At 61.4% G+C, this 224,489-nt stretch carries 228 protein-coding genes and 1 tRNA gene (2 of these 229 only partly in view); 90 read left to right on the forward strand and 139 right to left on the reverse strand.

What is annotated here, in order from left to right:
* Together Q0908_RS02895 and Q0908_RS02900 are read left to right on the forward strand one after the other, a co-directional pair.
* On the forward strand, positions 1–434 hold the end of the coding sequence (locus tag Q0908_RS02895; protein WP_299280938.1) for an autotransporter assembly complex family protein. 1,357 nt of this gene lie to the left of the window's left edge; only the last 434 of its 1,791 coding nucleotides appear in the window; its start codon lies beyond the left edge, outside the window; it ends in the stop codon at positions 432–434.
* The gene (locus tag Q0908_RS02900; protein ID WP_299280939.1) at positions 434–4,378 is read left to right on the forward strand and encodes a translocation/assembly module TamB domain-containing protein; all 3,945 of its coding nucleotides are present in this window, start codon (positions 434–436) and stop codon (positions 4,376–4,378) included. The genes Q0908_RS02895 and Q0908_RS02900 overlap by 1 nt, the downstream gene beginning before the upstream one ends.
* A 10-nt stretch (positions 4,379–4,388) precedes the next feature.
* Here Q0908_RS02900 and Q0908_RS02905 read toward each other — a convergent pair whose 3' ends face one another.
* Positions 4,389–4,997 (reverse strand): TetR/AcrR family transcriptional regulator, encoded by a 609-nt coding sequence (locus tag Q0908_RS02905; protein ID WP_299280940.1) that lies wholly within the window; start codon positions 4,995–4,997, stop codon positions 4,389–4,391.
* Positions 4,998–5,093: 96 nt separating this feature from the next.
* On the opposite strand from Q0908_RS02905, the gene Q0908_RS02910 reads away from it, so the two are divergent.
* From Q0908_RS02910 to Q0908_RS02920, 3 genes are all read left to right on the forward strand, one after another.
* The gene (locus Q0908_RS02910; protein WP_299280941.1) at positions 5,094–6,260 is read left to right on the forward strand and encodes an efflux RND transporter periplasmic adaptor subunit; all 1,167 of its coding nucleotides are present in this window, start codon (positions 5,094–5,096) and stop codon (positions 6,258–6,260) included.
* Positions 6,260–9,400: an efflux RND transporter permease subunit gene (locus Q0908_RS02915; protein ID WP_299280942.1), complete on the forward strand. Its 3,141-nt coding sequence runs from the start codon at positions 6,260–6,262 to the stop codon at positions 9,398–9,400. Before Q0908_RS02910 ends, Q0908_RS02915 begins: the two co-directional genes overlap by 1 nt.
* A 121-nt stretch (positions 9,401–9,521) precedes the next feature.
* Positions 9,522–11,099 carry an ABC transporter substrate-binding protein gene (locus Q0908_RS02920; RefSeq protein WP_299280943.1) on the forward strand — a complete coding sequence of 526 codons (1,578 nt, stop codon included), beginning with the start codon at positions 9,522–9,524 and terminating at the stop codon, positions 11,097–11,099.
* Positions 11,100–11,826: 727 nt separating this feature from the next.
* Here the strand turns inward: Q0908_RS02920 and Q0908_RS02925 are convergent.
* Positions 11,827–13,050, reverse strand: coding sequence for a PQQ-dependent sugar dehydrogenase (locus tag Q0908_RS02925; RefSeq protein ID WP_299280944.1), 1,224 nt, complete (start codon positions 13,048–13,050; stop codon positions 11,827–11,829).
* A gap of 135 nt (positions 13,051–13,185) precedes the next feature.
* Positions 13,186–13,506, reverse strand: a complete 321-nt coding sequence (locus Q0908_RS02930; protein ID WP_299280945.1) for a c-type cytochrome — start codon at positions 13,504–13,506, stop codon at positions 13,186–13,188.
* A 330-nt stretch (positions 13,507–13,836) separates the two neighbouring features.
* On the opposite strand from Q0908_RS02930, the gene Q0908_RS02935 reads away from it, so the two are divergent.
* Positions 13,837–15,399, forward strand: a complete 1,563-nt coding sequence (locus Q0908_RS02935; RefSeq protein ID WP_299280946.1) for an ABC transporter substrate-binding protein — start codon at positions 13,837–13,839, stop codon at positions 15,397–15,399.
* A 213-nt stretch (positions 15,400–15,612) separates the two neighbouring features.
* Here Q0908_RS02935 and Q0908_RS02940 read toward each other — a convergent pair whose 3' ends face one another.
* Positions 15,613–16,401: an SDR family oxidoreductase gene (locus Q0908_RS02940; protein ID WP_299280947.1), complete on the reverse strand. Its 789-nt coding sequence runs from the start codon at positions 16,399–16,401 to the stop codon at positions 15,613–15,615.
* 74 nt (positions 16,402–16,475) lie between these two features.
* Between Q0908_RS02940 and Q0908_RS02945 the strand changes: the two genes are divergently transcribed.
* The 5 genes from Q0908_RS02945 to Q0908_RS02965 all read left to right on the forward strand — a co-directional run bounded on the left by Q0908_RS02945 (position 16,476) and on the right by Q0908_RS02965 (position 21,231).
* A complete protein-coding gene (locus tag Q0908_RS02945) occupies positions 16,476–17,027 on the forward strand; it encodes a TetR/AcrR family transcriptional regulator (protein ID WP_299280948.1) in 552 nt (183 codons plus the stop codon).
* 323 nt (positions 17,028–17,350) lie between these two features.
* Positions 17,351–18,331: an ABC transporter permease gene (locus Q0908_RS02950; RefSeq protein ID WP_299280949.1), complete on the forward strand. Its 981-nt coding sequence runs from the start codon at positions 17,351–17,353 to the stop codon at positions 18,329–18,331.
* A gap of 1 nt (position 18,332) precedes the next feature.
* Positions 18,333–19,295, forward strand: coding sequence for an ABC transporter permease (locus tag Q0908_RS02955; RefSeq protein WP_299280950.1), 963 nt, complete (start codon positions 18,333–18,335; stop codon positions 19,293–19,295).
* Positions 19,292–20,269, forward strand: a complete 978-nt coding sequence (locus Q0908_RS02960; protein ID WP_299280951.1) for an ABC transporter ATP-binding protein — start codon at positions 19,292–19,294, stop codon at positions 20,267–20,269. The genes Q0908_RS02955 and Q0908_RS02960 overlap by 4 nt, the downstream gene beginning before the upstream one ends.
* Positions 20,269–21,231: an oligopeptide/dipeptide ABC transporter ATP-binding protein gene (locus Q0908_RS02965; protein ID WP_299280952.1), complete on the forward strand. Its 963-nt coding sequence runs from the start codon at positions 20,269–20,271 to the stop codon at positions 21,229–21,231. Before Q0908_RS02960 ends, Q0908_RS02965 begins: the two co-directional genes overlap by 1 nt.
* Here the strand turns inward: Q0908_RS02965 and Q0908_RS02970 are convergent.
* The 6 genes from Q0908_RS02970 to Q0908_RS02995 all read right to left on the reverse strand — a co-directional run bounded on the left by Q0908_RS02970 (position 21,228) and on the right by Q0908_RS02995 (position 26,521).
* Positions 21,228–22,457, reverse strand: coding sequence for an MFS transporter (locus tag Q0908_RS02970; protein ID WP_299280953.1), 1,230 nt, complete (start codon positions 22,455–22,457; stop codon positions 21,228–21,230). The two genes, Q0908_RS02965 and Q0908_RS02970, sit on opposite strands and share 4 nt — an antisense overlap.
* 3 nt (positions 22,458–22,460) lie before the next feature.
* Positions 22,461–23,333, reverse strand: coding sequence for a cupin domain-containing protein (locus Q0908_RS02975; protein ID WP_299280954.1), 873 nt, complete (start codon positions 23,331–23,333; stop codon positions 22,461–22,463).
* 4 nt (positions 23,334–23,337) lie between these two features.
* Positions 23,338–24,432 (reverse strand): patatin-like phospholipase family protein, encoded by a 1,095-nt coding sequence (locus Q0908_RS02980; protein ID WP_299280955.1) that lies wholly within the window; start codon positions 24,430–24,432, stop codon positions 23,338–23,340.
* A 32-nt stretch (positions 24,433–24,464) separates the two neighbouring features.
* Positions 24,465–25,241 carry a 3-hydroxybutyrate dehydrogenase gene (locus Q0908_RS02985; protein ID WP_299280956.1) on the reverse strand — a complete coding sequence of 259 codons (777 nt, stop codon included), beginning with the start codon at positions 25,239–25,241 and terminating at the stop codon, positions 24,465–24,467.
* Between the two features lie 189 nt (positions 25,242–25,430).
* Positions 25,431–26,231, reverse strand: a complete 801-nt coding sequence (locus tag Q0908_RS02990) for an N-acyl homoserine lactonase family protein (protein WP_299280957.1) — start codon at positions 26,229–26,231, stop codon at positions 25,431–25,433.
* Entirely contained in the window at positions 26,228–26,521 is a 294-nt protein-coding gene (locus Q0908_RS02995; RefSeq protein ID WP_299280958.1) for a putative quinol monooxygenase, read from the reverse strand. The genes Q0908_RS02990 and Q0908_RS02995 overlap by 4 nt, the downstream gene beginning before the upstream one ends.
* Positions 26,522–26,649: 128 nt before the next feature.
* On the opposite strand from Q0908_RS02995, the gene Q0908_RS03000 reads away from it, so the two are divergent.
* Genes Q0908_RS03000 through Q0908_RS03010 form a run of 3 tightly spaced genes read left to right on the forward strand, consistent with a single transcriptional unit; the run spans position 26,650 to position 29,410 of the window.
* Positions 26,650–27,729, forward strand: coding sequence for an isocitrate/isopropylmalate family dehydrogenase (locus tag Q0908_RS03000; protein WP_299280959.1), 1,080 nt, complete (start codon positions 26,650–26,652; stop codon positions 27,727–27,729).
* Positions 27,726–28,748, forward strand: a complete 1,023-nt coding sequence (locus tag Q0908_RS03005) for a Gfo/Idh/MocA family oxidoreductase (RefSeq protein WP_299280960.1) — start codon at positions 27,726–27,728, stop codon at positions 28,746–28,748. The genes Q0908_RS03000 and Q0908_RS03005 overlap by 4 nt, the downstream gene beginning before the upstream one ends.
* On the forward strand, positions 28,748–29,410 hold the full coding sequence (locus tag Q0908_RS03010; protein ID WP_299280961.1) for a GntR family transcriptional regulator: 663 nt from the start codon (positions 28,748–28,750) through the stop codon (positions 29,408–29,410). Before Q0908_RS03005 ends, Q0908_RS03010 begins: the two co-directional genes overlap by 1 nt.
* A 7-nt stretch (positions 29,411–29,417) precedes the next feature.
* Here the strand turns inward: Q0908_RS03010 and Q0908_RS03015 are convergent, their stop codons facing one another.
* The 4 genes from Q0908_RS03015 to Q0908_RS03030 all read right to left on the reverse strand — a co-directional run bounded on the left by Q0908_RS03015 (position 29,418) and on the right by Q0908_RS03030 (position 33,609).
* Entirely contained in the window at positions 29,418–30,197 is a 780-nt protein-coding gene (locus Q0908_RS03015; protein WP_299280962.1) for an IclR family transcriptional regulator, read from the reverse strand.
* A gap of 27 nt (positions 30,198–30,224) precedes the next feature.
* The gene (locus Q0908_RS03020) at positions 30,225–31,583 is read right to left on the reverse strand and encodes a TRAP transporter large permease (RefSeq protein ID WP_299280963.1); all 1,359 of its coding nucleotides are present in this window, start codon (positions 31,581–31,583) and stop codon (positions 30,225–30,227) included.
* Between the two features lies 1 nt (position 31,584).
* A complete protein-coding gene (locus Q0908_RS03025) occupies positions 31,585–32,253 on the reverse strand; it encodes a TRAP transporter small permease subunit (RefSeq protein WP_299280964.1) in 669 nt (222 codons plus the stop codon).
* Positions 32,254–32,379: 126 nt separating this feature from the next.
* On the reverse strand, positions 32,380–33,609 hold the full coding sequence (locus tag Q0908_RS03030; RefSeq protein WP_299280965.1) for a TRAP transporter substrate-binding protein: 1,230 nt from the start codon (positions 33,607–33,609) through the stop codon (positions 32,380–32,382).
* 110 nt (positions 33,610–33,719) lie between these two features.
* Here Q0908_RS03030 and Q0908_RS03035 point away from each other — a divergent pair, with 110 nt between their 5' ends.
* The gene (locus Q0908_RS03035) at positions 33,720–35,315 is read left to right on the forward strand and encodes a choline dehydrogenase (protein WP_299280966.1); all 1,596 of its coding nucleotides are present in this window, start codon (positions 33,720–33,722) and stop codon (positions 35,313–35,315) included.
* On the opposite strand, the gene Q0908_RS03040 is transcribed toward Q0908_RS03035, so the two are convergent.
* From Q0908_RS03040 to Q0908_RS03060, 5 genes are all read right to left on the reverse strand, one after another.
* Positions 35,312–35,962: an aldolase gene (locus Q0908_RS03040; protein ID WP_299280967.1), complete on the reverse strand. Its 651-nt coding sequence runs from the start codon at positions 35,960–35,962 to the stop codon at positions 35,312–35,314. The genes Q0908_RS03035 and Q0908_RS03040 overlap by 4 nt on opposite strands.
* Positions 35,959–37,191, reverse strand: coding sequence for a 3-oxo-tetronate kinase (gene otnK, locus Q0908_RS03045; protein WP_299280968.1), 1,233 nt, complete (start codon positions 37,189–37,191; stop codon positions 35,959–35,961). Before otnK ends, Q0908_RS03040 begins: the two co-directional genes overlap by 4 nt.
* A 102-nt stretch (positions 37,192–37,293) precedes the next feature.
* Positions 37,294–38,016, reverse strand: coding sequence for an Asp/Glu racemase (locus Q0908_RS03050; protein ID WP_299280969.1), 723 nt, complete (start codon positions 38,014–38,016; stop codon positions 37,294–37,296).
* A 1-nt stretch (position 38,017) separates the two neighbouring features.
* A complete protein-coding gene (locus Q0908_RS03055; protein ID WP_299280970.1) occupies positions 38,018–39,166 on the reverse strand; it encodes a Xaa-Pro peptidase family protein in 1,149 nt (382 codons plus the stop codon).
* Complete coding sequence (locus tag Q0908_RS03060) at positions 39,163–40,197, reverse strand: pyridoxal-phosphate dependent enzyme (RefSeq protein WP_299280971.1); 1,035 nt, start codon at positions 40,195–40,197, stop codon at positions 39,163–39,165. The genes Q0908_RS03055 and Q0908_RS03060 overlap by 4 nt, the downstream gene beginning before the upstream one ends.
* Before the next feature lie 509 nt (positions 40,198–40,706).
* Between Q0908_RS03060 and Q0908_RS03065 the strand changes: the two genes are divergently transcribed.
* Complete coding sequence (locus Q0908_RS03065; protein ID WP_299280972.1) at positions 40,707–41,834, forward strand: beta-ketoacyl-ACP synthase III; 1,128 nt, start codon at positions 40,707–40,709, stop codon at positions 41,832–41,834.
* On the opposite strand, the gene Q0908_RS03070 is transcribed toward Q0908_RS03065, so the two are convergent.
* The 3 genes from Q0908_RS03070 to Q0908_RS03080 all read right to left on the reverse strand — a co-directional run bounded on the left by Q0908_RS03070 (position 41,831) and on the right by Q0908_RS03080 (position 44,494).
* The gene (locus Q0908_RS03070) at positions 41,831–43,717 is read right to left on the reverse strand and encodes a patatin-like phospholipase family protein (protein ID WP_299280973.1); all 1,887 of its coding nucleotides are present in this window, start codon (positions 43,715–43,717) and stop codon (positions 41,831–41,833) included. The genes Q0908_RS03065 and Q0908_RS03070 overlap by 4 nt on opposite strands.
* A gap of 119 nt (positions 43,718–43,836) precedes the next feature.
* The gene (locus Q0908_RS03075; protein WP_366868635.1) at positions 43,837–44,043 is read right to left on the reverse strand and encodes a hypothetical protein; all 207 of its coding nucleotides are present in this window, start codon (positions 44,041–44,043) and stop codon (positions 43,837–43,839) included.
* The gene (locus tag Q0908_RS03080) at positions 44,036–44,494 is read right to left on the reverse strand and encodes a hypothetical protein (protein ID WP_299280974.1); all 459 of its coding nucleotides are present in this window, start codon (positions 44,492–44,494) and stop codon (positions 44,036–44,038) included. The genes Q0908_RS03075 and Q0908_RS03080 overlap by 8 nt, the downstream gene beginning before the upstream one ends.
* Before the next feature lie 425 nt (positions 44,495–44,919).
* Between Q0908_RS03080 and Q0908_RS03085 the strand changes: the two genes are divergently transcribed.
* Positions 44,920–45,501: a thymidine kinase gene (locus tag Q0908_RS03085; protein WP_299280975.1), complete on the forward strand. Its 582-nt coding sequence runs from the start codon at positions 44,920–44,922 to the stop codon at positions 45,499–45,501.
* A gap of 8 nt (positions 45,502–45,509) precedes the next feature.
* Here the strand turns inward: Q0908_RS03085 and Q0908_RS03090 are convergent, their stop codons facing one another.
* From Q0908_RS03090 to Q0908_RS03110, 5 genes are all read right to left on the reverse strand, one after another.
* The gene (locus tag Q0908_RS03090; RefSeq protein ID WP_299280976.1) at positions 45,510–46,466 is read right to left on the reverse strand and encodes a D-glycerate dehydrogenase; all 957 of its coding nucleotides are present in this window, start codon (positions 46,464–46,466) and stop codon (positions 45,510–45,512) included.
* Positions 46,463–46,801, reverse strand: a complete 339-nt coding sequence (locus Q0908_RS03095; protein ID WP_299280977.1) for a tRNA-binding protein — start codon at positions 46,799–46,801, stop codon at positions 46,463–46,465. Before Q0908_RS03095 ends, Q0908_RS03090 begins: the two co-directional genes overlap by 4 nt.
* Positions 46,794–47,606, reverse strand: coding sequence for a pyrroline-5-carboxylate reductase (gene proC / locus Q0908_RS03100; RefSeq protein ID WP_299280978.1), 813 nt, complete (start codon positions 47,604–47,606; stop codon positions 46,794–46,796). Before proC ends, Q0908_RS03095 begins: the two co-directional genes overlap by 8 nt.
* Positions 47,607–47,639: 33 nt before the next feature.
* The gene (locus Q0908_RS03105) at positions 47,640–48,140 is read right to left on the reverse strand and encodes a YbjN domain-containing protein (protein ID WP_299280979.1); all 501 of its coding nucleotides are present in this window, start codon (positions 48,138–48,140) and stop codon (positions 47,640–47,642) included.
* A 342-nt stretch (positions 48,141–48,482) separates the two neighbouring features.
* A complete protein-coding gene (locus Q0908_RS03110; protein ID WP_299152130.1) occupies positions 48,483–48,722 on the reverse strand; it encodes an accessory factor UbiK family protein in 240 nt (79 codons plus the stop codon).
* Positions 48,723–48,818: 96 nt separating this feature from the next.
* Between Q0908_RS03110 and lgt the strand changes: the two genes are divergently transcribed.
* The 5 genes from lgt to Q0908_RS03135 all read left to right on the forward strand — a co-directional run bounded on the left by lgt (position 48,819) and on the right by Q0908_RS03135 (position 52,883).
* Positions 48,819–49,715, forward strand: a complete 897-nt coding sequence (gene lgt, locus Q0908_RS03115) for a prolipoprotein diacylglyceryl transferase (protein WP_299280980.1) — start codon at positions 48,819–48,821, stop codon at positions 49,713–49,715.
* On the forward strand, positions 49,712–50,770 hold the full coding sequence (locus Q0908_RS03120) for an SAM-dependent methyltransferase (RefSeq protein WP_299281290.1): 1,059 nt from the start codon (positions 49,712–49,714) through the stop codon (positions 50,768–50,770). The genes lgt and Q0908_RS03120 overlap by 4 nt, the downstream gene beginning before the upstream one ends.
* A complete protein-coding gene (gene pgeF / locus Q0908_RS03125; RefSeq protein ID WP_299280981.1) occupies positions 50,767–51,522 on the forward strand; it encodes a peptidoglycan editing factor PgeF in 756 nt (251 codons plus the stop codon). The genes Q0908_RS03120 and pgeF overlap by 4 nt, the downstream gene beginning before the upstream one ends.
* A gap of 242 nt (positions 51,523–51,764) precedes the next feature.
* Positions 51,765–51,917, forward strand: a complete 153-nt coding sequence (locus Q0908_RS03130) for a hypothetical protein (RefSeq protein ID WP_299280982.1) — start codon at positions 51,765–51,767, stop codon at positions 51,915–51,917.
* 225 nt (positions 51,918–52,142) lie between these two features.
* Positions 52,143–52,883, forward strand: coding sequence for a Hint domain-containing protein (locus tag Q0908_RS03135; protein WP_299280983.1), 741 nt, complete (start codon positions 52,143–52,145; stop codon positions 52,881–52,883).
* A gap of 15 nt (positions 52,884–52,898) precedes the next feature.
* Here the strand turns inward: Q0908_RS03135 and Q0908_RS03140 are convergent, their stop codons facing one another.
* A complete protein-coding gene (locus tag Q0908_RS03140) occupies positions 52,899–53,399 on the reverse strand; it encodes an Lrp/AsnC family transcriptional regulator (RefSeq protein ID WP_299280984.1) in 501 nt (166 codons plus the stop codon).
* A 190-nt stretch (positions 53,400–53,589) separates the two neighbouring features.
* Between Q0908_RS03140 and trxB the strand changes: the two genes are divergently transcribed.
* The 3 genes from trxB to Q0908_RS03155 all read left to right on the forward strand — a co-directional run bounded on the left by trxB (position 53,590) and on the right by Q0908_RS03155 (position 58,264).
* Positions 53,590–54,585, forward strand: a complete 996-nt coding sequence (trxB, locus tag Q0908_RS03145; protein ID WP_299280985.1) for a thioredoxin-disulfide reductase — start codon at positions 53,590–53,592, stop codon at positions 54,583–54,585.
* Between the two features lie 156 nt (positions 54,586–54,741).
* Complete coding sequence (locus tag Q0908_RS03150) at positions 54,742–56,427, forward strand: adenylate/guanylate cyclase domain-containing protein (protein WP_299280986.1); 1,686 nt, start codon at positions 54,742–54,744, stop codon at positions 56,425–56,427.
* Positions 56,428–56,560: 133 nt separating this feature from the next.
* A complete protein-coding gene (locus tag Q0908_RS03155; protein WP_299280987.1) occupies positions 56,561–58,264 on the forward strand; it encodes a bifunctional sulfate adenylyltransferase/adenylylsulfate kinase in 1,704 nt (567 codons plus the stop codon).
* Positions 58,265–58,396: 132 nt separating this feature from the next.
* Here Q0908_RS03155 and Q0908_RS03160 read toward each other — a convergent pair whose 3' ends face one another.
* From Q0908_RS03160 to Q0908_RS03170, 3 genes are all read right to left on the reverse strand, one after another.
* Positions 58,397–59,269 (reverse strand): PhzF family phenazine biosynthesis protein, encoded by an 873-nt coding sequence (locus tag Q0908_RS03160; RefSeq protein WP_299280988.1) that lies wholly within the window; start codon positions 59,267–59,269, stop codon positions 58,397–58,399.
* A 132-nt stretch (positions 59,270–59,401) separates the two neighbouring features.
* Positions 59,402–59,626, reverse strand: coding sequence for a DUF1150 family protein (locus Q0908_RS03165; RefSeq protein WP_299280989.1), 225 nt, complete (start codon positions 59,624–59,626; stop codon positions 59,402–59,404).
* Positions 59,623–60,051 (reverse strand): Hsp20 family protein, encoded by a 429-nt coding sequence (locus tag Q0908_RS03170; protein WP_299280990.1) that lies wholly within the window; start codon positions 60,049–60,051, stop codon positions 59,623–59,625. Before Q0908_RS03170 ends, Q0908_RS03165 begins: the two co-directional genes overlap by 4 nt.
* Before the next feature lie 156 nt (positions 60,052–60,207).
* Here Q0908_RS03170 and Q0908_RS03175 point away from each other — a divergent pair, with 156 nt between their 5' ends.
* From Q0908_RS03175 to Q0908_RS03185, 3 genes are all read left to right on the forward strand, one after another.
* Positions 60,208–60,432 (forward strand): DUF465 domain-containing protein, encoded by a 225-nt coding sequence (locus tag Q0908_RS03175; protein WP_299280991.1) that lies wholly within the window; start codon positions 60,208–60,210, stop codon positions 60,430–60,432.
* 70 nt (positions 60,433–60,502) lie between these two features.
* Positions 60,503–60,997 (forward strand): 5-(carboxyamino)imidazole ribonucleotide mutase, encoded by a 495-nt coding sequence (purE, locus tag Q0908_RS03180; RefSeq protein ID WP_299280992.1) that lies wholly within the window; start codon positions 60,503–60,505, stop codon positions 60,995–60,997.
* Positions 60,990–62,057, forward strand: coding sequence for a 5-(carboxyamino)imidazole ribonucleotide synthase (locus Q0908_RS03185; protein WP_299280993.1), 1,068 nt, complete (start codon positions 60,990–60,992; stop codon positions 62,055–62,057). Before purE ends, Q0908_RS03185 begins: the two co-directional genes overlap by 8 nt.
* A gap of 8 nt (positions 62,058–62,065) precedes the next feature.
* On the opposite strand, the gene Q0908_RS03190 is transcribed toward Q0908_RS03185, so the two are convergent.
* Complete coding sequence (locus Q0908_RS03190; RefSeq protein WP_299280994.1) at positions 62,066–63,208, reverse strand: alpha-D-ribose 1-methylphosphonate 5-triphosphate diphosphatase; 1,143 nt, start codon at positions 63,206–63,208, stop codon at positions 62,066–62,068.
* Positions 63,195–63,968 carry an alpha/beta fold hydrolase gene (locus Q0908_RS03195; RefSeq protein ID WP_299280995.1) on the reverse strand — a complete coding sequence of 258 codons (774 nt, stop codon included), beginning with the start codon at positions 63,966–63,968 and terminating at the stop codon, positions 63,195–63,197. The genes Q0908_RS03190 and Q0908_RS03195 overlap by 14 nt, the downstream gene beginning before the upstream one ends.
* Before the next feature lie 71 nt (positions 63,969–64,039).
* On the opposite strand from Q0908_RS03195, the gene Q0908_RS03200 reads away from it, so the two are divergent.
* Positions 64,040–64,492: an NUDIX domain-containing protein gene (locus Q0908_RS03200; protein WP_299280996.1), complete on the forward strand. Its 453-nt coding sequence runs from the start codon at positions 64,040–64,042 to the stop codon at positions 64,490–64,492.
* Here the strand turns inward: Q0908_RS03200 and Q0908_RS03205 are convergent.
* The 3 genes from Q0908_RS03205 to Q0908_RS03215 form a co-directional block, all read right to left on the reverse strand.
* Entirely contained in the window at positions 64,458–65,276 is an 819-nt protein-coding gene (locus Q0908_RS03205) for a DMT family transporter (protein ID WP_366868642.1), read from the reverse strand. The genes Q0908_RS03200 and Q0908_RS03205 overlap by 35 nt on opposite strands.
* 185 nt (positions 65,277–65,461) lie before the next feature.
* The gene (gene groL / locus Q0908_RS03210; protein ID WP_299280998.1) at positions 65,462–67,096 is read right to left on the reverse strand and encodes a chaperonin GroEL; all 1,635 of its coding nucleotides are present in this window, start codon (positions 67,094–67,096) and stop codon (positions 65,462–65,464) included.
* Between the two features lie 53 nt (positions 67,097–67,149).
* The gene (locus Q0908_RS03215; RefSeq protein ID WP_299152040.1) at positions 67,150–67,437 is read right to left on the reverse strand and encodes a co-chaperone GroES; all 288 of its coding nucleotides are present in this window, start codon (positions 67,435–67,437) and stop codon (positions 67,150–67,152) included.
* 274 nt (positions 67,438–67,711) lie between these two features.
* Between Q0908_RS03215 and Q0908_RS03220 the strand changes: the two genes are divergently transcribed.
* Complete coding sequence (locus tag Q0908_RS03220; RefSeq protein ID WP_299280999.1) at positions 67,712–70,234, forward strand: Hint domain-containing protein; 2,523 nt, start codon at positions 67,712–67,714, stop codon at positions 70,232–70,234.
* Here Q0908_RS03220 and Q0908_RS03225 read toward each other — a convergent pair.
* A complete protein-coding gene (locus Q0908_RS03225; protein WP_299281291.1) occupies positions 70,192–70,863 on the reverse strand; it encodes a DUF2161 family putative PD-(D/E)XK-type phosphodiesterase in 672 nt (223 codons plus the stop codon). The two genes, Q0908_RS03220 and Q0908_RS03225, sit on opposite strands and share 43 nt — an antisense overlap.
* A gap of 69 nt (positions 70,864–70,932) precedes the next feature.
* Positions 70,933–71,106 carry a hypothetical protein gene (locus Q0908_RS03230; protein WP_299281000.1) on the reverse strand — a complete coding sequence of 58 codons (174 nt, stop codon included), beginning with the start codon at positions 71,104–71,106 and terminating at the stop codon, positions 70,933–70,935.
* A gap of 326 nt (positions 71,107–71,432) precedes the next feature.
* On the opposite strand from Q0908_RS03230, the gene Q0908_RS03235 reads away from it, so the two are divergent.
* From Q0908_RS03235 to Q0908_RS03255, 5 genes are all read left to right on the forward strand, one after another.
* The gene (locus Q0908_RS03235; protein ID WP_299281001.1) at positions 71,433–72,353 is read left to right on the forward strand and encodes a manganese-dependent inorganic pyrophosphatase; all 921 of its coding nucleotides are present in this window, start codon (positions 71,433–71,435) and stop codon (positions 72,351–72,353) included.
* A gap of 63 nt (positions 72,354–72,416) precedes the next feature.
* Positions 72,417–73,289: a TIGR01459 family HAD-type hydrolase gene (locus Q0908_RS03240; RefSeq protein WP_299281002.1), complete on the forward strand. Its 873-nt coding sequence runs from the start codon at positions 72,417–72,419 to the stop codon at positions 73,287–73,289.
* Positions 73,290–73,377: 88 nt separating this feature from the next.
* Positions 73,378–73,821 carry a MaoC family dehydratase gene (locus Q0908_RS03245; protein ID WP_299281003.1) on the forward strand — a complete coding sequence of 148 codons (444 nt, stop codon included), beginning with the start codon at positions 73,378–73,380 and terminating at the stop codon, positions 73,819–73,821.
* Positions 73,822–73,980: 159 nt separating this feature from the next.
* Entirely contained in the window at positions 73,981–74,913 is a 933-nt protein-coding gene (locus Q0908_RS03250) for a bifunctional riboflavin kinase/FAD synthetase (protein ID WP_299281004.1), read from the forward strand.
* Complete coding sequence (locus Q0908_RS03255) at positions 74,910–75,380, forward strand: YcgN family cysteine cluster protein (protein ID WP_299281005.1); 471 nt, start codon at positions 74,910–74,912, stop codon at positions 75,378–75,380. The genes Q0908_RS03250 and Q0908_RS03255 overlap by 4 nt, the downstream gene beginning before the upstream one ends.
* 4 nt (positions 75,381–75,384) lie before the next feature.
* On the opposite strand, the gene Q0908_RS03260 is transcribed toward Q0908_RS03255, so the two are convergent.
* A complete protein-coding gene (locus tag Q0908_RS03260) occupies positions 75,385–76,179 on the reverse strand; it encodes an alpha/beta hydrolase (protein ID WP_299281006.1) in 795 nt (264 codons plus the stop codon).
* On the reverse strand, positions 76,176–76,775 hold the full coding sequence (locus Q0908_RS03265) for a 2-hydroxychromene-2-carboxylate isomerase (protein ID WP_299281007.1): 600 nt from the start codon (positions 76,773–76,775) through the stop codon (positions 76,176–76,178). The genes Q0908_RS03260 and Q0908_RS03265 overlap by 4 nt, the downstream gene beginning before the upstream one ends.
* Before the next feature lie 107 nt (positions 76,776–76,882).
* On the opposite strand from Q0908_RS03265, the gene Q0908_RS03270 reads away from it, so the two are divergent.
* Positions 76,883–77,902, forward strand: a complete 1,020-nt coding sequence (locus Q0908_RS03270) for a ribose-phosphate pyrophosphokinase (RefSeq protein WP_299281008.1) — start codon at positions 76,883–76,885, stop codon at positions 77,900–77,902.
* Here Q0908_RS03270 and Q0908_RS03275 read toward each other — a convergent pair.
* The gene (locus tag Q0908_RS03275) at positions 77,875–78,393 is read right to left on the reverse strand and encodes a GNAT family N-acetyltransferase (protein WP_299281009.1); all 519 of its coding nucleotides are present in this window, start codon (positions 78,391–78,393) and stop codon (positions 77,875–77,877) included. The genes Q0908_RS03270 and Q0908_RS03275 overlap by 28 nt on opposite strands.
* Before the next feature lie 139 nt (positions 78,394–78,532).
* On the opposite strand from Q0908_RS03275, the gene Q0908_RS03280 reads away from it, so the two are divergent.
* Genes Q0908_RS03280 through Q0908_RS03290 form a run of 3 tightly spaced genes read left to right on the forward strand, consistent with a single transcriptional unit; the run spans position 78,533 to position 80,881 of the window.
* Entirely contained in the window at positions 78,533–79,348 is an 816-nt protein-coding gene (locus Q0908_RS03280) for an ABC transporter substrate-binding protein (RefSeq protein ID WP_299281010.1), read from the forward strand.
* A complete protein-coding gene (locus tag Q0908_RS03285; RefSeq protein ID WP_299281011.1) occupies positions 79,309–80,157 on the forward strand; it encodes an amino acid ABC transporter permease in 849 nt (282 codons plus the stop codon). The genes Q0908_RS03280 and Q0908_RS03285 overlap by 40 nt, the downstream gene beginning before the upstream one ends.
* Positions 80,144–80,881: an amino acid ABC transporter ATP-binding protein gene (locus tag Q0908_RS03290; RefSeq protein WP_299281012.1), complete on the forward strand. Its 738-nt coding sequence runs from the start codon at positions 80,144–80,146 to the stop codon at positions 80,879–80,881. Before Q0908_RS03285 ends, Q0908_RS03290 begins: the two co-directional genes overlap by 14 nt.
* A gap of 68 nt (positions 80,882–80,949) precedes the next feature.
* Here Q0908_RS03290 and Q0908_RS03295 read toward each other — a convergent pair whose 3' ends face one another.
* The 6 genes from Q0908_RS03295 to Q0908_RS03320 all read right to left on the reverse strand — a co-directional run bounded on the left by Q0908_RS03295 (position 80,950) and on the right by Q0908_RS03320 (position 86,373).
* On the reverse strand, positions 80,950–81,300 hold the full coding sequence (locus Q0908_RS03295; protein WP_299281013.1) for an H-type lectin domain-containing protein: 351 nt from the start codon (positions 81,298–81,300) through the stop codon (positions 80,950–80,952).
* 122 nt (positions 81,301–81,422) lie between these two features.
* Positions 81,423–81,848 carry a F0F1 ATP synthase subunit epsilon gene (locus tag Q0908_RS03300; protein WP_299281014.1) on the reverse strand — a complete coding sequence of 142 codons (426 nt, stop codon included), beginning with the start codon at positions 81,846–81,848 and terminating at the stop codon, positions 81,423–81,425.
* Positions 81,849–81,939: 91 nt separating this feature from the next.
* Positions 81,940–83,364, reverse strand: coding sequence for a F0F1 ATP synthase subunit beta (atpD, locus tag Q0908_RS03305; protein ID WP_299281015.1), 1,425 nt, complete (start codon positions 83,362–83,364; stop codon positions 81,940–81,942).
* An 18-nt stretch (positions 83,365–83,382) separates the two neighbouring features.
* Positions 83,383–84,255 (reverse strand): F0F1 ATP synthase subunit gamma, encoded by an 873-nt coding sequence (locus tag Q0908_RS03310; RefSeq protein WP_299281016.1) that lies wholly within the window; start codon positions 84,253–84,255, stop codon positions 83,383–83,385.
* Between the two features lie 15 nt (positions 84,256–84,270).
* Positions 84,271–85,812 carry a F0F1 ATP synthase subunit alpha gene (atpA, locus tag Q0908_RS03315; protein ID WP_299281017.1) on the reverse strand — a complete coding sequence of 514 codons (1,542 nt, stop codon included), beginning with the start codon at positions 85,810–85,812 and terminating at the stop codon, positions 84,271–84,273.
* Entirely contained in the window at positions 85,813–86,373 is a 561-nt protein-coding gene (locus Q0908_RS03320; RefSeq protein ID WP_299281293.1) for a F0F1 ATP synthase subunit delta, read from the reverse strand. It abuts the gene before it with no gap.
* A gap of 482 nt (positions 86,374–86,855) precedes the next feature.
* On the opposite strand from Q0908_RS03320, the gene Q0908_RS03325 reads away from it, so the two are divergent.
* Positions 86,856–87,644, forward strand: coding sequence for a hypothetical protein (locus Q0908_RS03325; RefSeq protein ID WP_299281018.1), 789 nt, complete (start codon positions 86,856–86,858; stop codon positions 87,642–87,644).
* Positions 87,645–87,647: 3 nt separating this feature from the next.
* Here Q0908_RS03325 and Q0908_RS03330 read toward each other — a convergent pair whose 3' ends face one another.
* Positions 87,648–88,391 carry a hypothetical protein gene (locus Q0908_RS03330; RefSeq protein ID WP_299281019.1) on the reverse strand — a complete coding sequence of 248 codons (744 nt, stop codon included), beginning with the start codon at positions 88,389–88,391 and terminating at the stop codon, positions 87,648–87,650.
* Between the two features lie 72 nt (positions 88,392–88,463).
* Between Q0908_RS03330 and gloB the strand changes: the two genes are divergently transcribed.
* From gloB to Q0908_RS03345, 3 genes are all read left to right on the forward strand, one after another.
* Positions 88,464–89,231, forward strand: coding sequence for a hydroxyacylglutathione hydrolase (gloB, locus tag Q0908_RS03335; protein ID WP_299281020.1), 768 nt, complete (start codon positions 88,464–88,466; stop codon positions 89,229–89,231).
* Between the two features lie 195 nt (positions 89,232–89,426).
* Positions 89,427–91,748, forward strand: a complete 2,322-nt coding sequence (gene clpA / locus Q0908_RS03340; RefSeq protein WP_299281021.1) for an ATP-dependent Clp protease ATP-binding subunit ClpA — start codon at positions 89,427–89,429, stop codon at positions 91,746–91,748.
* 71 nt (positions 91,749–91,819) lie between these two features.
* Positions 91,820–92,716 (forward strand): M23 family metallopeptidase, encoded by an 897-nt coding sequence (locus Q0908_RS03345; protein ID WP_366868650.1) that lies wholly within the window; start codon positions 91,820–91,822, stop codon positions 92,714–92,716.
* A 3-nt stretch (positions 92,717–92,719) separates the two neighbouring features.
* On the opposite strand, the gene Q0908_RS03350 is transcribed toward Q0908_RS03345, so the two are convergent.
* From Q0908_RS03350 to Q0908_RS03360, 3 genes are all read right to left on the reverse strand, one after another.
* Positions 92,720–94,657: a peptidoglycan -binding protein gene (locus Q0908_RS03350; protein ID WP_299281023.1), complete on the reverse strand. Its 1,938-nt coding sequence runs from the start codon at positions 94,655–94,657 to the stop codon at positions 92,720–92,722.
* A gap of 2 nt (positions 94,658–94,659) precedes the next feature.
* Positions 94,660–95,871, reverse strand: a complete 1,212-nt coding sequence (locus Q0908_RS03355) for a biopolymer transporter ExbB (RefSeq protein ID WP_299281024.1) — start codon at positions 95,869–95,871, stop codon at positions 94,660–94,662.
* A 75-nt stretch (positions 95,872–95,946) separates the two neighbouring features.
* Positions 95,947–96,477 (reverse strand): gamma-glutamylcyclotransferase, encoded by a 531-nt coding sequence (locus Q0908_RS03360; protein WP_299281025.1) that lies wholly within the window; start codon positions 96,475–96,477, stop codon positions 95,947–95,949.
* Between the two features lie 65 nt (positions 96,478–96,542).
* Between Q0908_RS03360 and Q0908_RS03365 the strand changes: the two genes are divergently transcribed.
* Entirely contained in the window at positions 96,543–97,541 is a 999-nt protein-coding gene (locus Q0908_RS03365) for a DUF2125 domain-containing protein (protein ID WP_299281026.1), read from the forward strand.
* A gap of 96 nt (positions 97,542–97,637) precedes the next feature.
* Here the strand turns inward: Q0908_RS03365 and Q0908_RS03370 are convergent, their stop codons facing one another.
* From Q0908_RS03370 to Q0908_RS03390, 5 genes are all read right to left on the reverse strand, one after another.
* Positions 97,638–98,399 carry an extensin family protein gene (locus tag Q0908_RS03370; RefSeq protein ID WP_299281027.1) on the reverse strand — a complete coding sequence of 254 codons (762 nt, stop codon included), beginning with the start codon at positions 98,397–98,399 and terminating at the stop codon, positions 97,638–97,640.
* Positions 98,396–99,310 carry a prephenate/arogenate dehydrogenase family protein gene (locus Q0908_RS03375; RefSeq protein WP_299281028.1) on the reverse strand — a complete coding sequence of 305 codons (915 nt, stop codon included), beginning with the start codon at positions 99,308–99,310 and terminating at the stop codon, positions 98,396–98,398. Before Q0908_RS03375 ends, Q0908_RS03370 begins: the two co-directional genes overlap by 4 nt.
* On the reverse strand, positions 99,307–100,395 hold the full coding sequence (gene hisC / locus Q0908_RS03380) for a histidinol-phosphate transaminase (RefSeq protein ID WP_299281029.1): 1,089 nt from the start codon (positions 100,393–100,395) through the stop codon (positions 99,307–99,309). Before hisC ends, Q0908_RS03375 begins: the two co-directional genes overlap by 4 nt.
* Before the next feature lie 67 nt (positions 100,396–100,462).
* Positions 100,463–101,500, reverse strand: coding sequence for an endonuclease/exonuclease/phosphatase family protein (locus tag Q0908_RS03385; RefSeq protein WP_299281030.1), 1,038 nt, complete (start codon positions 101,498–101,500; stop codon positions 100,463–100,465).
* A 69-nt stretch (positions 101,501–101,569) separates the two neighbouring features.
* Positions 101,570–101,989, reverse strand: a complete 420-nt coding sequence (locus Q0908_RS03390) for a hypothetical protein (protein ID WP_299281031.1) — start codon at positions 101,987–101,989, stop codon at positions 101,570–101,572.
* Between the two features lie 97 nt (positions 101,990–102,086).
* Between Q0908_RS03390 and Q0908_RS03395 the strand changes: the two genes are divergently transcribed.
* Positions 102,087–102,836, forward strand: a complete 750-nt coding sequence (locus tag Q0908_RS03395; RefSeq protein ID WP_299281032.1) for a helix-turn-helix transcriptional regulator — start codon at positions 102,087–102,089, stop codon at positions 102,834–102,836.
* Here the strand turns inward: Q0908_RS03395 and Q0908_RS03400 are convergent, their stop codons facing one another.
* The 3 genes from Q0908_RS03400 to Q0908_RS03410 all read right to left on the reverse strand — a co-directional run bounded on the left by Q0908_RS03400 (position 102,837) and on the right by Q0908_RS03410 (position 106,008).
* Complete coding sequence (locus Q0908_RS03400) at positions 102,837–104,462, reverse strand: hypothetical protein (protein WP_299281033.1); 1,626 nt, start codon at positions 104,460–104,462, stop codon at positions 102,837–102,839.
* A 173-nt stretch (positions 104,463–104,635) separates the two neighbouring features.
* Positions 104,636–105,256 (reverse strand): 30S ribosomal protein S4, encoded by a 621-nt coding sequence (gene rpsD, locus Q0908_RS03405; RefSeq protein ID WP_299151980.1) that lies wholly within the window; start codon positions 105,254–105,256, stop codon positions 104,636–104,638.
* 164 nt (positions 105,257–105,420) lie between these two features.
* Positions 105,421–106,008: a DNA-3-methyladenine glycosylase I gene (locus Q0908_RS03410; RefSeq protein ID WP_299281034.1), complete on the reverse strand. Its 588-nt coding sequence runs from the start codon at positions 106,006–106,008 to the stop codon at positions 105,421–105,423.
* 118 nt (positions 106,009–106,126) lie between these two features.
* Between Q0908_RS03410 and Q0908_RS03415 the strand changes: the two genes are divergently transcribed.
* The 5 genes from Q0908_RS03415 to Q0908_RS03435 all read left to right on the forward strand — a co-directional run bounded on the left by Q0908_RS03415 (position 106,127) and on the right by Q0908_RS03435 (position 111,275).
* Positions 106,127–106,975 (forward strand): EAL domain-containing protein, encoded by an 849-nt coding sequence (locus Q0908_RS03415; protein WP_299281035.1) that lies wholly within the window; start codon positions 106,127–106,129, stop codon positions 106,973–106,975.
* A 136-nt stretch (positions 106,976–107,111) separates the two neighbouring features.
* Positions 107,112–108,287 (forward strand): acetyl-CoA C-acetyltransferase, encoded by a 1,176-nt coding sequence (locus Q0908_RS03420; RefSeq protein WP_299281036.1) that lies wholly within the window; start codon positions 107,112–107,114, stop codon positions 108,285–108,287.
* 140 nt (positions 108,288–108,427) lie between these two features.
* Positions 108,428–109,150, forward strand: coding sequence for an acetoacetyl-CoA reductase (phbB, locus tag Q0908_RS03425; protein ID WP_299281037.1), 723 nt, complete (start codon positions 108,428–108,430; stop codon positions 109,148–109,150).
* 311 nt (positions 109,151–109,461) lie between these two features.
* Positions 109,462–110,409 carry a transcriptional regulator GcvA gene (locus Q0908_RS03430; protein WP_299281038.1) on the forward strand — a complete coding sequence of 316 codons (948 nt, stop codon included), beginning with the start codon at positions 109,462–109,464 and terminating at the stop codon, positions 110,407–110,409.
* A complete protein-coding gene (locus Q0908_RS03435) occupies positions 110,406–111,275 on the forward strand; it encodes an EamA family transporter (protein ID WP_299281039.1) in 870 nt (289 codons plus the stop codon). Before Q0908_RS03430 ends, Q0908_RS03435 begins: the two co-directional genes overlap by 4 nt.
* Here the strand turns inward: Q0908_RS03435 and Q0908_RS03440 are convergent.
* The 3 genes from Q0908_RS03440 to Q0908_RS03450 all read right to left on the reverse strand — a co-directional run bounded on the left by Q0908_RS03440 (position 111,272) and on the right by Q0908_RS03450 (position 112,484).
* Entirely contained in the window at positions 111,272–111,436 is a 165-nt protein-coding gene (locus Q0908_RS03440) for a DUF465 domain-containing protein (RefSeq protein WP_299151972.1), read from the reverse strand. The genes Q0908_RS03435 and Q0908_RS03440 overlap by 4 nt on opposite strands.
* 111 nt (positions 111,437–111,547) lie before the next feature.
* On the reverse strand, positions 111,548–112,291 hold the full coding sequence (locus tag Q0908_RS03445; RefSeq protein ID WP_299281040.1) for a methyltransferase: 744 nt from the start codon (positions 112,289–112,291) through the stop codon (positions 111,548–111,550).
* Positions 112,269–112,484, reverse strand: coding sequence for a DUF2007 domain-containing protein (locus Q0908_RS03450; protein ID WP_299151970.1), 216 nt, complete (start codon positions 112,482–112,484; stop codon positions 112,269–112,271). The genes Q0908_RS03445 and Q0908_RS03450 overlap by 23 nt, the downstream gene beginning before the upstream one ends.
* Positions 112,485–112,553: 69 nt before the next feature.
* Between Q0908_RS03450 and Q0908_RS03455 the strand changes: the two genes are divergently transcribed.
* Positions 112,554–113,552, forward strand: coding sequence for a polyprenyl synthetase family protein (locus Q0908_RS03455; RefSeq protein WP_299281041.1), 999 nt, complete (start codon positions 112,554–112,556; stop codon positions 113,550–113,552).
* On the opposite strand, the gene Q0908_RS03460 is transcribed toward Q0908_RS03455, so the two are convergent.
* From Q0908_RS03460 to soxR, 4 genes are all read right to left on the reverse strand, one after another.
* The gene (locus Q0908_RS03460) at positions 113,545–114,351 is read right to left on the reverse strand and encodes a 4-(cytidine 5'-diphospho)-2-C-methyl-D-erythritol kinase (RefSeq protein ID WP_299281042.1); all 807 of its coding nucleotides are present in this window, start codon (positions 114,349–114,351) and stop codon (positions 113,545–113,547) included. The genes Q0908_RS03455 and Q0908_RS03460 overlap by 8 nt on opposite strands.
* On the reverse strand, positions 114,341–116,050 hold the full coding sequence (locus Q0908_RS03465; protein WP_299281043.1) for a tetratricopeptide repeat protein: 1,710 nt from the start codon (positions 116,048–116,050) through the stop codon (positions 114,341–114,343). Before Q0908_RS03465 ends, Q0908_RS03460 begins: the two co-directional genes overlap by 11 nt.
* A gap of 173 nt (positions 116,051–116,223) precedes the next feature.
* Positions 116,224–117,873 carry an electron transfer flavoprotein-ubiquinone oxidoreductase gene (locus Q0908_RS03470; RefSeq protein WP_299281044.1) on the reverse strand — a complete coding sequence of 550 codons (1,650 nt, stop codon included), beginning with the start codon at positions 117,871–117,873 and terminating at the stop codon, positions 116,224–116,226.
* Between the two features lie 153 nt (positions 117,874–118,026).
* Positions 118,027–118,482 carry a redox-sensitive transcriptional activator SoxR gene (gene soxR / locus Q0908_RS03475; protein WP_299281045.1) on the reverse strand — a complete coding sequence of 152 codons (456 nt, stop codon included), beginning with the start codon at positions 118,480–118,482 and terminating at the stop codon, positions 118,027–118,029.
* A gap of 75 nt (positions 118,483–118,557) precedes the next feature.
* Between soxR and Q0908_RS03480 the strand changes: the two genes are divergently transcribed.
* From Q0908_RS03480 to Q0908_RS03490, 3 genes are all read left to right on the forward strand, one after another.
* Entirely contained in the window at positions 118,558–118,941 is a 384-nt protein-coding gene (locus tag Q0908_RS03480; RefSeq protein ID WP_299281046.1) for a VOC family protein, read from the forward strand.
* A gap of 207 nt (positions 118,942–119,148) precedes the next feature.
* The gene (gene greA, locus Q0908_RS03485; protein WP_299151963.1) at positions 119,149–119,619 is read left to right on the forward strand and encodes a transcription elongation factor GreA; all 471 of its coding nucleotides are present in this window, start codon (positions 119,149–119,151) and stop codon (positions 119,617–119,619) included.
* 4 nt (positions 119,620–119,623) lie between these two features.
* The gene (locus Q0908_RS03490; RefSeq protein ID WP_299281047.1) at positions 119,624–120,640 is read left to right on the forward strand and encodes a hypothetical protein; all 1,017 of its coding nucleotides are present in this window, start codon (positions 119,624–119,626) and stop codon (positions 120,638–120,640) included.
* On the opposite strand, the gene glp is transcribed toward Q0908_RS03490, so the two are convergent.
* Genes glp through Q0908_RS03510 form a run of 4 tightly spaced genes read right to left on the reverse strand, consistent with a single transcriptional unit; the run spans position 120,637 to position 124,689 of the window.
* Positions 120,637–122,688, reverse strand: coding sequence for a gephyrin-like molybdotransferase Glp (gene glp, locus Q0908_RS03495; protein ID WP_299281294.1), 2,052 nt, complete (start codon positions 122,686–122,688; stop codon positions 120,637–120,639). The genes Q0908_RS03490 and glp overlap by 4 nt on opposite strands.
* 32 nt (positions 122,689–122,720) lie before the next feature.
* Positions 122,721–123,212 (reverse strand): molybdopterin-guanine dinucleotide biosynthesis protein B, encoded by a 492-nt coding sequence (mobB, locus tag Q0908_RS03500; protein ID WP_299281048.1) that lies wholly within the window; start codon positions 123,210–123,212, stop codon positions 122,721–122,723.
* Positions 123,209–123,811, reverse strand: a complete 603-nt coding sequence (mobA, locus tag Q0908_RS03505; protein ID WP_299281049.1) for a molybdenum cofactor guanylyltransferase MobA — start codon at positions 123,809–123,811, stop codon at positions 123,209–123,211. Before mobA ends, mobB begins: the two co-directional genes overlap by 4 nt.
* On the reverse strand, positions 123,808–124,689 hold the full coding sequence (locus Q0908_RS03510; RefSeq protein ID WP_299281050.1) for a formate dehydrogenase accessory sulfurtransferase FdhD: 882 nt from the start codon (positions 124,687–124,689) through the stop codon (positions 123,808–123,810). The genes mobA and Q0908_RS03510 overlap by 4 nt, the downstream gene beginning before the upstream one ends.
* Before the next feature lie 69 nt (positions 124,690–124,758).
* On the opposite strand from Q0908_RS03510, the gene Q0908_RS03515 reads away from it, so the two are divergent.
* Together Q0908_RS03515 and Q0908_RS03520 are read left to right on the forward strand one after the other, a co-directional pair.
* On the forward strand, positions 124,759–125,469 hold the full coding sequence (locus Q0908_RS03515; protein ID WP_299281051.1) for an AzlC family ABC transporter permease: 711 nt from the start codon (positions 124,759–124,761) through the stop codon (positions 125,467–125,469).
* The gene (locus Q0908_RS03520) at positions 125,466–125,789 is read left to right on the forward strand and encodes an AzlD domain-containing protein (RefSeq protein ID WP_299281052.1); all 324 of its coding nucleotides are present in this window, start codon (positions 125,466–125,468) and stop codon (positions 125,787–125,789) included. The genes Q0908_RS03515 and Q0908_RS03520 overlap by 4 nt, the downstream gene beginning before the upstream one ends.
* Before the next feature lie 6 nt (positions 125,790–125,795).
* Here Q0908_RS03520 and Q0908_RS03525 read toward each other — a convergent pair whose 3' ends face one another.
* The 5 genes from Q0908_RS03525 to Q0908_RS03545 all read right to left on the reverse strand — a co-directional run bounded on the left by Q0908_RS03525 (position 125,796) and on the right by Q0908_RS03545 (position 129,860).
* Positions 125,796–126,401: a hypothetical protein gene (locus tag Q0908_RS03525; protein WP_299281053.1), complete on the reverse strand. Its 606-nt coding sequence runs from the start codon at positions 126,399–126,401 to the stop codon at positions 125,796–125,798.
* An 18-nt stretch (positions 126,402–126,419) separates the two neighbouring features.
* A complete protein-coding gene (locus Q0908_RS03530) occupies positions 126,420–126,554 on the reverse strand; it encodes an aa3-type cytochrome c oxidase subunit IV (RefSeq protein ID WP_299281054.1) in 135 nt (44 codons plus the stop codon).
* Between the two features lie 86 nt (positions 126,555–126,640).
* A complete protein-coding gene (locus Q0908_RS03535) occupies positions 126,641–127,099 on the reverse strand; it encodes a DUF6173 family protein (RefSeq protein WP_299281055.1) in 459 nt (152 codons plus the stop codon).
* A 4-nt stretch (positions 127,100–127,103) separates the two neighbouring features.
* Complete coding sequence (locus Q0908_RS03540) at positions 127,104–128,150, reverse strand: MBL fold metallo-hydrolase (protein WP_299281056.1); 1,047 nt, start codon at positions 128,148–128,150, stop codon at positions 127,104–127,106.
* A gap of 3 nt (positions 128,151–128,153) precedes the next feature.
* Positions 128,154–129,860, reverse strand: coding sequence for an acyl-CoA dehydrogenase (locus Q0908_RS03545; protein WP_299281057.1), 1,707 nt, complete (start codon positions 129,858–129,860; stop codon positions 128,154–128,156).
* Positions 129,861–130,008: 148 nt separating this feature from the next.
* On the opposite strand from Q0908_RS03545, the gene Q0908_RS03550 reads away from it, so the two are divergent.
* The gene (locus Q0908_RS03550) at positions 130,009–130,941 is read left to right on the forward strand and encodes an L-threonylcarbamoyladenylate synthase (RefSeq protein WP_299281058.1); all 933 of its coding nucleotides are present in this window, start codon (positions 130,009–130,011) and stop codon (positions 130,939–130,941) included.
* An 87-nt stretch (positions 130,942–131,028) separates the two neighbouring features.
* Here Q0908_RS03550 and Q0908_RS03555 read toward each other — a convergent pair whose 3' ends face one another.
* Entirely contained in the window at positions 131,029–131,631 is a 603-nt protein-coding gene (locus Q0908_RS03555; RefSeq protein ID WP_299281059.1) for a YqgE/AlgH family protein, read from the reverse strand.
* A 128-nt stretch (positions 131,632–131,759) separates the two neighbouring features.
* On the opposite strand from Q0908_RS03555, the gene Q0908_RS03560 reads away from it, so the two are divergent.
* Positions 131,760–132,572 (forward strand): protein-disulfide reductase DsbD domain-containing protein, encoded by an 813-nt coding sequence (locus Q0908_RS03560; protein WP_299281060.1) that lies wholly within the window; start codon positions 131,760–131,762, stop codon positions 132,570–132,572.
* On the opposite strand, the gene Q0908_RS03565 is transcribed toward Q0908_RS03560, so the two are convergent.
* The 5 genes from Q0908_RS03565 to Q0908_RS03585 all read right to left on the reverse strand — a co-directional run bounded on the left by Q0908_RS03565 (position 132,569) and on the right by Q0908_RS03585 (position 139,634).
* Complete coding sequence (locus tag Q0908_RS03565) at positions 132,569–136,180, reverse strand: efflux RND transporter permease subunit (RefSeq protein ID WP_299281061.1); 3,612 nt, start codon at positions 136,178–136,180, stop codon at positions 132,569–132,571. The two genes, Q0908_RS03560 and Q0908_RS03565, sit on opposite strands and share 4 nt — an antisense overlap.
* A 3-nt stretch (positions 136,181–136,183) precedes the next feature.
* The gene (locus Q0908_RS03570; RefSeq protein WP_299281062.1) at positions 136,184–137,635 is read right to left on the reverse strand and encodes an HlyD family efflux transporter periplasmic adaptor subunit; all 1,452 of its coding nucleotides are present in this window, start codon (positions 137,633–137,635) and stop codon (positions 136,184–136,186) included.
* A gap of 94 nt (positions 137,636–137,729) precedes the next feature.
* Positions 137,730–138,272 carry a molybdenum cofactor biosynthesis protein B gene (gene moaB / locus Q0908_RS03575; RefSeq protein ID WP_299281063.1) on the reverse strand — a complete coding sequence of 181 codons (543 nt, stop codon included), beginning with the start codon at positions 138,270–138,272 and terminating at the stop codon, positions 137,730–137,732.
* Positions 138,269–138,877 (reverse strand): LysE family translocator, encoded by a 609-nt coding sequence (locus Q0908_RS03580; protein ID WP_299281064.1) that lies wholly within the window; start codon positions 138,875–138,877, stop codon positions 138,269–138,271. Before Q0908_RS03580 ends, moaB begins: the two co-directional genes overlap by 4 nt.
* On the reverse strand, positions 138,870–139,634 hold the full coding sequence (locus Q0908_RS03585) for a uracil-DNA glycosylase (RefSeq protein WP_299281065.1): 765 nt from the start codon (positions 139,632–139,634) through the stop codon (positions 138,870–138,872). The genes Q0908_RS03580 and Q0908_RS03585 overlap by 8 nt, the downstream gene beginning before the upstream one ends.
* Positions 139,635–139,764: 130 nt before the next feature.
* Between Q0908_RS03585 and Q0908_RS03590 the strand changes: the two genes are divergently transcribed.
* Genes Q0908_RS03590 through Q0908_RS03615 form a run of 6 tightly spaced genes read left to right on the forward strand, consistent with a single transcriptional unit; the run spans position 139,765 to position 144,031 of the window.
* Positions 139,765–140,712, forward strand: coding sequence for an aspartate carbamoyltransferase catalytic subunit (locus tag Q0908_RS03590; RefSeq protein ID WP_299281066.1), 948 nt, complete (start codon positions 139,765–139,767; stop codon positions 140,710–140,712).
* Entirely contained in the window at positions 140,709–141,248 is a 540-nt protein-coding gene (locus tag Q0908_RS03595) for a hypothetical protein (protein ID WP_299281067.1), read from the forward strand. The genes Q0908_RS03590 and Q0908_RS03595 overlap by 4 nt, the downstream gene beginning before the upstream one ends.
* Positions 141,245–142,528: a dihydroorotase gene (gene pyrC, locus Q0908_RS03600; RefSeq protein WP_299281295.1), complete on the forward strand. Its 1,284-nt coding sequence runs from the start codon at positions 141,245–141,247 to the stop codon at positions 142,526–142,528. Before Q0908_RS03595 ends, pyrC begins: the two co-directional genes overlap by 4 nt.
* Positions 142,529–143,143, forward strand: a complete 615-nt coding sequence (gene plsY, locus Q0908_RS03605; RefSeq protein ID WP_299281068.1) for a glycerol-3-phosphate 1-O-acyltransferase PlsY — start codon at positions 142,529–142,531, stop codon at positions 143,141–143,143.
* 2 nt (positions 143,144–143,145) lie between these two features.
* Positions 143,146–143,397 (forward strand): hypothetical protein, encoded by a 252-nt coding sequence (locus Q0908_RS03610; protein ID WP_299281069.1) that lies wholly within the window; start codon positions 143,146–143,148, stop codon positions 143,395–143,397.
* Between the two features lie 10 nt (positions 143,398–143,407).
* On the forward strand, positions 143,408–144,031 hold the full coding sequence (locus Q0908_RS03615) for a LysE family transporter (protein WP_299281070.1): 624 nt from the start codon (positions 143,408–143,410) through the stop codon (positions 144,029–144,031).
* Here the strand turns inward: Q0908_RS03615 and Q0908_RS03620 are convergent.
* The 4 genes from Q0908_RS03620 to Q0908_RS03635 form a co-directional block, all read right to left on the reverse strand.
* Positions 144,028–145,398: a glutamate--cysteine ligase gene (locus tag Q0908_RS03620; RefSeq protein ID WP_299281071.1), complete on the reverse strand. Its 1,371-nt coding sequence runs from the start codon at positions 145,396–145,398 to the stop codon at positions 144,028–144,030. The two genes, Q0908_RS03615 and Q0908_RS03620, sit on opposite strands and share 4 nt — an antisense overlap.
* Positions 145,399–145,550: 152 nt before the next feature.
* The gene (locus Q0908_RS03625) at positions 145,551–146,087 is read right to left on the reverse strand and encodes a hypothetical protein (RefSeq protein WP_299281072.1); all 537 of its coding nucleotides are present in this window, start codon (positions 146,085–146,087) and stop codon (positions 145,551–145,553) included.
* Between the two features lie 8 nt (positions 146,088–146,095).
* Positions 146,096–146,944, reverse strand: coding sequence for a GNAT family N-acetyltransferase (locus Q0908_RS03630; RefSeq protein WP_299281073.1), 849 nt, complete (start codon positions 146,942–146,944; stop codon positions 146,096–146,098).
* Positions 146,945–146,946: 2 nt separating this feature from the next.
* A complete protein-coding gene (locus Q0908_RS03635) occupies positions 146,947–147,663 on the reverse strand; it encodes a 16S rRNA (uracil(1498)-N(3))-methyltransferase (protein ID WP_299281074.1) in 717 nt (238 codons plus the stop codon).
* A gap of 11 nt (positions 147,664–147,674) precedes the next feature.
* On the opposite strand from Q0908_RS03635, the gene ubiA reads away from it, so the two are divergent.
* From ubiA to Q0908_RS03650, 3 genes are all read left to right on the forward strand, one after another.
* Entirely contained in the window at positions 147,675–148,637 is a 963-nt protein-coding gene (gene ubiA, locus Q0908_RS03640; protein WP_299281075.1) for a 4-hydroxybenzoate octaprenyltransferase, read from the forward strand.
* Positions 148,638–148,699: 62 nt separating this feature from the next.
* Positions 148,700–150,613, forward strand: a complete 1,914-nt coding sequence (locus tag Q0908_RS03645; RefSeq protein WP_299281076.1) for an OmpA family protein — start codon at positions 148,700–148,702, stop codon at positions 150,611–150,613.
* The gene (locus Q0908_RS03650; protein ID WP_299281077.1) at positions 150,600–150,926 is read left to right on the forward strand and encodes a hypothetical protein; all 327 of its coding nucleotides are present in this window, start codon (positions 150,600–150,602) and stop codon (positions 150,924–150,926) included. Before Q0908_RS03645 ends, Q0908_RS03650 begins: the two co-directional genes overlap by 14 nt.
* A gap of 115 nt (positions 150,927–151,041) precedes the next feature.
* Here Q0908_RS03650 and Q0908_RS03655 read toward each other — a convergent pair whose 3' ends face one another.
* From Q0908_RS03655 to Q0908_RS03705, 11 genes are all read right to left on the reverse strand, one after another.
* Positions 151,042–151,482: a molybdenum cofactor biosynthesis protein MoaE gene (locus Q0908_RS03655; RefSeq protein WP_299281078.1), complete on the reverse strand. Its 441-nt coding sequence runs from the start codon at positions 151,480–151,482 to the stop codon at positions 151,042–151,044.
* A 4-nt stretch (positions 151,483–151,486) separates the two neighbouring features.
* The gene (gene moaD / locus Q0908_RS03660) at positions 151,487–151,732 is read right to left on the reverse strand and encodes a molybdopterin converting factor subunit 1 (protein ID WP_299281079.1); all 246 of its coding nucleotides are present in this window, start codon (positions 151,730–151,732) and stop codon (positions 151,487–151,489) included.
* 5 nt (positions 151,733–151,737) lie between these two features.
* Positions 151,738–152,397 (reverse strand): CDP-diacylglycerol--glycerol-3-phosphate 3-phosphatidyltransferase, encoded by a 660-nt coding sequence (gene pgsA / locus Q0908_RS03665; RefSeq protein WP_299281080.1) that lies wholly within the window; start codon positions 152,395–152,397, stop codon positions 151,738–151,740.
* 72 nt (positions 152,398–152,469) lie between these two features.
* On the reverse strand, positions 152,470–154,359 hold the full coding sequence (uvrC, locus tag Q0908_RS03670) for an excinuclease ABC subunit UvrC (protein WP_299281081.1): 1,890 nt from the start codon (positions 154,357–154,359) through the stop codon (positions 152,470–152,472).
* A 309-nt stretch (positions 154,360–154,668) separates the two neighbouring features.
* The gene (locus Q0908_RS03675; protein ID WP_299281296.1) at positions 154,669–155,580 is read right to left on the reverse strand and encodes an SDR family oxidoreductase; all 912 of its coding nucleotides are present in this window, start codon (positions 155,578–155,580) and stop codon (positions 154,669–154,671) included.
* Positions 155,472–156,425: a calcium/sodium antiporter gene (locus Q0908_RS03680; protein WP_299281297.1), complete on the reverse strand. Its 954-nt coding sequence runs from the start codon at positions 156,423–156,425 to the stop codon at positions 155,472–155,474. Before Q0908_RS03680 ends, Q0908_RS03675 begins: the two co-directional genes overlap by 109 nt.
* A gap of 8 nt (positions 156,426–156,433) precedes the next feature.
* Complete coding sequence (locus Q0908_RS03685) at positions 156,434–156,598, reverse strand: hypothetical protein (RefSeq protein WP_299281082.1); 165 nt, start codon at positions 156,596–156,598, stop codon at positions 156,434–156,436.
* A 3-nt stretch (positions 156,599–156,601) separates the two neighbouring features.
* Positions 156,602–157,399: a S49 family peptidase gene (locus tag Q0908_RS03690; protein ID WP_299281083.1), complete on the reverse strand. Its 798-nt coding sequence runs from the start codon at positions 157,397–157,399 to the stop codon at positions 156,602–156,604.
* Positions 157,400–157,468: 69 nt separating this feature from the next.
* A complete protein-coding gene (locus Q0908_RS03695) occupies positions 157,469–158,230 on the reverse strand; it encodes an ABC transporter permease (RefSeq protein WP_299281084.1) in 762 nt (253 codons plus the stop codon).
* A complete protein-coding gene (locus tag Q0908_RS03700) occupies positions 158,227–159,162 on the reverse strand; it encodes an ABC transporter ATP-binding protein (RefSeq protein WP_299281085.1) in 936 nt (311 codons plus the stop codon). The genes Q0908_RS03695 and Q0908_RS03700 overlap by 4 nt, the downstream gene beginning before the upstream one ends.
* A gap of 90 nt (positions 159,163–159,252) precedes the next feature.
* Positions 159,253–159,774: a CoxG family protein gene (locus Q0908_RS03705; RefSeq protein WP_299281086.1), complete on the reverse strand. Its 522-nt coding sequence runs from the start codon at positions 159,772–159,774 to the stop codon at positions 159,253–159,255.
* Between the two features lie 123 nt (positions 159,775–159,897).
* On the opposite strand from Q0908_RS03705, the gene Q0908_RS03710 reads away from it, so the two are divergent.
* Positions 159,898–160,878 (forward strand): DMT family transporter, encoded by a 981-nt coding sequence (locus tag Q0908_RS03710; RefSeq protein WP_299281087.1) that lies wholly within the window; start codon positions 159,898–159,900, stop codon positions 160,876–160,878.
* Here Q0908_RS03710 and Q0908_RS03715 read toward each other — a convergent pair.
* Positions 160,875–161,840, reverse strand: coding sequence for an NADPH:quinone oxidoreductase family protein (locus tag Q0908_RS03715; protein ID WP_299281088.1), 966 nt, complete (start codon positions 161,838–161,840; stop codon positions 160,875–160,877). The genes Q0908_RS03710 and Q0908_RS03715 overlap by 4 nt on opposite strands.
* A 27-nt stretch (positions 161,841–161,867) precedes the next feature.
* Entirely contained in the window at positions 161,868–162,089 is a 222-nt protein-coding gene (locus tag Q0908_RS03720; protein WP_299281089.1) for a hypothetical protein, read from the reverse strand.
* A 130-nt stretch (positions 162,090–162,219) separates the two neighbouring features.
* Here Q0908_RS03720 and Q0908_RS03725 point away from each other — a divergent pair, with 130 nt between their 5' ends.
* The gene (locus Q0908_RS03725; RefSeq protein ID WP_299281090.1) at positions 162,220–162,855 is read left to right on the forward strand and encodes a LysE family translocator; all 636 of its coding nucleotides are present in this window, start codon (positions 162,220–162,222) and stop codon (positions 162,853–162,855) included.
* Positions 162,856–162,864: 9 nt separating this feature from the next.
* Here Q0908_RS03725 and nusB read toward each other — a convergent pair whose 3' ends face one another.
* From nusB to Q0908_RS03745, 4 genes are all read right to left on the reverse strand, one after another.
* On the reverse strand, positions 162,865–163,332 hold the full coding sequence (nusB, locus tag Q0908_RS03730; protein ID WP_299281091.1) for a transcription antitermination factor NusB: 468 nt from the start codon (positions 163,330–163,332) through the stop codon (positions 162,865–162,867).
* Entirely contained in the window at positions 163,329–163,871 is a 543-nt protein-coding gene (locus Q0908_RS03735; protein ID WP_299281092.1) for a 6,7-dimethyl-8-ribityllumazine synthase, read from the reverse strand. The genes nusB and Q0908_RS03735 overlap by 4 nt, the downstream gene beginning before the upstream one ends.
* Positions 163,872–164,993, reverse strand: a complete 1,122-nt coding sequence (gene ribB, locus Q0908_RS03740) for a 3,4-dihydroxy-2-butanone-4-phosphate synthase (protein ID WP_299281093.1) — start codon at positions 164,991–164,993, stop codon at positions 163,872–163,874.
* A gap of 213 nt (positions 164,994–165,206) precedes the next feature.
* Positions 165,207–165,794 carry a riboflavin synthase gene (locus tag Q0908_RS03745; protein ID WP_299281094.1) on the reverse strand — a complete coding sequence of 196 codons (588 nt, stop codon included), beginning with the start codon at positions 165,792–165,794 and terminating at the stop codon, positions 165,207–165,209.
* 152 nt (positions 165,795–165,946) lie between these two features.
* Between Q0908_RS03745 and Q0908_RS03750 the strand changes: the two genes are divergently transcribed.
* The 3 genes from Q0908_RS03750 to Q0908_RS03760 all read left to right on the forward strand — a co-directional run bounded on the left by Q0908_RS03750 (position 165,947) and on the right by Q0908_RS03760 (position 170,554).
* On the forward strand, positions 165,947–167,239 hold the full coding sequence (locus Q0908_RS03750; protein WP_299281095.1) for a capsular biosynthesis protein: 1,293 nt from the start codon (positions 165,947–165,949) through the stop codon (positions 167,237–167,239).
* 153 nt (positions 167,240–167,392) lie between these two features.
* Complete coding sequence (locus tag Q0908_RS03755) at positions 167,393–168,529, forward strand: polysaccharide biosynthesis/export family protein (protein WP_299281096.1); 1,137 nt, start codon at positions 167,393–167,395, stop codon at positions 168,527–168,529.
* A 12-nt stretch (positions 168,530–168,541) separates the two neighbouring features.
* The gene (locus Q0908_RS03760; RefSeq protein WP_299281097.1) at positions 168,542–170,554 is read left to right on the forward strand and encodes a capsular polysaccharide biosynthesis protein; all 2,013 of its coding nucleotides are present in this window, start codon (positions 168,542–168,544) and stop codon (positions 170,552–170,554) included.
* On the opposite strand, the gene ribD is transcribed toward Q0908_RS03760, so the two are convergent.
* From ribD to Q0908_RS03825, 13 genes are all read right to left on the reverse strand, one after another.
* Positions 170,551–171,657 carry a bifunctional diaminohydroxyphosphoribosylaminopyrimidine deaminase/5-amino-6-(5-phosphoribosylamino)uracil reductase RibD gene (ribD, locus tag Q0908_RS03765; RefSeq protein ID WP_299281098.1) on the reverse strand — a complete coding sequence of 369 codons (1,107 nt, stop codon included), beginning with the start codon at positions 171,655–171,657 and terminating at the stop codon, positions 170,551–170,553. The genes Q0908_RS03760 and ribD overlap by 4 nt on opposite strands.
* Entirely contained in the window at positions 171,654–172,121 is a 468-nt protein-coding gene (gene nrdR / locus Q0908_RS03770; protein ID WP_299151887.1) for a transcriptional regulator NrdR, read from the reverse strand. The genes ribD and nrdR overlap by 4 nt, the downstream gene beginning before the upstream one ends.
* A 134-nt stretch (positions 172,122–172,255) precedes the next feature.
* Positions 172,256–172,696 (reverse strand): hypothetical protein, encoded by a 441-nt coding sequence (locus Q0908_RS03775; protein ID WP_299281099.1) that lies wholly within the window; start codon positions 172,694–172,696, stop codon positions 172,256–172,258.
* Positions 172,697–172,869: 173 nt separating this feature from the next.
* Positions 172,870–173,298, reverse strand: coding sequence for a hypothetical protein (locus Q0908_RS03780; protein ID WP_299281100.1), 429 nt, complete (start codon positions 173,296–173,298; stop codon positions 172,870–172,872).
* 72 nt (positions 173,299–173,370) lie between these two features.
* On the reverse strand, positions 173,371–173,805 hold the full coding sequence (locus Q0908_RS03785) for a hypothetical protein (RefSeq protein WP_299281101.1): 435 nt from the start codon (positions 173,803–173,805) through the stop codon (positions 173,371–173,373).
* 51 nt (positions 173,806–173,856) lie between these two features.
* Positions 173,857–174,270: a secondary thiamine-phosphate synthase enzyme YjbQ gene (locus tag Q0908_RS03790; RefSeq protein WP_299281102.1), complete on the reverse strand. Its 414-nt coding sequence runs from the start codon at positions 174,268–174,270 to the stop codon at positions 173,857–173,859.
* Positions 174,271–174,307: 37 nt separating this feature from the next.
* A complete protein-coding gene (gene rpoD / locus Q0908_RS03795) occupies positions 174,308–176,299 on the reverse strand; it encodes an RNA polymerase sigma factor RpoD (protein WP_299281103.1) in 1,992 nt (663 codons plus the stop codon).
* A gap of 128 nt (positions 176,300–176,427) precedes the next feature.
* Positions 176,428–178,380, reverse strand: a complete 1,953-nt coding sequence (gene dnaG / locus Q0908_RS03800) for a DNA primase (RefSeq protein WP_299281104.1) — start codon at positions 178,378–178,380, stop codon at positions 176,428–176,430.
* 42 nt (positions 178,381–178,422) lie between these two features.
* On the reverse strand, positions 178,423–178,749 hold the full coding sequence (locus tag Q0908_RS03805) for a hypothetical protein (protein ID WP_299281105.1): 327 nt from the start codon (positions 178,747–178,749) through the stop codon (positions 178,423–178,425).
* A 39-nt stretch (positions 178,750–178,788) separates the two neighbouring features.
* Positions 178,789–179,334: a sarcosine oxidase subunit gamma family protein gene (locus Q0908_RS03810; protein WP_299281106.1), complete on the reverse strand. Its 546-nt coding sequence runs from the start codon at positions 179,332–179,334 to the stop codon at positions 178,789–178,791.
* The gene (locus Q0908_RS03815) at positions 179,327–182,260 is read right to left on the reverse strand and encodes a sarcosine oxidase subunit alpha family protein (protein ID WP_299281107.1); all 2,934 of its coding nucleotides are present in this window, start codon (positions 182,258–182,260) and stop codon (positions 179,327–179,329) included. The genes Q0908_RS03810 and Q0908_RS03815 overlap by 8 nt, the downstream gene beginning before the upstream one ends.
* Positions 182,257–182,520 (reverse strand): sarcosine oxidase subunit delta, encoded by a 264-nt coding sequence (locus tag Q0908_RS03820; RefSeq protein ID WP_299281108.1) that lies wholly within the window; start codon positions 182,518–182,520, stop codon positions 182,257–182,259. Before Q0908_RS03820 ends, Q0908_RS03815 begins: the two co-directional genes overlap by 4 nt.
* 83 nt (positions 182,521–182,603) lie before the next feature.
* Complete coding sequence (locus Q0908_RS03825) at positions 182,604–183,857, reverse strand: sarcosine oxidase subunit beta family protein (protein WP_299281109.1); 1,254 nt, start codon at positions 183,855–183,857, stop codon at positions 182,604–182,606.
* 208 nt (positions 183,858–184,065) lie between these two features.
* Between Q0908_RS03825 and Q0908_RS03830 the strand changes: the two genes are divergently transcribed.
* The gene (locus Q0908_RS03830) at positions 184,066–184,950 is read left to right on the forward strand and encodes an SGNH/GDSL hydrolase family protein (protein ID WP_299281110.1); all 885 of its coding nucleotides are present in this window, start codon (positions 184,066–184,068) and stop codon (positions 184,948–184,950) included.
* Positions 184,951–185,034: 84 nt separating this feature from the next.
* Here Q0908_RS03830 and Q0908_RS03835 read toward each other — a convergent pair whose 3' ends face one another.
* Entirely contained in the window at positions 185,035–186,465 is a 1,431-nt protein-coding gene (locus tag Q0908_RS03835; RefSeq protein WP_299281111.1) for a Glu/Leu/Phe/Val dehydrogenase, read from the reverse strand.
* A 296-nt stretch (positions 186,466–186,761) separates the two neighbouring features.
* On the opposite strand from Q0908_RS03835, the gene Q0908_RS03840 reads away from it, so the two are divergent.
* From Q0908_RS03840 to Q0908_RS03850, 3 genes are read left to right on the forward strand one after another with little or no spacing between them, the layout of a single operon-like run.
* Positions 186,762–188,189 carry a TadE/TadG family type IV pilus assembly protein gene (locus Q0908_RS03840; protein ID WP_299281112.1) on the forward strand — a complete coding sequence of 476 codons (1,428 nt, stop codon included), beginning with the start codon at positions 186,762–186,764 and terminating at the stop codon, positions 188,187–188,189.
* Positions 188,186–188,731: a TadE/TadG family type IV pilus assembly protein gene (locus Q0908_RS03845; protein WP_299281113.1), complete on the forward strand. Its 546-nt coding sequence runs from the start codon at positions 188,186–188,188 to the stop codon at positions 188,729–188,731. The genes Q0908_RS03840 and Q0908_RS03845 overlap by 4 nt, the downstream gene beginning before the upstream one ends.
* The gene (locus Q0908_RS03850) at positions 188,728–189,282 is read left to right on the forward strand and encodes a TadE/TadG family type IV pilus assembly protein (RefSeq protein ID WP_299281114.1); all 555 of its coding nucleotides are present in this window, start codon (positions 188,728–188,730) and stop codon (positions 189,280–189,282) included. Before Q0908_RS03845 ends, Q0908_RS03850 begins: the two co-directional genes overlap by 4 nt.
* 2 nt (positions 189,283–189,284) lie before the next feature.
* Here the strand turns inward: Q0908_RS03850 and Q0908_RS03855 are convergent, their stop codons facing one another.
* The 6 genes from Q0908_RS03855 to Q0908_RS03880 all read right to left on the reverse strand — a co-directional run bounded on the left by Q0908_RS03855 (position 189,285) and on the right by Q0908_RS03880 (position 194,903).
* On the reverse strand, positions 189,285–189,779 hold the full coding sequence (locus Q0908_RS03855; protein ID WP_299281115.1) for a hypothetical protein: 495 nt from the start codon (positions 189,777–189,779) through the stop codon (positions 189,285–189,287).
* Positions 189,780–189,820: 41 nt separating this feature from the next.
* Positions 189,821–190,765, reverse strand: coding sequence for an NAD(P)-dependent oxidoreductase (locus Q0908_RS03860; RefSeq protein WP_299281116.1), 945 nt, complete (start codon positions 190,763–190,765; stop codon positions 189,821–189,823).
* An 81-nt stretch (positions 190,766–190,846) separates the two neighbouring features.
* The gene (locus tag Q0908_RS03865) at positions 190,847–191,821 is read right to left on the reverse strand and encodes a membrane dipeptidase (protein ID WP_299281117.1); all 975 of its coding nucleotides are present in this window, start codon (positions 191,819–191,821) and stop codon (positions 190,847–190,849) included.
* The gene (locus tag Q0908_RS03870; RefSeq protein WP_299281118.1) at positions 191,821–192,651 is read right to left on the reverse strand and encodes an NAD(P)-dependent oxidoreductase; all 831 of its coding nucleotides are present in this window, start codon (positions 192,649–192,651) and stop codon (positions 191,821–191,823) included. Before Q0908_RS03870 ends, Q0908_RS03865 begins: the two co-directional genes overlap by 1 nt.
* 16 nt (positions 192,652–192,667) lie before the next feature.
* Positions 192,668–193,879, reverse strand: coding sequence for an FAD-binding oxidoreductase (locus Q0908_RS03875; protein ID WP_299281119.1), 1,212 nt, complete (start codon positions 193,877–193,879; stop codon positions 192,668–192,670).
* Positions 193,880–193,985: 106 nt separating this feature from the next.
* Positions 193,986–194,903 (reverse strand): LysR family transcriptional regulator, encoded by a 918-nt coding sequence (locus tag Q0908_RS03880; protein ID WP_299281120.1) that lies wholly within the window; start codon positions 194,901–194,903, stop codon positions 193,986–193,988.
* 110 nt (positions 194,904–195,013) lie between these two features.
* On the opposite strand from Q0908_RS03880, the gene Q0908_RS03885 reads away from it, so the two are divergent.
* Together Q0908_RS03885 and Q0908_RS03890 are read left to right on the forward strand one after the other, a co-directional pair.
* Positions 195,014–195,946, forward strand: a complete 933-nt coding sequence (locus tag Q0908_RS03885) for a ring-cleaving dioxygenase (RefSeq protein ID WP_299281121.1) — start codon at positions 195,014–195,016, stop codon at positions 195,944–195,946.
* A gap of 13 nt (positions 195,947–195,959) precedes the next feature.
* On the forward strand, positions 195,960–196,562 hold the full coding sequence (locus tag Q0908_RS03890; RefSeq protein ID WP_299281122.1) for an alpha/beta hydrolase: 603 nt from the start codon (positions 195,960–195,962) through the stop codon (positions 196,560–196,562).
* 67 nt (positions 196,563–196,629) lie between these two features.
* Here the strand turns inward: Q0908_RS03890 and Q0908_RS03895 are convergent, their stop codons facing one another.
* The 8 genes from Q0908_RS03895 to Q0908_RS03930 all read right to left on the reverse strand — a co-directional run bounded on the left by Q0908_RS03895 (position 196,630) and on the right by Q0908_RS03930 (position 207,013).
* Complete coding sequence (locus Q0908_RS03895; protein ID WP_299281123.1) at positions 196,630–198,387, reverse strand: ABC transporter ATP-binding protein; 1,758 nt, start codon at positions 198,385–198,387, stop codon at positions 196,630–196,632.
* A gap of 434 nt (positions 198,388–198,821) precedes the next feature.
* On the reverse strand, positions 198,822–200,543 hold the full coding sequence (locus Q0908_RS03900; protein ID WP_299281124.1) for an ABC transporter substrate-binding protein: 1,722 nt from the start codon (positions 200,541–200,543) through the stop codon (positions 198,822–198,824).
* Between the two features lie 78 nt (positions 200,544–200,621).
* Complete coding sequence (locus Q0908_RS03905; RefSeq protein ID WP_299281125.1) at positions 200,622–200,894, reverse strand: DUF2160 domain-containing protein; 273 nt, start codon at positions 200,892–200,894, stop codon at positions 200,622–200,624.
* A 27-nt stretch (positions 200,895–200,921) separates the two neighbouring features.
* Positions 200,922–201,788: a carbohydrate ABC transporter permease gene (locus Q0908_RS03910; RefSeq protein ID WP_299281126.1), complete on the reverse strand. Its 867-nt coding sequence runs from the start codon at positions 201,786–201,788 to the stop codon at positions 200,922–200,924.
* Positions 201,789–201,791: 3 nt separating this feature from the next.
* Positions 201,792–202,661, reverse strand: a complete 870-nt coding sequence (locus Q0908_RS03915) for a sugar ABC transporter permease (protein WP_299281127.1) — start codon at positions 202,659–202,661, stop codon at positions 201,792–201,794.
* A complete protein-coding gene (locus tag Q0908_RS03920) occupies positions 202,661–203,737 on the reverse strand; it encodes an ABC transporter ATP-binding protein (protein ID WP_299281128.1) in 1,077 nt (358 codons plus the stop codon). The genes Q0908_RS03915 and Q0908_RS03920 overlap by 1 nt, the downstream gene beginning before the upstream one ends.
* A gap of 13 nt (positions 203,738–203,750) precedes the next feature.
* Positions 203,751–204,839, reverse strand: coding sequence for an ABC transporter ATP-binding protein (locus Q0908_RS03925; RefSeq protein WP_299281129.1), 1,089 nt, complete (start codon positions 204,837–204,839; stop codon positions 203,751–203,753).
* 218 nt (positions 204,840–205,057) lie between these two features.
* Entirely contained in the window at positions 205,058–207,013 is a 1,956-nt protein-coding gene (locus tag Q0908_RS03930) for a bifunctional 2',3'-cyclic-nucleotide 2'-phosphodiesterase/3'-nucleotidase (protein WP_299281130.1), read from the reverse strand.
* Between the two features lie 128 nt (positions 207,014–207,141).
* Here Q0908_RS03930 and Q0908_RS03935 point away from each other — a divergent pair, with 128 nt between their 5' ends.
* A complete protein-coding gene (locus Q0908_RS03935; protein ID WP_299281131.1) occupies positions 207,142–207,330 on the forward strand; it encodes a hypothetical protein in 189 nt (62 codons plus the stop codon).
* Between the two features lie 22 nt (positions 207,331–207,352).
* Positions 207,353–208,285, forward strand: a complete 933-nt coding sequence (locus Q0908_RS03940) for a hypothetical protein (protein WP_299281132.1) — start codon at positions 207,353–207,355, stop codon at positions 208,283–208,285.
* A gap of 144 nt (positions 208,286–208,429) precedes the next feature.
* Here Q0908_RS03940 and Q0908_RS03945 read toward each other — a convergent pair.
* The 3 genes from Q0908_RS03945 to ychF all read right to left on the reverse strand — a co-directional run bounded on the left by Q0908_RS03945 (position 208,430) and on the right by ychF (position 209,975).
* Positions 208,430–208,519, reverse strand: a tRNA-Ser gene (locus Q0908_RS03945).
* A 67-nt stretch (positions 208,520–208,586) separates the two neighbouring features.
* Positions 208,587–208,811 carry a hypothetical protein gene (locus Q0908_RS03950; RefSeq protein WP_299281133.1) on the reverse strand — a complete coding sequence of 75 codons (225 nt, stop codon included), beginning with the start codon at positions 208,809–208,811 and terminating at the stop codon, positions 208,587–208,589.
* A gap of 66 nt (positions 208,812–208,877) precedes the next feature.
* Complete coding sequence (ychF, locus tag Q0908_RS03955) at positions 208,878–209,975, reverse strand: redox-regulated ATPase YchF (RefSeq protein WP_299281134.1); 1,098 nt, start codon at positions 209,973–209,975, stop codon at positions 208,878–208,880.
* A 183-nt stretch (positions 209,976–210,158) separates the two neighbouring features.
* On the opposite strand from ychF, the gene Q0908_RS03960 reads away from it, so the two are divergent.
* The 3 genes from Q0908_RS03960 to Q0908_RS03970 all read left to right on the forward strand — a co-directional run bounded on the left by Q0908_RS03960 (position 210,159) and on the right by Q0908_RS03970 (position 212,084).
* Positions 210,159–210,647: an acyloxyacyl hydrolase gene (locus Q0908_RS03960; RefSeq protein WP_299281135.1), complete on the forward strand. Its 489-nt coding sequence runs from the start codon at positions 210,159–210,161 to the stop codon at positions 210,645–210,647.
* Positions 210,648–210,706: 59 nt separating this feature from the next.
* Positions 210,707–211,501 carry a tryptophan synthase subunit alpha gene (gene trpA, locus Q0908_RS03965; protein WP_299281136.1) on the forward strand — a complete coding sequence of 265 codons (795 nt, stop codon included), beginning with the start codon at positions 210,707–210,709 and terminating at the stop codon, positions 211,499–211,501.
* 118 nt (positions 211,502–211,619) lie between these two features.
* Complete coding sequence (locus Q0908_RS03970) at positions 211,620–212,084, forward strand: hypothetical protein (protein WP_299281137.1); 465 nt, start codon at positions 211,620–211,622, stop codon at positions 212,082–212,084.
* On the opposite strand, the gene Q0908_RS03975 is transcribed toward Q0908_RS03970, so the two are convergent.
* The 5 genes from Q0908_RS03975 to Q0908_RS03995 all read right to left on the reverse strand — a co-directional run bounded on the left by Q0908_RS03975 (position 212,057) and on the right by Q0908_RS03995 (position 216,553).
* On the reverse strand, positions 212,057–212,680 hold the full coding sequence (locus Q0908_RS03975) for a (d)CMP kinase (RefSeq protein ID WP_299281138.1): 624 nt from the start codon (positions 212,678–212,680) through the stop codon (positions 212,057–212,059). The two genes, Q0908_RS03970 and Q0908_RS03975, sit on opposite strands and share 28 nt — an antisense overlap.
* The gene (gene aroA, locus Q0908_RS03980) at positions 212,680–214,026 is read right to left on the reverse strand and encodes a 3-phosphoshikimate 1-carboxyvinyltransferase (RefSeq protein WP_299281139.1); all 1,347 of its coding nucleotides are present in this window, start codon (positions 214,024–214,026) and stop codon (positions 212,680–212,682) included. Before aroA ends, Q0908_RS03975 begins: the two co-directional genes overlap by 1 nt.
* A 133-nt stretch (positions 214,027–214,159) precedes the next feature.
* A complete protein-coding gene (locus tag Q0908_RS03985; RefSeq protein WP_299281141.1) occupies positions 214,160–214,855 on the reverse strand; it encodes a tRNA (guanine(46)-N(7))-methyltransferase TrmB in 696 nt (231 codons plus the stop codon).
* 75 nt (positions 214,856–214,930) lie between these two features.
* Positions 214,931–215,389 carry a MarR family transcriptional regulator gene (locus Q0908_RS03990; protein WP_299281143.1) on the reverse strand — a complete coding sequence of 153 codons (459 nt, stop codon included), beginning with the start codon at positions 215,387–215,389 and terminating at the stop codon, positions 214,931–214,933.
* Positions 215,390–215,407: 18 nt separating this feature from the next.
* Positions 215,408–216,553, reverse strand: a complete 1,146-nt coding sequence (locus Q0908_RS03995; RefSeq protein ID WP_299281145.1) for a twin-arginine translocation pathway signal protein — start codon at positions 216,551–216,553, stop codon at positions 215,408–215,410.
* A gap of 154 nt (positions 216,554–216,707) precedes the next feature.
* Between Q0908_RS03995 and Q0908_RS04000 the strand changes: the two genes are divergently transcribed.
* A complete protein-coding gene (locus Q0908_RS04000) occupies positions 216,708–217,874 on the forward strand; it encodes an alpha-hydroxy acid oxidase (RefSeq protein WP_299281147.1) in 1,167 nt (388 codons plus the stop codon).
* 82 nt (positions 217,875–217,956) lie between these two features.
* Here the strand turns inward: Q0908_RS04000 and Q0908_RS04005 are convergent, their stop codons facing one another.
* The gene (locus tag Q0908_RS04005) at positions 217,957–219,114 is read right to left on the reverse strand and encodes an MFS transporter (RefSeq protein ID WP_299281148.1); all 1,158 of its coding nucleotides are present in this window, start codon (positions 219,112–219,114) and stop codon (positions 217,957–217,959) included.
* A 148-nt stretch (positions 219,115–219,262) separates the two neighbouring features.
* On the opposite strand from Q0908_RS04005, the gene Q0908_RS04010 reads away from it, so the two are divergent.
* From Q0908_RS04010 to Q0908_RS04035, 6 genes are all read left to right on the forward strand, one after another.
* Positions 219,263–219,913, forward strand: coding sequence for a 50S ribosomal protein L25/general stress protein Ctc (locus Q0908_RS04010; RefSeq protein WP_299281149.1), 651 nt, complete (start codon positions 219,263–219,265; stop codon positions 219,911–219,913).
* A gap of 168 nt (positions 219,914–220,081) precedes the next feature.
* A complete protein-coding gene (locus tag Q0908_RS04015) occupies positions 220,082–220,768 on the forward strand; it encodes a TrkA family potassium uptake protein (protein WP_299281151.1) in 687 nt (228 codons plus the stop codon).
* Positions 220,769–220,833: 65 nt separating this feature from the next.
* Positions 220,834–222,105 (forward strand): potassium transporter TrkG, encoded by a 1,272-nt coding sequence (locus tag Q0908_RS04020; RefSeq protein WP_299281299.1) that lies wholly within the window; start codon positions 220,834–220,836, stop codon positions 222,103–222,105.
* Between the two features lie 68 nt (positions 222,106–222,173).
* Positions 222,174–222,857 carry an aminoacyl-tRNA hydrolase gene (gene pth / locus Q0908_RS04025; protein WP_299281153.1) on the forward strand — a complete coding sequence of 228 codons (684 nt, stop codon included), beginning with the start codon at positions 222,174–222,176 and terminating at the stop codon, positions 222,855–222,857.
* Positions 222,854–223,888, forward strand: coding sequence for a DUF2332 family protein (locus Q0908_RS04030; protein WP_299281154.1), 1,035 nt, complete (start codon positions 222,854–222,856; stop codon positions 223,886–223,888). Before pth ends, Q0908_RS04030 begins: the two co-directional genes overlap by 4 nt.
* 64 nt (positions 223,889–223,952) lie before the next feature.
* Positions 223,953–224,489, forward strand: the beginning of a protein-coding gene (locus Q0908_RS04035) for a serine hydrolase (protein WP_299281156.1). Its footprint extends 633 nt past the window's final position; the window shows 537 of its 1,170 coding nt (coding positions 1–537); it begins with the start codon at positions 223,953–223,955; its stop codon lies off the right edge, out of view.

Below are 224,489 nucleotides of genomic sequence, written 5' to 3' on the forward strand. Positions count from 1 at the left end.
AGTTTGGCGAACGGGTCACGCTGGCCCTGCGCGGGCAATTGGGGTCGATGTTCGGCCCCTCAATCAGCAATGCGCCCGCTGATCTGCTGTTCTTTTCCGGGGGCAGCGGCACGGTGCGCGGGCAGGATTTCCAGTCCCTTGGGGCGGATCTGGGCGATGACATCAAAATCGGCGGGCGCTCGTTTGTGGGGCTTTCCAGCGAATTGCGGGTCAAAACGGGCGAGAACCTGTCGGTCGTCGGCTTCATCGACGCAGGCTATATCGGCGAAGAGACGTTTATCGACGGCTCCGGCGAATGGCACAGCGGTGTGGGCTTGGGCGTGCGCTATGACACGACCATCGGGCCGATCCGCTTTGATGTGGCGGTGCCTGCATCGGGGCCGGACGACGGTTCCGGGCTGGAAATTTATATCGGTATTGGGCAGGCCTTCTGATGCGCTTTGCACTCGCGATACTCTGCCTGATCTGGCCCTTTGCCCTTGCAGCCCAGGACGCTGGCGATGATGACCGCGGCTATCTGATCGGCCTTTTGGAAAACAGCCTTGGCGGCGAAGGGCGCACCGTGCGTATCACCGGGTTTGCCGGTGCGCTGTCGAGCACGGCCACCATTGAGCGGATCACCGTGGCAGACCCCGAAGGGGTGTGGCTGACCCTCGAAGATGTCGCGATCCAGTGGAGCCGCCGCGCCCTGCTGCGCGGGGCCGTCGAGATCGAAGAGTTGCGCGCCGACCTGATCGACCTGCCGCGCCTGCCCATTCCGGTGCCAAGCGAAGCACCCGCGCCCGAAGCGGCCCCCTTTGCCCTGCCCGAACTGCCCGCGTCGCTGAACATCGGGCAGATGCAGATCACCCGCGTATCGCTTGGCGAACCTGTGTTGGGCGAAGCGGCGGCGCTGTCGCTGAGCGGTGCGGCCTCTCTGGCTGGGGGGGAAGGGAATGTCCGCCTTCTCGCGCAGCGCATCGACGGGCCCCAAGCGCGCTTTGACGTGCTGGCGGCTTACGCCAACGATACCCGCGCGCTGACCCTTGATATCGACCTGAGCGAAGCCGAAGACGGGTTGATTTCCGACCTGCTTGGCGTGCCGGGCGGCCCGAGTTTGGAACTGTCTGTCAAGGGGGATGGCCCGCTCAGCGATTTTGCCGCCTCGCTTGATCTGCGCACCGATGACGCCCCGCGTCTGGCCGGCACCGTGGAATTGCAAAGCGAAGTTGACGGCCCTATGGCCTTTGAGGCCGATTTGAGTGGCGATGTCACCGCGCTGTTCTTTACCGAATATGCAGCCTTTTTCGGGCCTGACATCCAGTTGAAAGCCCAAGGCGCGCAAGCCAGCAACGGGGCCTTTTCGCTTGAGACGTTTACCCTCGACACCCGTGCCCTGCGCCTGAGTGGGCAGGCCGCACTGAACAGCGATGGCTGGCCCACGCTGCTGGATATCGAAGGCGAGATTGCGGCCCCTGATGGCACACCGGTGCTGCTGCCGCTTGGCACGGCGGGCGAAACGCTGGTCGATCGCGCCACCCTCAGCGTCCAATACGACGCCAATGATGGGGACGCGCTGGCGGGCCGTATCGTTGTGGCAGGTCTGAACCGACCCGAGGTGCAGGCCGACATCACAACCCTTGTGCTTGACGGCACGCTGACTGGCGACGTGAACGCCATCGGGCGGGTCGAGACACGGATTGACCTTGATAGCAACGGGATCGCCCTGATCGACCCGGCCCTGTCGCGCGCCGTGGGCACCACCGTCAATGGCGGCCTCAACATCGCTTATGTCGAGGGAGAGCCGTTGGAGCTGTCCAACCTCGCCCTCACAGGTGCGGCCTGGACCCTTGGCGGGCAGGCACAGATCAACAGCCTATCCGATGGGTTCGAGACAACCTTTGACACCAACCTTCAAAGCAGCGATTTCTCGGCCTTTGCCGATCTTGCGGGCCTCGCGCTGGAAGGGGCCGGAGGGGTCGAACTGGCCGGTTCCGCCTCGCTTGGCGGCTTGTTTGACATCACCATCACAGGTGAAACGCGCGATCTGCGCGTTGGGGTCGCACAGGCCGACGCGCTGCTGGACGGAACGACGGCCCTTGATGTGGCGGCGCGCCGGGACACGACCGGCACTTATTTGGACCGGTTGCAGCTGGAAAACCCCGCACTGTCGGCAGATGCCGAGGCGACCTTGCAAAGTGGGGCCTCGACCGCCCGCTTCGATCTGCGGCTGGACGATGCATCGCGGGTCACAACTGCAGTGTCCGGCCCGCTGGCCATCAAGGGCACCGCCGAACAAACCGGCGAGACATGGGATATCCTTGGCACACTGAGCGGACCGCTTGATGCCAGAGCAAATGTCGATGCCAGCGTTGCACCGACCCGCATCGCCATCGTCGCGAATGCCGCAATCCCCGACATCGCGCCGCTGGTCCCGCAACTGCCGGGTGCGGCCAATCTGGATGTGCGCGCCGAACAGGTCGGCGGAGTCTGGACCTTTGACACCGATTTGCGCGGTCCCTTGTCGAGCACGGCCAATGTGGCAGGCACCTACGAGGCCGACGCGCTGAGCGCAACCTACACCGTGGCGGTGCCCAATATCGCACCCCTCGCGCCGGGCATCACCGGGCCTGTCGGTCTGGACGGAGATGTGCAGCAAGTCAGCAATGGCTGGCAATTCAATACCGCCCTCACTGGCCCCTACAGCAGTTCGGGCACAGTATCGGGTGCGTTCATCGACGCGCGGCTGACCTCGGCCTTCTCGGTTGCGCTGCCCAACATCGCCCCGCTTGCGCCGGGTGTGTCGGGGCCAGTGTCGGTCACGGGTGATCTACGCCAGACCGATGCGGGTTGGGCCGTCGATACCGACGTGGCAGGCCCCTATTCCAGCACCGGCGACATCAGTGCGGCCCTTACAGACGGGGTCGCATCCGCGCGCTATGCGCTGCGCCTGCCGAATGTGGGCGCACTTGTGCCGCGCCTGAACGGAGCGGTCGCGGTGACGGGCACCGCCCAACAGGTCACGCGCGGCTTTGACATCGAGGCGACCTTGGATGGTCCCGCCGGCACATCGGCGCGGGTCGGCGGCCTGGTGGCCAATGACGGGCGGTTGGAACTCGACGCTACCGGGCAGGCTCAGCTTGGGCTTGCCAACCCGTTCCTTGCGCCGCGCAATATCGCGGGCGTTGCCAATTTCGATCTGACCGTGGATGGCCCACCGGCACTGTCATCGGTCAGTGGCCAGATCACCACCCAAGGCACACGGCTGGCCGCGCCCACACTGCCCCTGTCCTTTGACAATATTTCCGGGTCCGTTGGCCTTGCAGCAGGCCGCGCGACGCTGGATCTGAACGCGGGCGTCAGCGAAGGCGGGGCAATTGTCATCCGTGGCCCGATCACCCTCAGCGGACAATACCCGGCGCAAATTGATGTGGCGCTGAACAATGTCGTGGTGTCGGACCCGACGCTCTATACCAGCCGCGTGAATGGTCAGATCGGCGTGAACGGCGCATTGCTGGGCGCGGCGCGGATTGCCGGGACGATCAATGTGGGTGAGACAAATGTGCAGGTGCCCGCCAGCGGAATTTCAACCTTTGGCGCAATCCCTCCGATTGACCATATCGGGGCGACACGGCCGGTGATGGCCACCCGCAATCGCGCCGGTCTGGCCCAGGATGACAGCGCGTCCGAGGGTGGCGGCCCGGCCTACCCCCTTGATATCACGATCAATGCACCCTCGCAGATTTTCATCCGGGGCCGGGGTCTGGACGCAGAAGTGGGGGGCAGCTTGCGGCTGACCGGCACCACCGCCGACACCATTTCATTCGGGCAATTCGATCTGATCCGGGGTAGGCTCAACATCCTGACCAAACGGTTTGAACTGGACGAAGGACAGGTGCAGCTTGCCGGTCGGTTTGCGCCATTCCTGCGGTTTGTGGCCGCAACGAGCACCGCAACCGGAACGGCGCGGATCATCATCGAAGGGCCTGCGGACGACCCGACCGTCACGTTTGAATCCACGCCCGACGCGCCACAGGATCAGGTCCTTGCCCAGATATTCTTTGGCCGCGACATCTCGCAACTCTCCGCCTTTCAGGCGCTGCAACTGGCCAACGCGGTTGCCAACCTCGCAGGACGCGGGGGCGAAGGGGTCGTATCGGGCCTGCGCGGATCCTTCAACCTGGATGACCTCGATGTCACCTCCGACGCCGAGGGCAACACCGCCGTGCGCGCAGGCAAATACATCTCTGAAAACGTCTATACCGACGTCACGGTTGGCGGATCCGACGGGCCCGAAGTGTCGCTGAACATCGACCTCACCCCCAACATTACCGTGCGCGGCAGCGTTGGTGCGGATGCCAACACCGGTCTCGGCATCTTCATCGAAAAAGACTACTAGACGGCAGCCTTCAAGCCATCACACGCGCCGCAATATCAGCCATGAGAGCGTGTTCTACGTCGCCTGAAATCTCGTTGTCATGCACGCCGTCGATCTCCAGAAATGCGTGGCCATGCACGAACATGTGCAGCATGTAGGCGCGGCGCGCGATTTCCTCTTCGTCGGTCCCTTCGGGCATGACGCGCCGAACCTCGCGCTTGACCACATCCTCGCAGGCCGTGCCAAGGGCGTGCATTTCAGAGTCCTCATCGCGCCCTTCGGTCAGACCAAAGATCAGGCGAAACACACCCGGTTCGGTGCGCGCGAACCTGGCATAACACAAACCCAAGGCGGTAATGGGCGCGAGCCTGTCGCCCGTGGCCGCAGCTGCCGCGTCATCCATCTGCTGGCGCATGCGTTTGATTCCCAGCAAAGCCACCGCGCGCACGATCTCGCGGCGGTCCTCAAAGTGCTTGTAGGGGGCTGCTGAGCTGACCCCGGCGCGGCGCGCAGCCTCGGAAATCGAAAACCCGTCCGCGCCCTTCTCTTCGACCAAAAGGCGCACAGTTTCAATAAGATGGGCGCGCAGATCACCATGGTGATACGCCGCCTTCTGGGTCTGTTTCGCGCTCTGCTCCAACTTTTTTTGTCCTACTCTCTTGCCAAAGTAAGTGGCTATTACATATGTCTATCCATAAGAGTAAGTACTACTCACTTCATGTCAAGGAGCCGCACCATGGCGCGTGCACACCGCAACGATACACCCAAACGCCCCCTTTGGAAGCGGACGATCCGTGGTTTGATGACACTGACGGGCACCGCGTCGGTGGTCGCAATATCTGCCGGCGCGATCTGGTTGGGCAGCGCCACATTGGCCAGCCGTGCGGCAGCCGTTGATGCCCCGCCGGCCGCCCCGATTGCGACCGTATCGGCGCTGCGCGTCTCGCCTTCCGATCAGATGCCCGTCACGCGCCAATTCTACGGGCAGGTCGAAGCCGCCCAGACCGTCGCCCTCAGTTTCGAGCAGAGCGGTCGCCTTAACGTCCTGACAGCGGATGAAGGTGACCGCGTCAAGGCCGGCGACGTCATTGCCCGCCTCGACATCCGTATCCTGATGGCCGAACGCGCTCGCCTTACGGCCACCCGCGCCGCCCTTGAGGCGCAGGCCGAACTGTCGCGCCGCACCACGAAACGCCAGTCCGAACTGCGCGACCGCGGCTTTGCGTCCGAACAGGCGGTCGACAATGTGGCCCTCGGCCTCGTCGCGCTTGAGGCGCAGATGGCAGAGGTCGATGCCGCCCTCACCCAAGTGGATGTGCAACTGTCCCAGACCGAGTTGGTCGCCCCGTTTGATGGACGCGTGGGTGCACGCCACGTTGATCCCGGCGCAATTATGGCCATCGGCACGCCCGTGCTCGACATTCAGGAAGACACCGCACCGCTGTTCCGCGTCGGCGTTGATCCGAAACTGGCAAACGGCCTTGCGGACCAACCTGCCACGATCACCATTGACGGGACGGACTATCCCACCCGCTTTGTCGGCTTCCGCCTGGACCTTGATGCCCAGACCCGCACCCGCACGGCCCTGTTCGAGATTGAAACCGATGACCCGGTCTACCTCGCCTCGGGCACCCTCACACTGACCACGGTGTTGGAGTCTTCGGGCTACGGCGTGCCGCTGCGCGCCTTGCGCGATGGCGTGCGGGGTCTGTGGACGCTCATTGTCCTCGAACCGTCCGAGGATGATCTGTTCACCGCCCGCAGCGCCGCTGTTGAGGTGCTGCAGATCGAGGGCGACACTGCCTATGTGCGGGGCACCCTGTCGGGCGAGGCGTTGATCGTACCCGACGGCACCCATCGTCTCGTGCCCGGTGATCGGGTCCGCGTTGCGGGACAGAACTGATGGAAAGCCTCACCTTCCGCCAACCCCGCATTGTCGCCCTCGCCCTTCTGGTGATTATCGCTGCTGGCCTGTCCTCGCTGCTGGCCATCGGACGGCAGGAAGACCCCACAATCACCAACCTCTTTGGCACCGTCACCACCGTCATTCCCGGCGCGGATCCGGCGCGGGTTGAGGCGCTTGTGACCCAACCCATCGAAGATATCCTGCGCGAAGTCGCCGAGGTGGACCTGATCCAAAGCACCTCGTCCACGGGCATTTCCATCGTGTCGGTCGAATTGGGCGTGACCGTTGCAGACACCCGCATTGAGCAGGTCTGGGCCGAAATCCGCGATGATCTGGCCGAACTGGCCCCCACCCTGCCCGCCGACGCGCTTGAGCCGGAATTTGACACCGATGGCAGCAGTGCCTTTGCGGCTATTGCGGCCTTTTCAGCAGAGCCGGGCGTGCCCACCACGATCCTTGGCCGCTATGCCCGCGATCTGGCGCAGTCCTTGCGCAACGTTCCCGGCACCGAATTGGTCGAAGTCTACGGCGCGCCCGACGACGAGGTGCTGGTCACCCTCGACCCCGTCGCCACAGCCGCCCTTGGGCTGACCGCCGCAGAGGTCAGTGCAGCCATCGCGGCAGGCGATGCCAAGGTCTCCGCTGGTCGCGTGCGTCCGGCGGGCTCTGACCTGCTGATATCGGTGGCAGGTGAGGTGCAGGCGCTGGACCGCCTCGCCGAGATCGTCGTGCGCCGTTCGGATACGGGTGCTGTCACCTACCTGTCCCAGATCGCCGACATCAGCCGCGGCCCGCGCCTGCCCCAGACCGAGCTTGCGCTTTATAATGGCAAGCCTGCCGTTCTGCTGGCCGCCAAACTGGAATCGGGTTTGCAAGTCGATGTCTGGTCCGGGTTCGTGCGTGAAGAGATCAGGGCCTATCAGAACGAGGTGCCGCTTGGCGTCTCGCTCGACCTGACCTTTGATCAAAGCGTCTACACCGCCGACCGGCTCGCCGAGGTGGGCCTGAACATGGCCATCGGTGTCGGGCTGGTGGTGGGTGTCTTGCTACTGACTCTCGGCTTGCGCTCGGCCATGATTGTCGCGCTGATCCTTCCGGTGGTGACGCTTGCGACCCTGTTCACGATGAACTTCATCGGGCTTGCGATCCACCAGATGTCGGTGACGGGTCTGATTGTGGCGCTTGGCTTGCTCGTCGATGCTGGCATCGTGATGACGGACGAAGTGGGCCAACGCCTTGCCAAAGGCATGAGCCGGGTCAAGGCGGCGGGCCAATCGGTCAAGCGCCTCTTTGCGCCCTTACTGGCGTCGACCGTTACCACCGCACTGTCCTTTACCCCCCTGATCCTTTTGCCGGGGCCAGCGGGTGATTTTGTCGGCTCCATCGCCATCGCCGTGGTAATCATGCTCGGCTGGTCCTTTGTGGTCGCCATCACCCTGACACCTGCCATCGCCGGTCATTTACTACCCGCAGGCGGCAAGCGAGGCGGGCTCAAGGGCGGGGCTTTGGGCCGGGCATTTGAGGCGACGCTGCGCTGGTCGGTGCACAACCCGGTGCGCTCCATTGCGCTGGCGTTGGTTCTGCCTGTCACCGGTTTCCTGTCCCTGCCAACACTTACGGCACAATTTTTTCCCGGCGTGGATCGCGACCAGTTCTATATCGAGGTCGATCTGGCCCCCGGCACCGGCATTGCGGACACGCAGGCGGTTGTTGCGCGGCTTGATGCGCAGTTGAACGCGGACGCCCGGATCGAACAGATCACATGGGTCGTGGGCCGCTCAGCCCCCGCGTTTTACTACAACATTGTCGGCGCGCGCGAGAATGCGCCGAGTCACGCGCAGGCGTTGCTGACAACGACCTCGCCCGAAGCGACCGAAGAGGTGTTGCGCGAGTTGCAAGCCGCGCTGACCCTGACGGCACCAGAGGCCCAGATCCTCGTGCGCGGCTTGGTGCAAGGCCCACCGGTCAACGCACCGGTCGAGTTGCGCTTTGTCGGCACCGACCTTGAGGACCTGCGTGACATCGGGGACGAGGCACGTCGCATAGTCACGGATGTGGATGCCGTGCTGGTCGCCCGTTCGACCATCGGCGGTGGAGCGCCCAAGGCGGTCGTGACCATCAACGAAGCGCAAGCCCAGCAACTCGGGCTGAACCTGCGCCAGATCGCAGGCCAGTTGCAGGCCGGGCTTGAGGGCGTGACGGGCGGGTCCATGGTGGAAGGCGATGAGGAATTGCCGATCCGTGTGCGGTTGGGCGAGGCCACGCGCAGCTCGGTTCAAGCGATCCGCGACCTGCCCATCCTGCGCCCGGACGCCCAAGCGCTGGCTGCCCAAGGGCGCTGGCCCGCCCTGCCCTTGTCCGCTGTGTCCACCGTTGCACTGGAACCGGCGGCGGGCAGCATCACCCGGCGCAATGGCGAGCGGGTCAACACCGTGCAGGCCTTTATCCAGCGCGACGTCCTGCCTGAAGAGGCATTGGTGCAGGTACAGGCCGCGCTGGATGGGGCCGGATTTGCCGTCCCCGACACCGTGCGCCTTGAGCTTGGGGGCGACAGTGATGCCCGCAACGACACGCTGTCCGATCTGCTCGCCTCCCTCGGGTTGATCGTGACGCTGTCGATTGCGGCCATTGCGCTGACGTTCAACTCGTTCCGCCTGACGGGCGTGGTGCTGGTGGTGTCGGGACTGTCGGCGGGTCTCAGCCTGCTGGCCTTGGCGGTCTTCCAGTACCCGTTCGGGATCAACGCGATCATCGGGGTCATCGGCTCTATCGGGGTGTCGATCAACGCGGCCATCATCATCCTGTCGGGCCTGCAAGAGGACGACGCAGCCGCCAGCGGCGACCGAGACGCCATGGTCGATGTGGTCATGGGCTCGTCGCGCCATATCGTATCGACCACCATTACGACATTCGGAGGGTTCCTGCCCCTGATTCTGGCCGGTGGCGGGTTCTGGCCGCCTTTCGCGATGTCTGTCGCGGGTGGGGTGTTGCTGTCGACCGTGGTGAGTTTTTACTTCACACCCCCGGCTTTCGCGCTGATCCACCGGGTACGGCGGGGCCGTGACGCGCACGCAGACAACGACCATACCGACACGTCCTTTGTGCTGCGCCCACCCTTTCAGCAGGCCGCGGAATAGGCGCGCTGCCACAAAATAGGGCCCGTCCTGATCTGTCTGGGCGTGCCCTTTCCCCTACCTGCTTGCCAATCGCGCAAGAGTGACCAACACTCTGGCGATACAAAACAACGGGGAGACCACCATGAGAGTTACGTCATTACTGTCCGCCGCACTGCTGCTGTCGAGCACGGCACTGGTGAGTGCAGAGACACTGAAATGGGCGCGCGCCGGCGATGCACTGACGCTTGATCCACATGCCCAGAACGAAGGGCCAACCCACACCATCCGCCACCAGATGTACGAACCGCTGATCATTCGCGACACGACAGGCACGTTCGAACCTGCGCTCGCGACCGAATGGGCCCCCAAGGAGGATGACCCGAATGTCTGGGTCTTCAAACTGCGGGAAGGGGTGACCTTTCATGACGGTGCGGCCTTCACCGCCGAAGACGTCGTGTTCAGCTATGAGCGCGCCAAGCAGCCCAATTCGGACATGAAAGAGCTGATTGGCTCGATCACTGAGGTCCGCGCGGTGGATGATTTCACAGTCGAAATGGTCACCGACGGGCCAAACCCGATCCTGCCCTCCAATCTCACCAACCTATTCATCATGGACAAGGACTGGACCGAGGCGAATGACACCGTGAACGTGCAGGATTTCGAGGGCGGCGAGATCACATTCGCCACCACCAACGTGAACGGCACCGGCCCCTATGTACTGACCAGCCGCGAGCCTGACGTCAAAACCGTCATGACCAAGAACGAGGCCTACTGGGGCATCGACCAGTTCCCGCTGGACGTGACCGAGATCGTCTATACCCCGATCCAGAACGCCGCGACCCGTGTGGCTGCGATGTTGTCGGGTGAGGTGAACTTCCTTCAGGACATGCCCGTGCAGGACCTTGAGCGTGTGAATGCTGCTGAAGGGCTCGTTGTCAAACAGGCCCCGCAAAACCGGGTGATCTTTTTTGGGATGAATCAGGGCGCGGATGATATCGAGGCCGACAATGTCGACGGCAAGAACCCGTTGGCGGATGTGCGCGTCCGGCAAGCGATGTCGATGGCGATGAACCGCGATGCGATCCGCCAGATCGTGATGCGCGGCCAATCCGAGCCTGCGGGCATGATCGCACCACCCTTCGTGAATGGTTGGACCGCTGAAATGGACGCGGAATCCTCCACCGACATCGAAGGTGCCAAGGGGCTGATGGACGAGGCGGGATATGCCGACGGCTTCTCGATCCGGCTCGACTGTCCCAATGATCGCTACATCAATGACGAAGCGATCTGTCAGGCCGCCGTGGGGATGCTCAGCCAGATTGGCGTCACCGTGAACCTCGATGCCAAACCCAAGGCGCAGCACTTCCCGCTGATCACCGACGGCAAGACCGACTTCTATATGCTCGGCTGGGGCGTTCCGACCTACGATTCCGAATATGTGTTCAACTTCCTTGTGCACAGCCGTGAGTCCGACATCGGCACGTGGAACGGTACGGGTTATGCGAACCCGGATCTGGATGCCAAGATCAAGTCGCTGGCCTCAAACACCGACCTTGAGGCACGCAACGCCGACATTGCTGACATCTGGCGGGTCGTGCAGGACGAACAGCTGTACATCCCGCTGCACCACCAGGTGCTGAACTGGGGCATGGCCGAGGGTGTGGGGATCGAGGTTGATCCTGAGGATCAGCCAAAGGTGAAGTACATCACGATGAACTAGATTGGATGAAATAAAGAACTAGAGAGGGCGGTGCCGACGGTGCCGCCTTCTTTTGTTTGCGGCCGCTATGCGGGACGAAGCGGGCTTTCGCTGCGGCTGCGCGAATGTCGGTTTTCGGTTTCACGGCCGTTCCAGTCTCTGAACCAATCAGGTTCACTGCGTGAAGTGGTCGTGGATCGCACCATCGCCCCTACTTATTCTCAACATTTGGCTTCTATGGTGTGCATCTGTAGAAACGAACCCGCATGTTTCCGAACTTATTCATCCAGACTTGGGGCTGTGTGAGAACCGCCAGGTAGGGGCTTTCGGTTCGATTTATCTGTAGAGAGCTTCCCGAACTTTGACTGAAGAAGGTCTCTGAGCTTGGGCTTATTCGTTTAAGCGAGAGGGACTCAAATCCGATAGTGTTTGCATCTATCCATTTCAGAGTTTTATTATTTGAAGGTTCTTTGCCCTCTGTGAGTGAGGTGTCTTCGTAAACACTGTAAAAAGCGGTTTCCTCGCAACTCCAGGTTTCCAGGGCCATTGCAGGAAGCGCTGTTATCACCGTAAAAAAAACGACAGAAATGGTGCCTATAACCGTTCCATTTGATCTTTGAGCTTCATCTACTTTGTGACCGTTCATCGCGCGCGCTTTTGATAAACCACATCTATGTTTGAAAGGGCGAGCAAGTGTTTTCCCTGCTCGCCCTTCCGCTTTTGTTTCTAGGCTCTAAGAGCAGATCTACTAATTGCTGGTTGCCGTAACCCGATAAATTTCTCCTTCGTCAGTCGCGACATAGAGCGCGTTATCAGGTGCCATTACCAAACCACGGAAACGCTTTGAAAAGTCGAGCGGCATGCGGGTAATCCCATTGATGCCCAAACCGTCGGGTGTGATTGACACCATATCGATCCGCTGACCAATTGGGGTACCCCCAAAGCCAATGCCAAGGACACCGGTCGCAAGGCGGCCTTCATAGATCCCCCAGTTCTCGCCCTTCAAGAATGCGGCTGACGAGGTGCCTTGTGACCAACCATTGTTGTTCCAGGTTGGTGGCATGAGGTCTTCAAAGCGCGTGTCACTCATTGGCATGTAGGAGGCGCGAACAGCTGGATCCATTCCCTCCATTTGCTCCGGTTCGTACCCGCAGTACTGGTCAGGGCACGCGCCTCTTCCCGCGGTATTTTCTTGCGGATCCCACCCAGCGTTTCCGCCGTTTACAAGTGCGGTGATTTCATCACTGTGCCATGGTCCGTGCTCTGCTGTGAACGCCTTCCCATCGCTGGGGCGGAAGTCGATTCCCTGCACGTTGCGGTGACCATACGTGTAGATGCGCTTGTCAAATCCAGCAGGTGGGTCGTTGTCGGGATGGGCGTTTCCATCCGTATCGACACGCAGTACTTTGCCACAAAGCAACTCAGGGGATTGCGGGCAAAGACCTCTGTGGCGGTCACCACCAGCGACCCAAAGATACCCACCCGGACCAATACGAACACGCCCGCCATTGTGAGCGCCAGGGCCGCCAAAGGGTTGGTTGGACTCGAACGGTTTGTACTGAATGTCAGTAACAATATCTGTTCTGTCAGCCACGCTGCTCATGTCTTCAGTCAACGTGAGACGCATGACAATGTTCCCGTCACAGCGTTCGTGGTTCGTTTTGCACCCTTCGCCGTGATATTTGTTGGATGTTGATGCGACGTACAGGCGACGGTTCTGATCGAAGTTACGATCGGCAGCGACGCCCATCATACCCGCCTGACCTTCACAGAAAAGGTCTGAGCCGGTCCCGGCATATCCTTCAGAGCCGCTCATTCCGTAAATATTGGTCACCGTTCCATCTGAGGAACGCATTGACAAACCTTTGCATTTTTCTGTGAAAAACATCGTGCCGTCAGAACGAATGGACATGTCCCAAGGCGATTCAAGACCTTCAAGGACGGGCGTCGCTTCTATTACAGGAATGTCCATGCCCTGCGCCGATGCGACGGAACCAGCCATGATAAGGGCCGCCACCGCAGACACGGCTCGTGACCCACATATTGAATACTTCATAGTAAACTCCTCCCATTCCAGTCTTTGCAATTAAACTGATTGTACTGATACTTACTCGTATTTCGCGTCCTTCAAATAAACGGCCAAGTGTTCAATTTCTTCGTCTGATAGCGGCTTGGCCATCATGATCATAAGCGGCGAGTTCGGGCCAAATTTTTGCCCTGACCTGTAAGCTATGAGTTTTTCGCGTGTGTATTCGACCGTGTTGCCGGAGACTTTAGGATAGCTTGATGCCCCTTTGCCTGCCGGCCCATGACAGGCGTGACAAGACTCATGATAACGCTTGTCGCCCGCAGCCGCATCGCCCGCGGACGCGCCGCCAGAATAAACGCACATGACTGCGAGTGATATTGCACCAATGAATTTTGGCATATTCCCCCTCGCTTTTCAGGAATGGTACGCGAGCGTGGTTTTGAGTCAACTCTGAAGTAGGGGAGCGCTAGACGCTTAACTGGGTGAGTTGGACTTTATCGTCGGAGGCATCGGGTAAGACCGAGTGTTCAGTCCCGGCTTCTTGTTGATCGGTCCGACCCCGAATTCCGTCCAAACCGACCATTCGTGTGTCTTACAGCATTCGACACCTTGGGCTCTAAACCCGCCATTCGCTCCACTTCACCACCCGCCCCTGCCCCTTCCCTTTTTGCGCGCACTCCGCTCTAGTGGTCACACCTTCACGCCCGCGCCTCAAAGGAAAGGATGCCCATGTTCCGCTACATTCTCCCCGTTGCCATCAGCCTGTCTGCCGCCCCCGCCTTGGCCGAAACCTTCAAATGGGCCGAAACGACAGACCCGCAAACCATGGACCCCCATGCGGTCAACTCCGCTCCCGTCCTGGGCTTCTTGAACAACGTCTATGAAGGCCTCGTGCGCCGCGGTAAGGACATGGCTATCGAGCCCGCGCTTGCCACAGCCTGGGAGCCGATTGGCGAGGGCGAGGGGTGGCGCTTTACCCTGCGCGAGGGGGTGACCTTCCATGACGGGGCTGCGTTCGACGCTGACGACGTGATTTTTTCCTACCAGCGCGCCAGCAATGAATCCTCCGACACGCGCAGCTGGTTTGCGCCCGTCTCCGAGGTGGTCAAGGTCGATGACTTTACGGTCGACATCATGACCTCCGCCCCCAACCCGATCTTTCCCGACAGCATCGCCAACTGGATGATCATGGACAGCGGATGGGCCGAGGCCAACGCCACCACACTGCCCGACAAGGAAAACGGCAACTACGCCACGCTCAACACCAATGGCACGGGCGCCTTCCGCGTGACCGACCGCCAGCCGGGGCTTACAACCGTGCTCGAACCCTTCGACGGCTGGTGGGACGAGGCGACCCACAACATCACCCGTGCCGAGCTGACGCCGATCCAGAACCCGGCCACGGCTGTGGCGGCGCTGCTGTCGGGCGATGTGGATCTGATCAACCCGGTGCCGATTCAAGACACCGCTCGGCTGGCGGCCAATGATGCAGTCAAGGTCATTCAAGGGATTGAGGCGCGGGTCATCATGCTCGGCTTCCCACACGAAGCGGCGACGCTGAAATATTCAGCCGAAACCACGGATGCGAACCCGTTTGCAGACGCCCGCGTGCGCCGTGCGGTGGCCCAGGCCGTGAACGTGCCCGCCATCCTGCAAACCATCATGCGCGGCAATGCCGAGGCCGCCAGCCAGCTGGTCAGCCCCGCCATGCGCGGCTTTTCGACCGATCTGGCCGAGCGCCCTGCCTATGACGTGGACGCCGCCAAAGCGTTGCTGGCCGAGGCAGGCTACGAGAACGGCTTTTCCTTCGGGCTGAAGTGCCCCAACGACCGCTATCTGAACGACGAGGCGGTGTGCCAAGCGATCACCGGCATGTTGGCGCAAGTGGGGATCACCGCCGTGCTGGATGCGATGCCTGTGCAAAACTACTGGCCCGAACTGCGCGAAGACAACTACGATATGTACCTGCTCGGCTGGTCGCCCGGCACGTTTGACGCCGAACACCCCATCCGTTTCCTCGCCGCGACCCCGAACGATGAAAAGAAGCTGGGAAGCTGGAACTTTGGTGGTTATTCGAACGCCCGGGTGGATGAACTGCTGCCCCTGATCCAGTCCGAGATCGACGATGCCAAGCGTCAGGCCATGCTGGATGAGGTGACGCAGATCCTGCAGGACGAGGTCGCCTATGTGCCGCTCTATGTGCAACCCTTGGTATGGGGCGCTCAGGCGAATGTTGAGCTGACACAGCGGCCCGACAACTTCTTCATCCTGAGGTGGGTGACCGTGAACTGAGGCAGGATATCTGCGTGTCGAAAAATGGGAGCGGGTGCAATGCGCCCGCTTTTTTATCGGTTTGCGCTGGTGGGTATGGCGGCTTAGAGCGTAAACTGCTGAATGCTGCGGGATAGCGCATGTCTGGTTCACCGAAGGCAGTCCAAAACGTCCCAACACCTGACGTGGCGATACAACAAGAATTTTCCGAGATCTCGGCCGAAACGACTCCGTTTAGGTCGCCAGCGAGCCGAAAACCTCTTCGAATGTTTTCTCCTGCATATCAAAACCCAAAGGCTGCACCTTCCCCTTCTTGATGAATGATCCAGTGGGGTACCGGGAAAAGACAACATCATAAATTCTGTCAGCGCCCACATCAGGTCGTGCGAAGAACAAACTCCTGAAAGGTCTTAGCCAAAAAGGCATCCCGTCTCCGGCAGTCATTTTTGTCTTGTTCGGACCGGGAGTGACACTCACAACATTGATGGATGACCAGCCGTGCTTCTTTGCCAAAAATGCGCCCGCATGTGTCAAAGCTGTCTTGGAAACCATATACGATCCGAACAGTTTCCTCATTTTCGTTGGATTGAGCAGCGTACTGACATCCAGTGACTTAGCAGACATGTCGTCCGAGACCACATTCACCACGCGGGGGAGTTCTGATTTGATTAGGAGTGGCCGCAATCGCAGCATAAGGTCGATAGGGGCGAGCGCATTGACCTCGTAATGCATTTCGTTTCCCTGTGGTGAAAGTTGAATGTCGGGCAGCAGAACACCGGCATTGTTGATCAAGACGTCCAACCGCTCTGATGCGGCGTTTATCTCTTTACACAGTCTTGCGCGATCTTTCGCATCAGCTAGGTCCCCGACATATATGCGTTCCAGCGACGCCGTAATATCACCGAGGTCCGCCAAACGATCCATAAACCGGACAATCAACGAAACGCTGTGGCCTTCTTCGACAAGACGTCTGGTCAACAACATGCCCAAACCCGAATGCCCGCCTGTTATCAAGATCTGCATATTTCTCACATCTAATCAATGATCAGATTAAATTTAATCAGTGATTAGATGTGCAGTCAATGCTACAAGTTGCTATGACCAAGCAAGATTATCATCATGGCGAACTTCGCGATGCGCTACTCGACGCGGCCCAAGCGCGCCTTTGTTCCCAATCGCTCGAAACTTTGTCGATGAGAATGCTTGCAAAGGACGTCGGTGTTTCACCCGGTGCCCCGTACCATCACTTCAAAGATAAGTCGGCATTAAGGCTCGCACTCTGCCAACGCGGTTTCGATCAACTATCCAATGATCTGGACAAGTATCCGGCGCTCGATGGAAAAATCAAAGCCTACTTCGCGTTTGCCGTTTCAAACAGAGCTCTGTTTGAGCTTATGTTCGCACCGCAAGCTACGTTTGGCCATTCGGCAGCCAAACTGCATCCCCATGCAGCACCGGTTTACAAGTGCATGGAAAAGGCGTTGGACGACGATTTCCCATCTGCAAACGAGCATAGCGCAATCGCTGTATGGGCTTTTTTGCACGGGACGGCTTTGCTCCTTGCGGCTTCCCCAATTACTATGAAGTTGGGCGAAAAGAACCCTTTGGATTTTGTCATCGGATTTGTGGAAAGGCTTCGGAGTGACTGAAGCCTTCGATCGGGCTTCCAATGTCACCAAAAAACTCCAAAATTAACCGAAGCAGAATTGCTGAACATGCCAAAACCGATGCGTTCTGTTTGGCTGGGTCAAAGAAGGCTTGGTCGTTCCTAAGACAAAAAGCCGACCTCGGCGCGGCCGCAGCAAAAGTCCGTTTTGTTCGACCAGCAGCCCAACACCACACACCATCCCCTGCAACTCAGCTTCCGCTCACGGCACCCTGACCCGATCAAACCGCAACATTTTCAATCCGCCCCCACATTTACCCCAACCTCCACCTTGACCCCGCCGCCTACTCCCTGTCTGCTTGCTCCATGCTCGCCTATATCATCCAACGCGTTGGCCAAAGCGCACTTGTCCTGCTGATCGTCGGGCTTGTCGCCTTTTCGATGTTCCGCTTTGTGGGTGACCCCATCGACAACATGCTTGGGCAGGAACGCACGCAGGAAGATATCGACCGGCTACGCGGCCAGCTTGGCCTCGACCAACCGTTCGTCATGCAATACGTGAAATTTCTGGGCGGTGCCGTGCAGGGTAATTTCGGGGTCAGCTATCGCCAAGGGCGGCCTGTGTCTGAAATTCTGCTGGAACGTGCGCCCGCGACGCTGGAATTGGCGGCCGTGAGCGGGTTTCTCGCCATTTCCATCGGGATTGGGCTCGGGGTTTTCACCGCCATCAGGCGCAACGGGATCACGGCCAACGTGATCATGTCCGCCTCGCTGATCGGAGTGTCGCTGCCCACCTTCCTGATCGGGATCTTGCTGATCTACCTGTTTTCGGTCGAACTGGGCTGGCTGCCCAGTTTCGGGCGGGGAGAGACAGTGCAGGTGGGCGGGTGGTCCACCGGGTTTTTGACCGAGACGGGCCTCAAGGCGTTGATACTGCCGTCAATCACCCTCGGCCTCTACCAGATGACGCTGATCATGCGGCTGGTGCGTTCGGAAATGCTCGAGGTGCTGCGCCAGGACTACATCCGCTTTGCCCGCGCCCGTGGTCTGCGCGAACGGGCGGTCAACTTCCGCCATGCGCTCAAGAACACGCTGGTGCCGGTGATCACGGTCACGGGGTTGCAACTGGGCAGTATCATCGCCTTCGCCATCATCACCGAGACGGTGTTTCAATGGCCCGGTGTGGGCCTGTTGTTCATCAACGCGATCCAGTTCGTCGACATACCCGTGATGGCCGCCTATCTGATGCTGATTTCGGTCATGTTCGTCGGCATCAACCTGATTGTGGATCTGCTCTATTTCGCCATCGACCCGCGCCTGCGGGTGGACCGGACCGGAGGGCACTGAGATGGTCGACACCCCCCTGCCCCCCGACGCGCCCATCGCGGTCAAGGACCCGTCACGGCTGCGCCTCGCACTGCAATCAGACTTCATCTACCAGTTCAAACGCTCGCCCGTGGCCGTGGTCAGCTTTGCCATCACGCTGCTGCTGGTGCTGAGCGCGATATTTGCCCCCCTGATCGCGCCATACGACCCGTTCGATCCCGGCTCGCTCAACCTCATGAACGGGTTTTCCGCCCCCATGACCCCCAATGCCTTCACCGGCGATAGCTTTTGGCTGGGCACCGATGATCAGGGGCGGGATGTGTTTTCCACCATCCTCTACGGCATGCGCATATCGCTGTTTGTCGGTGCCGCTGCGGTGGCCTTCGCCATGGTGCTGGGCATCACTCTGGGCTTGCTCGCAGGCTATGTCGGCGGCTGGACCGAGACGATCATCATGCGCATCGCAGACGTGCAGCTGACCTTCCCGAGCATCCTCGTGGCGATGCTGATCTTTGGCGTGGCCAAGGGGGTGACGCCGGTGGAGTACCGCGATCAGATGGCGATCTGGGTGCTGATTATCGCCATCGGCCTGTCAGATTGGGTGCAGTTCGCGCGCGTTGTGCGCGGGGCCACACTGGTCGAAAAGAACAAGGAATACGTGGCCGCCGCCAAGCTGATCGGGCGGACCGGGCCTGCGATCATGATGCGCCACATCCTGCCCAATGTGCTCTCGCCCGTCTTGGTGATCGCGACGATTTCACTGGCTCTTGCGATCATTGCCGAGGCCACGCTGTCCTTCCTCGGCGTCGGCGCACCCCCGACACAACCCTCGCTTGGCACGCTCATCCGCATCGGCCAGGGCTTCCTGTTCTCGGGCGAGTGGTGGATCCTGCTGTTCCCCGCGCTGACGCTGCTGACCCTGGCGCTGAGCGTCAACCTGTTGGGGGATTGGCTGCGGGATGCGTTGAATCCGAGGCTCAGATGACCCCCACCCTCTCCATCCGCAACCTCACGGTCGACATCCCCACGCGCCATGGCACGCTGCGCCCGGTGCAGGACGTTTCCTATGACATCGCCCAAGGGGAAATCCTCGGGGTCGTCGGCGAGTCCGGCGCAGGCAAGTCCATGGCCGGGAACGCGGTCATCGGCCTGCTCAACCCGCCCGCCCATATTGCTTCGGGTGAAATTCATCTCAACGGCACGCGCATCGATCATCTGCAGGGCGATGACATGCGTCGCCTGCGCGGCCAGCAGATCGGGATGGTGTTTCAGGACCCCCTGACCTCGCTCAATCCCCTGCTCAAGATCGGGGACCAGTTGACCGAAACGATGCTGGCCCATCTCGACATCAGCCAGTCGGAGGCGCGCAAACGGGCCATCGCGGCGCTGGAAGAGGTTGGCATTCCGGGTGCCGCCCAAAGGGTCGACAGCTATCCGCACGAGTTTTCGGGCGGCATGCGCCAGCGGGTCGTGATCGCGCTGGCCCTGTGCGCCGAACCGAGCCTGATTATCGCCGACGAGCCGACCACCGCGCTCGATGTCAGCGTGCAGGCGCAGATCATCGCGTTGCTCAAGCGGCTTTGCCGGGATCGCGGAACGGCCGTCATGCTGATCACCCATGATATGGGTGTGATTGCCGAAGCCGCCGACCGGGTGGCGGTGATGTATGCAGGTCAACTGACCGAGTTGGGGGCGGTGCGCGATGTGCTGACGGCGCCGCTCCACCCTTATACGGACGGGCTGATGGGCTCGACCCCGCTGGCCTCGCGCGGCAAGGCGCGGCTGCACCAGATCCCGGGCGCGATGCCGCGACTGGATGCGCTGCCTGATGGCTGCGCCTTTCATCCCCGCTGCCCGCGCGCGCAGGCCGATTGCGTGCGCAACCCCGGCCCAACCCTCAGCGATGGTCAGGGCCGTGCCGCCTGTTTTCATCCGCTTGTGCGCGAGGATGTCGCCTGATGGCCTTGGTAAGTGTGACCAACCTGACCCGCATCTTTGATGTTTCCAAACCGTGGCTGAACCGGGTGATTGAGCGCAAACCCAAGGCCATGCTGACGGCGGTGTCGGACGTGTCCTTCGATATCGAAGAGCGAACGGTCTACGCGCTGGTCGGCGAGTCCGGGTCCGGCAAGTCCACCATTGGCAAGATGCTGGTGGGGCTGCTCGCCCCCTCGACCGGGTCCGTTGATATCCGGGGCGTTGATCTGGCCCGCGAAACCGATGCCGCCAAGATCGACGATGTGCGCGCCGATATCCAGATGATCTTTCAGGACCCGTTCGCATCGCTCAACCCGCGCTGGCGGGTGCGTGATATCATCGTCGAACCGGTGGCGGCGCGGGGGGGCGAGACCAGAGGACTGGCAGAGCGGCTGCTGGAACAGGTCGGACTGGCGGCGCGCGACGCGGGCAAGTTTCCGCACGAATTTTCGGGCGGTCAGCGCCAGCGGATCTGCATTGCGCGGGCGCTGGCGTCCGAACCCAAGCTGATCGTCTGTGACGAGCCGACCAGCGCGCTGGATGTCAGCGTGCAGGCGCAGGTGCTGAACCTGATGAGCGATCTCAAGGACGAGTTTGGCCTGACCTATCTGTTCATCAGCCACGATCTGACAGTGGTGCAGCACATGGCCGACAAGATCGGAGTGCTATATTTGGGTCGGCTTGTGGAAGAGGCGGACCCGGACACGCTCTTTGACACGCCCAAGCATCCCTATACCCAAATGCTGTTGGCCGCGGCCCCGCAACTCGATGGGTTCGGACGTGAGGTGGCCCCGCCTACGGGTGAAATCCCCGATCCGATCAACCCGCCGCCCGGCTGCGCTTATAATCCGCGCTGCCCGCTGGCGGCCGACATCTGCCGGACCACCCGACCCGAGCTGCGCCGGGTGGGGAATGCGCGGGTCGCCTGCCACATGGTGGACTAGCGCGCCATCTTGAACGACAGTGCCCCCGCCAGCGCGGTGAGCGCGACGAGTACACCGACCGACAGCGCCCAGCCCTGTGCTTCGAACACGCGCCCGATCACGAAGGCACCGCTGATCCCGCCGACATAGTAGCTTGCCAGATAAAGGCCATTGGCCGCCGCGTGGTCATGCGTGGCCGTGCGTCCCACGTAGCTGGTGGCGACCGATTGAGCGAAAAACAAACCCGCCCCCACCAATGCCAGCCCGATCAGGAACAGGGTCAGCGAAGGCGTCAGAAGCAACACCAATCCCAAGAGCGACGCAATAATCGAGCCATGAAAGCTGGCCCGCGCGCCGTAGCGTTTCACCGACGCCGCCGCGAGCGGCGTGGTCAGGATAGCAGGCACAAAGACGAAATAGACGAAGCCGATATAGGTCTGGGGCAGTGCAAACGGCGCCTCGGACAGGATGAAATTGGCGTAGGTGAAGGTCGCCACGAACACGAACAACAGGATAAACCCGATCGCGACCATCGCGACGAGCTTGGCGTTGCTGAGGTGGTCTTTCCACGCCTCCACCACTGATCCGGCATCCTGCGCATGATTGCGACGTGCGCCGTCCTTGCCACCCAGATAGAGATACGCCGCAAGCGCACCCGCGAGGTTGAGCATGGCAAAGCCGTAAAAACTTTCGGGCAGACCGATATTGTCCGCAATGCCCGAGGCCAGCAGCCGCCCGAACAGGTTCGACGCCACATTGCCCGTAATATAGGCCGCCATCGCCCCGCCTACGGCTGTCAGCGAGCACTCTTCGCTCAGATAGGTGAGCGTCAGGGTGAAGGCGGCGGACATGAACACACCTTGGGCCACGCGCAGCAGGGTAAATGTGGTCAGATCAGGTTGCTGGGCCAACAGCATCGTGGGCACGCTTAACAGTGCCAGACACATCCAAATGCCGCGCCTGCGGTCGATCTTGCGTGCAAACAGCGCTACGATCAGGCTGGCCGCTGCCATTCCGATGGTCGAGGCGTTGACCGCAAAGCCCATGGCCGCGGGGCTGACCCCGTATACCTCGACCAGTGTAGGCAACAGGGCCTGCGAGCCGAACAGGTCGATCAGCGTCAGAAAGGCGATCAGCGCGATCATGGTCGAGCGGCGGATCACCATCTGCCGCGTTTCGGGGGACGTCTCCGCCAGCGCGGGGGCCATGCCCGTCATCGAGGCGGCGGGATCGGGCATGGCCGTCATCGCTTACCCTCCGTGGCTGCCATGGGCCAGAGGGCCGACGCGCTCGACCCCCTCCACTTCGGACGCGGGTTCAACCACACCGAAATAGATGACCGCAGGCACATCACCGGTGTTTTCCCACCATGCCTGCGCACCGCCCGCGACCGTAGATCCGCTGCGGGTTGCCAGGACCTTAGGGTCCGAAACGCTGTACTCGGTCACTTCACCTTCCCAGACGAAACTCTGGATCGGCTCACCAGGAGCGGTAAAGCTGGCAAAATTTCCGCCAGGTTCAATCGTGGTGCGATAGGTGCTGAGCACCCACCCCTCGCCCGTACCGTCGCCAAAGTGGGTGCCGATATTGACCGCACCCAATAGTGCATGTTCGACCCCCTGATCATCCGGCAATTTCACATCAATACCGGCAGGTACCGGTGCCACTTCCGTGGACGCATTGTTCGGCGCATAAACGTCGAAGGCGATCAGATGCACTGTTTCTTCGCTCTCGTTCAGCCACCAGTGGGCCAATTCGCCCTCTTCCAAGGCAAGGCCGCCGGTGTCGTGCAACACGCGATCCTCCGCGGTCGAGGTGTATTCATAGATCTGACCCGACAGGACGGTGAAAACGGCGGGGCGGTTCGCGTGATCGTGGATCGGCACGATGCCCTTGTCGTTGATCGTCCAGAACCGGGTGCGCAGATTGCGCCCGGCGAGTTCCGCGATCCCCTCCTCGGAAAGTGCGGTATCACCCAGCACCTTATTGGAGATGTCGCGCGCCTGGCTCGGCCCCTCGAGACCATAAAGCACCTTGGTCTTGAGCCCGCCCATGTCGAACGCAAAAGCCGTCGTGCCGAGCGCCGCGATCGCGAGCCCGAGTGTCATCGTCCGAATTGTCATGATTTCAATCCTTTCTGGATTTCAGCTCGACCGCGTTGCCCCCGTGCGGGGCCCCGAAGTCATCGAAAAACTCACGCAGGTTGAGCGTGCTTTCCTTTTCGATCTTGTCGAAATTGGCCGCCAACCAGCGATCCGCATGTTCGCGACCCAGATCACGCATGTGGATCAGGAAAGCCCATTCGGAGTTCATCTTCGAGGACGCATCCAGCGCTAGCATGTCGTCGCAGCCGTCGATCATATGCATATTCATGCGGCGGTATTCGTTGTCCGACAGCGCCCCGTCCTCGATCAGACGGTGGATCAGATCAATGGTGCGCAAATCACGCAGAAGCGAGGCGTTGAACGTGATCTCGTTCACCCGGTTCTGGATGTCGCGCGCGCGGCGCGGCGTGCCCGGCCGCTTCAGCGGGTTGATCTGCACGATCACGATATCCGAGGACGGGGAATGATCAATAAACGGAAACAAAACCGGATTACCCATGAACCCGCCATCCCAATAGGGCGTGCCGTTAATCTCGACGGCCTTGAACATGGACGGCAAACAGGCCGAGGCCATGACCACGTCCAGCGTCACCTCTTCGCGGTGAAAGACGCGCGCCCGACCGGTTTCGACATTGGTGGCCGAGATATAAAGGCCCATGTCCGAACAGTTGGCGACCTTGTCAAAGTCGATGAACTCCTCGACCACATCGCGCAACGGGTTCAATCCCAAAGGGTTGAGGTCATAGGGCGAGGCCATGCGGCTCATCATGTCCATCATCGCATAGCCGGGGTTCAGGTCGAGCGACCATGATCCCATGATTTTCTCAAACGCCGTGCGCTGAATGGGGCTGGCCTGCCCCGCGACGCTGACGGCGTGCCAGAAGTCTTCGAGGGCCTGGCGGGCCCCGGCGGCCCCACCGTCATACATGCCTTGGGTGGCGACGACCGCGTTCATGGCCCCCGCCGAGGTCCCGCTGACCCCTTCAATCCACAGACGGTCCTCTTCAAACATCCGATCCAGCACGCCCCATGTGAACGCACCGTGCGATCCACCCCCTTGCAGGGCGAGGTTGATGGACTTCTCATGCCGCTTTGAACGACCGTTGGTCTTGGACATGGTCTGTCCTCCTATAAGGGCGCGGTTCATGTTTAGTGGGCGACCCAGCCACCATCGACGGGCAAGGCGGTGCCGGTCATCGAGGCCGCAGCATCGGTGGCAAGGAACGTACATAGCGCCCCAAGCTGTTCAACGGTCACGAATTCCTTGGTGGGTTGGGCCGCCAGAAGGACGTCGCGTTTGACCTCCTCCTCGGTGATGCCGCGCGCCTTGGCGGTGTCGGGGATTTGTCCTTCGACCAGCGGCGTCAGCACATAGCCCGGGCAAACGGCGTTGCAGGTCACGCCGTGTTCCGCCGCCTCAAGCGCGACGGTCTTGGTCAGACCGACCACGCCATGTTTGGCCGTCACATAGGCGGATTTATAGGGGGAGGCGACGAGGCCGTGAGCCGAGGCCACGTTGATGATCCGCCCCCATTTGCGTGCCTTCATCCCCGGCAGTGCGGCGCGGATTGTGTGAAAGGCCGAAGACATGTTGATCGCGATGATCGCATCCCACTTTTCCAGCGGAAACTCTTCGATGGGGCCGACATATTGAATGCCCGCATTGTTCACCAGAACATCAACCGCGCCAAATTGCTTTTCGGTCTGGGCCACAAGATCGGCGATCTCATCGGGTTTGGTCATGTCCGCGCCGTGATAGGCGACGGTGCCGTCGGCTTTGGAATCAAGTTCGGCCCGCGTGGCCTCGATCTCGTCCGCGTCGCCAAACCCGTTGAGCATGATGTTCATGCCTTGGGCGGCAAAGGCTTCGGCAATGCCGAGCCCGATGCCGCTGGTGGATCCGGTGATGATGGCGGTGCGTGTCATGGCGAGGTCCTTTTCGAAATGCTGCAATGCGGAAATGCGCTATTGGACCCTATTTACGCACGGTTATCCTTCGCTGCAATGCGGCATGAGAGCGGATCGCAACCACGTGACGGATTCCGCCGACTGTTACCGATTCTGCGATAGAATTTGCCCGGTTTTCGAAAGCCGACCGCAGGCTGGTGCCAAATGTTACAGCACCGTGCCCGCGTTCGGCCCAACATCAAGACGGATGATGTGATCGGCCATCGCGCTGCCGAAATACTGGCGCACAAGCGGGTCGTGGCCCGGAACGATCAGTTCCGGCGCGCTTGCCAGCTTGCGCAGCGTGTCGAACCCGTCGAGCATGTCCTGAAGGTCGACCACTATGGGAAAGGGTTTGCGCGCCACAAAGTTCTCGTAGAAATGCGCGGCATCCGAGGCCAGCACCATCCAGCCTGCGCGCGTGCGCACCCGCACCGCCTGCAAGCCCCGCGAATGGCCCCCGATGCAATGCACCGTGATCCCATCGGCAATCGCGCCCTCGCCGTCATGGAAAGTCACCTTGCCAGCATAAAGCCGCGTGACGGCCTCGCACACATGTGCCGCCGTAAACGGCATCCGCAACGCGTCATGGCACATGCACGGCCCCGTAGCATAGGCCATCTCGGCTGCCTGCAGATGGATGTGTGCGTTCGGAAACAGATGCAAGCCGCCTGCGTGGTCATAATGCAGGTGCGTGACGATAATCTCGGTCACATCCTCAGGCGTCAGGTCAAAGGGTTTAAGCGCCTCGACAGGGTTCAGCCGGATGGGCCGCCCGCGCGCCGTGGCTTCCTCAGCATCATAGCCGGTGTCCACAAGGATCACCCGCCCCGCCCCCCGGATCAGCCACATGTAGTAGTCCATCGCATGCGACGCGTCGTGATTGTCGTCAAAGATGAAGCTGTCGGCCCGCGTACGCGCATCCCGGTTCGCGTATTTGATCGCATAGACCTCCCATTCAGTGCTCATCTGTCGACCCGCGCGTAGGTTTTCAGGGTCTTGTTGGCGACCAAGTCGGCGATCTTCGGGCCGCATGCGGCGTAGTGCGGCATGGTCTGGTGCGCCTCGAACGCGGCCAGATCATCGTAGAGTTCATATAGGAACACCGTGTCTGGCAATTCGGGGTCCGTGCAGACGTCGAACTGGCGGCAGCCCGGTTCATCCCGCATAGAACTGCGTGCGTTTTCAAGGATATGGGGCATGAAAGCCTCCATCTGACCGGGCTTGATGTCGAACACGACGGTGACGGCATAGGGCATGATCTGATCTTTCCTTTTGGGTCCCGTCAAAAGCGGGCCTTTCATTGCGCATACATTAATGTATACGTTACCGCGTAACACAAGGCGAGTCGCTTTGATCAATCCTAAGGCCAAAGGGGACGTGCGCCATGCAGAACTCATTTGATATCGCGGTTTTTCAGGGGGATGGGATCGGCCCCGAGATCATGGCCCCTACGCTGTCCCTGCTCGATCACCTGGCGGCGGGGAAATACGCGCTGAACTTTGTCGACGCACCCGCAGGGGCGGCGCATTACGCGCGCACCGGGGAAAGCCTGCCCGCCGCTTCGATGGCGGTGGCGCGCGCCGCGGACGCCATCCTGCTATCGGCGATGGGACTGCCGGACGTGCGTTATCCCGATGGCACCGAGATTTCGCCCCAGATCGATCTACGCAAGGCGCTGACCCTGTTTGCCGGTGTCCGCCCGGTCACCATCCGGCCCGGCCAACCGACGCCGCTGGCGCTCAAAGACGGCCAAACCGTCGATTTCGTCCTGATCCGTGAAAGCACCGAGGGGCTGTTTCACACGCAGGGGCGGGGTGAGGTCACGCAAGATGAGGCCCGCGAGACTCTGCTGATCACCCGCGCCATTTCCGAGCCGCTGTTCAGGTTCGCCTTTGACCTCGCCAAAGCCCGCAAGGCCGCAGGACGCGGGCCGGGAAAGGTGACTTGCGTGGATAAGGCCAACGTGTTCCGCGCCTTCGCCTTTTTCCGCGAGATGTTCGATGCCGAAGCCGCCAAGCATCCCGATATCATCGCCGATCACGCCTATGTGGATGCAACCGCACTATGGATGGTCGAACGCCCGTGGGCCTTCGACGTGATGGTGACCGAGAACATGTTTGGCGATATTCTGTCCGATCTTGGCGCGGGGCTTATGGGCGGGCTCGGGCTCGCACCTTCCGCCGATATCGGGGCCGATCACGCGGTGTTCCAACCCTGCCACGGCTCGGCCCCCGACATAGCGGGGCAAGGGGTCGCGAACCCGATGGCGATGATCCTGTCGGCGGCCATGATGCTGGAATGGCTGGGCGGGCGGCACGACATGCCGGACATGGTGGCGGATGGGGACCGACTGCGCGCCGCCGTCGAGGCGGTGATCGCAGCGGGCAAAGTGGCCAGCCGGGACTTGGGCGGCAGCGCGGGCACAAGCGAGGTCGCGGACGCTGTGCGCGCAGCCCTCACATGACGATCCGGATCGCTTGCGTCGGGGCAGGCTATTTCAGCCAGTTCCACTACGGCAGTTGGGCGCGCATGGAGGGCGTCGAGGTGGTCGGGGCTTGCGATCTGGACCTTGAGGCCGCCCGCGCCACAGGCCTGCCCGCTTTCGACGATCTGGGCGCAATGCTGACCCAGACCGCGCCGGACCTGTTCGACATCATCCTGCCCCCGCCGGCCCATGCCCAAACCATCCGCGCGGCCCTCGTGGCGGGGATCAAATGGATCATCTGCCAGAAGCCGTTCTGCACTGACTTGGCCGAAGCGCAGGCTATCGTGGCCGAAGCGGATACTGCAGGGGCGCGCCTGATCGTGCACGAAAACGTCCGCTTTCAGCCGTGGTATCGCGCGATCAAGGACGCACTCGACACAGGCGCAATCGGCAAGGTCCTGAACGCGACTTTCCGCCTGCGCCCCGGCGACGGGCAGGGCCCGCGCGCCTATCTCGACCGCCAGCCCTATTTTCAGACGTTGGAGCGGTTCTTGATCCATGAAACCGCCGTGCACTGGGTGGATACCTTCCAGTACCTCTTTGGTCCCGCCACGGCGGTCTATGCTGATTTGCGGCGCATCAATCCCGTGATCGCGGGCGAGGATGCAGGGCATGTGGTGTTTGATCACGCCTCTGGCGTGCGGGCGCTGTTCGATGGCAACCGGCATCTGGACCACGCCGCCGACAACCACCGCCGCACCATGGGCGAGGCATTGATCGAGGGCACTCAAGGCACGCTCGACCTGCGCGGCGATGGATCGGTGTGGTTGCGGCTGTTCGGGCAGCCGGAGGCGCAACAGATCCTGTCCGCTGACCTGCATGATGCCTTTGGCGGAGACTGTGTGCATGCGCTGCAATCCCATGTGATCGGGGCCATGCGGCACGGGACCACCCTCGAAAATGAGGCGGGCTCCTATCTGGATGTGATCCGTATCAAGGATACGATCTATGCCTCGAACGCCGCCGGACGCAAACTGCCAATCGAAAGGGTGACCTGATGGGGGCCATCAGCAACGTAGAGCGGGCCGTCGCAGCCCTGCGCCAGATGATCTTTGCCGGAGACCTCACCCCCGGATCAGACCATCTCGAAACGGAACTCGCCGAAAAGCTGGGGATGTCGCGCACGCCCATCCGCGAGGCTGCCCTGATGTTGCAGGCGCAAGGGCTGGTCGAACTGCGCCCGCGTCGAGGCATCCGCATCAGCCCGGTCTCGGCCCAGGACATGAGCGACATCTACGATATCCTGACCGAGCTTGAGAGCCTCGCCGCCGCCCGCGCGGCTGAGGCGGGCTACTCGGCGGCCGACCTTGAGACACTGGCGGCGGCCATCGCGGATATGGACGCCTGCCTGAAGCAGGATGACCTGCGCGGATGGGCCGAGGCCGATGATCGGTTTCACCGCGAATTGGTGCGTTTGGGGCGCAATGCGCGCCTGAGCATGATCGTCTCGGTGATGCGCGATCAGGTGCGCAGGGCACGCGCCACGACCCTGTTCATCCGGCCCAGACCCGCACAATCAAACGCGGATCACCGCGCCGTCTATGACGCCATTGCCCAAGGGGACGCCAGCCGCGCCCACGACACCCATCACGCCCATCGACGCCAGGCGCGCGATATGCTGGTCGCCCTGCTCGACAAGCACCAGTTTCACGGATTGTGAGACGCCTTCAGGCGGTATGCAATTTGGTCAGGTCCTCGGACCCACGGCGCAAGGCCGGCAGATAGTCCACCAACTCAGCCAAGGTGCGCCGCTGCATGGGCGCGTGGGCGGACAGGGTCGCAAGCAACTTGCCATGCCCATCCCAGACCGGCACGGCTATGGCTGTCATACCTGCCATGAACTCTTCATTGTCGGTGGAGTAGCCACGCTGACGCGTCGCCTCCAGCTCGGCCTTGATTTCGGCCAGACCGGTAAGGGTGGCGGGCGTCGGTTGTTCCAGCGGGCGGGCCGTCAGGATCGATTCCAGAATATGCGGGCGCAAGGTGGACAGATACATCTTGCCGCTGGCCGTGCAGTGGAACGGGACCTGGGTGCCGATGGGCAATTGAATGCGCAGCGGCCATTCGGTTTCGACCCGGTCAAGATATGTCATCCCCTCACGGTCAGGCGTGGCGAGGTTGCAGGTCTCGCCGATCTCTTCGGCCACACCGCGCAGGATAGTCAGACGGGCGGTGCGCAGATGCTCGGATGACATCGTAGACACAGCAAGCGCGCGCAGCCGCGCACCGGGTCCATAGCTGCGTCCATCCAGATCGCGTTGGAGGAACCCCTCGGCCTCGGCCGTCTGCAACAGGCGGTGCACGGTGGGCTTGGGCAGCCCGAGGGCCTCGATCAGATCGACAGGCTTGACGGCCACCCCGCGCTTGGCCACCTCTTCCATCACCATCAGCAAACGCAGGTTGGTGGGAATCTGGTGTTCCTTGCGAGGGCGGTGATCGTCAGGCATGTCTCATTCTATCACAGATGCAGCGCTTTATCTTTCTGGCAAGAGCATCAGCGCCAGTTCGGGGGTCAATGCGACAATAACCCAAACCGAGATCAACGCCACCAGATAGGGCAAGATGTAGCGGAGCAGCTTGAAATACGGAACCCCCGTCACACCTGACGCAACGTAGAGGTTGAGCCCATATGGCGGCGTGATGAAGCCGATGGAAGCGCCCACCAAGAAGATCACCGAGAAGTGGATTGGATCGACCCCGACCGTGGCCGCGATCGGTGCAAGGATCGGCGCGAGAATGATCGTCACCGGCAGGGATTCAAGGATCATCCCCGAAAAGAACACGATGACCATAGAGGTGAACAAGACTGCGTAATAGCCGCCCATGCCTGTCACAAAGCCTCCGATGATCTCTTGCGCGCCGAGGGCCGACAGCACCTGCTGCATCGCAATCGAAATCGCGATCAGCGGGGCCAGAATACCGGTGATCTGGGCGGAACGGACGACGATGGAGGGGATCTGGGGGATGGTGAAGCCTTCGACCACGAACATCTCGCCATAGCCTTTTTCGTTCACATCCCGATCCGAGTCCCGCTTCATCATCTTGTTGAGCGGATAGCAAATCAGCCCCACGATGATACAAAAGCCGACCGTGACCCCTGCCGCTTCGGTGGGAGAGAATTTGCCGGTGTAGATGCCCCAAAGCACTAGCCCGATGGCAAAAAAGCCGAGCCACGCACCGAAGGCGGTCTTGAGCACCCGGTTGATCTGCAGCGGGATCAACACGCCCCAGCCGTTCAGGCGGCAAATGATCCAGGCCGCGAACTGCATCCCGAACACCATCAGCGCACCGGGAATGATCCCGGCCACAAACAGGTCCGAAATCGGAAGGTTCATCAGGAAGCCGTAGACGATAAAGATGATCGAGGGCGGGATAATGATCCCGACCGTACCGCCCGCAGCGGCCGTGGCCGCGCTAAAGCGTTCGTCATATCCGCCCTTGACCATTTCGGGGTGCAACATCGAACCGATGGTGGCTGTGGTGGCCGAGTTCGACCCCGAAATCGCCGCGAACAGACCGCAGGCTCCGATGGCCGCCATCGCCAGACCGCCGCGCAGCCAGCCAAGGCAGGCATAGGCAAAGTCTGATAATCGTTTGGCAATGCCCGATACGTTGATGAGGTCCCCCGTCAGAATGAACAGCGGCATTGCCAGCAGGGCAAAGCCCTTGTTGAAGGTGTTGAGCAACTCGTTGCCCGTGTTGTCCAGTTGCAGGCCCAGTACCAGGCTGCACCCGACCGTCCAGTAAAAGATGACCAGCAGCACCGGCGTGCCGAGCATGAACAGCAGGGTCACAGCGATTGAGATCAGGGTGATCCAGGATCCATCAGTCATGTCAGGTATCTCCCCCGATGACGGCCTGTTCGATCAGGGGCCTGCCATTGCGATAGTTGTCATAGTCTTCGAACAGGTTTTCGATCACACGGCCCGCCATCACGATAAAGGCGATGGGCACGGTGATGATGAACCACCACTGCATAAACCCATCGGTGCCCAGAACGATCTGAAAGTTGGCGGAGGAGTTGGCTGCGATGCGCGCGGTCGTGGTCATGCAGATCACGCAGAACACCAGCCACAGCACGGCGTCCATGCTCAGCACCACAAGCTGCGCGCGCGCAGGCATGTTGGAGCGGAATTCGGAAAAACTCAGATGGGTGCGCAGCTTGACGTTAAAGGAGCATCCGAACCAGACCATAACCATGAAGATAAGCGGCGGAATGGTGGACGACCAGGGCGGCTGACCGCTCAGCACAAAGCGCTGTATGACCCCGGAAAAGATGATCCACGCGATAATAAGGTAGGCGTAGATGATGATTGTACGCTCAAGGTGGCGGTCCAGCAACGGCATGCGCTTGAACAGAAAGGCCATCAGCCCCCCGGCAACCACCGTCAGGATCGCAAACGCAAGATACGCACCATCCGTGCGCAGCGCGTTCGTCATTTCAAATGAGTCGTTTGTGAGGAACGAGGCAAAGACCCCGATCGCTTCTGCCCAGACTGACATCTGGCCTCCCCCTGTCTTTGCGCCTGTGCCGCCATGTATGAGGCGGTCCCATCACACCCGTTGATGGGTGGATTTATGTGACATGGACCGGCCCCTTGGGGCCAGTCCACTGATCTTGTGCTAATTTTACGCCTTCCACCAGCGGCGGGGTTCGACATTTTCTGCCAACGTGTGCGGGTTCTTGCGCACTTCGTCGTAGATGTCCTGGTAGGTGTCGATGCCACCGGCCCAGCCGTTGATCCGCTCGCGCCAGTCTTCCCACAGTTGGGGCTGGAACTCGGGCGAACACATCTCTTCGGCCATCTTGATCTGGTCGTCGGCCAGAAACACGTTGCGCACGTTGTTCTGTGCAAAGATCGTGTTTGGCAGTTGCGGATCAGAGTGACCCACCGTGTTGACCAGGGCAGCTTCGTTGGCGGCCTGCACGTGAACCTGAGCAAGGTAGGACGATTCCATCACCGCATCCTGCAACTCACCATCAAGGCCGTCGAAGACAGAGGCGTTCATCGCCGTGTGCTCGGTGCCGCAGAAGAAGCGCAGATCAACCGACTGGCTGACCACGGGCGACATGTTGGCGTATGCCACGGCCGAGGCCCATGTTTCCGCACCATCAATCAGGCCCTGCTTGAGACCATCAAGCGTTTCTTCCCACGCGACCGGAACAGGGTTCAGGTTCAGGGCGTTCATCGCGATGCGGCCCAACTGCGTACCCGTCACGCGGTTCTTGGTGCCAAACAGCTCTTCGAGTTTGGTGATTGTTGGCTTGTCTTCCCAACCCAGACCCATCTGGATGCCGCGCAGTTCGGCGTGGCTGAACAGGAATTTCAGGCCATGACGCTTTTCGAAGGGCTCGCGCAGGATGCGCTGTGATTCGGGGCTGTAGAGGAAATAGTACTGATCAGCCCGGCTGCGGAACATGTACGCATAGTCCAGAACGTTCAGATATGGCGCGCCACCGGCAGAGTTCTGAGTGGAGGCGGCATAGATGTCGACGATGCCCTGCTGGGCCTTTTCAACACAGCTCAGCTGACCACAAATCTGGTTGTCGCCGATGAACTCGATGCGGATTTCGCCGTCTGTCCGGCTTTCCAGATCGCGGGCGAATTCCAAGGCACCTGCCCGTTCAATCAACAGGTTACGCTGGTTAAAGCCAGCAGCGCCGAACTTGAGCGTGTGCTTGGCAGGCTTTGCAAAGCGCTTTTCATATGTGGACTCAGCCGCCGCTGCGAGGTTGGCGAGGCTCATCGCGCCACCAAAACCGCCCGCCGCCAAAAGCGTCGAGCTCATGCCGTAACGGCCAGCCACTTTGAACAAATCGCGGCGTGAAATGCCGCCAAGTTTGTTTCCTACTCCCATGCTATCCTCCCTGATGCACATTATTGAGACGTTTTATCTCAGAAAATGCTAGCGCAGAGAGATCAATCTGCATAGTCTTTTTTTTAGAAATCGCGAGGGAGGGTGAGGCGATGGAAGCCGATTACATCATTGTGGGTGCAGGTTCCGCAGGGTGCGTGATTGCCAACCGCCTCAGCGCGGACCCCTCCAAAAAAGTGATTCTCCTCGAAGCCGGTGGTCGTGACCTTAACCCATGGATCCACATTCCGGTCGGATATTTCAAAACAATTCACAACCCGAGTGTGGATTGGTGTTACAAAACCGAACCCGATCCCGGTCTGAACGGGCGCTCCATCGAGTGGCCGCGCGGCAAGGTGTTGGGCGGTTCATCCTCGCTTAACGGTCTGCTCTATGTGCGGGGCCAGCCGCAAGACTATGACCGGTGGGCCCAGATGGGCAATCGCGGTTGGGCCTGGGACGATGTGCTTCCGTTGTTCAAACGGTCCGAGAAAAACGAGCGCGGCGCGGACGAATTTCACGGCGATCAGGGCGGCTTGTCCGTCTCCAATATGCGCATCCAGCGCCCGATCACCGATGCCTGGGTCGCCGCCGCGCAAGCTGCAGGCTACAAGTTCAACCCCGACTACAACGGGGCCGAACAGGAAGGCGTCGGCTTCTTCCAGTTGACTGCGCGCAACGGGCGGCGCTGTTCGTCCGCTGTTGCCTTCCTGAATCCGGTCAAGGACCGTAAGAACCTCCAGATCATCACCCGCGCGCAGGTCGAGAAGATCGAAATTACCGATAAACGCGCAACCGGTGTCACCTATCGCGACAAGGGCGGCAACCTGCAGACGATCACGTCCCGGTCCGAAGTTATCCTGTCCGGCGGGGCCATCAACTCGCCCCAACTGCTGATGCTGTCGGGTCTGGGTGAGGCTGCACAACTGAAAGAACACGGCATAGATGTGGTCGCTGACCTGCCCGGCGTGGGCAAGAACATGCAGGACCATTTGCAGGCGCGGCTCGTCTATAAATGCAACGAACCAACCCTGAACGACGAAGTGGGCAGCCTGTTTGGTCAGGCCAAGATCGGCCTCAAATACCTGATGTTCCGTGCGGGGCCGATGACCATGGCGGCAAGCCTCGCGACCGGCTTTATGAAAACCCGCGACGATCTGGGAACACCCGATATTCAGTTCCACGTCCAACCGCTGTCAGCCGAAAATCCAGGCAAAGGGGCGGACAAATTCTCGGCCTTTACCATGTCGGTTTGTCAGTTACGTCCTGAATCCAAAGGTGAAATCAGACTGGCCAGCAGCGATGGGCGCGCCTACCCCAAGATCATCCCCAACTATCTCAGCACCGAAACCGACTGCCGCACCATCGTGGAGGGCGTCAATATCGCCCGCCGGATCGCGCGCCACGCCCCGCTCACCTCGAAAATCTCGGAAGAGTTCCGCCCGCACGCGGACCTACCGATGGACGACTATGACGCCACGCTCGACTGGGCCCGCAACAACACCGCGTCGATTTATCACCCGACGGGCACCTGTAAGATGGGTCAGGATAAAAACGCCGTCGTGGGTGCTGATTTGCGGGTCCATGGCATCGCGGGTTTGCGCATCGCGGACTGTTCGATCATGCCCGAAATCGTCAGTGGCAACACCAACGCGCCTGCCATCATGATTGGCGAAAAGGCATCCGACCTGATCCGCGCGTCCGCCTAGCCATCCCAGTCTATGTCGAACTTGCGCACCACCGCTGCGATCTGGTCGGCATTCAGCGCCTGGGGCGACAGCCCCCGCGTGATCAGCGCCAGGCGCGCGGTGTCTTCAAGCTCTTCAATGGCATTGCACGCGGCCTCCACATCCTTGCCTGCCACGACAGGGCCGTGATTGGCCAGCATGACCGCCGAGCGTTTGCCAGCAAGGCTGCGCACCGCCTCGCCCATCGCCGGATCACCGGGCAGAAAGAAGGGCAGCAAGGTCACCTTGCCCAGTTTCATGATCCCGTAGGGCGTCAGCGGCGGCAGGAAATTGTCCACATCCGCCCCCGGCAGCATCGACAGTGCGACAGAATGGCAACTGTGCAGATGCACCACCGCGCCCGCCGTGCTGCGCGTGTCGTAAAAGGCCGCGTGCAGCGGCATCTCCTTGGTGGGTGCGTCCCCCGCAACGTGCTGACCGCGTGGGTCAAACCGGCTGAGCCGACCCGGATCAAGCCGCCTGAAACTGGTGCCCGTAGGCGAGACCAGCAGCCCCCCGTCCTCGGTTCGGGCCGAGATATTGCCGGTCGAGCCGTGGGTCAGCCCCCGGTCAAACAGCGACTTGGCCAGAACGCATATCTGTTCGCGCAGGGCGCTTTCACTGCTCATCCGGCCAACACCCCATTCGCCTTGGCAAAAAAGTCCGGCGCGCCAAAGTTTCCGGACTTGAGCGCAACGACCAAATCAGAACCCGCCCGCAGCGCAGGCACGCCAGGGTCGATTTCGGGACCAATCTCGAGCGTGGTCAGCCCCAGCCCCTCAACCACCGCGCCCGAGGTTTCACCCCCCGCCGTGATGATCCGCGCGGCGCCGCGCGCGCGGGCCAGTTGGGCCACCTCGGCAAAGAACCCCTCAAGGGCTGCGGCGGCGCGATCACGTCCGAACCGGTCCTGCACGCGCCGCACCTCTTCGGGGTCGGCAGAGCTGTAGGCCAGCGGAACGCCCGTCTGTTCCAACAGCCAATCCGTCATATCCTGCGCGCTCAACCGTCCCTCAATAACATCCGCTGCGATGATCTCGCGTGTTGGATGGGTGAGGGCGTGTTGTGCCACCTGCGCCCGTGTCGCGGTGGAACACGAACCCGATACGGCGATCGCACGCCCCTCCTGCCCCCGCCATGGCACCGCGCCAGCCACGCATCCGAAGTTGGCAGGCAATCCAAGGGCTACCCCCGATCCTCCTGTGATCAACGGCAGGTCCCGCGCCGCCGCCCCAATGGCGCGCAAGTCCGCGTCGCGGATTGCATCGACAACGATATGACGGTGACCTGCGGCCCGCTGCGCGGCCAAAGCGGTGGCAATCGCGTCGGCCCCCTGAAAGACGGCCTCGACCCCAACATGCCCAACCGTATGGCGCGATTGCGCGGCCAGCCAGCGGCGCAGATCGGAGTCCGTCATCGGGGTCAGCGGGTGGTTTTGCATCCCGCTTTCGCTCAGCAGGACGTCCTTCACGAACAGATGGCCTTGATAGACGGACCGCCCGGTGCCCGGAAACGCGGGACACACAATGACTTGATGTGCATCCAGCGCCTCAGCCAGCGCATCCGCGACGGGACCGATATTGCCGTCCGGCGTGCTATCAAAGGTCGAGCAATATTTAAAGAAGAACTGGGTGCAGCCCTGCGCGCGCAGCCAGTCCAGGGCCTCCAGCGATTTGCGGACCGCCTCCTGCGGCGCGATGGAGCGGGATTTGAGCGCAACCACACCCGCCTCGACGGATGGGTCGGCGTCATGAGAAGGCACGCCTGTGTATTGGGTCGTGCGCATCCCCTCTTTGGCCAGCGTGTTGGCCAGATCGCTTGAGCCGGTGAAATCGTCACCAATGCATCCCAGTTTCATCGCGCGTACTTACCTCTTGTGCGGCCAGGTTGGCGACACGAAACCACGGCGCGCAATGCAAGTGCAAGCACGCGCCCATATCGCCCAAGAATTTCGGGACTTTCACAGCAGATCGCGTGGCATCCCCACATCATGTCCGGCAAGGCGCAGCATATCCCACGCCAACACCAGATTGCTCGACAAGACCGGACACCCGAGCGTGGCCTCAAGCGGCGTGATCACGTCCAGTGTGCGCAGGTTTGTGCAGGACAGGAATAGTGCCTCCACCTCTGCCCCGCGCATCAGCGTTTCAGCCGCTGCAAGGATCGAGGGCGCATCGATCTGGCTGACCGCGGCCTCTTCGGCTTCATCAAAGCTGCCCAAGGTCGGTGTGGCAATCCCGGCATCCTGCAACACAGCGCGCAGGCAGTCCGATACCGAGACGACGTATGGGGATAGGATGGCAATCCGTTGTATTGTCAGGGCAGCGCAGGCGGCGATCAAGGCCGATACGGGTTCGGTCACCGCATGGGCCTGCGCACCGGCCTGCACTTTGGCCGCGACCTGCACGGCCCCGATTTGCGCGGTGCCTGATGTACATCCATAGCCAACAGCGTCAAAGGCATGGCCTTCGGGAAACAGCGCGGCGGACGTGCTCAGATGCCCCTCCATCGCGGCAAGGGTGTCGGGTGTCACATCCAGCCCCGAGGGCACACGCGACACCAGCAAACTGACCTCGCGGGGCAGAAGGCGGCGCATATCATCCTCAAGCGTGCGATCCGCCTGAAGGGCAATCACCCCCAGCTTGGGCCTTGGGTCTGCGGCACGGGTGTAGGGAAAGGCCATCCTAGATCACCGGAATGTCGCGCAGCGCAGGCGTCGACAGATAACGGGCACCGGTTTCGGTGATCACAATGTTTTCCTCATGCACCAAGGTCCGGCCCAACGTGATCTCGATCCCCGGCTCAAGCGTCAACACCATCCCGGCCTCAAGCACGGTCTGATCCTGCGGGATCAACGACGGCCACTCGGTCAACTGCATGCCAAGTCCGTGCCCGTAGCGCCCCGCATCCGACCCGCCTGCACCGCCCGTCAACACGCTGTCCATGGCGTGAAACAGGTCCGCAGCAGTCGCGCCGGGGCGGGCCATCTCAAAGGCGGCATCGCTGGCGTCGAGCAAGCGGGCATAAGCGTCCTGGGTTTCGGATGCTGGCGGACCAATCGACCAGTTCCGGTCGAAATCGCAGAAATACCCATCGCGCACGACGCCTGTGTCCAGCATCAGCACATCGCCCGCACGCAGCGGCGCATCGGTGGCCGGGGCAATGATATCGCCATATCCGCCCGGCCCCGCGCCGCCCGCCAGATAGGACACCCAGTCCGCCCCTTCCTCAAGACACAGCATCTGGAAGGCGCGAAAGATTTGGGCCAGGGGCACGCCAGCCTGCGCGATTTCAGGGACCCGGGCAAAGGCGGCATTGCCGATTGCACAGGCCGCTTCGATCTTGGCAATCTCGGCAGTCGACTTGACCATACGTATCTGTTTGGTGATTTGCGCATCATCGCCAAAGCTGTGATCCGGCAACTTGGCCCGGATCGCGGCCCAACTTTCCAGCGGCAAGCGCATGTGGGTTTCCGGCCCGCTTGGCACCCCGATCCGGCCCCCTTTCGGAACCACTTCGGCGATGGTGTCAGCGACGAGCGACACCCCGTCATCGCTGTAGTCAGGGCTGCGCCACGTCCGAATGTCACGAAGCCAGCTTTGCGCCATCAGCGGTGCCCCGATGGAGGGGATGACCGCAATAGGCTGACCCTGCGCCGGGACAATCACAAACCAGGGACGCGTCGGGCTCTCCCAGAATCGAGTGAGAAAGCCGGTGAAATAGCGTACCTCCGGTTCGGTTGTGAGCAACAGTGCCTCGATCCCGGCCTGTGCCATGAGACCCCGTGCGCGCGCCACGCGGGCTTCGAATTCCTGCGGCGCAAAACCTGTCATGCCTCGGGGCCTTCGGACAGGATGAACAGCGCCCGCGACTGCGCTCCCAGACCCAGCTGAGCGCCGAGTGCCAAAGCCCCTGCCAGCCCGGCAGCGCCAGACGGGGTGGAGCCGAGTTTATGGGCATCAGCCAAATCCGCGCCCGCCTGCCCTTCGGCCTCGGTGATCGTGATGAAGTCATTGGCGTCACGCGCCAAACCCTTGAGCGCAATCAAAGAAGGCACCTTGCAATCCAGCCGCCCCATCGCAGACACAGGGCCTTGCGTTTGCACCGGCCCGGCAGCCTTGATGGAGGCAATGAGCGCGGGCGCAAACTCGGGCTCAACCACAATGATGCGCAGATCGTCCCCCCAGTGCCGGCGCGCAATGGCCGCAGCGGCCCCTGCCAATCCCCCAACGCCGGCCTGCAAAAACAGATGCGTGGGCGCGTTCATACGGTCAAAGACCTCGGCCATGAGTGCGAGGTAGCCCTCCATCAGCTGATGTGGACGGGCCGTGTACCCGGCCCAGGAACTGTCCGACAGCAGCACCGCACCCATATCATCAGCCGCCTGCATCGCGGCCTCCATACTTGCCTCGTAATCGTCCCCGGCGCGTACAACTTCTGCCCCCGTCGCGCGCAGACGGTCGGCAAAGGCTTCAGGCACGGTGTGCGCCAGATAGATCACCGCGCGCGCGCCAAAGGCCGCAGCGCCCGCAGCGACGGACAGCCCGTGGTTGCCCGCGCTGGCGGTGACGTAAGTGGTTCCCCGCGCCGCGCCGTTTTCAGCGTCGCATGCGATCACATAAGCCGCGCCGAGGGCCTTGAAGCTGCCGAGGCCCATACGATCCCGTTCGTCCTTTACCCATACCTCGGCTACACCAAGCGCATCGGCGAGGCTGGGTACGCTATGCAAGGGGGTCACGCCCGCCACAGGACAGCGCGCAAGCAGCGCTTTGGTGGCCTGCACATCCGGGCTGGGAAAGGGCACATCGGCCAATTCAGGGTGGCTCAGGCCCGTCCCCACATAGGGATTTTTCAGAATGTTCATCGGCTCAGTCTCCGGCAAATGGGGTTTGGTGCCGAATTGGCGTCGGTCACGTAACGTCTGGCGGTCCGCAGACCGCAGGCGGCATGGCGGGCAATGGACGTCACGGGCCGGACCCTTTTTCAGCATCAAACGCGGTCACCATGCGCATGGCGCGCGCGACGCACAAGTCATGTTGATGCATGCCACCGCAGATGGATCATCGACGCCTCGACCTGATGTGACGTCGCCGGGATCAGACACAAAGTCCCGGAGCACGGCGTTCAACTGGTGGCCGACGAAGCGCACTTGTGCTTGCCGAGCCAATCAGTTCAGGACCCGGCACCCTTACCTTGGGCAGAAGTTGTCAAGATTGAGGAATGCGGGATGGGGGTATCGCACTCTCAGCCTTTTGAACAACGCAGCACACCGAGACGTCGTATTGCAGCCTGCATGACAGCGCCCCCTCTTGCCCCCTTACACGCCCCCCTGTACGTTCCTCCCAACCTGACAACCCGCAAAAGGGGCGCGCCTTGACCTATACTCCCGTCATCACCGGCACCGGCGTCTTCACGCCTGAGCAATCCATCTCGAACGCCGAGCTGATCGTGGCCTTCAACGCCTATGCCGACCGGTTCAACGCCGAAAACGCGGATGCCATTGCCGCCGGAACGGTCGAGGCCAAGGCCCATTCCTCAGAGGAGTTCATCCTTAAGGCTTCGGGGATTGAACGCCGCTATGTGATGGACAAATCCGGCATTCTGGACCCTGACGTCATGCACCCGCTGCTGCGCCAACGCGACGATGACGAACCCTCGATCATGGCCGAAATGGCAGTAGATGCGGCGCAAAAGGCGCTCAAGGCTTCGGGGAAGACGGCGAGCGATGTAGGGGCGGTGATCTGCGCGGCCTCCAACCTCGAACGGGCCTATCCGGCTGTCGCCATCGAGATACAGGACCTGCTTGGCGTCGACGGCTTTGCGTTTGACATGAACGTGGCCTGTTCATCCGCCACCTTCGGGATACAGGCGGCGGCAGATATGGTCCGCTCGGGTTCGATCAAGTCCGCGCTTGTGGTGAACCCCGAGATCTGTTCGGCCCATCTGGAATGGCGCGACCGGGACTGCCACTTTATCTTTGGTGATGTGGCCACAGCGATGCTGATTGAGCGGGAAGAGGACGCCAAGGGCCCCTATTTCGAGATCAAGTCCACCCGCTGCGCCACGTCATTTTCGAACAATATCCGCAACAATAACGGATACTTGCGTCGCTCGCGACCCGATGGGCTCGCCGACAGACGCGACATGCAGTTCATGCAAAACGGGCGCAAGGTATTCAAGGAAGTGCTGCCCTTGGTCAGCACCCACATCGCCGAGCATATGGACGATACCGGCATTTCAGCTGAGCACCTCAAACGGCTGTGGCTGCATCAGGCCAACAAATCCATGAACGACTTTATCGGCAAAAAGGTACTGGGGCGCAGCCCGGCCCCAGGCGAACAACCCAACATCCTTCAGGAGTATGCCAATACGTCCTCGGCCGGATCGATCATCGCGTTTTCGAAGTATTCGGACGATCTGAGCGCGGGCGATCTCGGCATCATCTGCTCGTTCGGGGCTGGGTATTCAGTGGGCTCGGTCATCGTTGAGCGGCACGGCTAACGCTCGCTCAGGCGATCATCGGTGATGGTGCTGACAATGTCGGCCACCCGGCGCAGGCGCGCCATGTGCGGGGCGGGTCCGCTGCGCGGCATCGGGTTCCGCTCAAGCGCGGCCCCCATCGACGCATAGGTCACCTCGAACAGCTCGCGCCCGCGACGCCAGTTCATGAAACTCATGCCCTTGAGCACCGGAATGTTCAGCACCACGTCATTTTCCACATCCACCTGCCGCATCAGTTTGCGCGCGTTCACGACCATCGCGCGGGCCAGCACGGCAAAAGCGGTTGGGTAGGATGGCACCCCCTTTTTGGGCTTACTGAGCAACCCGGCAAGGGCCTGCATCCGCGTGGGCAGGTCCTCATAGCGCGCAGCCACCAGCCACGGCTTGCCCGGCAGAAAATTCAGCACCACATTCGCGCCCGGCTTCAGATGACGCATAGCCCTCATGGGCACATTGTCGATCAGCCCCCCGTCAATCAGCACCTCGCCGTCAGCGCGCACGAAGGGCGGGAAAATACCCGGGATCGCGGTTGAGGCGCGGATGGCTTGCCACACGGGCCCCGTGCGGATCACGCTGACATCATTGTGGGTCAGGCTGCCCGCCACTGCAAAGAAGTTGACGGGCAAATCTTCGACATCATGGCCACCATAGTGCTTTTTGAACGCGGCATCGAGGCGGTGGTGATCCAGCAGCGCATAGCGCGGCACCGCAAAGCGCGACATCGCCTTGGAGCGTATGAATATGTCCTCGCACTGCTCCATGATCGCATCCGGCGACCGCCCCAATGCCAGCGCGCCTGCCATGGCGGATCCGACGCTGGTGCCCCCGACAAAGTCAAAGCGGTAGCCGTGTTCCTGCAACGACTTGATCGCGCCCAGATGCGCGGTGCCGAAAGAGCCACCTCCGCACAGCACAAGGCCGAGGGCCTGCCCGCGAATGAACCGCGCGATCCGCTCAAAATCCTCGGGCGTGTCCAGGGCAAGATGGTGATGCAGGCCCACCGGGCGATCCTTGAGCCAGCCCACAGTCTGAGTCGTTGGCGCGTCGCTGTGCGGTCGGTGCAGGATCAGATGCAGGTGGGACGGCAACGTTGCCTGATAGATCCGCTCTTCCAATGACGATGGCGCGTGGGCTGGCTGACACGCGCCGTCCTTGGCCAGTGCAATCATCACCGTGTCGCAATTGTTCGCCGCCACATCGGCCCAGATCGGATCTGCCTCGGGATCAGGGCACAGCAGAATCAGATGCCCAAGACGCGCCTCTTGGGCATTCAGCCACTTGGCCATGGCCTGCGCGGTGCCACGCGCCTCGGGAGCGCAGGAGGTGGCATCCAGGATCGTCCATACCTCATCCCCCTCGAATGCCGCGCGCAGTCCGGTCACAAAGGCCGGGTCCATCGGCTGGCCTGCGCCGGGAAACACCGCACAGACCTGCCCTGCTGCGGGGCGCAGACCGGGGCTGGCGGGAATGGTGCGGGCCAGACGCTGCGACACCGCCGCCAGGATCCCGTTGGCTAGCGCAGGCGTGCGCGCGGCCAGCGCGTCATAAGCCTCCCGGCTCAACTCCATCACCGTGCTGTTGCGCGCGGCAACAACGCTGGCGGTGCGGGTTCCCCCGGCAAAAAAGGCCAACTCACCAATCGGTTCGCCCATGCGGATTTCCGCGATGGCCCGAGGGCCTGCCAACACCGTGAATCGCCCCTTGAGAACGATGTATAGCGCGTCCGCCGGGTCGCCCTCGACAATCAGCAATGCGCCGTGTTCGACATCGCGGTACTCTGCGATATCCGCCATCTGCTCGATCACATCCGGCTCCAGCGCGCTGAACCCTTCGATGCCCTGCAACAGCTCGATCAATTCGGCGCGGCGGATACTGTCTTTCACGGCACGAGGCTCCTCAATATGACGCGCAGACTGCACCGCCCGCGCCTGCGCAGGCAAGCATCATAGGGCCCAGACCCGAAACGGGCGGAGGGCGCAACGCACAGGCAGCGGATGGGTGCCTATTGGTGTCTCGCAGAGCCAGAGCGCACGGCCTCTTCGGCGGCGCGGCGCGAATAGCTCTCCTCGCGCAATGATCCGTACAGCAGAAGGATGCGGGGCGAATGGCCGGGATCGTCGGAGCCGCGCAGCGCATCAATATCAATCGCAGGCAACGCCGCCTTGACCAAGGCCGGCAGGTCGTCCTCTGCGCCGGGCGTGTCAGCCACTTTCTTCTTCCAGATGCAGCTTCATGTCGATCAGCACCTGTTGCAGCCCCGTCGTCTCTTTGAGCAGGCGCTTGGCCTCGTTCACGGTGATCACACCGTCCTCGATGGACTGCTGGTATTCGCTCATCAATATTGCAAACCGCTGGCTGAGCGCGATCACATCGCTGTTCACACCCCCGGTGCGTTCCGCGTTGGGGCGACGGTCATCATAGCTGAGCGATATGCCCTGCATTTCGGCCAGCGCGGCGGTGACATGGGGATATCGCGCCGCCTTTTCAAGCGCCACAACTGCGTCAATCGGCATGAACCGGTCCGCGTGTTCGGGATTGTCGGAATAGTACCGACCCAAGGTGGCCTTGGATTTGCCGGTCAGCACGCAGGCCGGTTCAATGCCCACATCCTTTACCAGCGCCTCTGTATGCTTTTTCAAATAGCTGCTCATGCCGGCCATTTACCCGTCCTCTATTGCGCTGCGCACCCCAATTCAACTCAGACGTCGGGGGGAACCGGAGTGCTCTTTTCCCATTAATGGGGCCGAGACGAAATGTCATTTGTTATTCGTCCCTTCGGTTTTCGGGACGTAACGAGTACCCGGTGCCCCCAGCATCGGGACCGGGTGGGGTCTGCCGACCACTTCTGCTGTTTGGGGACAGCGGGCCAGCCATGCTGGCAGTCAGTGGGGGGTGGGCCCGTCTTCGGTAACGAGTAACAGGGCAGGCACCATCCCCTGAGCGGGCGCGCAAGCAGTCCGACGTCTGCCCAAAGTCACCCAGTGCCAAAGCGGTCCGGGGGTTTGATGCGCAAAAAACAATTGCGTACGCCCCTTGGACCCGCCCGCCCCTTGCCCGGCCCTCCTGCCCCGATTATTCAGCCGCCATGGCCAAACTCTATTTTCATTACTCCACGATGAACGCAGGCAAATCCGCTGTCCTGCTTCAAGCCGCCCACAACTACCGCGAACGGGGTATGGAGCCCTATCTGCTGACCGCCCATTTCGCTGACCGCGCAGGCGCCGGCCAGATCGAATCCCGCATCGGGATCAAGGCAGTCGCGGACACGTTCACCACCTCCGAAAATCTCTTTGCCAAGATCGAGGCCCGGCTGGCCGAAGGGCCCGTGGCCTGCATCTTTGTGGACGAATCCCAGTTCATGTCCGAACAGCAGGTGTGGGATCTGGCCCGCGTCGTGGATGATCTCGGCGTGCCGGTGATGTGCTATGGGCTGCGCGTCGATTTTCAGGGCAAGCTGTTTCCAGGCTCCGCCACCTTGCTCGCGCTGGCCGATGAAATGCGCGAGGTCCGCACGATCTGCCATTGCGGCAAACGCGCCACGATGGTGATCCGGCAAGACGCTGAAGGGCGCACCATGGCGGACGGGGCACAAGTGCAGGTGGGCGGCAACGAAACCTATGTGTCGCTGTGTCGCCGTCACTGGCGTGCCGCAATGGCCGACGCCTAGCGTGCCACCTACACGGGGTTCGGCAGTGTTTTATCGGCCAGAAACGCGGCCACATTGTCCACCGCCATCAACCCCATATCGGTACGCACCTCCAGCGCCGCCGTGCCCAGATGCGGCAGCAGCGTGACATTGTCCAGCGCCTGCAACCTATCCGGCACCGCAGGTTCGTGTTCGTACACATCCAGACCCGCACCACCAATCTGACCCGCCTCAAGGGTGGCGATCAAGGCCGCCTCATCCACGACATCGCCGCGCGAAATATTGACCAGATGCGCATGAGGCTGCATCGCCCCCAGCACTTCAGCGTCAATAATATGGCGTGTGGCACCCCCGCCCGGCACAGCGGCGACCAGAAAGTCGACACCCGCGGCCAGTGCGTTCAAATCCTCGACCCGTGTTGCGGCAAACGGCAACTCCTTAGGCGAGCGATTGAAATACTGCACCGCCATCCCGAACCCGAAATGGCAACGTTGGGCGATGGCCTGCCCGATGCGGCCCATGCCCACGATGCCCACAGTCTTGCCCGACATATGCAGACCCAGCATCTGCGTCGGATGCCAGCCCGGCCACGCATCGCGGCGGACCATGCGCTCCCCTTCGCCCGCGCGGCGCGCCGACATCAGCATCAACATGACGCCGATATCCGCTGTGGCATCCGTGACAGCGCCGGGCGTGTTGGTCACTTGCACACCCACCGCAGCCGCCGCAGCCACGTCGATATGATTGTACCCAACCCCGAAATTCGCCAGCAACCTGCAACGCGGGCCGGGGACATCCGCAAACACCTGCTCTGAAAACTGATCGCCCAGAGTCGGCAGCACCACATCAAAGTCCCGCAACGCGACTCGCAATTCCTCCGCCGTCAAAGGCAATGTCTCGCGGCGCACGACAATCTCAGCCTCCAGCGCCCGCGCCGCCGCCACGACCGTGTCCGGCAAAGGCCGGGTGATCCAGACCCGCTTCAATGGAGCCGACCTCCGAGGGGCACATCCACATCAGGCGTCGCCAAGACGACCGCGCCGTCGGCATCCGGAAAGCCCAGCACCAGAACTTCGGACATGAACTTGCCGATCTGACGGGGGGGGAAGTTGACCACCGCCATCACCTGACGCCCCACCAAGTCTTCGGGTGTGTAATGCACGGTGACCTGGGCCGAGGTCTTCTTCTCTCCCAACTCAGGTCCGAAATCGACCCACATCTTGATCGCAGGCACGCGCGCCTCCGGGTAGGGTTCGGCGCGCACCACACGCCCCACACGCACATCGACCTTCAAAAAGTCGTCAAAGCTGATCTCATCCACTGGCCAACTCCTTGGACCGGGCCGACGCCGCCGCCACTGCACGGGGCAGCAAGGCGGGAAAGCCGGTTTCTTCATCCATCAAAACCTCAAGGGCAGCTTGGGTGGTGCCATTCGGGCTGGTCACATTGATGCGCAACTGAGCGGGGTCTTCATCGGCCTGCTGCGCAAGCGCGCCGGCACCAGCCACCGTCGCCTTGGCCAAGGTCATGGCCAGCTCTGGCGGCAACCCTTGGGCAACACCGCCCGCCGCAAGGGTTTCTATCAGATGAAAGACATAGGCCGGGCCGGACCCGCTCACGCCGGTGACCGCATCCATTTGGGCCTCGCTCTCCAGGCGAACGACGGCACCAACCGCTGACAACAGCGTTTCTGCCTCGTCCAAAGCCCCTTGCCCCGCCGCATTCGCACAGATCGCGGTGATCCCTTGCCCGACCGCCGCTGGCGTGTTGGGCATCGCGCGCACGATCAGGGTATCCGCACCAAACGCAGTTTCAAACGCAGACAACGGCGTGCCTGCGGCCACGGACACGAACACGGTGTCCGAACCCGCAAAACCCGCCAATGTCGGCAAGGCACCGCCCATCATTTGTGGTTTGACGGCAATCAAGACAACAGCCGGCGCGTCGGGCAAGGTCGCGTTCACATGCACACCGCTGCCGCGCAGCCAGTCAGAGGGGGCCGGATCCATCACCCACACGGAGGTGGCAGGCAGGCCGCGCGCCAACCAGCCCGCCAACATGGCGGACCCCATCTTGCCACAGCCCAGCAACACAAGCCCGCGGGCCGCGATCCGACCGTCATTCATGAAAACATCCCCTCACTAGATCAGAGGGTCAGGTTACGCCCGGCCATAGGCCTCTGCAATGGCGACCTGAATGGCATCCTTGGGGGTGCGATCCCCCCAGACGAGCAACTGCAACGCAGGATAATACCGCTCCGCACTCATCACAGCGGCCCCGATCATGGTGTCGATCTGATCCGGGCTGGCCATCTGCCCCCCGCTCAGCACCAAACCATAGCGATAGACCATCAGCTTCTGCTCTTCCCAATAGGTGAAGGCACCAGCCCAGCATTGATCATTGACGAGGTTCAAAAGCTCGTAAAGCGCGCCCAGCTTCTCGGCAGGCGGCTCCATCTCGAAGGTGCAGACCATGCGCAATGTCTCGTCATAGCCTGACCAGGCCAAGGTCAGAGAATAGGTGCGCCATTGCCCCTCAACCGCCATGGCAATCTGATCATCCGCAATGCGGTCGAAATCCCACTCATGGTGCTCGGCCAGATGTTCGACAATATCGATTGGATGAATGTCGTCTTCCAGGAACTGCTCGGAAAGTGCCATATCGCCACCTCTTTTGTTCGCTTTTTTAGCGAAAGGGGCTGGCAGCGCCCCAAGCGCTAGGTGCCTGCTCTGAGATGTCGGGGCGACCCCCCGTACCTCTACAAGATATGGTGACGGCGGGCAGGACATCTGGCAACCCTTTATTTGGGGATAAGCTCAATAAGTTGGGGACAACTCGGCCATACGCCCAAAATATATGGCCATTGCGCACTACTTATCTTCCTTTCGCCAAAAATACCTCCCCCGGAGGGTCCGACCGCGCAAACAAAAACCGCCCGGGGGTCCCGGGCGATCACGCGCAGCTCTCAATGTCAGAAATGGCGCGGCAGCGCCGCCATTGGATCACTTGACCTCAAGCGCATCCAACCGGGCCTTGAGGGCCTCATTCTCTTCGCGGGCCTTCTGGGCCATCGCGCGCACCGCGTCGAACTCCTCGCGGGTCACGAAGTCTCGATCCGCCAACCAGCGATCCATCATTGACTTCATCGCCGTCTCGGCTTCGTCGCGTGCGCCCTGGGCGACACCCATCGCATTGGTCATCAACTGCGAAATATCGTCGAAAATCTTGCCACGTGCCTGCATCATTAAGGCTCCCTTTCAAACTCGAGATATATATGGGGGGCAAGGCGGGACGAGGCAAGGTTGACCTCGCCCCAAAGCAGAGGCATTCAGACGCAGATGAACGCCATGATCCCCTTCCCCGATATTTCGCCCGACATCTTCTCGATCTCGCTGTGGGGGATGGAGTTTGCGCTGCGCTGGTACGCGCTGGCCTACATCGTGGGCATCATCATCGGCTGGCGGCTGGTGGTGATGACGGTCAAAGCCCCCCGGCTCTGGCCCAACGAGACCCCCGTCATGACCCCCGCCCAGATCGAGGACATGCTGACATGGATCATTCTGGGGGTGATCCTCGGCGGGCGGCTTGGTTATGTGCTGTTCTATCAACCCGGTGCCTATCTCGGCGACCCGCTGGCGATCCTCGCCATCTGGGAAGGGGGCATGGCCTTTCACGGCGGCCTGATCGGCGTCGTGATTGCGGCTTGGGTCTATACGACCCGGCACAATATCAACAAACTGACGGCAGCAGACGCCATCGTGGTCGGCGTGCCGCCCGGCATTCTGCTGGGCCGCTTCGCCAACTTCATCAACGCCGAACTCTGGGGGCGCCCGACTGAGCTGCCTTGGGGCGTGGTCTTTCCAGGGCGGGCCGCACAATATTGCCCGGACATCGTGGGGGCCTGCGCGCGCCACCCATCACAGCTTTACGAGGCCATGCTCGAAGGGGCGCTGTTGCTCATCGTCCTGCTTTGGCTGGTCTGGCGACGCGGCGCATTCAAACGGCCCGGTCTCACCTGCGGCACCTTCTTTGCGGGCTATGGGCTGTCGCGCTTTGCCGTCGAATTCGTACGCCAACCCGACGCGCAATTCGTAACGGAGGGCAACCCGCTCGGACTGGCGGTGCACGTGGGCGGCTTTGGGCTGACCATGGGTCAGTTGCTGTCCCTGCCCATGATTGTGCTTGGGGCATGGCTGATCATGCGCGCGCGGCGCGGCGCAATCCTCGCGGCATGACCCTTCGGGATGCGCTGATCAAGCGGATCGCGGCCCAGGGGCCGATCACCATTGCCGAATACATGACCACCGCCCTGCTGCACCCCACGCATGGCTACTACACCACCCGCGACCCGTTTGGCACGCAGGGTGATTTCACCACCGCCCCCGAAATCAGCCAGATGTTTGGCGAGTTGATCGGCCTGTGTCTGGCCCAAAGCTGGCTCGACCAGGGGGCACCTTCCGACTTTGTCCTTGCCGAACTCGGCCCCGGACGTGGCACGCTGATGGCTGATATTCTGCGCGCCACGGCCACAGTGCGTGGCTTCCATACCAGCGCCCAGATCGTTCTGGTCGAGGCATCCCCCGTGCTGCGCCAAGCGCAGGCGGAGATGTTCAAGGATCGCACGCCCACATGGGTCAACGGGGTCGAAGACATCCCCCCCGGACCGCTCTGGCTAGTCGCAAACGAGTTTTTTGACGCACTGCCGATCCGCCAATTCGTGCGCGACGGCAGAGGCTGGCGGGAACGATGCGTGGGGTTGGACGATGGACAGCTGACCTTTGGACTGTCCCCTCTTGGGCCGCAACCTGCACTCGACCACAGACGTGAAGACACGGCTGACGGCGATCTGGTCGAACTATGCGCGCCCGCCACCGCCGTGATGGGGCACATCGCACCTCGGATCGCGACACAAGGCTGTGCGCTGATCGTGGACTATGGCGATTGGCGCAGCCAGGGCGACACGTTACAGGCGGTGCGCGGGCACACGCCAAGCGATCCTCTGGCTGATCCGGGCAACGCCGATCTCACCGCGCATGTCGATTTCGAGGCTTTGGCGCAGGCCGCCGCGCCCGCCGCGCACACCAAGATCACCCCCCAAGGCGTGTTTCTCGAACGGCTCGGGATCACACAACGGGCCGAAACACTGGCCCAGCACTTGCGTGATACGGCGCTCGAGCAACACATTGCCGCGCATCGGCGGTTGACGCACCCGGACGAAATGGGAAACCTGTTCAAAGTATTGGGACTCTTCCCAGATCACGCCGCCCCGCCACCGGGACTGACCAGATGACCTTGGAAATACTGACCGCTGACAGCCTTGCGCCCCTGCGCCACGGCTTTTTCACGCGCAAAGGGGGGGCCTCGTCGGGCATATTCTCCGGTTTGAACTGCGGCACCGGCAGCTCGGACCAGACCGAAATCGTCGCCATCAACCGCGCCCGCGTGGCCGACGCCATGGGCGTGCCAGCCGACCATCTCGCGGGCGTGCACCAGATCCACTCGGCAGATGCGGTCCACGTCACCGGCCCCCAAAACGAAAAGCCCAAGGCGGACGGCCTTGTCACGGCGACCCCCGGTATAGCCTTGTCGATCCTGACGGCCGATTGCCAACCGGTGCTGTTTGCAGATCACGACGCGCAGGTCATCGGGGCCGCTCATGCGGGCTGGAAAGGCGCGCAAAGCGGCGTGCTGGAGGCCACGATTGACGCCATGATCACGCTCGGGGCCAAACGCGACCAGATCCATGCGGTCATCGGCCCCTCGATCAGTCAACGCGCCTATGAGGTCGGACCCGAATTCTTTGACACATTTCTGGACGAAGATCCGGACAACACCCGCTTTTTCGCTGGTGGTGACGGGGACCGGATGCACTTTGATCTGACCGGCTATGGGCTGGCCCGCCTGCGCACCGCCGGGATAGCATCGGCGGAATGGACGCGCCACTGCACATACTACGACCCGGATCGGTTCTATTCCTACCGCCGGTCCGTACACGCCAAAGACCCCGATTACGGGCGGTTGATCTCGGCCATCGCGCTGTAAGTGGGGCACAAACGAGGCAGGGTTTGCCCAACCCCAGCCGCATTGTTTCCAGGACGTGGCCAATCACGCGGCCATTCCTGTTGAAAACAAGGCTCACCGCGCTGCCCCATTTGCCCGACAACGCCCAGAAAAATAGCTGTATTTTTCGACAAATCGTCAAAAACCTGCCCGATTGCCCCGCCATTTTGATCCTCAGACGGGCAACAGACCCGACCGTATCAAAACGCTCAGAGGGCAGAGACATGACAAACGCACGCTTCATCAAATCGGTGATCAAATCCGCCGAAGCCAACACAACCCAGATGCCTTGGGCACGTGGGGCCCGCCGCGCGGCCTTTATCGCCAAGCGCAAGAACGACACCATCACCCCCACCCATCTGCGCAAGTCGGCCTGAGCGGACACAACCGAATCAAAATATGGCGCGTGGGCCTAGCCCCGGCTGAACAATTCCGCTAAAAGACGTGCCATTGGTGCGTCTTTTGTGTTTAACGTCCCCTATTTTTTGACAGTTTAATCCAAAAACAAGAATTATCGCGCATTGCTCAGGCACATGGACATATTCCATCTGTCGTCGTCGGTGGGGGCCGACACAGATGTGACCGATAAGATGAGGTTACACATGATACAGACTGCTGCCCTGCGGGTCCCCCGCACAGATACCGATAGATTTTTCAGCCATTCGGCCCGTCCCGACGCGCCCCCTGCGCGTCTGTTCGAGGTGGCGGCGTTGCGCGCAGATGGGAGCCGCTCGATCGCGACGTTGAAGGCCCCGGCCCTGCCACTGTTCGAGTCGGCCTTTTCGGCCCTTGCACGCGGTGTGGTGCTGTCCAGCCCGCATGGCGGGATCGCAATCGAAGACCTGCAACCCGGCAACTGGCTGAACACGACTTCGGGCGAGGCTGCGCAGGTCGTGTGGATCGGGTCGTCCAATTTTGTGCCCGCGGATGCGGGGCGGCGCGTGCCGCTGATCCGGATCATGGCCGACAGTTTTGGGCAATCGCGGCCCGCCTCCTTTGTGACAGTGGGTCCGGGCGCGCGTATCCTGCAAACGCCCGCCCATCTGCGCGGCACGACGGGTGGCGCGCCGCTGCTGACCCCGGTCAGCGCCTTCGTCGACGGCGTCAATGTGATCGAAGTCGTGCCCCCCACCCCGATCCGGCTGTTCCACATCTGTCTGTCACGCCACGCTGCAATCGACGTGGGCGGGATCGCGATTGAAACGTTCCACCCCGGCATGAGTGCGGCACGCACGGTCACCCATGCGCAACGTGATCTGTTTCTGTCGATGTTTGCGCATATCGCGCATATGACGGATTTCGGCCCTCTGGCGCATCCGCGCGCCCCCGAAGCCGAAGACTAAGCGCCACCGCGACGGTCAGGCCATTTTGGCCAACCGCTCCTCGAGCACATCGAACGGCACGCCAGGGGCATCCTTGGCCTGCCGGATCACCAGCGATGTCTTGACCGATTCGACGTTCGGGGTCGTCAGCAACTCGCCCGTCAGAAAGCTTTGAAAGCTGGACAGATCGGGGGCCACGCATTTCAGAATGAAATCGACCTCGCCGTTCAGCATGTGACACTCGCGCACCAACGGCCACGCGCGGCAGCGGTCTTCAAACGCACTCAGGTCCGCCTCGGCCTGACTGGCAAGACCCACATTTGCAAAAACCTGCACCTCAAAGCCCAGCTCGTGCGCGTCCACGTCGCCGTGATAGCCGCGAATGTAGCCGTTTTCCTCAAGCGTGCGCACCCGGCGCAGGCAGGGCGGGGCTGAAATGCCAACCCGTTTGGCCAGTTCCACGTTGGTCATGCGACCATCGGCCTGCAACTCGGCCAGAATCTTGCGGTCAATCGGGTCTAGGCGCGTGCTTGCCACTGGAGGCTCCTTAATTTTTCGGTTCTTATAGCAGCACCGCGTCCGTGCGCAATAATGTTTCGTATTCGCGCAACTTTATGAAATCCGGCTGGAATTTGAGGCGTCGGGCCACAGCGGTAACATCAGGGTTCAAACCCGCCCCGCGCAGGGCTATATCGGTTGGGCTGCACACCATATCAAGGGGGCCCTCATGGCTGATACCAAACGCACCAAGGTTCTGATCATCGGCTCTGGCCCTGCGGGTTATACGGCGGGGGTTTATGCCAGCCGTGCGATGCTGAACCCCATCCTTGTGCAGGGGATCGAACCGGGCGGGCAGCTGACCACCACCACCGAGGTCGAAAACTGGCCCGGCGATACCGAGGTGCAAGGCCCTGACCTCATGGTGCGGATGCAGGATCACGCCAAGGCGATGGGCTGCGAGATCATCGGCGACATCATCAGTTCCGTCGATTTTTCCAAGCGGCCCTTTGTGGCGCAATCCGACAGCGGCACGGTCTATGTTGCCGACGCCATCATTCTGGCCACAGGCGCACGTGCCAAATGGCTGGGCCTGCCCACCGAAGAGAAGTTCAAAGGCTTTGGCGTGTCCGCCTGTGCGACCTGTGACGGGTTCTTTTACCGCGGCCAGGAAATCGTGGTGATCGGGGGCGGCAACACCGCGGTCGAAGAGGCACTGTTTCTGACCAACTTCGCCTCGAAAGTGACCCTCGTTCACCGTCGCGATGAATTGCGCGCCGAAAAGATCCTGATCGACCGGCTGATGAAGAACCCCAAGATCGAGCCGCTGTGGTTTCACCAACTTGAAGAGGTCTATGGCACCGACTCTCCCCTTGGCGTCGAAGGGATCAAGGTCAAGCATACGAAGACGGGCGAGATCAAGGATATCCCGGCCAAGGGCGTTTTTGTGGCCATCGGGCACGCGCCCGCAAACGAGCTGGTCAAGGACGTGCTCGAGACTCACATGGGCGGCTATGTTGTGACCAAGCCCGACAGCACCGAAACCTCGATCCCCGGCGTGTTTGCGGCAGGTGACCTGACCGATCACAAATACCGCCAAGCCGTCACCTCTGCCGGCATGGGCTGCATGGCCGCACTCGAGGCTGAGCGTTTCATCGCGGAAAACGAATTGGACGAAGGCAAAGAGACCAGCCTCCCCTTGGGATATGGCGCGGTCGCAGAGTAATCAAAGACGGGCGGACGACACGTCCGCCTTACGTCTGCCCTGTATGCAGGCCGCTGCTCCAAGCGGACGCCCCACCAAGGGGCCGCACACCACCCCCATCATTGACCCACGCGCGCGCGCAGGTCACTCTGAGCCGACCAACACATGAGGACGGACATGACACAGGCCTTGTGGCGCGGCAGTTGGGCTGTGCGTCTACGGATCATTTCCGGCCTTGTCCTGATGGTCTATGTGACCGCGCATCTGCTCAACCTCGCGACCGTGCTGATTTCGCCGACAGCCTTTGATGCGGTGCAGGCCGTACGGCTGAGCGTCATCCGATCCGTTCCCGGCACGATCATCACCCTGATGGCGCTGAGCATTCATATGGTGCTGGCCCTGTCGCGCATTGCGCTGGCCCGAACCTTGCGCATGCCTGTGACGGACGCCATCCAGATCGCCTTTGGCCTCGCCATACCGCTGCTGCTGATCAGCCACGTTGTCTACACGCGCGGGGCCGTGGGCATGCTCGATGTTACGCCGATGTTTGGCTATGTGACCACGCTGATCTGGGGCACCAGCGATGGCTGGCTTCAGGCGGTGTTGCTGACGGTCACATGGGCACACGGGTGCATAGGGCTGCACATGTGGCTGCGCCTCACACGGTGGTGGCCAGCCCTCATGCCCTGGATGATTGCGCTGGCCGTGCTGATCCCGACGCTGGCCTTGATGGGCTACGTGAACTTTGCGCGGGTCATCGACGGGCTGCTGAGCGATCCGCGGGCGCGGGACGTGGCCTATGACGTCTGGAATTGGCCCGATGCAGAGGGGTTTGCGCAACTGGCCACCGCAGATCAGCTTGGCACGCGTGCGATCTGGACGATCCTTGGCCTGACGGGCCTGATCTTTGTCGCCCGGCGCACGCTGGCCGCAATCCGCAAGCCTGTGCGGATCACCTATGTGGACGGCCCCACCGTGCGTGCGCCGCGCAACCAGACCCTGCTTGAAACCTCGCGCACCAGCGGCGTGGCGCATACCGCGCTGTGCGGCGGGCGCGGGCGCTGCACCACCTGTCGCGTGATCGTCGAAGTGGGATTGAGCGATCTGCCGCCCCCCTCCGCCGCCGAAGCGCGCAGCCTCAAGGCCGTGGGTGCGCCCCCGAATGCGCGGCTGGCCTGTCAGGTCAGCCCCAACACGCCACTGACCGTGTTTCGCGTTTTTGCCAGCGACGGCAAGCGCAGCCGCGCCCATGCCAGTCAGGGGAAAGAGGCGCAACTGGCGGTGCTGTTTCTGGACATGCGCGGGTTTACGGCACGCACCGATGGGCAACTGCCCTATGACGTTGTTTTCCTGCTCAACCGGTTCTTTGACGAAATCGTGCCGCCCATCGTAGCCAGCGGCGGCACTGTCGACAAATACATGGGCGATGGGCTGATGGCCGTGTTCGAAACGCGCGACGGGGCGAGTTCGGCACGGGCCGCCTTGGACGCGGTGCAAGGGATCGGGGTTGCGCTCGAGCAATTTAACGCCACGCTGGACTCCGAAGGCAGCGCACCGGTCGCCATCGGGATCGGCGTGCATCTGGGCAATGTCGTATTGGGAGAGATCGGGGCCGCCGGCCAGGCCCCCCGCACCCTGATCGGCGACACCGTCAACACCGCCTCACGGCTCGAAGGACAGACTAAGGCGCTTGGGGTGCAGGCGCTGATCTCAATCGACGTGCTGCGGGCGTCGGGCAAGGAGGTGGCCCACGATACGCTGGTTGATCTGTCTTTGCGCGGCCGGGACAGCGCGCTCAAGGCACTGCCCATCGCTGACGCCACCCGTTTGGGCGACATGCTCAAATCACGCGCGCCAGCCTGAGGGAGGCGCAACATGAAAGGCACGGCTTTTCGCCGACGCCCCCAAATCGCCCAAACAACGCTAGACATTAATCCGAATCAGCGTTTAACCCGCGCACAACCGCACGTGAGTTGACCAAGAAAGCCGAGTAATAATGAGCACCAATCTTGCCCCGATCCCTGAATTGTTCGTATCCTATGACAGCGCCCAAAAGCTGAAAGCCGAAGCCGGGGACCTGATCAGCTGGGATCTGACGCCGCGCCAGATTTGTGATCTCGAGCTGCTGATGAATGGCGGGTTCAACCCGCTCAAAGGGTTTCTGAGCGAAGCGGACTATAACAGCGTCGTGGACACGATGCGCACCACCGATGGCGCGCTTTGGCCCATGCCGATCACGCTCGATGTCTCCGCGAAATTCGCCGACACGCTCGAGGTCGGTCAGGATATCGCCCTGCGCGATCAGGAGGGCGTGATCCTCGCCACCATGACGGTCACTGACCGCTGGACGCCGAACAAATCCCACGAGGCTGAAAAAGTCTTTGGTGCGGACGACAGCGCACACCCGGCAGTGAACTATCTGCACAACACCGCGGGCGAGGTCTATCTCGGTGGCCCCGTCACCGGGATCCAGCAGCCCGTACACTACGATTTCCGCGCCAAGCGGAACACGCCCAACGAGTTGCGCGCCTATTTCCGCAAGATGGGTTGGCGCAAAGTTGTAGCCTTCCAGACCCGTAACCCGCTACACCGCGCGCATCAGGAACTGACCTTCCGCGCCGCGCGCGAGGCGCAGGCCAACCTGCTGATCCACCCCGTCGTGGGGCTGACGAAACCGGGCGATGTCGATCACTTCACCCGGGTGCGCTGCTACGAGGCGGTGCTGGACAAGTACCCGCAAGCGACCACGTCCATGTCCCTGCTGAACCTCGCGATGCGCATGGCAGGCCCCCGCGAGGCGGTCTGGCATGGGCTGATCCGCAAAAACCACGGCTGCACCCATTTCATCGTGGGCCGCGATCACGCCGGCCCCGGTGCCAACTCCAAGGGCGAGGATTTCTACGGCCCCTATGATGCGCAGGACCTGTTCCGCGAACATCAGGATGAAATGGGCATCGAAATGGTCGACTTCAAACACATGGTCTATGTGCAGGAGCGCGCCCAATACGAACCCAATGACGAAATCGCCGACCGCGACAACGTTACTATCCTCAACATCTCGGGCACCGAACTGCGCCGCCGCCTGGCCGAAGGGCTCGAAATCCCCGAATGGTTCTCGTTCCCCGAAGTGGTGGCCGAATTGCGCCGCACCCGTCCACCGCGCAGCAAGCAAGGGTTCACCGTCTTCTTCACCGGGTTTTCCGGCTCGGGTAAATCCACCATCGCTAACGCGCTTATGGTCAAACTGATGGAGATGGGGGGCCGCCCCGTCACCCTTCTTGATGGGGACATCGTGCGCAAAAACCTCAGCTCGGAACTCGGCTTTTCGAAGGAACACCGCGATCTCAACATTCGCCGGATCGGCTATGTGGCGAGCGAAATCACCAAGAACGGCGGCATCGCGATCTGCGCGCCCATCGCGCCCTATGCCACCACCCGGCGGGCCGTGCGCGAGGACGTCGAAGCCTTTGGGGCCTTTGTCGAAATCCATGTCGCCACCTCGATCGAGGAATGCGAGCGGCGCGACCGCAAGGGTCTCTACAAGCTGGCACGCGAAGGCAAGATCAAGGAATTCACAGGCATCTCGGACCCTTACGACGTGCCCGAGACCCCCGAACTCCGGGTGGAAACGGAAAATGTGGATGTGGACAACTGCGCCCACCAGGTCCTGCTGAAACTCGAGAGCATGGGCCTGATCTGAACCCAACGAGGCGGAGGACACCTCCGCCTTACCACGCCCCATCCTGTTTCTTTTGACCAAAAGTACCGCGGGGGAGGCCTTTGGCCGGGGGCAGCGCCACCTAAAACATCGCGTCGCGCAGCGCCCTTTGGATCACAGATGCAAAGTGCCGCTGATCAGCACATGCGCAGAGCCTGACACCTCAACCCCCGTGATCGCACCGCGCGAACCCAGCACACGGACGGATGCACGTCCGGGCCGTCCCATCCCGTGACCCTGCTCGGCGACAAAGTCAGGGGCCGCCAGCAACCCTTCGGACCACAGATACGCCGCCATCGCGCCGGTCGCCGACCCGGTAAAGGGGTCTTCGGCGGGGCTTGGCGGGGCCATCAACAGCCGTGCAAAGGTGTCACCCGAGGCCGTCGCGCCGGTCTGGGTCACCCAGAACGGCTCCATCATGTCCGTGCCCCCCTGCACGCCCAAATGATCAAGGTACATGCCAAAGGCATCCTGATCAAAACGCAGGCTTTCAAGGGTCGCGCGGTCCTTCAGAACCGTGATACAGAACGGCAAACCGGTGGAGACAACCCGGGGCGGATGTACGATCAGATCGGGCGCAATGCCACCGACCGCGGCCACGATGTCCGCCTCCGCATATGATCCGAACTGCGGCGCGATCTGGGTCATCTTCACCCGCATGCCCTCGACCTCGACGGCAACCACACCGGCGCCCGTCTCGAGCGTCAGCGGCCCATCCGCGATCAGACCACGGTGGCGCAGGGCCGCGACAGTGGCCACGGTCGGGTGACCTGCAAACGGAATCTCCCGGCTGGCCAGAAAATATCGAACGCGGATATCGGCAGTGTCGGAGGGGCCGGTGAATGTGCACTCCACAAGGGACGTTTCGCGCACAAGCGCCATGCAGGTTGCATCGTCCAACACAGCACCCCCATGCACCACAGCACAGCCATTCCCCCCGAACGGGGCGCTGGTGAACGCATCCACCCAATCAACATCGAATGTCATGGAAACTCCTCAGACGCCGAACAACGCACCATTTCTGGTCTGAGCAGAGAGGGGACACAAGACCAACGTGAACGCGGCCAACCCCGACAATCACCCAGCCCCACAGCATCGCGGGGCTGGATCGCACCTGTATCAGTGCAAGGGCTGCGGGGCGTAGTCGTTCTGAACCGCCAGGGCAAAAGCCATCTTGCGATCCGCCACGAGGGCCAATTGCTGGCCTTCCGCGTCATGCACCGCAAAAAGCTGGTCAAGACCTTGGGCCTGCGCGCGCACCTCGCTTGGGAGGTCCGTCACCAGAACAGGTTTGACATAGACCATCCGGCCCACATCGGCGTTCAAATCAAAAGCAGTGTTCATGACGTTTCCTTTCCGTGTGTTGCCCGGATCTTGATGGTCTGGACAATCGTTTCGGGTTGGGCGCGGGTCAGATCAACGTGCAACAACCCGTTTTCCATCACAGCCTCGCCCACTTCGACACCTTCTGCTAATACGAAACTGCGTTGAAATTGGCGCGCGGCAATACCGCGATGCAAAAATATACGTCCTTCGCTCTCATCGGACTGGCGTCCGCGGATGACAAGCTGCCGGTCTTCGACCGTGATGGACAGATCGCTTTCCGCGAACCCGGCCACAGCCAGAGTGATCCGGTAGGAATGATCCGAAGTCTGTTCGATATTGAACGGCGGATAGCCTTCACTGCCCTTTGCAGTGCGTTCCAGAAGCCGTTCAAGTTGCTCAAATCCCAGCATATGGGGGTACGAGCCCAAAGTCATTTTCGTCATGCGACACGTCCTTTTGATCAAGCGACAGTCAGGTGCCCACCCCGGGTTCGGCGGCGGTTTCTTGAATATGGGCGGTAACGTTGACTGGAACAAGGGCTAGGCGTGTCGCAAACGCGTGATTATATTGTGGGTTCTGCAACGGCTTGGAATCACACCATGAACGCCCCTTCGGACCTGTCGATGAAAACAGACGACGTGCTGCGGTTCGAGCTTGAAGTGTTGCGTCAGGAACACCGCGATCTTGATGAGGCGATCCGGGCCATGCAGGAATTGGGCACCGCCGATCAATTGACCATCCAGCGGCTGAAAAAGAAGAAACTCCAGCTCAAGGACAAGATCGCCATCATCGATGACCGGTTGACCCCCGATATCATTGCCTGATCGCGACACTCCATTGCCACCCGGTTCCATCTGGCTATAGTGCGGTTTTTTCGCCAATCAGGGCCTTGAAATGACAGATCAGACCCCCGCCGTCGGCATCATTATGGGCAGCCAGTCGGACTGGCCCACCATGACCGAAGCCGCGCAGATGCTGGACGCGTTGGACATCCCCTACGAAACGCGGATCGTGTCGGCCCATCGCACGCCGGATCGGTTGTGGGACTATGGCAAGACGGCTGTCAGCCGCGGCCTTAAGGTGATCATCGCAGGAGCAGGCGGTGCCGCCCATTTGCCCGGCATGATGGCCTCCAAAACCCGCGTTCCAGTGATCGGCGTTCCGGTGCAGACCAAGGCACTTTCGGGTGTGGACAGCCTCTATTCCATCCTGCAGATGCCGCGCGGTTTTCCCGTGGCCACAATGGCCATTGGTGCGGCAGGGGCTGCCAATGCGGGCCTGATGGCTGCCGGCATTCTCGCCACCTCTGACGCAGAACTGGCCGCCCGTCTGGAGGCGTGGCGCGCCGATTTGTCCGCCTCTATCCCCGAGGAACCTCAAAATGACTGAGCCGCTGGCGCAAGGATCGACCATCGGTATCCTGGGCGGTGGTCAGTTGGGCCGCATGCTGGCCGTGGCCGCAAGCCGCCTTGGGTTCAAGACGCATATCTTTGATCCTGGCCCCCTGCCCCCGGCTGGCGATGTCGCCCACCTTGTCACAACCGCCCCGTTTGAGGACAACGACGCCCTCTTTGCCTTTGCCACCACGGTCGATGTGATCACCTATGAGTTTGAAAACATCCCCACTCTGTCGCTCGATGCGCTTGAAGATCACGCACCGATCCGCCCCGGGCGAGAAGCGTTGCGTGTCAGTCAGGACCGCTTGGTCGAAAAAGCGTTCCTGAGCGATCTGGGCCTGCGCACAGCGCCTTACGCGGACGTGCCGGACATGGCCGCGCTGATGGCCGCACTGGACGAGGTCGGCGCACCCGCGATCCTCAAAACCCGCCGCTTTGGCTATGACGGCAAGGGGCAGGCGCGGATCATGGCCCCAGACCAGGCCGAGGCCGCATTGGCGGACATGAACGGCGCCCCCGCGATCCTCGAAGGGTTTGTGGAGTTCAGCCATGAGGTCTCCGTGATCGCAGCGCGCGGGGCAGATGGGGCTGTGGCCTGCTTCGATCCGGGCGAAAACGTGCACCGCGACGGCATCCTGCACACCACATCCGTGCCCGCCCGCCTAAGCGCCAGCCAGCGCACCGATGCGATACTGCTGGCGGCGAACATCCTGAATGCGCTTGATTATGTCGGTGTGTTGGGTGTGGAACTGTTCGTGACGGCCGAGGGCCTGATCGTGAACGAGATCGCCCCTCGCGTGCACAATTCCGGCCACTGGACCCAAAATGGCTGCGTGGTCGATCAGTTTGAACAGCACATCCGCGCCGTCGCAGGTTGGCCTTTGGGGGATGGGCAGCGGCACTCTGATGTGACCATGGAAAACCTGATCGGCGATGACATGGGCAGGGTTCCCGACCTTGCGCGCGAGGCGAACACGGCGCTGCATCTCTATGGCAAGGCCGAGGCGCGCAAGGGCCGCAAGATGGGCCACATCAACCGCATCACTTCGTAAGGCGGTCTTCAGCCCGCCAGAAACCGCTCTGCGATGTCGCCCGACATATAGCTGATGCGCCCGCCCGACAGGGTGGCGGCCACCCGGTCCTGCGCGTCCAGCACAACGATATCGGCGCGCTTGCCGGGTGCCAGCATCCCTCGATCCTCCAAGCCCAGGACAACCGCAGGGCCCGACGACACGAGGGCCCACGCCTGCGCGAAATCAAGCACACCGGTGCGCGCCAGCATCAAGGCGGCGCGGCGCGGCGAGGGGTAGTGATAATCAGAGGCCAGCGCATCGCACAGTCCCATCGCCACCAGATCAAGGGCCGAGACATTGCCCTTGTGCGACCCGCCCCGCACAACATTCGGCGCGCCCAGAACGACCGTATTGCCCACGCCCTGCGCCGCCTCCGCCGCCTCAATCGTTTCGGGAAATTCCGCCACCGCGACGCCGCGCGCGTGCCACGCGTGGTGTCCGTGCGATGTGGCGTCGTCATGACTGCCCAGCTTTACACCTTGCGCCGTCAGCGCTGCACAAAGCGGGCCCAACGCCTCGGGGGCCTGCATCGCCTGCGCGTGCAGGTCCAACAACATCTGAAAGTGTGCCTCGGGGTTGCGCCCAGCCTTCAGCGCCTGCCCCGTTAGTCGCGGTGGTTTACGCCCTTCGGCCAACCGATCATGGGGCAGATGATCGTTGAACACGACATAGGCAACGTCCCAATCCCTGATGCGCTGTGGCAAGTCCTCATAAAGGTCCAGGAGGCTGATTTCGAACCGCAATTGCGGGCGCAAATCAGTGACCAACGCGTCCTTTGCATCGCGCAGGGAACCAAAGACCTGATCCGCGAACTCAAGACTGCGCAATCCACCTTCCCAACTGATGAACTGGGCCAGAACGCCCGTGGTGATCCCGTTGGCAGCCAATTCCGCCTCAACCGCAACCAAGCCTTCGGCCATCTGTTTCATCGCGCCACGCCGCGGGGCCATGTGCCGCTCGAACGCGTCACCGTGCACATCAATAATGCCGGGCAACACCTTGTATCCACTCAGATTCACATCCCGCCCAACGCGGTCAGCCACAATATGCCCACCTGACAGTGACAGCGGCACAGGCCCAAAGCCCTCAGGGGTCAGCACATCCGCACCAACCAGGTCAATTTCCAGCATCGACCTCGTCCTGAAAGCAATTGCCATCATCGCAGCCCAACTGCTCAAGCACCGCATCCACCCACCGCAATTCGCGGTCAAACGTCCCATTCTCAAGGAAGGTCGCGACCTGTGCAATGACGTTGGGGTTGTTCATCATGAACGTGTGGGTGACCGGCAAAACGATATGGTCGCGCATACCCGCAACGGGGGTGGACAGGACCGACACCTTGCCATCATCCGGCCCCGGCAAAAGGGATGAGAAGTAAGGGTTAAGCGACTGATTTCCAGCGATTATCCCCACCTCGTAATCCACGGCAGGCAGACGCCGTGGCAGGTTGTTGACGCCTGTGCCCAACTGCCCGCCCGCAGGTCCGTTCAGCCAGCCAAAGGCCTCAAGATCGCCAAGCGTGTCGACAACTTCGCTGCCGCGATTGGGCGGGCCCATCATCACCACGCGCCCCAAACGGCCGGGTCGGTCATGGTTGGCAAACCAGTAGCGCACCAGAATCCCACCCATCGAGTGGGTCACGAAATGTACTGTATCGTCGCCGCATTGCGCCATGGCTTGCGGCACAACCTCGCCCGCAAGAGTCTGCACCGTTTCAGACGTCGATGGGTAACCGGGGCGCACCACCCGGTAGCCTTGTGCCTCAAGCGCCTGCTCCAAGACGATCAACGACGCCTCTGTGCGCGCAAGCCCATGCAGTAGCACAACGCAGTCCGCGCGCGCAGCCAAGGTGCCGAGCGTCACGATGAAAAGGGCGGTCAAAACTCTCATACCGCTTGAGATAGCGCTGCGGGCCGTCATATGAAACAGAAACGCTCCGTCCAAATGCAAGAAAGCTGCTCATGCGCCCAAAATCCCCGCGCCTCGCCGTGCGCGCCATTATTGTTGAGGAGGGCCGCCTGCTAATGGTCAACGCATGGCATGAGGTGAAAAGCCCGCTCATGTGCGCACCGGGTGGCGGGGTCGAGGTGAACGCAAGCCTGCCTGCCAATCTGGCCCGCGAAGTTCATGAGGAAACCGGTCTGACGGTCGACGTCGGCGCGCCCTGCCTTGTGAACGAATACCACGACCCCGGCAGCCGGTTTCATCAGGTCGAGCTGTTCTTTCGCTGCACCATCGCGCCCGGCACGGCCCGACCTGACGTTTGGCGCGACCCCGAAGGCATCGTGACCCTGCGCCGGTGGCTGACCCGCGCGGAACTCGCAGAGGTGCCCCACAAAACTGACAGTCTGGCGGATGTGGCCTTTGACGGCGACGGGATCAGCTACGATCCGCTGGAACGCTTGGTGACATAACCGCCAGCGCGATCCCGCCCAGCACCAAAAGCGCCGCCAGCCCAATCGCGAGCGTGACGCTCTCTCCAAGCAGAACAGCCCCCGCCGCGATGGCGATGATCGGCACGCTCAACTGCACCACGGCTGCGGTCTGGCCTGCGAACTGCGGCAACACATGATACCAAAGCGCATAGCCGAGGCCTGAAGTCAGCGCGCCCGACAGGATCGCGAGCGCAATACCGGAGGGTGCCGCGTGTAATCCCGCGCCTAACAGCAACAGCACAAGCAAAGGCAAGGCCGCGACGAAATTGGCCGCCGTGGTGGCCACAGGGTCGCGCGCGCCCTTGCCCGCCAAGGTATAAGCGGCCCAGCCAAGCCCCGCGATCACCATCAGAACCGATCCCCCCGCATCACCGGCCGCCCCCTCGCCCGGCCACAAGGCGATGACCAGACCCAGAAATGCGACCGATGCCCCGATGATCTGTCGGGTTGACGGGGCACTGCCGCGCAAGGCGGACCAGCCAAACATTGTGATCTGCACCGTCCCAAACAGGATCAGCGCGCCAAGGCCCGCGTCAAGGCTCACGTAAGCCAGTGAAAACCCGATCATATAGGCGGCCAGACTGGTGGCCCCCAGCACACGGCCCCGCACAAAGATCGGCAGCCCCCCACCGCGCACGGTCAACACCATGCACAGCGCAAGCGCCCCCGACAACGTGCGGATCATCGCGAAACTCGAAGGATCAATCGCGCCGCTGTCGACGGCCATCCGGTTCAACACCGAATTGGCAGCAAAAGCCGTCATGGTCAAAACAGTGAGCAGGAACAAACGCATATGCGAGCGGTACGCCCGTTTCAGAGCACAGTCCAGCCTTGGGGTCGGTGGGTGGGCGCCTTTTGACCTTTGGGCAAAACAGTCCCGCCCTCCGATCAACAAAAAAGGGGCCGCTCGAAAGCGACCCCTCTCAATCAACACAAGGCTGGCGTGATTTACATCATGCCGCCCATGCCGCCCATGTCGGGCATTGCAGGCGCGCCGCCGTCTTTGGCGGGCTTGTCGGCCACCATCGCTTCGGTGGTGATCAGCAGGGCCGCAACCGAGGCCGCATCCTGCAGCGCTGTGCGCACGACTTTCGCCGGATCGATGACGCCGAACTTGAACATGTCGCCATATTCTTCGGTCTGCGCGTTGAAGCCGAATGTCAGGTCGTCGCTCTCGCGGATTTTGCCCGCAACAACGGCGCCGTCCACACCGGCATTCTCGGCGATCTGACGCAGAGGCGCTTCGATAGCCTTGCGCACGATCGAGATCCCGACGTCCTGGTCCGCATTCTCGCCTTTGACACCGTCCAGCGATTTGCCAGCCTGCACCAGTGCAACGCCACCACCGACGACAACACCTTCCTGCACGGCCGCACGGGTCGCGTTCAGGGCGTCGTCCACACGGTCCTTGCGCTCTTTCACTTCGACTTCGGACATGCCGCCAACGCGGATCACGGCAACACCGCCTGCCAATTTGGCAACACGCTCTTGCAGTTTTTCCTTGTCGTAATCGGATGTGGTTTCTTCGATCTGGCCGCGGATCTGGGTCACGCGTGCTTCGATCTCGGCTTTTTCACCGGCACCATCGATCACTGTGGTCTCGTCCTTGGTGATCTGAACGCGCTTGGCGGTGCCCAGCATGTCCATGGTAACGGATTCCAGCTTCATGCCCAGCTCTTCGGAGATCACCTGACCGCCGGTCAGAATGCCGATGTCCTGCAGCATCGCCTTGCGACGATCGCCAAAGCCGGGGGCTTTAACAGCCGCGATTTTCAGACCGCCGCGCAGTTTGTTCACAACCAGCGTGGCAAGGGCTTCGCCCTCGACATCTTCGGCAATGATCAGCAGGGGCTTCTGGCTCTGGATCACCTGCTCGAGCAGGGGCACCATGGGCTGCAGCGAGGACAGTTTCTTTTCGTGCAGCAGGATCAGACAGTCCTCAAGCTCGGCTGTCATCTTGTCTGCATTGGTCACGAAATAGGGCGACAGGTAACCGCGGTCGAACTGCATGCCTTCGACAACATCGGTCTCTGTTTCCAGGCCTTTGTTTTCCTCGACGGTGATCACACCCTCGTTGCCGACTTTCTGCATCGCGTCCGCGATCTGCCGACCGATTTCCGCTTCGCCGTTGGCCGAGATAGTGCCAACCTGGGCAACTTCGTCGCTGTCGGTCACGTCACGGGCAGCTGCCTTGATCGCCTCGACGACTTTCAGGGTCGCCATGTCGATGCCGCGCTTGAGGTCCATGGGGTTCATGCCCGCAGCGACGGATTTCATGCCTTCCTTGACGATGGCCTGCGCCAGAACGGTAGCGGTTGTTGTGCCGTCGCCCGCTTCGTCATTGGTCCGGGAAGCGACTTCCTTGACCATCTGCGCGCCCATGTTCTCGAACTTGTCTTCCAGTTCGATTTCCTTGGCCACCGATACACCGTCCTTGGTGATGCGGGGGGCACCGAAGGATTTGTCGAGCACCACATTGCGACCTTTGGGGCCCAGTGTCACTTTGACGGCATTGGCGAGCGTGTTGACGCCCTTGAGCATACGGTCGCGTGCGTCTGTATCGAATTTGACGTCCTTAGCCATATTCTATCTCCTTTGAGAGTGTCTTGAAGAGGGGGCAGAGAGAGCGCGGGCGCTTACTCGATGATCCCCATGATGTCGGATTCTTTCATCATCAGCAGCTCTTCGCCGTCGATGGTGACTTCGGTGCCGGACCACTTGCCGAACAGGATCTTGTCGCCTGCCTTCACGGCCATTTCGATCAGCTCACCGCTATCCTTACGTGCGCCAGGGCCTGCGGCCACGATTTCGCCTTCGCTTGGTTTTTCCTTGGCGCTTTCGGGGATGATAAGTCCACCGGCGGTTTTCTCTTCGCTTTCCGTGCGGCGTACCAGCACGCGGTCATGAAGCGGTTTCAATGCCATCTTTGCAGCTCCTTCAGGCTCAAAGTTTCTCCCTATGGCCCCCAGTCGAGAGCCCCGTTATCACTCGCTCGTCTTGAGTGCTAACGGCGGTTAAATAAGGGGGGCGACCCGACCTGTCAACAGCCGGTTGTGGGGGAGGTTGATTCAAATTCGGTGCAATCAAATCCGGGCCTTAGCGATCTGATAACGGGCGGCCACTAAAAACATTCCGGCCAAAAGCGACCTAAAAACCGTCGACTTCTGGAGGCAAGAGCTGGAATGAAAGGTAAGGCCCATGAGTACAATTACAGGCGGCGGCGGCGACGAGACGCTCACTGGAGGATCGGGAGATGACTCCATCAACGGTGGCGGCGGCAACGATTCTGTGGTGGCAAACGACGGTAACGACCTCGTTGTCACCGGCAGCGGTGATGACACGATCCACGGCGGCTTAGGCGACGACACCATTCACTCCGGCGAGGGTGCTGATTCCATTTCCGGAGATGAAGGTCATGACAGCGTCACGGCAGGTGGCGGCAATGACACGGTCCGCGGGGACGAGGGCAACGATACCATCTGGGCGCAGCAGGGCGATGACTACGTCGAAGGCGGCAGCGGTGATGATGTCATTGGGGGTAACGAGGGCAATGACACCCTCCACGGTGGCGATGGTAACGACCTAGTTGGGGGTGATGAAGGTCAGGACAGTGTTTCGGGTGGCCTTGGGCACGACACCCTGCATGGCGGCGACGACAATGATACAGTCGACGGTGGCGCGGGTGATGACGACGTACATGGTGATCTGGGCGATGACTTCGTGTCGGGCGGTGACGGCAACGACACTGTCAGCGGCCAAAGCGGCAATGACACATTGCGTGGCGGTGTCGGCAACGACTCGATCTACGGCGGAAGCGGCAACGACGACATCCAAGGCAACACGGGCGATGACCAAGCATATGGCGGCACCGGGGCGGATTCTATCTCGGGCGGTGATGGCCGGGACACCCTCTATGGTGAGGATGGCGACGATACGATTCATGGCGACGCTGATGACGACATCATCAGTGGCGGCGCCGGTCGCGATACGATTAGTGGCGGGTCAGGCCATGACGTCATCTATGCGGGGGACGATGACGACTCCGTAACCGGCGGAAGCGGTGACGATACAATTTATGGCGACGCCGGAAATGACACGATATCGGGTTTCATCGGTGCCGACAGCATTGATGGCGGTGACGGGAATGACAGCATATCCGGCGGTGACGGAAACGATAGCCTGCACGGAGGTGCTGGCGCAGATACAATCAATGGCGACGGCGGCAATGACACACTTCAAGGAGGTGGCGGCAACGATACACTTAGCGGGGGTGTCGGGAACGACCAGATCGACGGCGGCGCGGACAATGACAGCATCCAGGGCGGCGACGGAGCTGACACCATTCAGGGTGGCGACGGTGACGACAGCATCGATGGTGGCAACAACGAAGACAGTATCAGTGGCGGCGAGGGGGCAGACACAATCAATGCCGGAAACGGCGATGACGACGTGTCCGGCGGCACGGGCAATGATAGCATTGTGGGCGGAACCGGCAACGACACCCTATCGGGCGACGAGGGTGATGACACGATCAGTGCAGGCAGCGAGGCGGACACGGTCTTTGGGGGATCGGGCAATGATAGCCTGAGAGGCGATGCCGGGGATGACAGCGTCTACGGCGGGGACGGCCGCGACACATTGCATGGGGGCAATGACAACGACCGCCTGGAGGGTGGCGCAGGCGATGATGCGCTGCACGGTGACGCCGGCAACGACGTCCTGATTGGGGGTGCGGGCGAAGACTATTTCGATGGTGGCGATGGCGATGATACGTTTGTCCTGCATGATGACACCGTCAACGGAACCAATGACCCCAATGACCGGGACGTTGTGCGCGTTCACATCGGATCGGGCAGCGATCTGGCCACCGGGTTCGATCCCGAAAACGACTATCTTTATATCGGGGCCGTCAGCAAAGATAACGTGACCTTTACCGCCACAGCCGATCCCAAGATCTGGATCGTAACGGTAGACGGTGGTGGGCCAAACGACAGCTTGACCCTCGATTTTTCGCATCAGCCGAACGATTATAACGAACACGACCTGCGTCACCAACTGGTTACAGACGCGGAGTATACGCCCCCTGCGAATGGCAACCCCGGGTCGCTGAACCCCGCATGTTTCATGGGCAAAAGTCACATTCTGACGCCGGGAGGCCTGCGCCGGATACGCACGCTCGGGCCCGGCGATCTTGTTTGCACTCTCGATCATGGACCCCAACCTATTGATGCGGTTTTGACCAGCTTTTACACGTCCGAACAGGTCAACGCGCATAAATCACTGTGGCCAATCGTGATCGAAGCCGGTGCCTTTGGCCCCGATCTGCCGAGGCGCCAGATGGAATTGTCCCGGCAGCATGGAATATTGTGCAAGTCGGGGCAGGCTCTGATTCGCGCGGCTCACGTGGCTGAGGAATTGGGACAGGCTCGGGTTGATACCGCGACGCGGCGGCCGATCCAATATGCCCACATCCTGATGCCACACCATAGCATCGTGCAGGTCGAAGGGGTGTGGTGCGAAACCTTGTTTGTCGCCTCTGATCTGTCGGACCACCCCTCGGTGCGCTATGAATTGAGTGAGGCGCAAAAACGCATGTCGACCGTCAGATGCCGCCCCTTGCTGACGCGTCGCGACCTGCGCAAACATCCCGATGCCGCGTCGGGTCTTGGTCAGGCGCCTCAACGCGTGCCCAGAATATCACCCGAGGCCGCAACGGCCTGAGCGCCCTTGGGCGTCAAACCGTAAATACCGGTCTCGACCTTCTCGAACCACCCATAATGGTCATTGCGCATCATCGTCGTGGCCCGCCCGACTCCGGTTTCGCGCGCCACATCCGCGCCTTTGCTCGCACCCACCTCGAACAGGTACATCGCCACCTTGAGCGCATCCTGTCGGTAAGCCGTGATCAACCCGACCCGCGTTTGCCCCCCATCATTGGGGTCCCCCACACGGCCTGCGAATTCCCGCAACAACTGCCCCTTGCGTTTGGCGTTTTTGCGCGGCGCATAGGGGCCGGGATCGCAATGGACCGTCACCAGCCCGTCGCTGGTGCGCACCGTGATCAGACCCAAGCCAAGGCGGCGACAAAGGCGGGTCATGTCCTTGACCGACTTGAGGAACCGTTTACCCTTGCCCCGCCCCACGGCCATGTAGACGTCATCCGCAACCGACAGGCGCGCCACGCACTGATGCACAAGGGTCAGCGAGAACCCCAGTTTCAACTCAACAATTACGGGCGGCTCGCCCCCGCGCAGCGCCACCACATCCGCCGCGCCAACTTCGGACTTCACCACATATCCCTGCCCTTCCAGAAAGGCTTTGATGGGTGGATAGAGGTCGGTTTCGCGCAGCGTCACAGGATCACTTTTGAAAAGATTGGGCCGCGCGAGGAAACCCCACGCGCGGCCCCTATGCAAGCCCTAGCGCCCGCCGGTGCGCCCCGGAAAGCGCGGAGGGCGACCGCCGCGGATCTGCGTGCGCAGGGTTGGCGCACCTCCTTTCGGATCGGTCGTGCGCGGGCCTGTGGGCGGTTTGCGCGCAGGCACAGTTCGGGTGTCACCGCGCTTGCGGTTTGGTGTCTTTGATTTGGGCATCTGAAGCCTCGTCTGTCTGATAGGATCGGGCGTCGGCCTCGCAAGACCAACGGGTCTGGTCCCGCCAAGCGGGTCAGTCGGAGTTGTCCATTGTCAGATCACTCCTGAAAAAAGGCGCGCGCGGTCTATCGGCGCGAGAACGGGCGTACGGTCAGGCCAGTTGATCCATGTGCAGGGCACTCCTTTTCAGATGGGGCATTCTAACCCGGCACCGCCCGTGCCGTCAATTCCGCACCGCGACATCAGCGCAGCCCTGCACCCCGTGACATGGCCCCACACCTTGCTATAAGGGCGCAAAATGACCTCTAGTTCAGGACCTGACCCCCATGACCACCCTCGTTTTCGGCCACAAATCCCCCGATACCGACTCCACCGGATCGCCCATCATCTGGGCCTGGTATCTGAACGAGATCAAAGGCCAAGAGGCCGAAGCGGTTCTGCTTGGCGAACCCAATACCGAGGCCGCCTTCGTGCTGGATAAATGGAACCTGCCCAAGCCCCGCATCATCGACAATGTCGCAGCGGATCAGCCCGTCGTCATCGTGGACACCAACAACCCTGCCGAACTGCCCGACGCGATCAATGATGCTGACATCATGGCAATCATCGACCACCACAAGCTGGTCGGTGGGCTGGAAACCAAGGGTCCAATCGATATCCGGATCGAGCCTGTCGCCTGCACCGCCACAATCATGTGGAAAATGATCGGCAAGGACATGGCCCAAGCCCCGTCCGAGATCAAAGGCGCGATGCTATCCTGCATTCTGTCGGACACGCTCGAGTTCCGCTCGCCCACGACGACGCAAGAGGATCAGGCGATTGCCTGGGGTCTGGCCAAAGATCTCGACATTGATCTGTCCGCCTATGCGTCGGACATGTTCGAGGCGAAATCGGACGTGTCGGCCTTTTCGGATGCCGAGTTGCTGCGCATGGACAGCAAGGAATACGAAGTCGACGGCACGCAGTTCCGCGTCTCGGTGCTGGAAACCACGGCCCCCAAGATCGTGTTGGACCGTAAGGACAGCCTGATGGCCTCCATGGTTGATGTCGCCCGCGAAGATGGGGCCGATGAGGTTCTGTTGTTCGTCGTCGACATCCTGAATGAAGAGGCGACCATGCTGATCCCAAATGACCGGGTGAAAGGCGTGGCCGAAAAGAGCTTTGATGTCAGCGTGTCGGGTGACACCGTCGTGCTGCCCGGCGTGATGAGCCGCAAAAAGCAGATCATCCCCAACCTCAAGGTCTGAGGCCCAACGGGGCGGACGACACGTCCGCCTTACGTCTGTTCGCACCGTCAGGAGGTTTGCCGCATGGCCCAGATCATTTCATCCCTTGCCGAGATTTCGGAGCGTTACGACGCGCTGTTCGTCGATCTGTGGGGCTGCGTGCACAACGGGGTCGTGGCCCTGCCCGAAGCGGTCGCTGCCTTGCAGGCCTATCGCGCCAAGGGTGGCAAGGTGGTGCTGGTGACCAACTCGCCCCGCCCCCGCGCCGGTGTGAAAAAGCAGCTGGTCCATTTCGGAGTGCCCGATGATGCCTGGGATACCATCGCGACCTCGGGCGACAGCGCGCGCGCGGCGATGTTTCGAGGGGCTGTGGGCAATAAGGTCTATTTCATCGGACAGCCGGGGGAGGAGAAATTCTTTGAACCCATCGGCGTCATCAAGGACCCGGTCGATATCAAGATGGTCCCGCTGGATCAGGCCACGGGCATCGTCTGCACTGGTCCGCGCGATCCGATGGCCGATCCCGACACCATGCGGGGCGAGTTCCTGATGGCCAAACAGTTGGGCCTGCCCCTGCTATGCGCCAACCCCGATATCGTGGTGGACCGGGGGGACGTGCGCGAATGGTGCGCCGGTGCCCTGGCGCAGCTTTATACCGAGATGGGCGGTGAGAGCCTTTATTTCGGCAAGCCTCATCCGCCGATCTATGATCTGGCCCGCCGTCGCCTGATGGAACTGGGTGTGGATGTATCGGACAACGGTATTCTGGCCATTGGGGACGGCGTTCTGACCGACATCGCCGGTGCCATGGGCGAAGATGTCGATTCGCTGTTCATCTCGGGGGGATTGGCGGCCGAAGAGACGAAAACCCAAACCCAACCGGATGCAGAGGCGCTGGAGGCTTATTTGCTAGCCGAACAGAGCAGCCCCACCTTTGCGATAGGGCACCTGCGCTGACCTTCTTTTCTCTTGATTTTCTGCGACCGCAAAGTAATTACCTTGCGTGAGAGGCGCGTGTAGCGTCAGAAAATTACCGGAGACCGATATGTTGGACAATATGCCCCGCGGCACGATCTGCATCGAAGACATCGAGATGGGCATGACCCGGCATCTGCGCAAAGAGGTCACGGATCGCGATATCGAGCTGTTTGCCGAAGTGTCCACCGATCACAATCCGGTCCACATGGATGATGACTATGCCCGCGACACGATCTTTGCGGGCCGCATTGCGCATGGGATGCTGACAGCCGGTCTGATCTCGGCCGTGATTGGCGAGCAACTGCCCGGCCACGGCACTGTCTATATGGGCCAGTCGCTGAAGTTCCTAGCCCCGGTGCGCCCCGGCGACATGGTCTATGCCGAGGTGAAGGTGATCGACATCGATTTTGCCAAGCGCCGGGTCAAGTTGGATTGCCATTGCAGTGTCGAGGGCAAGAAGGTGCTGGTGGGCGAGGCGATGGTGCTCGCACCTTCGCGCAAGTTCGACTGATGGTGTGACCGCGTGGGGGCTCTGCCCCCGGGACCAGAGGCCGGTTTCATTATTTTGGGGGCTCTGCCCCCGGCTACGCCTCCCCCGCGGTATTTTCGGTCAAAAGAAGGCGAAGGGCTGTGCTTGCCCTTGCGGGGTGGTGCCGCTAGGCATGCCGTCATGAAGATCATCCGGGATTATCAGTTTGTCGATCAGGAGAGCCGCGGGGCCACCGTGGCCATCGGCAATTTTGACGGCGTGCATCTGGGCCATCAATCCGTGATCAATCTGGCCCGTACCGCCGCGCCCGACGCCCCATTGGGAATCCTGACGTTTGAGCCGCATCCCCGTGCCTATTTCGCACCGCAAGCCGCCCCGTTTCGCTTGATGAGCCAGGCGGCCCGGGCCAGCCGCCTTGAAAAGCTCGGCGTCGAACGCCTGTATGAATTGCCTTTCAATGCGGGGCTGGCGAGCCTTTCGCCTGAGGAATTCGCCAGCCGTGTGATCCGCGACGGGTTGGGCCTGCGCCATGTGGTTGTGGGGGCTGATTTCTGCTTTGGACACAAGCGCCTTGGCACTGCCGAGACACTGAAGGACTTTGGTGCCGAAATGGGATTTGGCGTCACGATCGCCCCCCTTTTGGAACACTCCGAAGCGACCGTGTCCTCGACCGCGATCCGTCAGGCCTTGGCTGATGGTCGGCCACAGGACGCCGCCTCGATGCTTGGTCATTGGCACCGGATCGAAGGCCCCGTTATTGGCGGTGAGCAGCGCGGGCGCGAGTTAGGGTACCCGACCGCCAACATGTCCATCGACGGGCTGCATCCGCCCCGCTTCGGGGTCTATGCGGTGCTGGTCGATGTGCTCGACGGGCCGCACAAGGGTCAGTATCACGGGGTGGCCAGCATGGGCGTGCGTCCGATGTTCGGTGAAAACCGCCCCAATCTGGAGACGTTCCTGTTCGACTTTTCCGGCGATCTTTATGGCACGCCCTTGTCCGTCGCGTTGGTCTCTTACCTGCGCGGCGAAGAGAAATTCGATGACCTCGACACGCTGATCGCCCAGATGGATCAAGACAGCGCGCAGTCGCGTGCCATCCTGAGCGCGCTGTGAGCGATCCGATCTCGCGTGCGGGGCTGAGACCCCGCTATTGGGAAACGACCCCGCTGAAAAAGATGAACCGCGCTGAGTGGGAAGCCTTGTGTGACGGCTGCGGCAAGTGCTGCCTCAACAAGCTTGAGGACGAAGACAGCGGGCGGGTGGAGTTGACCAATGTGGCATGCCGCTTGCTGGATGATGCGACCTGCCGTTGCGCCCATTACGAGACGCGCCACCAATTTGTGCCCGATTGTATCGTGTTGAAACCCTCAAACATCGACAGTCATATCTACTGGATGCCCCAGACCTGCGCTTATCGGCTGCTGGATGCGGGCAAGCCGCTGCCCGATTGGCACCCATTGATCAGCGGCACCCCGGACAGCGTGCATGACGCGGGCGTGTCCATGCGTGGACGCACCGTCAGCGAATACGATGTCGCCGATGACGACTGGGAAGAACACATCATAGAAGAGCCGATATGAGGCGTCAGCCCTGTGCCGACCAAAAGCTGCGCACATGGGCGGCAACACGATCCGGATGCGTGATAGGGGCCATATGTCCCACATCCGGCAACGCCACTTCTTGCACATTTGGCAATCTGCGCGCGATGGCCCCGTTCACGTCCTTTGCCCAAGGCGAGGTTTCGCCCCGCATCAGCAAGACGGGCCCGGTGGCCTGTTCGAACCGGCCCGGGGCAAGCAAATTCGCGCTGTCATGTTGTAGAAACGGGGCGCTGTCGCGCACGAAATGGATGCGCTCGGCCATGTAGGTGCGGCTTGCATCGGGCAGGGTGTCCCACGCGGCGGTATCTCCCCATGTGCTGTTGAACGCCCTTGCGGCACCGACGTTGTCCCCGGCCTCTAGCGCCTGATCGTAGGCTGCGGTGTCACGCCCGTAGCGGCCTACAAACCCCGGATCGTCGGCCATCAAAGGCGCGAAATAGACGGGTTCGAACAGGATGGCAGAGCGAATGCGCTTAGGATGCTCGATGGCGAGCCGCAAGGCCACCGTCGCCCCGAACGAGTGCCCAATCACATCGACCGGCCCGATATCATCCAGCACCGCCAGCGCCATGTCTGTGGCGGCATCGTGCATCACCCCCTGCCCGTCCCAATCACCGGATTTGCCGTGATTGGGCAGGTCATAGGCGTGAAGCGTGGCGATGTCGCCGAGCGCTGCCCCCATCCCCCGCCACGCGCCAGCATGGGCCAGCGAGCAGTGGATCGCCAGCAGCGGGCGCGGCCCCGATCCGAAGCTGCGCCGGTGGATATGCGGAATCACAGATCGCCGGACAGGTGCGCGTCCAGATCCTCGAGCTTGTCCTGCCCCCAGAACCGCTGATCGCCGTCGACGATATAGAAAGGCGCGCCGAATACGCCTTTGTCGACCGCCTCTTCGAGGTTGCGGGCATAGGTTTCGGCACCACTCAGCAACCCGCTGTCGGCAAGGGATGAATCAAAACCCGCCTCGGTCAGACATGCCTTGATCACGTCGTCTTCGGCGATGTCCTTATCCTCGGCCCAGACGGCGCGCAGCACCGCGTGTACCAGCTGGCCAAGATCGCCGCCCTCCGCCGTTTGCGCGGCGATGATCGCATAGGAGGACGGGGCCGCGTTGGTGGGCCAGTGGGCAGGTTTGAGGTTGAACGGCATGTCGTTCTTGCGCGCCTGCCGCACGAGTTCCTGCGCGCGGTACTCGATGCGATTTGGGTGGCGATCCTTGGGCGGGGTGCCGCCCGTGCGCCCGAACAGCGCAATCACGTCCAGTGGTTTGTAGGTCACGCTTGCCCCGTGTTTGGCCGCAATCGCTTCGAACCGGGTGCCAGCGAGGTAGGTGTAGGGCGAGAGTGTCGCAAAATAATAGTCGATATGGGCCATTTCTATCTCCGGTTCGGGGGTCTTTTGTTTCGCGCGACCGTACGCCCGTGTTAGGTGGTGTCAACATCACGAATCTGTCACATATCGTGCTGCACGGGGACCGACACATGCCAAACATCCAAGAGCCCAAGCTGATCTCGGGCAATGCCAACCTGCCTTTGGCCAAAGCCATTGCGCGGCGCATGTCACTGCATCGAGGTGTCAATGTGGGCCTTGTCGAGGCGCGGGTTGAGCGGTTTAACGATGGCGAGATTTTCGTCGAGGTTTTCGAGAATGTGCGCGGTGAGGATATGTTCATCATCCAGCCCACATCAAATCCGGCCAATGACAACCTGATGGAGCTGTTGATCATGTGCGACGCGCTGCGCCGGTCCTCGGCGGCCCGCATCACAGCCGTGATCCCCTATTTCGGCTATGCCCGTCAGGACCGCCGCACCAAGGCGCGCACGCCGATCTCCTCCAAGCTGGTCGCCAACATGCTGGTGGGTGCCGGGATCGAGCGGGTGCTGACCATGGACCTGCACGCCGCGCAAATTCAGGGGTTCTTCGATATTCCGGTGGATAACCTCTATGCCTCCCCGATCTTTGCCCTTGATATCAAAACACAATTTGCGGATCGGATGAACGATCTGATGATCGTGTCTCCGGATGTGGGCGGCGTGGCCCGCGCGCGTGATCTGGCCAAACGCCTTGGCGCGCCCTTGTCCATCGTGGACAAACGCCGCGAAAAGGCGGGCGAAGTGGCCGAAATGACCGTGATCGGCGATGTGTCGGGCAAGACCTGCATCATCGTGGACGACATGGTCGACACCGCAGGCACGCTGTGCAAGGCCGCCGAGGTGCTGACCGAGAATGGCGCCAATGAGGTCCATTCCTACATCTCGCACGGTGTCATGTCCGGCCCCGCGGTCGAGCGGGTGACCGCCTCGGTCATGAAATCTCTGGTGATCACGGATTCGATTGAGCCCACAGAGGCGGTAAAGTCCGCCCCCAACATCCGCATCGTGCCCACAGCTCCCGTCTTTGCCCAAGCTATCCTGAACATCTGGCACGGCACGTCCGTGTCATCGCTGTTCGAGGCTGAGACGCTGAGCCCGATTTACGACGGGATGTATGCGGCGGAGTGAGGGTCACTCACTCCGCCGTTGGACACCTGACCAATGCTATGACGGTACACGACGAAACCAGTATGCGTGGCCACCTGATCATAAAGCTGCATCGCCGTGCTGTTTGACGTGTGGGTATGCCAATAGACGCCAACGGTTCCGGCCTTCGCAGCACGATCGTAAAACGCAGAGATCAACGCGCGCCCAACCCCCTGCCCGCGCATGGCAGGATCCGAAAACAGGTCCTGCAAATAACAAGTGTCTTCGACGGTGATCGTGTTGCGATGAAAAACATAATGCGCCAACCCCACAAGCCGCCCCGAAACGTCCGCGACCAACCCATGTACGGGCTCTTTCGGATCGAGAAGGCGGTGCCACGTCGATTGGACAATGGCATCCGATAAAGCGGTCGCGCCGCTCCGTTCATAGAACGCATTGTACTCGGCCCACATTGCGCGCCATGCCCCAAAATCGGACGTGTGCACCTCGCGTATCACGCTATTCTGTTCCACCAATGCCCTCCTGCATATGCTTGAAACCTGTCCACCCTCACAGCGTTCACTGCGATGAGTGGCGTTACGTGTCGGATTGGTCTGGACACCCAGCAAGCCTTTATCGATGATCCATACAGAAACTGATGGGGAGATCACAATGAAACTGTTTATCACCGCCGCCGTCTTGACAATCACCGCCACCGCCGCCTTTGCCGCAGGCCACTGCGCCGCGGGCAAGACCCTGACCGACGGCACACTTACAATCGCTACCGGCAACCCCGCCTATTACCCGTGGGTGATCGACGACGCCCCCGAAAGCAAACAGGGGTTCGAAGCCGCCGTGGCCTATGCCCTCGCGGGCGAGATGGGGTTTTCGGATGATGCCGTCACATGGGTGCGCACCTCGTTTGACGAGGCGATCCAGCCCGGCGAAAAGAACTTTGACATTAACATGCAGCAATTCTCGATCACAGAAGAGCGCGACAAGGTCGTGGACTTCTCGGCCCCCTACTACACGGCACCCCAAGCCGTGATGACCACAGTCGAGGTCGCAGAAGGGGGTGCCAAGCCGACGCTGGACAGCCTCAAGACCCTGAAATGGGGGGTCGTTGCCTCGACCACGGCGCTGCCCATCGTGATGGAAACCATCGCCCCCGATCAAAGCCCACTGGTCTATGACGACAATGCCAACGTGACCGCCGCGATCAAGGCCGGTCAGATCGACGCGGCCCTGTTTGATCTGCCCACCGCACTGTTCACGGCGGCTGTGCTGCTCGACAACGGTGTGGTCTTGGGCCAGTTCGACCCGGAAGCAGCTGAAAACCCCGACCAGTTCGGGATGCTGATGACCGAAGGCAACCCGCTGAAAGAATGTGTGGACGAGGCGCTGACCGCGTTGACCGACAGCGGCAAACTGGCTGAAATCGAAGCGGAATGGCTGCAACAGGCCACAGGCGTGCCCCTGATCAAGTGAGCACGAGACGCGCCGCCTACGAGGCCCGGCAGCGCCGCCGGGCCAACATGATTGCGGGGGTCAGCACCTTTGGGGTGCTGGCCCTTCTCCTTGTTCTGGTGCCGCTTGCGCCCGGATGGCAGGCGGTCAAGGCATCGTTCTTTGATGGCGACGTGTTCCTGCGCACCTTTCCCGGGCTGCTCCAGGCTTTCGTGCTGGATGTGGCGATCTTTGCATGGTCGGTGCCGCTGATCTTTGCGCTTGGGCTTGCGATTGCGCTGGCACGCGGCGCGCGCAATCCGGCACTGTTTCCCCTGCGCATCTTCGGGGCGGTCTATGTGGATCTGTTTCGGGGCATCCCGGTGGTCTTGCTGGTCTACCTCGTAGGCTTCGGCATTCCCGGCCTCGGCCTGCCCCGCCCCTGGAATTCGCCCTATATCTGGGGCACGGTCGCGCTGGTGCTGACCTATTCGGCCTACGTCGCCGAAGTGCTGCGCTCGGGCATCGAAAGCATCCATGCCAGCCAGCGCAATGCCGCGATTTGTTTGGGCCTGAGCGAGCGGGACACGATGCGCCACGTGATCCTGCCGCAAGCGATCCGGCGCGTGGTGCCTGCGAATATGAACATGCTGGTGGCGCTGCAAAAGGATGTGGCCCTGCTGTCCTTCATCGGCCCCGTCGAAATCCTGCGCCAGGCCGGCATCTACAAAAGCCTGCTGGCCAATTTCACGCCCTATGTGGCGGCGGCCATCATTTTCCTCTGTGTCACGGTGCCGGCCACCCGTTATGCCGACTACCTGCTGAACAAGGACCGCAATGCCCGATCCTAGACTTGAGTTGCGCGGCGTCACCAAATCCTTTGATGATGTGCAGGTGCTGCGCGGCATCGACATGGCCATCGGACAAGGCGAAATGGTGTGCCTGATCGGAGCGTCCGGGTCGGGCAAATCGACGCTGCTACGCTGCATGAACGGGCTGGAGCCTGTGGATGACGGACAGGTGCTGCTCGACGGGGTCGACATTGCCGAACCGGGCTTTGACCTCGCCCCCATCCGGCAACGGATCGGGATCGTGTTCCAGTCCTTCAACCTGTTTCCGCACATGACAGCCTTTGACAACGTGTGCCTCGCCCCGCGCCGGGTTCTGGGCGAAACCGACGGCGCATTGCACCCCCGGGTCGAGGCGCTGTTTGAACGGTTCGGACTCGCCAGCCACATGCGCAAATATCCCGATCAACTCTCAGGCGGGCAACAACAGCGCGTCGCCGTGATCCGGGCACTGGCGATGGCACCCCAAACCATGCTGTTTGACGAAATCACCTCAGCCCTTGATCCCGAACTGGTGGGCGAAGTGCTCGACGTGCTGCGCGCGCTCAGGGACGAAGGCATGACGATGGTGCTCGCCACCCATGAAATGGGGTTCGCGCGCGAGCTGGCGGACCGGGTCTGCTTCATGGATCAAGGCGTGATCGCCGAAGAAGGGCCACCTGAGGCGATCTTCTCCAACCCGAAAGCTGACAGAACCAGGCAATTCCTTGCGTCGATCCTGCGCTGATTCAGTCTTCATTTCGCCTAATAAACCGCCGCCGGAGGCTCCCGCACGTGCAAGAGAGCGCACCGGCCTCAATAGAGGTCCCACTCATCCGTCTGGCGCAACTCACCCATCGCCATCCATGCTACACGCACGCGGGCCACGCGGCTATCACCCCAAGTGCGAAAGACCAGATCAAAGCCATCCTCGGTGACGGTTTCGGCGCTGATGTCAGCGCGCAAAGGCGTTTGCGTATCCACGTCCCACATCGAAATCGAAACATGCACGACCGGGATGGAGCGGAAAGGTTCCTCGAACGCAATGCGGCGGCGGCGTTCGCGCTGGCCACGGCCAGTCCACATCTCGCCCCCATCTTCGAAATCCGAAAACAGAATCGTGTCACCTTGGTCAACGCCAATCAGATGGTTGCGTAGTCGTTTCATCGTTCCGTCTTCGTACACCCCGGGGAATTGCTAGCACGTCATGTGCGGCGGATCATGCCCAAAAACGAAAAAAGGCCCCGCAGGTTGCAGGACCTTTCAGAACCGTACCGGACGGGCTGGCCTTACAGGCTGGGCTGCTTGGTGCTGAGTCCGATTTCCGAGCCCACCGCAACCATGTCGGCCAGCAGCTTGGCAGCGTCATCCACGGGGCCGGGCTCGTTCTTGAACGTGTCCTTGGCGCGGGTGTAATTGTCCTGCGCTTCGTCAAACATGGCGTCCATGTCCTCTTGGGTAATGTCGGCGCGCGACACCGCCCGTTCGGCCAGCACCGAAATACCTTGCGCGCCGATTTCGGCGAAACCGCCCGTGACCACAAACTCATGTGCGGTGCCGTTCGCATCCACCTTCAGCACGCCGGGGCGCAGGGTGGTGATCGTCGGTGCATGATCGGCCATCACCGTCATGTCCCCGTCCGCGCCGGGGATCTGGACCGATGTTGCCTCCATCGACGCAAGACTGCGCTCGGGGGATACCAAATCAAATTGCATTGCTGCCTCCTTTGCGGGACGTGGGCGGGCGACACGCCCGCCTTACCCTTTGGGCTTTGCCGTAAGGTGGGCGTGTCGCCCACCCAGCTTGTCAGGCTGCGTCCGCGGCCATCTTCTCGGCTTTGGCTTTCACTTCGTCGATGCCGCCGACCATATAGAAGGCCCCTTCGGGCAGGTGGTCGTACTCACCGGCCACAACCGCCTTGAACGAGGCAATCGTGTCTTCCAGAGGCACCTGAATGCCGTCGGAGCCTGTGAACACCTTGGCCACATCGAAGGGCTGGCTGAGGAACCGCTGGATCTTGCGCGCACGCGAAACGGTCAGCTTGTCCTCTTCGGACAGTTCGTCCATCCCGAGGATCGCGATGATGTCCTGCAGCGACTTGTAGCGTTGCAGGATCTGCTGCACGTCCGAGGCCACCTTGTAATGCTCTTCACCTACGATCTGAGGGTCCATCAGGCGCGACGAGCTGTCGAGCGGGTCCACAGCCGGGTAAATCCCCAGTTCCGAAATCGCACGCGACAGAACGGTTGTCGCGTCGAGGTGCGCAAAGGTTGTCGCAGGCGCGGGGTCGGTCAAGTCATCCGCAGGCACGTAGACGGCCTGAATGGAGGTGATCGAACCGGACTTGGTCGAGGTGATGCGTTCCTGCATCTGGCCCATGTCGGTCGCCAGTGTCGGTTGATAACCCACCGCAGACGGAATACGGCCCAATAGGGCGGACACTTCGGAACCGGCCTGCGTGAAGCGGAAGATGTTGTCGACAAAGAACAGAACGTCGGTGCCGGACGCATCGCGGAATTGTTCGGCGAGGGTCAAGCCTGTCAGAGCCACACGCGCCCGCGCTCCGGGAGGTTCGTTCATCTGACCATAAACAAGCGCAACCTGGCTCTCTTCGAGGTTGTCGGGCTTGATCACGTTGGATTCGATCATTTCGTGATAGAGGTCGTTCCCTTCACGGGTCCGTTCCCCCACACCGGCGAAGACGGAATAGCCCGAGTGCACCTTGGCGATGTTGTTGATCAGTTCCATGATCAGAACGGTCTTGCCCACGCCGGCACCACCGAAGAGGCCAATCTTGCCGCCCTTCGAATAGGGGGCCAGCAAGTCCACAACCTTGATGCCTGTCACCAAAATTTCAGATTCAGTGGACTGTTCGGCAAAGGCGGGCGCATCCGCGTGGATGGGGCGACGCTCTTCGGCATCAACGGGGCCACCTTCGTCAACGGGCTCGCCCACGACGTTCAGGATACGACCCAGGGTCTTGGGGCCGACCGGCACCATGATCGGCCCATCGGTGTCCACAACTTCCTGACCGCGCACCAGACCCTCAGAGGAGTCCATCGCGATGGTGCGCACGGTGTTTTCACCCAAGTGCTGCGCCACTTCCAAAACCAGCTTGTTGCCGTTGTTGTCGGTGGTCAGCGCGTTCAGAATTTCCGGCAGGTGGTCGTCGAATTGCACGTCGACGACGGCCCCGATGACTTGTGTAATTTTGCCTTTAGCATTTGCCATGTTTCGTCTCCGGTTTTCTTACAGCGCTTCCGCGCCGGAAATAATTTCGATCAGCTCGTTCGTGATCACAGCCTGACGCGAGCGGTTATATTCGACCGTCAACTGGTCGATCATTTCGCCCGCATTGCGTGTCGCATTGTCCATCGCCGACATCCGGGCACCCTGCTCGGACGCGCCATTCTCCAGCAAAGCGGAGAAGATCGCCGTGGCCACCGCACGCGGCAGAAGGTCGGCCAAAATGGCCTCTTCGTCCGGCTCGTAATCATAGAGCGTTTCGCTTGCCTCATACCCTTCGGGCACGGCGAACGGGATGATCTGCTGCGCGGTCGGAATTTGCGTCACGACGTTCTGAAAGCGCGCGAAAAAGATCGTCGCCACATCGAACTCGCCTGCATCAAAGCGTCCCAGCACATCCTTGGCCACGCCTTGCGCATCCGCATAGGACATCCGCTTGACCTCGGACATGTCGATATGTCCGACGAACTTGTCGCCGAAGTCCCGCTTGAGCTGATCACGGCCCTTCTTGCCCACAGTCAGGATCTTGACCGTCTTGCCCTCGCCTTGCAGCTTGGTGGCATGGGTGCGCGCCAGTTTGGCGATGTTCGTGTTGAACCCGCCGCACAGGCCCCGCTCGGAGGTCATGACGACCAGCAGATGCACCTGATCCGCCCCCGTGCCCGACAATAGTTTGGGTGCGCTATCCGACCCGGATGCGGCCGAAGACAACCCTGCCATCACGGCATTGAACCGCTCGGCATAGGGGCGCGACTGTTCGGCAGCTTCCTGCGCCCGCCGCAGTTTCGCGGCGGCCACCATTTGCATGGCCTTCGTGATCTTGCGCGTCGACTTAACGCTTTCGATCCTGTTTTTCAGGTCCTTGAGATTTGGCATTGCCCCACCTCCCGATTAAGCGAAGGTCGAAGCGAACTCGTCCAGCGCCGCCTTCATCTTGTCGACGTTCTCACCCGATTTGAACTTGGGATCCTCGTCCGAAATCCACTTGAGGAAGTCGCCCTTCTGGCTGCGCAGGAACTTGAGCAGACCGGCTTCGAACTCACCCACGCGCGAGACGGGGATCTTGTCGAGATAGCCGTTGGTGCCTGCAAAGATGACGCAAACGATTTCGGCGTTGGTCAGAGGCGAATATTGCGGCTGCTTCATCAGCTCGGTCAGGCGCGCACCACGGTTCAGCAACTGCTGTGTGGCCGCGTCCAGGTCGGAACCGAACTGGGCAAAGGCCGCCATCTCGCGGTACTGGGCCAGCGACAGTTTCACAGGGCCCGCCACCGACGACATCGCGTCTGTCTGGGCCGAGGACCCAACGCGCGACACCGACAGACCGGTGTTCACGGCAGGACGGATGCCCTGATAGAACAATTCGGTTTCAAGGAAGATCTGACCGTCAGTGATCGAAATCACGTTTGTTGGAATAAAGGCCGACACATCGCCGCCTTGGGTTTCGATGATCGGCAGGGCCGTCAGCGAGCCCGCACCATTGTCTTCGTTCAGCTTGGCAGACCGCTCAAGCAGGCGCGAGTGGAGGTAGAAAACGTCGCCGGGATAGGCTTCGCGGCCCGGTGGGCGACGCAGCAGCAGCGACATCTGGCGATAGGACACGGCCTGTTTGGACAGATCATCATAGATGATCAGGGCGTGACGGCCATTGTCGCGGAAGAATTCCGCCATCGAGGTCGCCGCATAAGGTGCGAGGAACTGCATGGGCGCCGGGTCGGACGCGGTCGCGGCCACAACGATCGAATAGTCAATCGCGCCGGACTCTTCGAGTTTCTTCACCAACTGTGCCACGGTGGACCGCTTCTGGCCGACCGCCACGTAGATGCAGTAGAGCTTCTTGCTCTCGTCATCGCCGGCGGCGTCGTTATACGATTTCTGGTTCAGGATCGCGTCAAGCGCCACGGCGGTCTTGCCGGTCTGACGGTCACCAATAATCAGCTCACGCTGGCCACGGCCAATCGGGATCATCGCGTCAACGGCCTTGAGGCCGGTCGCCATCGGCTCGTGCACCGATTTGCGCGGGATAATGCCGGGGGCTTTGACGTCCGCAACGGACCGTTGCGAGGCGTTGATCGGGCCCTTGCCGTCCAGTGGGTTGCCAAGACCGTCCACAACACGGCCCAGAAGTTCGTTGCCGACGGGCACGTCCACGATGGAGTTCGTGCGCTTGACGGTGTCACCTTCCTTGATGTCCCGGTCAGAGCCGAAGATCACCACACCGACGTTGTCGGTTTCGAGGTTCAGGGCCATCCCCTGAATACCGCCCGGAAATTCGACCATCTCACCGGCTTGGACATTGTCGAGGCCATAGACGCGGGCAATCCCGTCACCCACGGACAAAACGCGGCCCACTTCGGCCACTTCCGCTTCCTGACCAAAGTTCTTGATCTGGTCTTTCAGGATTGCGGAAATCTCTGCTGCTTGGATACCCATTTATCCGACCTCTTTCATTGCATTCTGGAGGGAAGAGAGCTTGGAGCGGATCGACGTGTCGATCATCTTCGAGCCCACTTTGACGATCAATCCACCGATGAGGCTTTCATCGACAGATGCATTAATGGTGACGTCCTTGCCCATGCGGGCCTTGAGCGTCTTGGCGACTTTGTCCGACTGTTCCTTGGTCAGTGCGGTGGCGGATGTGACATCTGCGGTCAACTCGCCCTTGTCCTCGGCGATGATGTCGCGCAGCGCCTGCACAAGCTGTGGCACCACGAACAGGCGCCGCTTTTCGGCCATCAGCGCCAGCGTGTTGCCCATCAGCTCGCTCAGGCCCGCCTTCTTGGCGATGGCAGAGATGGCTGCGGCCTGCTCGGAGCGGCTGTACACCGGCGAATGGATCAGCGCGTTGAAGTCTGCGCTTTCGGCCATTGCCGTGTTCAGCGTCTCAACATCGCTTTCGATTTTCTTGACGGCGTTGCCCTCTTTGGCAAGCGCGTAGACAGCAGTGGCATAACGCGACGCGATGCCTGTGGAGATCGAAGCTGGTTCGGACACGTCCACCCTTTCGATGTCTTGGCCCCGCATTCTACCGCCCGAAGGCAGGCGAAGGTCGGGGACGTGGGAACGCCTTGATTTGGGCCAAAGCGTGGAAATCAGGGGGGATGTAGCAGAGGGTATCGGCCCCCGCAACATATCTTCGTGAACAGGCGTTTGGGTGGTTTTTGAGCGTTTTCAGCACGTTAGACAAAGTGCGACCGTTTGCGCCACTCACTTTGTCAGGAATCCGTCACAAAACTCACGAAATTTGGGGGCGATTCCAGGTGGCACGCCTCGGTTGGTGCTGTTTGTGACCGACATCAGCCCGCTATCCGGCCTCTGCTCCACCCGCTTGCCTTGACACGCATTGGCATCAGGGCGAGCCAGACGCGGCGATGTTCTCGTCAGACGCGGAGATTATCGTCAGCCTTGGAGGAAAATAGCAAATGCGTGCTTTGGCGCTGCTCGCCATGTTGTCGGCTGCAAAGATGATGACAATTATGCAATCGCCACCTGACGATGGCGGCACCGCGCTCGCCCGGGATGACGACCTTGACCAGCCCGAAGACGCCGACATCGGCGTGTCCGCGCTTTGCCGTGCCGAGACCGACAACATCGCCGATATGTTCAAGCCCAGACTCGAAGCCGACTTTGCCTTGAATGCGCCGGAGGCTGATGACAGCGTTTCGCTAGCCACCAAATGGGCAGCCCTACCAGAGCAAACGACGGACCCGTCCGTGCTCCGGGTCAATGCGGGGGATGGAAATGAAACGATCAGTGGGGTCGGCCTTGGGGCGATCCTGAATGGCGGGGATGATGACGACACGATCATAGTGCGCCCGGATTTCTACGGGGTCGCTGACGGGAGTGCTGACAACGACGTCATCCTTACCAGCGACAGCCGGTCGACCGATGCGGCCACTCTGGATGGCGGTGCGAGGGATGATCAGATCATCAGCGCTGACGCATTGCAGCTCGACATCACCCTCCGTAAAGGGGCCGACACTTTGGTTTTCGCAGCCGAAGCGCAAGGCAGCATTGCGCCTATCACCTTCAACGACTTTGCCCCCGCAGAGGATGCCCTTGTGTCGGTTTTGGGCGTCGATACCCCGGATGAAGTCGAATTTTCGATTGTGAGCGATATCTCGAAGAGCCGAAACAGCGTGCGTGCCACGGTTCCCGCCGCCGAGGCCGGGACATACACCGAATTTGGATCGTTTCTTTATCTGAATAGCGCGCAGGGCGATATTGCAATTGCCAACACCCTGCCCATGCCGGTCGTTGCCTGACCGTCAGACCCGTCCCGCAATCGGGGCCGTGACGCCCTGCGGCACGGCCTGCTTCTTCGCTTCGACACGCTTGACCTTGCCTTTGGGCGGATAGACCAGCTTGGACGCCTCAACCATGAATGCGCCGCCCGCCATCATGCCCGGCATCACCCGGCCCACCTTTTCGAACATGTTGCTGGATTTCATCCAGACCCGCCGCGACGAGGGGAACTGATAAAGCGCGCCCAGATGCCGCTCCGGCAGGAACTGGTGTTTGCGCAACTGCGTCTCAAGCTGGCTGGCCGAATAGGGCCGTCCATAACCGAAGGGCGTGCGATCCCGGCGCGACCACAGCCCGGCGCGGTTGGGCACGATGAACAGCGCCTTGCCCCCCGGCCCCAGCACGCGCCACGCCTCTTCGAGCAGGTCATAGGCCCGCTCGGACGTCTCAAGCCCGTGCAGCATGATCAGCTTGTCCACGTGGCCCGTCTCGATCGGCCACAGGGTCTCTTCGGTCAGCACGGTGACGTTGGGCGCATCCGCAGGCCAGGGCATCACGCCCTGCGGCCCCGGCATCAGCGCGATGACCCGGCGCGCATCGGCCAGATAGGGGCGCAGCAGCGGCAAGGCAAAGCCAAAGCCCGCCACGGTCTGTCCCGCCGCTTCGGGCCAGATTTCGGTCATCCGCCGTCGCATCGACGTCTGCGCCGCCCGCCCCAAGGCACTGCGGTAATAAAAGTTACGCAAATCCTGCACGTCCAGATGCATCGTGATCCCTTGCCCTTGGCGGCCATGCGCGCCACCTTTGATATAACCCTACCCCAAGAAAGCGCCATTGCCATGCCCCTCGATATCCGCACGATCCCCTGCCTGTCCGACAACTATGCGTTTTTGGCCCATGACCCCGAAACAGGGGCTACGGCGCTGGTGGACGTGCCCGAGGCCACTCCGGTCCTTGATGTGCTGGCCGAGATGGGATGGACCCTGAGCGATATTCTGATCACCCATCACCACTGGGATCATGTGGACGGGCTGGCGGATGTGCTGGCCAGGCACCCTGCCCGCGTGATCGGGGCCGCCGCCGATGCCGACCGCCTGCCCAAGCTGGATATCGCACTGGCCGAGGGCGATGAGGTCAGGATCGGCTCGGAAACCGGCACTGTTATAGATGTCTCGGGACACACCATTAACCACGTGGCGTTTCACTTCGCCGGTTCAAATGCGCTGTTCACCGCGGACAGCCTTATGGCTTTGGGATGCGGACGGGTGTTTGAGGGGACCAAGCCGCAAATGCACGAAAGCCTGCAAAAGCTGGCTGCCCTGCCCGGCGACACAGTCGTCTACTCGGGCCATGAATATACCGCCGCCAACGCCAAATTCGCGCTGACCATTGATCCGGACAATTCCGACCTTATATCGCGGGTCCGGGATGTGACCGACAAACGCGCAAGCGGTATCCCGACTGTTCCCTCTTTGCTGTCCGAAGAACTGGCAACCAACCCGTTTCTGCGCGCCCACGACCCCGCCATTCAGGCCCATCTGGGCATGAGTGGCGCAAACGCCACCGACGTGTTCACGGAACTCCGCACCAGAAAAGACAATTTCTGAGACGGATTGTTCTCATACGCGCCTAATTCCACACCGAAAACACGCACCTCACGCAGATTGTGAGGTTTTGTGCAAAGAAAAGCCTTGAAGCGGCGCGTTGTTCAACCAAACTTAAACACATGAGGCCATGGTTGGTATGGGGCCTCGACATTCTTTGGTGCCCCCAACCCGACCCCGATCGAAAGGAGCACAGCCGTGCCTTCATTCTCGACGACACTGGAAAAAGCGATCCATCAGGCGCTTGCGCTGGCCAACGAACGCCGGCACGAATTTGCAACTCTTGAGCATTTGTTGCTCTCCCTGGTGGATGAACCCGACGCCCGTCGCGTCATGCAGGCCTGCTCGGTCGACATTGACGAATTGCGCGGTGCGCTCAACGAATTCGTGGACGATGACCTGTCCAATCTGGTCACCGACATCGATGGATCGGAGGCTGTTCCGACGGCGGCGTTCCAGCGCGTGATCCAGCGCGCCGCCATCCACGTGCAGTCCTCGGGCCGCACCGAAGTGACCGGTGCCAACGTGCTGGTCGCCATCTTTGCCGAACGCGAAAGCAATGCGGCCTACTTCCTGCAAGAACAGGACATGACGCGCTATGATGCGGTGAATTTCATCGCCCACGGCGTCGCCAAAGACCCCGCTTTTGGCGAGGCGCGGCCCGTATCAGGTGCGCCGGAAGTCGAAGATGAGCCGCAGGGCGTCACCGAGGGTGAGAAAAAGGAAAGCGCGCTGGCCAAATACTGCGTGGACCTGAATGAAAAATCCCGCGAAGGCGATATCGACCCGCTGATCGGGCGCGATTCCGAGGTGGAGCGGTGTATCCAGGTGCTCTGCCGTCGCCGCAAGAACAACCCGCTGTTGGTGGGCGATCCGGGCGTGGGCAAAACCGCCATCGCAGAAGGGCTCGCGCGCAAGATTGTGGCCGGTGAAACACCCGAAGTGCTTTCGGGCACGACCATCTACTCGCTCGACATGGGCGCATTGCTGGCCGGCACACGCTATCGCGGTGATTTCGAGGAGCGGCTCAAGGCCGTTGTGACCGAGCTTGAAGATCACAAGGATGCGGTGTTGTTCATCGACGAAATCCACACTGTGATCGGGGCCGGTGCCACGTCGGGCGGCGCCATGGATGCCTCCAACCTGCTGAAACCTGCTTTGCAGGGGGGCAAGCTGCGCACCATGGGCTCGACCACATATAAGGAGTTCCGCCAACACTTCGAAAAGGACCGCGCGCTGAGCCGCCGGTTCCAGAAGATCGACGTGAACGAGCCTTCGGTGGATGATGCCACTAAAATTCTCAAGGGCCTCAAGCCCTATTTCGAGGATCATCACGGCGTCAAATACACCTCCGACGCGATTAAGACATCGGTGGAACTGGCGAGCCGCTATATCAACGACCGCAAGCTGCCCGACAGCGCCATTGACGTCATTGACGAGGCCGGCGCGGCCCAACACCTCGTGACGGCGGCCAAACGGCGCAAGACGATCGGCACCAAGGAGATCGAGAATGTCGTGGCCAAGATCGCACGCATTCCACCCAAGAACGTGTCCAAGGACGATGCCGAGACGCTGAAAGATCTCGAGGCGTCCCTGAAACGGGTCGTGTTTGGGCAGGACAACGCCATCACCGCGCTTTCCTCTGCAATCAAACTGGCGCGGGCCGGTCTGCGCGAACCTGAAAAGCCCATCGGCAACTACCTGTTCGCCGGGCCGACCGGTGTGGGTAAAACCGAGGTGGCCAAGCAACTGGCCGACACGCTCGGGGTCGAGATGCTGCGCTTTGACATGTCTGAGTACATGGAAAAACACGCAGTGTCGCGCCTGATCGGGGCCCCTCCGGGCTATGTCGGGTTCGATCAGGGCGGCATGTTGACGGACGGTGTGGACCAACACCCGCACTGTGTGCTGCTGCTGGACGAGATGGAAAAGGCGCACCCGGATGTCTACAACATCCTGTTGCAGGTGATGGACCACGGGAAGCTGACCGACCACAATGGTCGCACAGTCGATTTCCGCAACGTAATCCTGATCATGACTTCGAATGCGGGGGCCGCTGAACAGGCCAAGGCTGCCATCGGGTTCGGTCGCGACCGGCGCACCGGCGAGGACACCGCCGCGATTGAGCGGACGTTCACGCCAGAATTCCGCAACCGTCTGGACGCGGTGATCAGCTTTGCCCCGCTTGGAAAGGACACCATCCTGTCCGTGGTTGAGAAGTTCGTGCTGCAACTCGAGGCCCAACTGATGGACCGCAATGTCACCATCGAGTTGACCAAACCCGCTGCGGAATGGCTGGCCGACAAAGGTTATGATGACAAAATGGGGGCGCGTCCACTTGGTCGCGTGATCCAGGAATACATCAAAAAGCCGCTGGCCGAAGAGTTGCTGTTTGGCAAGTTGATGAAAGGCGGCGTGGTGAAGGTTGGCGTCAAGAATGGCGCGTTAGATCTGAAACTGGAGGGGCCGGACAAGCCGCGCCTGTCCGGCAACAAGCCACCGCTGCTGACCGCAGACTGATGCGCGCGGCCCTTGCCGCACTGATAATCTCCCTCGCCGCAGCCCCCCTTGCGGCGAGGGATTTTCTTTTGGTGCCGCCGATTGACTGCGATCTGGGCACCGACTGTTTTATTCAGCAATATGTCGACAGCGACCCCACCGAGGGGGTGCGCGATTTTCGCTGCCAAAGCCTCAGCTATGATGACCACAAGGGCACGGATTTCGCGCTGAAGTCCCGCGCGCAGATGGAGCAAGGCGTCGATGTGATCGCCGCCGCACCCGGCACGGTGCGGGCCATTCGCGATGGGATGGCCGATCAGCTTGTGACAGCAGAGAACCGGGCCGCACTTGCGGGCCGCGATTGCGGCAACGGGCTGGTTATTGATCACGGCGATGGGTGGTCGACGCAGTATTGCCACCTCAAACGCGGCTCCGTGCAGGTGCGCGGCGGTGACGAGGTCGCATCAGGCGACGTCCTGGGTCAGGTGGGCCTGTCGGGCCGCACCCAGTTTCCCCATGTTCACATCACGGTGCGCAAGGATGATGCGGTGGTCGATCCGTTCGATCCCGACGGCACGGCGACATGCGCGGCCCCAAGCACCGAAACACTTTGGCAAACACCCATCGCCTACCAACCGGGCGGTGTGATCGCCGTGGGCCTTGCAGATGCCGTGCCCGAATACGACGCCATCAAAGCCGGAGAGGCGCACGCGCCCGAACTGCCCGTGGACGCGCCCGCACTGGTTGTTTTCGGCTATATCTTTGGCGCGCGGGCGGGCGATATCCTGCATCTGCGCATCACGGGCCCCGACGGTGAGGTCATTGACCGCGCCGTCGATCTGGACCGCACCCAAGCCCAACTGTTCCGTGCCATCGGCAAGCGACGACGCGATGCAATTTGGCCTGCGGGCACCTACGAGGGCACCGCCACCCTGATCCGCGGACCCGAGATCATCAGCACGCAGCGCAATGTTGTCGAGATCCGCTAGACCCTACTTGCCTGTGAATTTCAGCTCAATCCGCCGGTTTTGCGCGCGCGCTTCGGGTGTGTCGGCGGGGTTCAGCGGCTGATACTGGCCAAACCCGTTGGCCGACACGCGGGTCGGGGGAATGCCCAGGAAATTCACCATGTACTTGACCACCGACAGGGCACGCGCCTGGCTCAACTCCCAGTTGTCTGCAAAGGCCCCTGTCCCCGACAGCGGCACGTCATCAGTGTGCCCATCGACCTGGATGACCCAGTCGATCTCGGGTGGGATATCGTCCGCAACGCCGCGCAGAATATCTGCAATCTTTGCAATCTCGCCCTGACCAACCGGGGACAAGTCAGCCCGACCCGGTGGAAACAGCACTTCGGACGAGAACACGAACCGGTCGCCCACGACCTGCACACCCTCCTGTGCGCCCAGCACATCGCGCAACTGCCCGAAAAACTCGGAGCGATAGCGTTCGAGGTCTTGCGCCTGCGCCTCAAGCCGCTTGCGCTCGGCTTCTTCCAATTCGCGCCGCCGCCGTTCCTCGGCCGCGACCCGTGCCAGCGCGGTGTTCAGCTCAGACCCTAGCGATTGCAACTGCACGTCCCGCGCCGCATCCCGCGCGACCGCATCATCCAGCAGGGCCTGCAACTGGCCCAATTGCGCGCGCAAAGCGGCCACTTGCTGGTTCAGCAACTCGGTCTGGCGTTGGGCTTCAAGCGTGGCCGCCTCCTCGGCGCTGAGCGCTTCGCGCGCCGCCGCGAGCAAAGCCGCGCGCGCCTGAGACTGATCCGCCTGTTCCTGCAATGCCTGCTCTGCAGCGGCCTTTTGCGCGAGCGCGGCGACCAACGCCGCCCGCGCCTCGGCTCCGTCAGCATCCAGTGTTTGCGCATCCTGTTCGGCAGCCAGTTGAGCGGCCAAAGTAGCGGCCAACTGATCGCGCAACGCAGCACTGTCCGAGGCCAGGTCGCTGTTCACGCTCTGCGCGCCCTCCAACTCGGTCAGGGCATCGGCCAATTGTGCCTCCAGCTCCACCACACGGGCTTGCGTTTCCGACCGGTCCCGCGATGCGTTTTGTGTGGCCAGCAAGGCTGCGGCGAGTTGCGCATCAAGGTCCTGTTCAGCTGCCCGTGCCGCGGCCAAGAGGGTCAGCGTATCCTCGGCCTCCTGGCGTTGCGCCTCAAGGGCAAGGGTCATGGCCGTCAATTCGGCATCAGCCTGTTCCAAACGCTCACGCAAGGCCTGGGCCGCTGCGGCTTCGGCCAGACGGGCGGCTTCTTCCTCGCTCAACGAGGCTTGCGCCGCCTCTAGATCGGCCTGCAACCCCGCCGCTTGTTCGGCGGTGTCGGCGTTGCGGGCGCGCAGGTCCGCGATCAATGCCTGCAGCGCCTCAGTACGCGCGGCGGCCAATCGGGCGGTTTCGGCTTGCGCGTCCACCTCGGTGCGGGCCTGCGCCAGCGCGAGGTTCAACGCCTCTTGCTCGGACAGCAATTGGGTTTGGGCCTCTTCCAGCCCCGCAATGGTCTCTTGCGCACCATCCCGCTCCGCGATCAGAGCGGCCACTTGCGCCTCAAAACTCGTGATCCGCGTTTGGGCGGCCGTCAGTTCCGTCGCCTGCGCATCGCGCTCTGCCGTCAACGTGCGGATCAATGCGGCTTGTGACTCCACCTGCGCTTCGGACTCGGTGAGCGTGGCATTCAGCGCCGACAGCCGTGCGTCCAACTGGTTTGATCGCCGCTCCTCCAGCACCAGGGCTTCGGCCAAGGCGGCGACTTCACCGGCGAGTTGATCCAGTTCGGTTTCCTGCCCCGTGATCGTCTCACGCAAGACAAATTGCACGACCATGAAAATGGTCAGCACGAACATCAAAACCAGCAACAGGCCCGTCATCGCATCGACAAAGCCCGGCCAGATGGACGCCTGAAACCGTTGCCCGGTACGCCGCGACAGTGCCATGTTCAGCTGCTTTCCGTTTCAGGGCCTTGACGTGCAGACCGGATCGCACTCGCTTTACGGTTTTGACCACGCGGCTGGCTGAGCGCTGTGGCCAATGCCGACAGGTCCGTGCGCAATTCGGCCATGGTTTCCTGGCGGCCTGCGCTGATCTCTTCGAGAATGCGCAACATCTGCACATCGATTGAGCGTAACCGCATCCGGCTTTCGGCATCAATGCCGTCGCCTGTGCCTTGCCCCTCAATGGCTTCGATCAGCCGATCCTGCCCCTCGGCCATGCGCTGCAAAATAGCCTCGCTGCTGCCCTGCCCCTGCATCTGGGCCGTCATGGCGCTGACCGCATCCGCCAGCTTGCCCAGCTTTTCATCAACCATCGACCGGCTGATGTCGGACTGGGTGAACATGGTTTGCAGGCTTTCCATCTGTTCGGCCAGATGATCGATCACCCCGGCCATCGCGGTCTGGTCGCCCGTCACATCACCTTCATTGCTGAGGCCCACGCGGGTGATCGAGCTGAGCCATTCTTCCAATTCGCGGTAAAACCGGTTCTGGCCGTGCCCTGCAAACAACTCAAGCAGACCCACAATCAGTGACCCCGCCAGCCCCAGCAAAGACGAGGCAAAGGCGACGCCCATCCCGTCTAGCTGAGATTCCAGCCCGCTCATCAGGCGGCTGAACACCTCGACCCCGGCCTCACCATCTTGCGGCGCGAGGCTGCGGATCGTTTCGACGAGGGCGGGCACCGTGGTCGCAAGGCCATAGAACGTGCCCAAAAGGCCAAGGAAAATCAGCATACTGACGATGTAGCGCGTGATTTCGCGCACCTCGTCGATACGGGTCGCAACCGAATCCAGGATCGACCGGGTGGACGATGCCGACAACTGCATCCGTGCGCCCCGAGAGCGCAGCAGCGACGCCAACGAGGCCAGCAATTGCGGGGCCTTGCCACTGGCCGACGGCCCATAGGCGGCAAACCCTTCGATCCAGCGCACCGATGTGATCAGCTGATAGACCATCCAGAAACAGGACACGACGCCGATCAGAAACACGAACATGATGAACCCGTTCAGATACGGGTTGGACTGAAACACCGGCAGCACACTTGGCAGCGCAAGAAACGCGCCGAACCCCGACAGGATCAGCACAATCAGCATCAATGCGATTTGCCGCACCGGTTGGGAAAAGTGCGGTTGGGCCTCGGGTCTGGTCTGTGCCATCGGCTGGCTCGTGACCTCTTCTTTTGCTCTGCTCTGGTGGCAATCTATCGCGAATTGGGCCAGAGCGCCAAGGGTTTATGCCGAAATCGCGGCAACCCGGCGGACCAGCCAATCAAGGTCAGGATCAGCCACCCCAAGGGCGTGGAGATGCTCGGCCGTGTTGACCAGATATTCGCGGTTCGGTCCCCGCCCGCCATGGGCGTGCGCGATGATCTGGGCCTGCTCTTCCAGCGGCAGCCCGCCGCAATACTGGACGTGATCCGCGTCAATCACATAGGTGACCGCCGTGACGCAGTGCCCATCGGCCAAGTCAATCTCGAGCATCTTTTCCAAATAGGCGGACGAAATCAGCTCGCGTTCGCGCAAATAGGCCAGCGTGGCCTCTTCCTGCCCGTCAGCCACCCGCAACGCAACGCCGTCGCATCTGGCATCGGCCACCTCGTCCAGAGCCAGCACCAAACCCGGCTCCGCCTCGGTCCCGCGGTGGTGGATCGAACGCATGCAGAACGAACGCGCATATCCCGGCAGTGTCGCCATACGCTGTTCGGCAACCTCAAACCCCGGGTTCCACAACAGACTACCATAGCCAAATACCCACATCGCCATTGCCTCTGGTCCTTTCCGTTTCATGTGCGGTAGACCCGATTTCAAGGCAGAGGGAAAGAGCAGCGATGCGCAAACTGTTGTGGATATTGGCACTCTGTGCAGTGGGCTGGTGCGGCTGGTGGTGGGCGGCCTCGACCGGGCTGCGCGGCAGCATCAATGCGTGGTTTGAAGATCGGGCCGCGGCTGGCTGGCAAGCGGATCTGTCCGGGATCGATGGCGGTGGTTTCCCTCTCACGCTAGTCGCCGGACTGCGCGATGTGGCGCTGGCCGATCCCGATGCCGGGCTCGCGATCGAGACGGATAGGCTGGACATCACCGCCCCGGCCTGGTGGCCCGGCGATGTGACTGTGACGCTGAGCGATGCGCCAATCCTGCTCGCCTCGCCCTTGGGGCGCTCGACCCTGACCATGGCGAACGGCGTCATGGCGCTGAACCTCCACCCGGGCACGGCACTCGAACTGGAGGCGCTTGGGTGGACGTCCGGGCCATGGCGGCTCGCCGATCCGCTTGGCGTGCAGGCGCAGGCTGACACGCTGACCCTGACGATGACGCAGACAACAGGTGCCGCATACGCTGTGACGGCACGCGCCGACGGGTTCGCACCGGGTGACAGCACACGCACCGCACTTCGGCTACCCGAAACGATCCCGCGCGCGTTTGACAGCCTGCAACTGAACGCTGATGTCACCTTTGATCGCCCATGGGACCGGCGGGCGCTCGAGGCGCGGCGTCCCCAGCCCCGCCAGATCGACCTGCATCTGGCCGAGGCGCGATGGGGTGATCTGAACCTCAATATCGCGGCAAATCTGGTGGTCGATGACAACGGCACACCTGAAGGCAGCGTCGCACTTCAGGCTGAAAACTGGCCAGCCATGCTGGATCTGGCCGAGGCCGCAGGTATCCTGCCCACGCAACTGAGACGACAGGCTGACAGCATATTGCGTGCTCTCGCCCGCGCCTCGGGGAACGAAACGACGCTGGATGTCGATCTGGCGCTCAGAGGTGGTGCAGTTTATCTCGGCTTTATCCCGATCGCACCTGCGCCCAAGCTGGTCATCCGCTGACCCCACCCTTCTTTTGACCAGAAATACCGCGGGGGAGGCCGCCAGGCCGGGGGCAGAGCCCCCCAAAAAACTTAGCGTGGCGCAGCCTCAATCAGATCAACGACAGAATGGGCCGCTGCGGTAACGTGCTGTATCGAAATGGAAATGATCGCGGTGAAAGCGATCCGAATTGGGACCCAGAACGGTGCCAAACGGCCCGCACGCCGCCTTGTGCATCGAACGCAGCGCACGCCGATGGCGCGAATTCCAGTCGTTGAGCACGGTCAGCGTCGATCCGTCCTGCAAGGTAAAGCCCGATATATCGATCGCGCGACCCTTCCCGTGCTCCGAGATGCGGGCCCCGCGTTGGTTGTTGCGTGTGCGGCAAGCGTAATGCGCAGCCACCCGGTAGCGCACCAACCCCCCACCAGTGTTGCGCAGCGCGGGCTTGGCCCCTTTTTCAGTCCATTTTTTCAACGCCTTGGCGGTCGAACAATCCATGATCGCCGCCTGGCTCAACGTCACACCGGACACCGAGCGCAAGCGCACCGCATCCTGAATACCACAGCCCGCAATCCGCCCGGGCACGGGGCCCACCTCATCACCTTGCAGGTCCACGTCACCGCAGACCTGCCCTTTGCGCCGTTGCGCGCGGCGCGACATGATGCGCTTTTCGATGGCACGAGGGCGCAAGGACGGACGCAGCGATCCGCCAATCGCCGGAGCCGGGGTCGCCGCCGCCTCTTGTGTCTGGACCGACTGCGCAACCGCGCCGCTGCGCGCATCGGTCCCGGCCCGTGCCACTGGCCGCTTGGACACATCCGGCGCAGCCGCTGCACTTGCTGCAAAGAGCGACAGGACCAGCGCCAAGGCTTTCACCGCTTGGCCCCCCGTCCAAAATCAGGCGCGTCGGTGTCCTGCCCCGCCTCGATGATACCACGCCGGATCGCACGGGTGCGGGTGAAATAGTCATGCAGGTGATCACCGTCGCCTGTGCGGATGGCCCGTTGAAGGGCAAACAGTTCTTCGGTAAAACGCCCCAAAATCTCGAGCGTGGCGTCCTTGTTCGTCATGAACACGTCGCGCCACATGGTCGGATCGCTGGCCGCGATCCGGGTGAAATCGCGAAACCCCGCAGCCGAATATTTGACCACTTCCGTGTCCGTCACACGGCGCAGATCATCCGCAACGCCCACCATCGTGTAGGCGATCAGGTGCGGCGCGTGGCTGGTCACGGCACAGACCAGATCGTGGTGATCAGGCTCCATCTCCTCGACATTCGAGCCCAACGCCTCCCAAAAACCGCGCAACCGCGCAACCGCCACCGGATCGCTGCCCTCCGCCGGGACGAGCAGGCACCAACGGTTGTCGAACAATTCCGCAAAGCCGGACTCGGGCCCTGAATGTTCGGTGCCTGCCATCGGGTGGCCGGGGACAAAATGCACGCCCTCGGGCAAGTGTGGACCCACCGCATCAATCACCGCGCGCTTGACCGAGCCGACATCGCTGACCGTTGCACCCGGTGCCAAATGCGGGGCCATTTCAGCAGCCACCGCGCCCATCGCCCCGACAGGCACGCACAACACAACCAGATCGGCCCCTTCGACCGTTTCGGCAATGCTGTCATAAACCCGATCACACAACCCGATCCGGCGCGCCGTGTCGCGCGTTTCGGCCGTGCGGGCATAGCCGGTGACTTCGCCTGCCAGATTGCCCCGTTTGATGGCCCAGAACATGGACGAGGCGATCAGCCCCAGCCCGATCAGGGCGACACGATCATATGTGCTCACGCGGCTGCCTCCTCGCGCCAACGGGTCAGGGCCGCGATCACGCGGCCCGTCTGGTCCGCATCCCCTACCGTGATCCGGATACCTTCGGGAAAGCCGTAGCCCGCGACCCGGCGCACCAGAATACCGTCGGCATTCAGCGCCGCCTCTGCCGCGTCGGCCTCGGCGACAGAGCCGGCGCGCGCCAGCACGAAATTGGCGTGGCTGTCATCGCAGGCCAGCCCCAACTGGCGCAGCGCGCCCGTCAGTCGAACCCGCTGATCCGCATTCAGCACCACGCAGTCGCGCACCCAAGCAGTGTCGCGCACCGCCGCCTCTGCCGCCGCCAGCTGGATCACCGACAGGTTAAAAGGCTGGCGGATGCGTGTCATCACGTCGATCAATTCAGGCGCGCCGTAGCCCCATCCAATGCGCAGGCCTCCAAGCCCGTAGATCTTGGAAAAGGTCCGCGTCACCAACACATTGGGCATTTCGCGCGCCAGCGACAGCCCTCCATCGTAGCCTTCGGCAAATTCGACATAGGCCCCGTCGATCACGAGGATCACGTGGCGCGGCAAAGTACGCGCCAGCCGCGCGACCTCTGCCATCTCAAGCAGGGTGCCGGTCGGATTGGCCGGGTTCGCAAACATCACGATCCGTGTGCGGTCGGTCACGGCGGCCAAGATTTTTTCAACACTCACCACCCGGTCATCTTCGGGCACGCAAACGGGTGTGGCCCCGGCCATGTTCGCCAGGATCGGGTACATGGAAAACCCGTGCTCGGTATAAAGGATCTCGTCCCCGGGGCCGGAAAACGCTTGGGTGACGAACTGCAACACCTCGTCCGAGCCGACGCCGCAGATCACCCGCTCGGGTTCAACATCCCACACCTCACCGATGGCGGCGCGCAGGCCCGCGTGATCGGTCGAGGGGTAGCGGTGCATGCCCAGGGCCGCCTCCGACACGGCCTTGATCGCCGCCGGGGGCGCGCCAAGCGGGTTCTCGTTCGAACTCAGCTTCAGCACATCTTCCACACCAGCCAGATGCGACGCCCCGCCTTGATAAAGCGCGATATCCATGATGCCGGGTTGCGGGGTGATGCGGGTCATAGGGGCCTCCGGTGGTTCGCAGCCGTTTTACGGTCCGCGCGCCAAGGTGACCAGTGGCAAAAGACCGCTAGCTAGTGGCACCTCGCGCCGGCTTCCACTTGAACCCGACGCGGATGATGCCGTGATCGTTGGTGCCGCTTTCCTTGTGGTCATCGTAGTTGAGGTGATCGTTCTGCACCGTCATCTCGTCAAAGGCCCATTTGCGCCGCTTGGAATTGTCGTAAAATTCCTGACTAAAGAGGATATGATCAAGGCTCTCGCGCTGCCCCTGATAGACGTGGGTGTAGTAGACGTCGCGCACCGAGCGGTATTCCTGCATGGTCTGCGCGGTATAAAGCGCATTGTCGCCACCCCCTGTGGATAGGGGCGACAGATAGGTGGGCTGCTCGGACAGGATGTTGAGCGTGTTGCTTTCCTTACCATCATTCATGTCCCCGATCACCACTACAGGCGTGTCCGTGCCTTTGATGATGTTGGTGACCAGCACACGCAGGGCTGCGGCCTCGGCCGTGCGGCGCACGGTCGATATGGCATAGCCAAGCGCGTTGGCGTGGGGGCCGTGCACGTCCTTTTCGTACCAGCTTCGCTCGCGCCAGATCTGCGTCGGGCGGCGGGATTTAAAATGGCAGACGAACACGTGGATTGCGGGCGTGCGCGGGTCGGGTTGCACCTGAAAGTGTAGCACAGGGCGTGAAAACGTGCTCAGCTTCACCTCGATAAAGTCCTGTTGCGGATCATCCCCGCCGGATTTCAGCACATATTCAGGGGGGAAATCGGTGATCCATTCGGGCGTGCCGACCAGCATGTCGTTGCGCACCGCCGCCGCACAAACAATCCGCTTGCCGTTGTGGCCCGGCGGCACGAGGGCGGTATACTCGTCCGCAATCCCGCCTTCGGTCAGCGCCTGATGCAGCGCCTCTCTGGCCCAAAGCTCCTGAATGCCGATCACATCCGCATCGAGCAGCGCCATGGTCGCCGCCGTATAGTCAATCTTGCGCTGGTAAATCCCGTGGTTCCACCCGTCGCGGTCGCCATAGATGGCGTCGCCCGGCAGTTGCAGGTTCAGCAGATTGAAGCTTGCAAAGGAAATGTCGCGTGCGCCCATTTCAAGCCTCCAATGTCTTTGATCAATGCACGCGAACCTACCACAGGTTGCGCGCCTGACCAGAGATTTTTAGCCCCGCGCCGGACGCCATAGCGGACCCACGGCAATCATCAGGATCACGACATTGAACGCTGCATTGGACGCGGTGCCCGAAGCGATGGAACCCGCACTGTCCAGTACGAACCAAGCAAGGATCCCTGCCAGTACGGCACGACGTACGCCCTCGGGCGCATGGTCATAGACCCACACCCGCAGGCACCAGATCATCACGCCCCACCCAAGCAGAAAGCCCCCCGTCAGCGCCGAAAGGAACCGCGTGCCATAGGCCTCATAGGTGGGCTGCCCATCCAGCGGCCAACTGAGCAGATCAAGGCTCCACCGGGCCGGTTCGGATGTTGCCGCCATGGTGCCAAGGAACAGAATGGGGGCGAACCCGCCCACGGTGATGGCCGTGATGGCGAGCCAGAATTTGTGTTGCGCATGTGTCATGTTGGACCTCCCTGGGCCGGTGTGCGGGGGTGCGGGGCGCAAATCAATTACCTCGCAGGTAACTGACAGGGCGCGCGCGCTGCGCTAGAGGTGGCATATGTCACAGTTTCCCGGCACCCTGCGCACATGGCGTAAAGCAAGGCGGTTCAGCCAGTTGGATCTTGCGGGCGAGGCCGATGTGTCGGCCCGCCACATCTCGTTTCTGGAAAGCGGGCGCGCGCGCCCAAGCCCGCAGATGATTGCCCGGCTGTCAGACGCGCTCACATTGCCGCTGGATGCGCGCAACCAGATGCTCACCCATGCAGGCTTTGCCGCGCGCTATCCGGCGCGGGCCTGGGACAGCGATGACATGGGGCCCATACGCGCTGCGGTGTCGCACATGCTCGCCGCCCATGCGCCTTATCCTGCGCTGGCGGTGGATCGGCTGTGGCGGGTGATCGAGATGAATGCGGGCGCGCGGGCCATGTACGGGATGTTGGGGGTCGGGCAAGGTGACAGCCTGCTGGACCTCATGTGCTCGGATCATCTGCCGGGTCACATTGAAAACTGGGCGCAGGTGGCCCATCACGCCTGCCAACGGTTGCGCACCGAAAGTGCCGCGCAAGGTGGCGTGCCGGAACTGGACCGGGCAGCAGACCATCTGGGGCGGGTCCCCCGGCGCGCCGATCAGCCCATGATGCCGGTTGTGCCCACCACGTTGCGAGCCGGTCCTCTGCGCCTGTCGATCTTTGCCACCATCGCGCAATTTGGCACGCCAGACGATGTGGCGCTGGATGACCTCAAGGTCGAACTCTATTTTCCCGCCGATGCGGAAACCAAGGCAGCGCTGGAGCGTCTTGCCCTCTAATCAGCCGGCTTTGGCCAGTTTTTTCAGGCGCTTCTCGCCCTCTTCCAGCACCTTCTGTTCCAGTGCCGAGATAAAAGCGCCGTCCTTTTGCAGCCCCTTCACGGCCAGCTTTTCATAGGCTTCGACGCTGGATTCATTGCCAGTCATTTTCTCGGCGATGCTGGCATAGGCGGTCTTGCCCATCAGTTCGGTCAGCTTTTTGGCGGCTTCAATTGTCACATCCGCACCTTCACGCGAGGCGAATTCCATCAGCTCGGCCTTGGTGAACTTATCACCATGCTTGGCCACCATCTTGACGAACAGCGATTTTTCCATGGCCCGGCTGAAATGGGTGCCTGCCATATCAACCGACCGTTTCTGCCAACCGCTGTCGAATTTCTTGAGCGATTTGAATGACGCACAGCCCGCCAGCCCGCCAATCAGCGAATTGGCCAGCGCGTCCACAATCCGCTTTTCATCGATCTTTTTGCCTGCGGCGGCGTCTTTGGCGAGGTTGCCGACTTCGGCAATCGCGCCTTTCATCATGTTCTGGCCCGCGCCAGAACCCAAAATGGCCGACACAACCTTGAGCGTATATTTCTGCATACGCGTGTTGAACTGGCGCGCAGCGGCCTGACTGACCTTGGTGACCACGCCCTTATAGGCTTTGGACGACAGCGACGCCCCAAGAGAAGCCGCCACGCCGGTGATCATCATGTTGCCCAACACCTTCTGGGTGGACGCCTTGGGATCAAATTTGTCGTTGGCCGCGTATTCGCCCAATTCCCCGGCCGAGACCTTCAGCCCCTCGCAACCCACCGCCGCCATGACCTGCGCCCGTTTCGGATCCATCCCGCGCGTCGTGATCAGATATCCGGTGGCCAGCACTTCAAGCACCGCAAAGGCCCCCTCGGAGACCACCGTGGCCCCGAACGCGCCCCACTCCGCACGCTTGGTGTATTTGTTGTTGTAGTCCTTCCATTCCTTGACCGCCTTGTTGTGGAGCTTGGAGGTCTGGGCACAGAGCTTCTTGACCTTTTTCCAGTCCACTTTGGACCGGTCCGTGGCGGCGATCACCTGCCCCGCAGCGGCGCGGGCGTTCAGCGCGGCCTTGGCCGAGGGAGGATCAGACAGGCCAAAGCCGTGCATCCCAATCGCCACCATCGCATTCAAATACCCGTCCTGCCCTGCCATCGTTTCTTGGACGTTGCGGATCAGCTTTTCGATCACATCCGCCTCGGACTGAACGGCCTTGGCATTGCTGATAATCTTGCGCCGGGCTTCGATCTCGAGCCGGATGAATTCGTCCACTTCGATCAGCTTGGTCTTGCCCTTTTCGACCACCTCATAGGCCTCGAAATTCGCGATCATGTCGCGGTAGCGGAAATATTTGACGGCCCCCGCATTCCACGTCTTGTCGCCGGGCTGGATCACCCCATTGATGTCATTCTTGGACAACTTGCCCTTGGAGCCCTGATACATCCGGATCATCTTGACCAGACCCGCGTTCATCTTGCCCGTCATCTTGTAAGGCGCGCCTTGGGCAATCAGCCACAATTCAATGGTGGCGATATCCTTGGGCTTGTTTCCCGGCTTGGGGTCCTTGCATTTTGGATCACCCACGGGGGCAGACAATTTGTTTTCCATTCAAAAACTCCAACAACAACAGCAGCGATCGGCACCGGGCTGAAATTTCCCGGATGATACGCAATGGTACCGTCAGAATTTTCGCGCGCAAAGGCAGCAATTCCTTACCATAGAAAAAGGCCGCCCCGAGGGACGGCCTGATGCAGTATAAAGCAAGGCGTGCTGCCTGATGCTTAGTTCTTGGCGTAGAATTCGACGACGAGGTTGGGTTCCATCATCACCGGATAAGGTACATCGCCCAAGGACGGCGTGCGCACGAATGTCGCGGTCAGTTTGGAGTGATCAACGTCCATGTAGTCGGGCACGTCACGCTCGGGCAGCTGTGTCGCTTCAAGGATGGCCGTCATCTGCTTGGAACGATCCCGCACTTCGATCACGTCGCCTTCTTTGACGCGGTAGCTGGGGATGTTCACCTTTTTGCCGTTCACACGGACGTGGCCGTGGTTCACGAACTGGCGGGCTGCAAAGACGGTCGCGACGAACTTCGCGCGGTAGACAACCGCGTCCAGACGACGCTCCAGCAGACCGATCAGGTTTTCACCGGTGTCGCCCTTGACCCGCTCGGCCTCGGCATAGATGCGGCGGAACTGCTTTTCGGTCAGATCGCCGTAATAGCCTTTCAGCTTCTGCTTGGCGCGCAGCTGAATGCCGAAATCGGACAGTTTACCCTTGCGGCGCTGACCGTGCTGGCCGGGACCATATTCACGACGGTTGACGGGGGATTTGGGGCGACCCCAGATGTTCTCGCCCATGCGGCGATCAAGTTTGTACTTGGCAGCTGTGCGTTTTGTCACGGCTGATCTCCTTCTAAATGTCGAAGGCGCTCCCCTGCTGAGGGAGTAGCGCCAACTCTGAAGGGCGTTGTCCTCTGCCTGGATTTTGCCAGACCGACAGGAAACCCCTTGCGGGGGCCACCAACACCAATGAATGCGCGCTTATAGCCACGGCTTTGGCAGAGTCAACGCCCCTTTGGCCCCGGTGAGAGGGCGGCGCATTGTGCATGGCGAAAGCATGTTGTGATGTGGTCATTCACCAGCCCCGACGCCTGAAGAAACGCATAGACGATGGTGGGGCCGCAAAACTTGAACCCCTCTTTCTTGAGGTCTTTGGACATCTGAGTGGACAGCGGGGTCGAGCCCGGCACCTCCGCTTCGGTCTTCCAATGGTTTTGCAAGGGGACGCCGTCGAAATACTTCCATAAAAACTGATCGAACCCGTCCCGCGCATTAATCTTTTGGAACACCTGTGCGTTAGTGATCGTCGCTTGGATTTTGCCGCGATGGCGGATGATGCCTGGGTTGGCCAGCAGGCGCGCAACGTCGTCCTCTCCCCATTTCGCGATGATCTCGGGATCAAATCCGGCGAAAGCATCCCTAAAATTGTCGCGCTTTTTCAATATGGTTATCCAGCTCAAGCCTGCTTGAAATCCCTCAAGGATCAGCTTTTCCCACAAGGCGCGCGCGTCGAACTCCGGGACGCCCCACTCGGTGTCGTGGTATTCCACATAGATCTGATCAGGCCCCGCCCAAGCACATGCATCACCCATTTCAGACCCTTTTTGGTTAATGTGAAAAATTAGAACAAAATGCAAACATTAAGAGTGTTTTTACGTCAATGGCGCAATGCTGGCCAGAGGATTTGATTTAGGGGGTCGCTGCCGGACCATGCCAAATTATCGACCGATTGACGTGCCCCCGGGGGCTGAAAATCCGCTTAGTGCCGCCGTCAGCGGGCGTGATCGCGACACCCTCGATATGGTGACCCAAGCGGTCAAGCATCAGCAGACCTTGCTTGCCTTTCAGCCCGTGATTGTCGCGCAGGAGCAGGGGCGCGTCGGGTTTTACGAGGGGCTCATCCGGGTGATGGACGAAACCGGACGGATCATCCCGGCCAAGGACTTCATGCCCGTGGTCGAACGGACCGAACTGGGTCGTGAGATTGACGTCGTCGCGCTGAACATGGGCATGCGTACGTTGTACGAAAACCCCTCTGTGCGGTTGTCGATCAACATGTCGGCCCGCTCCATCGGGTATCAGCGCTGGATGCAAACGCTGAACCGCTGGCTGAAAAAGGACGCCTCGGTGGGCGAGCGGCTGATCCTTGAAATCACCGAAAGCTCGGCGATGGATCAACCGGAGCTGGTTGTGGACTTCATGAACCGGCTCAGCGCACGTGGCATCTGCTTTGCGCTGGACGATTTCGGGGCCGGATATACGGCGCTGCGATACCTCAAAGATTTCTATTTCGATGTGCTGAAAATCGACATGCAGTTCTGCAATGGCATCGCAGACGACCCCGACATGCAGGTGCTGACCCGCGCCATGATCCAGATCGGACAGCATTTCGACATGCTGGTCGTCGCCGAAGGGGTCGAGCGGCTGCAGGATGTCGACATGCTGGTCGAGATGGGGGCTGATTGCTTGCAAGGCTATTATTTCAAGGCCCCGCAGGTTCGGCCAAATTGGCTGGCCGACGGTAAAAACTCAGTGAGTGAGGCGGGAATGCGCGCCTGAGACATGCTGTCTGTTTGCGACGCCGACGCGAATCCGGTATCGCAACGTCAACGCGAGGCGATTGGGGGCACTCTCACCAGAGTTGTGGTGCCCGCTCCTGACTTGATCCTCGTTCACCAGACAGAGGACTGTTCAAATGACTGATATCGTCATCGCATCCGCCGCCCGAACTGCCGTTGGCAGCTTTGGTGGCTCTTTCGCCAACACACCTGCCCATGATCTGGGTGCAACCGTTCTTGAAGCGGTTGTGGACCGGGCAGGCATCGACAAATCCGAGGTGTCCGAAACGATTTTGGGTCAGGTCCTGACCGCCGCCCAAGGCCAGAACCCCGCCCGTCAGGCCCACATCAATGCCGGTCTTCCCAAGGAAGCTGCGGCCTGGTCGATCAACCAGGTCTGTGGATCCGGCCTGCGCGCCGTCGCTCTGGCCGCTCAGCACATCCAGTTGGGCGATGCCGAGATCGTTATTGGCGGCGGTCAGGAAAACATGACGCTCAGCCCCCATGCCGCGTCCTTGCGTGCCGGTCACAAGATGGGCGACATGCAATATATCGACACGATGATCCGTGACGGTCTGTGGGATGCCTTCAACGGCTATCACATGGGCCAGACGGCGGAAAACGTCGCCGACCAGTGGCAAATCACCCGCGACGCGCAGGATGAATTCGCCGTCGCCAGCCAGAACAAGGCTGAAGCTGCGCAGAAAGCCGGGAAATTTGCGGACGAAATCACCGCTTTCACAGTGAAAACCCGCAAAGGCGACATCGTGGTCGATTCGGACGAATACATCCGTCACGGGGCCAACCTCGAAGCGATGGCCAAGATGCGCCCCGCCTTCACGAAGGACGGGTCGGTCACTGCCGCCAACGCATCCGGTTTGAACGACGGGGCCGCTGCCGCCCTGATGATGACAGCCAAAAACGCAGAAAAACGTGGCATTGAGCCACTCGCGCGAATCGCGAGCTACGCCACCGTCGGCCTCGACCCTTCGATCATGGGCGTCGGACCGATCTATGCCAGCCGCAAAGCGTTGGAAAAGGCCGGTTGGAAACCCGAAGACCTTGATCTGGTCGAAGCCAACGAAGCCTTCGCCGCCCAAGCGTGTGCGGTGAATAAGGACATGGGCTGGGATCCATCGATCGTGAACGTCAACGGCGGTGCCATTGCCATCGGCCACCCCATCGGCGCGTCCGGTGCCCGCATTCTGAACACCCTGTTGTTCGAAATGAAGCGCCGCGACGCCAAAAAAGGGCTGGCCACATTGTGCATCGGTGGCGGCATGGGCGTCGCCATGTGCCTCGAGCGCGACTGATCCAGATCAAGGCGGCACAGATCCGTGCCGCCTAAATCCCCTAAATGATCGCTGAAACGCAACGGCACCGCGTAACAATCTTGCGTGAAACCCGGATATAAGCGACATAAGATTACAAATAACCCGGAGGAGTTCCAACCATGTCCCGCGTCGCCCTAGTCACCGGAGGCAGCCGAGGTATCGGTGCCGCCATTTCCACAGCCCTCAAAGATGCAGGTTACGCGGTCGCGGCGACCTATGCCGGCAATGACGAGGCCGCGGCCAAGTTCACGGACGAGACCGGCATCAAGACCTACAAATGGAACGTCGCCGATTACGACGACTCCAAAGCAGGCCTCGAAAAGGTCGAAGCCGATCTGGGCCCCATCGACGTTGTGGTCGCAAATGCGGGCATCACCCGCGACGCCCCGTTCCACAAAATGACGCCCGAGCAGTGGCACCAAGTGGTCGACACCAACCTCACCGGCGTTTTCAACACCGTCCACCCGTTGTGGCCTGGCATGCGCGAACGCAAGTTCGGACGGGTCATTGTGATCTCGTCCATCAACGGCCAGAAGGGTCAGTTCGCACAAGTAAACTATGCCGCAACCAAGGCGGGCGATTTAGGTATCGTGAAATCTCTGGCCCAGGAAGGCGCGCGCGCAGGCATCACCGCCAACGCCATCTGCCCCGGCTATATTGGCACCGATATGGTCATGGCCGTCCCTGAGAAGGTCCGCGAATCGATTATTGCGCAGATCCCGGCGGGCCGTTTGGGCGAACCCGAAGAGATTGCGCGCTGCGTTGTGTTCTTGGCCTCGGACGATTCCGGATTCATCAATGGCTCGACCATCTCGGCCAATGGCGCGCAGTTCTTCGTCTAACTGGCTGACCAACCAGTAAAAAAGGGCCGGTGCATCGCCGCATCGGCCCTTTTCGCATTCCGTAAGATGGTGCACGCATCAGCGGAAAGTCTTTGCTCCGAACAACCAGCCCCACGCTTCGGCAAGAACGGCGCCGCGTTCGGTGTGGGCTTTCTGCATGGCGTTGCGGATGGCGGGGTTTGCGGATGTCTCAAACATGGTGTGGCTCCTCGTGATCTGGTGTCGATTAACTTGAGTTGAATATGCGCCTTTATTCGTCCCCCGACAAACGAGACTTTTCACCCCTTCACTTAAGCTATACTTAACTGAATATGTCTGATCGACTGCCCTCTCTGACCGCCATGCGCGCCTTTGATGCGGCCGCGCGCCATATGTCATTCGCCAAAGCGGCGGAGGAGTTGCATGTCACGCCTGCCGCGCTCAGCTTTCAGATCAAATCCCTTGAGGAACATCTGGGCGCGCAATTGTTTCGCCGCCTGAACCGGGCGGTGGCCTTGACCGAGGCGGGGCATGCCCTTGCCCCCGGCGTCGCGGACGGGTTTCAGGCCTTGGCCGCTGCGTGGCGCGCCGCCGAGCGCACTCAAGACAATCAAACCCTGACCGTGACCGCAGGGCCTGCCTTTACCGCAAAATGGCTTGCACCGCGACTATATGAATTTGCCCAGTCACACCCGCAGGTCGAGTTGCGCTTTTCCGCATCACTTAAAATGATGGACTTTGGCCGCGACGCCATCGATGTCGCGATCCGGTTTGGATACGGCAAGGACGAGGGGCTGTATTCCATCCCCCTGGCCGAAGAATGGGTGTGCCCGGCGATGACCCCCGAATTGGCGCGCCGTTTTCCCACTGTTGAAAGCCTCAAGGACGCGCCCCTGATTTTTGACGACAGTATCAGCTTTCTTAAGCCGTCCAGTGATTGGCAGACGTGGTTTCGCGCGGTCGGGATCGAACATGATCCGCAAAATGGCCCCCGCTTCAGCCAGGCCGATCATGCCATCGACGCTGCCCTTGCCGGGGTCGGTGTTGTGCTTGGGCGTCGCGCTTTGGTGGTCAAGGACGTTGCCGATGGTCGCCTTGTCATGCCGTTTCCGACCGCACTCGACACCGGCGTGCGTTTCCGGTTCTTATGCGCGCAAGGGGCAGAAACCCGTCCGCAAATCGCTGCCTTTCGGGACTGGATCGTGACTGAAATCGACAAGACGAGCCATATCACTGAGGCGCTGACCCGCTTGCCATCAGGCGATTTTCAAAGCCCATGACCCGCAACACAGCCACTTTGATCGGGTTCGTCGCTGTTCTGCTTTGGGGTGTTTTGGCGCTTTTCACCGTCGGCTCTGCGCCCACACCGCCCTTTTTGCTGAACGCCATTTGTTTCAGTGTAGGTGGTACTTTGGGGCTGATCTGGACGGCCGCCGCTGGTGGCTTGGGTCAACTGCGCCAAGTGCCTGCCCATGTCTACGTGCTCGGGACATTGGGATTGTTTGGATATCACGCGCTTTATTTCTCTGCGCTGCGCCTTGCCCCGGCGGCGGAGGCGAGCCTGATTGCCTATCTTTGGCCGTTGCTGATCGTGCTGATGTCCGGCCTTTTGCCGGGCGAGCGGTTGCGGCCGGGCCATGTCATCGGCGCTGCCGTCGGTTTTGGCGGTGCTGCGCTGATTGTCACCGGCGGGGCCGCAGGATTTCGGGCGCAGGCCCTTCCCGGTTACGCCTTGGCCATGGCCTGCGCCCTGACCTGGTCGAGCTATTCGGTGATGTCGCGTCGGTTCGGTACCGTGCCGACCGCCTCGGTGGCCGTGTTCTGCGTGGCATCGGCTGTGCTGTCCGTCCCCCTGCATCTGATGACCGAAACGACGGCATGGCCCCAGGGGATCACAGGTTGGGGCAGCGCAATTGCGCTTGGCCTCGGGCCTGTCGGGCTCGCCTTTTATGTCTGGGATATCGGGGTCAAACGCGGCGACATACAGATTCTGGGCACGGCATCCTATGCGGCACCGCTGTTGTCGACGATTGTGTTGGTGGTAGCTGGGGTCGCAGCCCCAAGCTGGTCACTTGTGGCCGCTGCCGTGCTGATCACAACTGGCGCGCTTTTGGCAGCGCGCGCCAGCCTCGCTAAACGCGACTAGCTGGACAGTCGCGTGATCTCTTCTTTTAGTCGGAGTTTTTGTTTCTTCATGGCGGCGACTTCGATCTGATCGACCCCCGGTGAGCGGACGGCCATTTCGACCTCGTCACTCAATGTCTGATGCTTCTTTTTCAACTGTTCGAGATGGGCTGTCACGCTCATGAAGTACTCCTTGCTGATAAGTTGCACGTACAGCCAAGCACAGGTTTAGGTCTGTGTCACGCCGCACGCGCAGCATATGGCCAATTCAATTGGATCGACATTAACGAATGGTTAATTCAGCAGCGCGGCACCGTGGCGCAAAACAGCCTCGATTTCAGGAACATAGCTGATCCCGTCCCGCTCGTGCCGCGCGCCTTTGTGCAAAACAATCGGCGGATGCAGACAAAAATGCGCACGACCTTCCTTGCGTGCCCGGAAAATGACCAGTTCTGCCGGTTTTCCGATCCGCGGAGAAATGGGCCAAACCTCGGGACTGCCAAGCCGTCCTGCGGCACCCGCCAGCAACTCGGGCAGCCGTTCGGCGCGGTGGATTATGTGCAGGTGCCCGCGATAGCGCAGCCGCCGCGCAGCCGCATCAATCCATGCCGCCAATGGCGTATCATACCCGCGCGCACTTTCGCGCCCCTGATCGGTCGCGGACCGCCCCGCGGTGCGATCAAAGAACGGCGGATTGGCCAACACATGATCGAATTGCGAATCGTGAAGGCGCGTGGGCAGGTCCGTCAGATCGGCTTCGAATACCTTCAGACCGTTGCGCCGCGCGAGGGCCACATACGCGCCTTGCCGCTCCACCCCGATCAGCTCCAGCCCGGGCACGCGCGCCCCAAGGCACAACGCCGCCGCCCCGACACCACAGCCCAGATCAAGCACGGTTTCACCCGCCTTGGCCGGTACGGATGCCGCCAACAGCACCGGGTCAACCCCGGCGCGATACCCGGTGCGCGGCTGCCACAAATGCAGCTTGCCGCCCAGAAACGCGTCACATGTCAGATCACTGTCCGAGGTCGATGTCATTGTCGCGCACCACCCGCAGCGCGGCGTCATAATCGTCGCTGCGCACCATCAACCGGCGGGGGAAAATGCCGATGCCTCCTTCGAGGATGCTCATGTTTACGTCCATCTGAAAGCAGTCTATATCCTCGCCCTCAAGAAGGGCCGAGGCAAAGGCGATGATCGTCGGGTCAGTGCTGCGCAAAAGTTCCTTCATATCATGGATGTAGGGCCATCGCGGACTAAATGTCGAGAGGGCGCAGAGTTCAATTTGAGGGCACGGGCAATGGACGCATCTGACATCGCAAAACCCCATGATCGGCTAGCGGCCTGGCTGGCGGATGACATGGTGGCTGTGAATGATCTGATCCAGACGCGCATGGCGTCCAAACATGCCCCACGCATCCCCGAAGTCACCCGCCATCTGGTTGATGCGGGCGGCAAGCGGTTGCGCCCGATGCTGACCCTCGCGGCGGCGCATCTGTGTGGCTACGAGGGCCCCTATCACATCCATCTGGCCGCCACGGTCGAGTTCATTCACACCGCGACGCTGCTGCACGACGACGTGGTGGATGAAAGCGGGCAGCGCAGGGGCCGCCCCACCGCCAACCTGCTCTGGGACAATAAATCCTCGGTTCTGGTGGGCGACTATCTGTTTTCGCGCAGCTTTCAGTTGATGACCGAGACGGGCAATATGAAGGTGCTGCGCATCCTGTCGGACGCCTCAGCCACAATCGCTGAGGGCGAAGTGTTGCAGATGACAGCCGCGCAGGACTTGGCCACGGACGAGGCTGTCTATCTGCAAGTGGTGCGCGGCAAGACGGCGGCACTGTTTTCAGCCGCCACCGAAGTGGGTGGCGTGATCGCAGGGGCCGAAGACCAGATCGTGCGTGCCCTGTTCGACTATGGCGACGCGCTTGGGATTGCCTTTCAGATCGTGGATGATTTGCTTGATTATCAGGGGCAATCCGCTGCCACGGGCAAGAATGTCGGAGATGATTTCCGCGAACGCAAACTGACCCTTCCCGTCATTAAGGCGGTCGCAAAAGCAGATGCGGAGCAGCGCGCCTTCTGGTCGCGCACCATTGAAAAAGGTCAACAGGACGAAGGCGATCTTGATCATGCGCTGGCATTGCTGCACCTGCATGACGCGCTTGAGGCCACCAAGGTTGACGCCTTGGCCTGGGCCGACAAGGCGAAAATCGCGCTTGGCCACCTCCCCCCCCATGACTTGCGCGATATGCTGATTGATCTGGCCGACTACGTGGTCGCGCGCGTCAGCTAGGCGACCCTTTGGTTTTCGCCGCGCAGACCCACCACGAGGGATGCGCCTTGGCGATCCGATCCGCCGCCTCTACTGCCGCCGTTTCCGTCGGGTAGACTCCGAAACAGGTGCTGCCCGAACCGGACATCCGCGCCAGTTCCGCACTCCCCAACAGGGTCAAAGCCGCCGAGATCGCAGGCGCGGTGTCGCAGGCCGGCGCCTGTAAATCGTTGCGCTGGCCGCTGAGCCAGTTCAGAAACGCGGCCCTGTCAGCCCAGGCAGGCAGCGCGCCCATCGCATCATTGTTCTTGCGCACAAGGCGGCGGAATACATCGGGCGTGGGCACTGACACGCCGGGGGTCACCAAGACGATGTCCAAGGCCGGAACGCTCGGCACGGCGCTCAAATCCTCACCAATGCCGCGCATCCGTTGCGGTGTATCCGACAAACAGACCGGCACATCCGCCCCCAAAGCAATGGCGGCCTGTGGTGCATCAAAACGGCGCAAGACCGCTGCGGCATCTGCCGACCCGCCCCCGATACCGCCGCCATGGGGCAGGTTTTTCTCAAGACGGATGTGCGGGGTCACGCCGGCAGCCTCAGCCGCACGCCACGCGAGATTGCGCTGATCTGTGGGCACTCCGCCCGCGAAACGGCCCGTCACCTCAAGGTTCAGTGATGTGCTGTCATCAAACCACAACCGATCACCCACATCCGCAAAAACAACAAGCGAATCAAGCAGATGATACCCGTCCGCGCGCTGGCCGGTGACATGCAGGGTCAGGTTGATCTTGGCCGGGGCAAAGGCCTCAGTCCTCATCCGCAACCTTCAATGGTTCGGCACCTTCTTCTTCCAGCACGACGTCCAAACCGACCTCCAGCTTGCGACGCATCCGGGCCGGGTCAGCCTCTCCACCGGTCTCGTCAGGGTCAACAAAGGACAGGGCGCGCATCCACTGGAATTGCGCCTCACGTTCGCGCCCCACCGCCCAATAGACGTCGCCAAGGTGATCATTCACCACCGGATCGACCGGCATCAGCTCCACGGCCCGCTCCATGTGTCCGACGGCTTCATCATAGCGGCCAAGGCGGTAGAGAACCCAGCCCAGACTGTCCACGATATAGCCGCTGTCGGGGCTGGCCGCGACCGCCTCTTCAATCATGGCCAATGCCTCGTCGAGCTTGATCTGCTTTTCGACCAGCGAATAGCCGAGGTAGTTCAGCACCTGTGGCTGACCGGGGTTCAACTCCAGTGCCTTGCGGAAATCGGCCTCGGCGCGGTCCCACTCGTCGAGCCGTTCCAGCGCAATAGCGCGGGCGTAATGCAAGAACCACGACCGCCGCACGCTTTCGGTGTCAAGTTCGATGGCCAGATCGTAGGCGGCGACAGCCTCCTCAAACCGATCCTGCTGGCGCAAGACGTCACCCAGGGTCGAATGCACGATCGACAATTCGCCAAAACGTTTGGCCAGCTGTTCCAGCACCTCAATCGCGGCCTCGGGTTTGCCCGATTGGCGCAAGGCCGCGGCCCGGCCCAACTCCGCCGCGTGATAGGCGGGATGATCGGCAGGCACCTGTTTGTAGGCGGCGTTGGCCAGCGCGTATTGATCAAGCGATTCCAGCAAATCCGCCGTCAGCAAAAGCGCGTCGATATGATCGGGGCGCAGATACCGTGCGAGCCGGGCGTAAAGCAAAGTGTAGTCCGCCCCCGCATCCTGACGCAGCGCGCCCGCGACCGAATAGAACACTTCAGCCGCCCCATCGCGTGCGGAGGTGATGTGGGTGAATGGTAACGTCTCACCCGCCTCAAGGGCCTCAATCATCGCCAGCAGTTCCGGATCGGCTGCGGTGCCAAATGAGGCACGCAGCGATTCGACCGCCTCTTCGTTGCGGTCCAGTTGGGACAAAACCTCGGCCCGCGCCATCGCGCCGCGCCGGGTTTGCTGCAAGGGGCCTGCCTCGTCCGTGAACAGCGCCTCGGCGGCTTCGAACTGGCCCAACCCCGCAAGCGCCATCGCTTTGTGATAAAGCGCGAAACCGCGCAGACCGCGTTCTTCGCTGATGCGGTCAAATTCGGCCAGCGCGGCGTCATTGTCGTCGGCACCAATCATGGCCCAGGCGACCAGCAGCCCGTCCACCAGCGGCCCGATCCCTTGGGTTTCGGTGTCGCGGGCCAGAAAGCCCTCGTAATCTTCGTTCGCGATCAGATCGGCAATGACCGTCATATGGGCCGCCTGACTGCGCAGCCCCTGTTCCTCGATCAGGCGGGCAATCGGCAGGGCGCGATCCACCCGGCCCAGGGACAATTGCCCCACAATCGCATCTTCCATCAGACTTGGGTTTGACGGATCACGTGCAAGAGCCTGACTGAAATACCGCGCTGCGGCCTCGTAATCGCTCAGGATCGCCGCCTGACGCCCCGCCAGATAGGGGCCCGCAAGGGACTGCGCCGTGCCAACGGCCGGTGAAAGAGCAAGAAGGGTGGCAAGCGCTGCGCTGCCGAAAAGCGAACGGATCACGGGGTGTACTGCCTTTTATGCGTTGTCTGGAACAGAGGCTAACACGTCTGACGCGAGGCGCAATGTGACCTCGCGAAATGGTCACAAGATGCGCGCTTGGTCGCAGGGTTAAATTCGCTGAACGCAAAAAGCCGAGCGCATGGCCCGGCCTCTTTCGACGCAATATGGCGTCATCACATGTTCGGATAGTTCGGTCCGTCGCCGCCTTGGGGCGTGGTCCACGTGATGTTCTGGGCCGGGTCCTTGATATCGCAGGTCTTGCAATGCACGCAGTTCTGGAAGTTGATGACAAAGCGCGTGTCCTTGCCCTCTTCCTCCACAAACTCGTAAACGCCCGCCGGACAATACCGCGCCGATGGGCCAGCATATTTCGCAAGGTTCACGTTCACCGGCACGCTCTCATCCTTGAGGCGCAGGTGTGCGGGCTGGCTTTCCTCGTGATTGGTAAAGCTGAAGGCGACGTTGGTCAGACGGTCAAACGACAGTTTACCGTCGGGTTTGGGGTAGTCGATGGGTGTGTGCTTGGATGCTTCTTCGGTCGCGTCCGCGTCATTCTTGCCGTGGCTTTGCGTGCCGAACAGGCTGAAGCCCAGTGTGTTGGTCCACATGTCCAGGCCCCCAAGAACAAGCGAGGCGGTCAGCCCATATTTGGACCAGAACGGTTTGACATTGCGCACTTTTTTCAGGTCGGTCCCGATGGCACCATCGCGCACCTCGGTCTCGTATGCGGTCAACTCATCGCCCGAACGGTCCGCCTTGATCGCGTCATAGGCGGCTTCGGCGGCGGCCTTGCCCGACAGCATCGCGTTGTGGTTGCCCTTGATGCGGGGCACGTTGACCATCCCCACCGAACATCCCAACAGCGCCACGCCGGGTGCCACCATCTTGGGCATCGACTGATAGCCACCTTCGGAAATCGCGCGCGCGCCGTAAGCCACGCGTTTGCCGCCCTTCAACAGATCGGCCACCATCGGGTGGTGCTTGAAGCGCTGGAATTCCATATACGGGAACAGATGCGGGTTCTTGTAGTTCAAATGGACCACGAAACCGACATAAACCTGATTGTTCTCAAGGTGATAGATGAACGAACCGCCACCCGCGTTGCCCCCCAAAGGCCAGCCCATCGTGTGCGTGACCGAGCCTTCCTTGTGTTTGTCAGGGTCGATTTCCCAGATCTCTTTCATGCCAAGGCCGTATTTCTGCGGCTCTTTGCCCTGGGCCAGATCGAACTTGGCGATCACCTCTTTGGATAGCGACCCGCGCACGCCTTCGGACAGGAACACGTATTTGCCGTGCAACTCCATCCCCGGCTCGGTGTTGTCGCCATATGATCCGTCCGCCTCAAGGCCAAAGACGCCAGCCACGACACCCTTCACTTCGCCCTTGTCGCCATAGACGATCTCGGAACAGGCCATGCCGGGGAAGATTTCGACGCCCATCGCTTCGGCCTGTTCGGCCATCCAGCGACAGACATTGCCCATCGAAACGATGTAGTTGCCGTGGTTGTTCATCAGCGGCGGCATGGGTGCGTTCGGAATACGCATCGCGCCCGCTTCGCCCAGCATGTAAAACTTGTCATCCGTCACCGGCACGTTCAGCGGCGCGCCCTTTTCGGCCCAGTCAGGGATCAATTCGTTCAGGCCCACCGGGTCCAGAACGGCACCGGACAAGATATGCGCGCCCACTTCGGAGCCTTTTTCCAACACGACCACGTTCAGGTCGCTGTCCAATTGCTTGAGCCGGATCGCCGCTGACAGACCCGCAGGCCCCGCGCCCACGATCACAACATCATATTCCATCGCTTCGCGTTCAATCTCGGCCATGATGGGCAGCTCCCTTATGTTGTCGGTGCAGCGCCTGTGCGCGCAAAAATTCCTTTCAAATCAGCTAGCCCAGCCCCGGACGCATTGCAATCGGAACACCGCGTAAAAGTGGTTTTGAAACGTGACCACACGGGCTTTTCAGTCACTGAAACATCAGCGGGCCGGACGATCCCCCAACAAGTAGCGCGGACCGGGGCCATACGTGGCCGCGCTGTCGGCCGGGTTGTAAAGGGCGCAGGCCTCAAGGCTCAGGCACCCACACCCGATACAGCCATCCAGCGTGTCGCGCAGCCTTTCAAGCCGGGCGATGCGCGCATCCAGCCCATCGCGAAACTGCGTGCTGATGCGCGCCCAGTCGGCCTTGGTCGGGGCGCGGTGACGCGGCAGCCGGTCCAGCTCCACCTTGATCTGGGCTAGCGTGAACCCGAATTGCTGGGCCACCATGATGAAACTCAACCGGCGCAGGTCCGCACGCTGAAACCGGCGCCGCCCTGCCCCATTGCGCCACGGGGCCACCAGCCCTTCGTCCTCATAATACCGGATCGCAGACACCGCGAGGCCCGTGCGCGCCGCCATATCACCGATGCTCAGACCTTCGGATGCCACCATGAAAAAAACCCCTTGACCTCAAGTTGACTTGAGGTGGGACACTACCTCTGTCAACACAACAAAGGAACCACGAATATGGCCGCCCAACTTGAACATACGAACTTTACCGTCACCGACCCGGATAGGACTGCGAAATGGATGTGCAACCTCTTTGACTGGCACATTCGCTGGACCGGGGACTCGCGCACCACCGGCTATTCCGTGCACGTGGGCACCGATACGCACTACCTCGCGCTCTATGCGCCCAAGGCCGGAAATCTCAATGCACCCATCGACAATTACACAACGCAAGGCGGGCTCAATCATATCGCCGTGGTGGTGGATGACATCGCGGCCATGCGCGCCCGCGTCGAGGCGGCAGGCTTTGAGGCCGGAGAGCATTTCGACTACGAACCGGGCCAACGCTTCTATTTCTACGACGACGACCACATCGAATACGAAGTGGTGCAATACGACTAACCCGCCCCGCTCTTCTTTTGACCAAAAATACCGCGGGGGAGTCGCGCAAGCGACGGGGGCAGCGCCCCCTTGGCAAAGGCGTGCGCAGCACAATCGCATAAACACCAAATCCGCTTGCAATCCACAGCGCCTTTGGGTCAGGTAAGGACCATCGCATGTACCGGCGGCTCCCAAACGGGGCCGCCGCACGCAATTAGGACAACACCGATGGAAAAGATCCCAATGACCCGCGCCGGTGCGACCGCACTGGAAACCGAGCTGAAACAGCTCAAATCCGTCGAGCGGCCCGCCATCATCACCGCCATCGCCGAAGCGCGCGAACATGGGGACCTGTCCGAAAACGCCGAGTACCACTCGGCCAAGGAAAAGCAGTCCTTCATCGAAGGCCGGATCAAGGAACTCGAAGGCGCGATTTCGCTGGCGGACATCATCGACACCTCCAAACTGTCGGGCGCGATCAAGTTCGGCGCCGAGGTTACGCTGGTGGATGAGGATACGGATGAGGAAAAGACCTATCAGATCGTCGGCGAATACGAAGCCAATATCGAAAAGGGCCTTTTGAACATCAAATCGCCGATTGCCCGTGCCCTGATCGGCAAGGAAGAGGGCGACAGCGTCGAAGTGCGCACACCGGGCGGTGAAAAGTCCTATGAAGTCCTGAAAATCAGCTATAGCTGAGGCCATGGCCGACAAACCCAACCCTCAGGCGCGCCCGACGCCCCTTGGCATCTATGACAAGCCCAAACATGGGGGCGTCACAGAGATCGAAGTCGTGGCACTCGTCCTGTCAGCCATCTGGCTGGTGGGGGCGGCAGCGTTTTTTCTGCTGACTGGGGACGAGGGCGAACCGACCGAGGCGGAGGGCCTGCGGTTCCTGATCACGATGCTGGCCGTTTTCATGCCGATCGCAATGATCTGGGTGGCGGCAACCGCTGCCCGGTCCAGCCGCGTCATGCGCGAGGAAAGCCAGCGTTTGCAGACCGCCATTGACGCGATCCGACAGGCCTATATCGCACAAGCCCAAGGGCGCGACCTGACCAAAGAACCATCGGTCGCGCGAAAATTGGACGAGATCGCCGCCGCCACCCGCAACACAGAAACCGCGCTGGCCACGTTCCAAAGCCGCCGCGATGATCCGGCACCAGCCAAACCTGCGCCTGCCACTGCGCCGGTGGTCGATGACCAGCCCGTTCTGGCCCTTGGCACAAGCTCGGACGATTTCGTCCGCCCGCTCGAGACCGAAGATTTCATCCGCGCCCTGAATTTCCCCGAAACGGCTGAGGATGAAGCCGGGTTTGCCGCGCTGCGCAAAGCGATGCGCGACCGCGAAACCTCGCAACTGATTCAAGCGGCACAGGACATCCTGACCCTGCTCAGCCAGGACGGCATTTACATGGATGATCTGCGCCCCGACCGCGCGCGCCCTGAAATCTGGCGCCAGTTCGCGAGCGGCGCGCGGGGACGGCCCGTGGCGGCTCTTGGCGGGGTGCGCGACCGCTCCTCATTGGCGCTCACAGCGGGCCGGATGAAGCAGGATCCGATCTTTCGTGATGCCGCCCACCACTTCCTGCGCCGCTTTGACAAGACGATTTCGAGCTTCTCGGAACGGGCCAGTGACTCGGATATCTCGGCCCTCAGTGACACCCGCACGGCGCGCGCCTTCATGCTGCTCGGCCGCGTCGCAGGCACATTCGACTAAAGCCCGAAACCACCCCATGGGATGAACCGCACCGGATCGCCCGGGCGCACATGCACCGCATGATCGGGCAGTTCGACCAAGCCCTCGGCCCATGACAGCCCGCTGATCCGACCCGATCCTTCGGAGGCGAACACTTCAACCCGACCATCGCGCATCCGGGCGCGCAGGTATTCCCGACGCCCGGCTTTCTTGTTCTTTTCAAAACCCGCAGGCACGTCGAACCCTTGCGGATCACGCCATGCAGCGCCGCCCATCTGGGCCAGCGCAGGGGCGGCGAAGACCAGCGTGCACACCATCGCGGCCACCGGATTGCCCGGCAGACCAAAAACCGGCGTGCCATTCCACACCCCCAACGCCAGCGGGCGCCCCGGTTTCATCGCAATGCGCCATGTGGCCATCGCGCCCGCATCATTCAGCAGCGCCGACACATGATCATGATCCCCCGCAGAGGCACCGCCGCTTGTCAGCACCACATCGACCGCCGCAGCGGCGCGGTCAAACACTGCACGCAGGTCTGCGCGATCATCCCGGACGTGACCCAGATCGACAGCGACGTGACCCAACTGCGTCACCAATCCGAGCAGCATAGGCCGGTTCGCATCGTAAATCTGTCCGGGGGCCGCATCGGTGCCAGGTTGCACCAATTCGTCCCCGGTTGATATGACGCCGACGCGCAGGGGGACGCGAACCGTGACGTCCTCCACGCCCACGGCCGCCAACAGGGCCAGATCGGCGGGGGTCAACTTGCGCCCTTCCGCGACCACCACATCTCCGCGCATCACATCCTCACCGGCAGCACGCGTGTTTGCGCCGGCTTTGACGGGGCCAAGAAATGAAATCTCGGCATCATCGACCTCGACCTCTTCCTGCAAAATCACCGTGTCCACACCCGGCGGCAAAGCGGCACCCGTCAGGATGCGCACCGCGGCGCCTTCGGGAACGGGGGTGTCCGGGGCTTGCCCCGCAGCCATGCCCGCCGCGACCAGTGGCAAGACATGCGGGCCCGCGTCGCGTCCCCCGGCAAAGCCGTATCCATCCACTGCCGTGTTGGGCAGTGGCGGATGGGCACGCGGCGCGGGGATATCGGCGGACACAACCCGACCCAAGGCGGCCGCGATCGGGCAAGGCTGGGTGCCCACCACTGGTCCGAGCCGGGCGCGCAAATCGGACAAGGCCACATCCACAGGCGTCCAATCCACCCCGGCAGGCAGCGCAAAACAGTCATTGCGCAAAGGTGCAGGTGCCGCCGCGCGCAATGTGTTCTCAAAGCCAAGGCCAAATATCCAGCCCTCGGGGGTCACCGGCACATCCAGCATGTGGTTCAACAGATCGGGGTTCATCGCGGCCACCACGCGGGCCACCTCATAGACCTGCCATTGATCCTTGATCCACCCGTCCGGCACGTCAGTAACGGTAAGCGACGGCCAGATTTCGACCACGGTAATCGGCGCATCACGCCCCTCAAGCGGCCAGACCGAAAGGGCAGCTCCGAAATACGCACGCAACCGCGACAGCACGGGCAGGCCCATCATCACCTGCCCGCCAACGGACCCAACCCCTGACATTTGCCAGACTGTAAAAGCGCGGGTGGCGTGTTCTTCGGCCGCGCGCTTGATCGGAAACGGGTTGGCATAGCCCTCCTTGGTGCGCGGCAGGCCCGGCACCTCACGTTTCAACCCGTTGCCCCAGAACGGGCCGTTGCCGCCAAATTGCAGGTTGATCTGACCCGCCACATCAAAGCGGTTGTTGTCCTTCGGCGAGTCCTTGATCCGGTGGGCAAACCAGTCCCAGAGCTCAAACGGATCATCGCTGCCTGTCAGCGCGCGTCCGAACCCTTTGGGGTAGCCGAAGGGAAAGTCGAACCCGACCATGACTCGCCGTCCCCCGGCACGCTCCGCGGCAAGCGTTTTGCACAACCAATCCTCGGCCTGCTGGCGATTGCGCAGATAAACCGGGGCGTCGACCTCGTTTTTTTGGGCAATACAGGCCCAGATGGCATCCGCCTGCGGTGTGGCGGACCCTTGGTTGCCGCCCGACCAATCGACCATGATGATGGTGTCAAAGGGCCCGCGCGCTAGGCTCACAATGCCACCTCGCGCAGGATGAAATCCGCAATCGCACGCGTGTCGTTCAGATCAAACACAGGGCGATCCAGCGACAATGGGCTGTCACTTGCCACGGCCCGGACGGTGGGATCGTCCGGCGCGATCAACGGATTGCCCGTGGCGGCGCGATAGGCTTCGACCTTGGGGTGTGCGTCGCGTTTATACCCCTCGACCAACACCAGATCGACAGGGGCGAGCTTGGCAAGCAGCGCCTCCAGCGTCGGCTCATCCGACCCGCGTAACTCGTGCATCAGCGCAAAGCGTTGGCGCGACGCCAGCAGCACCTCTTGCGCCCCTGCCGCGCGGTGGCGAAAGCTGTCTTTGCCGGGGTGGTCCACATCAAAAGAGTGGTGCGCATGCTTGACAGTCGAGACCGAAAAGCCCCGCCCTGCAATCTCGCTCACAAGACGTTCCATCAGCCCGGTCTTGCCTGCATTTTTCCAACCTACAATGCCGTATAGTCTCATAACATCGCCTCGGCCCGGATCAGATCGTCGGGCGTGTTTACGTTGAAAAAGGCGGCTTCGTCGGGAAACAGCGCCGTGCGCCCGTCATGCTGGTCAGTCCATTGAACGACTTTGCGCACCCCATCCGCAAGGGCGGCGCGCAGATCATCGCGCAAGGCAACAGGCCACAGCCCAAAGGTCGGGTGGCGGGCTTGTCCCCGTTTGGGATCAGGGGTGGCAGCAAGGACGAGTGGGTGCGCTGTCCCTTCGCCAGCCAACTGTAGGCACGGCACAAGATTGCAGGGAAAGAACGGCGTGTCTGCTGCCACCGTCACGATGGCATTCGCTCCTTCGCTTGCGGCCCAGTCCAGACCAGCCAGCACGCCTGCAAGCGGCCCCACGAACCCATCGATGCTGTCGGCAATCACCGGCAGGTTCAGATCGGCAAAGCGGGCCGGATCTCCATTGGCATTCAGCGCCACACCCGCCACCTGCGGAGCCAATCGATCCAGCACGTGGTCAAACAGACGACGCCCCCCAAGCAGGCGCACACCCTTGTCACCACCGCCCATGCGCGTGGCCTGCCCACCTGCGAGGATCACACCAAGGGGCTGTTTCATGCGCTGGCCTTGCGTCCGGATTTGCGCGGCTCATCCGGCACCGAAGTCGGATCGATATCGCGCACCAGCCGGTCCTCTCCGCTCAGGCAGATAAAGCGCTGGCCGCGCATCCGACCGATCAGCGTTAGCCCGACCTGTTGGGCAATCTCGACGCCCCAGGCGGTAAACCCGGATCGGGACGCCAGCACAGGCACCCCCATCATCGCGGTCTTGATCACCATCTCGGATGTCAGTCGTCCGGTCGTGTAAAGCACCTTGTCCGCCGCGCTGACCCCTTCGGACAGCATCCAGCCTGCAATCTTGTCGACCGCGTTGTGACGACCCACATCCTCCATATAAACAAGAGGTTGCGCCCGCTGACACAAGACAGTGCCGTGGATCGCACCGGCTGTCAGGTACAAGGATGGCGTCCGGTTGATCCGCCCCGCCAAAGCATACAAATCCGATGTTTTCACAGGGGTTGCAGGCAAACGCACATCCTCAAGCCCCTCCATCATGTCGCCAAAAACAGTGCCGACGGCGCACCCGCTGGTGCGTGTCTTTTTCTTCAGCTTTTCCTCGTGATTGGTAGGAGTGGCGGTGCGCACGACAACGGTTTCCAACTCGTCATCATAAGACACACCCGTCACCTCATCCGAGGCCAGCAACATCCCCTGATTGCGCAAAAACCCAAGCGCCAGGTAGTCGGGATAGTCACCGATGGTCATCGCAGTGACAATTTCCTGCCCGTTCAGAAAGATTGTCAGCGGGCGTTCTTCGACCACGGAAATCTCGGAGGGAGCGCCGGTCTGGTCATGGCCCACGACGCTGCGCGTCAGGCGGGCGGCCTGCGGGTCGGGCGCGATGATGTATCCGGTCAAGTCGTCGTGCTGTGCCAATGTGATGCCCCCAATTGCATCGCGGGATGCGGACCGCTAAGCGTTACGAACCCACGGTAAGGCGTCCTTATGTCCTCCACCACCACCAAATCGGCATATCTTGCCGGTGTGCGCGATGGCGCACCCTTTGTGGCCGTCGCCGGACCGTTCGCGGCGCTGTTTGGCGTGTTGGCGACCGAGGCCGGTCTAAGCGTGTTCGAGGTCATGAGCTTTTCACTGGTGGTGATCGCGGGCGCGGCCCAATTCACCGCCCTGCAACTGATGCAGGACGAAGCCCCGACCATCATTGTGCTGATGTCCGCGCTGGCTGTGAACCTGCGTGTGGCGATGTATTCCGCCGCGCTCACCCCCTATCTGGGCGGCGCGCCCCTGTGGCAGCGGATCTTTGCGGCATACTTGCTGGTCGATCAAAGCTATGCGCTAAGCCACGCGAAATTCGAGGCCGCGCCCGAGCTTAGCGTGCCGCAGCGTATGGCCTATTATTTCGGGACCTGCACCTTGGTCATGATAGTGTGGTTTGCCAGCAGCTATGCGGGTGCGGCCCTTGGCACCACGCTCCCCCCGGACGTGCCTTTGGATTTTGCCTTGCCCATCGCGTTCCTGTCGATGGTAGCCCCGATGCTGCGCACCATGCCACACGTGATTGCCGCCTTCGTTGCGGTCGTGGTCAGTCTGCTTGCGGTCAATGTGCCCTATTCGATGGGCCTGATGCTGGCGGGCGCGGCGGGGATGATCGCGGGCGCACAGACCGAGCTTTGGCTGAAAAGGCGCGCAGTGTGATCGACACCACCCTCTTGTGGACCGTGATTTTCGGCCTTGGCGCGGGCAGTTTTCTGCTGCGCTTTACCTTCTTGGGATTTGTCGGGGATCGGCCTTTGCCGGAATGGCTGCTGCGTCACTTGCGCTATACGGCTGTTGCGATTCTGCCCGCATTGGTCACGCCGCTTGTGGTGTTTTCAGGCGAAACTGGCAGCACAGAGCCGACGCGTATTGCGGCGGCTATCGTCACGCTGGCGGTGGGTACGTGGACCAAAAACGTCTTTCTGGCCATCGGAGCGGGTGCTGCGACCCTGCTCGCACTGGTCTATGGTCTGGGCTAGGCGCGCTTAATCGGGCAGCACAATTCCGGCCACGCCGTCCACGATGTCGCCCGCATCATCTTCGTAGTACTTCTCTTCGACAACGCCGGGCCATGTCGACATCTGTTCCATGAGCCGGGTCGGGAACATGGTCGACTCAATCGCCTGAAAGCCCGGCACACGCTGTATCAGCCCTGTGGTGGCACTGGTGCAGAAGGCGCGTGGCACCGCCCCGTTTGTGGTCGCCAGCCGCAGGGCCACGGCGGCCTGCTCGGGGGTCACTTCGACGGTCTGGCTGACCACGTGATAGGTGCTGCGGGCATGCGCGCTTTTGTATCCTTTGAGGACTGCGGGCGAGACTCCATACAGCACGTCTTCCTGTTCGGGGACCCGCTCGTTTACGAACGATCCGGCGGGGTCAAAGATCACCCGCTGCGTGCCGTTGATCATGAGGGCGGAATGCGCCCCTTTGCCATTGCGATTGCTGACCATGGTAAAGACGGTCAGCGTGTTGGGGCCGGGTTCGCGATAGGCGGATGCGGCCACACGCTCGTCTGAGGCATAAGGCACCGCCGGAGGCTGCGCACAGGCGGCCAGCACCAGACACATCGCAAATGCCGCGATCACACGCATCCCAAACCCCACTCTTGATCAGGAGATAAAGATCGCCATGCCGATCAACAGCACAAGGATCACGATCACAGTCCATTTGGTCCACGCCATGAACCCGTCAAAGGTTTTCTCATGGGTTTTGACGTCCATCTCGCCGTGCTTGTGATCTGACATTTTTTACTTCCTTCGAATTGGCTTGCCCGGGGCTTTAGCGCATCCGGATCATGCTGTCACTGCGTCAATTCAGTGTGGAGGCGCGATCAATCGTCCTCAAGGTCCTGGGCCAGTCGAAACCCGATCCGGTTGGGTTCGGACCGCTCGACCGCTTTGGGCAATGCACGCAGCATGACGTTGAGCTGGGTCACATGCTGCACAAGCTGGGTCTTGGCCCCGGTCGGGTCGCTGCCGTAAAATGTCACGATATCGGGGTCGAAATATCCCATCCCCTCGATCCGCATGACGCCTGCATCCCCGCCTGCGAATCCCATCGCGACCTCATGTTCGTTATCAAGGCTTTCCTCGAAGTTCTTGAGGTACATGATGATGCGCTCATAGGCCCATTGGGCCGCGCTTTTCTGGGCTGTGGGAGTCTTACTGACCCCTTTGGGCATCGGCTGGTCGGCCGCATTGCGTGCATTGGGGTCGGCATGAACCTCGTGGCGGCGCGGCAAGGCGTCCGCCTCAACCGCTTCGGCGGCGGTTTTGATCGTTTCGTCCATGTCGTCACCCTTTGCGCTGATAGACCCACGCCCCGTCGTCACGCCGTGCGCGGGTTGCGCGCCCAGTCTGATAAAGGTGAGACAGATGCGCAATGGCCTCGACCAGCGCGAGCCCATATTCGCCCTCGCCGATCTTGCGCTTGAACAGTGGCGCAAAGCAGTCGGCGGCGGCCTTGGGTGTGTCGATAAAGGCGTGGAGCCTTTCAAGCGCACCATGGTGGTTGTCGATCAACTGGCGCATCCGCGTGGGTAGGCCGGTGAAGGGCAGCTTGTGCCCGCCGAGCACAAGGTGATCCGCGCGCGCAAGGGGTGCCAGTCGCTCGCACGCCTCAAGCCAGTCACCGATCGGATCGGCCATCGGCTCGGTGGCATATACCCCGATATTGGGACTGATCGAGGGCAGGATCTGATCGCCCGAGAGCACCAGATTGTCATCCCGGCTCCAGAAGGTGGCGTGTTCGGGGGCGTGCCCGTTGCCGATATGGATGTCCCATGTCCGCCCGCCCATCTCGATGATGTCACCCTGCCTGATCCGCGTATAGCCAAGCGGCATCGGTGCCACGATGTCGCCGAAGTTAAAGGGCCGTTCCTGCCGTCGTGCCTCGAACACCTGCGCGTCCATCCCTGCGCTGCGCCAGAAGTCGAGCGTTTCAGGGACGGGCGCATCCTGCACATCCAGCGTCAGCATCCGCGCAAACAGCCAGGCAGTGCGGGTGGTGATCAACTCGGCCCCAAATTCGGACTGGAACCAGCCCGCCAGGCCCACATGGTCCGGGTGGTGATGGGTCACGACAACCCGCGCGACCGGCTTGCCCTGCATCGGGCCCGCCATCAGGTCGGCCCAAATCCCCCGCGTCTTGTTCGAGGCAAATCCGGTGTCGATCACCGTCCAGCTGTCGCCGTCATCCAGCGCATAGACGTTTACGTGGTCCAGCTTCATCGGCAGCGGCAGGCGCATCCACAGCAAATCGGGTGCCACCTCGATGGCGGCACCCGGTGCGGGTGGGTCTTCCCACGGATATCTCAGCCCGGCGGCGGCAGGTGCGGCCACGCTTTAGGCCGCGAACTCTTCGGGTGTCAGCGCATAGACGTCATAATCTCCCGCCATCGCGTGCGCCAGAAGGCTCGAATGCTCGGGCAGGATACGCTGGATATAGAAGCGCGCGACCTTGGCGCGCACCCCGTCCGGCTCAGCCGTTGCCGATGTCAGGTGGACATAAGCGCCCAGCACGCGGGCAAAGGCGCGCAGGTACGGCACAGCCCCCGCAAAACGGACACGGTGGTTCTTTTCGATCATCCACTCGGTGGTTTCGCGCAAGGATTCGCTGGCCTGCCAGACGGTCTCGGCCAGATCCGGCAGCGTGTCACGGGCGGCTTCGGCGGCGGCTTCGATCTCGTCAAAGATCAGGCTCGCGGCCTCACCCCCGTCCATCATCTTGCGCGCTACAAGATCCATGGCCTGAATGCCGTTGGTACCCTCATAGATCGTGGTCACCCGCACATCGCGGGCATATTGCGCCGCCCCTGTTTCCTCGACAAAGCCCATCCCGCCATGCACCTGAATGCCCATGGCCGCGACCTCGTTGCCTATATCCGTCCCAAACGCCTTGGCGATGGGGGTCAGCAGCGCGGCGCGCGATTTCCAAGCCGCCTCACCAGTGGCGGTGGCCATGTCGATGGCAACGGCGCACATCAGCGCAATGCCCCTTGCGGCATAGGTTTCCGAGCGCATCGTCATCAGCATCCGACGCACGTCGGCATGGTCGATGATCGTGCCGGTTTCGCCCTCGGTCTTGCCCTGCTTGCGGTCCAGCGCATAGCCAAGCGCGTGCTGATAAGCACCCTCAGCCGCGCCCACGCCCTGCCCGCCGACGCCGAGGCGCGCGTTGTTCATCATGGTGAACATGGCCGCCATGCCGCCGCCTTCGGGGCCGACAAGCCAGCCTTTGGCGCCATCATATTGCATCACGCAGGTCGGCGAGCCGTGCAAGCCCATCTTGTGCTCGAGACTGACAACCTTGAGGGAATTCGCCACGCCTGCATTGCCGTTTTCGTCCGGAATGTTGCGGGGCACGAGGAACAGGCTGATGCCCTTGGTCCCCGCAGGCGCGCCAGGCAGTCGGGCGAGCACAAGGTGGCAGACATTTTCGGTAAAATCATTGTCACCCCAGGAGATGTAAATCTTCTGGCCAGAGATGCTGTAGGTCCCGTCGCCATTGTCCTCGGCCTTGGACGACAGCGCGCCCACGTCCGACCCGGCCTGCGGCTCGGTCAGGTTCATGGTGCCGGTCCACTCGCCCGAGATCAGTTTGGGCAGGTAAAGGTCCTTGATGGCGTCACTGGCGTGGTGTTCCAGCGCCTCGATCTGGCCTTGGGACATCAGCGGGGCGAGTTGCAGGGACAGGCAGGCCGCGCTCATCATTTCATTCACCGCCGTCGTCACGGTCATGGGCAGGCCCATGCCGCCATATTCAGGGTCCGCCGCAATGCCGACCCAACCGCCTTCGGCGATGGCTTTGTAGCCCTCGGCGTAACCGGGAGAGGTGCGCACGACACCGTTTTCAAGGCGTGCGGGATGCAAGTCGCCGGGGCGCTGCAACGGGGCCATGATATCTTCGCTCAGCTTGCCCGCTTCGGTCAGGATCGCGCTGGTCACATCGGGCGTTGCCTCGGCAAAGCGATCGGTTGACGTGACCTGATCCAGTCCGACCACGTGCTCAAACAGGAATGTATAGTCGTCAACGGGGGCGCGATATGGCATCAGAAGGACTCCGAATATGAATGTCTTGGCAAGCGCAAGGCTCACGCGTAAAGGGGCGTCTTTGATACAATAGATGCGGACGCGAGGCCTCCATCGCAACTCAAACGCCGCGTCACAACAAGGTCGCTTCGACAGATATGCCCAAGAGATGAACAGGATCGACACGCAGACCTTGCACCCCAATGCACAAGGGATCGCAGCCGCTGTCGCGGTGCTGGGCCGCGGTGGGTTGGTGGGGTTCCCGACCGAGACGGTTTATGGGCTTGGGGGTGACGCCAGAAATGGCCGCGCGGTGGCGCAGATATTCGCGGCCAAGGGGCGACCCAGTTTCAACCCGCTGATCGTGCATGTGCCTGACCTCGAAGCGGCGCGCAGGTTCGCGCAGTTCGACGACACGGCGCTGCAACTGGCCGCTGCGTTCTGGCCTGCTGCGTTGACGCTGGTGTTGCCACTGGTGACGGGTCATGGGCTGTCCCCCCTGGTCACGGCGGGCCTTGAGACGGTCGCGATCAGGGTCCCTGCCCACCCGCTTGCCCAACAGATCTTGCGCGCTTTTGACGGACCCGTTGCGGCCCCGTCCGCCAACCTATCGGGGCGGATCAGTCCCACGAAGGCGGCACACGTACTGGCCGATCTGTCCGGCATCATCGACGCGGTGGTGGATGGCGGGGGATGTCCGGTAGGACTTGAATCCACGATCATCGGGGGAGAACCCCCGGCCCTTTTGCGCCCCGGCGGCATTGCGGTCGAACAGATCGAGGCGATCATCGGGCCCTTGGCCAAGCGGGCCAACCAGATCACCGCCCCCGGCCAATTGGCATCGCATTACGCACCGGACGCGAGCGTCCGGCTGAACGCAAACCAAGCCCATCCCGGAGAAGTCCTATTGGGCTTTGGCCCCATGCAGTCCGATCTGAACCTGTCGGTCAGCGGTGATCTGATCGAGGCGGCGGCGCATCTGTTTGACCATCTGCACCGGCTGAACGCTTTGGGGCAGCCCATCGCTGTCGCCCCCATTCCCGACAAAGGGCTGGGTCGCGCGATAAATGACCGGCTGAGACGGGCGGCCGCACCGCGCTGAGCGGATGAATTTGGGCGGAGGACACCTCCGCCTTACGGCATGCCGATGTTGTGGGGTAGGTAAGGCGCAGGTGTCCTGCGCCTGCGTTCAGGCCCGTCCTGCCGCACCGGACAGACCCAACGGGTCAATCCCAAGCGTTTTCAGCGCACCCATCCATTTGCCCCCGTCACCGGTGCCAAACACAAGATCGGCATGCGCATTCACCGTCAGCCAGCCATTGTCGGCAATCTCGGCCTCAAGCTGCCCTGGGCCCCATCCTGCATACCCCAGCATCACCAAAGCGCGGTCCGGCCCCTCTCCAGCGGCAAGATCTTCGAGAACGTCCAGCGTCGCTGTCATCCCGAACCCCCCTGCAATACTTAGCGTCTGGAGCCGCGAGCGGTAGTCATCCGTATGCAGCACAAAGCCGCGCGTCGTCTCGACAGGCCCGCCGAAATGGACCGGCATCTTCGCCGCACGGGTCTGAGGGGTGATGTCAAGCTGCGCCATCAACTCGCCCACTTCCATGTCATGGGCTGGCTTGTTCACAATCAGGCCCATCGCCCCATCATCCGAATGGGCGCACATGAACACGACCGACCGGTCAAAGCGCGGATCACCCATGCCCGGCATCGCAATCAACAGCGTACCGGTCAGATCAAGGATCTGGTTGAGGTCTTCGGGGTCCTGCATGGGCCATCCTGTTGCCATCAGCTCTCACCATGCAACCCTGCCGCGCGCCCGACAAGGGGCGAGGCGCGCACCGGCAAAGGCACGCCCACGCACACCCCACCGGATCGTGACTTGGATTTCATTGCCCGCAAGGCCATGTAGGGGCCATGAAACGCGCTTTGAACCCTGCCGCGGCTCTGGCCCTGTGCGCCACAGCCATGCCCGCCCTTGCCCAAGGGCAGTTTGACGATGTGGTCCAGGCCGACGTGTTGCAGGGCTGGGATTTGCCCGATGGACGGCGGGTGGCTGCGTTGCGGCTGACCCTTGCGCCGGGCTGGAAAACCTATTGGCGTGCGCCGGGCGATGCGGGCATCCCGCCCCATTTCGACTGGAGCCGCGCGCGCAATCTTGAGGCTGTTTCGATCGCTTGGCCCACCCCGCAAGTCCACTCGCAAAACGGTATGCGCTCCATCGGGTATTCCGATGAGGTGGTCATCCCAATGTATCTGACACCAAGCACCAGCGGCAAACCGGTCCGGTTGCGCAGCACCGTGTCCATCGGGGTCTGCGCCGAGGTTTGCGTGCCCCACCAATTCAAGATTGATGAGACGCTGGATGCACCCGACCCCAGCCCGACCCCGGCCATCGTCGCCGCTCTTGCCGATGCGCCCTACAGCGCGGACGAGGCAGGCGTGCGCGCCGCCACCTGCCGCCTGCGCCCCACCGATCTGGGTATGCAGCTCGAGGCCCATGTGACCCTGCCCCACACCGGCGGCACCGAGGTGGCTGTCATCGAAACCGGCACGCCCGGCCTGTGGATCAGCGAAGCGCGCACCACGCGGCAAGGCGACACCGTGGTGGCCGTCAGCGAGATGATCCATCCCGATGGCGGGGCCTTCGCGCTCAACCGCTCGGACGTGCGGATCACCATTCTGGGCGGCGATTATGCGGTGGACGTGCGCGGCTGCACTGCGGGCTAGGACGCCCGGCGCATCAGGGCAAAGCCAATGGCACTGAGCACGTAAGCCACAAACCCCACGATCAAAACTCCAGCCGAGAACACCGCGAGCGCACCCGTCATGCCACCGCTGCCCGCCAATTGCGGGACAGCGCCAAGGATCACATCCGGCAAATCGCCCCAGATCAGCGCATGACCCATCGTCACGCCAAACCATGCCAGCACCACGGCCCAGAGGCCCATGAACCCCCACCGCACCACACCCGCAGGCGCGCGCAGCCCACGCCGCATGGCCCGCACCTGACGGCCCACATCATGTTGCACCGCGACCAAGGCCGGCACGACAAGCAGCACCAGCACCATCCCGAACCCCAGACCGTAAACCAGCGTTACAATCGTGGGCTTGAGGAACTGCGCCTGTTGCGACGTTTCATAAAGCAGCGGGGCCATGCCCAGCACCGTCGTCAGCGTGGTCAGGATCACGGGGCGCAGCCGATCCGCAGCCCCATCAATGATCGACGGCACCAGCCCGCGTTCGCTGGCATAGTCATCAATCGTCGTCACCAACACGATGGAATCGTTGATGATAATCCCTGTCATGCCCAAAAGGCCCACGACGGTGAACATGCTCAGCGGGATGTCCCACAGCGCATGCCCGTAGATCGTACCCACCAGCCCGAACGGGATGACAGCCATGACCACGATGGGCCGGGTCCAACTGGAAAACACCCATGACAGGACGAGGTAAATCCCCGCCAGACACAGAACCAATCCGGTCATCGCATCGCTCAGAAATTCGTCTTCCTGTTCGTTGAGACCCGATTGGCGATACTCCACCTGCCGTTCGGAGGCGATGGTGGGCAGGATGTCTTCGGCCAGTGCCGCATTGATTTCGGCAGCGCGCCCCGCGTCATCTTCGGAGATATCACCCGTGACCGAAATCAGCCGCACCCCGTTTTCGCGCCGCACGGTCGAAAAGCCGGTACGCCGCTCAACGCTGACGATGTCTGCAAGGGGCACATAGGTGCCCTCAGGCGTGCGCATCTGGGTGCGGTCCAGAAAGTCGGCCGTCAGCTCATTTTCAGGCAGTTCGACCCGGATTTCGGCGCTGCGTGGTCCGTCGGGATAGGTCGCTGCCTCGATCCCGTTCAGCCGATCCCGCAGGGCGCGGCCCAACGTGTCGATGGTGAACCCAAGGGCCTGCCCTTGGGGGGTCAGATCAAGGATCAACTCCTCTTTGTCATAGGCCAGATTGTCCTCAACCGCGCTGACCTCGGGATATTGCAGCAATGCGCGTTTGAGGTCTTCGGAGGCGGCCTTGAGGGTGTCGGTGTCCGCGCCAAAGAATTCGACATCCAGCGCATCGCCCCCGGGCCCGGACCGCCAGCCGCGAAAGCTGACCGTTTCCACGAGCGGGTGGTGGATCACCGCATCCTGCAGGGCGGCCACAAAGGCAAACGACGAATAGGGGCGCAGATCGGCGTCGATCAATTCGATGGAAATGCCGCCCAAAAGATCGGGATCCTTGCTGTCGGTCCCGGCCAGGCCGCGCCCTGCATTCCCCCCGATCTCGGCGATAACATAATCGATCGGATTTCGCCCGTGTTCGGCCTCATATTCGGCCCCAAGTGCTTCGGTCGCGCGCTGCATCTCGCGCATCATCTCAAGCGTGTCGGCGCGGCTCGCCCCCTCGACCATCACGAAATTACCGGTGACCGACCCGCGCTCCGGTGCATTGAAAAACCGCCAGCGCACGTCGCCTTCGATGAACAAGGCAACCTGCGAGGCAAGGATCACACAAACGCCCGCCAAAACTGCATAACGGGCGGTGATCACACCAGCCATGAAGGGGCGAAAGACCCGTTCGCGCATCCACTCAAACCCGCGATTGACGATGAAGGACGGTGTGTCGAGGCCACGCAGGCCCATCGCCGCCACCCACTCGGCTTTGCGCGCGCGGGACGAGAGCAGGAACAGCCCGGCCGCCACCAGCGGGCCGAGGGCCACGTAGGGGGCGGCGTCGCCCAAACCCTCCATCGCGCCGGGCAACAACACATAGGCAAGCGCGCCCGAAATGACCCCCATCAGCACCGCGATGCTGGCCACCGCAAGGCACAGCTTGACCCGGCTGAAGCGTTGGCGATCCGAAGCGGCCAGCGCGTGGCCCATATGATGCGGCAGGATCAGGAAACATTCGATCAGCGAGGCGATCAGCACCACGATGACCGTGAAGGGAATGTCGCGGATCAGATCGCCGAACCGCCCGCCCACTGCGACCAGCCCGAAGAAGGCAATCACGGTCGTGAGCGTCGCGGCGAACACCGGCATCGCCATGCGCCGTGCCGCGTTCTCCGCCGCCACCAAGGGCGGCTCGCCGTAGGCGCGGTAGCGGTGATCGGCGTGTTCCCCCACCACAATCGCATCATCCACCACGATCCCAAGCGTGATGATCAGCCCGAACAGCGACACCATGTTGATCGTCAGCCCGCCCACATACATCAGCGCAATCGCCGCCATCAACGCCACCGGAATGCCCGCCGCCACCCAAAGCGCCGTGCGTGCATTCAGGAACAGGAACAGCAGGCTGACCACCAGCGCCAGGCCCACCATCGCGTTGTCAATGAGGATGTTGAGGCGGGCCGATATCGCCTCGGCCCGGGTGCGGATCAACTCGACCGAGACGGATGGGGGCAAGGTCGATTGCAGTTCGGCCGCCACGTCTTCAACTTGCGCCTGTACGGCAATCGCATCGCCCCGGTTCGAGCGGTCCACCCGGATCGAGACAGCGGGATCGTCGCCCACGAAATAACTGCGATTGCGCGCCGCGCCCAACTGGTCGACCCGCGCCACGTCGCGGATGCGCAACTTGGAACCGTCCGGGTTCGAGCGCAGCACGATCCCCCCAATCGCCTCGGGGGTGCGCTTTTGCGTGCCGGTCCGCACGCGCGCGTTGGCCCCTGTCACATCGCCTGCGGGATCCGTATCAACCTCGGCGGAGATGGCCGCGGCGATCTGAGCCATGGTCACGTCATTGGCGATCAGCGCGAGCGAGGGCACCTCGATCATGATCTGCGGTGCGGCGACCCCGCGAATGGTGGTGCGCGTGACCCCTTCGGCGAACAGACGCACGACGAGTTCATCGGCGAACAGGCCCAGTTGCTGCGGATCGACGGGGCCGGTGATCACCACATCCGTCACCCGGTCGCGCCAGGCCCCACGACGCACGGTCGGCTCTTCGGCCTCTTCGGGCAGGGTCGTGACCGCATCGACAGCCGTCTGCACATCGTCTGCCGCCCGGCCCATATCCCAGTTCGGCTCGAATTCGAGCGTGATCGAGCCGGTGCCCTCGCGCGATGTAGCAGAGGAGGATTCGACCCCTTCCACGGCCAGCAGACCCGGCTCAAGAACCTGCACGATGCCCGCATCCACATCCTCGGCCCCTGCCCCGTCCCACTGAACAGTCACGGTTACGTCGTCGATGATCACATCCGGGAAAAACTGCGCGCGCATGTTGGGGATTGCGACCACCCCTGCGACAACCATGACCAGAAGAAGCAGGTTCGCAACCGTCCGGTGGCGCACGAAATAGCTGAGGATGCCGCCCGCCGCCTTGGGGATCGCGCGCGCCATACCCTAGCCTCCCATCCGGCTTTCGATCCGTTCGACCATCTGGGCTGGCACACGGTCTTCGCTGAGGCGGGCCAGCGCGCGGGCCTTGGCTTCGGCCGGCATGCGCGTGTTGCCTTCGACAAAGGCAACCAGGCGCGCGCGGCGTTCGGCGCTGAGTTCCAGCATCTCCGGTTCCGTTGCCATCGCCTGATCGGCGCGCAAGGGGCGGACCAAGATGCCAGCACCCAACAGGGGTGAACGGGCCTCAACGACATCGCGCCCGATCAGATCAGCGCTGCGTACCAGAATATCATCGCCCTGACGGCGCATCAGCCGCACCTCAATCGACTCGAGACGGTTATCCTCACCCAAAACCAGCACCGTGTTATTGGCATCGATGGCGGACGCAGGCAGGCGCACCACGTTGTCGAGCGGGGGTTCCTCGACCGCGACTGTCACGAAATCACCGGGCTTGAACCCCCGCGCCGTGTCGAGACGGGCAAAGATGAGCCGCCCGGTCTGCATCTCGCCCCCCGCACTGGCGCGGCTGATCACACCGCTGGCGGACAGGTCAATGCCCGCCACATCCAGCGTGACCGTGACGAGGGCCGGGATCACCGCGCCATCCGCATCCAGCAGTCGCGTATACTGCGCGGTCGAAACGCGAAAGGCGACCTCAAGCGCTTGGGCGTCGATCAGCACGGCCAGTTTTTCATTGGCCGATGCCAGACGGCCCGCTACTACATCGGTTTCGCTGAGTGTGCCATCAAAGGGTGCCGTGAGCGTTGTGTCATTCAAGGCGCGTTCAGCCTCGGCCAGCGCGATACGCGCGCGGGCGAGCCGGGTGTTGCCCTGGTCGATGCGTGCCGCCGCTGCTGTCACGGCCTGACGGCGCGACAACACGGATTGGCGGGCCGATGCGGCAGCCAATTCGGCGGCTTCGACCGCTGCGGCAGTGCCCACACCCCGCTCGGCCAGATCAACCTGTCGCTCATAGGCACGCTGTTGCAGGTTCGCCTGATCCTGCGCCGCCGTCTCTTCATCGCGCGACAGGGCTAGCGTGCGCTCGGCGTCACGCAACTCGGCCTCGGCATCCATCAGATCGGCGTCGGCGCGATCCGCGGCGGCCTGCGCATCCGCGGGATCGATGCGCACAAGCACTTGGCCTGCGCGCACATCCCCGCCATCCTCGAACCCGTCGGCCAGTTCGATCACCCGACCAGACGCCGCAGCGCGCAATTCAAGGCGACGACGGCTCTTGATCTCGCCAAAGCTTTCCAAGACCGGGGTGACGGTGTCGGGCGTGGCGCGCACAACACCCACCGCAAAGACACGTTCGCGCGCTGGCGGAGCCTTTGAGTCTTGCGCCAGCCGGGTCTGCAACGCCGCCCCGACAATCTGTCCGGCATAGACCAACAGCCCGAGGCTGAGCGCCACAAGCACCAGTCCAATCAGGCTTTGCCTCAAAAATCGCATCTTTTCACGCCTTTAGGCCACAGGATCGCAGCACAATATAAGGTAGACCACCCACGCGGAATACCAAACAACAATACTGTTACGGGCGCGTATCCTATTTCCGTCGCTGATGTTCGTCGAGGCGCGGTAATATTTCGACGAAATTGCAGGGGCGGTGGCGGTAATCGAGCTGGCGGCCCAGGATTTCGTCCCATGCGTCCTTGCACGCCCCCGGACTGCCGGGCAGCGCAAACAGATAGGTGCCGTTGCGCACACCCCCCGTGGCGCGACTTTGCACTGCACTTGTTCCGATCTTTTGCATCGACACGACGGTAAAGACGGTGCCGAAGGCGTCGATCTCCTTTTCATAGACATCCCGGTGCGCCTCGACCGTGACGTCGCGCCCCGTGAGGCCCGTACCCCCGGTCGAGATCACCACATCGATCTGCGGATCATCGCACCACGCGCGCAACTGATCTGCGATCTGGGCGCGCTCATCCGGCAGGATCTTGCGATCCGCGAGCGTGTGACCTGCATCCGCGATCCGCCCCACAAGCACGTCGCCCGAACGGTCCGCGCTCAGATCACGGGTGTCGCTGACGGTCAGAACCGCGATCCGGATGGCAATGAAATCAAGGTCTTCGTTGATTCGACTCATGTCCGCTCCAATACCGCCAAACGCACGGCCAAGGCCGCGAACACACTGGCTGAAATCCAGTCGAGCACCCGGCTGCCACGCGCAAGCTGTTGCCCGATGCCGCCTGCAAAGACCCCCACGGCCCCGTTGATCACAAACCCGCCAAGGGCGAGCATCGCACCGAAAATCAGGAATTGCCCCAGCACGGGCCCGGCGGCGGGGTCGACGAATTGCGGCACGAAGGCCAGCACGAACAGGATGACCTTGGGGTTCGTCAGGTTCACGAACAGACCTGAACGAAAGGCGCGGCGCGGCGTGGTTGTGGGCACTGCGGCCTTGACGGTGCTGCGCAATGTCTGCGCCGCGAGCCACAAAAGGTAGGCAACGCCAACCCACCGGATCGCCTCGAACGCCCAAGGCAAGGCGGCAACGACCGCGCCAAGGCCGAGGCCGGCCAACGCTGTGTGGATGAAAGCCCCAAGCGAGATGCCCGCGCTTGCCGCCAATGCGGCGCGCGGGCCCGACCGCACCCCTTGGCCGAGGCAGAACATCATGTCCGCCCCCGGCGTCAGGTTCAGCGCGAGGCCTGCGGGCACGAAGGCCAGCAAAAGGATCGGATCAACCATCGCGCAACCGCGCCTTGAGGCTGAGCAGATCGGCCCAGGCATCGCGTTTGGCGGCCGGATTGCGCAGCAGATAGGCGGGGTGAAACATCGGGATCGCAGGCTTGCCTGCGGCCTGCGTCCAATCCCCACGCAGACGGGTGATCCCGCGCTTGCCGAGCAACGCCTGACAGGAATGATTGCCCATGATCATCAGCACATCCGGATTTGCCAGCGCGATATGGCGGTGCAGAAAGGGCTGCATCATCGCGATCTCTTCGGGCTTGGGGTCGCGGTTCTGCGGCGGACGCCATGGCAGCACGTTGGTGATGTAGACGGAACTTTCACGGCTCAGATCAATGGCGGCCAGCATCTTGTCGAGCAATTGCCCTGCACGACCCACAAAGGGACGCCCCTCGCGATCCTCATCCCGGCCCGGGGCCTCTCCCACGATCATCACACGCGCACCGGGGGTGCCATCGGCAAAGACCAGATTGCGCGCGCCCAGCTTCAACTCGCAATGCTCATACGTGGCCAGCGCCGCACGCAAACCATCCAGGTCCTGCGCCGCATCCGCCGCCGCCTGGGCCGCAGCGACCGGATCAGGGCCCTCAACCACCACCGGGGCCGACAACGGCGCAACCGCCGGGACGGCGGGTTTCGCCGCAGCCGCAGGCACGTCATAGCGGTCGAGGGGTGCATCAGCGATGCACTCATCCACGCCCAGCTCAATCTGCCAGGCCAGGGCCGCCAACGTGCCGTAATATTCAGCCGATTCCATAAGCCCAACCTATCGTGCCCCATTGGAAACCAAAATGCCCTTCATTGTTCCGACAAATATGCAAATCCGACCGCTTGCCGCGCCCACCCCGCACCGCCTATAAGCGCGCCAGACGCGCCAAAGGATCACCATGACCTTCACCCATCGCCACCTTCTGGGCATCGAACATCTGCGCCAGGACGAGATCACGACGCTGCTTGATCTGGCCGAAGACTACGTAACCCTGAACCGTGCGACGCAAAAGCATGGCGATGCGCTGGCGGGCCTCACGCAGGTCAACATGTTCTTTGAAAATTCAACCCGCACGCAGGCCAGTTTCGAACTGGCGGGCAAGCGGCTTGGGGCGGACGTGATGAACATGGCCATGCAGGCCAGCTCGATCACCAAGGGCGAGACGCTGATTGACACCGCCATGACGCTGAATGCGATGCACCCCGACCTGCTGGTGGTGCGCCATCCCCATTCCGGCGCGGTCGATCTGTTGGCCCAAAAGGTCAATTGCGCTGTGCTGAATGCAGGCGACGGGCGGCATGAACATCCGACGCAGGCCTTGCTCGACGCGCTCACCATCCGGCGGGCCAAAGGGCGGCTGCACCGGCTCAGCATCGCGATCTGCGGTGACATTGCGCATTCGCGCGTTGCGCGCTCGAATATCATCCTGCTTGGCAAGATGGAGAACCGGATCCGCCTTATTGCCCCGCCCACCCTCATGCCCGCCGGTATCGGTGAATTCGGTGTCGAGGTCTATGATGACATGGCCGAGGGTCTCAAGGACGTCGACGTGGTCATGATGCTGCGCCTGCAACGCGAGCGAATGGATGGCGGGTTTATCCCATCCAGCCGCGAATATTATCACCGCTACGGGCTGGACGCGGCCAAGCTGGCCCATGCCAAACCCGACGCCATCGTGATGCATCCCGGCCCCATGAACCGCGGGGTCGAAATCGACGGCACCCTGGCGGACGATATCAACCGCTCCGTCATTCAGGATCAGGTGGAAATGGGTGTGGCCGTGCGCATGGCGGCGATGGACTTGCTGGCCCGCAACCAACGCGCGCTGCAAGGGGGCGTGGCATGACACCCATCACCATCCCCGCCCATGAGGTCGGCGTGATCCGGGTTTTTGCCCTGTCGATGACCGATGACGAGGCACGCGCCCTCAAAGATGATCCGGACGCGATCAACACAGCCCTTGGCGCGGACGTGGACGCCGAACAGGTCGAGATTTTCCCGATTTCGGACCTCGAAGGGGTCGGCCTTGCCGGATACCTGATCGAAGGCAATGCAGTCCCATCCGAGCAAATCGCACCCGACCGGGCCAAGATCGACCGCTTGGGCGGATGGGTCCTGATCGTCTTTTCCCGCGCCTTCGGGGGCAGCGCCACCACGCTGACGCCCGACCCCGCGCTGACATTGATCGGCACCTACGGCGAAGTGCCCACCGACTGGAGCGCGACCGAAACGGTCACCTCTGAGGCGGCCAAGCCCTATTCCGCCCCGCAGGACACCATAAAAAAGAAACCATCAGATGCGGCCATGTCGGGCCGTGTCGCCACGGTGGTGCTGATCCTTTTGGGACTGTTCACATGGGCCATGATTTGGATCGCCGGATGACCGATACGCTGTTCACAAACGCCAAGCTGATCAACCCCGAAGGCGGTACGGTCATCACCGGCGCGCTTGGCGTCACGGATGGCAAGATTTCGGCTATTATCACGGACGAGACGCCCCACCCGCAGGCCAGAGAGACTGTCGACTGTGACAGGAAACACCTGGCCCCTGGCCTTGTGGATCTGGGTGTAAAGGTCTGTGAACCAGGCGAGCGGCACAAGGAAAGCTTTGGCTCGGCCGGACTTGCCGCCGCCGCAGGCGGCGTCACCACGATGGTTACGCGTCCCGACACGGACCCGGCCATCGATAACCCCGAAACGCTCGAATTCGTGATCCGCCGCGCGCGCGAGGCTGCGCCCGTCAATGTTCTGCCCATGGCCGCGCTGACCAAGGGACGGCAGGGGCGAGAGATGACCGAGATCGGCTTCCTGCTCGATGCCGGTGCCGTCGCCTTCACCGATTGCGACAACGTGGTCGCAGACACCAAAGTGTTCGGACGCGCGCTGTCCTATGCCCGCTCGCTCGGGGCGCTGGTGCTGGGCCATCCGCAGGATCCGGGCCTCTCGGCGGGGGCTGCGGCCACCTCCGGCAAATTCGCGAGCCTGCGCGGGCTACCGGCTGTGTCGCCCATGGCAGAGCGCATGGGGCTGGACCGCGACATCGCGATGATCGAGTTGACCGGCGCGCGCTATCACGCGGATCAGATCACGACAGCCCGTGCCCTGCCCCCGCTGGAACGGGCCAAGCAGAACGGCTTCGACATCACCGCAGGCACGTCCATTCACCACTTGACGCTCAACGCGCTGGACGTGGCCGACTACCGCACCTTCTTCAAGATCAAACCGCCCCTGCGGGACGAGGACGACCGACTTGCCATGGCCGAAGCGGTACAAAGCGGGTTGATCGACGTGATTTCGTCCATGCACACGCCACAGGACGAGGAAAGCAAGCGGCTTCCCTTCGAGGCGGCAGCTTCGGGTGCCGTTGCGCTCGAAACCCTTTTGCCAGCGGCCATGCGCCTGTTTCACAGCGATCACGTTGATCTGCCAACGCTCTGGCGGGCCATGTCGCTCAACCCTGCCAAACGGTTGGGTCTGCCCTGTGGGCGGCTTGCCATCGGGGCCCCTGCCGATCTGGTGCTGTTTGACCCCCACGCACCCTTTGTGATGGATCGTGCCACACTCCAATCGAAATCGCGCAACACGCCCTTTGATGGGGCGCGGATGCAGGGTAAAGTCCTGCAAACCTACGTCGCCGGTCACTCTGTCTATAAAAGAGCCTAAATGCCTTACTTCGATTCTTCTGCGATCACCCTGATCCTATGGGCCGTAATCGGTTATGGCTTGGGGTCGATCCCCTTTGGCATGGTGCTGGCGCGGGTCATGAACCTGGGCAATCTGCGCGAGATCGGGTCCGGCAATATCGGGGCCACCAATGTGCTGCGCACAGGCAACAAGACCGCCGCTGCACTGACGCTGGTGCTGGATGCGGCAAAAGGGGCCGTGGCCCTGTTGCTGGCACGCGCCATGACGGGGGCCGAGGATGCGGCCCAAATCGCCGGGTTGGCGGCAATGCTGGGGCATTGCTATCCGGTCTGGCTTGGCTTCAAGGGCGGCAAGGGGGTTGCGACCTTCCTCGGTCTGCTTTTGGCGCTGCACTGGCCCATTGGCGTCGGGGCCTGTCTGGCGTGGCTGGTTGGCGCGGCCATCAGCCGGATGTCGTCGATGGGCGCGCTTGTTGCCGCCGCCTCTTCCACCTTCCTCATGGTGTTTCTGGGCAGGCCGGACGCCATCATCATGGGCATCTTTCTGACCCTGCTGATCTTTGCGCGCCACCGGACCAATATCGCACGCATCCGCGCGGGAACCGAGCCCAAGATCGGCGCAAAATCCACCTGACCTTGTTCGCACGCAAGCTGAGGGCCCTGCCACAGGGCACCTTCACCGCCACCGCGCATGGGCGGCGCTATGTGGTGACCAAGTCCAGCTTTGCGGATGGCAGATCCGTCAAACTGGTCGCCGAGGAATTGGGCGGGCCGGACTATATCAGCCTCAATTGGTACGATCTCGCGTCCGGTCCGCAACTCAGACCTTGCGAAATGTCCGACCAAAAGGTGCGTGCTTTCGTAGACGCGGTGCAGCCAGAGCCCTAGAGTGGCGGGCATGAGCGATATCAGCCTCCCCCTCATCCTGCTTGCGGCCTTGCTCGCAGGGGCCAGCCCCGGCCCGGCGACGCTCACGATTGCAGGCACCTCCATGGCATCAGGACGGCGCGCGGGACTGGCCGTCGCCTCGGGCGTTACCACGGGGTCTTTCATGTGGTCTGTGTCCGCGGCCTTCGGGCTTGGCGCAATCATGCTGGCCAACGCGTGGCTGTTCGAGATCGTGCGCTATGCGGGCGCCGCCTATCTGGGCTGGCTTGCCGTCAAATCCGCGCGCGCGGCTTGGGCCGGTGCATCGCTCAAAGTGCCAGAGGTCAGTCAAAAGTCGATCCGGGGCCATTATGCCAAGGGGTTGGGCCTGCACCTCACGAACCCCAAGGCGATCCTGTTCTTTGGCGCGCTTTATTCGGTCGGGGTGCCGCCGGGCGCACCGGTGTCCGCGCTTGTCACCGTCATTCTGGCCGTGGGCGCACTCAGCTTCACGGTCTTTCACGGCTACGCGTTCATCTTTTCGTCCGGGCCGATGATCCGGGCCTATGCCCGCGCCAAAAGGGTGTTCGAGGCCGCCTTTGCGCTCTTTTTCGGGGCCGCAGCACTGCGCATCCTGACGGCCAAGCTGGTTTAGTAGGAATAATCCGCAAACACCCGCGTCACGTCGCCGTTCCAGTCGGTGTTGTAGCGTTCGATCAACTCGTCCGCAGGCACTTTGCCTGTATCAATGCTTTCCTGAAGCGCGTTCAGAAAGTGCGTTTCATCCGGAACCAGCCCGCCCGCCCCCGTCCGCGCCCGCGCCACAAGCCCGGCCCGCGAAATCTCGACCGCCTCGCGCGCCAGATCGTGCATCCGCACGCCGTTCACTTCGGCCTGTAGCCCCTGTTCGGAAGCCGCAACCCGCAGGCCTTCGCGCGTTTCCGCGTCAAACCCTTTGACCAGATCCCATGCCGCATCGAGTGAGGATTGATCATACATCAGCCCCACCCAGAACGCGGGCAGCGCGCACAGACGCCGCCACGGGTTGCCATCCGCGCCGCGCATCTCGATGAATTTCTTGACCCGCGCCTCGGGAAAGGCGGTCGTCATGTGATCGGCCCAGTCGCTGAGCGTTGGCGTCTCTCCCGGCAGCGCAGGCAGTTTCCCGGCCATGAAGTCGCGGAACGACATGCCGAGCGCATCGATATACTTGCCGTCGCGGTAAACGAAATACATTGGCACATCGAGCGCGTATTGCACCCACGCCTCGAACCCGAACCCATCCTCGAAAATGAAGGGCACCATGCCGGTGCGGTCGGGGTCCAGATCACGCCACACGCGGGACCGCCACGACTTGTGCCCATTCAGCTTGCCCTCGAAAAACGGAGAGTTGGCGAACAGCGCCACGGCAACAGGCTGTAACGCCACGGCCACGCGCATCTTTTGCACCATGTCCGCCTCAGACGCGAAATCAAGGTTCACCTGCACTGTGCAGGTCCGCCGCATCATGGTCCGCCCCATCGTGCCGACCTTGCCCATATAGGCGTCCATCAGCTTGTAACGCCCCTTGGGCATCAGCGGCATCTCGTCATGCGTCCAATGCGGCGCAGCGCCCAGCCCGATAAAGCCGACGCCGATTTCATTCGCCACTTCAGTAACTTCGGCAAGGTGCTGGTTGGTCTCGTCACAGGTTTCGTGGATGGTTTCAAGCGGGGCACCGGCCAATTCCAGCGCACCTCCGGGTTCGAGCGAGATGTTGCACATCCCCTTTTCAAGCCCCGTCAGCTTGCCGCCTTCGCGCACCTCGCTCCAGCCGTGGCGGTCGCGCAGACCTCCCAAGACCGCCTCGACCGACCGCGCGCCCTCAAACGGCAAGGGTCTCAGCGTGTCCTGACAATATCCGAACTTTTCGTGCTCGGTCCCGATGCGCCAGGCATCCTTGGGCTTGCAGCCGTCGGCCATATACTCGGCCAATTGGTCATGATGCTCGATCGGCCCGCCGCCGGATTGGGGAATAGACATGGACTGGGCGCTCCCGATTGGCCGCAAGTTTGACGTCTAGGGATGGGGCGATTTGACAGGGGTGTCAATGCACGCGCGCCCTGCGCCAATTCACGAGCCGGTGCGCGCAGGTGCGCACGGGTCTGGCCTCGAACGCACCCGGACTTGCGCAATCAGGCGCGGCCCGCAGGCTCCATCTGTGCAAGCGTCGGTGCGGCACGCTCCCAGATCAGAACCGGTTTAGACGGCCCGTCGCGCAATTGCGCCAGCATCCGTTCGGTTTTCAGCCCCGGCAAAGCTGCAAAGGCATCAAACAGCGCATCCGCTCCGTCCGCATCCACCGGGATCATCACGGGCGGGTGGCCAAGCTGTTCCAGCCGCCAATGGGCAGGGCGCTGTGCGCCATCCAGCGTCAGGCGCTGCAGTTCGCGCATCGCAATGGCGCCACCCGACAAGGGGCCAAAATACATGACCTGACCTTCGTCCACCTGCACGGTACCCAGCCCACCCCCGGCCCCGCGAAAGCGGCCCCGTTGCAGACCGACCATAATCAAGGCCCCTGCCCCGACCAGCAGAACAGGCGCGATCAAGCCCAACAGCCCGCCCGGCCCGGCGAGCCACCACAAGGCAAGAATAGCCAATGCAACGCCCACCAGCACTTCGCGCCAACGCCAGATTTGGGCGGTTGCTTCGGGTCGAAAGAACATCACGCTTCCTTTCAGATGGTGACGGGGTCGGCGTACATCACAATGCGATAATCCCCGATCCGTGTGAAGCCCATGGCCTCGTAGGCCCTGGCCGCCGGCGGGTTGGCCGCAAACAGGATCGCGTGGGCCTTGCCCGCCGCGCGCGCCTCTTGGAGGTGCCCGGAAACCACCCGCCGCCCATAGCCGTGATTGCGTCGGGCCTCGGGCACGAACACACCGCCAACCTGCACCATGTCGGCAACGGTGGCGTTGAACGCGCTCATCGCGACGGGTTCGTTTTGATCCATCAATACCCGAACACTGGCGTTTTCAATCGCACGCGTTGCGCGTCTCTCCGCTTCTTCCGGGGAGAACGCCGTTCCGGTGTCGGTGCCATAAGCCGTGAACCAGTCCAGCAGCATTGCGTAATCCTGCTGGACAGGCGCGCGCAAGGGAATGGGTGTGCGCTCCAGATCGTCCAATGCGAGGGCATAGAGCGGTTCATTTTGATCAAAGGCGGGTTGGACACTCTCGATCCCAAGTGCGGTCAGCGCGGCGGTCACATGTCGGGGCACGCCAGTGGCTCCTAAAACATCCCGCCCCGCCCAAAGCCCGCGCAACTCGGAAAGGTCAATGTCAGAGCTTGGCATTTGCGCCAGCACATAACCCGCTTGGGTGATGCCGACGACGCCGCAGATGCCGCTGATGTTTTCGGCCAGTATGAAATCGGTCGCGGCACGCGTGCTGCTTGCTCCAAGGCCGTGGGCGGCCAGGTTTGAGCGCAGAAACATCGACGTTTCCGCATACCCTGCCAAAAAGCACTCAATTGCACCGGCATCTGTCGCAGCGGCGCGACGTAAGGCGCAGGTGCCCTGCGCCATGCTCACCAATCTCCCAAACGCTGCTGCCAGACCGTCAGCGCCGCCACTGCCGCCGTGTCCGCCCGCAATATCCGTGGGCCAAGAGCAACGGCATGCGCCTGGTCCATCCCATGCAGCCGCGCGCGTTCCTTGTCTGAAAATCCACCCTCAGGGCCAATCAGCACGGCCCATGGCCCCGCCACATCCGGCAAGACAGGCGCACCGCCCACCTCGGCCTCGTCACAGAACATCACCTGCCGGTCGCCCAGATCTGCCAAGGCGCGATCCAGCCGCACCATCTCGGCCACTTCGGGCACGAAGGTGCCGCCGCATTGCTCGGCCGCCTCGACCGCATGGGCCTGCAACCGGTCGCGCTGCACGCGGCCTGCATTGGTGAACGCGGTCTGCACAGGCACCATCCGGCGCACGCCCATCTCAGCGGCCTTTTCCACTATAAAATCTGTCCGGGCCTTTTTGATCGGGGCGAAGAGCAACCACACATCCGGCGGCATCACCAAAGGGCGGCGCGCCGCGATGCAGGCCAGAACCCCACCGCGCTTGCCCGCCTCGGCGACCTCGGCCAGCCATTCGCCATCCACCCCGTTGAACAGCAAGACATGCGCCCCCACCGACAACCGCATTACGCCAAACAGATAATGCGCCTGCTCCCGCGACAGGACGACGGATTGCCCCTCCCCCAAAGGGTGCTCTACATACAGGCGGATCTTGGCTTCACTCATGGACCTTGTTTATGACCAATGCGAACCCATCACCAGAGGGACAGGTGGCCGATGCGGTCGGCGGGAACTGGGTGGACACACTGGCACCGCCTGCCACCCGGCCCTATCTGCGGCTGAGCCGGGCGGATCGGCCCATCGGCACGTGGCTGCTGCTGCTGCCCTGTCTCTGGGGGTTGAGCCTTGCGATGCTGCACGACCAGAGCGCCACATGGTTTGACGCATGGATCGCCTTGGGATGCGGAATCGGAGCGTTCCTGATGCGGGGTGCGGGCTGCACATGGAACGACATCACCGACCGCGAGTTCGACGGGCAGGTCGAGCGGACGCGCTCGCGGCCCATCCCCTCGGGGCAGGTCAGTGTCAAAGGCGCAGTGATCTGGATGGCGGCGCAGGGGCTGCTGTCCTTCCTGATCCTGCTCACCTTCAACACGAATGCAATCCTGCTTGGGGTCCTCGCACTCGTACCCGTGGCGATCTATCCCTTTGCCAAGCGGTTCACATGGTGGCCGCAGGTCTTTCTGGGCCTCGCCTTCAACTGGGGGGCGCTGCTGGCGTGGACCGCACATAGCGGACAGCTTGAGGCCCCCGCGGTCGTACTCTACCTCGCCGGGATCGTGTGGACACTGTTTTACGACACGATCTATGCGCATCAGGACACCGAAGACGACGCTCTGATCGGGATCAAGTCGACCGCTCGGCTGTTCGGGACCGACACTGCCAAATGGTTGCGCCGGTTCCTGATGGGCACGGTCGGCCTCATGGGAATTGCGGTTATATTCTCGGCACTTGATGAGGCGTCGGTTCTGGCCATGGTCCTTGCACTTGGCGGGCCGTGGGCGATGGGCTGGCACATGGCCTGGCAACTGCGCGGCCTCGACATCGAAGACCCGGCCAAATGCCTGCAACTGTTCCGGGCCAACCGCGATACAGGCATAATCCCGCTCCTGTTTTTTTGCGCTGCCCTTATGGCATGATTGAAACACCGGGCCGACAGGCATAAACCCGAACAACCACAGCAACAACACATGGGGCCGCAATGCGCCTGTCCTCGCTTTTGATGATTGTCGGAACTTTCGCCGTGGCGGCAGTGCTGTCTCTGGTGGCAGCCAATCTGTCCGTGCAACTGATCGAGGACAGCTCAGAAATCGGGGTCCGCGACGCGCTGGACGAGGAAGGCATGACATGGGCCGAAGTGCAGGCCGACGGGCTACAAGTCACACTGGCCGGGATCGCACCCACCGAGGCGGTGCGCTTTGCGGCGCTGTCCACAGCCGGCACCATCGTTGATGCGGCCCGGGTCATCGATGACATGCAGGTCGAAGCGGCCGCCGCCATCGCCCCCCCACGGTTTTCGGCTGAAATTCTGCGTAACGATGCGGGCCTGTCGATCATCGGGCTGATCCCTGCGGAAACCGACCGGGACGAAGTGCTTGACCGGGTGCGCGCAATCAGCGGACAGCTGCCCGTGACCGACCTGATCGAACAGGCGGACTATCCAACACCGGATGGGTGGAATGACGCGCTTGGCTTTGCGCTGGCCGCAATGGAGCGGCTGCCCCGCGCCAAGGTATCCGTGTCCGCAGGGCGGGTCGCAATCAACGCGATCACCAACAGCACAGAGGAAAAGGCACGGCTGGAAGCACAGTTGCGGCGCGCAGCACCTCCAGGGCTGCGGGTGTCGCTGAAGGTGGCCGCCCCCCGGCCCGTGATCACCCCGTTCACGCTGCGGCTGGTCATGGACGAAGCGGGCACCCGGTTTGACGCTTGTTCCGCTGATACGATGGCGAGCCGAACCCAGATCCTGAACGCAGCCTTTGAAGCAGGGCTGACCGGGCCGGGCGACTGCACCGTGGGCATGGGCGTGCCTAGCCCCAGATGGGCCCAGGCCGTGGAACAAGCGATAAGCGCACTTGCAGAGCTGGGCGCAGGTACGGTCACGTTCTCGGACGCGGATATCACACTGGTCGCCGCCGAAGGTACCGATCAGGCGGATTTCGACCGGGTCGTGGGCGAGTTGGAAAACGATTTGCCCGGAGTGTTTGCCCTTTATGCCAAGCTGCCCGAGACGGTGGATCCAAATCAAGGACCACAGGAATTCGTGGCCACACTCAGCCCCGAAGGACAGGTGCAACTGCGCGGGCGGCTTTCAGACGAAAACCTGCGCAACGTGGCCGACAGCTATGCGCGGGCGGCCTTTGGATCGGATGCGGTCTATATGGCGACGCGGCTGGTCGACAACCTGCCCAGCACGTGGCCCGTGCGGGTTCTGACAGGGCTTGAGGCGCTGTCGCAACTGTCCAATGGCGCCGTCACCGTCACTCCGGAAACCGTGGTGGTGTCCGGCAATACCGGCAACCCACAAGCCTCGACAAACATTGCCTCACTGCTCGCTACAAAACTCGGCGAGGCACAGGAATTCGACATTCGGGTCACATATCAGAAAAAGCTCGACCCCGTCGCGGCCTTGCCAACACCCGACGAATGCGTGGCCGAAATATCCAACATTCTGGCGACGTCAAAAATTACGTTCGAACCCAGCAGCGCGACAATCGACGCAAGCGCCTTGGGCACGATGGATGATATCGCAGAGTTGCTGCAACAATGCGGCGACATCAAACTGGAAATTCAAGGCCACACCGACAGCCAGGGGCGCGAGGAAATGAACGAAAGCCTCAGCCAGGCGCGCGCCCAATCAGTTCTGAACGAATTGCGGGCGCGCCGCGTGCTGACCTCGACCTATACGGCCAAGGGATACGGCGAAAGCGACCCTATCGCGGACAACGAGACAGAAGAGGGGCGTGAAGCCAACCGACGGATCGAATTCAAGCTGATCCGGCCCGCCCCCTCGGCCCCGGAAGGTGAAACAACGCTGGAAACCCTCGCCGGTTCGGGCGATACAGATAGCGAAGCCGCGGCTGAAACCGAAGGATCCGACGATGAGCAGAACTGAGTTTGTCATTGCGACAGCCATCATTCTTTTCATTGCGTTCTGTCTGGGCTGGTTTGCGAACTGGCTGATCCACCGCTTCACGCGGGTGGCTGCGGGTGACGTGGCCGAACTCGACCGGATGAGCCAGGAACTGCACGAAGCCGAAGAAACCCGCGATCAGGCAATCACCTACCTGCAACAGCGCGAGGCCGAGCTGACCAACCAGCTTGCCCAAACCGAAGCGGAACTGCGCGCGGCCATGGACGGCTTGCGCGATGCGCGCCACGAGACCGAAGAACTGCGCGCCTGGATCGACCGCCAGCAGGCAAGCTGAAAGGTCCCTCCCTACGCCACCCCTTCTTTTGACCAGAAATACCGCAGGGGAGTCGCGCCAGCGACGGGGGCAGCGCCCCCTGAACATCGTGTCGCCCGTCAGGGCGTCCTTTGGATCACCAGCGGGTCAGGGCATCCTCGTCGGTATCCTTGGCCGCAACCCAAGCGGCCCCCGCCCGCGTCATCTCGCGCTTCCAAAACGGCGCGCGGGACTTGAGGTAATCCATAAGATATTCCGCCGCCTCGAACGCATCCTTGCGATGTGGGGCTGCGGTGGCGACCATCATGATCATCTCGCCTGGGGCCAGACGGCCATGGCGGTGAATGACCAGCGCGTCTTCCAAGGTCCAGCGGTTACAAGCCTCGGTCGCGATATCGCGCAAGGCGGCTTCGGTCATGCCGGGGTAGTGCTCGATTTCCATGGCCTCAAGGCCGTCCGCCACATCACGCACGATGCCGGTAAATGTCACCACAGCCCCCGATGTTGTACAGCGCGCCGCAAAGCCCGCACTCTCGGCACCAAGGTCAAAGGCAGCCTCCTGCACACGCACATCCATGGTGCTACCCTCCGGTCATGGGCGGAAAGAACGCCACTTCGCGCACACCGACCAACGGGGCGTCAAAGTCGCTCAGGGTCTGATCCACAGCCACACGCAGCGCGCTGAGGTCGGCGAAAGCTGCTGCATATCGATCCTCACGACCGCACAGCTCAGTGACAAGGTCTGCGACCGTGGCAGCCTCCGTCTCGATCTCTTCGCGGGGCAGTCCGATACGCTCGCGTACCCATGCAAAGTACAAAACATTCATCGCATTCAACCTTTCAGATAGGGGGTCGCCTTGCGGAAATAGTCCCAGCCCGTGATCAGGGTCAGCGCCGCCGCAATCCAAAGCAGCCACAGCCCAATGCGGCCCGACCATTCGGCCCCGCTCAGCTTCCACTGCAGCCCCAACAGATCGGGTTCGTCCCCGTTGAGGATGGCCGAGACCATCTCGCTGTCCATGCCCCAGATCGACATGCCAAAGTAATGCTCGAACACGCCTTGGGAAAACAGAACCGCAATGGCGACCATCTGCAACGTGGTCTTCCATTTGGCCAATGCCGTGACCTTGAGAGTTCCGGCCGTGTCGCCAAGGAACTCACGCAAACCAGACACAAAGACCTCACGAAACAGGATCACGGTGGCGGGCAATACCAGCCACGGCGACCATGACGAAAAGCCGATGATGACCATCAGCGCGATCACCACCATCGCCTTGTCAGCGATGGGATCCAGCATGGTGCCCAGTTTCGTCTGCTGCCCCCACGCGCGCGCGAGATAGCCGTCAAACCAGTCCGTAATGGCCGCACCCACAAACAGAACAACCGCAAACAGGTCCGCATAGGGCCGCGTGAAATAAAGGAACATGACCGCCACCAAGGGGGCCGCCAACAGGCGCAGAACAGTCAGAAGGTTGGGAATATTCCAGATCATGCGCCCATCTTTAGCCTACGCATCGCGGGGCCGGAAGGGGGGCGCACGAACACGTGCGCCTTACAGGCTGCATCATGTGTCGTGGAAAAAGTCATAGACCTTTTGCGCCAACCCTTCGGATACGCCCTCGACCGCTTTAAGGTCGGCCAGGTTCGCCCGCCCCACCGCCTTGGCCGAGCCGAAATGGGCCAGAAGCGCGCGTTTGCGCGCAGCACCCACGCCCGCGATATCATCCAGCGGGTTCTTCATATTGGACTTGGCGCGCTTGGCGCGGTGCGTCCCGATGGCAAAGCGATGCGCCTCGTCCCGCATGCGCTGGACGAAATAAAGCACCGGATCATTGTGGCGCAGCGCAAAAGGGCGTTTGCGCACCCGGTGAAACTCCTCCTTGCCTGCATCGCGGTCCACACCCTTGGCCACACCGACCATCGGGATATCCTCGACCCCGTGTTCGGCCATGATCTGCGCCACGGCACTGACCTGTCCGGCCCCGCCATCAATCAACAACAGGTCGGGCCACATACCCTTGTCTCGATCCGGGTCCTCGGCCTGCAAGCGCTTGAAGCGGCGGTGCAGCACCTCTTTCATCATGCCAAAATCATCGCCGGGCACCAGATCATCACCCTTGATGTTGAACTTGCGATAGCTGTTTTTCATGAACCCTTCAGGACCGGCAACGATCATGCCACCCACGGCGTTGGTGCCTTGAATATGGCTGTTGTCATAGACCTCGATCCGGTTGGGTGGTTCGGGCAGGTCGAACGCCTCGGCCAAGCCTTTCAGCAGTTTGGTCTGCGTCGCGGTCTCGGCCATCTTGCGGCCCAGGCTTTCGCGGGCATTGCGCAGCGCGCTGTCGACCAGTTCCGCCTTTTCGCCGCGCTTGGGCACCAGCAATTCGACCTTGCGACCCAGCTTGCCGCTCAGGGCTTCGGCCATCAGGTCAGGGTTTTCGATGTCGTTGGACAGGATCAACTGACGCGGCGGCTCTTTGGTGTCGTAGAATTGGCCCAAGAACGCCTCGAGCACCTCGGCGGCCTCCACATCCGCACCGACGCGCGGATAAAAGTCTTGATTGCCCCAGTTCTGACCCGCCCGGATGAAAAAGACCTGCACACAGGCCTGCCCCTGTTCCAGATGCAGGGCGACGATGTCGGCCTCGTCCACGTTGCGCGGGTTGATGCCCTGGGCGGACTGCACTTGGGTCATCGCCCGGATGCGGTCGCGCAAGGCGGCGGCCCGTTCAAACTCCATCGCTTCGGAGGCTTCGGTCATTTGTCCCGCCAACTTGGCCTGAATATCCGTACTGCGCCCGGACAGGAAGCGTTCGGCATCCTTCACCGATTGGGCATAGTCGGCTTCGGAAATCAGATCGACGCACGGGGCCGAGCACCGCTTGATCTGATGCAAAAGGCACGGGCGCGTCCGGCTTTGGAACATCGCATCGGTGCAATTGCGCAGCAGGAACACCTTTTGCAACTGATTGAGAGTCCGGTTCACGGCACCCGCGCTGGCGAAGGGGCCGTAATAGGCACCCTTTTCCTTCTTGGCCCCGCGATGCTTCTTGATCTGCGGATAGGGATGATCGCCCGTCACCAGAATGTTGGGGAACGATTTGTCGTCGCGCAGCAGCACGTTGAACTTGGGCTTGAGCTGCTTGATGAGGTTCTGTTCGAGCAGCAGCGCCTCAGTCTCGGTCCGGGTCGTCAGAAACATCATCGAGGCGGTCATCGAAATCATGCGCGCGATGCGGGCGGAATGCTGCGGTGAGGGGCGCGCGTAACTCGACACCCGCGCGCGCAGGTTGCGGGCCTTGCCCACGTATAAAACCCGGCTTTCACGGTCGAGCATACGGTAGACACCGGGTGAAGCATCCAGCGTCTTGAGATAGCTGTGAATCACCGCATGCCCGGTCAACACGGGTTGCTCATCCTGAGGGAGAGTATGATCTGAGTCGTTCGCCATTCGATTCGTATTTTTTCGCCGTTGCGCTGCACTGTATCAGAGGTCGGATCAAGCGATCTTGCATCCACTGATCCTGTGGATAAGTCTGAAGATAAGTCAAAAGCGGAAAGGATTTTTCGTTGTTTTTTGGACCCTTCTCTCGAATGCCTAATTTTTAGGCATTTACCTAACCTTTTGAAAAGTAACTATTTTTATTTTTACCGACCGCAAGTATTTGAAAAGGCTCGGATTTTAGTAACGGTTTTGTAACGAAGATTAATGCGGTGCAAAACTTACTTAAGGTCACTTTGCCGCTGCGCCTCAGCTGGTCTATTCGACCCCTACAACGTCCGGTGTTTCCCATGCCAGATGTTGACCTCCATCTACGCACAGCAGTTGCCCCGATATGGCAGGAGAGTCGAGAAAATAGCCCAAGGCTGCGACGATGTCGCTTGGGTTTGATCCACGCTCCAACACGGTTGCGGCGCGCTGTTTTGCGAAGTGTTCAGCGCTTTGGCGTCCGCCCTGCAAGGTGGGTCCGGGTCCGATGGCATTGACGCGGATCACGGGGGCCAGTGCGCGTGCGCTGGTCTGGGTCAGCGCCCACAGCCCCATCTTGGCCAGCGTGTAGGTCATGAACTCAGGCGTGAGCTTGCGCACCCGCTGATCGACCATGTTGAGGATCAGGCCAGCCGCAACGGGTTCGTCCATATCGTCACGTGTCGGCTCAAGCCCCTGGGCCGCCATCGCTTGCGTCAACACGAACGGCGCACGCAGGTTGCTGTCCATGTGCCGGTCCCAGCTGTCGCGGGTGGCAGAGGCGATATCATCATATTCAAAGATCGAGGCATTGTTGACCAGACAGGTGATCGGCCCGCCCAATGCCTCGACCGCGCGGCCAAACAAGGCACCTGTTGCGTCCTCATCCAACAGGTCCGCGTGGAGTGCGACACCGCGCTGCCCTTCGGCTTCGATCTGCACGACGGTTTCCAGCGCACCCTTGTCCGAACTGGCGTAATGCACCGCCACGTCATAGCCGCGTTTGGCCAGATACACCGCCATGGCCTGCCCCAATCGGTGCCCTGCCCCTGTCACAAGCGCGCGCTTCATCGCCCTCTCCTTTGTCTTGGTTCTTAGCTTAGTACGACGACCAGATAGGCCACATAAAGCGCGGTCAAGACCACGCCCCAGATCCGCGTGATATCCCGGCGCATGTAGACGAAGGGCACCAGCAGGATAGATGCAGCGAGCATCACCCACAGATCGAAACGCAGGAATTCTTCGTCAACGGGGATCGGCCCGACAAGGCTGGCAATGCCAATGATGGCCAGCAGATTGAACATGTTCGACCCAATCACGTTGCCAAGCGCCACATCCGCCTGACGGCGCAGGGCTGCCATGACGGTGGTCGCAAGCTCGGGCAGCGAGGTGCCGATGGCGACCAGCGTAAGGCCAATGACCGTGTCGCTGACGCCGTACATCTTGGCAATGATCGTGGCGTTGTCGACCAGCAGGCTGGCCCCGAGCGGCAGACCAATCAGCCCAAGGATCAGGAACACCGCAATGCGCCAGCCGGGCAGATCGGGGTCAACGCCTTCGATCTCTTCGTCTACATCCGGGGCGGCGGCATCTGCGTCGCGGTGGCCTTTCGCCTCCATCGCCTGATCAAAGAGGACACAGGCGAGTGCCGCCAGCAAAACGATGGCCGCAACCCAGTCAAACGTACCACGAAAGGCCAGTGCGATGAACAGAATCGACGCCGCGATCATGTAGTTGAACGTCTTCTTGGTGTCGCATTCAGAGGTGTGCATCGTCGCCAGCAGCGCCGGAATACCCAAAACCAGCAAGATGTTGGCCGTGTTGGAGCCGACCACATTGCCCATGGCAAGGCCCGGCGCGTCATCCAGGATCGCCTCGACCGCAATCAGCAGTTCAGGCGCAGAGGTCCCGAAGGCCACGATGGTCAGGCTGACGATCAGTGCGGGCACCCCAAGGCGCAGCGACAAGTTCACCGCCCCCTTGACCAGCGAGTCCCCCGCGAGCAACAGGATCACCAGACCCAACCCGCTTAGAATCCATGGCATCAAATCGGCCATCAGGACTTACCCCGCCCACAGGCACAGGGGCCCTTACCGATGCGATAGCGACCGCAGTCGCACTTGGCCTTGCTCAGCCGTTTGCCCCCGATCCAGTGCAATTTGCCGAACATGGCAAGCACACCCATAAAGACCAGAAACAGAACGACGATCTTTGAGAGCATCTATTAAAGTCCAAACTGGGCGTAGGCCGCCCGCTCTTCGATGGAATTGATCGTATCGTCAATCACTTGTGCGCCGAACCGTGACAGGAAAGGACGGCGAACACCATAGCGACGTACCTTAACCTTGTCGCCAAACCGCGCCTTGAGCATCGGCTTGAGGTGGCCGATCCCGTCGATCAACCCCAATTTCTGCGCTTTGGATGCGAGCCACACCTCGCCGGTGAACAAGTCGGCCTCGGTGTCCAGCTTGCCCGCGCGGCGGGTCTGGACATGCTTGATGAAGTTCGTGTGGATGTCGTCAAGCAGGCCTTTGAGGCGCGCGACGTCTTCGGGTTGCTCGGGGCGGAACGGATCCAACATGGATTTGGATTTCCCGGCGGTATACACCCGCCGCTCGACGCCTTGCTTGGCCATGAACTCATGCGCGCCAAATCCGGCAGAGATCACACCGATGGAGCCGACAACCGAACTTGGGTCGGCATAAATCTCGTCCGCAGCGACAGCCAGCCAGTAGCCCCCCGATGCGGCCACATCCTCGACAAAGGCGATGACGGGAATGTCCTTTTCCTCGGCCAACCGCCGGATGCGCGCCCCGATCAGCGAGGATTGCACCGGGCTGCCACCGGGCGAGTTGACCTCGAGCGCAACAGCGACCGGCTTGCCCTTGGTGAATGCCTTTTCAATCACTGCCGCGAGGGCCTGATCGTTGAGCGTACCGCGCGCACCGCCGGCGATGACCCCTTGCAGCCGGATGACGGCCACATGCGGGTCGGACTTTAAAAATGGGATAAAACGTTTCATCTCAGCCCATGTAGATTGCGATCATCACCCAAACAAGGTCACGTGCCCAATCAGTTGCGTGCCGACACGTCACTGCCGGATGCGCCACCCGGTTTTAAAGATCCACCAGACCGCCCCCAGGCACAGCCCGGTAAAGCCAGCAATCGCCAGCAACGATGTTGCGATGTGCACATCCGCCACCCCGAAAAAGGCCCACCGGAACCCCGAGATCAGGTACACAACCGGGTTGAACATCGAGATCGTCTGCCACGCCGGCGGCAGCATCGAGATGGAATAGAATGAGCCGCCAAGGAAGACGAGCGGCGTCACGATCAGCAACGGCACAAGTTGGAGCTGTTCGAAATTGCCCGCCCAGATGCCGATGATGAACCCGAACAACGCGAAGCTGACGCAGGTGAGTACAAGGAACATCACCATCGCCAGCGGGTTCTGTATCTGGATGTCCACAAAGAAGAACGAGGTGATCAGGATGATAATCCCGATGAACATCGCCTTGGTCGCCGCCGCGCCCACATAGCCCATCACGATCTCAAGAAAGTTGATCGGGGCCGACAGCAACTCGTAAATCGTGCCGATGAATTTCGGAAAGTATATCCCGAACGACGCGTTTGAGATGGCCTGGGTCATCACCGTCAGCATGATCAGCCCCGGCACGATGAACGCGCCATAGCTGACGCCCTCGACCTCGTCGATGCGGCTGCCGATGGCGGCCCCGAACACCACGAAATAAAGCGATGTGGACAGCACGGGCGAAATCAAAGACTGCGCAATCGTGCGGAAAAAGCGCGCCATTTCAAACAAGTATATGGCGCGAATAGCGGACCAGTTCATGCGCTGCCCTCCGGTTCTTTGACGAGAGATACAAAAATATCCTCAAGGCTCGATTGCCGCGTTACCACGTCGCGCAATTGCAATCCGGCCCCCGCCACGTCCGTGAGCAGCTTGGTGATGCCGGTGCGCTCGCTCTTGGTGTCGTAGCTGTAGATCAGCGTCCAGCCCTCATCGCCAAGGGTCAGATCATAGCCACCAAGTGCCTCGGGCACCTCGGTCAGTTGCGTCGTCAGTTGAACGTCCAGCTGCTTTTGACCCATACGCGCCATCAGCTTGTCTTTGTCCTCGACCAGCAGAATTTCACCCTTGTTGATCACGCCCACGCGGTCGGCGATGGCTTCGGCCTCTTCGATGTAATGCGTCGTCAGGATCGTGGTGACGCCGTCGGCGCGCAGGCCCTCGACGATTTCCCACATGTCCTTGCGCAACTCGACGTCCACACCTGCGGTCGGTTCATCGAGGAAAAGCACGCGCGGCTCATGCGCCAGCGCCTTGGCGATCAGCACCCGGCGTTTCATACCGCCCGAGAGCGCGCGGATCTGACTGTCGCGTTTGTCCCAGAGCGACAGCCGTCTCAGAATATCCTCGACCGCCGCGTCCTTGCGTCCTTTCCCGAACAGTCCGCGCGAAAAACGCACGGTGTTGATGACCTTTTCGAAGGGTTCAAGCGCGATTTCTTGCGGAACCAGCCCGATCAGACTGCGCGCCTGACGAAAGTCCCGCAGGATGTCAAAGCCAGCAACCGAGACTGACCCGGATGTGGGCATCGTGATCCCGCAAATGGTCGATATCAGCGTCGTCTTGCCCGCGCCATTGGGGCCAAGCAGCGCGATGATCTCGCCTTCGTCAATATCCAGCGACACGCCCTTGAGCGCCTCAAACCCATCGTCATAGGCTTTGCGCAAGTCTTTGATACTCAGAATGGTTGGCATGCCGTCTCCGCATCAGGGTGGTGGCAGGGAAGTAACGCGCGCAGCCCGATCAGACCAGCGCACAGGTGCACAACGGGGTGTGCAGCCGACCTAGTCCTTGCCCGTCAGCCGTCCCAGCCACCCTTTCTTGCTCTCGCCGTCGGGTGGCGTTTCGTCTTCAATCGGGGCGCTTGGCCCCTCGAGCGTTTCCTGAAGGTTCGAGAAAAACTGATCGGCCATCTTTTTGGCAAAACCGTCAATGATGCGGCTGCCGAGCTGGGCGAGCTTGCCGCCCACCTTCGCCTCAACATCATAGGACAGCTCAGTGCCACCATCGACTGCGGCCATGCGCACCTCGGCCCCGCCCTTGGCAAAGCCTGCGGCCCCGCCCTTGCCCTCACCGGTTATCGTGAGGCTCTCGTTTTCGATCATATCCGACAGGGTGACCTGCCCCTTGAAGGTCGCCTTCACGGGTCCGACCTTTTGGGTCACGGACGCCTCGAAGCCATCTTGGGGGCTGCCAGTGACTTCGGTGGCACCGGGTACGCAGGATTTCAGCACATCGGGGTTCAAAAGCGCGGCGTAGACCTCGGCAGGTGGGGCGGCGATCTGGCGGGTGTCGGACATCTTCATAGCGCGAGGCTCCATTACGTCAGGACGTGCGACCCTAATATCGCAGGTCTTGCGCTTTGCCTATCGGCGATTGGGCCTCACATCGCGCGTGACATATGAGCGGGCCGTGATAGGGCTGAGCCCATGAGCGAGACACGTCAAAACGTCGCCGGGCTGGCGATCGCTGTTGTGCTGGTCGGAGTGTTCTGCATTTCGATCAACGATCTGCTGATCAAGCAGCTGTCGGGCGGCTACCCCTTGCATCAGATCGTCTTTGCCCGCTCGAGCATTGGCATTCTGTTCAGCCTGCTGATCGTGCAATACGAAGGCGGATGGAGCATTCTGCGCACCCCGAACCCCTGGCTGCACACGGTGCGCGGGGTGTTGATCGTGATTGCGAACATGACCTTCTTTCTGGCCCTCGCCGTGTTGCCGCTGGCGGATGCCACCGCGCTGTTCTTTGCCGCGCCCCTGTTCATCACCCTGCTGTCGATCCCGGTGCTCGGAGAAAAGGTTGGCCCCCTGCGTCTTGGGGTCGTGGCCGTCGGCTTTGCCGGGGTCATCATCATGCAGCGCCCTTGGGCGGATGCGGGGACAATGGATGTCAGTCGGTGGGTTCTCTTGCTGCCGGTTGTCGCCGCCCTCACCTATGCGCTGAACCAGCTTTTGACGCGCAAACTGGGGGTCAGCAGCAAAGCGAGCGCCATGGCGGTCTATATTCAGGCCACATTCATTCTGGTCTCGGTTGCGTTCTATCTGTTGGCCGGGGACGGGCGATACGCGCAAGAGGCCGAAAACCCGTCACTGGTCTTTTTGCTGCGGGCATGGGTGTGGCCCGCCGATGCAGACCTTTGGGTGCTGGTGGGCCTGGGGTTCAATTCCGCGATCATCGGCTATTGCCTCAGCCAGGCCTATCGGCTTGCCGATGCGGCCACGGTCGCACCTTTCGAATATGTCGGGCTACCGCTGGCCGTGTTCTGGGGCTTTGTCGTCTTTGGCGATCTGCCGGTAATCGAGGTCTGGATCGGCATCGCCCTCATCCTCGCCTCGGGCCTGTTTGTGTTCCTGCGCGAACGCCAAAAGGCACGCGTTGTGGCGCGCACCAAGATCAAGGCGCGGTACTAGCCGTCAATCCTGATCACGACCTTGCCGGTGGCCTTGCGGGTGCGCAGCAGGTCCAGCCCTTCATTGGCTTGGGCCAGCGGCAAGACGTGGCTGACATGGGGGCTGAGCCGTCCTTGTTCATACCACGCAAACAGCTCCGCAAAACTGTCCGTCAGCACGGTCGGGTTTACCCGAGTGTAGCCGCCCCAATAATAGCCAATCACGGTGAGGTTTTTGACCAGCAGGATATTGGCCGGGATTTGCGGCACCGTCCCGCTTGCAAAGCCAAGCGGCAGCAGCCGCGCCTCGGGGTTGCACGCGCGCAGAGCGGCCATGAACAGATCGCCCCCCACCGGGTCATAGACGACATCCGCCCCGCCAAGCGCCTTGACGTCAGCCCGCAGATCGCAGGTTTCACTGTCGAGCAGATGGTCCGCCCCTGCCGCGCGTGCGATCTCGAGCTTGTCAGCGCCACGGGCCACCGCGATGACCTCGGCCCCCATCAGCTTGCCCAGTTCCACCGCCGTCAGACCCACACCGCCCGACGCACCCAGAACCAACAGCCGCTCACCCGCGCGCAGGCCCGCCTTGTACCCAAGACCCACATGGCTGGTCCCATAAGCGATCAGAAAGGCGGCGGCATCTTCGGCGCTCATCTGGTCGGGGATCGGCACACAAATCTCCGCAGGCAGGGCCGCGTATTCGGCCAGCCCGCCAAAGCCGGAATAGGCCGCGATCCGCTGGCCCACGGAGAGATGGGTGACGTCCGCGCCCGCCGCCTCGATGGTGCCACACATCTCCATCCCGATGGTGGCCGGAAGGGCCGGTTTTTCCTGATAGGTGCCTTTGACGATCAGCGTGTCGCCAAAGTTCAGCCCGCAGGTGTGGATGCGCACCAAAACCTCACTCGCACTTGGCGTGGGCGTCGGCACATCGCGCATCTCGAGGGGTTGGCCCAGTTCGGTCACTTGCATGGCGCGCATTTGCGATATCTCCGCGAGTTCGGGGGCCTAGTCCTCGCCACGCCCCATGGTCCAGACCACATAGCTGATCTGCACGGCCCCGAACAACAACCCGTTAAAAAACCACAGACTAAAGAGCAGCAGGAAGGCATCGCCACTGTGCGCGGCATGGCTGGCGATGCCCATCACGTCCCACAGCCACAGGATCGCCACGAAAATGGCGGCCACGGCAAAGCCCACCGCAGTGCCGCCCAGGAACAGGCGGATCAAGGGGTTGGGTCCGGGATCAGGCATATCTAACAGATATGTACCCTGGAGGCGTTGTCGAGACAGCCCCTTGCGTTGCCCTTCAATGGGCGTAGCCTGCGGGGTGCAAGTCACGCCAAACACAGGGCCCAACATGGATGCCGCACTGCTCATAGCATTTGTCACGACCACGCTGATCTTTGTTGCGATACCGGGGCCTTCCGTGGCCTTCGCAACGGCGCAGGCGCTGCGCCATGGGTCGCGCGCAGCCTATATCACCGTCGCGGGTGACGCACTTGGCAGCATCGTCCATATCGCGATTGCGGCCAGCAGCCTCGCGGCCTTGATCGCGCTGTCGGACATCATCCTGCCGCCCCTGCAAATCTGCGGCGGGCTGTTCATTCTATACATGGCTTATCAATCCTTGCGCGCCGCCCGTCTACCGGAGACCCACAGCGCCACGCGCGCCCCGACAACCAAGGCCGGGATCACCTTTTGGGCCGGATTTTTCGCCTGCGTTTCGAACCCCAAAGCCATCGTGTTCTTTGTGGCGCTGTTTCCCGCGTTCATCTCGCCCGATCACAGCGTACTGGTGCAAAGCATCGTTTACGGCGCGATCTTTGTGGCGCTTGATGCGGCCTCGATCCTTGGGTTCGCGCTGTTCACGCTGCATGCCGTGCAGCGGTCCGCGCCGCGGTGGCTGAACATGCAGACCGTGTCGGGAATGGGGCTGGCGGGGGTCGGTCTGGCAATGATCATCAAAGGCTATCGGGCGCTGCCCAACACCTGATCGATCTGGTCAAAACGCCTCGGGGCGCGCCTCGCGGGCCATATGGTCGAGCACGGCATTCACGAAACTCGGCTCTTTTCCATCTGGAAAGAACGCGCGGGCCACGTCGACATATTCGGTGATGACGACACGGGGCGGCGTGGATGTATCACGAAACTCGGCCCCCGCTGCGCGAAACAGCGCACGGATGGTCGGGTCAATCCGCGCGATGGGCCATTTGGCGACCAGCGCCCGGTCGGTCATCTGGTCGATGGGTGCCTGGTAGTTCACCGCGTCGTCCATCACGCGGGCAAAGTGATCGGGATCGCCTTCGGTCAGCTCATCGCCCTCATAGATCGCGCCAAAGCGGTGGTCCATGAACTCGATCTTGATCTGATCGACGGTCTGGGCCGACTGCTCCATCTGGAACAGGGCCTGCACAGCATAAAGCCGCGCGGCAGACCGCATCTTGCGTTTCTGGTTGCCCGAAAGGGTCATGCGGTGGTGGACCTCGTGTTGCCAGCCAGCTGATACTCAGAGGCCGGTTTGAACCCGACCCCCTTGCTCTGGCGGCCCCACTTACGGCTGAGCGCGATCAGGTGCAAGGCCGCAGCCGCCGCCCCACCCCCTTTGTTTTGCCTGGCAGGGTCTGCGCGCACTTCGGCCTGTTCGGTATTTTCGACCGTCAGGATGCCGTTGCCGATGCACAGACCCTGCAGGCCCAGCAATTGCAGCGCACGGCTGCTGTCATTGCACACGGTGTCATAATGCGTCGTCTCGCCGCGAATAACGCAGCCCAACGCCACATAACCATCGAAGTTCGACATCCTTTCAGAGATGCCGATGGCGGTCGGAATCTCCAATGCGCCGGGCATTTCGATCAGGTCCCACGTGGCACCTGCGGCCTCAAGCTCGGCCTTGGCCCCCTCGACCATGTGGGCCGCAATCTGCTTGTAATAGGGCGAGACCACGATGAGCACTTTCAGAGGCTCATCAAAGCTGGGGCGGTCCAGAACGTGATGTTCGATTGAGGCCATTTATCCGTCTCCGAGGATGGGTCGTGTGCCCACGATTTCAAGGTCATAGGCGTCGATGCCCATATAGGTCGTGGGCGGACTGTCGGTCAGCAGGATCAGGCGGGTGAGGCCCATATTGCTGAGCATCTGCGCGCCCAGACCGGTGTTCTTGATGATACGCGGGCCTGCTTCCTCTTCGGAAAACAGGGCCTTGCGCGGCTCGCGAAACAGGCAGACGACGCCGCGCCCCTCTTCGGCGATGATTTCCATCGCGCGGGGCAACTCGCCCACAGGTTTGTCCGACAGCCCCAGAATATCCGTCACTTCCATCAACGCGTGGGTGCGCACCAGCACGGGTTCGTCCGTGCTCAGATCGCCCTTGGACAGGGTCACATGTTCGATCCCGTGGGTCTGGTCCGTGAACACACGCATCATCCACTCCCCGCCATGTTGCGAGGTGACGGTGCGCCGATCCGTTTCGACCACCAGATTGTCGTGGCGGCGACGGTAAGAGATCAGATCGCTGATCGTCCCGATCTTGAGGGCGTGGCGCTTGGCATAGTCCACCAGATCCGGCAGGCGGGCCATCGACCCATCCTCATTCATGATCTCGCAGATCACCGAAGACGGGTAATGCCCGGCCAGACGGGCCACGTCACAGCCCGCTTCGGTATGGCCGGCACGCACCAACACACCGCCTTGGCGCGCGCGCAGAGGGAATACATGACCGGGTGTGGCCAGATCGGCGGATGTCGCCTGCGGGTTCACCAACGTCGAAATCGTCAAGGCACGGTCACCCGCCGAAATGCCCGTAGTGACCCCTTCGCGCGCCTCGACCGACACGGTGAACGCAGTTTCGTGACGGGACGAATTGTGCATCGCCATCATCGGCAAGCCAAGCGCATCAATACGGTCCGAGGGTAAGGTCACACAGATCAGGCCCCGACCATGCGTGGCCATGAAATTCACCGCCTCAGGCGTGGCAAAATTGGCCGGAATGACCAGATCGCCTTCGTTCTCGCGATCCTCATGATCCACCAGAATGAACATCTGACCAGCGCGGGCCGCCTCGATGATCTCTTCGATCGGCGCAATCGCCGAGGCCAAATCCGTCTCGACCGGTCCGGGGGTTTCAAAACTCATGGATCACCTTTGGCAGCATGTCATCCGCGACATAAAGGATGCTGGATCAGAGTTCCAGAGAAACGGCGCGCACAGACCCTGCGCCCCAGTCTCTCTTCCGCCGAAATACTGGCCCGAAACACCGTTCGGCAGGTCCGACAGGCTGATCAGGCGTACGCAACAGCGGCAACGAGCGCGATAAGAACAGTCAGGCCGCAAGGCCTGTCCTTTGGATCAACCCACCTCGGCCAGTCGCGCGACATAGCGGGCCAGCGTGTCGATCTCGAGGTTCACCGCATCACCCACGGCGACATCGCCCCATGTGGTGACCTCTTTGGTGTGGGGGATGAAATTGATGCCAAAGACGTCGCCCTCCACCTCATTCACGGTCAGCGACGTCCCGTTCAGCGCAACGGACCCTTTGGGCGCAATAAACCGCGACAGCGCCGCTGGGGCGCGCAACTGCACACGGGTGCTGTCGCCCTCATCCACGACCGAGATGACCTCGGCCACCCCGTCCACATGGCCCGACACGATATGGCCGCCCAACTCGTCACCCACACGCAGCGCGCGCTCAAGGTTCACACGCTTGCCAGGGCTCCAGGCCGAGAGGTTGGTCTTGGACACTGTTTCGGCGCTGACTTGCACGTCATACCAGTCGGGGCCGAGGTCAACGACGGTCAAGCACACCCCATCGGACGCAATGGACGCACCCATATCAATACCAGCCGTGTCATAGCCCGTCGTAATCCGCACGCGCAGATCGCCTTCCTGATGCAGCTCTGCGATGGTGCCGATATCGGTGATAATGCCTGTGAACATTGCAGTCCCTCATGTTGCCCCTCTGGACCTAGCTGCGCCGCTGCGTCAGGGCAAGAGCCACACCCATTGAGAATTTTCGCGATCCGGGCCATAAAATTGCCCCACTCCGGTGTTCACCTTCCGTAAAGAGATACCGCCTAAGCAGGATCACGATGACCCTCGCCGCCCCGACACCCCGGGTTTTCCTGTTTCTTCAGGGCCCGCACGGACCCTTTTTTCACCGGCTTGGCACCATGCTGCGCCGGGCGGGGGCGACTGTGTGGCGGGTCGGGTTCAATGCGGGCGACCGTGCGTTCTGGTTTCATCCTGGCAGCTATATACCGTTTCGGGGCACCGCCGACGCATGGCCGGACACATTCGCAGACCTTGTGACCGAAAAAGGGGTCACCGACATCGTTCTTTACGGGGATGTGCGGCCCATCCACGCCCAGGCTGTGGCCGAAGCCAAACGGCGCGGCATTGCTGTGCATGTATTTGAGGAAGGCTACATGCGTCCCTACTGGGTGACTTATGAACGCGGTGGGTCCAACGGCAATTCCAAGCTGATGGAGATGAGCGTGCCTCAGATGCAGGCCGCGCTGGCCCTGTCGGATATGGAGGCCCCATTGCCGCCGGGCCACTGGGGCGACATGCGCCAGCATGTGTTTTACGGTGCGCTTTATCATTGGTTCGTGATGTTCCGGAACGGCGATTACCGCAATTTTCAGCCCCACCGCGCTCTGACGGTGGCCAAGGAATTCCAACTTTACCTTAAGCGCCTGCTGTTGATGCCGGTTCACACGCTTGACCGTGTACAGGCGACCCTGCGCATCCGCTATGGCGGCTTTCCCTATCATCTGGCGCTTTTGCAGCTTGAGCATGACAGCAGCTTTCAGGAACACTCACCTTTCGAGACGATGACCGATTTCCTGACGCTGGTTATCGAGGGGTTCGCCAAGGGTGCCCCCACCCACCACCACCTCGTGATCAAGGCCCATCCGCTTGAAGACGGGCGCGCGCCGATCCGGCGCACCATCCGCAAACTGATGAAGGAACACGGGCTGCAAGGCCGGGTGCATTTCGTGCGCGGCGGCAAACTGGCGCAATTGCTCAACGATGCCCGCAGTGCTGTGACCGTGAATTCGACGGCCGGTCAGCAGGTGCTGTGGCGCGGAATTCCGCTCAAGGTGTTCGGGCGCGCCGTGTTTGCCAAACCCGAATTTGTCAGCGACCAGCCCTTGCCCGAATTCTTCGCAGGGGCCACCCGCCCCGACAGCCGCGCCTACAAGGACTATCGGCGCTATCTGCTCGAAACGAGCCAGCTGCCCGGTGGGTTCTACTCGGCGCGCGGGCGGCGGCAGTTGCTGCGTCAGGTGGTCGACATGATGCTGTCAGGCGACGATCCTTACGACGCGCTCGCCTCCGGCACCGCGGCTCCACGGCAACAGTTGCGGTTGGTAACCTGAGGACCACTACCCCTATGGCTAGATTTTAGGACCGCAACCCGGTACGTTAGCCGCAAACCAGCACCTCACAGAATGGGTGCGATACAAAAAGAATACGGTGCAGGCCAACCTGTACCTTGAGGCAGAACAAGAACAGGTCGAGGAGACCGAGCAGTGATTTTCCAATCATTCCGCTGGACGCGTGTGAGCGCGCTGTTGGCCCTTGTGGGCATCCTTTCCTCCTGCGGATTGCCGCAGATCGGGCCGAACAAGCGCCAGATTTATTCCGGCTCGGTCCAGCGCGAAGGCGATGCGTTCATCGTATCTGTCAACGATCAGGTGACCCGTGCCACGGCTGTCACACCTGCTTTGGGCTTTTCGGATGCGTTCAAGAATGCCGGGCTGATCGGCTCGGACACCATCCGCCCCGGCGACGTGCTGGGCCTGACGATCTGGGAAAACGTGGATGACGGATTGCTCGCGGGCGAGACTCAGAACTCCACCGTCCTTGAAGAGGTGCAAGTGGACGGCGCGGGCTTTATCTTTGTCCCTTACGCGGGCCGCATCCGTGCCTCGGGCAACACGCCTGATGCGATCCGCCGCATCATCACCAACAAACTCGAAGAGCAGACCCCCGACCCGCAGGTGCAGGTGCGCCGCGTGGCCGGTGATGGCTCAACCGTGTCCCTAATCGGGTCCGTTGGGGCGCAAGGCGTCTATGCGATCGAACGTCCTACACGGACGCTGTCGACCATGCTGGCCCGGGCTGGCGGTGTGACCATCGAACCCGAAATCGCCCAAGTAACCGTGATCCGGGGGGATATGCGCAGCCGCATCTGGTTCCAGGACCTGTATGACCACCCCGAACTCGACATTGCCCTGCGCGGTGGCGACCGGGTGCTGGTCGAAGAAGACACGCGTGCCTTCACCGCGCTTGGTGCGACCGGCGGACAGGCCGTTGTTCCCTTCGAAAGCCAGACCCTCAGCGCGCTCGAGGCCTTGGCGCAAGTCGGGGGTTTGCAGACGAACGCATCCGATCCCACCGGCATCTTCGTCTTTCGCAACGAACCTGCCGAAGTCGCCAATGTGGTGCTGGGCCGCGATGATCTGATCGGGGCGCAACGCCTGATCTATGTGCTTGATCTGACCCAACCCAACGGGATGTTTCAGGCGCGCGATTTCGTCATTCGCGACGGGGACACCCTTTATGTGACCGAAGCTCCATTCACGCAGTTTGCGAAAATCATCACCTCGCTGACCACGCCTATCTCCGGTGTGAACTCGATCTCGAACAGTTTGACCGGCAACTGATCCGGCAAGCGCGTGACACACATCAAGGACGACACCGCCGGACCTGAGAAGGCCCGGCGGCTTTACGTTTATAACGGCGGTTTTCTGACCCAAAAGCGGGTGCGGCGCATTCTGGACCTTGCGGGATACGACATCTCGCTTGGGCGACCGGGCCCAGATGATCTGGTCGGTGTCTGGGGCAACTCGCCCACCGCCCATCGCGGCCTTGGCGTCGCGGAACGGCGCGCAGCCAAGGTCGTACGCGTCGAAGACGCGTTCCTGCGCTCGCTCTTTCCGGGGCGCAGTGGCAGCCCGCCCTTGGGACTGCTCATTGACCACAAGGGCGTGCATTTCGACCCGTCCCGCCCATCCGACCTCGAAGAGCTGCTCGCCGCCCATCCGCTGGACGACACCGCCCTGCTGAACCGGGCGCGCGGGGCCATCGCACGCATGGCCGAGGCGCACCTGTCCAAATACACCGGCTTTGATCCGGCCACACCCGTGCCTGATCCCGGTTATGTGCTGGTGATTGACCAGACCGAGGGCGACGCCTCCGTCACGGCGTGCGGTGGCGATCGAAACCGGTTCCTTGAGATGTTGTTCGTCGCGCAGGAGGAACATCCCCGCGCACAGATCCTAATCAAGACACATCCCGAGACCGAACAGGGCTATCGCAAAGGGTACTTTTCAGAAGCCGACTGCAATGACCGTGTGCGCCTCTTCACCGAGGCGGTGAGCCCATGGAGGCTGATGGAGGGCGCGATTGCGGTCTACACCGTGTCCTCGGGATTGGGGTTCGAGGCGATCCTCGCAGGCCACAAACCCCGCACCTTTGGTCAGCCCTTCTATGCCGGATGGGGGCTGACGTCGGATGAATTTCCCGTCCAGCGTCGCCAGCGCAAGCTGACCCGCGCCCAACTTTTTGCGGCCACGATGGAGCTGTATCCAACATGGTATGACCCGCACCGCGACCAGCTTTGCGACCTCTCCACCACGCTTGAGGCGCTAGCCGCCGAAACCCGTGCGTGGCGCGCTGACCGTCATGGCTGGGTCGCAAGCGGCATGCGGCTGTGGAAACGTGCCGCCCTGCAACAGGTGTTCGGGCAGCATACCCCGGTGATTTTCGAGGACGATCCGGCCAAGGCGCGCGCCCATGATCGCCCGTGGATGGTCTGGGCGGGCAAGGCCAACGTCGGCCATGAAAGCGCGGTGCGGGTGGAGGACGGGTTCCTGCGCTCGCGCGGATTGGGTGCGGAACTTGTACCGCCGCTGTCGCTGGTGAGCGATGATCTTGGCATTTATTATGACCCCTCACGGCCCAGTCGGCTGGAAAGGCTAATCCAATCGCGCCGGACACTGCGCCCCGATCAGGTGGCTCGCGCCGAGGCGCTGGTGCGCGCACTGACCCGCAAGGGCCTCAGCAAATATAACCTCGGGGGCGTGATCCCCGACCTGCCTGATGGCCCCAGAGTGTTGGTGGTCGGTCAGGTCGAAGACGACGCCTCGATCCGCACAGGAGCCGGCGAGATTGCGACGAATGCGGCCCTGTTGGATGCGGCCCGCGCGGCCCATCCAGACGCGACGCTGATCTATAAACCCCACCCGGATGTTGAGGCAGGCCTGCGCGATGGGGCCTTTGAGGCACGGACCGTCGCCGACATTGTTACGGATGCCGCCGACATCACGGCCTTGCTCGAGCAGGTCGGCACGGTCTGGACAATGACGTCCCTGACCGGGTTCGAGGCCCTGTTGCGTGGTGTGGATGTGGTCACCACAGGGGCACCGTTTTACGCGGGGTGGGGGCTGACCACGGATCGCGGGGCGGTCCCACCGCGGCGGCGCGAAGACATCAGCCTGATGGGCCTCGTGCATGCCACATTGATCGACTATCCCCGTTATTTCGACCCTGTGACGGGGCAACCTTGTCCGGTTGAGGTCGTGGTCGAACGGCTCGCCACCGGAACCCTGCCCCGCGCCAGCCTGGCCAATCGGCTTTTGTCAAAACTGCAAGGCATACTGGCCAGCCGGGCACACCTGTGGCGCTAGGCGGTCTGGGCGCGGGTCCAGATGTGGCAGATATCGCCACCGATCCTCGACACCGACTTTAGATCAAACCGGGCTGCTTCGCCCAAAGCCCCAAGGCCAAGCGCGCCGATATTCGGCAACCCTTCGGCCCCGATGGTCACACCAGCGGTAAAGCCCACCAACTCATCCACCAGATCCGCCTCGATAAAGGAGGCCGCCAACGCGCTGCCACCTTCGCAGAAAACGCGTGTCAGCCCATGTGTGCCCAGATTTTGCAGGACGTCATGCGGGTCCAGTTGCGCCCCATGTGCCGCGCAGGGCAGCAAGACCGCCCCCAGATCACGCCACGTTCTTTGCAACATCGGATCTGCATCGCGGCCATGACAGAGTAGCAAAGGCACCTCTTTAGCTGTGCGCGCCAGCGTCCCCATAAGCGGCAGATCAAGGCGGCGCGACACGACCACGCGGGCCGGTTGGGGCACATCCCCAAAGCCGCGTACGGTCAGCGCCGGATCGTCGTGGCGCGCAGTGCCGCCGCCGACCATCACCGCGTCATGGCGCGCACGCATCGCATGGACTGCGCGGCGGGCGTCGCCCCCCGTGATCCACTTGCTTTCGCCTGTGCCCGTGGCGATGCGCCCGTCAAAACTGCTGGCGAGTTTGAGGGTGACAAAGGGGCGGCCTTGCTCTGTCCGCAGAAAGAACCCGGCGTGATCGCGCAGGGCGTCCTCGGCGCAAACTCCGGTGTCGACTGTGATGGCAGCACCTTCCAGAATGGCCAGACCCGCCCCGCTCACACGCGGGTCGCTGTCCTTAGTTGCGACGACCACGCGCGCCACGCCAGCTGCGATTAGCGCTTCGGCACAGGGCGGCGTTTTGCCTTGATGAGAGCAGGGCTCGAGGCTGACATAGACCGTCGCACCTTTGGCGGCCTGCCCCGCCTGCGCAAGCGCCACGGTTTCAGCGTGCGGACGGCCACCCGGTTGGGTCCAGCCGCGCCCCACGATCCGCCCCTCAGAAACAACAACGCACCCAACCGATGGATTGGGTGCGGTTGTGCCCTGCCCGCGCCGACCAAGGGCGAGGGCAAGGCGCATGAAGCGGGTGTCGTCGTCTGTGCTCACTCGTCCGAAGAGCTGTCAGGCCGCAGTTCCTGAACGAACTTGTCGAAATCATCCGCCGCCTGGAAGTTTTTGTAAACACTTGCAAAACGCACATAGGCCACGGTGTCGATACGGTGTAGCGCCTCCATCACGATCTCACCTATGGTGGTGGATTGAATGTCGGTTTCGCCCATGGACTCAAGGCGGCGCACAATGCCCGAGATCATCTGATCAATGCGTTCGGGATCAATGGGGCGCTTCTGCATCGAAATACGGATCGAGCGCTCGAGCTTGTCGCGGTCGAAATCTTCGCGCTTGCCGTTCGATTTGATGACCACCAGATCGCGCAGTTGCACACGTTCATATGTGGTGAACCGGCCCCCGCATGCGGGGCAGAACCGGCGCCGTCGGATCGACACATGATCCTCGGCTGGTCGGCTGTCTTTTACCTGAGTGTCGATATTGCCGCAAAACGGACAGCGCATCGCGCATCCCCCTCTTATATCCTGCCTGTTGTGGGGTTTCTCCCCCATTGGGCGAAACTATAGGGGCTTGTCTAGGTTTTGGGTAGGGGGGAAATGACACCGCTAGATGAGCGGTGTCATTCAGCATCATGGTGTTACTTGCGCACCAATGTGTTGGGCCCGGTGCGCAGCTTGAGGTGGGGGAATTGACGGCACAGCGCATAGGCGTGGGTCATAGTGAAAACCACACCTTCCCGGCGCACGTTGAGCGACAATGACGAACTGCCCGCGGCAGCGGCGGCCGGATCCGTTGTGAACCGGACAGCCTTGCGCCCCGGACGGGTTTGTGACGGCCCACGTGCCATTTCGATGGTGATATCACCACCCCGTTCGCCCAGCACCCTACGCGCATAAATGCCCGCGCCGCACCAAAGCTGCGCATTGCCTGCGCCGTCCGCTTCGACGATTTCGAACGAGTTTGAGTCAATGGCCGCAGCGGGCAAGGTATAGCGTTGACGAATCGAATCCACCGCCGAGGCCAGCGTAGGCGCGGTCACAACGACGGCCAGCGCAACAATGAAAGTCTTTTTCAACATCGGATGTCTCCTTTTGCCTACAACAGATAGGCGCGCGGGGGTGCAATTGAAAATCACTTAACCGCCAAGGGACTGCAACACGCCAATTGGCTGATATGAAATGATATTTTGCAGCATTAGCCGGTGGCGCACTAAATTACTGACCCGATCTATACGCTTTGTGACAGGCGCGGCTATAACCGGTTCTCGCGAATTTTAATCTGTAGACGCGGGGTTCCGCGACACAACGCATAGGCATGCGCCATGCTAAAGACCTGTCCGGTGCGCCGCACCCCTTGGGACGTGGATGAAAAGGCACCGTCTACCGCTTGCGTGGTAAAGATCACGCTTTTGCGACCGACAACTGCGCGTGAATCGCCCCGTCCGGCTTGAATATAGATGGACCCGCCGCGTTGCCCGAGGAATTGTCGCGTATAGATGCCAGCCGCGCACCACAACTGCGTGCCCCCGGCCCCATCATTCTCGATCACCTCAAACGTGTTGGCATCAATAGGGAAAATCGGGATGTCGAAGCGCTCGCGGCGGACTTCCTGCTGCGCGGCGCTGAGGGTTGGGGTAAGAAGGGCAACCCCAAGGACGAGAGCAAAGATGGCACGAAGCATACGGTGTCTCCTTTCACGATAAGATAGGGCGTGTTTGCTCAAATCCAATCGACGGGAGTCCACCGATACGATCTAATTTTGCACGGGAAGCACGCGGACCTTGATGAATTGTTCGCGCCGGGATTTGCACAACGCATAGGCGTGCGCCATGCTGAATCGCTGCCCGGCCGTGCGCACCCCTTGCGAGGCGGACGACACGGCGCCCGCAACGGCCCGGGTGGTGAAAATCACGCTTTTGCGCCCTGAATAGACTGGGGAGGCCGCCCGCGGCTGCAAAACGGTCAGGTCCCCACCGCGTTGGCGCAAATAACCCCTCGTGAATTTGCCTGCCGCACACCACATCTGCGTGCCCCCCGCCCCGTCGTTTTCAATCACCTCGAACGTGGTCGCATCAATCGGGCGCACCGGGATGACGATGATTTCCTTCAGGAACAACCCATTTGCGCCCACCCAGTTGGGGGTCATCACGACAAGGCCAAGGGCAACGAGACACAGATGTTTGAACATAACAGCACTCCGATCCACGCCATGGTATCGCATTCATGTCGCTGCGCCAAATCAACGATCTTGGAACAGATGCGCAGCGACCGTGCGCAGTTTCGGCGCGCCGCGGTGTTCGAACAGATAAATTCCCTGCCATGTGCCCAGCATTATCCGTCCGTCGCGCACCGGAATGGTGAGGCTGACCGGCAACAGCGCCGCTTTGATATGGGCGGGCATATCATCCGGGCCCTCATACGTGTGGGTCAGATAGGCCATCGACGGGTCGGTGGTGGGGGGAACAAGCCGGGTGAAAAAGGCGCGCAGGTCGGCCTGCACTTCGGGGTCCGCGTTTTCTTGGATCAGCAAGGAACACGACGTGTGCTGCACAAACAGGGTCAGCAGGCCGCTTCCTTTTACCCATCTAGCAACATCATGGGTAAACTCGGTGAGGCCCTGCCCCGTTGTCGTTATGTCAAAGGTGGTCTGCATGAAAAAAGGGCCGCGTCACTGACACGGCCCTGATTGCTTACTGGTCAAGGAAGCTGCGTAGCTTGCGGCTGCGGCTTGGGTGCTTGAGCTTGCGCAACGCCTTGGCCTCAATCTGGCGGATCCGTTCGCGGGTCACGCTGAACTGCTGGCCGACCTCTTCGAGGGTGTGGTCGGTGTTCATCCCGATGCCAAAGCGCATCCGCAGCACACGTTCCTCACGCGGGGTGAGCGAGGCAAGGACCCGCGTTGTCGTTTCCTTGAGGTTTTCCTGAATCGCGCTGTCGAGCGGCAGCACAGCATTCTTGTCCTCGATGAAATCACCAAGCTGGCTGTCTTCCTCGTCCCCGATGGGGGTTTCGAGGCTGATGGGCTCTTTGGCAATCTTCATCACCTTGCGCACCTTTTCCAAAGGCATTTGCAGCTTCTCTGCCAATTCCTCGGGGGTGGGTTCGCGGCCAATTTCGTGCAGCATCTGGCGGCCCGTACGGACCAGTTTGTTGATGGTCTCGATCATGTGCACCGGGATACGGATGGTGCGCGCCTGATCGGCGATGGACCGGGTGATCGCCTGACGGATCCACCATGTCGCATAGGTCGAAAACTTGTAGCCGCGCCGGTATTCGAACTTGTCCACGGCCTTCATAAGGCCGATGTTGCCTTCCTGGATAAGGTCGAGGAACTGCAAACCACGATTGGTGTACTTCTTGGCAATCGAGATCACGAGGCGCAGGTTCGCTTCGACCATCTCTTTCTTGGCCTGACGGGCTTCTTTCTCGCCCTTCTGGACCTGCTGCACGATGCGGCGGAATTCAGAGATGTCGAGGCCGACATATTGACCGACCTGCGCCATGTCACTGCGCAGCTCTTCGACCTTTTCGGCCGAGCGTTCGATGAACATCTGCCAGCCGCGACCCGTCTTGCCGCCCATTTCATCCAGCCAACCGGGATCAAGCTCGCGACCGCGATATGAGTCGACAAATTCCTTGCGGTTGATACGGGCCTGATCGGCCAGTTTCACGATGGCACTATCGATCTGCATGATCCGACGGTTGATGCCATAAAGCTGGTCGATCAGTGCTTCGATGCGGTTGTTGTGAAGGTGCAGCGCGTTGACGAGCACGACGATCTCGGCGCGCAGTTTTTGGTAGGTTTCCTCATCACCGGTCGAGAACGTATTATCCTCGTTCAGGGTCGCGGAAATCCGGCTGTCCTGCATTTCGCTCAGCATCGCGTAGTCGTTTGCGATCACATCGAGGGTCTCAAGCACTTGCGGCTTGAGCGCAGCCTCCATCGCGGCAAGCGACATGTTGGCCTGCTCGTCCTCGTCATCGTCGTCGTCATTGGCGATGGGGTTGCCGTCCGCGTCCAACTCGGGACTGGCTTGCGACTTGTCTTCGGTCGATGCGGTGGGCGCGGCATTCACGACAGGTTCAGAGACGCCTTCGCCCTCTTCGCCCATCTGGTCGCCAAATGTCGCCTCAAGGTCGATGACATCGCGCAGCAAAATCTCTTCGCTCAGGAGTTCGTCGCGCCAGATCGTGATCGCCTGAAAGGTCAGCGGACTTTCGCACAGGCCCGCGATCATGGTGTTGCGGCCGGCCTCAATCCGCTTGGCGATGGCGATCTCGCCCTCGCGGCTCAGCAGCTCGACGCTGCCCATTTCGCGCAGATACATCCGGACGGGATCGTCCGTGCGGTCGAGTTTTTCCTGCCCCGTGGCCCCAAGCGTCAGATCACGCGTGCCTTCGGTGGCGACCACATCGGTCGAGCCTTTCTGCTCTTCCTCTTCGGCCTCTTCGTCTTCGATGATGTTGATGCCCATTTCGGAGAGCATCGACATCACGTCCTCAATCTGCTCGGAACTGACCTGATCAGGGGGCAGCACGGTGTTGAGCTGGTCGTAGGTGATGTAACCTTTTTCACGCGCCTCACCGATCATCTTCTTGACGGCGGCCTGGCTCATATCAAGCGAGTGCTCGTTGTCGTGATCGTCGGTCTTTGCGTCTTCGTTCGTGTCTTTCGCGGCCATACTGGGCTCCTTTACCGGGGCTCCTGAACGATTCGCTTGCCCGAATCGCTGCCAGAATCATTTCGTGCCTAGGGTGATTCGGCCACCCTACTACACGCATTTTCCTAAGGAATCGCGGCCAAAACGCATCAGTGTCCTGGCTTTGAATACTTGATCTGCTCCATCAGAGCGGCAAACGCATCCCGTTCGCTGCGACTGATTCGGGCACCGTTGTGCCCTGTGTCGTATTCCGCGGTGTCCTCTTTCCCGCTCCGTGTCGCATTTTCCGCTGCAGCGGCGGCCTGGCTCAGCCGCCAAGTCACCCCTTCATCCGCAACGCCTTCCAGATCCTGCATCGCATCTGCAATCTCTGCATTCAGTCCTTTGGCCGCGCTGAGTTTCGCAAGCTCCTCGGCCACGGTCATACGGGCGAGGTCAGCATTGCCGGGTGTGCGGATACACGGGACAATTGCCAAATGGCGCGATGACAGCAGGTTATCAAGGGTATCAGGGCCCAGTGCGCTAAATATCTTTTCGCGCAACGCCTCTGCGCCCTCATGTGCATGGCGCAGAATCAGGTCGCGCAAGACGCCGTGGTCCGGGTCCGCGCAGACCAGCGTTTCCAGCCCGCTTTCGAATTCGTCCGCCACCTCAGGCGTACATATCAACGCCCCCAGAATTTTCGCCTCGGCAAGGTATTCTGTGACCCGCTCGCCGCCCGAGACAAGTGCCGAGGATTTGGTGCTGGGCATCGCCGGTTGTGGTGCGTTCTTCCAGCCCCGTCCAGTGCTGCGCCCCGGTGTGAAGGCGGGGCGTTGCGGGCGGAACAGGGCCCATCGCAAGTCCTTGATTTCCTGACCGTAATGCTGCCGGATCGACGGATCCGCAATCAGCTTGATCTTGTCACGCAACGCCTTGTCGAGTGCCGCCTTGCGTTCGGGGCTGTCAAAGGCACGCCCCTCGGTCTCGCGTTGCCACAGCAGCTTGACCATGGGCATGGCGTCATCCAGCAGCTTTTGCAACGCCCCCGCCCCTTGTGATTTCAGGAGATCATCCGGGTCCTGCCCCTCGGGCATCAACGCAAAGCGCAGCGACTTCCCGGCCTCAAGCGTAGGCAGCGCCAGATCGATCAGCCGCATGGCCGCGCGCAAGCCCGCCTTGTCACCATCCAGCGCGATGATCGGCTCGTCCGCGATACGCCACAGCATGGCGAGCTGGTGTTCGGTGACCGCCGTGCCCAAGGGCGCAACCGCCGCGCCGAACCCATGTTCGGCCAGCGCGATCACGTCCATATACCCTTCGGCCACGATCAGCGGCTGGCCCTTGCCCGCAGCGGTGCGTGCAGGACCGTGATTGTAAAGACTGCGGCCCTTGTCGAACAATTCAGTCTCGGGCGAGTTCAGGTATTTCGCGTTGTCATTGGGGTCCATCGCGCGACCACCAAAGGCCGTACAGCGCCCGCGCGCATCGCGGATCGGGAACATGATCCGGCCCCGGAACGTGTCATAGGGTTTGCCGCCCTTCTGGCTTGGTTTGGCAAGCCCCGCACCAAAGATCAGATCGTCCTCGACCCCTTTGGCCTTGAGCGCATCCCAAAGGCCCTGCCACGCATCGGGGGCAAATCCGATCTCCCACCGGTCCTGTGCGCTCGCATCAAGGCCGCGCCGCTCAAGATAGGCGCGCGCGTCCGCAGCCACTCCGGTCTTGAGTTGCAGGCGAAAGTGCTGAACCGCCATTTCCATGACATCGGCCAGAAGCGTGCGCCGATCCGCCTTTTCCTGGGCGCGCGGGTCGCGTTCAGGCATGGGCATGCCCGCTTCGCCCGCCAAAATTTGGACCGCTTCCATGAAGCCGACATTCTCGGTCTCGCGCACAAAGCTGATGGCGTCGCCCTTGGCGTGACAACCAAAGCAATAATAATAGCCCTTGCGATCATCGACGTGAAAGCTGGCCGTTTTTTCATGATGGAACGGGCACGGGGACCACAAATCCCCCTTACCCTGATTGGACTTGCGCGCATCCCACATCACTTTGCGCCCCACCACCTGCCCGATAGACAGGCGCGTGCGCAATTCGTCCAGAAATCCAGGGGGCAGGCTCATCCCTTTAATATTGGGGCGCGGGCGGTCAGAGTCGAGTCCCGACTATTGCTGCAAACACAGCTCGCTCCAAGCCGCGCTCAGATCCTCGTTGCGGATGATCTTGCGTTTTTGCTCGTAAACCCAAGGCGTGATCAGGGGGATCACGTTGTTGTACTTTTCGGGCCATGCGGGCGATTGCGCCATCACGTGCTCGGGCACGTTGCGCTCGGCGACCCGCTCAAGCCGGGCCTGCTGAACGGCGGCCACCACATCGGCCTGATAGCCGCAGCTCACCACTTTTTCGTCAACCTCGGGGGCTTCGGCTGTGTCTTGAGCCAGCGCAGGCAACGCGAGGATGAGGGCAAACAGGGTCACAAACAAGCGGGTCATGGCAAGCTCCGGTCAGATACGAGAATCATGGCGTCTCTTTTAGCGCCGTGTGGCGACGCTTGCCATGGCTCTCTCCAGATCGTGACGCAGAGTGCCGGCCATCGACCGGAACACGAGGATCAGGAATGTATCCGCCCCGGTGCGGGTGATCGAGCCGTTCATATGCTGCACTTGGCTGCGCGCGGTGTGGCCACGCTTGAAGGTCGCCGCGCTCAGGTCCACAGGGATCAGCCGGGCCAGAACATCCTCGACATCTGCGCCTGAGAGTTCGACAGCACTCCATCCGTCGCTTTGATCGGTCAGGGCGGCATGCTCCGCCAGGCGCGCATCCACATGCGGTCCGGCCAGCAGCACCGTCTCGCGGCCAAACCAGATCGCGCGCCCGCCCTCTTTGCCCGTCGCCCGGTTTGGCGCAGGCCATGCAATCCCGTGGGCTTCCTTAAAGGCCGCTGCCGCAGCTTTGCCCTGCCCTTTGAGCGGCGCGATTGACGTCAACACGCCAAGGTCGACCTCGCGCAGCGTCACGCTGCCATGGGTCACGGGGGCCATCCCGTCAAACGGTGTCTTTGCGATCAACTCAGCCACGGGTGCGTCCCCCTTCTGGGTCAAAGAACACCGGATCACACAAAGCCACCTGCGTCTGGATGCCCCGCAAATGATCCACCATATTCAGCGTTTCGCCATGCCGGCTCAGCCCGTCGCGCACAAAGCCCAGACCCATGTAATGCCCAAGGGTCGGCGAGAATGCGACCGAGGTGACATAGCCTTGATCGTGCGCGCGCACCGCCTCTTCGCCATCGGAATAGATATGCGCGCCAGCCGTCAGTTGTTTGACAGGTCCTACCGGTTTCAGACCCACCAACTGCTCCAACCCGTCCGCGTTCAACCCCGGACGGGCGGCCATGGTCTTGCCGATAAAATCCTTTTTCCGAGACAGCATCCGCCCCATCCCGATGTCCTGTGCCGTCACCCGCCCGTGGATTTCGGCATGGGTGATGAACCCTTTTTCGATGCGCAGTACATTCAGCGCCTCCATCCCGTAGGCACCGCCACCGGCCCCCTCGGCCCGTGCGACCAACAGGCGGAACAGGCTATCGCCATAGCGGGACGGGACCGCGATTTCATAGGCATGCTCGCCCGAGAACGAGATGCGGAACAAGCGCCCCGGCACACCTTGCACCGACACCTCACCGCAGGCCATGAATGGCCACGCATCATTGTCGATGGGCGTATCCAGCACCCCGTTCAACAGATCGCGCGCTTTTGGTCCGGCCACCGCGAATTGCGCCCACTGTTCGGTGACGGAGATGATCCGCACGTCCCAATCGGGGCGCAGCGCTTGAGTGACGAACTCCAGATGGCGCATGACCTGCCCGGCGGCGGCTGTGGTTGTCGTCATCACATAATGGTTGGGGCCAAGACGCGCTGTGGTGCCGTCATCCATCACGAACCCGTCCTCGCGCAACATCAGCCCATAGCGCACACGCCCCTCTTTGAGGGTCGAAAACATGTTAGTGTAGACAAAATCGAGCAACTTGGCCGCATCCGGGCCCTGAATGTCAATCTTGCCCAAGGTGGACACATCGCACACGCCCACGGCCTCGCGGACATAACCGACCTCGCGGTCACAGGATTGACGCCATGTGGTCTCACCCGGTGCCGGAAAGTAGGAGGGGCGATACCACATCCCCGCCTCGATCATGGGGGCACCCGCTGCGATGGTGGCGGCGTGGCTGGTCGTCTTGCGCTCCGGCGCAAAGCCTTTGCCCTGCGCGCCAGCCCCGAAGGCCGCCAAAGCCACAGGGACAAAAGGCGGGCGGAATGTGGTTGTGCCGGTTTCCGGAATACCGCGGCCTGACGCATCCGCGAGCAACGCCAGCGCGGTCACATTGGAATTCTTGCCCTGATCGGTCGCCATCCCTTGGGTGGTGTAGCGCTTCATATGCTCGACGGAGGTAAAATTCTCCTTGGCCGCTTGGCGCACGTCCTTCACGCTGACATCGTTCTGGAAATCAAGCCAGGCGCGGCCCTTGCCGGGCACAGCCCACAGCGGGGCCACGCTGTAAGCGGTGTCGTCCGCCACGGGCAGGTCCACGTCCGCAACCTTCATGTTGATCGCCTCAAGGCACACCTTGGCCGCCGCAACCCCTTGCGCCAGACAGGCGGCCGTCGAAAAGGCACCGTTACAGGCACCAGCGGTTTCCATCCCCGGAATTGCACCCGGGGTCGGGACAAAGCTGGCAATCTCCTCGTTCCATATGGGACGCCCGTTCATGTGGCAGGTCATATGGACGGTCGGGTTCCACCCGCCGGAGACCGCCAGACAATCGGTCGCGATCTTTTGCGTGCCGGATCCGCTCTGTACCTCGATCCCTGTCAGACCCTTTCGCCCTGTCGAGCCGGTGACCATCGCGCCCGCAATCACGCGGTAGTCGCCAAGCGCCTTGGCCTCCGCGCGGCTGTCGATGACCGCCGCCACGTCCACGCCCGCCTCCTGAAAGTCCATCGCCGTGCGATGTGCGTCGTCGTTGTTGGCGAACACGCTGATCGCTTGGCCCGGGGCCACTCCCCAACGGTTGAGGTAGGCGCGCACCGCACCTGCGGCCATGATGCCAGGGCGGTCGTTGTTCTGGAACGCGATGTGACGCTCAATGGCCCCTGCGGCCAGAACTGCGCGTTTGGCGACGATGCGCCAGAACGTCTCGCGCACGCCGCCTTTGGGCACGCCGTCGATATGCTGACTGACCCGTTCCAACGCGCCATAGGTCCCACCATCATAGGCCCCCGTCACCGTGGTGCGTGTCATCAGGCGCACGTTGGGCATTTCGGCCAACTTCGCGGCCATATCCGCCGCCCACTCAGCACCGGGCATGCCGTCCACATGCAACGTCTCTGCGTTCAGACGGCCACCCATGCGGGCATCCTCATCCGCCAAAATCACATCAGCACCGGACTGCGCAGCGACCCAGGCCGCCATCAGACCGGTCGGCCCTGCGCCAATGACCAACACGTCACAAAACGCATAGGCTTTCTCGTAATGATCACCGTCCTTCGTCGCGGCCAACGCGCCCAGGCCCGCCGCCCGACGGATCGCAGGCTCGTACACCTTTTCCCAAAACGCGCGCGGCCACATGAAGGTTTTGTAATAGAAGCCGGCCCCCAGAAACGGAGCAGCCAGATCATTGACGCTGAGCAGATCAAAGGCCAGTGACGGCCACGCATTCTGGCTGCGCGCCTCAAGCCCGGCATAGATCTCCTGCATGGTCGCCCGCACATTGGGGTCAGTCGCGCCGCCTTTGCCAATGGTGACCAACGCATTGGGCTCTTCCGATCCAGCCGTGAGGATGCCGCGCGGACGGTGATACTTGAACGACCGCCCCACCATGCGCACGTCATTGGCGAGCAATGCCGAGGCCAATGTATCGCCCTCAAACCCAGAATAGCTTTGCCCGTCAAAGCGAAACGAGACCGGACGTGACCGGTCAACACGGCCCTTGCCATCGACCCTCATCGCGCCACCTCTGCGGTCAGTTCGGCGCTCTTCACCTCATGGGTGACAGTGTTGCGCACGACCTTTAGCCAGGCACCACACCCCGCATCATGGCTCCAAAACTCCTCAAGATCCCCGGCAGGGTTCTCGCGCAAATGCAGATAGTGATCCCACGCCTCGACTCCCGCATCAGGCGCGGGACGATCCAGCATCACCGCCGCGCCCTGATAGTAAAACTCACGCACATCCCGCGCGCCACAAATCGGACAAGGCAGTCGCATCAGGCCTCTCCTCTGGGGCTGATCCCCGGCTTCATCTTGCCAAAAAAACTCCCGCCGGAGGCATCCAACATCTCGGTCTCTCCTTAGTGCAGGTTATGTTGCGAGCCGGTGGACTCTTCGTCCATGATCCCCGCCCCGGTGCGAAACCGATCCAGACGGTGGCGCACGGTGGTGGGATGCGGCGTGCCGGTGGCCAGCAAATGGGCAAAGGTGTGACCCGAGGCCGGCGTGGCCTTGAAGCCGCCATAGCACCAGCCGGTGTTGACGTACAAACCCTCGATGTCGGTCTTGTCCATGATGAAAGACCCATCGGGCGACATGTCCATGATGCCACCCCAATTGCGCAGCACGCGGGCCTTACCGATCTGGGGCATCAGCGTGATGGCCGCCTCGGCGACATGCTCGACCAAGGGCAGATTTCCGCGCGCCGCATAGCTGGAATACATGTCGAGATCACCGCCAAAAACGAGGCCGCCCTTGTCGGACTGGCTGATGTAAAAGTGGCCCATGCCATAGGTGACCACGTGATCCAGACAGGGTTTGAGGCCCTCGGTCACAAAGGCCTGCAACACGTGGCTTTCGATGGGCAGACGCATGCCCGCCATCGCCGCCACCTGGGAGGACCGGCCCGCAGCGACCATCCCTACCTTCTTGGCCCGGATCGGCCCACGCGTGGTTTGCACGCCTTTGACGACACCGCCTTCGACATCGATGCCCGTCACTTCGCATTGCTGGATCAGATCGACACCGTGATCGCTGGCAGACCGGGCAAAGCCCCACGCGACCGCATCATGGCGGGCTGTGCCGCCACGGCGATGGTACAAACCGCCATAAATCGGAAACCGGGTCTGGTCGAAATCAATCATCGGCAGCAGCTTGCGCACGCCGTTCGTGTCCAGCATCTCGGCATCATCGCCGCGACCCATCATCATATTGCCACGGCGCACAAAGGCGTCGCGCTGACCATCCGAATGAACCAGATTGATGATGCCACGTTGGGAGTGCATCACGTTATAATTCAGGTCTTCTTCCAGCCCCTCCCACAGCTTGAGGGAGTGGGAATAGAATTCGGAATTGCCCGGCAGCATGTAGTTTGCGCGCACAATGGTGGTGTTGCGGCCCACATTGCCGCCGCCAAGATAGCCTTTCTCGAGCACAGCCACATTGCGCAGCCCATGCACCTTGGCCAGATAATGCGCCGTCGCCAGCCCATGCCCGCCGCCACCGATCAGGATGATATCATATTCGGATTTCGGCTCGGGGCTGCGCCAATGCGGACCCCATCCCTTGTTTCCGGTGAGCCCTTCCTTGAGAACCTTCAAGCCTGAAAAGCGCATGCGCTCCCTCGCCCCCATATCCATCGGCGTTATTGGCTTTACACCATCAACATCTCAACTGATGTATCAAGCCCTCACCCCCGCGCCCGATCACTTTTCGACACGGGCCGGTCTGGCAGCGACCGATCAGCATAAAGTGAGGTGAGGGGGGCTGTTTTGTATATGGGTTTTGCGGTTCAATAGATGCATTGAACAACGAGGCCCCTCCATGCTGCTGAAGATTTTGCGTGCCGCCGCCCTGTCGCTTTGCCTGCCAACACTGGTGAGTGCGCAGGACGCAGGCTTTGACTCCCCCTCCATCGTGATCCTCGGCGACAGTCAGATCCCATTCGGATCGGGGCCGGTGTTCCTCGAGTTCTTTGAAAACATCAAATCGCATTGCCCCCCCACGCCCGAGCAGGCGCAGAACCTTGAGGTCCTCGCGGACATGAAAGTGGCGGTGATCGGGGTACGCTCCACCTCGTTGCATTCGTGGACGGCGCGGATGGGGCGGGCCAAGGGCGCGATCTGCGACGTCGATCCCAAGTGGAAGGTGAATGCGGGCACTTACGGCTTCATCAACACCACGGGCAACAAGTACAAGCAGATCGGGCAAGGCGACGCCTACCAGTTCTGCAAGATGGATCAGTCCGCGTTCGAGACGATGTTCCGACCGGACTACTACAACCCCAAACTGATCCTGCTGTCCTTTCTCGGCAATTCAGCCCAACGGTGGGCCGGCGACTATGAAAAAGCACGCGAGGACGTGGAAAAGATGAATGCGCAACTGCCCGCAGGTACGCCGTGCATCTTCATGACAACTGCGCCCAGTTATTCCAAGAAGATCACCGACCTCAGGATCAAGGCCCAGGCCAACGTCAAACGGGCCTTTGAAGAAACCGGCAGTTCATGCAGCTTTATCGAAGGGGCGACCCCTGAAACCGTTGCTGCCAACCAAGGCAACAAGCATTACTTCCGGGTCAATTCCGCAGGCAAGGTCAAAGACCCGTATCACCCCAATACAAAGGCGGCCAAAGAGTTCTTTATGATCGAAATGGATGACATCTGCACAGCCGTCTATGACCAGATCAGCGCGGCCATGCCCGACGGATAGAAACTGTTCGGTTCGAGAACTCTGCACCGCAGGTAAGCGCAGAATGGCAAAAAGGCTGGCCCTTCGACAGGCCAGCCTTTTGGGTCAGAGGCCCTTGGCGCGGTAGCTGTCAGCCACCTTCCCGATGGACACCAGATAGGCGGCGGTGCGCAAATCATCGACATCTCCGCGCTCGTGCCAGACCGACGCCATGGACTGATAGGCCGTCCGCATCGTGTCATCGAGGCCCGAGCGGACCAGCTCCAACTCGCCCGCACCGCGCAGATACTTGCTCTTGAAGTCGGGCGTCATGCTCCAGGCGTCCCCCAGATGGTGGCTCAGCCGCTCCAGCTCGTCCACGACGAGTTGGTGGCGCGCCTCTTCCTGGCGGCGCTGCATCCGGCCAAAGCGGATGTGGCTGAGGTTCTTGACCCACTCGAAATAGGACACGGTGACCCCGCCTGCGTTGGCATACATGTCGGGAATGATGACGCAGCCCTTTTCCTTCAGGATCAGATCAGCACCAGCCGTCACGGGGCCGTTCGCCGCCTCGATGATCAGCGGTGCCTTGATCCGGGCCGCGTTGGATTGGTTGATGACACCTTCGAGTGCCGCAGGGATCAGGATATCGCACTCCATCTCCAGCACGGCTGCGCCATTCTCGATATGGGTGCCCTCAGGGCAGCCGCTCACGCCGCCATGACCTGCGATCCAGTTGCGCACGGCTTCGACATCCAGCCCCTTTGGGTCGGTCAGCGCGCCATCACGCTCGATGATGCCGACAACCTTGCAGCCATCCTCTTCGGACAGAAACTTGGCGGCATGATAGCCCACATTGCCAAGGCCCTGCACAACGACGCTCTTGCCATCAAGCGTGCCGGACATGCCCGTCTTGGCAACGCCGTCTTCATCGCGGAAGAACTCGCGCAGCGCGTATTGGACACCGCGACCGGTTGCCTCGGTGCGCCCCTGAATGCCGCCAGCGTTGGTCGGTTTCCCGGTCACGCAGGCGACACCGTTGATGTCCGTGGTGTTCATGCGTTTGTACTGATCCGCAATCCACGCCATCTCACGCTCACCCGTGCCCATGTCAGGAGCCGGCACGTTCTGGGCGGGGTTGATCATGTCGCGCTTGATCAGCTCATAGGCAAAACGGCGGGTGATCAGCTCCAGCTCGTGATCGTCATACTCACGCGGATCAATGCACAAGCCCCCCTTCGAACCCCCAAACGGGGCCTCAACCAAAGCGCACTTGTAAGTCATCAGCGCGGCAAGGGCCTCGACCTCATCCTGATTGACGCCAAGCGCAAAGCGGATGCCGCCCTTGACCGGCTCCATATGTTCGGAATGGACCGAGCGGTATCCGGTAAAAGTCTGAATCTGCCCCCGCAGGCGCACACCAAACCGAACCGTATAGGTGGCGTTGCACACCCTGATCTTTTCCTCGAGTCCGGGCGGCAGGTCCATGAGCGCCACCGCGCGGTTGAACATGATATCCACACTCTCGCGGAAGCTCGGTTCATTTGGGGTGCTCATCCAGGTCTCCTTTATGCGGTCCGACTCGCCTGCAGGCGCAGTCTGTGAGCCCAGCCTATGACGGTTCCGTTAATGGGTGCGACTTTTTTTGCGGATGGCGAAAATAGGCATCGAGACCGATTTTGATTAACAAATCGTAAACAGTGCCCACGTCAAAACGGCATTGACCAAGGCGGGTCCACAAACTCCACAGAGGTTTCCCCGTTTTGCCCGATTTCGGACACAATGCCCCTGCACACCGATCCTCGGACGAAAAGGCCATACGGGTCAGACTCCGATAGAAAGCAAGGTGTAGCATGTCGACGAACTGGACATTGAAATCGATCTCGAAAGCGGCGCTGAAAAGCAGCGTCAGCTCCTTCGTGCGCAACGAAGCGGGATCGATGACATATTTCGGCCTGGCCATTATCATGATGATGTTGCTGGTGGGGGGCATCGGGGTCGACCTGATGCGCAATGAGATGGAGCGTACACGGGTGCAGGCCACGCTGGACCGCGCCGTGTTGGCCGCCGCCGACCTCGACCAGCCTCTGGATGCGACGGCCGTTGTCGAAGACTACCTCGCGAAATCGGGCCTGGGTCACTACACCGTGTCCGTGAACCCCGATGCCTCGGTCCAGTACAAGGGCATCAACTATAAAACCGTTGTTGCGAGCACGAGAAACACGACCCCAACGCAGTTCATGCGCTTGGTGGGCGTTTCGGATCTGCCACTGTCTATAGCCAGTTCGGCGGAAGAACGGATTTCCAAAGTCGAAATCTCGTTGATCCTCGACATCTCGGGATCAATGAAAAACGACAGCAAGATCGAGAACATGCGCACCGCTGGCAAGGCCTTTGTGGATGCGGTGATCAAACCCGAAACGCAAGATCTGATCTCGCTTTCAATTGTGCCTTACTCCGAGCACGTGAATATCGGCGACGGTATCTATAACAACCTCAAGCGCTACGTTTATTCCAATATCCCGTCTCGCTGCGTGGAAATGCCAGACGACGAATTCGAAGATACAGCGCTGGATACATCCCTGTGGTATCGTCAGGTGCAGCACTTCCAATGGAACTATGCGAGCCGCTACACGGTCACCGACACCGTGTGCCCGAAATACAGCTACGAAGCCATCCAGATGGTTAGCCAGAACAAGACTGCTCTCAAGAACCAGATCCAGGCGCTGCAGCCACGTGCGGGTACGGCGATCTACATGGGCATGAAGTGGGGTGTTGCCTTGCTTGACCCATCGATGCGCACAATTGTCACCAACAACAAAGTGTCAACCGACCCGCTTAAAGGGCGCCCCGTCGACTATTCGGACGAGGAAACGCTGAAGACCATCGTTCTGATGACAGATGGGCAGAACAGTAACTCCAACCGGATTTCGAACTGGGCCTACAACTCCTATAGCGAACGTCAGCAGTGGGTGAACCAGAACTTTGGTTGGTGGAATTCCCACGTCTACGACAACTGGAACGGCGGCAAGGGGTCCCCGGACTACCAGTACATGACCGCCGACCGTGCAGACGACCTACTGGAAGACATTTGTGATGCGGCCAAAGCAAAAGGCATCGTGATCTGGACCGTCGGGTTTGAAACCAAAGCCCACGGCGGTCAGGTCATGGAAGACTGCGCGTCCTCGCCCAGCCACTATTTCGACGTGGAAGGGGTGGAGATCAAAGAAGCCTTCGAAGCGATCGCCAAGCAGATCAACCAATTGAGGCTGACAAAATGATGCACACCGTCACAAACTTCCTGCGCCGCTTCCGTCGCGAAGAGGATGGGCAGATGCTCGTGGAATTCGCCCTCGCGGTGCCATTGATCATGACCTTGTTCCTGACTTCGGTAGAGCTGGGCATCTACGCTATGCGCCAGAACTTCCTGGACCGCGGAGTAGATATGGCCGTTCGCGATGTGCGGCTGAATACGACCACCAACTACACGCACGCCCAGCTCAAGACGATGATCTGCGAGAATGCAGGGTTCCTGCCTGACTGCGAAAACGCTCTGAAGCTTGAGATGACACCGGTCAACCCACGCTCATTTGCCGGATTTGCTGGCGTCGCGGATTGTATCGACGTCACCGAACCGCTCAAGCCGTCCCGGGTCTTCAAACATGGTGGCGAGCACCAGTTGATGATGATCCGTGCGTGCTATCTCTTTGATCCGATCTTTCCAACAACGGGCATGGGTTATGCCTTTACCCGGACCGAGGACGGGTCGGACCGTGCCAAGATGCTTGCCCTCTCGGCCTTCGTGCAGGAGCCAAATTCATGATCCGCCTTATCAAACACCTGCGTCGCTTTCGCGATGACGAACGCGGCAGCATCGCTGTTGAAACCGTCCTGATCATTCCGGCGCTGTTCTGGGCATATCTCGCGATGTTCGCCACCTTCGACGCCTATCGGCAGCACGCGGTCGGGATCAAGGCCGCCTATACAATCGGCGATATCATCTCGCGCGAAACCACCCCGCTGAACGTCGACTATCTGACGGGAACGCGCAAACTGCTGGCCTATCTCACCGCGAATGAGGAGACGGACGTTGCTGTGCGCATCACAAGTATCAAGTATAACGGTACCGACAAGGAGTACCGCCGTCACTGGTCGAGGAAGCGCGGATGGATGCCGGCGCTGACAGACGAGCAGGTGAACGACATGGCATACAGGCTGCCTGTCCTGCCGCACAACGAACACATCATGCTGGTCGAGACATTCGTGAAATACGACCCGCCGTTCGACACCGGGCTCAAAGCCCGCGAGATCCACAACGCGGTCTTCACGCGCCCCCGCTATGCGCCGCGCGTGTTGTGGAGCAGCGATGGCTAGCTCTAGCTGTTAGAACGTTCTGCAATCATGGCCGAGATCATCTCGGCCATGAATTTTGCCTGATGGCCTGGGGTCATCCCCCCCACGCCAATACGGGAACCCATCCGCCACCACAGGCCCGGACGCCAGGTGCGTGCCGCAGGTTCTGACAGGCGCAAAAGGAAACCGTTTGACGGCTTGAACGCGAACATGCCCCGATCAATGGCCGCGATATCTTCGACACGCGCCAGAAGATCGCCGTTGCTGTCGCGCAGCGCCTCCATCGTCAGTTCCAGTCGCACTGCCGTGGCGCGCCGCATTTGTTCGGCAATCCAGATCGATCCGCCCCCCAGCACAAACAGGAACACCTGCCAGCCAATATCGGGCGGGCGCACGATGGCGACATAGATCACCATGAGCGACAAAATATACAGCGAACCGATGCCGAGGATGCGGCGGCCCGGTGAGGCGGAGATGGTCGCGATGACCTGATCTGGCTCTGTAATCTCTGGCAACATGGCGCGCGTCTAGCCCGCCCCCTGCCCGCTCACAAGCCCCCTCAGCGCCGCACGATCACCTCGGCCCCCTTCTCTTCGGGTTCGTCGTCGGTCATTTCCGCCGGAAAGCCGGGGGCGGTCACGTCAAGCCCCGTCACCTCTTCGAGCCGTTTGATGATGTTAGGCGACAACTCGCGCGGGCCGAACCGGGCGATCCCGTCGTTGAAAATGTCGATCAGCAGCGGGTTCAGTTGCAAGGGCACCCCGGCCCGGTCCGCCACGCTCTGAAACAGGCCGATGTCCTTGGCCACAAGGTCCATGGTGAACGAGATGTCGCGGCTGCCGTTCAGGATCACCTGACTTTCGGTCTCATGCACAAAGGAAGTGCCCGAGCTGATCGCTATAGCCTCGTAAGCCACACCCAGATCCATGCCCGCCCCCTTGGCCACGGTCAGCGCCTCGGCGCAACTGACCAGATTGGCGGTCGCCAGATAGTTTGTGATGACCTTGAGGATCGATGCCGAGCCGAGGTCGCCAGTGTGCAGCACCCGCCGCCCCATTGTGGTCAAGAGCGGCAGGATGCGTTCGAAGGTGGCGCGGTCACAGCCCGCAAAGATGCTGATATTGCCCGTGTCCGCGCGGTGGCACCCTCCCGAGACCGGACAATCCACCGCCGCGCCGCCCGCCTCTATCACCTGCGCGCCGATGCGTTTGACTTCGGCCTCGTCGGTGGTCGACATTTCCATCCAGATCTTGCCGGGACCAACATGGGGCAGCATCTCGGCCATGACCGCCGCCGACGCGGCAGGGCTGGGCAGGCAGGTGATGACAGCATCGCAATCCTGCATCAACCGCGCAGGGCCGTGGCCATCATGGGCACCGGCAGCGACCTTTTCAGCCACGAATTCGGCGTTCAGATCATGCACCCAGACATCGTGCCCATTGCGGATCAGGCTGCCTGAAAGCTTGCCACCCACATTGCCCAAGCCGATAAATCCGATTTTCATATGCCCTGTCTCCCTTGGCGATCTGTCCGCACAGCCAAGGGCAGGCTGTCCCGTCATGTCCGTCTTGTTTGCGACATGCGTTTAGGGTTTTGGGCTGAAATTATCGGCGTAGAACCGATACCAGTTGCCACCCATGATCCCGGCGACCTCTTCGGCATTCATCCCCGTCGCGCGCAGGCCGTCCTCGATATTGCCAAAGTCGCGATTGTCGCGGAACCAGTCCGGTTGGGGTGGAAAGCCCGGCGCGGCGGCAGAGCCTTCGCCGTGGTCGATTTCTTTGCTCCACCGACCCACGCGCATCCATTCGACCACGCTGTCGGGCTGGTCCTGGCACAGGTCCGATCCGATCCCGATCTTGTCGGTGCCATATCGCTCGGCGGTGCGGGCCACGGCGGCGCAGAAGTCGTTGAGCGTGCAGTCAGCCCCACCCTTGAGGTGGTGAGGATAAAGCGAAAAGCCTAACATACCGCCCGCCTCGGTGACGGCGCGAATTACATCGTCACGCTTGTTGCGCAGGGCCGGATGCCAGTCGTGCGGATTGGCGTGAGTGATCGCGATGGGCCGTTCGGAGATGTCTGCCGCTTCAATGGTCGAACGATCCGCCGAGTGGCTCATGTCGACCACCAGACCCACGCGGTTCATCTCCTTGATCACCTGACGCCCCATGCGGGTGATCCCGGTGTCTTCGGCCTCGTAACAGCCTGTCGCCAGCAAGGATTGGTTGTTGTAAGTCAGCTGCATGAAGCGCGCGCCAAGCGTGTGCACGATCTCAACCAGGCCGATATCGTCCTCGATCGGGCTGGGATTCTGAAAGCCGAAAAAAATCGCCGTCTTGCCCTCGGCCTTCGCGCGGTCAATGTCGCTGGCCCACAGCCCCTTGATGATCAGGTCGGGATACTGTTCGAACCATCGGTTCCACTGTTCGACATTCAGCACGGTCTCACGGAAATTTTCGTGGTATGCGATGGTGACATGCACCGCATCAACGCTGCCTTCGCGCATCTGGCGAAAGACCTTTTCCGACCAGTTGGCGTATTGCAGGTTGTCGATGCGCATCAGGTTTCATCCTTGGCGAGGTTCAGGCCCGCAAGTCCGCTGTCCCCCAGCTCCACCGTCGCAAAGGGGCCACCGATGCAGGCCTGCGCGGGGTCGGAGGGATCGGCCGGCGGGGCCTGCGCAAACATCTCCTCGGCGAATTGTTCGGCGTTGCCCTTGGGTCGATAGCCCAGATGCCGCGCGCCGGTGTTGTCAAAGGGCGAGCGGTCGTTGTCCGACACCCCGTAGACGATAGAGAATTCAGTGACACGCGTGTCGATGGCCCGGGTCACCATATGGATCAGGTCATCGTAGCTCAGCCATGTTCCAACCGCCCGTGCATTGGTCACCGTGGCGCAACTGGCAATGCGCATGCACACCGCTTCGATCCCGCGCTTGTCCCAATACATGCGCGCCAAATCCTCGGCAAAACACTTGGCTAACCCGTAATAGGTGTCGGGGCGATGGGGCGCATTCACGCCGATCATGTCTGCGGATTTGTGCATGCCGACCGCATGGATAGACGAGGCATAGACCACCCGGCGCACGCCGTTGCGATGCGCGGCCTCCCAGATGTTATAGGCCCCGATAATGTTCGCATGCAGGATGTCGTCGAAGGGGGCTTCGTCCCCGATAGCTCCGAAATGCACAACCATATCAGCGTCTTGAAGCAGATTCACGATCTCATCCAGACGGCTCAGATCGGCCTTTACATACGTCTCGTTGGCGGCGAGATCAGAGACGCCATCTGCGATATCTGTGCTGACAAAGGTCTCGCACATCTCGGCAAGCGGGCCGCGCAAATGTGATCCAAGCCGCCCTGCTGCGCCCGTCAAAACCAGCTTTTTCATAAGTCCTCTCCGCCGGTCAAATGACCGCTTTCTCAATAAACGGCGCGTTGTTCTCGATGCGCTCAAAATGGAAGGGGGTCAGATCGAGGGACCGGTAGGCACCATAGGTCAGCCATTCGGCCGTGCCGCGCCCCATGGCGGGGGACTGCTGCAACCCATGACCCGAAAACCCGTTCAGAAAGATAAAGTTTTCGACCTCAGTATGCGGCCCCATGATCGCGTTGTGATCAAAGGTGTTCATCGCATAATGCCCGCCCCATTCATGGGTGACCTTGATCGCCTCGAATTGCGGGATGCGGTTGGCAAGGATCGGCCAGACATGGTTTTCCCACATCGCGTGGTCCATGGTGAAATCGTCGTAGTCCACAGCCGGGTCAATGTCGGAATGCCCACCGCACTGATAAGTGCCACCCCCGTTTTCGCGCACATGTACACCCGAGGGATCAATGGTCAGCGGCAGATCGACCTCCAGCGGTTTTTCCGCCGCAAAGATCCACGAAAAGCGTTTGCGTGGCTCAACCGGAACAGAGATGCCCGCCATCCGCGCCGTGCGATCCGCCCGCGGCCCCGAGGCGTTGACCACCTGCCCGCACCCGATCACCTCACCACTGGCCAGTGTCACGCTTTCTACCCGCGCGCCGGACGCACTGCGGGTCATCGCGACAACCTCGTTCTGGATGTACTCAACACCCCGCTCGCGCGATTGCCGCCGCCACCAGTCAAAGACGGCAGCCCCGTCCCAAAACCCCTCGTCCGCCGTGTTGATCGAGCCAAGCACGATGTCGTCGACGTTGTAAAAGGGATAAACGGTCGTGATCTGCTCTGGCGTCATCAGTTGCGTGCCCGCCCCCGCCGCCTGCTGCACCGCGAGGTTGTCGCGCAGCACGTCCGCAAACGCCTCGGTATCGGCGAGGTACATGTAGCCGAAGTTGCGAATGCCCAATTCCGGCACTCGGTCATCACCGCCCATATAGCTGCGCATGTTCTTGACGAAGTCTGCCGCGAACTGGCTGATGCGCACGTTCAGCTCGGTCGAAAACTGTTGGCGCATGCAACTGTTCGTATGCGCTGTCGAGCATGCGGCATAGGTCAAATCACGCTCGACAACGAGCACGGTGCCATCAAAATCAGGATTGTCGGTCAGGAACCACGCAGTCGAAGCCCCCATGATCGCACCCCCAATGATCACAACATCATAGTGCGGCAAAGTCGGAGTCGTATTGGGCATCTGTGGTCTCTTTGGTCGGTGGTGACACGGGCCAACCGCGTCGGGCAATGCGCGCACTGTGCGTGCAAAACCCGGGCGACGCCAGCCCAATTGATGGGGCGAAGTCTCAGGTGGCCTGTGAAAAGTCCAGCCCATCCATGTCGCGCATATATGCCTCAAAGAAATCTGAAAACGTGGCCACAAGGGGCGGCAATTGCGTGTAGGGCGGATAATAAAGCGTCAGCCAGAGCGAGGTGACGGACCAGTCCGGTAGCACCGGGATGACCGCGCCACTCTCAAGGCCCGCATGTGTGATGAAATCCGGCAGCACCGCGATGCCCCCGCCCGCCCTTGCCAGTGCGTACAGGAAGTCACCATTGTTGGACACCACCGCCGTTCCGGCCCGCAGCCTGTGGCGATGCGCCTCTTTTGTGAACACCCACGGCTCACCCGCACCGTCCGCGCTGTAAGACAGGCAGCTGTCCACGACCAGATCAGAGGGATGGTCGGGCACCGCCATCCGCTCAAACAGCGCAGGGGCCGCAATTGCGCGGCGCGGGACCTCGCAGACTTTGCGCCAGATTGTCGACAGATCTCCCGGCGGACCCGAGATGCGGATTGCCAGATCGCAGTCCTCGGCCATGATATCGACAAGGCGGTCGGTCATCGTCATGTCGACCTCGATATTGGGATAGGCAAGGCGAAAGCTGTCGATCAGCCCCGGCAGCAGGCGCACCCCCATCGACACCGGCGCGTTGAGACGCAAGCGGCCTCGGTCCGGGCGGGCGGCCTGCGCCATCTCTTCGCTCGCGCGGTCAAAATCCTCGACAATCGGGCCATAACGCGTCGCAACCCGCGCCCCCGCCGCCGTCAACGACACATGACGGGTCGTCCGCAGCAACAATTGCTGGCCCAGAGTATCCTCAAGCTTGGCCACAATCCGCGTGACCGATGCAGGCGTCATGGTCAAATCACGCGCCGCCGCAGCAAAGCTGGCCAGCTCCGCCACCTTCAGAAAGACGCGGATGGGATGCAGTTCTTTCATTTTATTATTTCGCTTAAGGCAATAGTGAATGCCTAACTATTTCTATTCTGGTCAATTATCAACGCCGCTATCTAGGGTCCAAGCAACACAACCACCCCAAGAGGCCCATCATGATCAAAGATATCAAAGGATTGCACCACGTCACCTCAATGGCTGGCGATGCCAATGCCAACAACGCGTTCTTCACCAAAACGCTCGGCTTGCGCCGGGTGAAAAAGACGGTGAACTTCGACGCGCCCGAGGTCTACCACCTCTATTACGGGGACGAGGTCGGCACACCGGGGTCGGTGATGACCACCTTTCCATTCGGCCAGATGCCCCGTGGCCGGCGTGGCGCGGGCGAAGTGGGCGTGACCGAATTTGCAGTGCCCAAGGGTGCCCTGCCCTATTGGAGCGACCGGTTTGCCGCGCAGGGCGTGACGGGGCTTGGCACGGACACGTTCCTTGGTGAAAACCGGCTGACCTTTGACGGGCCGGATGGCGACAGCTTTGCGCTGGTCGAAAGCGAGGCGCAGGGGCGCACGCCCTGGACCCAGGCCGGCGTCCCCGAAGATGCAGGCGTCTTGGGTTTTCGCGGTGCGCGGTTCCAGTTGCGGGACGCGGATGCGACCGGCGAATTGCTGACGTTCATGGGCTACCAGAAAGACGCGCGTGAGGGGGACACAACCCGCTATGTGATCGAGGGCGGGAATGCGGCGGACACCATCGACCTGCAGGAAATGCCAAGCAGTGCAGCGGCCACCCAAGGGGCAGGATCGGTCCACCACATCGCCTTCGCGGTCGAGGACCGCGCCGCCCAGCTTGAGGTCCGGCGCGCCCTCATGGACACCGGATATCAGGTCACACCTGTGATTGACCGCGACTATTTCTGGGCGATCTACTTCCGCACACCCGGCGGGATCCTGTTCGAAATCGCCACCAACGAGCCGGGCTTTGACCGGGACGAGGACACGGCCAACCTTGGCCAAAGTCTCAAGCTGCCCACCCGCTATGAGCCGCAGCGCGCCCAGATTGAGGGGCTGTTGCCAACCATCTCTGACTGAAGAGGATATCGACATGGCACGTGACACCTATATCAGTCTGACGACCCGGCCCGCCCCCGGCGCACCCCTTGTGTTTGCCTTTCACGGCACCGGCGGGGATGAACATCAGTTCTTTGCTCTGGCCAGCCAGCTTGTCCCCGGCGCGGGTGTCATCTCGCCCCGGGGCGATGTCTCCGAGGGGGGTGCGGCGCGCTTTTTCCGCCGCACGGGCGAAGGCATCTATGACATGGAGGATTTGGCCAAACGCACCACGCAAATGGCTGCGTTCATTGCGGCCCACAAGGAGGATCACCCAGATGCGCCGGTCTATGGGTTCGGCTATTCCAACGGGGCCAATATTCTGGCCTCGGTCGCAATCACCCACCCGGAGCTGTTTGATCGGATCGGGTTGCTGCACCCGTTGGTCCCGTGGGTCCCTTCCCCCGCGCCACAGCTGTCAGGGCGTCCCGTTCTGATCACCGCAGGGCAGCAGGACCCCATCTGCCCCTGGCCGCAGACCGAGGCCCTGATCGACTGGTTCACCACTCAAGGCGCTGAGGTGCACACAGACATCCACCCCGGTGGACACGCACTGGTCCAAAGCGAACTTCAGGCGCTGGCGCAGCTCTTTAGTTGACGATCTGGCCCCCTGATCACAGGCGGATGAGGCATCCCTGCCCCATCCGTCCCAACCCGTTTTTCGGTTACGCGACCAAAGTCTGCCGCTGGCGCAACGCCCGGTACAGACCGTTTTTGCGGGCCATCAACGCTGCGGGCGTACCGTCTTCGACGATGCGCCCCTGATCAAAGACCAGGATGCGGTCCATCCGCTCGACCGTCGCCAGCCGGTGCGCGATCACAAGGGTGGTGCGACCCTCCATCAGACGTTCGGCTGCTTCGGCGACCCGCTCTTCGGCCTCGGAATCAAGCGAAGATGTCGCTTCGTCCATGACCAGAACCGGCGCGTCTGACAGGAACGCGCGCGCAATGGCAACGCGTTGCCGCTCCCCGCCCGACAGCTTCACACCTCGCTCGCCCACCTCGGTGCCATAGCCTTTGGGCAGGCGAGTGATGAAGTCCGCCGCGCCCGCTTGCTGCGCGGCCTTGTGGATATCGGTCTGCGTGGCATCGGGGCGGGCATAGGCGATGTTGTCCGCAAGCGAGCGGTGAAACAAGATCGGCTCCTGAGGCACCAGCGCGATCTGGCGGCGCAACTGCGCCAGCGGCACGCGCGCAATGTCGACACCGTCCAGCGTGATCGCACCACCTGACACTTCGTGGATCCGCTGGATCAGCTTTACAAAGGTGGTCTTGCCCGACCCAGAACGGCCCACCAGCCCCACCTTCTGACCGGCGGGGATGCTGACATGCAGATCCGTGAACAGCGGCGAAGGCGCGCCGACATACCCATAGTTCACATGCTCAAAGGCAAGCGCCGCCGCACGGGCAGGCAGGGCCTGTGCGGGATGGCGGGCAATGTCCTGTTCAGGAACAGCCGCCATCAGCTCGACCAATTCCTCGGCATCATTGACGGCCTTCTGGAGCGCGCGCACATGATTGCCGATCTGGCGCAGATAGCCATCCAGCATCCCAAGTGCCGACACGACAAAGGCGATCTCGCCTGCATCTGCCAAGCCGCGCGTATAGCTGAGCAATGCGCCCCCCAGCACCGCCGCGCGCAGACCCCAGATCGAGATGTCTTGCGCCAATCCCGACCACGTGCCGCGCCGCCACGTGCGCCGTGTGCGATGCGCCCACTTGTCCAGAACGCGCCCCAGCCGGATGTCCTCGCGGGCCTCGCCTGCATGGGCGCGCACGACCGCGTTCGACGTGATCGCATCGGCCAATGCACCCGACACCCGACTGTCTTGGGCATTGGCCAGCCGCGCCGCAGGTGCAACCCAGAACAGCGTCAACGCAAGGGATAACCCGAGGAACAACGTGGCCCCGATGAATGCGACCAACCCGACCTCCCATCGGAAGGCCGTCAGCGTGCCGATCGTGCCCAACAGGATCAGCACCGACGGCAGCAGCGCCAACAGCAGAACATCGCCCAGATCATCCAGCGCCCACGCCCCGCGCGTGATCTTGCGTACCGTTGACCCCGCAAACGCGTTGGCATGCCAGTCGGCAGGCAGCCGCTGGATATGCGCAAAGGCTTCGGCCTCGGCGGTGCGCATGGTCGGCACCGTCAGATCAATGATGCAGAAATAGCTGAGGATTTTGGCCCCAATCGACACGATCCCCAGCCCCAAAAGAGTGGCGAAGATCCCCCAAGGGGTGGCCCCGTCAGCGACGGCAGCAACCAACCGGCCGGTAATTACCGGGATGGTAATGTCCGCAGCGGTCGAGGCCAGCACGAGGGCCAGAATGACGACGATGAGGCCACGCAAGCGCAACCAGAGCCGAACGGTAAAGGAAAGGACGCGCGCGAGGGCGCCGTCGGCAGAAAAACGGGACATGGAATTTTCGCGGTATCAAAAACCGCGCCCTGCAAAAGATGTGATGGTTCCGAAAGCGGAAAAAAGAGAAGGCTGACATAAGGGCCGAACCGGCCTCAAACTGTCAGGAGGCGGCAAATCCAAAAAAGATGCCAGCCGGGAGGAAGGTCTTGCCAACAGTCATGATCGTCCTCCTTGCAGGGGTTGCGTGTCGCTAGGTAAAGCGGGCGCTATGGCGGAGTCAAGCGTGCCCTCGGCGGGCCATGGCCGGTTGCGGGTTTCGGCTCATCAGGCTCGGCGGATGACGATGGAGGGGGGCAAACAGGATAGCAGCCATGTCTTGGCCTGTTCGGTTTCCAGCGCGCCCCACCGTTCCAAATCAAAACAGATGGGGGCCCTGAAAACGTGACACAAGGCGCCTCTTTCGAAGCGCCTTGCACCCAATTAACCTTGGCTTACTGCCAGGATTTGATCAACTCGTCATAGGGAACTGTCTTTGGCTCTTCGTCCTCATTTTCCAACTTCGGAAAGGGCGCACCGGCTTGTGCAAACCAGTGCTCTGCACCCATCTCTTCGTTGAGGACGGGACCCAGATCACCTTGCACCCCTGCACGCTCAAGACGTTCCAGAACGCGTTCCTGATCGGCGCAAAGCTGATCAAGGGCCTCCTGAGGTGTCTTGGCACCGGACATTGCGTCCCCGATGTTCTGCCACCATAGCTGCGCGAGCTTTGGATAGTCAGGCACGTTGGTGCCGGTTGGCGACCACTGAACACGCGCGGGCGAGCGGTAGAATTCTACCAGACCACCCAGACGGGGTGCGCGTTCGGTGAAGTGCTCGGAGTCGATGGTGGACTCGCGGATGAAGGTCAGACCCACATCAGACTTCTTGAGGTCGACGGTCTTGGACACCACGAACTGCGCATAAAGCCATGCGGCCTGCGCGCGATCCACCGGCGTGCTTTCCATCAGCGTCCAGGATCCTGCGTCCTGATAGCCGATCTTCTGACCCTCTTTCCAATAGACACCGTGAGGCGAAGGGGCCATGCGCCACTTAGGCGTTCCGTCCTCGTTCATCACAGGCAGATCGGGCAGTACGGTCGCGGCGGTAAAGGCGGTGTACCAGAACATTTGCTGGGCCACATTGCCTTGCGCCGGGATTGGACCCGCTTCGCTGAACGTCATGCCTGCGGCGGCAGGGGGCGAGTACTTGTCGAGCCACTCAATCGCCTTGGTCACCGCATAGACAGCTGCGGGTGAGTTTGTGGCACCGCCCCGCGACACGCAGGATCCGGTGGGCTGGGAGTTTTCGTTGACGCGAATACCCCATTCATCGACGGGCAGGCCGTTTGGCTCGCCTGCGTCGCCCATGCCAGCCATCGACATCCACGCATCAGTATAGCGCCAGCCAAGGGACGGGTCTTTCTTGCCATAGTCCATATTGCCAAAGACGTCGCCATCCACACCCATGCGCGACAGATCACGGCCCGTGAAGAATTCGGCGATGTCCTCGTAAGCAGACCAGTTGACCGGCACACCCAGATCATAGCCAAACTGCTCTTTGAAGTCGGCCTTGTTCTGTTCGTCGTTGAACCAGTCATAGCGGAACCAGTAAAGGTTCGCGAACTGCTGCGTGGGCAACTGATAGAGCTTGCCATCGGGCCCGGTGGTGAAGGACGTGCCGATAAAGTCGTCGATGTCCAACGTCGGCAGGGTCACTTCAGCGCCCTCACCCGCCATCCAGTCGGTCAGGTTGCGCACTTGCTTGTAACGCCAGTGGGTCCCGATCAGGTCGCTGTCGTTGATATAGGCGTCATAGATGTTTTCGCCCGACTGCATCTGGGTTTGCAGCTTTTCAACCACGTCGCCTTCGCCGATCAGATCATGGGTGACCTCGATACCGGTGATGGCCGTGAAGGCCGGCGCAAGCACCTGGCTTTCGTATTCATGGGTCGCGATGGTTTCGGAGACGACCTTGATCTGCATCCCCTGATATGGTGCCGCAGCATCCACAAAGAACTGCATCTCTGCCTCTTGGTCCGCACGCGACAGGACCGACACATCGCCGATTTCGCTGTCCAGGAACGCCCGTGCGGCGTCCATATCAGCGAACACAGGTGTGCTCATCATGCCAAGTGACAGCACAATTGCCGTACTTGATTTAAGTGAGAATGTCATTCTTTCCTCCCTATAGGAAATACGTTTATGAAATGGCGCGCGCCAGCATGGTTCGCTGTGTCACGCGCCGGTCCTTGCCTAGACCCAACGGAAAACCGCAAAGGCGTAAACAAGGCAGACAATCAGCGCGAGCGGTTGGTTCGCGCCGACCACGCCCAGCCATGCCAGATTGATAAAGGCAGAGCCGAGCAGTGTGATAAAGAGACGATCGCCGCGCGTCGTCTCAAGTCGTAAGACCCCTTTGCGGGGCGTTTCGGGAAATTTGATCGCCAGCACGGTGAACACCGTCAAAATGGCTGCGATGCAGATGAAAAACAGGGCCGTGGGCCACGTCCATGCCATCCAATCCATGTTGATCTCCCTTTTAAAATTGCGCTGTTACACGCGACCCAGGGCAAAACCCTTGGCGATGTAGTTGCGCACGAAATAAATGACCAAAGCGCCGGGCACGATTGTCAGAACCCCCGCCGCTGCCAGCACGCCCCAGTCAATACCTGCCGCCCCTTGCGTCCGTGTCATGATCGCTGAGATCGGTTTCGCGTCCACGGTGGTCAGCGTGCGGCTCAGCAGCAGTTCGACCCAACTGAACATGAAACAGAAGAACGCAGCGACCCCGATCCCCGACGCAATAAGCGGCGTGAAAATCTTGATGAAGAAGCGGCCAAAGCTGTAGCCGTCAAGGTAAGCCGTCTCGTCAATTTCCTTTGGGACCCCGCGCATGAACCCCTCAAGGATCCAGACCGCCAGCGGCACATTGAACAGGCAATGCGCCAAGGCCACCGCGATGTGGGTGTCGAACAGGCCGACGGACGAATACAGCTGAAAGAATGGCAGCGCAAACACCGCAGGCGGGGCCATCCGGTTGGTCAGCAGCCAGAAAAACAGGTGCTTGTCGCCCATGAAATGATAGCGGCTGAACGCATAGGCCGCAGGCAATGCGACGGCCAATGAGATCACCGTGTTCATCACCACATAGATGATCGAGTTGATATAGCCGCTGTACCATGCCGGGTCCGTCAGGATGGTCACGTAGTTGTCGAATGTCAGGTTGCGTGGCCACAGCGTGAACGTGTTCAGCACCTCGGTGTTGGTCTTGAGGCTCATGTTGATCAACCAGTAGATCGGCAACATCAGGAACACGAGATAAAGCGTCATGACCACGACCGACCCTTTGACGCGGAATGGTTTGCGCGCGCGCTCGGCGGCGGGCTTGGCGGCGGCTTGGGTGAGGGTTGCATCGCTCATGGCCTAGCCCTCGTTCTTTTCCACGGTCGTCATGACCGTGTAGAACACATAGGAAATCAGCAGGATCACCAGATAATACATGATCGAAAACGCCGCTGCGGGGCCAAGGTCAAACTGCCCAAGCGCCATCTTGACAAGGTCAATGGACAGCAAGGTCGTGGCATTGCCCGGCCCCCCACCCGTGACCACAAACGGCTCGGTATAGATCATAAAGCTGTCCATGAATCGCAACAATATCGCGATCATCAGCACACCCATCATCTTTGGCAACTCGATGTAGCGGAAGATCGCCCATCGGCTGGCCTGATCGATCTTGGCGGCCTGATAATAAGCGTCTGGAATGGATTTGAGACCAGCAAAGGCCAGCAAGGCCACAAGCGACGTCCAGTGCCAGACATCCATGATGATGATCGTGGCCCAGGCGGCAAATGTGTCCTGCGTGTAGTTGTAGGAAATACCAAGCGCATCGAGCGTATAGCCCAGCAATCCGATGTCCACGCGGCCAAAGATCTGCCAGATCGTGCCCACCACATTCCACGGGATCAGCAAGGGCAGCGACATAACCACCAGACAAAAGCTGGACCAAAATCCTCTTTTGGGCATGTTGAGCGCGACAAAGACCCCAAGGGGAATTTGAATGGCGAGGATGATGGCCGAGAACATCAATTGCCGCCCCAACGCATCCCACATCCGGTCAGAATCGAGCATCTCGGCAAACCATTCAAGGCCCACCCAGAAAAACTCGTTCTGCCCGAACGTGTCCTGCACCGAGTAGTTCACCACCGTCATCAGCGGGATCACCGCCGAAAAGGCGACAAGGATCAGCACCGGAAGGATCAGGAACCATGCTTTTTGATTTACGGTCTTTTCCATCAGGCGGCCTTTCCGTGTTTCAGCCAGTCATTCACGTAGACGTTCACGCGGGCAGGATCGAAGGTGATGTTGGTCATGTCGGGCGTGATCGGTTGATCCTCATCCGCCAGAATGTTGATGGGGCTACCGAACAACTCGGCGCGCACGATTTTGTGGCGGCCTACGTCCTCAACCCGCCGAACCTTGACGGGCAGGCCGGGTCCATCGGTCAGCGTCACAAATTCAGGCCGCACCCCGAGTTCAATTTTGCCCTCCAACACGTCATGTCGATGGGTCAGTGCGATTTCCGTGCCATGCACCACGGCCGTCTTGCCGATCACAGCGGCCGGGATCACGTTCATCCCCGGTGAGCCGATGAAGTAGCCGACAAATGTGTGCTGGGGCGTATCGAATAGCTCTTGCGGGGTGCCGATCTGCACCACTCGCCCGTCATACATGACCACCACCTTGTCCGCAAAAGTCAGCGCCTCCGTCTGGTCGTGCGTGACGTAAATCATCGTGTGCCCAAAATCGTGGTGCAGCGATTTCAACTGCGTGCGCAATTCCCACTTCATGTGCGGGTCGATCACTGTCAGGGGCTCGTCGAACAGCAAGGCGTTCACGTCCTCACGCACCATGCCCCGCCCGAGTGAGATTTTCTGTTTCGCATCCGCCGTCAGACCACGGGCGCGCTTGTCCAGTTCCGCCTCCATCCCGATCATGGCACCGATCTGCTGCACCCGTTCGGCGATATATTTGGGGTCAGCGCCCCGGTTCTTGAGGGGGAAAGCAAGGTTCGCGCGCACCGTCATCGTGTCATAGACCACCGGAAACTGGAACACCTGCGCGATGTTGCGATCCGCTGTGCTGGCTTCTGTCACGTCCTTGCCATCAAACAGAATGCGCCCCTGACTGGGGTGCAAAAGGCCAGAAATGATGTTGAGCAACGTCGATTTGCCGCAGCCCGATGCCCCAAGCAGCGCATAGGCTTCGCCATCGGACCAGACGTGGTTCAATTCCTTGAGCGCAAAGTCCTCTTCGCCCTTTGGGTTGGGACTGTAGGAATGCGCCAGATTGTCGAGGGTGATTTCTGCCATTGCTATCGCTCCCTCACGCGGCCATGGCGTAGGCAGCCGGGGCCACCAGATCGCCCGTTTCACTAAAGATGTAGATGTGGCGCGGATCGATATGCACGTCCAAGGCAGCCCCCAGTTCGAGGTCATGGATGCCGTGCACCAGCCCGACCCAACTGTCGCCGTGGTGATCGAGGTGAATAAAGGTTTCCGACCCCGTCAACTCGGTCACGTTCAGCTTTGTGGCAAAGGTCAGGGCGGTGCCGACCTGGCCCTGCAACTCCACATGATTGGGACGAAACCCCGCCAGATATTGACCATCAGCCAGAGTGGCCAGCGGCCCTGTGGCCGCAGCGGACTGCGCGTCGCCAAAAGTGATCGTGCCACCCGCCTTGCTCACTTTCAGGAAATTCATCGGCGGGTCGCTGAACACGCGGGCCGTGGTCGCATCTGCGGGCTGGCGGTACACATCCGGGGTCAGACCGAACTGGCGCACCTCGCCTTGCCACAGGGCGGCAGTATTGCCACCCAGCAACAACGCCTCTTCGGGTTCGGTCGTGGCATAGACAAAAATCGAGCCCGCCTCTTCAAAGATTTTGGGGATCTCGACGCGCAACTCTTCGCGCAGTTTGTAGTCGAGGTTTGCCAGCGGTTCATCCAGCAGCACCAGCCCCGCATCCTTGACCAAAGCCCGCGCGAGGGCACAGCGCTGTTGCTGACCGCCTGACAGTTCCAACGGCTTGCGATCCAACATCGCCGAAAGCTGCATGAGGTCCGCCGATTTGCGAACGGCCGCGTCAATCTCGGCCTTGGATTTGCCCATCAGACGCAAGGGCGAGGCGATATTGTCGTAAACAGTCATCGAGGGGTAGTTGATGAATTGCTGATAGACCATGGCGACTTTTCGGTCCTGCACGCGCATGCCCGTCACATCTTCGCCTTGCCAGAACACCTGCCCGGTGGTGGGCATATCCAGTCCTGCCATCAGCCGCATCAGGGACGTCTTGCCCGAAAGCGTCGGCCCAAGCAGGACATTCATCGTCCCCTTGTTCAGCGTCAGGTTGGTGGGATGGATATGCGGGACCCCATCCACCACCTTTGAGACATTGCGCAATTCGAGTGTCATTGTCGTTCCCCCTTACGCCGCAGCCCCGGACATATCATACTGCCACAGATCGCACGTGATCCAAGTGTAGAGTTTAGCAATACGCGCGCGTTTGCAACGGGTCGTTGATGGCACTGCGTGTTGCGAAGATGTGGCAACCAGAGTTGGCCATGTCGCACGACATGCAATTGGCCACTCAGGCAGGCATGGCCGGACACACCCGGCCATGCCATCTGGGTCTAGAGCGAGATCCGGAAGCGCGCAAACCCGTCCGGGCCGTCTCCGGCAGGTTCAATGTTCACGTCGACCTGATCAAGATAGGCGGTCGCCGCAGGCCCTGTGTCGAACAGCACCGTGCTGCCTTCCATCGGGGCAAAAGACCAGTTGCTGTCGGCGCGCGGGCTGATCGTGCCCTTTTCGACGATGTAGCGCACGATGATGTCGCGGTTCGTATCGGGCCCCTCGAACACCGTCGTTTCCGAGGTCGCACCCGGGAAATTCCCGCCGCCGCCCGCGCGGTAGTTGTTCGTTGCGATAATGAACTCGGCCCCCAGATCAAGCGGCGCGCCACTATAAGTAAGGTTGACGATGCGGCTGGCGTTTTCGTCCAGCAATTCACCTTTGGGGTCGTATTTCGACGGCTGTGACAGGTCCATCTGGTAAGACACCCCATCAATCACATCAAAGTTGTAGCTCGGGAATTCAGGGTTGAGCAGAACCACATCCTGCGCGCCCGGCTCCACCTGGTTGAACATGCCCGCCGAGCGTTCCAGCCAATCCTTGACCTGCTGGCCGGTAACACGCACCGCGCGGACGGTGTTAGGATAGAGGTAAAGGTCTGAGACGTTCTTGATCGCCACATCGCCCTTGGGAACATCGGTGAAATACTCCGGGCCTCCGCGCCCACCAGCCTTGAACGGCGCGGCGGCGGAGAGGATCGGCAGACCCTCATGCTCGGTCCCTTTCATCATCTCCTCAATGTACCAAAGCTGGGCGATGGACACGATCTGGACCGATGGATCATCGGCAACCAGCGCGAAATAGCTGTGCAGCGGCGCGTCGGTCTTGCCAACGGCCCGGCGCACGTAGGCGAGGGTTTCGTCATGTTCGGTCTGCGCAGCGGCCAAGACCGCCGGATCGCTTTCGACAAGTGCCGTGACGGACCGGTCCTCGTTGCGTTTGGAGATCGGGCGGGCCTCAGACACGGCGGACACGACGCGCCACGCATTGCCGTCCTTTTCGAGCAACAGGTCGATCAGACCCATATGACTGCCCCAGAAGCCGCCCATGGTCGCGGGGGTGCCCATCAAGGTGCCTGCGTCCACATCCGCGCCTGCAAAATCCGCATAGTCGGGCGATGGAAATACCAGATGGCTGTGCCCCGTCAGAATGGCGTCGACGCCCTCAAGCCCGGCCAGGGGGACGGCCGCGTTCTCCATACCATCGGACGCATCCGCCGCGCCAATACCGGAATGGGACAACACGACTATGATGTCGGCCCCCTGCTCTTTCATCTGCGGGATATACGCCTTGGCGGTCTCAATGATGTCGCGGGCCTGCACGTTGCCTTCGAGATGGCGGCGATCCCAGTTCATGACCTGGGGCGGCGTAAACCCGATCAGGCCAACCTTGATGTCATGCGCCGCGCCAGCGCCGTCGGTCACGCTGTGATCCAGGATGACGTAAGGCGGGATCAGGGTCTTGTCCTTGGTCGGATCGCTGCCCAATTCCAGCGCAATGTTGGCGTTCACCACCGGGAAGTTGGCCCCCGCCAACGCCTTCATCAGGAAGTCTATGCCATAGTTGAATTCGTGGTTGCCAAGGGTCGAGGCATCAAAGCCAAGCGCATTCATCGCCTCGATGACAGGGTGGGTGTCACCCTCTTTCATGCCACGTTCATAAGCGATGTAGTCGCCCATCGGATTGCCCTGCAAAAAGTCACCATTGTCGATCAGCAGCGCATTGGACGCCTCGGCCCGGACAGCATTGATCAGCGAGGCGGTGCGGGCCAACCCGACCGTGTCGCGCGGCTTGTCCGCATAATAATCGTAAGGGAACACATGCACGTGCAGGTCAGTCGTTTCCATGATCCGCAGGTGGGCCTGATTTGTCGCCGCATTGGCCGAAAACGGATGCAACGCAATCAGACCAGCGGTGCTTGCGAGAAATCTGCGACGGTTGAGGGTGAGCGACATGACGACTCCTGAAGGTTGGCTGTGATGTAGGCTATCACGCGAGTGTAAGCACTGGATGACAACCCGCAAAGCGCGAAATCGCAACCCTGAAAGTGGCTTTTCCGCCCCCGATCAGCGGGACCAAGCCGATGACCAAGACCGTTATTGTGGCAAGCACGACGATCCGTCATTCTAATTCATATTTTCTAAACCGACCGCATGTCGCTGATGTGCTGGCAGGCATTTTTCGCCACCCCTTGCCATCAGATAACGCCATGTTTGGGCCCGTTCGCGTGATCGGCATGGGCCAATTTATTGAACTGAACGCAAATTTTTGAAGCAATTGAATGAGGTTCCGCCATGTCTGGGCAAGGCACATATAAATTTAAGAAGAACGACACCCTCGAAAAAATCGCAAAATCATGGGGCGTCGCCAAGGCAAGCTACATCTGGGATGACCCGATGAACAAATCGGTGAAATCCAAGCGCAAGAAACCGGACGCGCTGGTCCCGGGCGACATCTTGCATATCCCCTACACGCTGAAACAAAAGAAGGCGATCCTCGAGAAAAAGCTGCACTACCTCGACCTGATCGACGGCGAGGCCGCGCTGGCCGCTCACTTTGCCAAGCAGTCGGACCTGTTCGCAGCCGCCGCCAAACGGGCCGATGCCCGGATCAAGGAATTGCAGAAATCCCGAGACGATCTCGAGAAATATCTGCTCAGGATTGAAAAGGACGTCAAAGCCACATCCCAAGCCGTGGACATCGCGGCAGCTGTTCTGACCCTTTTGGTGGGCTTGTCCAAGACCGCGGCAAAGGCGGCCAAAGCGTCAGGTGACGAACTTGTCAAGTTGAACAAGGAGGCGATGAAACAGATCACCGGCGTGCCCGCGGAAAAGGCCAAGGGGGCCGCTAAAGAAGCCGGTGTGAAGTACCTGCTGGACCCAAAGAATGAGATTTCGATGGTCGGCCTGACCGTTGGCACGCTGTCTGAGTCCTTTGACAAGATGACCAGCCCCAGCTTTTGGGCCACAACGATTTCGCGCATGCGCACCAGCGGCAAGGGTCTGACCTGGGAATCGTGGGTGGATGCGTCCACGTTCGATCTGAAACAGGAGATCACCAATCAGTTGCACATGGCGGACCGCACCTTCATCCCCGCCAAAAAGGCCGCCATCCGCGATGCACAATCCGCACTCAAGAGGGGGATGGAAAGCACCCGCCTGGCAAAATCCGCCATTGATCGGACGAAGATTTATATGAAAAAGAAGGCCGAGCTTCCCGACTTCTGATGGCGGGTTTGTCGTTGCGCGTCGCCCAACCACTTTTGGCGAAACGCACACAAAGAAAGAGATTGGGTAGCGGAGTGGTTCGGACAAAGTTCGAACCCGAGCCATGGCGCTCAAGCAGCCGGAGGCGGTAGCGCAATGAAAAGGTGGCGGAGACGAAGGGATTCGAACCCTCGAGACCCTTCCGGGCCTACTCCCTTAGCAGGGGAGCGCCTTCGACCACTCGGCCACGTCTCCGCCGGTGTGTCTATGCGGAACGCTCAGCAGGAACAATGCCTAATTTGTGGGTATTTCGCGGCGATGCTCACTTTGCAGCGACCTTGAGCTTGTCACCTGCAATTGTCGCCACCATAGACCGGTGCCCGGTGACCAATGGTGGCTTGAACGTCACATGGAAAGTCACCGTGCCTGTTGGCACGAGCGCCGAGGATTTCAGTTCCACTTTTGCACCTGATGTCACCGTGATCGACAGCCGGCGCGCCACCGGAGTGTTGTAGATGTCCGCCGCCGTCGGGATCAGGTTGCGCATATCTGTTCGCCAAACATGCTCGGCACCCATCAGGATTGCAAGTCGAACCAGCGCTCACCCGCTCCGTCACGTGTTGAACAGGAAGTGCAGCACGTCGCCATCCTTGACGACATAACCCTTGCCCTCGGCGCGCATCTTGCCCGCCTCTTTGGCCGGACCCTCGCCGCCAAGTGTCACGAAATCATCGTAGGCGATGGTTTCGGCACGGATGAAACCCTTTTCAAAGTCGCCGTGGATCACGCCAGCGGCCCTGGGCGCAGAGGTGCCAGCCGCGATGGTCCACGCACGCGCCTCTTTGGGGCCGACGGTGAAATAGGTCTCGAGATGCAGCAATTCGTATCCGGCGCGGATCAGGCGATCCAGTCCGGCCTCGGCCAGCCCCATTTCCTCCAGAAACATCACGGCCTCATCGGCTTCAAGTTGGCTGATCTCTTCTTCGATCTGGGCGGAGATGATGACGTGAGCATTGCCTTGGGCGGCGGCCATCTCAGCCACGGCAGCCGAATGGGCGTTGCCATCGGCGGCTTCGGCCTCGCCGACATTGCAGACATAAAGCACAGGTTTTGTGGTCAACAGTTGCAGCATGTTCCAGCCACGTAGATCATCCGCGTCCACCTCGACCAGACGGGCGGGTTTGCCCTCTTCGAGTGCGGCCAACGCCTGACGCATCAGACGTTCCTGCTGCACCGCCTCTTTGTCGCCACCGCGCACCTTGCGCACGAGGTTCTGGAGACGCTTTTCGATGCTTTCGATATCGGCGAGCATCAATTCGGTTTCGATGGTTTCGGCGTCCGCCACCGGATCGACGCGGCCCTCAACATGGGTCACATCGCCGTCCTCGAAACAGCGCAACACATGGGCGATGGCGTCGACCTCACGAATGTTGGCGAGGAACTGGTTGCCAAGGCCCTCCCCCTTTGAGGCCCCTTTGACCAGACCTGCAATATCGACAAAGGTCATACGGGTGGGAATGATGGATTTGGACGCGGCGATCGCAGCAAGCTTATCCAGACGATCATCGGGCACGGCCACTTCGCCTACGTTCGGCTCGATCGTGCAGAACGGAAAGTTGGCCGCTTGGGCCGCAGCCGTCTTGGTCAAAGCGTTGAACAGGGTCGATTTGCCCACATTGGGCAGCCCCACGATTCCCATCTTAAAGCCCATGGCGTCCTCACTGATCAGGTTGGCCTGCTTCTAGCAGGCGTGCCGATAGGTGCAAGACGGTGACAGGTCAGCAAGAATCTGGAAGAGATGTTTGGAACCAAAGGATAAAAACCGGTAACACTGCCGCGCAAGCGTATTCTTTCGCGCGATTCTTTTCATCTCATTACATGCAGGAGCAACCGCATGACTCGTTTTTGTGTTGCCGTCGTTTCATCCCTTCTTGCACTTTCCGCTCCGGCCTCTGCGCAGGAACTGACCTTTGCGCTCGGCGCGACGGATTTCGGAGAGGGCGGCGAAGACAGCGCGGTGTTCGACTTTGAATATCGGCACACGCCGTTCGTGCAGAAACGGATCCGTTCGCACGCGTTCGGGGCCAACGCCAGCGTATCGGGCGAAGGGGATGTCTTCATCGGCGCGGGTCTGTGGACTCGCTGGCAGTGGGACAGCGGCTGGTTCATTGACAGCTCGCTGATGCCGGGCCTGTTCGAGGAAGGCACAGACGGCAACGACCTTGGCTCCTCTTTCGAATTCCGCTCGCTTCTGGGTCTTGGCTATCAGTTCGACAACGGACGCGCGGTTTCGGCTGCGATCTCGCACAAGTCGAACGCGAGCCTTGCAGACGACAATCCCGGCATGAATTCCTACTCCATCCGCTATCACGTCAAATTCTGAGGGCGCTTGCCTTTTCCTGTCCCCTGGGGCAGGTCAGGGCGACCAACTCGGAGAGCATGATGACAAGCCGGATCGACGCCAAATTCGCGGCCCTCAAAGCGGCGGGACGTAAAGCATTTGTATCCTACGTCATGGCAGGCGACCCTGACTATGACCGCTCGCTTGAGGTCGTAAAGGGCTTGCCCGGTGCCGGTGTGGATATCATCGAACTTGGCCTGCCTTTCACCGATCCGATGGCGGATGGGCCGACCATTCAATTGGCCGGGCAACGTGCGCTTGGGGCTGGCATGACGCTGCAGCGCACCCTTGATCTGGCGCGCGCCTTTCGCGAAACCGATGACACAACACCCATCGTCCTAATGGGGTACTACAATCCGATCTATTCGCGCGGCGTCGATACCTTTCTGAGCGACGCCAAAGAGGCAGGGATTGACGGGTTGATCGTCGTCGACCTGCCCCCCGAAGAAGACAGCGAATTGTGCATTCCAGCCCAAAAGGCGGGACTGAACTTTATCCGGCTTGCAACGCCCACCACAGATGACAAGCGCCTGCCGCGCGTGCTGCAAAACACCTCCGGCTTTGTCTACTACGTCTCGATCACCGGAATCACCGGCGCGGCCGAGGCAGAGGCGACCAATGTCGGCCCCGAAGTGGCGCGCATCAAAGCTGCAACCGATCTGCCGGTGATCGTCGGTTTCGGCATCAACACGCCAGAGAAGTCCCGCGCCATCGCCTCCGTGGCCGATGGGGCCGTTGTCGGCTCTGCCATCGTCAGCAAAATCGCGGCAGGTGCCAGCGTGGATGAGGTCTTGGCCTTTGTGAAATCGCTGGCGGACGGCGCGCACGCGGCCTGAGCGGCGCATCTGGCGCAAAAAACCGCTGAAATTCTACACGCATAACGAGAATTGACTAAACTCGTTGCATTTCGTGTCGGGCCTGACACAAAGTCGCCCAACCGATGCGGACAGACCCATGCAAGACCCGACCCAAAGCGCACATGAGATATCCGAGCATTTGCTCGAACGGACCGGCAATGCGATCATGTCCGACCGGTTCCCCGACTTCCTCGCCTGCTTCGTGCTGCCCTACCACATCGAGACGCTCGAAAGCTCACAGCTCATTTCAACGGCGCCCGATATGGAGGCGACGTTTCGGGCCGTGCGCGCGCACCTCACCACGCACAGCATCACGCTGATGGCGCGCCATTGCGTCAGCGCCAGCTTTCGCAGCGAGACCGAGGTGGCGGCAACTCATGAAACCCGGTTGATCAGTCGCGGGGTGCTGGTGCAGCAACCCTACCCCACATTTTCGCTGATCCGGCGCGGGTGGGATAAGAAATGGCGCATTGCGCACTCATCCTATGTGATCGTGGATTCCGACCCGTTGAATGCGGCACTGGCACCACATCCTCAGCCCGCGCGCAAAACGGCCACATAGTCAACTGCGGCCGCAACCGCCGCCTTGATCGTCAGCTCAGAGGTATCAAGCACCAAAGCCCCCTCTGCGGCACGCAAAGGTGCCGCCGCACGCGCACTGTCGCGCGCATCACGGGCTTCGACATCGGCCAGCACGTCCTCGTAAGGGCTGTCATCGCCGCGTGCCTGCAACTCTTTCCACCGACGTTCTGCACGCACGGGTGCACTGGCAGTGACAAACAGCTTGGCCTCGGCTTGGGGGCAAATCACCGTCCCGATGTCGCGCCCATCGAGCACCGCGCCCCCGGCCCGACGCGCAAAGGCGCGTTGGAAGTCGAACAAGGCATCCCGCACCTCCTGGATCACGGCGACCTTGCTGGCGGCTTGTGCCACCTCGGCGGTGCGCAAAAGTGGATTCTCCAGCGCGGTTTGGTCCAGTGCACGCGCAGCAGCGACCGGCTCGACCCCATCCAGCACCTGCGCCCCGACCGCACGGTAGAGCAAGCCTGTGTCCAGATGCGCCAGCCCAAACTGCTCGGACACAGCCCGGCTGATCGTGCCCTTGCCCGCCGCCGCAGGGCCATCAATCGCCACTGTAAAGGGTTGGGTCGCGTCCATCACAAACGGCTCAGCTTCGCGCCAAGGCCCGCCATCAGCGGCTCGAAGATCGGGAAAGAGGTCGCAATCGGGCCACCATCATCCACAGACATCGGGTTCTGGGTCGCCATGCCCATCACCAGAAACGACATCGCGATGCGGTGATCAAGATGGCTGGCGCAGGTCACACCGCCGCGTACATTGCCATGGCCCTGCCCGATCACCGTCCACCAGTCCGGGCCGTCCTCGACCCCGACACCAGCCGCGCGCAGCCCATCGGCCATGGCGGCGATGCGGTCACTTTCCTTGACGCGCAGTTCCTTTACGCCGGGCATATTCGTGTCGCCCTTCGCAAAAGCCGCGACCACAGACAGGACGGGATATTCATCAATCATGCTGGCCGCACGCTCGGCAGGCACTTCGATCCCCTTGAGGTCGGGCGAAAAACGTGCGCGCAGGTCGGCCACAGGTTCGCCCCCCTCTTCGCGCTCATTCTCATAGGTCAGGTCGGCACCCATCTCGCGCAGGGTGGTAAACAGCCCCGCCCGCGTCGGGTTGAGCCCGATCGTGGGCACCAGCACATCCGATCCGGGCACGATCAGCGCCGCACAGACTGGAAACGCCGCCGAGGAGGGATCGCGCGGCACGTCGATATGCTGCGGCTTCAACTCAGGTCGCCCCTTGAGGGTGATCACCCGCCCCTCATCCGTAACCTCTGTGTTGATCTCCGCGCCAAAGCCCGCCAGCATCCGCTCGGTATGATCGCGGGTCGCCTCGGCCTCTGTCACGACAGTCTCACCGGGCGCGTTCAACCCTGCGAGCAAGACCGCCGATTTCACCTGTGCTGAGGGGACCGGTACGACGTAACGCGCAGGCACAGGATCAGCAGCGCCAACGAGCGTCATCGGCAAACGCCCCCCCGCGCGGCCCACAGCCTGACAGCCAAACAGGGCCAGCGGATCGGTCACCCGCGCCATTGGCCGCTTGTTCAGGCTCGCATCGCCCGTAAATGTCGCCGAAATGGGCGAGGTCGCCATCGCGCCCATGATCAAGCGCACGCCGGTGCCCGAGTTGCCGCAATCAATGACCTGATCCGGCTCCGCAAAGCCACCGACACCCACGCCGTGAACCGACCACTTGCCGCCACCATGATCAATGACCTCAGCGCCAAAGGCTCGCATCGCCCGGCCGGTGTCCAGAACATCCTGCCCTTCCAGCAAGCCGGTGATGGTGGTCTCGCCCACAGAGAGCGCACCAAGGATCAAGGCGCGATGCGAAATCGACTTGTCACCCGGCACATCGGCAACCCCCGAAAGCGGTGCGCTGGCACCAGATTGCATGGGGATCGGATCACCGTGGCTGGACATTGCAAACTCTCGCGTCTGGAAACTTCGGGCCGACACCTAACGAACGCAAAGGATGGCGTCCAGACCAGCTTCTTTTGACCCAAAATACCGCGGGGGAAGCGCCGCGCGCCGGGGGCAGCGCCCCCTCATCGGGCTAGAGCCTGCGGAAGGTTAGATAATGCGGCACACGGCCCTCGCGCAGCGCCTTTTGCTCATAGCGGGTGCTGATCCAATCCTCCCACGGTACCCGCCAATCCCCAGGGCCCTCGGCCAACCACTCAAAGCCCGCCTGTGGTACTTCCTCTAGGGTCTGGCGCACATAATCAGGAATATCGGTCGCAACCCGCAAAATGGCACCGGGCTGCATCGTGCGGGCCAAAGGGACCAGATGCTCTTGAGTCACAAACCGGCGGCGATGATGGCGCGCCTTGGGCCAGGGATCGGGATATAGCAGAAAGGCGCGCGCAATACTGGCAGCAGGCAGCACATCCATCAAATCGCGCGCATCACCGGGATGCACGGCAAGGTTTGACACACCCGCCCGTCGGATCTTGCCCAGCAACATCGCCACACCATTGATATAGGGTTCGGCCCCGATGATGCCGACATCAGGGTTGCTTACGGCCTGATGCACCAGATGTTCGCCCCCGCCAAAGCCGACCTCAAGCCAGACCGGTTTGCCACCAAACAGTGCCTCAAGATCAAGCGGGACGCGGTCGGGATTGTCTTTCCAGCTGACGGCCCCCGGCGACAACGCCTCCAGATCCTCGGCGATATAGGCGCGCTGGCTCTTCTTGAGGGTTTTGCCCTTCAGGCGGCCATAGAAATTACGATGGGGGCGTTTGGTCATGGGCGGGCGTTTAGCGTGCGGACCGAACGGGGGCAATGGGGTGGTAAGGCGCAGGTGTCCTGCGCCCCGGCAGGCTCAGTCGCGCGCGGCATCCAAGAAGATGCGCAAATCCGTCAGCACAGGCTGAATCTCGGACAGACGACTGGTGTCGAATCCTCGTGCCAGTTCGGCGAAATCAGGCCCCAGATCGACGATCACACGGGCAAACAGCGCCCTGCCCGCCTCCGTCAACCAAACGCGTTTTGAGCGGCCATCCTCTGGGTTCGGGCGCATCTCGATTAACCCCAGACCATCCAGCCCCTTCAGGGTGTGGGTCATCGAGGTCTTGGGCACTTGAAAGGCGCGGGCCATATCAATCGGGGTCTGACCGTCCCCGCGGTGGCTCAGATGGCTCAGCACCGAAAAATGCGGCGCGATCAGACCACCCGGCAACCGCGCCTCGAGAATGGCGCGGCTGAGCTGCTCGATGATCCCGATTTCCTTGAACACCTCAAAGATCACGCCAACATCATGGCCGCCTTGCCCGTCATCCATACGCCGTTTCCATCGCGACTACCCTTCCAAGATCTTACGCTCCAGCGGCCAGCGCGGGCTTTGACCCACCTCGGGGCCATAGCCAATGCGGGCAAACATCTGCACGGTGCCACCGTCCGGCGCGAACCGGGCATGCAGGTCTTTATATATGTCCGACATTTCCGGGTACTCCTGCAAGCCCTGGCTGAGCGGCTGCATCCCCAGACCCGCACGCGTAGTCGCAAGGTTCAGCCGCAACCAGTCGCGCCCGGCATTGATCTGATCGGTGCGGGTGTTGGCCGGCGTGACCTGCCAGATGTGGCCCATCGCGGTGTCGGCATTCTCGAACACCGCCTTCAACCCGCCGCGATAGGCCATAGACGACTGATCAAGGGCCGCTTCCCGCGAAAAAGCCCCGGTCAGGGCCATCGCCTCGAAGGCGGGGCCGGAAAAGTCGATGCCGTCTGGATTGGCCTCGACCTCGCGGCTGCCAATGCGGAACAGATCCACGCTTTCCTTATAGGTATGCGGGGTTTCGATTTCGATGCGCAGGGCCACGTGACTGATCTCGCGCAATGCGGCAATGTCGCCGGGGGCAACTGTGCCGTTGACTTGGGTCCGCTCGGCAGCGGCGATCACGTCCGCAAGGACGCCCGGATCAACAGGGCGCGCAGTGTCATAGGGTTCCTTGAGCGAGCGGCGCTGCATGACATGGGCAAAGAGATCATGCGCAGGTACCTCAACCCCTTGCACAAACCGCGCCACGGCCACCCGGCGCGTATCGAGCCCGCTCGGGTCCTCCCCGTCGGGGAACAGATCAAGCTCGACCCCATACCCCTGCTGAGCGGCCGCGAGCGTCATCAACTCCAGAAAACAACCCAAGCCCACAACGATTTGGCGGTTGAACGGGTCGGTGTGCGGCAACAGCCGGTCCGTATCGACATGCAGCGTGACTTCATCATCGCGGCGCAGGTCAACCAGCCATGGTTGGCGATTGTGTGGGTTGGGCGCGAGGATCGCATAGGACAGCGCGTTCATGCGGGGATCAGAATAGCCACCGGCGGCTGTCCACGGGGCCAGCGCGCTGTTCGGTGTTCGGGTGACGGCCAGCGCAGCCGCGCCGCCCGCGGCCACGATGAACCCACCACCCATAAGGGCGAGTGTCTTGCGACGTGAAAGGGTCATGGGTCTCTCCTTAGGTTAATGCGATATCGCACCACTATAGTCCGATATCGCCCCAAATAAAGTCCTACATTGCACTAAATAGAGGGTCGTAAGTTTCATATTGCTAAGAAATCGCAGTATTGGTAAGTAAATATGACCAATCCAGAGGGTTATCATGACCGCCATCACCAACATCGAAGATCTCAAGCGCATCTATGAACGCCGGGTGCCCCGCATGTTCTTCGACTACTGCGAATCGGGCAGTTGGACCGAGCAGACCTTCCGCGACAACTCCTCGGACTTCGATGACATCCGCCTGCGCCAGCGCGTCGCTGTGGACATGTCCGGGCGCAGCACCGCGTCCCAGATGATCGGACAGGATGTGGCGATGCCCGTTGCGCTGGCCCCGGTGGGCCTCACCGGCATGCAGCACGCGGATGGAGAGATGAAAGCCGCCCGCGCGGCCGAAAAGTTCGGGGTGCCGTTCACCCTGTCGACCATGTCGATCAACTCGATCGAGGATGTGGCGGGCTTTACCGATGCCCCTTTCTGGTTCCAGCTTTATACCATGCGCGATCAGGATTACGTGTCGCGCCTGATCCAGCGGGCCAAGGATGCGAACTGCTCGGCGCTTGTGATCACCCTTGATCTGCAAATCCTCGGTCAACGGCACAAGGACATCAAAAACGGGCTGTCGGCCCCGCCCAAACTGACGGCCAAGACCATCGCAAACCTCGCCACGAAGTGGGGTTGGGGGATCGAGATGCTGTCGGCCAAGCGCCGCGATTTCGGCAATATCGTGGGCCATGTCGAGGGCATCTCGGACACCTCCCAACTGGGCGCATGGACGGCAGAGCAGTTCGACCCGTCGCTCGACTGGAACAAGGTCGCCAAGCTTAAAGAGCAATGGGGCGGCAAAGTCATCCTCAAGGGCATTCTGGATGCCGAGGATGCCAAGATGGCCCTCAAGGTCGGGGCGGATGCGATTATCGTGTCGAACCATGGCGGGCGGCAGCTTGACGGGGCGCTGAGTTCGATCCGCGCTTTGCCTTCTATTCTGGATGCGGTCGGCGATCAGATCGAGGTGCATCTTGATAGCGGCATCCGGTCGGGTCAGGACGTCCTGAAGGCCCTCGCGATGGGGGCCAAGGGCACCTATATCGGCCGCGCTTTCATCTACGGCCTTGGCGCGATGGGTCAGCAAGGCGTGACCGAAGCGCTCAACATCATCCACCGCGAGTTGGACACGACCATGGCGCTGTGTGGCGAAACGAACGTCAACAACCTAGGGCGTCACAATTTGCTGGTGCCCGAGGGATTCGAGGGGCGCTGGCAGGATTAGCGATTTCGCTGCGTGTGCCACGCAGCGACCGTCTGGGGGGCGAGCCCCCCAGACCCCCCGCGGTATTTCGGGTCCAAAGAAATCAGGCGGGACGCACCGCCAACAGTCGCGCCCACCACGGCACGAGCACGGCGGCGACGACACACATGATGGCGGCAATGACGTAGAACGACGCGCGCAGGCCGAACCCTTCGGCCACATAGCCCATGACCACGGGCCCGAGGAAAAAGGCCGCGTAGCCCAAGGCCGCCGCCTGACTGATTGCGGCCAGCCGGTATTTGCGCGGCACGGCCTGCCCCACAAGACCCAACGCGAGTGGGCCGACCACCGACACGCCCAGTCCCCCGAGCAGGAAGCCCGCGTAAGCGACTGGCAGGCTCGGCGCGGCCCCGGCGAGTGCGAGGCCCACGCCTGCGATCAGCGATGCGATAACCATCACCCGGATCGGCGGCCAGCCGGCCCCAAACAGATGCGCGCCAAGGCGGCCAACGGCCATGCCGCCTGCCAAGAGCGCGGGGCCAAGTGCGCCTTGTGCAGGACCGCCCCCCAACGTGCGTTCGATATGGAGGGCGGACCAGCCTTCGGACGCGGCCTCTCCGAGAAAGGCGGACAGGACCACGAGGCCGCCGACCCACACTAGCGCACGGGGCATGCCTGCGACGGGCGCACCCGGTTCATCAACCGGGATGGGGCGGTCGGGCAAACGCATCCAGATCATCAGCACGCCAACAGCCACCGCCATGCCCGCAAAGATCGCGACCGGCCCGAAGCCTGCACCACGGGCCGCACCGACGGAAACCGCTGCCAACGCATAGGCCACCGAGAACAGGCCGTGGTTGAGGTTCATCAGGCTGCGGCCCGTGTCGGACTCCGCTTCGCTGACCTCGGCATTGGCGAGCACATCAGCGACGCCGGACCCGCCCGCTGCCAGAAACAACGCAAAACCGATCATCACCGGGCCTTGGGCAATCCCGCTGAGCAGGAAGCCGACGATCATGCCCACAACGCCTGCCATCAACGCCCATGTGCCCATCAGGCGAAACACCAGCGGTGCCAGCCACATGGCCATCAGCGCACCCGTGCTGCCCATCAAGATCAGCGTACCCCAAAGCCCGTCGCCGACTCCCACCTGTGCCTTGATCACAGGCATTTGCGCCGAAAAACTGGCCCAGCCAAAGCCGATGACGATAAAGCCTGCGAGGGCCCGGCGCGATGCGTGAAGATCGTGGAGAAGTTGCATGGGCCAAGCGGTCGCATGACATCCCCCGACCGTCCAGCACAAAGCGCGGTTTTTGCACTTTTCATGGGGGCCAAACCGGTCTATAGCGCGCACTTCACGCGGGGTGACAGCCTTGGAGGCACCCCGCCCTTACATTTGGAGAAATACTATGGCTGGAGAGATTCCTGATCTCGAAGCCCTGGAACGCACGGGGACAGGCAAGGGCGCCGCTCGTCAGGCCCGCCGCGACGGCATGGTTCCAGGGATTGTTTTTGGTGGCGACGCAGATCCGCTGCCCATCAATCTGCCCTTTAACAAGCTGCTGAAAATGCTGAAAGCCGGTCGGTTCAAATCGACCCTGTTCAACATGAAAGTCGAAGGCCACGATGACGTCCGCGTCATTTGCCGCGACGTGCAGCGCCATGTGGTCAAGGACCTGCCCACACATGTTGACTTCATGCGCCTCAAGCGCACCACCAAGATCAACCTGTTCATCGGTGTGGACGTGGCTGGCGAAGACGTGTCGCCCGGCCTGAAAAAAGGCGGCGTGCTGTCCTTGGTGCGCCCCGAGGTCGAACTGATAGTGACCGCAGCCGACATCCCCGAGAGCATCACCATTGATGTGTCCGAAGCGGAAATCGGCGACAGCATCACGATCTCGTCCGTGAACCTGCCCGCCGGGTCCAAGCCAACCATCGACCGCGACTTTGTGATTGCGACGATCTCTGCCCCATCGGGCCTGCGCTCGGCTGACGATGCCGAAGCGGAAGAGACCGAAGCGGACGAAGTGCCAGCAACCGAGCAAACTGACGACGCATAAAGCGCACCGACAGACCTGCAAGACATCAAGGCCGCCCTATCCGGGGCGGCCTTTTTCGTACCCGCAGCACAGGATTGGGTCGTCCCGGTGCGGACGCTATGCAACTTATGCCTGCCAAATCGCTGCCGCGCCCTATGTGATGGAGGCGCAACAACAGGACACCGCCCCATGCCAAAGAAAGCCCCCCCAAAGCGCACCAAAGGCAGTCGCACCTTCGGCGTTGTCGGGCTTGGCAATTTCGGTGGCACCGTCGCCAAGGAGTTGCAGCGGTTCGGCAATCACGTGATGGGGGTCGATATTTCGGATGCGAAGGTCACAGCCCATGCCGATGATCTGTCCCAGGCGATGATCGTGGATGCGCGCGATGACGTGGCCCTACGCGAAGCGGGCTTGGGCGAATGTGACGTGGGCATGGTCGCCATGGGGGACGATCTTGAGGCGAGCATTCTGGCCTCCATCAACCTGAAACTCATTGGAGTGCCCATTGTCTGGGCCAAAGCCACCAGCAAGACGCACCATCGCATCCTGTCCAAGATCGGCGTCGACCGGGTGATCCACCCGGAGGTCGAGGTGGGTCAGCACATCGCCCAGGTCCTGCATAATCCACTGGTGCGCGACTATGTGAGCCTTGGGAACGGCTATCACGTGGTCAACTTCCGCATTCCCGAAAGCCTTGAGGGCAAAAACCTTGGTGAATTGCCCCATGCCGACGATTTCAACCTGCGCTGCATCGGTGTGATGCGCGGCACGGACTTTGTCGGGCAGGACGGGGTGACCTGCGAATTGCAACGCGACGACCTGCTGTTGCTGTTGGGCCAGCGCAAGGACCTGCGCAACTTCACGGCCAGCCTGTGAGCCTGCGCGCGCGCCTGACACCCCTGCTCGGCGGGCTGAGCCTGCCGCCACCTGCCCTGTTGGTGATGTTTTACATGGTGGTGATCGTACTGGGCGCCATTCTGTTATGGCTGCCAATTTCGCACACCGGTGACATCGGGCTGAACGAGGCCATTTTTACCTCAACCTCCGCCGTTACCGTCACTGGGCTCATTTTGGCCGATACCGGATCGGCCTTTACCGGCTTTGGGCAGGGCGTCATTGCAGTGCTGATCCAGCTTGGCGGCCTGGGCCTTATGACATTTGCCGTGCTGCTCCTCAGCGCCCTTGGCATCCCGGTGGGCATGCCGCAGCGGTTGATCCTGCGCGAAGATCTAAACCAGACCTCCATTTCCAACCTCACCTATCTCGCCCGGATCATCCTCGTGATTGCGCTGATCTGCGAAGCGGTGGGGGCGCTGATCCTCGCCTTTGTCTTCGTGCCCGAATTTGGCTGGAACGGGGTGTGGCAGGCGATCTTTCATTCGATCTCGGCGTTCAACAATGCAGGCTTTGCGCTGCATTCCGACAGCCTGTCCGCCTGGGTCGGCAATCCGATTGTGAACTTGGTCATCCCGCTGTTATTCATCCTCGGCGGTCTCGGGTTCATCGTTGTGGGCGACATGTACCAGAAACGGAGCTGGCGGCGACTGACGCTGCATTCCAAGCTGATGCTGGCAGGCACCGTGTTTCTGATCCTGTGGGGCACCATCATGTTCGGGCTGCTCGAATGGAACAACCCCGACACGCTCGGCGGGCTCAGCACGAGCGAGAAGCTGTGGGCGAGCTGGTTTCAGGGCGTCACACCGCGCACTGCCGGGTTCAACACGATCAACACCGGCGGGATGGATGACAGCACGACAATGCTGACCATGACGCTGATGCTGGTGGGCGGTGGCAGCACGTCGACCGCAGGCGGGATCAAGGTGACCACGCTGTGCGTGCTGATCCTGGCCACGATTGCATTCTTTGGCCGTCAAACCACACTCAACGCCTTCGGGCGCTCACTCGGGATCGAAGAGGTGATGAAGGTCATGGCGCTGACCACGGTTTCGACGTTGCTGGTGATGACGGGCATCTTCGTGATCTCGATCAGCTTTACCGGCACCTTTCTGGACCTCGCCTTTGAGGTCACTTCCGCCTTTGGCACGGTTGGCCTGTCACGCGGCGCAACGGGTCTGCTGGATGGGTTTGGACAGGCCGTCATCATCGTCACGATGTTTCTGGGTCGGGTCGGGCCGCTCGCCATCGGGTTCCTTCTGGCCACGCGCAGTGTACCACGCGTCAAGTACCCGGCAGGTCAGATTTATCTCGGCTAAGCGCGCGGTCCTTGTTGTGCCCCATCCGCCGCTTTATGCTGCACGGCAGCAAAGTGGCGGAGCATCTTATGAAACTCATTGTCGGTCTCGGAAATCCGGGCGCGAAATACGCACACAATCGGCACAATATCGGGTTCATGGCGCTGGACCGGATCGCTGCGGACCACGGCTTTCCCGCGTGGAAATCCAAGCATCAGGGCGTCGTGTCCGAAGGGCGCTTTGGATCGGACCGCGCGGTGTTGCTGAAACCCGAGACCTATATGAACAAATCCGGCGACAGTGTGGGCGCGGCCATGCGGTTTCATAAACTGGAGCCTGCGGACGTGGTCGTTCTGCATGACGAGATCGACCTCGCCCCGGCCAAGGTCAAATGGAAGGTCGGCGGCGGTCATGCGGGTCACAACGGGTTGCGCTCGATCCATGCTCATATCGGCCCCGATTATGCACGTGTGCGCCTTGGTGTGGGGCATCCGGGGCACAAGGATGCGGTGCCCGGCTATGTGCTGCGCGACTTTCCCAAGGCCGATGCGGACTGGCTCGATGACGTGATGCGCGGCTGTTCTGATGGCGCGCCTTATCTGGCCGTCGGCGACGGTGCAAAGTTCATGAATGCAGTCGGGCTGCGGGTTACGCCACCCCGCTCGGGCACGGGACAGAAGGGCGCGACCAAGCCTCCCGCCCCGACACCGGAGCCTGTGCAGAAACCTGACGACCGCTCGGCCCTGCAAAAGCTGATGGATCGGTTCACATGAGCCTGACCGAGGCCTTTCGCGATCAGGCTGACACATGCAAAAGGATGGGGTCGCCCTTGATGGGGCGGGTCCTGTCGATCCTTGCAAAGCATTGGGACGCAACGAGCCCGCTTGGCCAGGCGATGGCCGCCTATTCCGGCGACATCGGCCCGGCGGGTCACTCCCTGCCGTTGCGCATCACCGGAGGGCTGCATGCACTGGTGTTGCAAGGGATGGATGACGGGTTAATTGCGGCCTACCCGCCCAATGCGGCGGATAATGCAACGCTTGAAGCGGCGGTTCTATCAGCCTTGAAAACGCATCAGGATTTCCTGCTGGATTGGACCCGACTGCCCCCCCAAACCAATGAGGTACGACGCAGCGCGGCCCTGATCGCGATGGCGCGCGTGGCGTGTGCACATTTCAATCGGCCTATTGTCCTGTCCGAATTGGGTGCCAGCGGCGGGCTGAACCTGATGTGGGATCATTTCGGGGTGGCGACCTCGCAGGGGGCTTTCGGGGCCGATGACCTCGTGTTGACTCTGACACCGGAATGGGAGGGTGCGCTGCCCCCCGCGACGTCCCCTGTGGTTGTGGACAGGTTAGGTGTGGACCTTAATCCCTTGACTCCAGGCCACTCTGACGACCTGCTAAGGCTCAGCGCCTATCTCTGGGCGGATCAGCCCCACCGTCTTGAATTGACGCGTGCGGCGGCGTCGGTCCTGACCGCGCATGTCGAAAAAGGCGACGCGATCCAGTGGTTGACGGCGCGGCTTGAGGCCGTGCCTGAAGGGCACATGCACATGATCCAGCACACGGTCGCATGGCAGTATTTCCCAACCGAAGCACAGGCACGCGGCACCGCCATGATCGAGGCCGCAGGCGCGCGCGCGACGCCCGAAACGCCGCTGGCGTGGATGCAAATGGAAACGGATGGCGACCGAACAGGCGCTGTGGGTGCGGCGCTGACCTTGCGGCTGTGGCCCGGCGATCTGACGCTCAATCTGGGGCGCGCGGATTTCCATGGCCGTTGGATCAGGTGGGCGGGCTGACCCAAGGGATGGATTGCACCCACACGCGCTCTGTGGATTAGTTCGCCGCAGCGGAGGATGAAATATGCGAAACGTCGGGAAATGGATGCTGTGGATCGGTGCGGCGTTGATAGTCGCGGCCCTTGTGGTCGGATTCTGGAAGCGCGAGGAAGTCACGCGCCTGCTCGCCGTCAATTCGCTATTCGACGCCGATCGCATTGTGTCCAATTTCTCCAACATGCAGAGCGCATTCCTCCACCAGATTATCCCCAAGGGCGACAGGCCCGTCAGCCCCCTGCCTGTCGGATCGCCACTGGATATGCCCGCGAGCTATCCCGGTTGGGTTACTGACCGAACCGTTACCTCCGCTCTCGTGCTGCGAAACGGTGCTATCGTTCACGAAGCCTACTACCAGGGCACCGAGGCGGACGATCTGCGCATCAGCTGGTCGGTCGCCAAAAGCTATTTGTCCGCCTTGTTCGGCATTCTGGTCGATGAGGGCGCGATTACCTCGCTGGATGCGCCTGTGACGGATTACGCGCCGACGTTGACGGGTGGTGCCTATGACGGGGCCACCATCCGCAACGTCTTGCAGATGTCGAGCGGGGTAACCTTTGACGAG

This window comes from uncultured Tateyamaria sp. (assembly GCF_947494755.1).
In the GTDB taxonomy this organism is placed as follows: domain Bacteria; phylum Pseudomonadota; class Alphaproteobacteria; order Rhodobacterales; family Rhodobacteraceae; genus Tateyamaria.

Coding starts and splice junctions, on each gene's coding strand:
- Q0908_RS02900 (WP_299280939.1), top strand. CDS start 434: ATGCGCTTTGCACTCGCGATACTCTGCCTGATCTGGCCCTTTGCCCTT.
- Q0908_RS02910 (WP_299280941.1), top strand. CDS start 5,094: ATGGCGCGTGCACACCGCAACGATACACCCAAACGCCCCCTTTGGAAG.
- Q0908_RS02915 (WP_299280942.1), top strand. CDS start 6,260: ATGGAAAGCCTCACCTTCCGCCAACCCCGCATTGTCGCCCTCGCCCTT.
- Q0908_RS02920 (WP_299280943.1), top strand. CDS start 9,522: ATGAGAGTTACGTCATTACTGTCCGCCGCACTGCTGCTGTCGAGCACG.
- Q0908_RS02925 (WP_299280944.1), bottom strand. CDS start 13,050: ATGGACATTCCTGTAATAGAAGCGACGCCCGTCCTTGAAGGTCTTGAA.
- Q0908_RS02930 (WP_299280945.1), bottom strand. CDS start 13,506: ATGCCAAAATTCATTGGTGCAATATCACTCGCAGTCATGTGCGTTTAT.
- Q0908_RS02935 (WP_299280946.1), top strand. CDS start 13,837: ATGTTCCGCTACATTCTCCCCGTTGCCATCAGCCTGTCTGCCGCCCCC.
- Q0908_RS02940 (WP_299280947.1), bottom strand. CDS start 16,401: ATGCAGATCTTGATAACAGGCGGGCATTCGGGTTTGGGCATGTTGTTG.
- Q0908_RS02945 (WP_299280948.1), top strand. CDS start 16,476: ATGACCAAGCAAGATTATCATCATGGCGAACTTCGCGATGCGCTACTC.
- Q0908_RS02950 (WP_299280949.1), top strand. CDS start 17,351: ATGCTCGCCTATATCATCCAACGCGTTGGCCAAAGCGCACTTGTCCTG.
- Q0908_RS02955 (WP_299280950.1), top strand. CDS start 18,333: ATGGTCGACACCCCCCTGCCCCCCGACGCGCCCATCGCGGTCAAGGAC.
- Q0908_RS02960 (WP_299280951.1), top strand. CDS start 19,292: ATGACCCCCACCCTCTCCATCCGCAACCTCACGGTCGACATCCCCACG.
- Q0908_RS02965 (WP_299280952.1), top strand. CDS start 20,269: ATGGCCTTGGTAAGTGTGACCAACCTGACCCGCATCTTTGATGTTTCC.
- Q0908_RS02970 (WP_299280953.1), bottom strand. CDS start 22,457: ATGACGGCCATGCCCGATCCCGCCGCCTCGATGACGGGCATGGCCCCC.
- Q0908_RS02975 (WP_299280954.1), bottom strand. CDS start 23,333: ATGACAATTCGGACGATGACACTCGGGCTCGCGATCGCGGCGCTCGGC.
- Q0908_RS02980 (WP_299280955.1), bottom strand. CDS start 24,432: ATGTCCAAGACCAACGGTCGTTCAAAGCGGCATGAGAAGTCCATCAAC.
- Q0908_RS02985 (WP_299280956.1), bottom strand. CDS start 25,241: ATGACACGCACCGCCATCATCACCGGATCCACCAGCGGCATCGGGCTC.
- Q0908_RS02990 (WP_299280957.1), bottom strand. CDS start 26,231: ATGAGCACTGAATGGGAGGTCTATGCGATCAAATACGCGAACCGGGAT.
- Q0908_RS02995 (WP_299280958.1), bottom strand. CDS start 26,521: ATGCCCTATGCCGTCACCGTCGTGTTCGACATCAAGCCCGGTCAGATG.
- Q0908_RS03000 (WP_299280959.1), top strand. CDS start 26,650: ATGCAGAACTCATTTGATATCGCGGTTTTTCAGGGGGATGGGATCGGC.
- Q0908_RS03005 (WP_299280960.1), top strand. CDS start 27,726: ATGACGATCCGGATCGCTTGCGTCGGGGCAGGCTATTTCAGCCAGTTC.
- Q0908_RS03010 (WP_299280961.1), top strand. CDS start 28,748: ATGGGGGCCATCAGCAACGTAGAGCGGGCCGTCGCAGCCCTGCGCCAG.
- Q0908_RS03015 (WP_299280962.1), bottom strand. CDS start 30,197: ATGCCTGACGATCACCGCCCTCGCAAGGAACACCAGATTCCCACCAAC.
- Q0908_RS03020 (WP_299280963.1), bottom strand. CDS start 31,583: ATGACTGATGGATCCTGGATCACCCTGATCTCAATCGCTGTGACCCTG.
- Q0908_RS03025 (WP_299280964.1), bottom strand. CDS start 32,253: ATGTCAGTCTGGGCAGAAGCGATCGGGGTCTTTGCCTCGTTCCTCACA.
- Q0908_RS03030 (WP_299280965.1), bottom strand. CDS start 33,609: ATGGGAGTAGGAAACAAACTTGGCGGCATTTCACGCCGCGATTTGTTC.
- Q0908_RS03035 (WP_299280966.1), top strand. CDS start 33,720: ATGGAAGCCGATTACATCATTGTGGGTGCAGGTTCCGCAGGGTGCGTG.
- Q0908_RS03040 (WP_299280967.1), bottom strand. CDS start 35,962: ATGAGCAGTGAAAGCGCCCTGCGCGAACAGATATGCGTTCTGGCCAAG.
- otnK (WP_299280968.1), bottom strand. CDS start 37,191: ATGAAACTGGGATGCATTGGTGACGATTTCACCGGCTCAAGCGATCTG.
- Q0908_RS03050 (WP_299280969.1), bottom strand. CDS start 38,016: ATGGCCTTTCCCTACACCCGTGCCGCAGACCCAAGGCCCAAGCTGGGG.
- Q0908_RS03055 (WP_299280970.1), bottom strand. CDS start 39,166: ATGACAGGTTTTGCGCCGCAGGAATTCGAAGCCCGCGTGGCGCGCGCA.
- Q0908_RS03060 (WP_299280971.1), bottom strand. CDS start 40,197: ATGAACATTCTGAAAAATCCCTATGTGGGGACGGGCCTGAGCCACCCT.
- Q0908_RS03080 (WP_299280974.1), bottom strand. CDS start 44,494: ATGGCCGGCATGAGCAGCTATTTGAAAAAGCATACAGAGGCGCTGGTA.
- Q0908_RS03085 (WP_299280975.1), top strand. CDS start 44,920: ATGGCCAAACTCTATTTTCATTACTCCACGATGAACGCAGGCAAATCC.
- proC (WP_299280978.1), bottom strand. CDS start 47,606: ATGAATGACGGTCGGATCGCGGCCCGCGGGCTTGTGTTGCTGGGCTGT.
- Q0908_RS03105 (WP_299280979.1), bottom strand. CDS start 48,140: ATGGCACTTTCCGAGCAGTTCCTGGAAGACGACATTCATCCAATCGAT.
- Q0908_RS03110 (WP_299152130.1), bottom strand. CDS start 48,722: ATGCAGGCACGTGGCAAGATTTTCGACGATATTTCGCAGTTGATGACC.
- lgt (WP_299280980.1), top strand. CDS start 48,819: ATGAACGCCATGATCCCCTTCCCCGATATTTCGCCCGACATCTTCTCG.
- Q0908_RS03120 (WP_299281290.1), top strand. CDS start 49,712: ATGACCCTTCGGGATGCGCTGATCAAGCGGATCGCGGCCCAGGGGCCG.
- pgeF (WP_299280981.1), top strand. CDS start 50,767: ATGACCTTGGAAATACTGACCGCTGACAGCCTTGCGCCCCTGCGCCAC.
- Q0908_RS03130 (WP_299280982.1), top strand. CDS start 51,765: ATGACAAACGCACGCTTCATCAAATCGGTGATCAAATCCGCCGAAGCC.
- Q0908_RS03135 (WP_299280983.1), top strand. CDS start 52,143: ATGATACAGACTGCTGCCCTGCGGGTCCCCCGCACAGATACCGATAGA.
- trxB (WP_299280985.1), top strand. CDS start 53,590: ATGGCTGATACCAAACGCACCAAGGTTCTGATCATCGGCTCTGGCCCT.
- Q0908_RS03150 (WP_299280986.1), top strand. CDS start 54,742: ATGACACAGGCCTTGTGGCGCGGCAGTTGGGCTGTGCGTCTACGGATC.
- Q0908_RS03155 (WP_299280987.1), top strand. CDS start 56,561: ATGAGCACCAATCTTGCCCCGATCCCTGAATTGTTCGTATCCTATGAC.
- Q0908_RS03160 (WP_299280988.1), bottom strand. CDS start 59,269: ATGACATTCGATGTTGATTGGGTGGATGCGTTCACCAGCGCCCCGTTC.
- Q0908_RS03165 (WP_299280989.1), bottom strand. CDS start 59,626: ATGAACACTGCTTTTGATTTGAACGCCGATGTGGGCCGGATGGTCTAT.
- Q0908_RS03170 (WP_299280990.1), bottom strand. CDS start 60,051: ATGACGAAAATGACTTTGGGCTCGTACCCCCATATGCTGGGATTTGAG.
- Q0908_RS03175 (WP_299280991.1), top strand. CDS start 60,208: ATGAACGCCCCTTCGGACCTGTCGATGAAAACAGACGACGTGCTGCGG.
- purE (WP_299280992.1), top strand. CDS start 60,503: ATGACAGATCAGACCCCCGCCGTCGGCATCATTATGGGCAGCCAGTCG.
- Q0908_RS03185 (WP_299280993.1), top strand. CDS start 60,990: ATGACTGAGCCGCTGGCGCAAGGATCGACCATCGGTATCCTGGGCGGT.
- Q0908_RS03190 (WP_299280994.1), bottom strand. CDS start 63,208: ATGCTGGAAATTGACCTGGTTGGTGCGGATGTGCTGACCCCTGAGGGC.
- Q0908_RS03195 (WP_299280995.1), bottom strand. CDS start 63,968: ATGAGAGTTTTGACCGCCCTTTTCATCGTGACGCTCGGCACCTTGGCT.
- Q0908_RS03200 (WP_299280996.1), top strand. CDS start 64,040: ATGCGCCCAAAATCCCCGCGCCTCGCCGTGCGCGCCATTATTGTTGAG.
- Q0908_RS03205 (WP_366868642.1), bottom strand. CDS start 65,276: ATGACGGCTTTTGCTGCCAATTCGGTGTTGAACCGGATGGCCGTCGAC.
- groL (WP_299280998.1), bottom strand. CDS start 67,096: ATGGCTAAGGACGTCAAATTCGATACAGACGCACGCGACCGTATGCTC.
- Q0908_RS03215 (WP_299152040.1), bottom strand. CDS start 67,437: ATGGCATTGAAACCGCTTCATGACCGCGTGCTGGTACGCCGCACGGAA.
- Q0908_RS03220 (WP_299280999.1), top strand. CDS start 67,712: ATGAGTACAATTACAGGCGGCGGCGGCGACGAGACGCTCACTGGAGGA.
- Q0908_RS03230 (WP_299281000.1), bottom strand. CDS start 71,106: ATGCCCAAATCAAAGACACCAAACCGCAAGCGCGGTGACACCCGAACT.
- Q0908_RS03235 (WP_299281001.1), top strand. CDS start 71,433: ATGACCACCCTCGTTTTCGGCCACAAATCCCCCGATACCGACTCCACC.
- Q0908_RS03240 (WP_299281002.1), top strand. CDS start 72,417: ATGGCCCAGATCATTTCATCCCTTGCCGAGATTTCGGAGCGTTACGAC.
- Q0908_RS03245 (WP_299281003.1), top strand. CDS start 73,378: ATGTTGGACAATATGCCCCGCGGCACGATCTGCATCGAAGACATCGAG.
- Q0908_RS03250 (WP_299281004.1), top strand. CDS start 73,981: ATGAAGATCATCCGGGATTATCAGTTTGTCGATCAGGAGAGCCGCGGG.
- Q0908_RS03265 (WP_299281007.1), bottom strand. CDS start 76,775: ATGGCCCATATCGACTATTATTTTGCGACACTCTCGCCCTACACCTAC.
- Q0908_RS03270 (WP_299281008.1), top strand. CDS start 76,883: ATGCCAAACATCCAAGAGCCCAAGCTGATCTCGGGCAATGCCAACCTG.
- Q0908_RS03280 (WP_299281010.1), top strand. CDS start 78,533: ATGAAACTGTTTATCACCGCCGCCGTCTTGACAATCACCGCCACCGCC.
- Q0908_RS03285 (WP_299281011.1), top strand. CDS start 79,309: ATGGCTGCAACAGGCCACAGGCGTGCCCCTGATCAAGTGAGCACGAGA.
- Q0908_RS03290 (WP_299281012.1), top strand. CDS start 80,144: ATGCCCGATCCTAGACTTGAGTTGCGCGGCGTCACCAAATCCTTTGAT.
- Q0908_RS03295 (WP_299281013.1), bottom strand. CDS start 81,300: ATGAAACGACTACGCAACCATCTGATTGGCGTTGACCAAGGTGACACG.
- Q0908_RS03300 (WP_299281014.1), bottom strand. CDS start 81,848: ATGCAATTTGATTTGGTATCCCCCGAGCGCAGTCTTGCGTCGATGGAG.
- atpD (WP_299281015.1), bottom strand. CDS start 83,364: ATGGCAAATGCTAAAGGCAAAATTACACAAGTCATCGGGGCCGTCGTC.
- Q0908_RS03310 (WP_299281016.1), bottom strand. CDS start 84,255: ATGCCAAATCTCAAGGACCTGAAAAACAGGATCGAAAGCGTTAAGTCG.
- atpA (WP_299281017.1), bottom strand. CDS start 85,812: ATGGGTATCCAAGCAGCAGAGATTTCCGCAATCCTGAAAGACCAGATC.
- Q0908_RS03325 (WP_299281018.1), top strand. CDS start 86,856: ATGCAATCGCCACCTGACGATGGCGGCACCGCGCTCGCCCGGGATGAC.
- Q0908_RS03330 (WP_299281019.1), bottom strand. CDS start 88,391: ATGCATCTGGACGTGCAGGATTTGCGTAACTTTTATTACCGCAGTGCC.
- gloB (WP_299281020.1), top strand. CDS start 88,464: ATGCCCCTCGATATCCGCACGATCCCCTGCCTGTCCGACAACTATGCG.
- Q0908_RS03350 (WP_299281023.1), bottom strand. CDS start 94,657: ATGGCACTGTCGCGGCGTACCGGGCAACGGTTTCAGGCGTCCATCTGG.
- Q0908_RS03355 (WP_299281024.1), bottom strand. CDS start 95,871: ATGGCACAGACCAGACCCGAGGCCCAACCGCACTTTTCCCAACCGGTG.
- Q0908_RS03360 (WP_299281025.1), bottom strand. CDS start 96,477: ATGGCGATGTGGGTATTTGGCTATGGTAGTCTGTTGTGGAACCCGGGG.
- Q0908_RS03365 (WP_299281026.1), top strand. CDS start 96,543: ATGCGCAAACTGTTGTGGATATTGGCACTCTGTGCAGTGGGCTGGTGC.
- hisC (WP_299281029.1), bottom strand. CDS start 100,395: ATGACCCGCATCACCCCGCAACCCGGCATCATGGATATCGCGCTTTAT.
- Q0908_RS03385 (WP_299281030.1), bottom strand. CDS start 101,500: ATGGGCGCACGCGACATTTCCTTTGCAAGCTTCAATCTGCTGAACCTG.
- Q0908_RS03390 (WP_299281031.1), bottom strand. CDS start 101,989: ATGACACATGCGCAACACAAATTCTGGCTCGCCATCACGGCCATCACC.
- Q0908_RS03395 (WP_299281032.1), top strand. CDS start 102,087: ATGTCACAGTTTCCCGGCACCCTGCGCACATGGCGTAAAGCAAGGCGG.
- Q0908_RS03400 (WP_299281033.1), bottom strand. CDS start 104,462: ATGGAAAACAAATTGTCTGCCCCCGTGGGTGATCCAAAATGCAAGGAC.
- Q0908_RS03410 (WP_299281034.1), bottom strand. CDS start 106,008: ATGGGTGATGCATGTGCTTGGGCGGGGCCTGATCAGATCTATGTGGAA.
- Q0908_RS03415 (WP_299281035.1), top strand. CDS start 106,127: ATGCCAAATTATCGACCGATTGACGTGCCCCCGGGGGCTGAAAATCCG.
- Q0908_RS03420 (WP_299281036.1), top strand. CDS start 107,112: ATGACTGATATCGTCATCGCATCCGCCGCCCGAACTGCCGTTGGCAGC.
- phbB (WP_299281037.1), top strand. CDS start 108,428: ATGTCCCGCGTCGCCCTAGTCACCGGAGGCAGCCGAGGTATCGGTGCC.
- Q0908_RS03430 (WP_299281038.1), top strand. CDS start 109,462: ATGTCTGATCGACTGCCCTCTCTGACCGCCATGCGCGCCTTTGATGCG.
- Q0908_RS03435 (WP_299281039.1), top strand. CDS start 110,406: ATGACCCGCAACACAGCCACTTTGATCGGGTTCGTCGCTGTTCTGCTT.
- Q0908_RS03440 (WP_299151972.1), bottom strand. CDS start 111,436: ATGAGCGTGACAGCCCATCTCGAACAGTTGAAAAAGAAGCATCAGACA.
- Q0908_RS03445 (WP_299281040.1), bottom strand. CDS start 112,291: ATGACATCGACCTCGGACAGTGATCTGACATGTGACGCGTTTCTGGGC.
- Q0908_RS03450 (WP_299151970.1), bottom strand. CDS start 112,484: ATGAAGGAACTTTTGCGCAGCACTGACCCGACGATCATCGCCTTTGCC.
- Q0908_RS03455 (WP_299281041.1), top strand. CDS start 112,554: ATGGACGCATCTGACATCGCAAAACCCCATGATCGGCTAGCGGCCTGG.
- Q0908_RS03460 (WP_299281042.1), bottom strand. CDS start 114,351: ATGAGGACTGAGGCCTTTGCCCCGGCCAAGATCAACCTGACCCTGCAT.
- Q0908_RS03470 (WP_299281044.1), bottom strand. CDS start 117,873: ATGGCCGAGATTGAACGCGAAGCGATGGAATATGATGTTGTGATCGTG.
- soxR (WP_299281045.1), bottom strand. CDS start 118,482: ATGGTGGCATCCGAAGGTCTGAGCATCGGTGATATGGCGGCGCGCACG.
- Q0908_RS03480 (WP_299281046.1), top strand. CDS start 118,558: ATGGCCGCCCAACTTGAACATACGAACTTTACCGTCACCGACCCGGAT.
- greA (WP_299151963.1), top strand. CDS start 119,149: ATGGAAAAGATCCCAATGACCCGCGCCGGTGCGACCGCACTGGAAACC.
- Q0908_RS03490 (WP_299281047.1), top strand. CDS start 119,624: ATGGCCGACAAACCCAACCCTCAGGCGCGCCCGACGCCCCTTGGCATC.
- glp (WP_299281294.1), bottom strand. CDS start 122,688: ATGGTCGATTGGTCGGGCGGCAACCAAGGGTCCGCCACACCGCAGGCG.
- mobB (WP_299281048.1), bottom strand. CDS start 123,212: ATGAGACTATACGGCATTGTAGGTTGGAAAAATGCAGGCAAGACCGGG.
- mobA (WP_299281049.1), bottom strand. CDS start 123,811: ATGAAACAGCCCCTTGGTGTGATCCTCGCAGGTGGGCAGGCCACGCGC.
- Q0908_RS03515 (WP_299281051.1), top strand. CDS start 124,759: ATGTCCTCCACCACCACCAAATCGGCATATCTTGCCGGTGTGCGCGAT.
- Q0908_RS03525 (WP_299281053.1), bottom strand. CDS start 126,401: ATGCGTGTGATCGCGGCATTTGCGATGTGTCTGGTGCTGGCCGCCTGT.
- Q0908_RS03530 (WP_299281054.1), bottom strand. CDS start 126,554: ATGTCAGATCACAAGCACGGCGAGATGGACGTCAAAACCCATGAGAAA.
- Q0908_RS03535 (WP_299281055.1), bottom strand. CDS start 127,099: ATGGACGAAACGATCAAAACCGCCGCCGAAGCGGTTGAGGCGGACGCC.
- Q0908_RS03545 (WP_299281057.1), bottom strand. CDS start 129,860: ATGCCATATCGCGCCCCCGTTGACGACTATACATTCCTGTTTGAGCAC.
- Q0908_RS03550 (WP_299281058.1), top strand. CDS start 130,009: ATGAACAGGATCGACACGCAGACCTTGCACCCCAATGCACAAGGGATC.
- Q0908_RS03555 (WP_299281059.1), bottom strand. CDS start 131,631: ATGGCAACAGGATGGCCCATGCAGGACCCCGAAGACCTCAACCAGATC.
- Q0908_RS03560 (WP_299281060.1), top strand. CDS start 131,760: ATGAAACGCGCTTTGAACCCTGCCGCGGCTCTGGCCCTGTGCGCCACA.
- Q0908_RS03565 (WP_299281061.1), bottom strand. CDS start 136,180: ATGGCGCGCGCGATCCCCAAGGCGGCGGGCGGCATCCTCAGCTATTTC.
- Q0908_RS03570 (WP_299281062.1), bottom strand. CDS start 137,635: ATGCGATTTTTGAGGCAAAGCCTGATTGGACTGGTGCTTGTGGCGCTC.
- moaB (WP_299281063.1), bottom strand. CDS start 138,272: ATGAGTCGAATCAACGAAGACCTTGATTTCATTGCCATCCGGATCGCG.
- Q0908_RS03580 (WP_299281064.1), bottom strand. CDS start 138,877: ATGGTTGATCCGATCCTTTTGCTGGCCTTCGTGCCCGCAGGCCTCGCG.
- Q0908_RS03585 (WP_299281065.1), bottom strand. CDS start 139,634: ATGGAATCGGCTGAATATTACGGCACGTTGGCGGCCCTGGCCTGGCAG.
- Q0908_RS03590 (WP_299281066.1), top strand. CDS start 139,765: ATGACCTTCACCCATCGCCACCTTCTGGGCATCGAACATCTGCGCCAG.
- Q0908_RS03595 (WP_299281067.1), top strand. CDS start 140,709: ATGACACCCATCACCATCCCCGCCCATGAGGTCGGCGTGATCCGGGTT.
- pyrC (WP_299281295.1), top strand. CDS start 141,245: ATGACCGATACGCTGTTCACAAACGCCAAGCTGATCAACCCCGAAGGC.
- plsY (WP_299281068.1), top strand. CDS start 142,529: ATGCCTTACTTCGATTCTTCTGCGATCACCCTGATCCTATGGGCCGTA.
- Q0908_RS03615 (WP_299281070.1), top strand. CDS start 143,408: ATGAGCGATATCAGCCTCCCCCTCATCCTGCTTGCGGCCTTGCTCGCA.
- Q0908_RS03620 (WP_299281071.1), bottom strand. CDS start 145,398: ATGTCTATTCCCCAATCCGGCGGCGGGCCGATCGAGCATCATGACCAA.
- Q0908_RS03630 (WP_299281073.1), bottom strand. CDS start 146,944: ATGGCGCAGGGCACCTGCGCCTTACGTCGCGCCGCTGCGACAGATGCC.
- Q0908_RS03635 (WP_299281074.1), bottom strand. CDS start 147,663: ATGAGTGAAGCCAAGATCCGCCTGTATGTAGAGCACCCTTTGGGGGAG.
- ubiA (WP_299281075.1), top strand. CDS start 147,675: ATGACCAATGCGAACCCATCACCAGAGGGACAGGTGGCCGATGCGGTC.
- Q0908_RS03645 (WP_299281076.1), top strand. CDS start 148,700: ATGCGCCTGTCCTCGCTTTTGATGATTGTCGGAACTTTCGCCGTGGCG.
- Q0908_RS03650 (WP_299281077.1), top strand. CDS start 150,600: ATGAGCAGAACTGAGTTTGTCATTGCGACAGCCATCATTCTTTTCATT.
- Q0908_RS03655 (WP_299281078.1), bottom strand. CDS start 151,482: ATGGATGTGCGTGTGCAGGAGGCTGCCTTTGACCTTGGTGCCGAGAGT.
- moaD (WP_299281079.1), bottom strand. CDS start 151,732: ATGAATGTTTTGTACTTTGCATGGGTACGCGAGCGTATCGGACTGCCC.
- pgsA (WP_299281080.1), bottom strand. CDS start 152,397: ATGATCTGGAATATTCCCAACCTTCTGACTGTTCTGCGCCTGTTGGCG.
- uvrC (WP_299281081.1), bottom strand. CDS start 154,359: ATGGCGAACGACTCAGATCATACTCTCCCTCAGGATGAGCAACCCGTG.
- Q0908_RS03685 (WP_299281082.1), bottom strand. CDS start 156,598: ATGCTCTCAAAGATCGTCGTTCTGTTTCTGGTCTTTATGGGTGTGCTT.
- Q0908_RS03690 (WP_299281083.1), bottom strand. CDS start 157,399: ATGAAACGTTTTATCCCATTTTTAAAGTCCGACCCGCATGTGGCCGTC.
- Q0908_RS03695 (WP_299281084.1), bottom strand. CDS start 158,230: ATGAACTGGTCCGCTATTCGCGCCATATACTTGTTTGAAATGGCGCGC.
- Q0908_RS03700 (WP_299281085.1), bottom strand. CDS start 159,162: ATGCCAACCATTCTGAGTATCAAAGACTTGCGCAAAGCCTATGACGAT.
- Q0908_RS03705 (WP_299281086.1), bottom strand. CDS start 159,774: ATGAAGATGTCCGACACCCGCCAGATCGCCGCCCCACCTGCCGAGGTC.
- Q0908_RS03710 (WP_299281087.1), top strand. CDS start 159,898: ATGAGCGAGACACGTCAAAACGTCGCCGGGCTGGCGATCGCTGTTGTG.
- Q0908_RS03715 (WP_299281088.1), bottom strand. CDS start 161,840: ATGCGCGCCATGCAAGTGACCGAACTGGGCCAACCCCTCGAGATGCGC.
- Q0908_RS03725 (WP_299281090.1), top strand. CDS start 162,220: ATGGATGCCGCACTGCTCATAGCATTTGTCACGACCACGCTGATCTTT.
- nusB (WP_299281091.1), bottom strand. CDS start 163,332: ATGACCCTTTCGGGCAACCAGAAACGCAAGATGCGGTCTGCCGCGCGG.
- Q0908_RS03735 (WP_299281092.1), bottom strand. CDS start 163,871: ATGGCCTCAATCGAACATCACGTTCTGGACCGCCCCAGCTTTGATGAG.
- ribB (WP_299281093.1), bottom strand. CDS start 164,993: ATGAGTTTTGAAACCCCCGGACCGGTCGAGACGGATTTGGCCTCGGCG.
- Q0908_RS03745 (WP_299281094.1), bottom strand. CDS start 165,794: ATGTTCACAGGCATTATCACCGATATCGGCACCATCGCAGAGCTGCAT.
- Q0908_RS03750 (WP_299281095.1), top strand. CDS start 165,947: ATGACCCTCGCCGCCCCGACACCCCGGGTTTTCCTGTTTCTTCAGGGC.
- nrdR (WP_299151887.1), bottom strand. CDS start 172,121: ATGCGCTGTCCGTTTTGCGGCAATATCGACACTCAGGTAAAAGACAGC.
- Q0908_RS03775 (WP_299281099.1), bottom strand. CDS start 172,696: ATGTTGAAAAAGACTTTCATTGTTGCGCTGGCCGTCGTTGTGACCGCG.
- Q0908_RS03780 (WP_299281100.1), bottom strand. CDS start 173,298: ATGCTTCGTGCCATCTTTGCTCTCGTCCTTGGGGTTGCCCTTCTTACC.
- Q0908_RS03785 (WP_299281101.1), bottom strand. CDS start 173,805: ATGTTCAAACATCTGTGTCTCGTTGCCCTTGGCCTTGTCGTGATGACC.
- Q0908_RS03790 (WP_299281102.1), bottom strand. CDS start 174,270: ATGCAGACCACCTTTGACATAACGACAACGGGGCAGGGCCTCACCGAG.
- rpoD (WP_299281103.1), bottom strand. CDS start 176,299: ATGGCCGCGAAAGACACGAACGAAGACGCAAAGACCGACGATCACGAC.
- dnaG (WP_299281104.1), bottom strand. CDS start 178,380: ATGAGCCTGCCCCCTGGATTTCTGGACGAATTGCGCACGCGCCTGTCT.
- Q0908_RS03805 (WP_299281105.1), bottom strand. CDS start 178,749: ATGACCCGCTTGTTTGTGACCCTGTTTGCCCTCATCCTCGCGTTGCCT.
- Q0908_RS03815 (WP_299281107.1), bottom strand. CDS start 182,260: ATGAGGGTCGATGGCAAGGGCCGTGTTGACCGGTCACGTCCGGTCTCG.
- Q0908_RS03820 (WP_299281108.1), bottom strand. CDS start 182,520: ATGCGACTGCCTTGTCCGATTTGTGGCGCGCGGGATGTGCGTGAGTTT.
- Q0908_RS03825 (WP_299281109.1), bottom strand. CDS start 183,857: ATGCGCTTTTCAGGCTTGAAGGTTCTCAAGGAAGGGCTCACCGGAAAC.
- Q0908_RS03830 (WP_299281110.1), top strand. CDS start 184,066: ATGCTGCTGAAGATTTTGCGTGCCGCCGCCCTGTCGCTTTGCCTGCCA.
- Q0908_RS03835 (WP_299281111.1), bottom strand. CDS start 186,465: ATGAGCACCCCAAATGAACCGAGCTTCCGCGAGAGTGTGGATATCATG.
- Q0908_RS03840 (WP_299281112.1), top strand. CDS start 186,762: ATGTCGACGAACTGGACATTGAAATCGATCTCGAAAGCGGCGCTGAAA.
- Q0908_RS03845 (WP_299281113.1), top strand. CDS start 188,186: ATGATGCACACCGTCACAAACTTCCTGCGCCGCTTCCGTCGCGAAGAG.
- Q0908_RS03850 (WP_299281114.1), top strand. CDS start 188,728: ATGATCCGCCTTATCAAACACCTGCGTCGCTTTCGCGATGACGAACGC.
- Q0908_RS03855 (WP_299281115.1), bottom strand. CDS start 189,779: ATGTTGCCAGAGATTACAGAGCCAGATCAGGTCATCGCGACCATCTCC.
- Q0908_RS03860 (WP_299281116.1), bottom strand. CDS start 190,765: ATGAAAATCGGATTTATCGGCTTGGGCAATGTGGGTGGCAAGCTTTCA.
- Q0908_RS03865 (WP_299281117.1), bottom strand. CDS start 191,821: ATGCGCATCGACAACCTGCAATACGCCAACTGGTCGGAAAAGGTCTTT.
- Q0908_RS03870 (WP_299281118.1), bottom strand. CDS start 192,651: ATGAAAAAGCTGGTTTTGACGGGCGCAGCAGGGCGGCTTGGATCACAT.
- Q0908_RS03875 (WP_299281119.1), bottom strand. CDS start 193,879: ATGCCCAATACGACTCCGACTTTGCCGCACTATGATGTTGTGATCATT.
- Q0908_RS03880 (WP_299281120.1), bottom strand. CDS start 194,903: ATGAAAGAACTGCATCCCATCCGCGTCTTTCTGAAGGTGGCGGAGCTG.
- Q0908_RS03885 (WP_299281121.1), top strand. CDS start 195,014: ATGATCAAAGATATCAAAGGATTGCACCACGTCACCTCAATGGCTGGC.
- Q0908_RS03890 (WP_299281122.1), top strand. CDS start 195,960: ATGGCACGTGACACCTATATCAGTCTGACGACCCGGCCCGCCCCCGGC.
- Q0908_RS03895 (WP_299281123.1), bottom strand. CDS start 198,387: ATGTCCCGTTTTTCTGCCGACGGCGCCCTCGCGCGCGTCCTTTCCTTT.
- Q0908_RS03900 (WP_299281124.1), bottom strand. CDS start 200,543: ATGACATTCTCACTTAAATCAAGTACGGCAATTGTGCTGTCACTTGGC.
- Q0908_RS03905 (WP_299281125.1), bottom strand. CDS start 200,894: ATGGATTGGATGGCATGGACGTGGCCCACGGCCCTGTTTTTCATCTGC.
- Q0908_RS03910 (WP_299281126.1), bottom strand. CDS start 201,788: ATGAGCGATGCAACCCTCACCCAAGCCGCCGCCAAGCCCGCCGCCGAG.
- Q0908_RS03915 (WP_299281127.1), bottom strand. CDS start 202,661: ATGGAAAAGACCGTAAATCAAAAAGCATGGTTCCTGATCCTTCCGGTG.
- Q0908_RS03920 (WP_299281128.1), bottom strand. CDS start 203,737: ATGGCAGAAATCACCCTCGACAATCTGGCGCATTCCTACAGTCCCAAC.
- Q0908_RS03925 (WP_299281129.1), bottom strand. CDS start 204,839: ATGACACTCGAATTGCGCAATGTCTCAAAGGTGGTGGATGGGGTCCCG.
- Q0908_RS03930 (WP_299281130.1), bottom strand. CDS start 207,013: ATGTCGCTCACCCTCAACCGTCGCAGATTTCTCGCAAGCACCGCTGGT.
- Q0908_RS03935 (WP_299281131.1), top strand. CDS start 207,142: ATGACCAAGACCGTTATTGTGGCAAGCACGACGATCCGTCATTCTAAT.
- Q0908_RS03940 (WP_299281132.1), top strand. CDS start 207,353: ATGTCTGGGCAAGGCACATATAAATTTAAGAAGAACGACACCCTCGAA.
- Q0908_RS03950 (WP_299281133.1), bottom strand. CDS start 208,811: ATGCGCAACCTGATCCCGACGGCGGCGGACATCTACAACACTCCGGTG.
- ychF (WP_299281134.1), bottom strand. CDS start 209,975: ATGGGCTTTAAGATGGGAATCGTGGGGCTGCCCAATGTGGGCAAATCG.
- Q0908_RS03960 (WP_299281135.1), top strand. CDS start 210,159: ATGACTCGTTTTTGTGTTGCCGTCGTTTCATCCCTTCTTGCACTTTCC.
- trpA (WP_299281136.1), top strand. CDS start 210,707: ATGACAAGCCGGATCGACGCCAAATTCGCGGCCCTCAAAGCGGCGGGA.
- Q0908_RS03970 (WP_299281137.1), top strand. CDS start 211,620: ATGCAAGACCCGACCCAAAGCGCACATGAGATATCCGAGCATTTGCTC.
- Q0908_RS03975 (WP_299281138.1), bottom strand. CDS start 212,680: ATGGACGCGACCCAACCCTTTACAGTGGCGATTGATGGCCCTGCGGCG.
- aroA (WP_299281139.1), bottom strand. CDS start 214,026: ATGTCCAGCCACGGTGATCCGATCCCCATGCAATCTGGTGCCAGCGCA.
- Q0908_RS03985 (WP_299281141.1), bottom strand. CDS start 214,855: ATGACCAAACGCCCCCATCGTAATTTCTATGGCCGCCTGAAGGGCAAA.
- Q0908_RS03990 (WP_299281143.1), bottom strand. CDS start 215,389: ATGGATGACGGGCAAGGCGGCCATGATGTTGGCGTGATCTTTGAGGTG.
- Q0908_RS03995 (WP_299281145.1), bottom strand. CDS start 216,553: ATGACCCTTTCACGTCGCAAGACACTCGCCCTTATGGGTGGTGGGTTC.
- Q0908_RS04000 (WP_299281147.1), top strand. CDS start 216,708: ATGACCGCCATCACCAACATCGAAGATCTCAAGCGCATCTATGAACGC.
- Q0908_RS04005 (WP_299281148.1), bottom strand. CDS start 219,114: ATGCAACTTCTCCACGATCTTCACGCATCGCGCCGGGCCCTCGCAGGC.
- Q0908_RS04010 (WP_299281149.1), top strand. CDS start 219,263: ATGGCTGGAGAGATTCCTGATCTCGAAGCCCTGGAACGCACGGGGACA.
- Q0908_RS04015 (WP_299281151.1), top strand. CDS start 220,082: ATGCCAAAGAAAGCCCCCCCAAAGCGCACCAAAGGCAGTCGCACCTTC.
- Q0908_RS04020 (WP_299281299.1), top strand. CDS start 220,834: ATGTTTTACATGGTGGTGATCGTACTGGGCGCCATTCTGTTATGGCTG.
- pth (WP_299281153.1), top strand. CDS start 222,174: ATGAAACTCATTGTCGGTCTCGGAAATCCGGGCGCGAAATACGCACAC.
- Q0908_RS04030 (WP_299281154.1), top strand. CDS start 222,854: ATGAGCCTGACCGAGGCCTTTCGCGATCAGGCTGACACATGCAAAAGG.